Below are 222,073 nucleotides of genomic sequence, written 5' to 3'. Positions count from 1 at the left end.
TCTCTTGGCCAATCCATCATCATCGACAACAAGGGCGGCGCCGGTGGCCTGCTCGGTGCCGACGCGGTCGCCAAGGCCCCCGCCGACGGCTACACGCTGCTGTTCTCTTCGGCGGGGGCGCTGGCCATCGTGCCGCACATTGCGCCGTCGATGCCTTACAACCCCCAGAAGGACCTGGCTGCAGTGACCCAGGCGCTGAAGGTGCCGGCGGTGCTGGTGGTGGCCGCGGATTCAAGATTCAAGACCTTCGCGGACCTGAAGGCTGCGGCCACCGGCAATGCCAGCAAGGTCAACTATGCCTCCGCCGGCAGCGGCACCACGCCGCACCTTCAGGCCGAGCTGCTCAAGCGCGAGGCCAGGCTGAACATCAACCACATTCCCTACCGCGGCGCGGCACCGGCACTGACCGACCTGATGGGCGGGCAGGTGGACATGATGATGGTCGACATTCCCGTGGTGCTGCCGTTCATCCAGTCGGGCAAGGTCCGCCCCCTGGCCGTGACCAGCGCCAGGCGCATTCCTGTCCTCAGGGATGTGCCGACGGTCGGCGAGCTCGGAATGCCGAAGGTGGAGGCCTACAACTGGTATGGAATGCTGGCCCCTGCGCGAACGCCCGCCGAAATCATCGACAGGCTGTACGGTGCTGTCGGCGCCGCATTGCGCTCGCCTGAGCTGAAGCAGCAGTTCGAGCAGCAGGGCGTGGAAGTCGTCGGCAGCAGCCCTGCGGAGTTCGGCCGGTTCATTTCCACGGAGTCGGAACGCTGGGGCTCGCTGGCCAGGGCGGTGGGCGCCAAGCTGGATTGAACCGGGGCGCTGCTCCGCGCGCCGCCGGGTTCAGGCGCGCGCCGCGCTTGGGCTCAATCGATCCGGATGCCGGCGCGCTTCACGACAGCTGCCCACTTGGCGGTGTCCGAGCGGATCAACGCAGAGAATTCCTGCGCAGAACCGAGCCGCACCTCGATGCCGGCATCGGCCATCTGGCGCACCATGTCCGGGGCCGACATCACCAGGGCGATCTCGCGATTCAACCGCTGCGTGATCGTCTTGGCCGTGCCGGCCGGCGCGAGCACGCCGAGCCACAGCGACATTTCGTAGTCGCCCATGCCGGGTGTCTCGGAGATGGTCGGCACGTTCGGCATCGCCGGGGAACGCCTGCGTCCGGTCGACCCCAGCGCGCGCAGTCTTCCACTCTTCACATGCTCGACGAAGTTCGATGTCGTATCGAACATCATCGAGATGCGCCCGCCCAGGAAGTCCGCCATGGCCGGCGCGCTGCCCTTGTAGGGCACGTGCGTCAGATCGACCTTGGCCAGGCTCTTGAAAAGCTCGCCCGACAAATGGCTGGTGGTGCCGTTGCCGGACGAAGCGAACGTCAGGCTGCCGGGGCTCCTGCGGGCCAGCGCGATCAACTCGGCCACCGTGGTGGCCGGCACCGCCGGATGGACCACCAGCAGGTTCGACGTGTTGTGCGTGAGCGTGATCGGCTCGAAGCTCTTGAACGGGTCGTAGCGAAGATTCCTGTACAGGCTCGAGTTGATGGTGAGCGAGCCCATGGTTGCGAACAGCAGGGTGTAGCCGTCTGGCGCCGCGCCGGCGACGGCCTCCGCCCCGATCCCGCCGCCGGCACCCGCCCGGTTGTCGATGATCACGGGCTTGCCCAGGCTTTCACCGAGCCTCTGTCCCAGCGCGCGTGCCATCAAGTCGGTGGCGCCCCCCGCTGGAAACGGCACCACCAGGCGAATCGCCTTGTCCGGATAGTCGCCCGCCCGGACCGGCACGCCGAGAAAGGCGCCCAGTCCGATCGACGCACCGGCCAGCACCCACCTGCGCCTTGACCGGCACGCATTGCCAGGCACGCTGCCGCGTTCGCCCGGATGGCCAATGTGCATGGCTCAGCGCCCCGTGAAGACCGGCGTGCGCTTCTCGGCAAAGGCGCGCTGGGCTTCCTTTGCATCGTCGGTCTTCGCGATCTGCGCCGTCATGTCCTGCTCGTAGCGGTAGCCGTCCCGCAGGCTCATGTCCTCGATCACGTTGAGCGTGTGCTTGCCCATCCGGGTGGACACAGGGCTCTTGGAGGCGATGGCGGCAGCGATCTCGCGAGCCGCGGGCATCAGGTCCTCGGGGGCCGTGCAGGCCTCCACGATGCCGAGCCGGTACAGCTCGGGCCCCGGCACACGCAGGCCTGTGAGCATCATGCGGCGCAGGCGCGAATGGCTGAACAGGCGCATGGCATGGCGGCAGCCGCCGAGCAGGCCGACGTCGACTTCGGGCAGCCCGAGCGAGGCCTTCTCCGAGGCGATGAGGATGTCGCTCGAAGCCGCCATGGCAAGGCCGGAGCCGAGTGCGGCGCCGTTGATCGCGCAGATCACGGGCTTGGCGCATTCGCGGATCGCGTGGAAGCATTCGCGCGTGCGCCGCGAGTGGGCCATCAGATCGCCTGGTCCCTTGATCACTTCGGCCCGTCCCTTCAGGTCGGCCCCGGCGCAGAACACCTTGCCTTCGCCGGTCAGGATCACGACGCGCACGTCGTCCATCTCGGAAATCTGGTCCAGGGCGCGGGTCAGCTCGTCATTGAGCACGCGCGTCAGCGCATTGACGGGCGGTGCGTCCAACGTCAGCGTGGCCACGTGATCGGCGATGGCCACCTTGAGCTGAGAGAAGTTGTCCATGATGTCTCCTGATGCCATCCGGCCGGCATGTGGAAGACGAGTCTACGGGCCGCTCGTCGGGGCGGCGAGCGCCATTGCGGCACAACAGCTATGCCTTGGAAGACATGGCGCGCCGCACCGCGCCAACACCGAAGGCCGTTGCGGGGGTTGCCGCCGAGGCCCGCTCGGGGATGCAGGTCTGTGCGCAAGCATGCTCAAATCGCTTAAGAATGTCCAAACGAACAGTGACCCACCGAATGATCGAAGCGTTCCGGGCTGCGATGCTGCACGGGGGTATCAGCGCTGGCGCCGAGGCTCTTGGAATTCCGCAGCCGTCGATGAGCCGGATCATCGCCGACCTGCAGAAGGCAGTCGGGTTCCCGATCTTCCAGAAGAGCGGGCGGACCATCAAGCCGACGGACGAAGCGATCGTGCTGATGAGCAAGGTGCAGCAATCCTTCATCGGCCTCGAAGAGATTGCGGGGTTCTCGGAACAGTTGCGCAAGCAGCGAACCGGCAGATTCTCGATCTGCACCATCCCGTCCATCGGCCACTCCGTGATGCCCGAGATCGTCGACCATCTGCGCAGCAAGTTCCCCGATGTGATGGTCAGCCTGACCGTGGCCTCGTACCTCGAGGTCGCGCAGAAGGTGCGCAACAGGCAGGCAGATATCGGCCTGACGGCGGATGCCCTGTCCATCGGCGCACTGGAAACGGTGGCTGAATTCCCCTCCGCCTGCGTGTGCATCGGGACCAGGAAATGGTTGCCCGACGGCGCAACCCATGTCGACGTCGAGGATCTGGCCGGCAAGCCCTTCATCTCGTCCACGGGCGCATTCCAGCGCAGTCTGAATGCCCTGTTTTCCGCGCATGGCCTCGTGGTCGACACGATGGTTGAAGCCTCGCTGTTCCATACGATCAGCGAGCTTGTTCTCAGAGGCATGGGCGTGTCCGTGGTGGATCTTCTGACCGGAGCCAGCCACAAGCTCAGGGGCGGCATCGCCATTCCCCTTCGTCCTGCGCTGACGTACACCGTCTATGCAACGGCCATGAGCGATACGCGTCTGGGACAGCCGGCTCGCGAGATGCTGCGCTGCCTGGAAAGTGCGATGGATGCCGCACGAACACATGTCGCCCGTGAATAGATCCATGACCGGGCAGTGATGGCTAAGTGGGAGGGGTCTCCATACGATGGCAGGCAACACAAACCTGCGATGGAGAGCTGACAAATGATCCCCTCGATGAAAGTTCAGACAGTGGCGGCTGTGCTGCTGCTGGGCAGTCTTGCCGCGGTCCAGCCGGCGCGGGCCGAGTACCCGGAAAAACCCGTGCGGATCATCGTCAACGCCGCCCCGGGGGGCGCGGCCGATTCAACGACGCGCGTGGTCGCCACCGAGCTGACGCAGCGTCTCGGGCAACCCTTCGTCATCGAGAACAAGCCCGGCGCGGCGGGTGCCATCGGGCTCAGTGAAGTCGCGAAGGCCGCCCCCGACGGCTACGTCATCGGCCACAACAATCTGGCTACTTTCATTGTGGGTGCGCTGACTGCCAAGCACCTGCCGTACAAGATCGATCAGGACTTCACGCCGATCGCCAAGGTCTTCACCCAGCCCAACCTGGTGGGCGTGAAGCCTGGTCTGCCCGTCAAGACATTGGGTGAACTGGTTGCCTACGCGAAGGCGAATCCCGGGAAGATCTCCTATGGATCGACCGGGCAGGGAACCTCGCTTCATGTGCTGACCGAGATGCTGCGCATGAACAGCGGGATCGAGATGACCCATGTGCCCTACAAGAGCGCTCCGGCCGCCGAGTCGGATCTCGCCGCCGGCCACATCGACCTGATGATCAGCAACTTCACGTCGATGGAGCCGCAGGTCAGGGCGGGCCGGATCAGGGCGCTGGCCATCACCGGTCCCGTCCGGTCGCCATCGCTGCCGAACGTGCCGACGGTTGCGCAGGCAGGTGCACCCTACCTGGAGATGGTTACCTGGGGCGGCATCGTGGGCCCCAGGAACATGCCGCCGGCCGTCGTCAAAAAGCTGAACACCACGATCAACGAGATCCTGTCCGATCCGAAGGTCAGGAAGCAGTTCGAGACCATGGGTTCGGAAGCGACGGTCGGTTCGGCCGAAGAGTTCTCTGCCCTGATCAAGGCCGACACCGCCAAATGGGGCGAGGTGATCAGAAAAGGCAACATCACCGTCGACTGAGCGCCGGCACATCACCATGCAGCAAAGTGAAATCATCATCGTGGGAGGCGGCTTGGTCGGCGCCGCGATCGCCTATGGGGCAGCCAGCGCAGGAGCCTGCGTGACGCTGCTGGACCAAGGCGACATCGCGCACCGTGCATCGCGCGGGAACTTCGGCCTGGTCTGGGTTCAAAGCAAGGGCGATGGCTTTCCGGCCTATGCCCGCTGGAGCCGGGATGCGGTGGCCCACTGGCCAAGGCTTGCAAAGGATTTGCTCGACCTGACCGGCGTGAACGTGGCGCTCGAGAACGCTGGAGGTTTCTGGATCGGCTTCGGCGAAGCGGAGATCGAGGCCCGTGGCGCGATGCTCGCCAACATCAGCAAGGCGACCGGCGGTACGCCCTATGAGGTGCTCGACCGTCGCGAGCTCAAGGCACGGTTGCCCGCCATCGGGCCCAAGGTCGCCGGCGGCACCTTCTGCCTGCTCGATGGCCAAGTCAATCCCCTGATGACGCTGCATGCCCTGCACGCGGGCCTGAAGAAGCGCGGGGCGCGCATCGTGTCCAGCGTCGACATCGCGACCGTGTCGCGCCGCGGCGGCAACGGCGAATTCGAAGCCAGCAGCAAGGATGGCCGGACATGGCGGGCCGCGCGCATCGTGCTGGCCGCCGGACTGAGCAACCGAGAGCTTGCGCCGCAGGTCGGGCTGCATGCCCCCGTTTCTCCGAGTCGGGGCCAGGTCCTGATCACCGAGCGGCTCAAGCCCTTCCTGCCGTTTCCGACGAACAAGGCCAGGCAAACCCATGAAGGTACCGTCCAGCTGGGCTCCTCCACGGAGGACGTGGGCCTGGACGACAGCACGACGGTGTCGGCCATCGAAACGCTCGCCAGGCGGGGCATCGCGACGTTTCCCATTCTGTCCAACGCGCGCCTGGTGCGTGCCTGGGGCGCCTTGCGCGTGATGACGCCCGACGGCTCTCCCATCTATCAGGAATCGAGCTCGCACCCGGGCGCATTCGTTGCAACCAGCCACAGCGGCGTTTCCCTCGCGGCCGCCCATGCGTACGTGCTCGGCCCCTGGATGGCCGGGTTCGCCGAGGAGCCCGAGGGCTTCGCCGAGTTCGCCGGCGAGCGGTATCTCGACCCTTCCAGGAGCTTTTCCAATGCACACTGAAATCGCCCGTGCGTACCCCGCGCTGTTCACTTCCGACGAAGACCTCGGCGCCGACACCGTCCGCATCCAGTTCGAGGATCGCACGCTGTGCGTCCGCGAGGGAACGACCGTCGCGGCGGCTCTGCTGCTCCATGGCGCCGGGCCCTTCCGGACCACGCCGGTGAAATCCTCCGCGCGGGCGCCCTACTGCATGATGGGCGTGTGCTTCGAGTGCCTGGTCGAGGTCGATGGCAAGGCGAGCCGGCAGGCGTGCCTGACCATGGTGCGCGACGGCATGGTGATCAAGCGCCAGCACGGTGCCTCGGCGCTCGACCTGTCCGACGAAGGAGCGCACCATGGCTGCTGCTGAATCGGTCGACCTGGTCATCGTCGGAGCGGGGCCTGGCGGCTTGGCCGCTGCCATCGAGGCTCGCAAGTCGGGACTGAGCTGCACGCTCCTGGACGAGCAGGCGGCGCCTGGTGGACAGATCTACCGCGCGGTCGATGCGTCCACTGCCAGGATGCGCGAGGTGCTCGGCGAGGACTACGCGGCCGGCGCATTGCTGACCGAGGAGTTCAGGCGCAGTGGGGCGAATCACGTTCGCGGCGCATCGGTATGGAATGTCGGCCGCGACAGGCAGGTCAACTATCTTCATGCCGGCAGTAACAAGGTGCTCGAGGGCCGACACATCGTCTTGGCGACCGGAGCGATGGAACGGCCGTTTCCGGTGCCGGGCTGGACACTGCCTGGCGTCATGGGTGCGGGAGCGGCGCAGATCCTGTACAAGAGCGCCGGGGCCTTGCCGACAGCGCCTGTCGTGCTGGCCGGCGGCGGCCCGCTGCTCTATCTGCTGGCCAGCCAGTACCTGAATGCCGGGGTGAAATTGGCCGCAGTGGTCCACACGACCGGTGCCGGCGACTACCTGCGAGCGGCTGGGCTCCTGCCGCGGGCATTGAGGGGCTGGCGTGATCTGCGCAAGGGAATCCGGATGCTTCGCGATCTCCGGGCGCACAAGGTCCCGGTGTACGCGGGTGCCAGCGATTTCTCCATTGAAGGGACCGAGCGCGCACAGGCCGTGTGCTTCACCCGGAAAGGCCGCATCCATCGCATCGAAACGCCCCTGGTCCTGCTGCACCAGGGGGTGGTGCCGAACACGCAACTGAGCTGGTCGCTTCGGGCCGAGCATGTGTGGGACGAAGCGCAGCTGTGCTGGGTGCCTTGCACCGACGCGTACGGCCAGATCGACCATTCCGGCATCTACATCGTCGGCGACAGCCGCGGCATCGTCGGTGCGAAGGCGTCGGCCTCCCAGGGACGTCTTGCCGCGATCGAGATTGCATCGCAACAGGGCAAGCTGAGCCTCGCGCAGCGCGGTGGCCGGGAAGAGGCCGTCCGCAAGGGCCTGCGCGCGAACCTCCACGTCCGGCCCTTCCTCGACGCCCTGTACCGGCCGCTCGATGCACATCGCATCCCCGCCCAGGAATCCGTCGTGGTGTGCCGGTGCGAGGAGGTCACGGCAGGGCAGATCCGCGGTCATGTGGCCGTGGGCTGCCAGGGGCCGAACCAGACCAAGGCCTTCGGCCGTTGCGGCATGGGTCCGTGCCAGGGTCGGCTGTGCGGGCTCACGGTCACCGAACTGATCGCCGACGCGCGTGGCGTGTCCCCTGGCGAAGTCGGCTACTACCGCATCCGCCCGCCGATCAAGCCGGTGACGCTGGGCGAACTCGCAGGCGTTGCCTCCTGATCGGACGCGTCCTGCGTCGGCCGCCTCACGCCTCTTTCAACTTTTCTCATTCACCGAAGACCACTCATGACAGAAATCAACCGGATTGCCACGGACAAGCGCCGCAGCAGAGCCGTTGTCTACAACGGCATGGTGTTCGTCGGCGGGCAGACCGCCGACGACCGCAGTCAAGACATCCGCGGCCAGACCTTGCAGGCGTTGGCGAAGATCGAGAAATTCCTCGCCGATGCGAGCACCGACAAGAGCCGCCTTCTCACCGCGCAGATCTGGATCAAGGACCTCGCGAAGGATTTCGCCGGGATGAACGAGATCTGGGACGCATGGACGGCGCCCGGCGCTGCGCCGACCCGGGCGACGGCACAGTGCGAGATGGGAGCCCCCGACGTGCTGGTGGAAATCATCGTCACGGCGGCAGTCCGATAGCCTGGCAAGCATTCTTCGGCGGCGCAACCGCCGCACCCTCGATGTTGTGGCGCGCCATGGCCTCGGCTCATGCGTTGCAGGATGCGATCCCGTGAGCGGTGAAGACCTCATCAGCTGAAAGTGAAAGGCGTCGCCGGGTCCAAATAGTTACCATGCTGTTTTGCCAGCCCGGCGGTTGCCATCGGCGCCGCGTGTCGTTCTCACATGTTGAATCTCCTTCGTTCCGACTGCCAATTTGGACAACGATTGGCGTCGCAGTACGGCATCGACGCGGTGCAGTCGCTCGTGAGCAGGTCGCGCTGCGGCTGCGAACTGGGAGTCGCGCACATGCGCTATGAGCTGCCGCATCTCTTCGTGCTGGCGCCTCTTCCCCCCGAGGACGCATTTCTTCTCAGCGTGGAGATCAACTCGGGCGGCAGCCGGCGCATCGTCCGGGATGGCACATCCCGACAGCTGGGCCTGCAGCAGGAGGGCGCCTTCCACATCGCCGATCTGTCGCAGCGCGCCTCGGCGTACGTCAGCAGCCCGTTCCACTCGATGTTCTTCCACCTGCCGCGCGCCACACTCGACGCATTTACCGAAGAGATGGAAATGCCCCGCGTCGACCGATTGCGCTGTGCCGCCGACACGCTGGACCCGGTCATCGCCAATCTGGGCCGCGCCATGCTGCCCGTGCTCACGCACCCGCAGGATGCAAGCCGGCTGTTTGTGGACCACGTGGCACTGGCCCTGAAGGCGCACGTGGTTCACGTCTATGGCGGTGGGGTCGACTGCGCCCCCGTGCGGACTCGGGGCCTGGCGCCCTGGCAGGAACGCCGCGCCAAGGCGTTCATGATGCAACACCTCGCAGGCGATGTATCGCTGGCTGACGCCGCTCGCGAATGTGCGTTGTCGCGCAGTCACTTCAGCAAGGCGTTCAAGCAAACAACCGGGCAAACGCCACATGCGTGGCTTGTCACGCAGCGCGTGGAGGCGGCACGCCGCCTGCTGGAGCAGCCTCATCTTCCGATCGCCGAGATTGCTGCGAGCTGCGGTTTTTCCGATCAAAGCCATCTGACCCGGGTCTTCACCGCGCACACGGGTACGTCGCCCGCGCGCTGGCGGCGCTTGAACGCGGGCTGATCGGCGCCCTTTTCAGGGCGTCCAGGTCGACCTCGGCAACAGCGCCGGGACCAGCTGCCGGTTCAGCTGCTTCACCCACCACTGAAGCGCCTTTCCCTTCGCGCCGGTCTTCCACGCCAGCCAGAACGCCTCGGGTGTGCGCGGTTCTTCGGTCTGCAATTCGATCAGCGTGCCGCGCGCCAGCTCGCCCTCTATGCAAGCCCGTGGCAGGAAGCCGTGGCCCAGGCCCGCCGCCTGGCAGGCAATCTTCGCGGCCATGGTCGGCACGGCCACGCGATGCTGGCCCGCGAGCAGGCCCACGGTGCGGTCGGACAGCGTGCGTGCGCTGTCGCTCACCACGATGGCGTTGTGCTCGAGCAGGTCGCCGCGATGCAGCGGCCGGCCGAGCCGGGTCAGCGGATGTGTCGGCGAGACGCAGAACGCGAAGTCGAGGCTGCCCACCATCACGGCCTGGTAGCCGCCGCCGGCCGGCCCTTCGCCCGCGCCGATGACGATGTCGGCGCGGCCTTCGCGCAGCGCCTCCCAGCTGCCGGTGAGCGCCTCGCAGCCGATGCGCAGCCGCGTGCCGCAGCGCAGTGCTTCGAAGGCGCGGATGTCGTCGATCAGTGCCTGCGTGGGAATCAACGAGTCGTGCACCAGCCGCAGTTCCGATTCGAAGCCCGTGGCGATCTGCCGCATGCGCGATTCGAGATCGCTCGCGGCGCCGAGCAGCCAGCGGCCTTCCCTGAGCATTTCTTCGCCGGCCGCGGTGAGGGTCACGCGCGGCCCATTGCGCACGAACAGCAGCATGTCCAGCTGCTCCTCGAGCTTGCCCACGGCGTACGAGATGGTCGAAGGCACCTTGTTCAAGCGCGCGCCCGCGGCGGCAAAGGAGCCGTGGCGCGCGATGGCGTCCACGAGTTCGATGGCTTCGAGGCTGAGTCTGAGCATGGGCCAAGTCCTTGAAAATGAATCATCGAAAAGTTCGATGGTAGAAGGCTAAAAGTTTCGTCCATCGGCCTTGATGAAAGAAAGATGATTCAGCCATGCCTTGGAGATTCTCTCCCCGGCCATTGTGAATCACATCGAACCAATCGACCACAAAGGACGTAAATCATGTTGGATATTCGCAGCGCCAATGACCGCGGACTCGCAGACTTCGGCTGGCTCAAGTCGCGCCACACCTTCTCGTTCGGCCACTATCACGACCCGGAGCAGGAAGGTTTCTCGGACCTGCTGGTGATCAATGACGACCGCGTGCATCCCGGTCGCGGCTTCGGCACCCACCCGCACCGCGACATGGAAATCTTCTCGTACGTACTCGACGGCGCCCTCGAGCACAAGGACTCGATGGGCACGGGCTCTGTCATCCGCCCCGGCGATGTGCAGATGATGAGTGCGGGAACCGGCGTGCGCCACAGCGAGTTCAATTCGTCGGCCACCGATCCGCTGCACTTCCTGCAGATCTGGATCGTGCCGAACGCCAAGGGCGTTGCACCGCGCTATCAGCAGGTGCACTTCGCGCCCGAAGAAAAGCGCGGCCGCCTGCGGCTGATCATTTCGCCCGAGGGCACGGACGGCTCGCTCGCCGTGCACCAGGACGCCCGCGTCTACGCCGGCCTCTTCGATGGCGATGAAAGCACGTCGCTCACGCTCGGCCCCGACCGCCATGCCTATGTGCATGTGGCGCGCGGCAGCGTCGAAGTCAACGGCCAGCGGCTGGGCGAGGGCGATGGCGCGCGGGTGCGGGGCGAACAGCGCATCGACCTGGCACGCGGCGAAGGCGCCGAGGTGCTGGTGTTCGACCTGCGGCCGAACGAGTTGCCTTCCTTCTGATAACTCATGCGCGCCGTCGGCCGGCGCGGACGGCAAATGTCCAAACGGCCTCACTAATCGACAAGACATGCGTTCTCGCAGAAACGAGGATGCATGGCACGCAAAAGCCCCCCTTTTATCGTCAACCCACGGAGAGTCCCATGTCCATCAAAGCCACCCCCACCGCCGGCGCCAAGCTGCTGACCCCCACCGACCACACGCTGGTGATGATCGACTTCCAGTCGCAGATGGCCTTTGCCACACACTCGATCGATGCCGTGAACCTGCGCAACAACGCTGCCCTCGTGGCCAATGCGGCGGCCGGGTTCGGCGTGTCCACCATCCTCACGACCGTGGCCGAGAAGAGTTTTTCGGGCCCGATGTTCAGCGAGATCACCGACGCCTTCCCGGGCCAGAAGATGCTCGACCGCACCTCGATGAACACCTGGGAAGACGCAGCCGTGATCGACCGCGTGAACCAGATCGGCAAGAAGCGGATCGTGCTCGCGGGCCTGTGGACCGGCGTGTGCATCGTCGGGCCGGCGCTCTCGGCCATCGACCAGGGCTTCGAGGTGTTCGTGATCGCCGATGCCTGCGGCGATGTGTCGGCCGAGGCGCACAACCGCGCGATGGACCGCATGGTGCAGGCCGGCGCGCAGCCGATGACCTCGCTGCAATACCTTCTCGAGCTGCAGCGCGACTGGGCCCGCACCGACACCTACGAAATGACCACCGGCATTGCCAAGAAATTCGGTGGTGCTTATGGTCTGGGTGTGACTTACGCGAAAACCATGTTTGGCGCCCACGAAGGCTGAACGCCGCGGTGAACAAGATGAAGCCCTACGTCCTGTCGCTCGCGCTCGGCCTTCTGGTCGGCGTGATCTACGCACTGTTCCAGGTGCGCTCGCCGGCGCCGCCGGTCATCGCCCTGGTGGGGCTTCTCGGGATCCTGCTCGGCGAGCAGATCCCGCCGCTCATCAAGAGCGTGATCAAGCCGCAGGCCACTGCGGCGTCGTGGCTGCAGCACCAGGTCAAACCGCATGTGTTCGGCGAACTGCCGCAATGCGCCAAGGCCGAGTCGGGCGCCTCTGCGCGCAAAGACGCATGAACGATCCGCTCGACGAACAACGCCGCCGGCTGTGCCTGGGCACGCTGGGCGCCGCCGCCCTTGCCGGAGCGGCAAGCGCGCAAACCACCCGAAGGAAACTCGACATGGCTGGTACCACCACCCCCGACCTGATCCTGCACAACGGCCGCTTCACCACGCTGGACCGCGCCAATCCCATGGCGAGCGCCGTGGCCATCAAGGATGGCCGCTTCCTGCGTGTGGGCCGCAGCGAAGACGTGCTGCCGCTGGCCGGCAGCGGCACCCGCGTGCTGGACCTGCAGGGCAAGCGCGTGCTGCCGGGGCTCATCGACAACCACCTGCACATCATTCGCGGCGGGCTCAACTTCAACATGGAGCTGCGCTGGGACGGCGTGCGCAGCCTGGCCGACGCCATGGGCATGCTCAGGCGCCAGGTGGCAGTCACGCCCGCGCCGCAATGGGTGCGCGTGGTGGGCGGCTTCACCGAACACCAGTTCGCGGAAAAGCGCCTGCCGACCATCGAAGAGCTCAATGCGGTGGCACCCGACACGCCGGTGTTCCTGCTGCACCTGTATGACCGTGCGCTGCTCAACGGCGCGGCGCTGCGTGCGGTGGGCTATACCAAGGACACGCCCGCGCCGCCCGGCGGCGAGATCGTGCGCGATGCGTCCGGCAACCCCACCGGCCTGCTGCTGGCCAAGCCGAATGCGTCGATTCTCTATGCCACCCTGGCCAAGGGCCCGAAGCTGCCCTTCGACTACCAGCTCAACTCGACGCGGCACTTCATGCGCGAGCTCAACCGCCTGGGCGTGACCGGCGCCATCGACGCGGGCGGCGGCTTCCAGAATTTTCCCGAGGACTACCAGGTGATCCAGCAGCTGGCCGATGCCGGCCAGCTCACCATCCGCCTGGCCTACAACCTCTTCACGCAGAAGCCCAAGCAGGAGAAGCAGGACTTTCTCAACTGGACCGCCACGTCGAAGTACAAGCAGGGTGACGACTACTTCCGCCACAACGGCGCGGGCGAGATGCTGGTGTTCTCGGCCGCCGACTTCGAGGACTTCCGCCAGCCGCGTCCCGACATGGCGCCCGAGATGGAAGGCGAGCTCGAGGAGGTGGTGCGCGTGCTGGTGCAGAACAAATGGCCGTGGCGCCTGCACGCCACCTACGACGAAACCATCAGCCGCTCGCTCGATGTGTTCGAGAAGGTCAACCGCGACACGCCGCTCGCGGGCCTGAACTGGTTCTTCGACCATTGCGAGACCATCTCCGAGAAATCGATCGACCGCATCGCCGCACTGGGCGGAGGCATCGCGGTGCAGCACCGCATGGCCTACCAGGGTGAATATTTCGTGGAGCGCTACGGCGCCGGTGCGGCCGAGGCCACGCCGCCGGTCAAGCGCATGCTCGAGCGCGGCGTGAAGGTGTCCGCGGGCACCGACGCGACGCGCGTGGCCTCGTACAACCCGTGGGTGTCGCTGTCGTGGCTGGTCACGGGCAAGACCGTGGGCGGCATGCAGCTGTATCCGCAGCGCAACTGCCTGGACCGCGAGGCCGCGCTGCGCATGTGGACCGAGAACGTGACCTGGTTCTCCAACGAGGTCGGCAAGAAGGGCCGCATCGAAGCCGGCCAGCTCGCGGACCTGATGGTGCCCGACCGCGACTTCTTCGCCTGCCCGGAATCGGAGATTGCCGACACCACGGCGCTGCTCACCATGGTCGGCGGCAAGGTGGTGTACGCCGCGGGGCCGTTCCAGTCGCACGACGAAGGCGCGCCGCCTCCGGCGATGCCCGACTGGTCGCCGGTGCGCCGCTTCGGCGGCTATGGCGGCTGGGGCGACGCCGAGGGAGCGCCGCTGCAAAAGGCCATGCGCCAAGCGGCCATGTCCTGCGCCTGTGCCAACGACTGCAACGTGCACGGGCACCAGCATGCAACGGCCTGGAGCAGCAAGTTGCCGATCGCCGACCTCAAGAGCTTCTGGGGCGCGCTCGGCTGCGCCTGCTGGGCGGTCTGATGATGAAACGCTGGCAAATCACCCCGGCGCTGCGCTGGCTCGCCTTGCTGCTGCTTTGCGCGGCCTACCTGCAGGGCGGCTTCAACAAGGCCGTGGATTTCAGCGCCGCCATTGCCGAGATGAACCACTTCGGCCTGTCGCCTGCGGGGCCGCTGGCCGCGGCGGTGATCGTGCTGGAGCTCGGCGCCGCGGCGCTCATCCTCACGGGCTTCTACCGCTGGCTCGGCGCGCTGGCGCTGGGCGGCTTCACGCTGCTCGCGACCTTCGTCGCGCTGCGCTTCTGGGAGATGCCGCAACCGGAGCGCTTCATGGCCGCCAATTCCTTCTTCGAGCATCTGGGCCTGGTCGGCGGCTTCCTGCTGGTGGCCTGGCATGACCTGAAGGAGCGCGCGAATGGCTGATCTCGCCGGCGCCGGCAAGGCCGTGCGGCCGACCGGAAGCTTCGCACCGCTGCGCCAGCCGGTCTTTGCCGTGCTGTGGGCTGCCACCGTGCTCGGCAACATCGGCAGCTTCATGCGCGACGTGGCGAGCTCGTGGCTGGTGACCGACCTGTCGGCGAGCCCGACCGCGGTGGCGCTGATCCAGACCGCGGCCACGCTGCCGATCTTCCTGCTCGCGATTCCGGCCGGGGTGCTCTCCGACATCCTCGACCGGCGGCGCTTCCTGATCTTCGTGCAGCTGGTGCTGGCGGCCGTGAGCGGCACGCTGCTGGTGCTCTCGCACACCGGCGCGCTCACCGTCGAGTACCTGATTGCGCTGACCTTCGTCGGCGGCATTGGCGCGGCGCTGATGGGGCCGACGTGGCAGTCAATCGTGCCCGAGCTGGTGCCGCGATCCGACTTGAAGAACGCGGTGGCGCTGAACTCGCTGGGCATCAACATTGCGCGCTCCATCGGGCCGGCCGCGGGTGGACTGATTCTCGCGAGCTTCGGTGCCGCTGTGACCTACGGCGCCGACGTGCTCAGCTATGCGTTCGTCATTGCCGCGCTGCTCTGGTGGAAGCGCCCGGCCGCGGTGGACAGCGGCCTGTCCGAGAATTTTCTCGGCGCCTTCCGTGCCGGACTGCGCTACACACGTGCGAGCCGCGAGTTGCACCGCGTGCTGCTGCGCGCGGCGGTGTTCTTCCTGTTCGCGAGCGCGGTCTGGGCCCTGCTGCCGCTGGTGGCGCGCCAGATGCTCGGCGGCACGGCCGGCTTCTACGGCGTGCTGCTGGGCGCCGTGGGCGCGGGCGCCATCGCCGGTGCGCTGGTCATGCCGCGGCTGCGCGCACGCCTGGATGCCGACGGGCTGGTGCTGCTGGCCTCGGTGATCACCGCCGCGGTGATGGCCGCGCTGGTGTTCGCGCCGCCCAAGTGGCTGGCCGTGCTGCTGCTGTTGCTGCTGGGCCTGGGCTGGATCATTGCGCTCACCACGCTCAACGGGGTGGCGCAATCGATCCTGCCGAACTGGGTGCGCGGGCGCGGCCTGGCCGTGTACCTCACGGTGTTCAACGGCGCGATGGCGGCCGGCAGCCTGGGCTGGGGCCTGGTCGCGCAGGAAATCGGCGTGCCGTATACGCTGGTGGCCGGTGCCGTCGGCCTGGTGATCGTGGCCCTGTTGTTCCACCGCGCACGCCTGCCCACTGGCGAGTCGGACCTGCAGGCCTCGAACCATTGGCCCGAGCCGCTGGTCGCCGAGCCCATCGCGCACGACCGCGGCCCGGTGATGGTGCAGGTCGAGTACCGCATCCGCAAGGAAGACCGCCCGGCGTTTCTCGACGCGATGAAGCGGCTGTCCCTGGAGCGCCGCCGCGACGGCGCCTATGCCTGGGGCGTGACCGAGCACACGGGCGACCCCGAGCGGGTGATGGAGTGGTTCCTTGTCGAATCGTGGGCCGAGCATCTGCGCCAGCACCACCGCGTGTCGCATGCCGATGCCGACCTGCAGAACGAAGCCGTGCGCTTTCACATCGGGCCCGGCAGGCCCGAGGTGCATCACTTCCTTTCCATCTGACTTTCTCCAGTGCCCGCCAGCCCATCTTCAAGGAAACACATGGCCAACCCCAAGACCGCCAAAGCCGTCAAGAACACCAAGGCCCGGCGCCAAGCGCCGCTGCACACCCCGAGCGACCTCGGTGCGGACGCCACGCGCGACATCTCCGCGTCACTCAACGTGCTGCTGGCCGACGTGTTCGCGCTGTACTTCAAGACCAAGAACTTCCACTGGCACATGTCGGGCCCGTCGTTTCGCGACTACCACCTGCTGCTCGATGAACAGGCCGACCAGATCTTTGCCACGGTCGATCCCATTGCCGAACGCGTGCGCAAGGTCGGCGGTACCACGCTGCGCTCGACCGGCCATGCCGCGCGCCTGCAGCGCCTGTCGGACAACGACGCCGATTTCGTGACCCCCATCGGCATGCTGGCCGAGCTCCGGGAAGACAACCAGCGCCTGGCCGGCTTCATGCGGGCCACGCACGGGGTATGCGACGAGTACGGCGACGTGGCCACCGCCAGCTTGCTGGAGAACTGGATCGACGAGGCCGAGCAGCGCACGTGGTTCCTCTTCGAATCGGTGCGCCAGAGCTGAGAACGCCAGCCTTGCGGCACCGTTTTTTTCTTTCCCTCCACTCCACCATCCAAGAATCATGACCACACTCACATTGCGCGACGGCACCGAGCTCTACTACAAGGACTGGGGCTCGGGCCAGCCCATCCTCTTCAGCCACGGCTGGCCGCTCAGCGCCGATATGTGGGACGCCCAGATGCTGTTCTTCGCGGAGCGCGGCTACCGCACGATCGCGTTCGACCGCCGCGGCTTCGGCCGCTCGAGCCAGCCCTGGACCGGCTATGACTACGACACCTTCGCCGACGACATCGCCGAGCTGATCGAGAAGCTCGACCTGAAGGACGTGATCCTCGCGGGTTTCTCGATGGGCGGCGGCGACGTGACGCGCTACATCGCGCGCAAGGGCAGCGCGCGCGTGGCCAAGCTCGCCCTCATCAGCGCCGTGACGCCGCTGTTCATGAAGACGCCCGACCATCCCGTGGGCCCCGACGCCTCGCTGTTCGCAGGCATCCGCGCCGGGCTGGCCGCCGATCGCCCGCAGTTCCTCGACGACTTCAGCACGCTCTTCTACGGCACCAACCGCCCCGGCGCCAAGGTGTCGCAGGGCGTCTTCAAGCAGACGCTGCAGATCGCGCTGCAGGCCTCCATCAAGGCCACCATCGACTGCGTGACCGCGTTCTCCGAAACCGACTTCCGCCCCGACATGGCCAGGATCGACGTGCCCACGCTCGTGATCCACGGCGACGACGACCAGGTCGTGCCCTTCGAGGCCACGGCCAAGCTGGCGGCCGAGATGATCAAGGGCAGCCAGCTCAAGGTCTACGCCGGCGCGCCGCACGCCACCTGCACCACGCACGCCGGCCAGGTGAACGCAGACCTGCTCGCGTTCATCCAGGCCTGAGCGTTCGCCGGCAGCGGGCATGCAAGGCGCTTACGGCGACCTCCTGGGAAGGTACTTCGAGTTGCCTTCCGTGCCCGCTCTCGTCATGCTGCCGGCGCCGAAGGCACCCTTCGTTGCCACGCGCATCACCTGCCTGCCCGACCAGCTGGGCATGAAGCAGGAGATCCCGCCCGAGGATGCCTTCGTCGTGACGCTGCACCTGGTCGGTGTGGGCCACCACGAGCTCTGGGTGCGGGGCCGGCCTTCGGTGGTGCGCGGCTACGTGCCTGGAGCGATCAGCATCGTCGACTTGCGCGACGAGGTGGCGAGCTACCTGGGCAGTCCGCTGGATGCCCTTCACTTCTACATGCCGCGCGCACTGGTGGATGCCGTGACCGATGCGGCGGGCCTGGCGCGCGTGAGCGGCATTGCCTGCACCCCGGGGCTGGTCGACCCGGTCATGGGAAACCTGGGCGCGGCGGTGCTGGCCCTGCTCGATGGACCGCGACGCGCAAGCCCGGCGGTCAGCGAGCATCTGGCGATCGCGATCTGTGCCCATCTGGTCCATCGCTTCGGGAACAATGCCAAGGCCGATGCGGCCCCATCCCCCACTGTGCGGCGTCTGCGGCGCATGCACTGACGCCTTCTCTCCCCACTCGAGACCATCGTCATGGCCATCTCTCCTTCCGTTCAAGACAACCCGTCGAAGCATCGTTTCGAGTTCGCATTGCAAGGCGAGCGCGCGGTCGCGATCTACACCCTGTCGGGCGACGTCATCACTTTTGTTCACACCCTGGTGCCCGAGGCACTGCAGGGCCAGGGCGTGGCCAGGCAACTGGTGCTCGCGGGCCTGGCCTCCGCGCGCGAGCGCGGCCTGCGTGTCATTCCACGGTGCCCGGTGTTCGCGGCCTACATGCGCGCGCACCCCGAGACGCACGACCTGCTGGCCGACGAAGGCCGCGCCCTGCTCGGCCTCTGAGGCGCGGTGCGGTCTCTGCAAGTGACCGGTCCGCTCCTTCAGTGGTGGGGATTGACCGGCTCGGCGGCCTCGCCCTCGCGCGTGCTGCGTTGAAGCACCACGGCGCAGGCGGCCAGCACCGGGGGCACCACGAAGCACCAGACGTTCACCCGGTTGTAGATGAGCGCGGCGGCTGCGCAGCCCGCGGCGAACACGGCGACGCTGCTCGCCATGCGCCGCAACCGGGCGCGTGCAACGGCGGCATCTTCCGGTGACAGGCCGCGCAGCAGATCGGCGATGTCGATCATCACCTGTGTGGTCGTGCCGGTCATGAGCGTGGTGGGCGGTGCGCTGCTCAAATGAAGACGGTGCACAGCATTCTGGATTGCCATGGCCGACACCAGCGCCATGCCCGTGAGCATCGCGAGGCCGCTGTCGCTGTCGTGGAAAGGCCCGTACCCGATGGCGAAGGCAGCGCCGGCCGCCAGCAGCAGCGTCTTGAGCACCAGCATCGTGCGCAGCACCGGCAGGCCGACGGCGGGCAGGCCATGGCCGAGCCATCGCGCGAGGATCACCACGGCGCAGAACACCGGCAACGCCACCAGCTTGGTCAACGCGCCCGAGGTGCCGTGCACCAGCGCCGCGCCGATGGTCACGAAGTTGCCCGTGACATGGGCCGTGAACAGGCCCTGCAGCGCCAGGAAGCCGGCGGTGTCCACGAAACCGCCGTTGAGGCTCATGAGCAAGGGGAGGGAGGGTTTCATCGGGTGACCTTCACGCGCAGAGGAATGGAATGGGAATGCCGCGCCCATGGTGCGCCATCCCGCGCCTGCCGTCTTGTCGGCTTGGCGGCTGCTTTGCACATTCGTGCGCCTCCGGGGTTCAAGGCGGGCGACTCTTGTTCAAGACATGCGCGCGCCGGCGCGGTACATATCCCGTCGAGACATCCCGCATCAAGAATTCCATGACCCCACCCCACAGCAGGCCACCGACCTTGACCACCACGGGCGGCGCGCCGGTCGCGGACAGCCAGCACTCGATCACCGCGGGCCCGCGCGGGCCGATCCTGCGGCAGGACTACCAGATGAGCGAGAAACTGGCCTACCTGGCGCGCGAGCGCATTCCGGAGCGGGTGCTGCACGCCAAGGGCGCGGCCGCCTTCGGCACGCTGCGAATCACGGGCGACATTTCGCGCCACACGCGTGCACGGGTGCTCCAGCCGGGACAATGCACGCCGGTGCTGGTCCGGTTCTCGGTGCTGACGGGCGAGCAGGGCTGCGCCGACGCAGAGCGCGACCTGCGCGGCTTCGCCCTCAAGGCATACACCGAGGAAGGCAATTGGGACCTGGTCGGCAGCCACCTGCCGGTCGCCTGCATCCGCGATCCGCAGAAATTTCCCGACCTGGTACGGGCCCTGAAGCGGCATCCGGTCAGGCATTTGCGCTCGCCCACGGCAATCTGGGACTTCTGGTCGCTGTCGCCCGAGAGCCTGCACCAGATCGTGATGCTGTTCTCCGACCGGGGTCTGCCGGCGGGCTTTCGCCACATGCACGGCTACGGTGCGCATGCCTTCGGGCTGGTCAACGCAGCCAACGAGCGGGTGTGGGTCAAGTTCCATCTCCGGACGCTGCAGGGCATTCGCTGCCTGACAGACGCACAGGCCCGCGAGGTGATTGCCGACGACCGCGAAAGCGCGCAGCGGGATCTGTTCGATGCGATCGAGCAGGGGGAGCTCCCGCGCTGGTCGCTGCAGATCCAGGTGATGAGCGAGGCGCAGGCGGCGCAGTTGCCGTTCAACCCCTTCGACGCGACCAAGGTCTGGCCGCAGCGGGAGTTTCCGCTCGTGGAGGTCGGCGTTGTCGAACTCGATGCGAACCCCGACAACTACTTTGCACAGGTCGAGCAAGCCAGCTTCAATCCGGCCAACATCGTGCCCGGCATCTGCTTCTCGCCCGACAAGCTGCTGCAGGGGCGGCTGCTGGCCTATGCCGACGCGCAGCGCTACCGCGTGGGTACGCATCACGAGGCCCTGCCGGTCAACCGGCCGAGGTCGCCGGTGCACACCTATCACGCCGACGGCGCGATGCGCCTGGACGTTCCGGCCCGGACCGACGCCTACTATGAGCCGAACTCGTTCGGAGGGCCGCGTCCCGACCGCTCGCTCGCCGAGCCGCCGCTGCCCCTCGATGGCGACGCGATGCGCTTCGACGACCGCCAGGGGCTCGGGGACCATGCGCAGGCGGCGGTCTTGTACCGCAGCATGGACAGCGGCCACAGACAGAGGCTCCACGAGAACATCGCGAGATCGATGGCCGGGGTGCCCGAGGCCATTCAGCGGCGCCAGATCGCGCACTTCCGGCTTGTCGACAACTCGCTGGGCCAGGGCGTGGCAGACCGGCTCGGCCTCTAGCCGGGTGCGTCCGGACTAGCTTCCGACCCGCATCCTGCGCCGCCAAATGCCTGGCGGGGCGCCGGAATGCTGAGAGAAGACGCGGGTGAAGTGGCTTTGATCGGCAAAACCGCAAGCTGCAGCGACGTCCGCCAGCGACATGTCGAAGTCCGCGAGAAGTGCGCGAGCGTGCTCCAGCCGCTGCGCGATCAACCATCGATGGGGCGTGTACCCCGTGGTCTCGCGGAAGGCGTGAATGAAATAGCTGCGTGACAGGCCGCAGGCATCGGCGATCTCGGTGATCGAGATGCTGCCTTCGATCTTGCTGCGCAACATTTCCTTTGCGCGTGCCTCGTGCGAGCGCGACAGGAGCCGGTTGGTTCTGGGCGCCGCAGCCGCTGCGCCACCGTAGGTTTCGACGAGGTAGCTCGTCATGGCCACGCTCAACTGGTCGACAAACAGCATGCTCGCGCTGGCGGGGTGCTCGAGCGCGGGCGTCAGCGCACACGCGAGATTGAGAAGCACCTCGTCCCGGACACCCGCCACGTAGGCGAGGCTGCCGACGCGCTTGCCTTCCTTTTCCTCGATGGCACGCTCGAGGCTGGCCTGCGATATCTCGAGCAGCACAAAATCGAATGGCCGCCGGATGTCCGCGCGATAGCGATCCGAGAAGCTTCGAATGTAGATCGACCCCTTGTCGAAATCGTGGCACGAGGCGCGGTGCCCATCGAGAATGCGCCGGCTGTGGCCGTCGCGCAGCGAGATGCCAAGCAGCACACCGCGCGCGCTGGCCTCCGTCTCCACGTGGTGGAGTTGGTGCATGTCCATCGTCTTGCGATGAATTCCGACCCCGGTCGCGCGCAGGCCTTGATCCCGTTGAAGGTGGCTCGACATGCACCCCAGGGTGTCCTTCGGGATGGGATCGAGGCGCTGCGACGGAGGAGCTTCCTGGACCGACGGCGGCATATTCCTGCTTTGTGCGAAATTGTTGCTTTCGACCTGCATGGGCTGCAGGTCGGGGACGGGAGTTGGTGAATGCTATTTGCGTCTGTCGCAGCGATTGGCGATAGAAGGTTTGGGCGCTTTCTTGAATATTTTGCACCGGAGTTGATCGCGGCGGCAGGAGGCCTTGGCGGCCTCCTGCAATTCAACTCTCGACGTCAGCTCTTGAAGAATGCGAGCAGATCGGGATTGATGAGGTCGGCGTGGGTCGCGCACATGCCGTGCGGCAGTCCCGGGTAGACCTTCAAGGTCGCGTTCTTGATGATCTTCGCAGTCAGCTCGCTCGAGATCCCGATCGGCACGACCTGGTCGTCGTCGCCATGCATCACCAGCGTCGGCACGTCCATTTTCTTCAGGTCCTCGGTGAAGTCGGTTTCCGAAAACGCCTTGATACCGTCGTAGTGGGCCTGCACGGAGCCCATCATGCCCTGCTGCCACCAGTGCTCGCGGATGCCTTCCGAGATTTTCGCGCCGGGACGATTGAAGCCGTAGAACGGCAGCGTGAAGTCCTTGAAGAACTGCGGCCTGTTGCTGGCGACCGCCGCACGAATGCCATCCAGCACCTCGATGGGCACGCCATTGGGATTGGCCGCGGTCTTGACCATCAGCGGGGGCACCGAGCTGATGAGCACGGCCTTGGCAACCCGCTTGCTGCCGTGCCGGCTGATGTAGCGTGCGACTTCGCCGCCGCCAGTCGAGTGGCCCACGTGGATGGCCTTGTGCAGATCGAGCGCTTCCGTCAGGGCCGCAAGGTCGTCGGCATAGTGGTTCATGTCGTGGCCGGTCGAGCCCTGGCTCGAGCGCCCGTGCCCGCGACGGTCGTGCGCGATGACCCGGTATCCCTGGCGCAGGAAGAACAGCATCTGGCCGTCCCAGTCGTCCGCACTCAGCGGCCAGCCATGCGAGAAGACAACGGGTTGCCCGCTGCCCCAGTCCTTGTAGTAGATCTGCGTGCCGTCCTTGGTGGTGATGGTGCTCATGGTTTTCGTTCCTTTCTTGGGTGGTGTTGGTTGCGCCGCGCGAACGCCGCTGGGGAGTGGGTCGGCGGCGCTTGCCGCGAAGGGTATCCCGGCGGCTGCAACCATGCCAGCCCCGGTAACGAGCAGCTGCCGTCGGGAAGGAGAGGGAAGGGGAATGTCGGATGGATCTGATTCAAGTGCCATATTCAGGGGGTGATTGGAATGGTCTACGGGCCGCAGACGAGCCTACGCATCACCGGTTGGGCTGGCTTGCACGATTTAACACTCCGTTGTCTGTTTGTGCGGCCGGCCGGCCGGGCTGGCGCAGCGGCCGAAACGCCGCGCGCAGTTCCTCGCAGAACAGCTGCGGCTGCTCCCAGGCGGCAAAGTGGCCGCCCTTGCCGACTTCGTTGAAGTAGTAGAGCGTGCGATAGGCGCGCTCGGTCCAGCTTCTCGGCGCGCGGTAGATCTCACCCGGGAATACGCTCACTGCCACTGGAATCGAAATGTCCTGCGTCTTCTGAGCCGCTGCACTGAAGTTGTTGTTGTTGTTCTCCCAGTAGAACCTCGAGGAAGAAGCGGCAGTGTCGGTGAGCCAGTAGAGGGTGATGTCATCGAGCATCTCGTCCTGGGTGAGCACGCGCTCGGGTTCGCCTCCACTGTCCGTCCACTGCGCGAACTTCTCGTAGATCCACCCGGCCAGGCCCGCTGGAGAATCGGCCAGGGGATAGCCGATCGTCTGTGGGCGCGTCACCATCATGGCGCCGTAGGCAGCGCCCGTCTTGAAGAAGGCGCTGAGCGTGTTGAACGCTGCCCGCTCAGGCGCCGACAGTCCGGCCGGTGCGGGATCTCCATTGTTGATGGGTTTGACCAGTTCCGCGGGCACGGTGGCGGGCAAGTTGAGGTGGATGCCCAACAGGCCTTGCGGTGCCTGGCGTGCCATCGCGTCCGAAATGACCGAACCATGGTCTCCGCCTTGGGATACATAGTGGGTGTAGCCCAGCCGCTTCATCAGGGTGTCCCACGCGCGGCCCACACGCTCGGGGCCCCAGCCTGTTTCCTTGGGCTTGCCAGAGAACCCATGGCCGGGGATGGACGGGATCACAACGTGGAAGGCGTCGGCGGCACTTCCTGCAAAGGCAGTCGGGTCGGTCAGGGGCCCGACCGTTTTCAGGAACTCCAGCATCGAGCCGGGCCAGCCATGCGTCAGGATCAGCGGCAATGCGTTCGGATGGCGGGAACGTATGTGAATGAACTGGATCTCGACGCCGTCGATCGTGGTGATGAACTGAGGCAGGGCGTTGAGCCGGGCTTCGATCTTGCGCCAGTCATAGCTCGTTTCCCAATAGCGGGCCAGTGCCTGCAGCCTGGCCAACTGAACGCCCTGGGATGTGTCGCCGACCGTCTCCCGGTCGGGCCATCGTGTCGCCCTGAGGCGTCGACGCAGGTCGACGATCGCGTCCTCGGGAACATCGATGCGAAAGGGCCGTATCGCGTCGGCTTGCGCTAAAGAGCTCTTGCCCGCCGGTGTCGCAGCGAAAGCCGCGGTCACCGAACCTGCGAGAAGGCTCGCAGTCGCCACCAGCGCGCCGCGGCGCGTCAGGGTGGGCTGGAATGTCGTGCCGAGGGCGGCATGCCCGCGGCAGCTGGATGCGTCGGAATCTGTCATGGTCATTTGCCTTGTGCTGGTGAATGGAGATCTTTGCGACGCGACGTTTGGCCGCGTGGTGTCGGAGGACCGTGCGCGGGAGTCCCTCTATCGGCTGGCGGCTTCGACGATGAGCTTCGCGACCACGTCGGGCCTGGACGTCATCACCACGTGCGAGGCGCCCTTGACGACCACCGTCCTCACTGACTTGGCACGCTCTGCCATGAAGGACTGTGCTGCGGGCGGAATGTTCTTGTCGCCGTCGCCATACACGAACCACGAGGGCACCGTCTTCCACGCAGGTGCTCCTGCCGGTTCGCCAAGCGCCGACTCGGCGATGGGGCGCTGGGTCGCAGCCATCAGGCGCGCAGCGGCGGCTGAAACGTCGGCGGCGAATTGGTCGTGGAACCTGTTCTTCAGGATGTACAGGTCCTTGCCGCCATCGGCGAGTGCGACCGGTGGTGCCAGCGCGGGCCCGAGCGTGCTGCCGGGGAACTTGCCGGCGAGATCGGCTGCCGACTCCCCGGCTTCAGGCGCGAAGGCGGCGACGAAGACAAGCGCTTTCACGTTGCTCTTGCCGGTGGCGGCGCTGGAGATCACGGAGCCGCCATAGGAATGGCCCACCAGCACCACCGGTCCCTTGACCGCATCGACGATGCTCGCGACATAGGCCGCGTCGGACTTGACGCCGCGCAACGGGTTGGCGGCAGCGATCACCGGATAGTGCTTCGCCTCGAGCTTGCGGATGACGCCGTCCCAGCTCGACGATTCCGCGAAGGCACCGTGCACGAGAACCACAGTGGGCTTGGCTTGTTGCGCAGTGCTCGGGGTCTGCGCCGAAGCATTGAACGCGAAGGCGCCAGCCAATGCCATGAGGCCCACGGCGGCCATGGTGCGGGCGAAGCGGCGGCTGAGATTTTTCATTTCGTTTTTTCCTGCGGTTGAAGTAAAGGGCAATGAAGAGTGATCGCCTTTCGCAACCCGTGACGAGCGCGGTCGGGCAAAGCACGGCCGCGTTTATAGGGCTCGCCTCCACGTGCACTGCAGATGTCTGTATGCCACTGTGTCGGCCGGACAGGGCGACATGAAGAATTACACGAAGGCCTCGCCAATGAAACGTAGTGTTGGCGTCCGGCCATGCAGATACACAGGAATACGGAACCCCGTTTGCAAGAGGCAGGGGCGCTGAACAATCCACGCGTTCAGGCGCCGCGGGCCTTTGCGCCCGGCGGCAATTTCCAACTCACAAGGTCCGCCTCATGAATCGAAACAACACACAACAGGTGTCTGTCTCGGACGCCGCAACCCGTCATGCATGCCCGGCTTCATGCCAAGGGACACTGGCGAAGCTCACCGGTCTTGGCCTGCTTGCGCTCGCGGCGGCGGCCGGCGTCTTCGCGACGACCTCCAGCGCCGCGGAGGAGGCGAAGACTTCGGATGCCTCGCCCTTGTACGGCGTCACCCTTCCCAAGGGCTACAGGCAGTGGCAGCTGATTGCGCCGGCGATCGAGGCGGAGCCGTTGAACGAACTGCGCGTGGTGCTCGGCAATGCCAAGGCGATCCAGGCCTACGACCAGGGCACGCTGCCGTTCCCCGACGGCACCATCCTCACCAAGCTGGCATGGAAACATGTGCAGTCGCCGGAGTTCGCGCCCGCGTCGATCCCTGGCGCAGCGACCACCGTGCAGGTGATGGTGAAAGACTCCAAAAAGTACACTGCCACGGGTGGATGGGGATTCGGCCGCTTCGTCGATGGCAAGCCTGTGGACCTGGCGCAGCATCAGACCTGCTTTGCCTGCCATCAGACGCTGGTGAAGAACCACGACTACGTGTTCACGCGGCTCGCGCGTTGACGCGCGGGGTTTATTCCATCGATGAGCTGAATCGTCCCATGCCGGCATCAAGACCCAGCGCCTTCGCCACGCCCGCGCCGTAGGCCGGATCGGCCTTGGCGCAGTTGCCGATGTGCCGCCGCTTGATGAACTCCGGCGCATCGCCCATGGCGCGCGCCGTGTTGTCGAACAGCACCTGCTGTTGCTCGGGCTTCATTAGGCGGAACAGGTCGCCGGGCTGCTTGTAGTAGTCGGCATCGTCTTCGCGGAAGTTCCAGAAGTCCGCCTCGCCGCGCAGCTTGAGCGGCGGCTCGCGGTAATCGGGTTGCTCCTGCCACTGGCCGAAGCTGTTGGGCTCGTAGTGCGGCGTGCCGCCGTAGTTGCCGTCCACGCGCAGCGCGCCGTCGCGGTGGTTGCTGTGCACCGGGCAGCGCGCGGCGTTCACCGGAATCTGGTGATGGTTCACCCCCAGGCGGTAGCGCTGCGCATCCGAATACGCGAACAGCCGCGCCTGCAGCATCTTGTCGGGCGACACGCCGATGCCCGGCACCAGGTTGCTGGGTGCGAAGGCGCTCTGCTCCACGTCGGCGAAGAAGTTCTCAGGGTTGCGGTTCAGCTCCATCACGCCCACCTCGATCAGCGGGTAGTCCTTCTTGGGCCAGACCTTGGTCAGGTCGAAGGGGTGGTAGGGCACCTTCTCTGCATCGGCTTCGGCCATCACCTGCACGTACAGCGTCCACTTGGGAAAGTCGCCGCGGCCGATCGAATCGAACAGGTCGCGCTGGTGGCTCTCGCGGTCGCCGCCCACCAGGGCCGAGGCCTCGGCGTCGGTGAGGTTCCTGATGCCCTGCTGGGTCTTGAAGTGGAACTTGACCCAGAAGCGTTCGTGCTGCGCGTTGACGAAGCTGTAGGTGTGCGAGCCGAAGCCGTGCATGTGGCGGTAGCTCGCCGGAATGCCGCGATCGCTCATCACGATGGTGACCTGGTGCAGCGCTTCGGGCAGCAGCGTCCAGAAGTCCCAGTTGTTGGTGGCGCTGCGCAGGTTGGTCTTCGGGTCGCGCTTCACGGCCTTGTTGAGGTCCGGAAACTTGCGAGGATCGCGCAGGAAGAAGACGGGCGTGTTGTTGCCCACCAGATCCCAGTTGCCTTCTTCCGTGTAGAACTTGAGCGCGAAGCCGCGGATGTCGCGCTCGGCATCAGCCGCGCCGCGTTCGCCGGCCACCGTGGTGAAGCGCGCGAACATCTCGGTCTTCTTGCCCATGGCGGAAAAGAGCTTGGCGCGCGTGAACCGGGTGATGTCGTGCGTGACGGTGAAGGTGCCGAACGCGCCGGAGCCCTTGGCGTGCATGCGGCGCTCGGGAATGACCTCGCGGTTGAAGTTGGCGAGCTTCTCGAGCAGCCATACATCCTGCATGAGCAGCGGGCCGCGCGGGCCGGCCGCCAGGCTGTTCTGGTTGTTGGGCACGGGGGCGCCGAAGGCGGTGGTCAGCAGGGTGTGTTTCGAAGGTTCCGGCGGCTTGCTCATTGGGATATTCCTCTTGTCGGTATTGAAAGCATGATCACTCTACGAATCATCTGACGGCATTTCCATCAGCCGTTCGTATGGGGGCGATGCATACCAAAGAATGACGCTTGGCGCGTCGCCAAAGCTGCAAGAAAGACCGTTGTCAGTCGCGCTTGAGTGCGAGGTCTATCCAGGCCTGCAGCTCGCGAGCATCGATCGGCTTCTCGATCAGGCACAGCGCCGTGCTGGCCCGCACGCGCTCGCGCACACGAGCCGATGCGAACGCGGTGATGAACAGCGTGGGAACCTGGATGCCCTGGCCCAGGAGCCGGTCCAGCAACTCGATGCCGTCCATCGCCGGCATTTGCACGTCGCACACCAGGCAGCGCGTACGCGGCGCCATGCCGGAGGCAAGGAATGCCGGGCCCGACGCGAACTCGCGCGCTTCCCATCCGAGCGAACGCACGAGGCTGCTGGTCGCGGTGCGCACGAAAGGATCGTCGTCGACGATGGACACGAGTTCGATGCTGAGGGGTTGCAAGGGAAAATTCCGGGCTCTTTTACCTGGTAAGCGGCCGGGACTATCCCGCCGCTGCCCGGTGTCCCAGATTACCGCCGCCAGCGGGCGGCGCCATCATATGTAGGTATGGATGGGCGGCGCCCGCCTCGCTGCCGGCTGGTCAAGGAATACTTGGCACGGCAGCGATCTGCTTGTTCGTCAGACGGCCGCGTCCTTTGCCTTTCCCAGGAGCTGCTCCGCCTGTTGAAGATCCGCCGTCTCGAAGCCCTCGGTGTAGTGAGCAAGGGTGCCTTCCAGCAGGGCTCGCGCCTCGCGCTCGCGTCCAGCTGCCTGCCACATCCGCGCAAGGTCTGTCGCCGCTCGCAGCTCCCACGCGCGGGCGCCCTGATGCCTGCTGCTGGCGAGCGACTGGACGAGGCATTCCTCGGCTTGCTCCGTGCGCGAGGGCGACAGGCACGACAAGGCGCGGGACCTGACCCGAAGGAGTTCCGGAAGGTTGTACAGATCGCCTTTTGCATGCACCAGCGCCAGGGTGTCGTCCAGGAGTTTCAGCGCCTCGGCTGTCTGCCCCAGGGCGGTCAGGCCCTCGGCCAGCGTCAGGTTGAATGCCGTGGTGAGCAGTTCGTACCGGGATTCGCGAAGCTCCACCAGGCAGTCCTGGATCGCCTGGACACCGCGCGCAGCATCGCCCCGCCTGACGGCCAGTTCGCCCTTGACTCCTCGGCCCACGGCCAGGTACGGCGTGAGCGAATGAGCCTCAGCATAGGCGATGAATCGGTTGATGTCCCGTTCGGCACGCTCCAGGTCGCCGACCCACATGTACACCGACACAGCCCAGATCAGTGCGATGCACAACGTGACGGGATGGTCCAGTTGCCGCGCTTCGTCGACGGCGCGCTGCGCGAGCACGACGGCCTGCGACGGGTAGCCCTGAAGCCACAATGTCCTGGCCAGGGCGATGCAGGCGCGGTTGCGAAGATCGAATCCCGAGTAGATGCTGCTGTCCTGCAGCGAGTCGGGTGAGCCGGCGAGCGCAGCTTCGAGCAGGCGCCTGGCTTGGGGCTGATCGCCCAGCAGATGGTTGCAGAGTCCGACCAGCGAGTTGGCCGCGGCTACCGCGGTTGCGTCGCCGATGGTGCTGGCAACGCGGGCGCAGCGATGCGCATATCTCAATGATTCGACGAAGTCCCCGATGCGTTCGTGAAAAATCTGGAGCCGGCCAAGCAACTGGACCTGGCTGGCGGCATCGTCCAGGGCCTCGGCGACTTCGAGGCTGCGCTCGAGAGCCGACCGTACCTCGTCGCTGTTGCCGCGGGTGAACATCTGCGACACCCCGATGGCTGCCTGCAGGTGCATCTCGGTCGAGCTGCCGCGCATCGTGGGCGTCAGCTCCGCAAGCGCTCGTCTCGACCAGCTGTGGCACTCGGCCAGCAATGACTTCGCCAGGAACGCAGGCACCGCGGCCGATGCGAGCGAAACGCCCAGGTCCGTCGCGCGGCCCTGGCCGAAACACCACGTGAGGGCGGCCCGTATGTTGCCCAGGTCGGCCGTCTCCGATGCACCATCGGGCGCATGCCCGGTGTCGCGGGACGCCGCCATCTGTTGCAGGCGCTCCCGAAAGTAGAGCGCGTGGTGCAGCGACGCGTCGTCCACGGTCGCTTCGTCGGCCTTCGAAAGTGCATACGTGCGCGTGCTTTCAAGAAGGCGGTACCGGGTGAAGGCACCCGACTGGCGGATGGCAAGCAAGGACTTCTCCGCCAGGCTCGCGATCGCGGCGACGATCTGCCCCTTGGACAGGTCGTCCGCATCGGCCACGTGACGCGCGGCATCGAGCGAAAAGTACCCGACAAAGACGCACAGGCGGCACAGCACGAGCCGTTCGTGAACATCGAGAAGCTCGTAGCTCCAGTCCAGCGTGGCCTGCAGCGTGGCGTGCCGCGGCTGCGCACCGCGCTGGCCGAGCCATGAAAGCGCCAGCCGTTCGTCCAGGAGCGTGGCGGTCTGGTGCAGTCCATAGGTCGACACACGGCGCGCCGCGAGTTCGATCGCCAGTGCCACGCCATCGAGTTTTCTGCAGATGTTCGCGATGATCGGGGCGTCGATGCCGTTAAGGTCCAGCGTGCTTCCGCTGGCCTCGGCCCTGTCCACGAACAAGCGTGTGGCGGGATACGTGAGGATCTCGCGGGCGCCGAGGCCGGGGAGGTCCGGCGGACTGGCAAACGGATTCAGCAGGTGGACATACTCGCCCTGAACCCGCAGCGCCTCCCGGCTCGTTGCCAGGATATGGATGCTGGACGCTGCCTGAAAGATTCTCTCGGCCAGAGAAGCTGCCGCTGCGATCACGTGCTCGCAGTTGTCCAGGATCAAGAGCATTCGGCGCGCGCGCAGGTACGAGATCAGGCTGGGAACCGGATCGACGGAACGCACCGAGAGCCGCAGCATCGAGGCGATGGCGGTGGGTACCAGCGAAGGATCGGTGAGTGTCGCCAGATCCACGAAGACGACAGCGCCAGCGAAATCAGCCAACAAATCGTGTCCGGTCCGGATCGCGACCGTTGTCTTGCCAACGCCCCCGGTGCCCACCACGGTGACGAATCGTCCCTTGGCAAGCTGCGCCGCAACTGCGGCCAGATCCCCGGTACGGCCGACCAGCAAGCTCGCCGGGGCAGGCAAGCCTGGTTCGACCGGCGACTCGTCCCGGTTCGCCGGGACATCCGGTTCGACAAGGGTTCTGGAAATCTTGGCGACGAAGCAGTACCCGCGGCCGACGATGTTCGACACATACCGGGCGCCATCTCGCCCATCACCGAGCGCCTGCCGCAGCATCGTGATCTGATAGCGCAGGCTTCCGTCTGAAATGACCACGCCGGGCCAGGCCTCTGCCAGCAGTTCCTCCTTGCTGACCACGACATTTGCCTTGGCAATCAGCGCGAGGAGCACATCCATGGCGCGACCACCCAGGTCCAACGGCACACCGTTGCGCGCCAGCAGCCGCTCGTTGACGCGCAGGGTGAAAGGGCCGAATGAAACGATTTCGCCTGCGTGGGCGAGCAGTTCTTTCCTCATGGCCGGTGGCGAGCTCAATGGAATGCCGGGGGAAAATCGATTCGCGCGCGGGCGATGTGAACCCGGGGCCCGTCAAGGCGCAGCCGACGAAGGAGTCGACCGGCGATTTCAGCGCTGCATGGATAGCACGCGGTCAACTTGGGCAACGGTTCCATTCCTGAATGGTGTTGAAAGTTCTGGATGCTTCGCTCACGAATGAAAGCAGATTCGTCCGCCGCCCAGGCCGCCGGAGTTTACAGCCAGACGCTTATCGGTCCTGGCGCGAAGTCGCGATGACTTCCCTGGTATTCATCAGCGCAATGAGAGTTGCCGCAAAGACGAAAAAAACGCCGAACAGGAGAAACAAATGGCTGGGACGCCAATTTGCACTGATCAGCGCACCCGTGAGTGTGGGGGCAAGAATTGCACCGATCCGTCCGAATCCGATTGCCCAGCCAAGACCCGTGACGCGCTGGGTTGATTGGTAGAGCGACGGCGTCAATGCAAAAAGACCAGCGATACAGCCATTCGAGAAAAATCCGATCAGGAAAATGACGACGAAGGCGAGGGCCAGATGGGCGAGTAGATGGGAAAATATCGCCATCAGAGTTGCGTTGATCAGCATGCAGATCGTCAAGACCTTATCAAGCGGGAAGCGCGCCGCCAGCAGGCCCACCGATGCCGCACCCAGGATCCCGCCTACGTTCAGCAGCACTCCGCTGGCAATTGCCTGCGGGCCCGGCAGGCCTGCCGTGGCGAGCAGCCTGGGCGTCCAGCTGAAGACAAAATAAAAACCGAGAAAAGCAAGAAAAAAGGCGCCCCAGATCGACAGGGTCGCTGCCTTCATATCGTGCCCGAACAGGTCCCTCAGATAGGCTGGAGCAACCGATTCCTTCCTGCCGGAATCAGGTAATTTCTCGAGCTTCAACAGTCCCAGTTTTGGCAGAATGCGATTGATTCTGTGCAGTGAAATAGCCGATTTCCGGGAGGCCAGAAAATCGATGGATTCCGGAAGCCAGATCAGCATCACTGGCAAGGCAGCCAGAGTCATCAGGCCGCCGCACAGGAAAACCGCCCGCCAACCCGCGTCGGGAATCAATCGAACAGCGATCAATCCGCCAACGGCTGCACCCGTGGAGAATGCGGCGGACTGGAGCCCGATCGCCAAGCCTCGCCATCGCTTCGACGCAAATTCCCCGGCAATGACATAGCTGCTGGCCATGATGCCGCCAATGCCGACGCCGGTGCTGAACCGGAGCCCACCCAGTTCGATCGGCGAAGCCACGTAGGCTGATCCGGTCATTGCCGTACCCACGATGGTGAGACAGCCGATGATCAGTGGCCGGCGCCCTCGCCGGTCAGCCCACGGTGCGAGAAAAAGCGAGCCCAATGCCATGCCAATCGGAGCCGCACTGAGCAAATAGCCCAGTTCCACGCCGCTGAGCGACCAATCGTCGGTGACGGCCGATGCGGTGAAGGCCATGACAAGAACGTCGAATCCGTCGATCATGCTCACGATGAAGCAAAGCAGGACCACGGACCATTGAAATCCATTCATGGATTTCTCGTTGATTTCCTGAATTATTGATCTTTCCATTTTTATGATTGCTTGTTCTTCAATGGAAAGAACTGATTCATGGAGCGCCGGGAGCTTCCTGGCCCGCGCTCACTGCTGCAAGTTGAAGGACTCGCAATCTAACACCGCGAAACAGACCGGGCGGCGCCTTGCCCTAGCGGGGCACGCATCCGTTCCTGCGTCATGCGACCACGAGCGGCAGCGTCAACCGTGCCTCGAACCCACCGCTGCGGCGGTTCTCCAGATGGAGTTCACCCTGCATCGCCTGCACCAGGCGCCGGGAGATCGCCAGACCGAGGCCGGACCCGGGCTTGTCCTCTTGCGGCTGCAGCCCCCGCACCCAGGGGGCAAGGACTGCATCGATCTGCGCCGGCCGGATGCCCGGACCGGAGTCGACCACTGCCAACACGAGACTCGTCGTATCGACGCGGGCGCAAACACGCACGTCCGTGCCGTAGCGCAAGGCGTTGTCGATCAGGTTGGCCAGCACGCGCCGCAGCGCGAGGGGGCACGCAACCACCGGCTGGCCGATGCATCCGTCAAGCGCGATCGCACGGCCCGAGTCGCGGTAGTCGCGCACCAGTCTGCCGATCAGGCCATCGGCATCGACCCGCTGCAACGGCTCGCCCAGGCTGTGCTGCATCCGCGCGCAGGCGATGCTGCCCTCGACCAGCTCGCGCATCTCGGCGAGATCCCGCTCCATGGCCTCGCGCGCCTCGGCGTCCCCGAGCATCTCGCAGCGCAATCCTATACGGGTGAGTGGCGTGCGCAGGTCGTGTGCATAGCCGGCCTGCACGTCCAGGTGCTGGGCCTCGCGCTCGGCCTGCCGGCGGCGGACCGTGTTGATCGCGCGTGCTAGCCGGGCGATGTCGGCGGAACCGTTCTCTTCCAGCGCTGGTATGCGGGCGTCGCTTGCCAAGCGTTCCAGCGTGCCGGCGAGGCGCGCCGCACTCGCACGTCGGGCCTGGAGTTTGAATCCGAGGAACGCCGCAACCAGCGCGATGCCGGCGAGCAGCGGCATGCACAGGAGCCACAGCGCGCCGTCATTGATCGTGCAGGCCGTTGGCGCAAGCATCGAGGCATGTGTGTTCTGCCCGAGCGCGAGGATGGCGAGCGCGCGCGCCGCGGTCAGGGCTATACGGCTAGCGGTCTTCGGATGGATGGTGTCGATGGACTTCAAGGGGCTGCAGGTCATCTCGTTCTCCGTTCGGCCGGCGCAACGGCCAGCACGAGGGAGATGACATCACGGGGAGGGCGCGTGCACCATTGCACCAGCGTTCGGCCAACCCCTACGAAGGTTTGCCGTCACCATGCGTCCATGTGGACCGGTGAGGGTATGCATGCCGAGCGGCGTGCTCAGTGCGCGCCTTGCAAGAGGCCGAGCGCCTCCATCTTGCGCACCAGCTCTGCGACCGACCGCGAGTTCATCTTGCGCATCGCCTGGCCCCGATGGATCTTGGCGGTGATCTCCGCAATGCCCATGCTGGCGGCGATCTGCTTGTTCATCAGGCCTGCGGCCACATGCTGCACCACCTCGCGCTCGCGCGGCGTCAGCGAGTCCCAGCACACCCGCAAGGCATGCAGCGCGTGCCCGAGCGCCAGGCGCTTGGCGTCCTTGTCCAGCGCGGCGGTGACCGCATCGATCATGTCCTGGTCGCGAAAGGGCTTGCTCAGGAAGTCCATGGCGCCGGCCTTCATCGCCCTCACGCTCATGGCGATGTCGCCGTGGCCGGTCATGAAGATGATGGGGATCGGCGCTCGGCCGGGCTGCAGGAGGGTTTGCTGCAAGGCAAGGCCGCTCTGGCCGCGCAGGCGCACGTCCAGCACAAGGCAGGAAGGCCCCTCGGCACGCGGCGCGGCGAGGAACTCCTCGGTGGCGGCAAAGGCGCGAACCTCCAGGTCGATCGAGCGCAGCAGGCTGCCCAGCGCATTGCGCACCAGTTCGTCGTCATCGACGATATAGACGACGCGCGGATCTTGGGCTGTGCGCAAGGCGGTCGAGAGATCGGTGGCAGGATGCATGGGCGGTTGCTCGCATTCGGTTCAGATCAATTTCGCCGGATCCGGGCGCGGCAGCGTGAATACGGCACGCGTACCCACCATCTCGCGCGGCAGCAGAGCGAGCGTCCCGTCGTGCGCATCGAGGATCGACTTGCAAATCGCCAGGCCCATGCCCATGCCGTTGGCCTTGGTGCTGAAGAGGGGCTGCAGCAGCTTGTCGGAATTCTCGGCGGCGATGCCGGTGCCGACGTCGTCCACCGCGACGCGCACGCGTCCCTCCTGGTCGCTCGCGCACGCCAGCAGCAGCCGCCGCGAGCCGTGTTCGAGCTCCGCCATCGATTCGGCGCCGTTCATCAGCAGGTTCACGGCGACCTGCTGCAACTGAACGCGGTCTCCGTAGACCGGCTCCGGTGAGTCCAGGCCCTGCAGCTCCAGCACAATGCCGAGCGATTCGAGCGGACCTGCGACCAGCGTCACGGCTTCGCGCAGTGCTTCGTTGAGGTCGAACACGGCAAACTGCGGCTCGGCTTTGCGCGCCTTGGCCCGGAGGCCCTGGATGATGGTGCGGGCGCGCAGTGCGCTTTTGCCGATGTGAATGAGCATCTCGCGCGCTTCGGAAATGTCCGGCGTGCTGCGATCGAGCCAACGCAGCGCGGCACTGGCGGAGGTGTCGACGGCTGCGATCGGCTGGCCGATCTCGTGGACGATGGATGCCACCAGTTCGCCCATTGCCTTCAGGCGGCTCGCGCGCTCGAGTTCCGCGAGCGCCCCGCGCAGTTCTTCTTCGGCAAGGGTGCGCTGGTGGTTCTGTTCGAGCAGTTCTTCGTACAGGCGAGCGTTCTCCAGCGCGAAGGCCGCATGCGATGCGATCACTTCCAGCACCTCGGCCTTGGACTGCGTGAAGACGTGGGCTGCGAGGTTGTTCTCGAGGTACAGCACGCCGATGAGCGTCGCATGGCGCATCAATGGCACGCACAGTACCGAGCGCGGCCGCCGGCGGCGCACGTAGTCGTCCTGGGCAAGGGACGGCTCCTCGCGCGCATCTCCCACCACGGCGCGCTGCTGAGTGCGCGCGACGGACTGCACGATCGATACCGGGCAGGTGTCGGTGCCGAACGCGACTGGCTCCTGCGTTACCGAGATCGCTCCATCCAGCACCTGTGCCTGCGCGCGCACCTGCCAAGCGCCCTGGCGCAGCAGCGTCAGCGTGCCGTAGCCGGCTCCGGCACTCTCGAGCGCGGTGCGCAGCAGAGTTTCCACCAGGCGCGCGGGCACGATGTCGCTCGCGAGCGCTGTCGAGATGCGCAGCACGGCCTGCGCGTCGAGCGCCTGGAGGCGGCTCGTGGCGGGCGCCCATGCGTCTTGCTCGAACACCGCGGGATGGGCGGCCTGCAGCTGCCGCACCTTGGCTGCGGCGCCCCAGCGCTGCCATGCGCCGCGTGCGTAGCGCAGGTTGCCGTGTGCGGACAGTTCATCCCCGCGGCCGGCGTGGAACGCGGCGGCCAATTCGGCTGCCAGCGCCTCCACCTGGATGAAGCCGTTGCGGCGGGCCTGCGACACTGCGTGGGCGTAGGCCTCGCTGGCTTCCAGCGGCTTGCCGGCAACCCGGGCCAACTCGGCGCACACCAGCTCGAAGCGAGCCGAGAAGTTGTCGGGACAGGCAAGGGCCCAAGTGGCGAGCTGGTCCACATCGCGTTGCAGCGCCGCCTGCTGCTCGGCGTTGCGCGCGGGCAGCGCGAGCAGCGCCAGCGCGCCGTAGTACGGCAGTTCGCCGCTTTCGGCAAAGGTGCGCCCTGCCGACGCACAGGCCTCGGCGCGGCCGCGGGCCTCGAGCGCCTCCGCGAGCTCTCCGCACAGCAGCGCAGCCTCCAGCCGGTACACCCAGTATTCGAAGTCCACCAGCGTGGGCGGCGCGCCTTCCTGGGGCACATGCGGTCGCTCGCCGGGGTCGCCGCGCGTGCCGTCCTGCAGCCGTGCCAGCAGCAGCTTCTGGGCCAGCAGCGCGTCGACCACGAACTGGAAATTTGCGTCGCGCGCGATGGCGAGGCCGCGCTCGACCGTGTCGCGCACCTCGCCCAGGAATTCACCCGCGAACAACATGCCGGAGGCCTCATTGGGGGCGCAGTAGATTGCGAAGGTATGGTCCGCGGTCTCCACCAGGACCTTGTAGGCGCGGCGGATGTAGTCGCGTGCCGCGCGGGCGGGCTGCGTCCAGGGCACGATCATGGTGCCGAAGGCCATGTAGACGCGGCCGCGGTAGCGGGAGAGGCCGCGCTCGTCGACCAGGTGCAGTGCCAGCGCGCCGAACTCGCGAGCGGCGGCGTAGTTGCCGTAGCGCACGCCCAAGATCTGTGTCATGCACACGTACCCGTTCGCCGAAGCATCCGTATGCCCGTGCACGATCCCGAGGTTGGTCATGCGCAGCAGGATCAGGTCGACCAGGTTCTGGTCGGTGTACAGCGCCGGCGGAATGAGGTCGGCAAAGATGTTGGTGATGGCGCGGCGCAGCGGATTGGTCGCGACCGGCAGCTGCCGCAGCGCGTCCATGCCATGGCGGTCGAGCCACGCTTGGAGCTGCGCGTATTCGCGGTCGACGGCGGCGGCGTCGGGCTGCATCGGCACGTAGATCCCCGACTTGCGCAGAAACGCCAGCCCGACGCCCAGCGCCAGGTCGAAGCGGCCGAGCGTGGTGTAGAGCGCGGCGCGCAGGGCGCGCCAAGTCTGCGCCGAAGATGCCGTCGCCGGCCACCTGCTCCAGTGCCGCCAGGCGCGCCTCGGCGACTTCGAGCGCACCGATCATGAACTCGGCCTCGCCACACGACGCGCGGGCGGCAAGGCCATCCTCGCTGGCATCGTCTTCACCGAGGAAGTCGAGCGCGGCGCGGAAGAGGCCCAGGGCGGAATGGTGTGCCGTTGCGGCCTTGGCCTGGCGTCCGGCCTCGAGGTTGAGCTTGGCGAAGTGCCGCCGCTCATGGGGCGCGTCGATTGCCGGCCGCGCGAGATTGGCCTGCGCGGCGATCGTGAAGACCTGCTCGGACGTGGCTGGGTGCGCGAGCTGGCGGCGCGCGATCTGCAGGTGCAGCGGTGCGCGCTCCTCCAGCGGAATCGAGGCGTAGGCCGCTTCACGGAAGCGATCGTGGCAGAACACCCAGTCGTCGTCCTCGCGGCAGGCGCTGCCGGCTTGGAGCGCCGGCTCGAGCGCCGCTTCGAGGCTGCGCAGCGCATCGGTGCCAGGCACCAGGTCCGTTGCGATGGCAAGCGCTTCGCCCGAGGCACGGTGGCCGAGGCAGGAAAGCAACTGCAGCACGGACTGCGTCGGGCCCGGCAGTTGTTCGAAGCGGCGCGCCAGCAGGTCGACGACGTTGTCGATACCCGGATGGGCCGCGATTCGCTCCAGGCTCCAGCGCCAGGCCGCGGCCGGCGCGTCGTAGGCAAGCAGGCCGTCGTCGGCGAGCAGCCCGAGCAGGTGCTGGGCAAAAAACGGGTTGCGCTGGGTCTTGTGGCCGATCACCTCGGCGAGCGGACCGAGGGCATCGGCATCCTGCTGCAGCGCCAGCGCGATCAGTTCGCGCAGAGCGCCCTCGTCGAGCGGGCCGAGTTCCATGGTCACCGAATCGGGCACTTCGGCGAGCCGACCCGCGCGCAGCGGATGATGCGCGTCCACCTCCTTGGTGCGGAACGCGCCGACCAGCAGCAGCGCCTTGTCGGGATACTGGTGAAGCAGGCGTTCGAGAACCTGCAGGGTTCCCACATCCGCCCATTGCAGGTCGTCCAGCCACAGCAGCAGAGGTCGCGCGGTCGTAGCAAAGCAAGACAGCAGGCGTGCCATGCCGTGGAGCACGCGCTCCCGTTCGAGTGCGGGTGCGGTGTCTGGTGGTTCAGGTGCTTCGGCCTGCGGGCCGAGCACCACGGCCAGGGAGGGAAGGAAGCCGGCCAGGGTGCGATCGACCGCAGTGGTCGCCGCGCGGATCCGATCCTGCCAGATCGAAAATTCGTCCTCGGGGCAGCCGAGCACGAACTGCAGCAGTTGCTCGAGCGCTTGCACCAAGACCGTGTAGGGCCCGCCGAGGCTGCCTTCCTCGCTCTTGACCGCCGCCAGGAGCGGCGTGCCCGATTGCTGAATGCGCGCCACGGCCTCGCGCAACAGTATCGATTTACCGATGCCCGATGGGCCCGAGACCCAGGCCACGCGCGATCGCGCACTGACGGCGACTTCGCGATAGAGCGCGTCCAGCGTCTGGAGCTCGGCATCGCGGCCCAGTACCTGCTGTGTGCGCAGCATCCTGTGCAGCGTGGCGTGGGCGTCGAGCGCGAAAAGCGGGATGCATCCCTGCTGGCGCTGCAGCGTCTCGCAGCGGCGCAGATCCGCCAGCACGCTCGCAGCGTCGCCATAGCGGTGATGGGGCGTCTTCTCGAGGAGTTTCAGGACCAGCAGCGACAGTTGCGCTGGGACGCCCTCCTGCAGTTCGCAGGGCGGGCGGGGCTTCTGCGTCGCATGCGCGTGGACCCGTTCCGCGACGTCTTCGCCCTGGAAAGGAGGCCTGCCGACCAGCAGTTCGTAAAGGATGCAACCGAGTGAATAAAGATCGGCGCGCGCATCGATGCAAATATTCATGCGTCCGCCGAGTTCGGGCGCCATGTAGTCGAAGCTGTCTTCGTCCCAGGCCAGACTGCCGTCTGTCGGCACGTCGCTTCCCGTGTCAAGCCGCGCTGCATAGCCGAAACCCGTCAGGTACGTGCTGGCGCCGGACGTGCACAGCAGGCGATCGGGGGTCAGCGCGCAGTGCATCACGCCTGCCGCGTGCATTGCCTCCACGGCGGCGGTGAGTTGGAGCGCCCGGGCAATGAAGGCTTCTGTGTCGCGAACCGGGTAGTCGGTCCGGCGCAGCAGTTCGCCGCCGGGGTCTTTCAGAACCAGCAGTGCCCCTTCGCCGTGCGGCACCAGTGCCATCGGCACTGCCGCCCAGTTTTCGTGCAAGGCGTCGCGGAACGCATACTCGCGCTGAAGAGTGGCCAGTGTTGTCGGGGCGACCTGGCCGCGCCCTGCAACAAGCCAGGATGCCGAGCCGGGGGCGCTGGCGCGTTCCAGGCGTGGTGTGCCTGTGCCCAGATCATGAAATTCCCGTGAAAACAGGCCTGCGCTTGAGAACTTCTGTTCGATGGTCTCTTGTGCCGCAGACAAGATCTGCAGGCGGCCGTGCGCGGACTCGGTTTCCGCGCGATCGACGTAAAGGTTGCTGTCCAGGATCTCTGCCTGACGGCGCTCACTGAGTTCTTCTTGTCGCATGGGGTAGCTTCCGAAGGAGGTTCGGTTCTGGACGCGCCTCTGTGCGATCCGGACGCCCCGGTCCGCTGCTCGGCATCGTCTCGAGACGGGTCCCTTTCGCTCCGCATCTATTGGACCGCAAATGCTCGCGTGAAGGCAGTCGGGAGCGTTGGCGTGTGTTAGGCGTTGTTAGACATGGTGGCGTCCCGCAGGCCCCGATCGCTGTCGCCGACATTCAGCGGCGCTTCAGCCTTGGTCAGAGCGTGAGTCCGCCGTCGATGGTGATGCTGGAGCCTGTCACGTAGCGGGCCTCGTCGCGCGCCAGGTACGAGACGAGTCCTGCGATCTCCTCGGGCTCGGCGACGCGCTTGAGCGGGCTGCGTTCCACGAGCATGTCGATCGCGCCCGCCGTCATGTCTGTGCGGGTGGGCCCCGGCTGAATGTTTGTTGACGGTGATTCCGCGTGGGGCCAGGTCGAGCGCCACCCCTTTGACCAGCCCTGCAATGGCGGTCTTCGTGAGTTGATAGACGCTCGTGCCGGCCATGCCGGTGCGGACAGCCACGTTGCTGCCGATCGTGATGACACGAGCCCCATCTCGCAGATGGGGAGCGCGGCCTGGATCGCGAGGTAGACCCCGCGCACATTCACATCCAGCATGAGGTCGAGGTCCTCCAGGTTGACCGCGTCGATGGTGCCCATGCGCAGCAACCCGGCGTTGACCACCAGTACGTTGACGATTCCGAAGCAATCCACCGCCTGGCTCACGGCCTGGCGAATCGCGTCAGGATTTGCGCTGTCTGCCTGGATGGCAAGAGCCTTGGCGCCGGAGGCCTCGATCGACGCCACAAGCTCATTGGCCTTGCCGGCCTGAGAGACGTAGGTGAATGCGACAGCGTAACCGTCGGCGGCCAGCCGCTGAACCGCCGCTGCGCCAATGCCGCGGGAGCCGCCAAAGACGAGTGCAGTCTTGCTGGGCGGGGTCGTGCTTGCGCTGTTCATGACATTCATTTTTGACTAATCGATCAATAACAAACCAAAAAAACCGAATTCCTGCGGATCCAGGAAAACTACGCCTTCAGGCGCTCCACGGCAAACGCCGCAAGCTGCTGCATGTCTTTCACGCCGGCCCCGGCCCTTGCCGTGACTTGCAATCCCATCATGGACATCAGCACGAATGCGGCGCCTTTTTCCGCTTCGAAACCCGGGTCGATCTCGCCCAGCGCCTGGCCTTCCCGGATGCGCTCGGCAATCCTGCCACGCAGCAGCGCGCCGCCTGCTTCGCCGAGGCGCCTCAACTCCGGATCCGAGGTGCCGAACTCGCCGATCGAACTCACGCCGAAGCAACCCAGCGCCCGGATCTTGCGATCCTTGGCCGCGAGGCCGTTCAAGAGCTCGAAAATTCCCTCCAACGGCGACTCCGGTTCATTCAGCCGCTCCAAGTGGCCGCCGATCGACATTTGTTGATACGAACGCAGCACCTCCAGGTACAACTGGCGCTTGTCGCCGAAGGCGTTGTAGAGGCTCTGCCGGCCGATTCCCATCTCTTTGAGGAGGCTGTCCGTTGAAGTGGCGGCGAAGCCTTTCTCCCAGAACAGCTTCATCGCCCTGTCAAGGGCCGCATCCCGATCGAATTCGCGAGGTCTTGCCATCGGCCGGAATCTAGGTGTTTTTGACGGATTGGTCAACAACTACCGATTTCGGAACCTTCGAGGATCGGGTTCGCAATGCGCTTGGGGCGGCATGATTGCCCCAGTTCGATCGAAGCGGCCGCGGTGGTACTGTCGGGCTCTGCCACCGAACCCACATGGACAGTTTCGACCGCCAGCTTCGCTATTTCCTGAGGATCGCCGACCTCGGGTCGCTCTCCCGTGCGGCGGAAGACCTCGATCAGACGCAATCCGGCCTGAGCCGGCAGTTGGCGGCGCTCGAGGCACACCTGGGCAAGCCCCTGTTCCTGCGGACCGGACGCGGCGTCGAGTTGACGCTGGCAGGCCGCAAGCTGCGGGACCTGACGCAGGGCAGCTATCGCACCATCGACGCCGCGCTTGACCTGGTGCGAACCCGCGAGGGCATCACCCAAGGTACCGTCCGGCTCGCCACGGTGCACACGCTGAGCTACTACTTCATGGGTGACGTGGTGGCGCGCTTCGTGAGTCGCCATGAGGGTGCCAACCTTTCCCTGATGGGGCGCAGCTCTCCGGAGGTGGTCGAGTTGGTGGAGAGCGGCAAGGCGGATGCCGGCTTTGTCTACGACACCGCCGTGGCTTCGCAAGCGTTGACTTCCGCGGCGCTGTTCGACGACGACATGTGCCTGGTCGTGCAGGAAAGGGACGCCATTGGCGACACCATCGACCTGACGCGCGACCTTCCGAGGCTGGTGGGCTTCCCGGCGCATTATGTGTTGCGTCGAATGATCCACAGCAGCGGCCTCGAGCCGACCTTCGTGGCCGAAGCGGAAACGGTCGATGCGCTCCTGGAACTCGTCGCCTCGGGTGTCGGTGCCTGCATTCTCCCGTTGCGCATTCCCGACAAGCTGCTGGGCGATCATCGCCTGCGCAAGGTGACCATCTTGCACCCCGTGCTGCGCCGCAGGGTGGTGGCGATCGTGCGCTGCGACAGGCCCGTGCCACCGCTGGTCCAGGAACTGATAGCCACGGCGGTGGACATGGCTGGATAGCCACTCGCTGGCAGTGGCCGGCATGGGGCGCGCTGCGGTGCGCCCTGGCCGGTTCCAGGCCGCATAGCAGCTATGCAAGCTGCTGCATGGCTTGCAGGCAACCCCCTCTCCCATACTCGCCCGCAGCGGTCGCGACGCGTGCAAACCTGCTCCCGCCGCCGGCCGCCCGACCACGAGAGCACAGCACATGAAAGACGATCTGAGGACAAAGGAATACTTCGACGCGCGCGCCACGCGCGAGATGGCGCAACACCTGAAAGATGCGCCCCGCACTGCGAGGGAAACGCTGGCCGACGCCTGCCGCATCCTTGCCATGACCGGGCAGGAGGCCGGCCTGGCAGGCCAGATCAGCGCACGGTCGGAACGGCCCGATGCTTACTGGACGCTGCGCTTCGGGCTGGGTTTCGACGAGGCCACGCCAGACGATTTCATCGAGGTGGACCAAGACCTGAACACGCTCAGCGGCGACGGCATGGCCAACCCGGCCACACGATTTCATCTGTGGGTCTATCGCGCGCGGCAAGACGTGCACTCGATCGTGCACACCCACTCGCCGTGGGCGTCGGCGCTGGCGGCGGCGCGTCAGCCGCTGGTGATCTGTCAGATGGACATGACACCCCTGCACGACGACTGCGCGTTCCTGGGCGACTGGCCGGGCGTCCCGATCGCAGACCACGAAGGCGTGGTGATCTCCGAGGCCTTGGGCACGAAGCGGGCGATCATCCTCGCCCACCACGGCTACCTCACGGCCGGCCAGACGATCGAAGAGGCGACATACCTGTCGGTGTACCTGGAGCGCGCCGCGCGCCTGCAATTGCGCGCCCAAGCCGCATACGGCGCGCTCACGCAAGTGGACGATGCCCTGGCCCGCGAGGCGCACGACTACCTGCTGAAGCCGTCGATCGTGAATGCCACGTTCAACTACTGGTGCCGCCAGACAAAGTCGCTGCCCCAGCTGGCGCGCTGATCGATTCTTCAGCTGTTTCACCCAAGGTCAGAACGATGAACACACAGCACAAGCTCGCGGGCAGCGAGACCACCGGCGCCCGCAAGGGGCACGTGACGGCCGGCCTCGCCAGCATGATGGGTACCACCATCGAGTGGTACGACTTCTTCCTCTACGGCACTGCCGCGGCGCTGATCTTCAACAAGATCTTCTTCCCGTCGTTCGATCCGATCACCGGCACCATGGCCGCGTTCGCAACCTACTCGGTCGGGTTCTTCGCGCGGCCGCTCGGCGGCATCGTGTTCGGCCATTTCGGTGACAAGGTGGGGCGCAAGTCGATGCTGCTCATCACGCTGCTGATGATGGGCATTCCGACCATCCTGATCGGGTTGATTCCATCGTACGACCACATCGGCTACTGGGCTGCGGTGCTGCTGGTGATCATGCGGTTCTTGCAGGGCATCGCCGTTGGCGGTGAATGGGGTGGCGCGGTGTTGATGGCGGTCGAGCATGCACCGCCGGGCAAGAAAGGCTTCTTCGGTAGCCTCCCGCAGGCCGGCGTTGCCCCGGGGCTCATCCTCTCCTCGCTCGCCATGGGTGCGGTCGCCAAGCTCCCGGAAGCCGACATGCTGTCTTGGGGCTGGCGCGTTCCGTTTCTGGCCAGCGTGATCCTGCTGCTGGTGGGATGGTTCATCCGTGTGAAGGTGGCTGAGTCGCCGGATTTCGAGCGGATGGAAAACCGCGGCAGCAAAGTCGAGGTTCCCGTGGTCGAGGTACTGCGGAAGTACCCTCGAGAGACTCTGGTGGTCGTCGGCGCTCGACTGGCCGAGGTGACATGGTTCTACACCACGGTGACCTTCGCGCTCGCCTACGCCACCGGAACGCTCGGTATCCCACGGACTGTGATGCTGGACGCCACCATATGGGGCGCGGTGGCGGCACTGGTCATGATGCCCATGTGCGGCATGCTCGGCGACAGGATCGGCCACAAATGGGTTTTCATGATCGGCACCGCCGGCATCGTGGCATGCGCGCCGTTGTTCTTCGACTTCCTGCACACCCGTGAGGTCTTCTGGATCAATGCGGCGGCGGTGATTGCCATCGGCCTGGTCTACGCCTGTCTGTACGGGCCCGAGGGCAGCCTTTTTTCGAGCCAGTTCCCGCCGGAGGTGCGCTACACGGGCATTTCGCTGGCCGTGCAGGTTTCAGGTGCCATTGGCGGCGGGCTCGCGCCGATCGTGGCGACATGGTTGCTGTCCAAAGGCAACGGATCGCCGACCTACGTGACGTGGTATCTGAGTGTGCTTGGCGTGGTTGCCTGCGTCAGTGCATTCAAGATGCACGGCAGCGATCGCTTTGCTGGCTTTGCAAAGCCGCTGGTGAAGTCCACCCCGTGACGCAGAGAAGATCCGCCATGACGAAGTCCATCGATTGCTACCTCTGGATGAACTCGGACTGGGCCTACCTGGGCGCCGACCGGCTTGCTGCCCTGGCGCAGCGGCACGGCGCCACGGTCCGCTACATGCCTGTGGATCTGCCGGCGGTGTACGCCCGCACGGGCGGTGTGCTTCTTCCGTTGCGCGCGCCTGAGCGGCAGGCATACCGGGTGGCGGAACTGCGGCGCTGGTGTCGGCGTCTTGGGATTCACGTGAACCCGCAACCGAAGTTCATGTGTCCCGATGCCACTCTCGCCTCGTGCATCGTCATCGCGGCGGGCGCCGTGGGCCACGACGTCGTGCCGCTCTACAAGGCCATCCTGCATGCCCAATGGTGTGCAGATCTGGACATCTCGAGTCCGCAGACACTCTCCGATATCCTGCAAGCGTGCGGTCTCGACGCCCCGACCTTGATCAGCCAGGCACGCACCGACCAGGTGGCCCGCTCCTATGCCGCACTGACCGACCGCGCGGTTTCAGCAGGCGTGTTCGGCTCGCCGTCCTATGTCTTCCGTGATGAGCTTTTCTGGGGGCAGGACCGCTTGGACTTCCTCGAAGCAGCGGTAGCGAAGTCCGATTGAGCGCGGCCTGTCTTGTCGAGATGGCCACTACGGGCCTTGCCGGGCGCGAGGTGGCACGCACGATCGCGGCTCCCAGTCTTCGACGCTGTGCGATGCCACCGGTGATCGCCGGGCTCATTCGAGCTGGCCCAGCCACATCGTCAGCATGGCCGCGCAGGCTCGGCGCATGTCGGCTCCCTGCGCGGCGCTGCGCGCGCATCGTGGGGATGTCCATGCCTGCCTGCACCAGTTCGCAGCTGTCGCCGCAGCGTTTTCCTGGTCGGATGGCCTACTTGCCGCCGTAGTTGTCGCTGTACGAAGGCAGCTGTCCGGCCCTGTTGGCCTTCGCCACTTCGGAGCGGCTCGCCTTGCGGCCCGCCGAGCGCTCTGCACGAGACAGCTTGGCGGTGGGCGTCGGGATCGGGTCTCCCTCGCCGGGCATGAAGGTACGCGCGGCCTGGACTCCCTCTGGTCTGCGCGCCTGGCGGGCCGCCGCGCGATCGGCCTTCGATGCCCGCGCCTTGGGTTCGGGGATCGGGTCTCCTTCGCCCGGCATGAAAGTACGCGCGGCCTCCACACCCTCGGCTTTGCGCTCGGCGCGGGTCATCGTCTTGTCGAGGGGCTGCGTCTGAGCGCAGGCAGTGAAGGCCAGGATCTGTGCGCCGACGAGGGCGCAGGTGGAGAAAAGCAATTTCATTTTGAATTCCTTGATGTGAGAGAAGCGAGGCATCGGTTCGAAGCCCCTGCGGAAGGGTTGTCCTGCTTGCGCGCAAGGGCGCGCGCAAAGCAATGAAATCAAAAACATGTGGCTCTGGCTATGGAACGTTGGTTTAGGAGATACCTTCGTATGAGCCGATTCTTTCGAGTTCGGGCGTCGCGGGCCGCGCTGCCCGTGCCGCATCAATCGCGCGGCAGGCAACGCTCTTCCCGAGCCGCGTCGAGCACGGTCGGCGCGTTCAGCGCAATGGCGTCGAGCGGCGACGCGCCGGCCAACCTTGTGTTCGGCGCGACGAACCAGAGGCAGATCTCCCAATCGCTCCGAGCCGGAATCAACTCCCGGATCACCGCGGTGACGGATGACCGAGGCGTCATGGTGGACAGGTCGAACTGGAACAGCGGCAGTACCGTGCGCGATTGCCACTGGAAGCTGATCACGTCGCGGTCGACGATCCAGCGCGCCAGCTGTGAAATCGGCTGCTCCGTCTGCCTCACAAGCAGGGTGACAACCTCGTCGGAACTCATTACTCCGCCGCTTGCGCGCAGCGCATGTTCCATCTCGCGGTACTGGAAGGCTTGGACGGTTTGCAGAAGCGCGGGAGCGCTGGGCCGCGCTGGCAGGCGTTGCGTGAAGCGAGCGGGAAGATCGTTGGACGAGAGAACGGTGTGGTCGTGCATGATGGCTCCTGGGAGGTGAATGCTCGTGGGCGGAAGCTGGCGCGGACATGGCGATGCACATGTGATTCAACAGAAGTGCCGACCGAAGTTCCATTGAACGAAGGTGTAGGGTGTTGTCGCCGAGCGCGACGGGCGACCCGCAGACGGCGGCCATGGTCCTCGGATCAACAACCGCGGCAAAGCCGCAGCCTTGAAACGTAGTGTGTGCAATTCCAGGGCCGACACATAGGCATACGCAATGTGTGCCGGAAGAGGAGAGCGTCGCAAACAATTCGTTCGCTCTCTACCCAAGCTCACTTCACCACCAAGGAAATCCCCATGAAGTTCTCTCGAATTGCCAGTGCTGCCTCGTTCTCGGTCCTTGCCGCTCTGATTGGAGCGCAGGCCCATGCCGAGGAATATCAAGGCGTGTTGCAGACGCGTTCGACGCTCAGCCGCAGCGACGTCCGTGCCCAGGCTGTCGCGGCTGCGCACGCCGCAGATCCTTATGCCGATGGCGCCTCTTCGGGTGTGGTTGCGGCGCTGCCATCCCCGCTCGACCGGTCCGCAGTGCAGTCCGAAGCCCGCGCACTCGCCCACGCGCCAGCCCAGAACCTCTATGTCGAGGCCTTCGTCAACAGCCGGGTGCCTGCCCAATACGGCATCCACGGGGTGCTCCCGACGCGCCAGGCTGGCATCGCCGACGGCGTCACGTTGCGCTGAACGCTGGAGCTCACCGTGACTACGAGATCCAACGTGCTTGTCGGCGTGGCGGCTGTTGCAGCCTCGGTCGGCATACTCACTGCTGCGGCGCGGCCGTCTGAAGGCGAAATTCCATCCAGCGTCGCGCAGATTGCGCCTGAGTTCCAGAACATCGACCACTGGTTCAACTCCCAGCCCCTGAAGCTGCAAGATCTGCGCGGCAAGGTTGTGCTCGTCGACTTCTGGACCTACACCTGCATCAACTGTCTCAACCACCTGCCCTATGTCAAGGAGTGGAACGAAAAGTACAAGGACAAGGGCCTCGTCGTCGTGGGTGTGCACACGCCGGAATTCGCATACGAGAAGTCCACCAAGAACGTGCAGGACGCGATCAACCGGTTGCAGATCAAGCACGCCGTCGCGCAAGACAACCACTACGCCACCTGGAAGGCCTTCAACAACCAGTACTGGCCTGCGGTCTATCTGATCGACAAGCAGGGAAAGATCGTCTATTCGCACTTCGGCGGAGGCAGCTACGGCACCACTGAGAAGAAGATTCAGGCGCTGCTGGCCGAAAACGCGCCGTCGGCAGGAGGCTGATCGCCCTGACTCTCGGAACGCTGGCAAGCGCGCGAGCGTCGGGCACGAACGCAGGGGCCTGTCCGCGTTCAACGTGTCCTCACAGCACTGGCGGAAGGCATCGCAGGCGGGCTTCGTACGCTTCCCATGCACGGATGCGGTTCTCGAGGTCTTCATGATCGACCGATCGCGAGAGATAGCCTTCTCGCGGGTCGACTGTGGCGGTCGCGCAGCGCCGCACAAGGGCCGCAGCGGCACGCTTGAAGGCACCGTGCACGGACGGGATGGGCGCCTTCTCAACTGCGCCGGTCGACAGCGGGAGTGGGAGGATTCGGCTCGTGTTCATGGTGAACTCCTGGGGTGGGAATGTGGGGTCCCGAGCCTAGGGAGATCGCACGCTCAACGAGTCATCGGAAGCAATGACGCGTGGGCGCGCCGCAGCATCAATCCATGTTCGATCGGCCGGCTTCGGGCAGGCGCCCGAGCCAGAGGGAGGTCAGCGCCGCCCGGTTATGGACACCGAACTTGGCATAGATCGACTTCACGTGGATATGCGTCGTGTTCGGGCTTTGGCCCAGAGTGGCTGCGACCGCCTTTTCCGCCTTGCCGTCGAGCAGGCCCAGCAAGACCCTGCGTTCCATCGCGGTGAGCGGCGCGTTCGCGATGAGGAGCCCGTGGCTGAGCAACTGCTGGCGGTAGAACCAGCGCAGTCCGCGAAGCGCCAGGCCGAAAGGGTGCTTGTCCGTTGATGAGAACCGGGGAGCTTCCGTGCTGCGGAAGATGAACAGGTGCACCCGCACATCGTCGTTGATCGCACACCGCATCGACATGCTGTCCGCGTGTCCGATCGCCAGATAGTGGCGCTGGTAGTGCGGGCCGTCGAACCACTCCGCAGGCAGCGCTTCAAACAGGAGCTGGATGCGGAAAGGTTCCTCGCCGGACACGGCAAGGATCTGCGAGAGGTCGACAGACGGCGACCACAGGGTGTCGAACTGCTCCTGGACCGAAGCGGCAATCGGCGGCAAAGGCCGCAGCAGCCGGACGAACAGCGGGCGCCAGCCGTTCAGCGCGTCGCCCGACGCAGGGCTTGGCAGCCGCACGACCACCGACCAAAGTGCGTTGTGCGCGCCGAAGATCGAGCAGAGGCTGCAGAGCAGGTGCTCGAGCGCTACATCGCCATCGCCGATGGGGAAACTCGCGAGCTTGTCCCACAGCGCGTAGATCGCCTCGGTGAAATCGTTCACTGGAGGCTGGGCGGGGGGCGCAACTCCTGCATTCAATTGGTCACCTGTTTAGGTTATTACGCGACGCAGCCTACCTGCCTACGATCCCTTGATGAACCAGCCCGGCATCGTATGGCATTCGACGGACCTTTGTGCCGCCGGTTCGGGCATCGTTCCGCAACCGTGTGCGATGACGGGCCTGCAAGGGATTCCCGCCGCCGAACTGTCGGACCTGATCGGTGCGATCTACGACTGCTCCCTCGACCCGCAGCGATGGGCCGCAACATGCGCAATGATTGCGCAGCGTTGTGACAGCGTCGGAGGCGGCATCTGCGTGCACGACCTGAAGCAGATCCAGAACGACCAGCTGTACGTCTTCGGCTATGAGCCGGAGTTTCTGCAGAAACTCGGCGCGCACTACGCCGAGAGTCCGATGGCTGCGGCCGATGTCGTTTCCAACATCGGGGACGTGAGCGCGCTGTCGATGGAGCGCTTCCATCTGCATGACAGCCGCTTCTACCGCGAAGTGCTGCAGCCACATGGGGTGCTCGACATCATCTGGTTTCCGGCGCTGCGCACCGCCGGGCGCATGGCGTCCCTGCACGCGTCGCGCAGCGACAAGTCGCCGCATTACCAGCAGAGTGACCTGGGCCTGTTCGAGCTCCTTGCGCCGCACGTCTGCCGTGCCCTGGCGATTTCCGATGCGCTCGACATCCAGGTGCTGAAGTCCGAGGTGCTGGAGAGAACTCTCGATGGGCTGGCGGCCGGCGTGTTCCTGGCGGCGCGTGACGGTCGCGTCGTGTACATGAACACTGCGGCCGAGCGACAGATCAGGTCGGGCACGGCGATGCGCCTGGTCAACAACCGGTTGTCGCCTGTCTATCCGGCCGCTCGTGCGGCGTTGACGCAGGCGATCCAGGATGCAGGCCGCGATGGTGCGGACACGCGCACCAGGGACCATGCGATCGGAATCCCCGATGGAACCGGCGGGGGCTACGTTGCCACCCTGCTGCCGGTTGCCGATGGCCGGCGCGCCGGGGTCCTCGCACCGTTCGCGGCGAGTGTTGCCGTGTTCGTCCAGGATCCTGTCCAGGCGCCGCTGATGCCTGGGGAGGCATTTGGACGGCTGCATGGGCTCACCGGCGGAGAACTGCGCGTGCTGATGGCGCTGTCGCAGGGCCTCGGCGGCATCGAGGCCGCCGGCATGCTGGGCGTGGGGGAGCCGACCATTCGCACCCACCTGCAGAGGATCTACTCCAAGACCGGCACATCCAAGCAGGGGGATCTGCTGCGTCTGTTGCACCACTCGACACCTCCGACTCGGCACCAGGCGCGCCTGGCGGATCCTTGCGCGTAGGAACCCGTGTCATCGCTTCCAATGACGCCGCGGCTGCGGTGATCGCCTACGCTCGCGCACCAAGATTGACAAGAAGAAAGTTCGCCATGTTTGACCGCACCGTTCGACGCCTGTCCGCAGCACAAAGCGCATTCATGCGTCGACTCTCGAAGCGCACGCAGCTCATCGGGTCCTTCGCGACAGGGGCGGTTGTCTCCGGCGCGCTCTTGACCTTCTCGATGAGCAGTCCGGCCGTCGGTGTCGCGGCACCAGGCACTCCCGCACAAGCCGCCGCGGCAGCTCCGTTCACTGCCGCGACGCGATCCAGACTCGATCTGCTGCGCAACGAGGCGGCGAGCGGCGACGAATTTTCAAGCCGGGCACTCTCCAAAGCCCTGCTGGACGAGTTCGACTTGACTGGCGATTCAGATGATCTCTACGAGGCCATGGTTTGGGTCGACAGGCGTCGGGACCTGCACGGCAATCAAGAACTGGCTGCGCGCATCGTCGACCGCTACTGCGGGCACCGCGTGGTGCGTTGGCACTTGTTCTGTGTTCTGGGCGAATGACGGACAGGGGCCGTCGCAATCACAGGGGGCTCACGTCGTTGAGGGGCCCGTCGCTTCAACCAGGAACCTGACCAGGGCCTGCACCCGCGCGCTGCGTCCCTTGCGCGTGGGCACCAGCACCACCACCGGGGCGGCGCCAAACTCCCAGTCGGCCATCACGCGCTCGAGGCGGCCGGCGGCCAGCGCGTCGGCGGCATCCCATTGGGAGCGCAGCACGATGCCCAGGCCATCCTCGGCCCACTGGCGCGCCACGCTGCCGTCGTTGGTGACGAACGCCGGGTTGATGCGCAGTGTCTCGCCCTTGCGGGCGCCGCTGCCCGCGGGCCGCATGTGCCACAGCGTCACATCCTCGTCGTTCTCGCGGATGCAGATGCAGGCGTGGTAGGCCAGGTCCGCCGGGTTGCGGGGCGTGCCGTGCTCGCGCAGGTAGCCGGGGCTGGCGCACAGCCAGCGCTCGTTGGAGGCGAGCGTATGGGCCACCCAGGACGAGTCGCGCACCGCGCCCACGTGCACCACCGCGTCGGAATCGTGCCTGTCGGGCCACGGGGTTTCGCGCAGGTCCAATTGCAGCCGCAGGGCTGGGTGCAGGCGAGAGAAACGGGACAGCAATGGCGCGACGTGCGTGCGGCCATAGCCGAAGGACGCGGCCACCCGCAGGGTTCCGCTCAGGCGCCGGTCGTCGCGCTGCAGGGATTCGCGCAGGCCGTCGAACTTCAGCAGGAGTTCATAGGCCTCGCGCCCGAACCGTTCGCCTTCCGAGGTCAGGTGCAGCTTGCGCGACGTGCGGTTGGCCAGCACCAGGCCCAGCGAGGCCTCGAGCTTGCGCAAGCGCATCGACAGCGCGGGTGGCGTGACGCCGAGCGAGCGCGCAGCCGCGCTGAGCGAGCTCTCGCGCAGCAGCGCGGCAGCCAGGCGAAGGTCTTCGATCTGCATCATTCAGCAGAGCTTAACTATTGATGACGCAAGAGTGAAGCACCAAAGCGCCTTGGCACGCCTACAGTGAGCGCCATGCCAAACACTTCGACTCCCATCACGACGGCCGGGCACTATCCCCGGGCCGTGCTGTTCGACCTGCTCACTGCGCTGCTCGATTCGTGGACCGTCTGGAACGCGGCGGCCGGCTCCGAGCAGATGGGCCGCAGCTGGCGCGCCGAATACCTGCGGCTCACTTATGGCTGCGGCGCCTACGTGCCCTACGAAGACCTGGTGCGGCAGGCCGCCGCGACTGTCGGGTTGCCCGCCGGCGCGCCGCAGTCGCTGGACGACCATTGGGACGAGCTGCCCGCCTGGAGCGGCGCCACCGAACTGCTGCAGGCGCTCGCGCCCCACTGCAAGCTGGCCGTGGTGACCAACTGCTCGCGGCGCCTGGGCCAGCGCGCCGCCGAACGCCTGGGAATCGACTGGGACGTGGTCGTGACCTCCGAGGTGGCGGGCTTCTACAAGCCCGATCCCAGGCCCTACCGGCTGGCCCTGGAACGCCTGGACGTGCAGCCGGGCGAGGCTGCCTTCGTAGCCGGTTCGGGCTACGACATGTTCGGCACCGCCCGCGTCGGCCTGCGCACCTACTGGCACAACCGCGTCGGGCTGGCCCGGCCCGAAGGTGCGCCCCTGGCGGAGGTCGAGTCGCCCACGCTCGATGGCGCGCTGCCATGGCTGCGCGGCTTCCAACCCGCCGCTTCCTGATTCAACTCACCATCACGCCAGGACCTGCCCATGATCCGCTTCCTTCGCCCTGCGGGCGGCCTTGCCGTCCTCTGCGCCGGCTTGCTGGCCGCGCCCGGCGCCATCGCCCAGCCGTTTCCGAGCCGCCCGGTCACGCTGATCGTTCCTTTCCCGGCCGGCGGTCCCAGCGATGCGCTGGCCCGCGCCGTCGCACAGAAGATGGCTGCGCCGCTGGGCCAGCCCGTCGTCATCGAGAACCTGGGCGGCGCCAATGGCGTCATCGGCCTGACCAAGGCCGTCAAGGCCGGCGCCGACGGCTACACCATCTCGTTCGGGGGCATCGGTACGCATGTCGCCAACCTCGCCCTGTACAAGAAGCTGGCCTATGACCCCGTCGCCGATTTCGCGCCCATCGGGCCCGCGGGCGCGGCACCGATGCTGCTGCTGGCCCGCGCCGACCTGCCGGCCGGCAACCTGCGCGAGTTCGGCGCCTGGCTGTCGGCGCACAAGGACAAGGCGTCCTACGCCAGCGCGGGCGTGGGGTCGATCTCGCACTACGGCTGCGTGCTGCTGCTGTCTTCCCTCGGCCAGAATGCCACGCACGTGCCCTACAAGGGCGTGGCGCCGGCGGTCAACGACCTGATGGGCGGCCAGACCGATTTCATGTGCGACCAGACCACCACCGCACTGCCGCAGATCGCTGGTGGGCGCATCAAGGCCATTGCCGTGCTGTCGGGCGCGCGCCTTGTTCAGCTGCCTCGTGTCGGCACCGCGACGGAAGCCGGTCATCCCCTGGATGTGCGTTCCTGGAACGCCTTCTTCGCTCCGCGCGGTACGCCGCAGCCCGTGCTCGCGAAACTGACGAGCGCGCTGCAGCAGGCGGTCGCCGATCCGGCGCTGCGCAAGCAGATGGAAGGGCTGGGCGTCGATCTGCCTGCGCCCGCCGACGCAACGCCCGCGGCCGTCACCGCGCTCATCGCGCGCGGCATCCGCGACGACGTGCCGGCCCTCAAGGCCAAGGGCGAATACCTGGACTGATTCGAAATGAGCAACATGCAGAACACCCCCCAAAATCTCGCCAACATCGACACCCCCGCGGCCATCGTGTCGCTGCCGCGCATGCAACGGAACATCGCGCGCATGCAGCAGCAGGCCGACGCGCTGGGCGTGCGCTTTCGCCCGCACGTGAAGACCAGCAAATGCGCCGATGTGGTCGCGGCCCAGCTTGCCGCCGGCGCGGCCGGCATCACGGTGTCGACGCTGAAAGAGGCCGATCAGTTCTTTGGCCACGGCGTGACCGACATCCTCTATGCCGTCGGCATGGCACCGCACCGGCTCCCGCATGCGCTGGACCTGCGCCAGCGCGGCTGCGCACTCCAGATCCTGACCGACAGCGTGGAGGGCGCGCGGGCCATCGCCGACTATGGCCGCGAGCACGGCCACGCCTTCGAGGTGCTCATCGAGATCGACACCGACGGCCACCGCTCCGGCATCAAGCCGGGCGAGGACCTCCTGCTCGAAGTCGGCCGTGCGCTGCACGAGGGCGGTATGCGCCTGGCCGGCGTGCTCACGCATGCGGGCTCCAGCTACGAACTGCACACGCCCCAGGCCCTGGCCGCCCTGGCCGAGCAGGAACGCGCGGGCTGCGTGCTGGCTGCGGAACGCCTGCGCGCAGCGGGCCTGCCGTGCCCCATCGTCTCGGTAGGCTCCACGCCCACGGCGCTGGAAGCCGCGTCGCTGGAAGGCGTCACCGAACTGCGCGCCGGGGTCTATGTCTTCTTCGACCTGGTGATGCGCAACGTGGGCGTCTGCCGCACCGAGGACATCGCGCTGAGCGTGCTCACCACCGTCATCGGGCACCAGGCCGACAAGGGCTGGGCCATCGTCGATGCCGGCTGGATGGCCATGAGCCGCGACCGGGGCACGGGCAAGCAGCAGTGCGACTACGGCTATGGCCAGGTGTGCAGCATGGACGGGGTGCCGATCGAGGGCTACCTGCTGTCGGCAGCCAACCAGGAGCACGGCATCCTGTCGCGCGAGGGCACTGCGGACCCGGACATCGTGGCGCGCTTCCCGGCCGGAACCCGGTTGCGGATCCTGCCCAACCATGCCTGCGCCACCGGCGCGCAGTTTCCCGCCTACCAGGCGCTGGCCGCGGACGGCACGGTGCAAACCTGGGAGCGTTTCCATGGCTGGTGAGCAGGGCGCCGAACCCCACGACATGCCGGGTCCGGTCCATGTCGAAGTGCCCGCGCTGGCCAGGCCGGGCGGCCACTACAGCCATGCTGCCGTGGGCGGCGGCCTGGTCTTCATCTCCGGGCAACTCCCGGTCACGCCGGACGGCGAGCGCCTGGCCGATGCGTCGTTCGAAGCCCAGGTGGCGCAGACGCTGGCGAACGTGCAGGCCGCCTTGCTCGCGGCCGGCTCGGGCGTCGACAAGCTGCTGCAGGTGAGGGTGTACCTCGACGACATCGCCAACTGGCCGGCGTTCGACAGGATCTATGCGCAGTGGGCCGGACCATCGCGCCCGGCCAGGGCCGTCGTGCCGACGGGGCCGCTGCACTTTGGGTTCAAGGTCGAGGTGGAGGCGATGGCGCTTGCGTGAATGGGCGACCTGCTCTCAAGGCGCGCTACGTCGCAGGAACACATGCGTGGCGCGCTCGCCCGCCACCTGCCGTTCGCAGCGGTAGCCCAGCGCCGGCAGGTCCAGGCCTGCGAACAGCGCCTCGCCCTTGCCCAGCAGCACCGGACGCACGGCCAGGTGCAATTCGTCGATCAGCCCGGCCTTCAGGTATTCGCGCACGGTCGCCGCGCCGCCGCCCACCCGCACGTCGCGCCCGCCGGCGGCGGCCTGCGCCAGCGCAAGCGCTTCGTGGATGCCGCCGGTGACGAAGTGGAAGGTGGTGCCGCCCTGCATCGTCAGCGGCGCGCGGGCATGGTGGGTCAGCACGAAGACCGGCACGTGGTACGGGGGCTCGTCGCCCCACCAGCCTTTCCAGCTCTCGTCGGGCCATGGACCGCGCACCGGTCCGAACATGTTGCGCCCGAGGATCCAGGCACCCATCTCGGCGAAGCCCAGTTCGGCCATTTCGTTGTCGACGCCGGTCTCGCCGTTGGCCTCGCCGGTCTTTTGCATCTGCTGCCAGACCCGCGTGGGAAAGAACCAGTCCATGAGTTCGGGACCGCGAACGCCCAGCGGGTGCGCCAGGCTCTGGTCTGGTCCGGCGGCAAAGCCGTCGAGCGAAACGCCGAAGCTGCGCACGAGCAATCGGGCCATGGGGTCGTCTCCTGCAGGAAGAAGGGAGCTTCAGTTTAGCGCGCGGGGTGCCCCAGCGAACCCTCTTCGAGGCAATGGGCTCGCGCAGAATGCGCGCATGAGCATCGAATACATCAGCGTTGAAGAGGCCATTGCCGGCACCGGCCTGCGCATGGTGGTCGTAGGCCACATTCCCAGCCCCTGGTCCGAGGCGGCCAAAGGCATCCTGCATGTGAAAGGCATCCCGTGGAAGGCGGTGCGCCTGGCCTACGACAGTCCGCAGCTCAAGGCGTGGGCCGGCGAGCGCAGCGCGCCGGTGGCCATCTACAACAACGAGGCGCCGCGCTCGGCCTGGGCAGACATCCTGCTCCTGTGCGAGCGGCTCGCGCCGCAGCCCTCGCTTCTCCCGGCCGATGCGGCTGACCGGGCGCTGATGTTCGGCCTGGCCCACGAGATCTGCGGCGAGCAGGGGCTGGCCTGGTCGCGCCGCGTGCAGCTGGTGCAGGCCGGCCTGGCGGGGGAGGGCGGTTTCGCTGCGCAGGCCGCCGCATACATCGGCAAGAAGTACGGCTTCAGTCCGCAGGCGGGCGCGAGTGCACCCGCGCGCGTGGCGGCTGTGCTGAAGATGCTGGCGGCGCGCCTGAAGGCACAGCAGGCAGCTGGCAGCAATTACTACATCGGCAGAAGTCTTACCGCCGTGGACATCTACAGCGCGACCGCGCTGGCGCTGATGCGTCCGTTGCCGCAGGCGGTTTGCGAGACGGACCCCGCCACGCGACAGGCTTTCGAGTTCCGAGAGCCAGTGACCGACGCGGCGTTGGACGCAGTGCTGCTGCGGCACCGGGACATGATGTACGAGCGGCACCTGGGGCTGCCGCTGTCGCTATGACGGCTCCGCGGAGCACCGGATTCGCCGGCGAAGCCGACGTTCAATGTCGACGCATTGAATGCAATCACGGCGCTCTTGTCCGCTCGTTCAACGGCCGGCAAACCTCCAGCACCATCCCGCGCAGCCACTGATGCGCAGGATCCCGATCCAGGCGCGGATGCCACATCTGCGACACGGTGATCTGCTCCGTAGGCATCGGCAGCAGGAACGAGCGCAGCGTGCCCCGCGCTCTCAGGTGTTCGAAATAAGAGGACGGTATCAATGCAACCAGATCGGTCGCGGCCGCTATCGACAAGGCGGTGCTGAAGCTGGGCACCACGACCGCGGTATTGCGCACCAGGCCCATCGCTGCGAGTGCGTCGTCCACCGGTCCCACAGTCCGGCCGTGGCGTGAAGTGACCACGTGGTCGCAGGCGGCGTAGCGCTCGGCCGTGATCTCGGAGCCGGCGAGCAGCAGGGGATGGCCCTCGCGCACGACCGCGATGAACCGGTCGCGAAAGAGCGCCTGAACACGTACCTCCGGCCCCGACTCGCCGAGCACGCCGATATCCAGATCGAGCAGTCCCTCGCGCAGGGGCCGAACGTCCTTGTCGGGCTTGGGCGCGAAGCGCAGGCGAACGCCGGGCGCCTCGTGGGCGGCGCGGGCCACCAGCCGAGGCGCGAAGCCCTCGATGAAGCCGTCGTTGGCCCGTATCGTGAACAGGTGCCGGAGCGTGCGGGGGTCCATGCTCGCGCCGGCGGGCTGAAGCACCGCGCGCGACGCCTGCACCAGCTCCCTGACGCGATCGCGCAGTGCCAGCGCATGCGGCGTGAGCACCATGGCGCGGCCCGCGCGCACGAGGAGCTGGTCCCCGGTGGATTCCCGCAACCGCGCGAGCGCCCGGCTCATCGCCGACTCGCTCAGGCCCAGGCGCTCGGCAGCTTTCGCGACGCTGCCCTCGGAGAGAAGTGCGTTCAACGCAAACAGCAGGTTCAGGTCGGCTTCTGTCGGCATGCCCGAACCTAGCACGGCCGCGAGGATTTCGACAGGCGCCGCATGCAGGGACAAGTTGCGCGCCGCGCGCTGTGCAAGCCGTGCGCGCAGTCCTAAGCTGGACTCATGTTGACATCCACACTTCAACCCAACTCTTCTTCCACTGCTTCCCGCACCGTCGAAACCCGAGAGGTCAACGACGACGCCAACGCGGTGCCTGATGCCGATGGCCTGCCCCTGCCGCGGCGCTGCGCAGCGGTCGCCGCGATCCTGGGCGCGGGCGTGCTGGTGGTGCTCGATGGCGCCATCGCCAACATCGCGCTGCCAGGCATTGCCCAGCAACTGCAGGCGACACCCGCGGATGCCGTGTGGATCATCACCGCCTACCAATTGGCCGTGGTCATGTTCCTGTTGCCGGCTTCTGCCGTCGGGGAGAGCTTCGGGTATCGGCGGGTCTTTGCGGGCGGCGTTGCGCTGTTCACTGCGGCGTCGGTGCTGTGCGCGTTGGCACCATCGCTGCCATGGCTCGTGGCCGCGAGGTGCCTTCAGGGCCTGGGCAGTGCGGCCGTCATGCCCCTTGGGCTGGCATTGCTGCGCTTCACCTATCCACGTCGATTGTTGGCGCGCTCGATCGCGTGGAATGCGCTCGCGGTCGCGGCTGCTTCAGCGTCGGGCCCCACCCTTGGCGCCTTCATACTTTCTGCGGCAAGTTGGCCGTGGCTCTTTGCGGTGAACCTGCCGATCGGCCTCCTCGTGCTCGCCGCCTGCGCGGGCTTGCCCAGCCCGGCGCGGTCGCTGCGCCGCATCGACGCCTGGAGCATCGCGCTCAACGCGGTCATGTTCGCCTCCTTGGTGCTGGGGAGCGACCGATTGGTGGCGCAGCCGTTGCGCGGTGGCGCATTGCTCGCGTTGTCGGCCGTTTGCATGGTCCTGCTGGTGCGGCGCGAAATGCCAAAGGCGGCACCGTTGATCCCGCTCGACCTGCTGCGCGTGCATTCCTTTCGGGTCTCGATCATTGCCTCCATGTGCTGCTTCACCGGTCAGATGGCCGGCCTTGTGGCGCTGCCGTTCTACATCCAGCACGAACTCGGCCAGAGCGCGGTGACGGCCGGCCTCTTGATGACCCCTTGGCCCTTCGCGGTGATGCTGGCCGCACCGCTGTCGGCACGTCTGGCGCAGCGCGTGCCAAGCGCATGGCTGTGCGCGGCCGGAAGCGCGTGTTTCGCGAGCGGCCTGGCCCTGTGTGCCCTGTGGCCGCTGCACGGCAACCCGGCCTTGCCGATCGCTGCGTTCACGAGCCTCGCAGGCCTGGGCTTCGGCTTCTTCCAGACACCGAACAACCAGAACATGCTGCTTTCGGCGCCCAAGGAGCGCAGCGGCGCGGCCGGTGGCGCGCAAGGCACCGCCCGGCTCACGGGGTTGACGCTCGGCAGCCTGTTGATGAGCTTGATGTTCGAGCTGCTGCCGTCCCACAGCGCAGTGCACTGGGGCTTGGCGATGGCGGCTCTGGCCGCATTGGCCGGGAGCGTGGCGAGCTTGCTCAGAAGCCCGGCAAGGGCTCGCGCCGCGTGATTGGTGTCGGGAGGCGAGGGGCTTTTTCGAACTCGCATTGCTGGTGTGATATGGAAGCGATATGACTTCGCAGTCATGGACGATCTCCACGAAAAAGGCCTCATCACCAAGGCGCGCGGCAGGCAAGAATCGGTTTACCTCACGGACGAGGGAATGCGCCGTGCCAAGGAGCTTGCGGCCAAACACTTCGGAACCAACGGGGCGGCGTCGGTGCATCGATAGCTGCGGCGGAATCCGGGGCCAAGACCGGACATCCGCTATCGCGTGCCCGCGGCAGGCGCCTGGGTACGCCTGATGAAATCGAGCATCAGCGCAGCGGCTGCAGCCGCGTGGGTTTCGAGCAGCAGGTGGCCCGCGTCCAGGACATGGGCTTCCATCCTCGGCAGTGCACGCATCCAGGACAAAACCTCGGCAAGGTCGAAATAGATATCGTGCCTTCCCCACACCATGAGGGCAGGGGGCTGCCAGCGCTCGAGGTACTTGGCGATGGCGTCGAAGCGGGCGGCATAGTTTCCGTAGTCCGCGATCAGCGCCCGCTGAGTGTCCATATGGCCCGGCAGGTTCATCACCCGCCAATCCTCTTCCCAGTGTTCTGCAGGGATGCGCTCGGCCACTTCCGGCGGGACGCCGGCGATGTAAGTGTCGCGTGTGCCCGCGAGGGTCAGGTGCGCGCTGGCCGCCGCCTGGTTCTCGGCGTTGGGCTGCGACCAATAGGCCTGCGTTGCGGCCCATCCCGGTCCCCACCCCGTTCGATGCGCGTTGGCGTTCTGCACGATGAGACCCAGGACTTTCTCTGGCGCCTGCATCGCGATCTGCAGGCCCACCGGCGCTCCCCAATCATGCAGGTAGATAAAGCGCGGCCCGATCTCCTGCGAGTCCAGCAGCTCGGAGATCGCTTGGCCGATGGCGGCAAACGAAGGAGCCGGCAGCGGGTCGGACTCGCCGTGGCCGGGCAGATCCGGTGCGATCACAAAAGCGGCCTGCGAGAGCGCTGGCACGACCGCCCGGAACAGGCGGGCCGAGTTCGGCGTTCCGTGCAGCAGCAGCAGGGCGGGCTTGGAAGCCTGGCCCGCGGTGGTGAACGACAGCTCGGTCCCGCCGGAGAGGCGAAGTCGTTCCGTTTTCATGCCATCGCCCACGCTGCTCGGCAGGAGCTTTCGCTGCAGGGCGGGTGACTTCCTGGTTCCCATGCACGAATTCTGGCTTGAAGAAATCGGGACCATGTCAGCGCAGGTCGCTAGCGCGTGTCCCGGGATTGCCGAGGCGCGGATCCTCTCCTGCACCGGTTCGGGAACGGCAGGTATGCCTTGACCTTGGTGTCCACTTCGGGCACCGTTCCCGCATTCGCAGGAACGGCCAAAGCCGTGCCAGCCGATCGACGCCCTCATCGGGCAGGTCGACCCGTTCAGCCATAACCTCGATTTCCGCAGTGCCGCCCAGGCGAAGGAGTTCTTGATGAGTATGGATTTCCCTTTCGGCCGCGTGGCACTCGCCCTCTGCGCCGGCTCGCTTTTCACCGTGACTTCCGTGATCGCCGGCGAGGTCGCCAGCCAGGCGACAAATGGGAGTCTCGTCGCCGAAAAATGGGCTGCCCGCACCGGACCGGACAGCGTTGTCGTAGAGAGTGCGGGGCCCTACGGCGTCGACACGGAAAGCGTCAGGCGCCATCTCGCCAACACCTTGGCAGCGAATTCGGCGCTGACACCTCCCCCGCGCAACAACGAACGGTACAGCTTCGATGGGAAGGTTCGCGCCTACGTCGTACTGGTGCGCCCGGCCATCGACAACCCCATCAACAGCTATTCGCCGTACGACAGCAGTTCGTTCCGCCGAGATACCGTGGCCGCGGATGCTTCGAATCTCGGCTTGCTCCAGGCGGTGTTCAAGCGCCTCGCTGCGGATTGAACATCATCGTGCCTTCGTCAGAAGGCGCTCTTGACGCTGCCGTCGACGCGAAGGATTGCACCCGTGGTCGCCGACGCGAGTGGACTTGCCACGTAGGCCACGAGCGAGACCACAATCATCGGCCCAACACCGGACGTCGGATGGCTCAGATGTTCACCTCGAGGTTGAACGAATCAGCGGGGTTTCTTCGAGACACGGAGGGGAGAGTTCAGATGCTTTCCATCGTCATTTCGCTCATAGCGACGGTCGTCCTGCTCGTCTGGATGGGTTTTTTCATGATGGGCTCGCTACCACTACTGGTGCTCAAGCACGACACCCCGCTGGACTCGCGCTTTATCCGGGGCCTGTTCAATGTTTATTACGTTGCCGTGGCACTGACGGCGAGCGCTGCAGCACTCAGCTTTGCCTGGTCTGGTAGACCTGCATTCGCCTTCGGCATGGCCTTCATTGCAGCCTTGGCATTCGCGTTGCGCCGCTGGATCATCATCCCGCGCATGGACCTCCTGCGTCACACGATTCCGGCCATTGACGCTTCGATCTTCCAGTTCCGCCGGCTTCACATCGCCGGCATGATGCTCAACGTGGCGCAGTTGGGTGCTGTGGCCTGGGCCTTAACGCAGTTAGGTCTATAACTCGCACAGAAGATGGCGTTGCGCGAGGTGGGACGCACAGACCATGCTTGGTATCCGCGAGTCTGCCTTGTAGAAACCAGAAGCGCGGATCGCCGCTTCGGGCCTGTTGAACAATTCGCAAGAATGGCTACAGTCGGCCAACAGCTGACCTTGAACGTCGTCGTCAATCACAGGTGCCGTACTCGACTAGCAGGTCTCTCATGGCATCCTCGACGCCGTAGCCGATGTTCTGGCTGACTTGACACACAGAATCCAGACGCTCCATGAGGAGGGGCCGCTCCGCATCGGGCAGTCTCGCAATGGCCTGCAACGCGTGTTCGAACATTCGCACTAACGCGATGAAGAAGCCCTCATCCTGCAGGCCGACTTCGGCGCTGAACCCTGACGCGCGCTCGCAGTAAAAGACCATCAGCTCTGCCAGTCCCTCTGGGTGGCCAATGGCCTTCTTGTAGCTCGCGATGGACTTCTTGGCCTCGGCGACGGACGCGTTCTGGTTCCGGAACATGTCGGGCCAGAGCCAACGGTTGATGGTGACCTTGTACGGCGCCAGGACATCCTCGCCCAGCCCGAAACGGGCGTGAAGGAATACTTGGTTGTCCTTATTGGCCGTGTACAGGTCATGCACCAGGCCAACCAGTCCATCGCGGTCGAAGTGGGTCAGTCTGGCCTTGACGTCGCTCCAGGACGTGGTCTTCTTAGTCTTGCTTGCTTTCATCTCTGAGGCTGTCGGATTTGAAGCCTGTACGCCCTCTGCCGGGAAACCATGTTGGCTGGGCGAAGGCAAATTCCCAAAGTACCATCGTAAATTCGAACTACCGCCTTGCGGCGGCCGCAGCCAATCAAAGGCGGTGCCGTGCAAACGGGCCATTGTCGAACGTTGAGGGGCGATGCTATGAAATACGACATGGTCAAGGTCGAAGAGGCGCTTCTGGCGTTGCTCGGCGTCTTCGAGTTCGAGAACGGGCGCGTATGGAAGCGATATGACTTCGCAACCATGGACGGTCTACACGAAAAAGGGCTCATCACAGAGGCCCGTGGGAGGCAGGAGTCGGTCTACCTGACGGACGAGGGGCTGCGCCGCGCCAAGGAGCTCGCGGCCAAACACTTCGGGGCCAACGGGGCGTCGCCAGCGCGCCAATAGCTGCGGCAGAATCCAGCCAGAACCAGACGTTCGTCACGCCCCTCCAGTTTTGCCTCGGTAGTGCCTTGCATGCATGCCGGCCGTGGCTAGACTGGCGCCGATGACTGAGAGGAGCACAAGATGAAATCCCTGCTTCGGCGCCGGACGCTCTGGCTTGCTGCCAATGTGCTTGGCATGGCCGTCTATCTAAAGCTGGCGTCCGCTTTGTGGGTAGTTCCCAGCGAGGAAGGCATGCCGGGCGGACCCGGCGATGCCTTTTACTGGCTGTTCTTTCTTGTCCCGGTCCTCGCGGCTTTCACGCTTGTGAATTCCATGGCGCTCTTCATTGTCGTCAGTCGGTTCAGACGGTCTGGTGGCCGTGTAGCTCTGGTTGTCTGGCTTGCGGTCGCGGTGCTGTGGGCTGGAACGGTTGTGATTGATCATCAACGCCAAGTCAGGTACATCGACGCAGAGTTCTCCTAGCTCACAGTGGGGGAGGACGGCCTTCGGCCAGAACCAGACATTGCCGGCGGCCTCGCAGATTCCCTGCGACGATGCTATGAGCCTTCCTGAACTGCCCCAATGAGGCAGTCCGCGCACCGCAGCCACCATAGAACTTATGAAGCTATCGCAAATCTTTGAGCAAGAGCGCAACCGATATGTGCAGTTCTTGGTGGAGACGAGAACGCGACTTACCTCGGAGTCCGAGGGCACGGTCGGGGAACTGCTGCTCAGCATAAACAACGAGGCTATCCCGTATCCATACCGCTACGTCCGAGTTGACATCATGTCCAAGGGCTCCGATGGCCTGCCGAAACCAGGCGAAGTGGTGGTCGATATTGACGAGGCGTTCGAAGCGCGGGAATTCAACTTTGGAGCGTTCGCGGTTGAGGTCTACCCCTTCACTTGGGATTCGGTCCAGGTGCTGGTAAACGGCCCAATCAAAGACTCTAGGCAGTTGGAAGGGTGGATTACTCGCTGGCTGGACGTTGAGGACAAGAATCCTCCGGGCCCCTTCGGGACGAGCCAGGCGATTCACTCGTTCTCCCCAGTCGAGAGTCAGGATGGATGGTGGTACCTCACCGGTGACTTTGGCTCTGCTCCGGCCGACGCGCTATCAGAGTTCATTGAGCTTCTGGCAGGCCAGGGCATGACCCGTATCGTTATCAGGGGCGGTCGGTGAACTTCTTCCGAGGTGCTGTCTTGAGCCCAGCGTCGCGCTGCGGGTTACGACAGAATCGGGCCAGAACCCGACATTCGTTGACCAAGCCGAATTTGCCCGATAGCGACGTTCGCCACGACTGAACCACTGCACCTTAGAAGATCATGTCTCTTCGCTCCGTCTTCTCCACATTTGGCCGGAAACCGTCCTCGGAGCAGCCGAAGACGTGGTTGGTCCATACGACTTCCGAATGCAAGCTCCACAACCACCCCGAGTTTCAGCTTCGGGTCTCAAATAGCGCCATCCCAGCAGAAGACATTTCCTGGTTTCTGCGCTTCTTCGAACAACGTGTATCCAAGGGCGAGAAGTTCCGAAGCGGCGAGAGCCTGCAGGTCGGCTGGATGTTCACGATGCTTGAGGACGGGCCGGGAGGGTTCCTGCGAGTTTTGGAGCCCGACATGAAGGTCGTTCCAGTGAAATTTTTCGATTCGGTCGATGGAACGTTGATGCATTTGCGAAATCAGCGAGACGTTGTCGGAAGCCTCTTCCCGCCGGTAGAGCCAGACTTTCCGTCGCTTCGCCAAAGCGCTGTGGTGCATGTGAACTACAAGGACGCCAGCCGAGTGCTACTCACGCGAAGCGCCGCCGTCGACGGAGCAGACTCTGGTTGGTGGCTCTCGGACCTGGACGACCAGGCGGGCTCCCAAGACCCGATTCGTTTCGTTAAAACCTCCCTCTATCAGCTCGGGGTCGACCGTCCGGACTTAGTCAAGTTCTTCGCCGTGCCGGCGGAATTGCAAGTTGTCGTAGACGGCGCTCGCATCGGCGTGCTCGGGGCAGACGGCAAGCTTCAACAGATTCCAGGCTCGTACCTAAGCGAGCTGAGCAAGCTTCGGTAACAGCGTGCCTCATGAACCGTCAAGTCTTCAAGAAGCTGAAACGGGCTGCATTCGGCCAAGACCGGACATTGAAGGCGCTTTCTTGATGACGAACCTTAAGCCGCAGTCGCTTCCGCAAAATTGGGTGTTCCTCGCCGAAGACGATGCTCGCCGCATCTCTGAAGAGCTGACCCGTGAGGTCTGTAGCGCTCACCGGCTACACGGTGTTGCGGCCAGGGCCGTGGCCCGGCACGTAAGCCGCGACGACTTTTTGTTCGCCGTGGGTTTGGCGCAGCCGAAGTACGTGGTCGTTCATCTCACCTGGAACGTCGAAAGCTCCCCGGAGTGGCCTACGGCGACGGATTTTTTGAATGAGGCCGACTTTCGCCAGAATGCCGATGCTCGGCTCTATGGCTGACCAGAACTCGGCCGAACTGGCTGCAGCCGGCCAAAACCGGCCGGTCGCTGTCCCGGCAGAATCACGCCATCGACCAACTTCGATAACGCCGTATGAAGCTTGCTGTGCGTGAAAACTGGATTGAGGGTGACGGAATTCGCTTTCGAGGGGACCATGCGATTCTTGAGGCCGTCCTCATCCGAGACCGCGTGCTGGTTACCTATGACTGGATGGCGTTCGAGAACGGCACCGCCGCTCGCAACCTGTTCTGCTACGACAGGGCAGGCACGCTGCTTTGGCGAGCGGGTGACATAGGAATGAATGCCATCGATGCGTACACCGGCGTGCAACAGGAGACGCCCCTTTGGGTCGGCAACTTCGCGGGATACAGCTGTCGCATCGATGAAACGACCGGCGCGGTCGCTGAAAAGTGGTTCACCAAATGAACGCAGAGCGACCTACGGCCACAACCAGACGTTTACACACGGGACCCAGCATGACCACCGAGCCGCAGAGTTGGCCGTTCAACAGTCCACCCAATGTGGTTTGTTTCACGGTGCGGTCCATCGTTGATGGCGAAAAGCCCGTCCTTATGGCATCACGCGATGCAGACGATGGAGGATGGCAGTTCCTAACGGGGGATGCGTTCCAAATGGCAGAAGCAATGCTGGTCACTTTGGAGAGCATGGTCGCGCGGGACCAGACGCTGCTTGAGCTTGCAGCAATGCAGCCAGGCTGGATGGCTTGGCGTGAGGCGCCCGATGCTCCTTGGAGCCGCCAGGCTGAAGCCCAGCAAACAGAAGAGTAAGGCAGCGGGCACAACGCGGCCAAACCAGCCATTTAGCTGGTCACTTAAATGAACCCCGTAACCCTTGGTCGAGGGCAGGGCTTGTCAGTTTTGCGCGTTTCGCTGCCCGCCAGCCTGCTCCAAGTACTCCACAAACCCGTCGAAGGCATCCAACAAGGGCTGGAACCGCGTCGCACCGCCTTCCAGTTGGCACAAGGCGTAGCAGGTCGCCTCCAGCGTGGACAGTTGGTCGGGCCCATGGGCTTTGCGGATACGGTAATGCGAAGGCGGCAGGTTGCGCAGGACCAAGCGAGGCAACTGTTGCAGTGGCGGGCTTTGGTAGAGCATCTTTCGGCTTTTGCGCCAGGTGCCGTCCAGCACGACCAGGCGCAGGCGCGACTGGGCTTGCGGCCACTCGGGCGGTAGCGGGGGTGGGACCCGCAGGTCCGGGGCGGTATCTTGCAGACTGTCCGGGTACAGCAGCAGCGTGTGCTTGCCGTCCACCGGCCAGACTGGCACGGCAAATGCCTCACCCACCACCAAGCGGCAGTGCGCTAAGCTGAGGTGCAACAGGCGGGCACTGCCTTTGGCCTGGTGTACCTCCAGCGGGTGCTGCAGCACTAGTACCTCCACCGCGTGGGCGGTGGGCGCGACCCAGCGGCAAATGCAGGCGCTGAGCGGGCGCAGGCAAGCGGTGCACTGGGGGCGTGGGACTAAAGCGGCGGACATGGCTGGATTTTATTCAGCGTGCCTGGCTAGACAATGCGTGGAAAGGAGATGTCTCTTAGCTTTGGCGCGACGACCGGCAGCTTTGGACAATGTCTGAAGACCGCAGTGGGCCCGAAGCCGAAATTCGCTTCTGTCCAAAGCGAACGGTCAAGCCAATCCGAGCTTCGATTGCATGCCGGCCCGCTGAAGCATTGAAGCGACCTCCGTCGGGTCTGTCGATACTGTGTCAACCGCATTTCCCCAAGACACTGGACCCCGTATCGTGACCCAGTAGGGAAAGTCGGTCGCCCGTTCTTCGTCGGCATCGCATACCTCTATCGACGCATTCACTCCGAAGCCAAGGAAGTAGTGGTCATCGGGCGGATAGTTCGAACTAAACCGCTCCTCGAATCTTGCGATGCCAAGCGCGGAGAAGACGAGCATGGCTTGAGCCTTTAAGTCAACGCCTTCTGCGTGTCGAGCTACCGATAGGATGCTGTGCATGGGGTTCGATGTCCGGTCCTGGCCGAGACGTGCAGGTCGACAGTGCCTCATAGTTTGCCTTTGAGAATTCCGAACGGGGTGCTTTCGTCCGGTTTGAAGGAAACCAAGTTTCCAGCGTCATCACTCAGGAACAATCGGCAGCATTCGGTGCATTGATACATCGGACGCGTTACGCGCCGCATCTCTGCCCACACCTCACCGCCCGCTTGGATCCTCTCTGCAGCGCCCTCGTACAGCTGGTCGGAGATGAAGTGGGCCTTGTGTTCCTGGTAATCGGTGTTGTCTCGCACAACAGCTCCGCAGGGGCATACAAACTTCATAACGTTTCCCTCAACATCGGCGGCCTATCTGAACATGCGAGTTTCATCTGCCTTTCTTTCGTGTGTGGGCGATGTATCCACGGATAGCGGGCCGTCGGCACCGCTTTCGCGCGAAAACTTAAGGCCCGTAACGTACGTCTGCTCTTGGCCGACTGTAGCCGGTCGCAGCCTCGAAGCTTTGACCCCACTGCGGTCTTTCCCTTCGCTCCAAAGCGGCCGTTGGCACCGGTCGCTCAACGCCACTGCGCCGCCAGGAGATCCAGGATGAAAGTTCGTGTATTGGTCAGCGAGGTTTCGCCTTCGCCGGTTCGCGACAAGACCTCTCCTCCGGTTACAACGATCTCGTGATCGCCACGACGTGTCGCCCGATGCTTGTGAATCCAGCCCGGCGCCTCGCCCGAGACCAACAGGCGCTCGATGCGCCAATTCAGAGTATTCAGAGCGAACACCGGCGTTGTTCCGTAGCCCCGCTCGCCCCAGTAGCCTAGCGAACCGATGACGATGATGCGGTCGCCGACCAGTGTCGCCGTGTGGAAATCGGTCGGCGGAAACTCGGCCGCCGGATAGCCGAAAATTTGCAGTACACCGTCCGGGTGGTGGACGAAGACGTCGTTGTAGATGCAGAAATCAGGGTCGTAGCCGTCCTCGTGCTCGCCGGCAATCTGCACGACCCGGCCGTCGGATAGCCGCGTGAGCGACTGACCCATGCGATTCGCGCACCAGACCGGTCTCGCCTTGTCAAACGGCTCGGCGCTAAAACGATTCGCGGCCTGGTAACCGGTCAGGCCGGAGCGCACCATCGCGAGCCAGAAAGGCACGGGCATCGGCTCCGCATTGGACTGTCCGAAACGGCGCGTTCGGTAGCGCTCGAAATCCGCCAGCCCAAGCCCGTCGAACGGATCGTCCACGTCAGCGGTTGTAGCGGCCAGGAACAGCCGCTGCTGCTCGTATCGCAGCGCCGCGGGATCTGCCCCTGCGTCGAGCAGTCGGATCGCCATCGTCTGGGATTCGACGCAGCCGAGCGCCGGAAAGCCCGCTTGCTGATGGTTCGGGTCGGCTCCAACCGCAAGCAACAGGTCAACCATCGCGACATCGTTCGTCTCGACCGCGTCGACGAGCGCGGTGCTGCCGCTCTGGTCTGGCGCGTCCACCTTTGCGCCTCGGTCGAGCAACCATCGGACAACGTCCGGCCGACCGGACATCACGGCGTGAAAAATCGAGGGCCGGTGGACGTGGTCAGTCGCCTCGAAGTCGGCGCCTGCCTCGAGCAGCATTCCGGCCACATCCAGCCGGCCCAACGCGAGCGCGAGCGTGAAGGGAGTCCGCGACCAGCGATCCTTCGCCTCCAGTTCGTCTGGATGGCCCGCCAATCGCTGCTGAACGTCGCCGATGGTTCCAAGCGCTACTTGGCGGCACAACGGCGTCCATGCCAGAAGGCTCTCAGGCGCTCCGACTTCCAGCAAGGACTGAATCGCATCGAAGCGACACTGCCGCGACAACACGCTCAGTGCCGACTCGCCGTACGAGGAATGGCCATCGAGGCGAACGCCCTGTTCGGCGAGCAGACGCGTGATGGCAGCGATCTCCAGGTCGCGAGTTGCTCCGCAACCGAAGACCGCCGTCTGCATGGCGTCGTAGCCATGCTCGTCACGGAAGCCAGCGAAATCGGCGCCTCTGTCAACCAACGCTCGAATCTCGGCAAGCGAGCCGCTGCGCAGCGCGTCGCGCAAGGCAGCAATGCTTGCATCGGAAGGAGTAGCAGGGCTCGACATAGTCTCAAAATCGTCGCGCGCTACCGCAATTTCGCTGCGTCGAAGATCCGCCGCTTGGCGTTGAGGATATGGAGCCGTGTGGCCTCGGCGGCGTCGGCCGGGGATCGCTTCTCGATGGCGTCGAGGATCTGCTGGTGCTCCACCTGGACCAGCCGGGCACGCTCGACGGTCATCTTCGATCGCACGCTGCGCGCCAGTTCCATGAATTGCCTGATGGGCGCGACACTCGTTTCGACGGCGGCCACGAAGAACTGGTTGTGCGAGGCCCTCGCGATCGCCCTGTGGAAGCGGACGTCCTCTTCGATGCCCTTGTTTCCACCCTTCATGGCCTGGGTCTGCGCTTCCAGGCAGGCTCTGATCGTCGTCAGGTCGTCGGCAGTGCGGAACTCCGCAGCAGCGGCCGCCGCCCCCGATTCAACAACTGTGCGGTAGGCGTAATACCGCTCGATGTCCGAATAGTTCCTGATGGGGGGCATGCTCGATGCCGGTGTGCCGGGGGCGCGCACAACGTGGCTGCCGGAGCCGCGGCGGGACTCGATGATCCCGTCCGATCGCAGCCTCGACAGTGCCTCCCGGACGGTCGGCCGCGAGACCCCGAATCGGGAGGCCAGTTCGCTTTCCGTCGGCAGCTTTTTCGAGTCGGCGTAGTCCCCGCGCAGGATGGCTTCGACCATCCGGGCGTAGATCTGGTCGGGCAGTGTGCCGCCATTGACGTCTAGCAAGTGTTCCGCCATCGAACCGATACCCGAGAATCTTTGTCAGACAACTATAGCGGATCTTCGGAACTTGATGAGAGCGGCGAGTGGCTCTCCCGCAGTGTCCTTGTTCCTCCAGAGGAGAGCCTGTGTCCGCGGGCTCAGCGAAAACCCGGATGACAACTCGGAAGTTGTCTTACAAGATCCCGCTGCCAAGCCCATCCATCAGGAGATTCCGAATGCGCCAAGTTTCCCTCTCGCGGCATCGCCACGCCATCATTGCGGCCGTTCTCGGGGCGGCGAGCTGTGCCGGCATCGGCCTGGTCCAGGCGCAGGAACTGCCTAAGTCGCCGGTGGTGATCAACGTGATCGACGCCGCCGGCAACCTGGCGCTGACGCAAGGGGCGTTTGAGGCCTACCAGGCGCAGAACCCCAAGCTGGTCTCCAAGTTCACTTTCACCAAGGCGCCCGCGCCCGAGATCCCGGCCAAGATCAAGGCGATGCAGAACGCGGGCCGCAGTGACATCGACATGATCATTGTCGGCACCGATGCGCTCGCCGCCGGCCTCGAGATGAACCTGTGGGTCAAGTTGTTCCCCGACTACGCGGCCAAGTTCCCCAAGCTGCAGGAGAACTACCTTCCCAACGCCTACAAGATGCACGCGCTCGCGAAGGACCATGGTCTGGCCATCGTCTTCATGCCGGCCGGCCCGCTGGTCGAGTTCAACCCCGACAAGGTCAAGACGCCGCCGACGACGCCCCAGGACCTGCTGGCCTGGTGCAAAGCCAATCCCAACAAGCTGATCTATGCACGGCCCGCCAACTCCGGTCCGGGGCGCACCTTCATGATGGGGCTGCCCTATCTGCTGGGTGACAAGAATCCTGCCGATCCGATCAACGGTTGGGACAAGACCTGGGCCTACCTGAAGGAACTCGACGCCTGCATCGAGTACTACCCGACGGGAACCGCAGCGGTGATGAAGGAACTGGGCGAAGGCTCGCGCGACATGACGCTCACGGTGACGGGTTGGGACATCAACCCCAGGGCGCTGGGCATCGTGCCGAAGAACTTTCAGGTGCTGCCGTTCAAGGGCATGACGTGGGTCAACGACGCGCACTACATCGTGATTCCCAAGGGCGTCCCGCCGGAGAAGCAAGCGGTGGTTCTCGACCTGATGGCTTTCCTGCTCAAGCCGCAGCAGCAGGCGATGACCTATGACAAGGGCTATTTCTATCCGGGCCCGGCGGTCAAGGACGTGCCGCTGTCGCTGGCACCCAAGGACAGCCAGGACGTGATCAAGGAGTTCGGACGGCCTGACTACGACAAGTGGCTGGCCCAGTTCCCTCATGCCGTGCCGCTCGAGACCAAGGCCATGGTCGATGCATTTCGCCGCTGGGACCAGGACATCGGCACCCGCAAGACCAAGTGATTCGCGGCGCGCACTGCGCGCCCGGCCGATGCCGCAAGCGCCCATGCGGGCGCTTGCAGGCTGCTTCTTTTCCAGGATTGTGTCTCCATGACTTCAGACTTTTCCGAGTTGCGCCTCGATGGCGTCACGCGCCGCTTTGCCGCGGGCAAGGGCGTGCAGAGCTTCACCGCGCTCAATGCCTTGACCATGACGGTCAAGCGCGGCGAGTTCATCGCGCTGCTTGGACCCTCGGGCTGCGGCAAGTCGACGGCCCTCAATTGCCTGGCCGGGCTGCTGCCCTTGACGGATGGAAGCATCTGGCTCGACGACACGCGCATCGATGTGCTGCCGCCTGAAAAACGGGGCTTTGGCATGGTGTTCCAGAACTATGCGCTCTTTCCGCACATGAGCGTGGCGCGCAATGTCGCGTTCGGGCTGGCGATGCGCGGCGTGCCGGCCGCCGAGTCGGCGCAGCGCGTGAAGCGGGCGTTGGACCTGGTGCAGCTGAACTCGCAGGCGCACAAGCTGCCCGGCCAGTTGTCCGGCGGACAGCAGCAGCGGGTCGCCATTGCCCGGGCGATCGTCATCGAGCCGCCCCTGGTGTTGATGGACGAGCCCTTGTCGAATCTCGACGCCAAGTTGCGGCTGGAGATGCGCGCCGAGATCCGGCGCATTCACCGCGAGCTGGGACGATCGACGATCTACGTCACCCACGACCAGGATGAGGCGCTGTCGCTGGCCGATCGCGTGGTCGTCATGAAGGACGGCGTGGCACAGCAGATTGCCGAACCACAGCGCATCTACGCGGAGCCGGCCAACCTGGACGTGGCCCGCTTCATGGGCTATCGCAACCTGGTGGCGCTGGACGTGCGCTCGGAGGGCGGCGCGTCGGTGCAGCTCGCCGGCAGCGGCCTGGCGCTCACCGCGCGGGCGATGCAGCCACTCGCCGGCGGCAAGGCGATGCTCGCGATCCGGCCCGAGGAATTCGACGTCGTCTCTTCACCGGTGGACAACAGCTTCGCCGCCCGGGTGCTCAATGTCGAATACTGCGGCCACGACAACATCGTCGATGTCGAGGTGGCCGACGGGCTCAAGCTGATCGTGCGCACGACGGCGCGCCTGCGAGTCGGCGATCCGATCACGCTGGCCATTGCGCCGGACAAGGCGCTGGCCTATCCCGTCGATGCAGCCGCGGGCGTGGCGCCATGACCAGCGCCAGCCCGTCTTCGTTCGACCGGTCCCTGCTGCTGCTGGTGCCGGCGACGCTGTTCATGGTGGTGCTGTTCGTCTATCCGTTCCTCTACGGCTTGCAGCTGTCGTTCCGTCCGATGGAAGGCAACTGGCTGGCGAACTACACGCAGTTCTTCACCACTGACAACCTGCGCGACACGGTGTGGACCACGCTCAAGCTGGCCGTTCCCGCCACCGTGATCAACGTCGGCGTGGCGCTGCCGATCGCCTATCAGATGCGCCGCAGCAGCCGCTTCCAGAAATTGGTCACCACCTTGCTGGTCATTCCGTTGACGCTGGGCACCGTCCTGATCGCCGAGGGCATGCTCGGCTACTTCGGCCCCAAGGGCTGGCTGTCGCAGTCGCTTCAGTGGCTGCACATCTACGAAGGTCCGATCCGGCTGACGCACAACTATTGGGGCGTCCTGATTTCGCTCGTCATTTCGGGTTTTCCGTTCGCGTTCCTGCTCACGCTGTCGTACATCACGGGCATCGACCCCAACCTGCCACGCGCTGCCTCGACCCTGGGCGCAACGCCGTGGAACCAGTTCCGGCATATCTATCTGCCGCTGCTGGTCCCGGGACTGGCGATGGCCTTCGCGCTGTCGTTCGTGCAGGCCTTCTCGGTGTTTCCGTCGGCGGTCCTGCTCGGATCGCCGGCCGGTGCCACCCGGGTGATCTCGATCGCGGCGTATGAGGCCGCCTTCGAGCGCTACGACTATTCCATGGCTTCGGCCGTCGCGATGCTGATGGGCGTGGTGCAGCTGTTCGTCGTTGCCGCGGTCCTGGGCGCGCGCGGGATGTTCTATCGGGGCCCCGTCTCCGGCGGCAAAGGTTGACCATGGATACGCATCGCCTGCTGATGAAACTCTGGAAGTCGCTGGTTGCACTGGTGATGGGCTTCTTCATCGTCAATGTCGCACTCATGGTGGCCGCGGTCGGCACCAGCTCGGTGGCCCGCCGCTGGCTCGGCACCTGGCTGCCCGATGGCTACACGTTCAACTGGTACCAGACCGCCTGGAAGGAGTTCCAGCTCGACAGCGTGCTGTGGGTCACGATCGAGGTGGTCGCCGCCGTCGTGTTCCTGTCGATCCTGATCGGCGTGCCGGCGGCCTACGCGCTGGCGCGGCGCAACTTCCGCGGCAAGAACCTGCTGATGGGGCTGTTCCTGCTGCCGCTGATGATCCCGCCGATCACCTACGGCATTCCGCTGGCGACCGTGATGTACCAGGCGAACATCGCGGGCACCATCTTCGGCGTGATCCTGGCGAACATGATTCCGGCCGTGCCGTTCATGATCCTGGTGATGACACCGTTCATCGAGCAGATCGATGCCAACCTCGAATCCGCCGCCCGCGTGTTCGGCGCCAACACCTTCAAGCTGTTCTGGCATGTGCTGCTGCCGCTGCTGGCGCCGGGCATTCTGGCGGCCTCCCTGCTGGTGCTGGTGCGCACCATCGGCATGTTCGAGCTGACCTTCCTGACGGCCGGCCCGGATTCGCAGACGCTGGTGGTGGCCCTGTACTACGCGGTCTTCGCGGCGGGCGTTCGTGCGCCGCAGTCGGTCGATGCAATGGCGATGGTCTACATGGCGGTCACGCTGGCCTGGCTGCTGATCGCGCTGCAATTCGTCAACCCGACGCAGCTGGTCAGCCGTGTCAAGGAACATCCAAAGGCGGCCTGAGGCCGACCCCCATGAAGATCACGCAAGTCGATACGGTCCACGCGGCCGCCTATCCCAACATCCTGTGGGTGCAGATCCACACCGACACCGGCCTGGTGGGCCTGGGGGAAACCTTTCGTGGCGCCCAGGCCGTGCAGGCGCAGATCCATGAACTGGTCGCGCCCTACCTGCTGGGAAAGGATCCGCTCGCCATCGAAGCCCACAGCCAGCACCTGCTGTACGGCTATGTCGGCTTTGCCAGCAGCGGCGCCGAAACGCGCGCCGCTTCGGCGGTCGACATCGCGCTGTGGGATCTGTTCGGCCAGGTCACGCAACAGCCGCTCTACCAGTTGCTCGGCGGCGCCGTGCGCGAACGCGTCCCGGTCTACAACACCTGCGCGGGCTACACCTACAACAAGGCCCCACAGCGCCGCTCCGTGACGCAGGCCAGCGCCGACGTCGCGCCGGAAGGGCCTTACGAGGACCAGGTTGCATTCGTCAAGCGCCCCGCGGCGTTGGCCGAAAGCCTGCTGTCCGAGGGCTACAAGGCGATGAAGATCTGGCCCTTCGATCCCTTCGCCCAGGCCAGCGGCGGGCAGTCGATTTCGGCCCGCGACCTGAACACCGCGCTCGAGCCATTCCGCGAAATCCGGCGTGCTGTCGGCTACGAGATGGACATCATGGTGGAGCTCCATTCGATGTGGAACCTGCCGATGGCCGTGCGGATCGCGCAGGCGCTCGAGGAGTTCAAGCCCTACTGGGTCGAGGACCCGATCCAGATGTCCAACCTGGACACGATCGCCGAATTCCGTTCGCGCACCCGCATTCCGGTCTGCGGCAGCGAGACGCTGGCCACCGTCCAGCCATTCATCCAGCTGCTCAAGAACAATGCGGTGGACTATGTGATGCTGGACCTGGGCTGGGTCGGGGGTCTCTCCGAAGCCAGAAAGATCGCGGCCCTGGCGAAGGCCTTTCACAAACCGGTCGCGCCGCATGACTGCACCGGCCCGGTCGTGCTCGCGGCGTCGCTCCACCTGGCGATGAGCACGACCAATGTGGTGCTGCAGGAAGTGGTGCGCGCTTACCTGGGAGGCTGGTATCGCGAGCTCGTGACGCAGCTGCCCGATGTCCGCGCCGGCCATGCGACGGTTCCGCCCGGCGCGGGCCTGGGCCTGGCGCTGTCGCCGGCGCTGCTGCAGCGGCCTGACGTCACCATCCGCAGTTCGAAGTCGTGAGTGGATGGCGATGCATCTGAACGTGACGCCCGACACCACGCTGCGCAGCGCAGCGCTGACGGCGACGCTGGCGCCGGCTGCCGGCGGACGCGTCACCAGCCTCAGCTCCCGCCTAACCGCGGGCGAACGAATCGACTGGCTGGTGCCGCTCGACGACGCCGTCCGCGCCGGCGGTTTTGAATCCGCCCAGTGGCCCAAGGCCGGCTGCTATCCCCTGGTTCCGTTCTCGAACCGCATCCGCGATGGCCGCATCGCCGGCACGCAGGGCAGGGTGCAGTTGCCGCTTCATCCGGGGGAACGGCACGCGCTGCACGGCGTCAGCCAGCAGCGTCCATGGCACCTCGAGCAACACGCAGCGGACCGCGCCACCATGACCTATGTCCATGTGCCGGGGGATCACGGCTGGCCATGGGCTTTTCGGGCCGAACAGGGGGTGGAGCTCGACGCCGCAGGCATCACGCTGAGCCTGCGGGTCACCAACGACGACCGGGAGCCGATGCCAGGCGGTTGCGGCTTCCATCCCTATTTCCCGGCCCGCTTCGCGCAGAGCCTGCAGTTCGATGCGCGCACCGTCTGGCCGGCGGACGCCGAATTCCTTGCGAGCACGCCGGTGCCGACCGGTCCGGCGGACGACTACGCGTCGGCGAACGCCTTGCCCGATGTCGAATGCACCCGCTACTACGGCGGGTGGAACGGACAAGCGCGGATGGCGGCGGCCGATGGTCCCGCCATCGAACTGCTGGCCAGCTCCGCGCTGCAGCACCTGGTGCTGCATCGGCCGGGTCCGGGAGCGTACTTCTGCGTGGAACCGGTCTCGCATGTCGTGGACGCCGCCAACCTGGCTGCGGCGCGCGCCGACACTGGCTGGCGGGTGCTCGCGCCCGGCGAGGCGATGACATGCAGCCTGCGCCTGTCCGTCTCTTCCCTGTCGAGGCAGGCCAATGACAACACCCGCGCAACTCCACGAGACCGACGACATGACTGAACCGACAACTTCCCTCAGGACCGCCCTGGACGGCATCTCGGGCATCCTGGTGACGCCCTTCGACGATGCGGACCACATCGCGCCCGATCGCCTGGAGCCCATCGTCGACCGCGCCATCGAGGCCGGCGTCCATGTGCTGGTGGCCAACGGCAACACCAGCGAGTTCTTCGGCCTGACCATGGCGGAGGCTGAGCGCATGGTGCATGCCGCGGCGGAACATGTGCGTGGCCGCGTGCCCTTGCTGGGTGGCGTGGGTCGCAGCGTCCACGACGCCTGCGCCCTGGCGCGCGCCTCACGCAAGGCAGGTGCCGCTGCCCTGATGGTGCATCAGCTGACGGACCCCTTCGTCGCGCCCAGCGGTGTGGTCACGTATGTGCGCCGGATTGCCGACGCGGCGGACGGCCTGCCCGTCGTGCTCTATCTGCGTGACGACGCGATCGGCCTGCCGGCGATCGAAGCCCTGTGCCGAATTCCGCAGGTCATCGGCGTGAAATGGGCCTCGCCCACGCCCTTGCGCCTGGTGCAGGCCATGGCGCAGGTGGCCGATCGCGGCCTGGCCTGGGTGTGCGGCCTGGCCGAGCCCTGGGCCCCGCCGATGTATGCGGTGGGCGCCCGCGGCTTCACCTCGGGGCTGATCAACGTGCGGCCCGACCTGTCCGTGCGCATTCACGCCGCGCTGGCGAAGGGGGACCACCAACTGGCGATGGAATTGATCGGCGGCATCGCGGCCTTCGAGGAATTGCGCACGCATGAGCGCAACGGCTCGAACGTGAGCGTGGTGAAAGCGGCGCTGCAATACGCCCGGCGAGACTGCGGCGCGGCCCGGCCGCCCAGCACCTGGCCGCTGCCGGAAGCGGACCTGGCGCAGCTCAAGCGGCTGGTCGACGGCTGGAAATAGCATGCAACGCCGCTTCTTCGCCGCCGTCCTGTTCGGCCTCATCGCTGCTGCGGGCTGGCCTGCTGCCGCACAGACTTATCCAGCCCACCCGGTGAAGCTGGTCATCCCGGTTCCGCCCGGTGGCAGCGCGGACGTGGTCGGGCGCCTGCTTGCCAATGCGGTGTCGGCGGAGCTGGGGCAGCCCGTCATCGTCGACAACCGTGCCGGAGCCGCCGGCAGCGTGGGAACGGCGTCGGCGCTGAAGGCGCCGGCCGACGGCTACACGCTGGTCCAGTGCAGCATTGGCAGCTGCGCCATCAATCCGAGCCTGTACAAGAACGTCGGCTACGACCTGTTCAAGGACATGGCACCGGTGATCCTGCTGGGCGCATCGATCAATGTGCTCGCCGTCAACAACGATGCGGGTATCCGCAGCGTGAAGGACCTGGTAGACCAGGCCAGGCGCCAGCCCATGGCCTACGCGTCTTCGGGCGTGGGCGCCTCCAACCACCTGGCCGCCGAGTTGCTCAAGAAGATGGCGGGCATCGAGATGACACATGTGCCCTACAAGGGATCGGGGCCTGCCATCACCGACCTCATCGGCGGCCAGGTCCCGGTGTTCTTCGACAACGAGCCTTCCATCCTGCCCTTCATCAAGCAGGGCAAGGTGCGTGCGCTGGCGGTGACGGGCAAGACGCGCTCGGCCAATCTGCCGGACGTTCCCACGATGGAAGAACTGGGTTTTGCCGGCTTCGTCATCGAGCCGTGGTACGCCTTCGCGGCCCCGGCGGGCACGCCTGAGCCGGCGATCCGGCGACTCAACACCGCGTTCAATAACGCGCTGAATCAACCGGCGGTGCGCGACAGGATGGTCGCCATGGGCATCACCCCGGCGGGCGGCGCGCCCGACGTGCTCGGTCGCCTGATTCGCAGCGAATACACGCGCTGGGCGGAGTTGATCCGCGTGCAAGGCATCAAGGGAGAGTGAGGGCCGGCGGCCGCAATGCGGTGCGGCTACGGTTCTGGCCGTCAGACGTCCGGGGAGCCGCGAGATTCGCGGGATCCTCTAAGGGTTTGCGTTGACAAGATGAGGGTCAAACCCGGTTCCCGAGCACAGTAAGAACTACGTAAGATTCGCGCCCACGTCCCAACCAAGGTGCCCATGCTCGACGTCGACTTGCCAGCGCCCGCTGCGGCCGTTCGCAGCCTTCTTGCCAGCCGCGGGATTGTTCCGGCGCTGGCCTTGCTCAACGACAGGACGTCCTATCGGTTCACGGCGATCTACAAATTGAACGGCGAGCTGATGCGCGCGGCGCATGCCTTCGACCGCGACTCTGAATACCGCACCTGGCTGAAGGTGGTGCCTCTGGGCAAGAGCTTCTGCCAGTACGCGCTCGAGCACGGCGAGTTCGTGACCAGCCATGCCTCGGAGGATCAGCGCCTGACGAACCGGCCTTATGCCGGCATGGTCGAGTCGTACTACGGCCGGCTGCTGACGCGAGAATGCGGCACGCCCTATGGCACCTTCATCCATTTCGACCTGGAGTCGCGCAGCATTCCCACAGAGGAAATCCGCTTCCTGCGCGAGGTGATCCCGCAGTTCATTGACTACTTGGAATGAACAGGCGTCCACAAGGGGCTGGCGTGACAGGATTCGCCCCAAGTAGCCAGGGCCGAGCGATCAGTCGAACTTGACCAAGTCCTTGAAGATCAGTTGACCCCAGCTATTTCCGCGCGCCTGCACAAGCAGTCCACCTTCCGAAAGCCCGCCAAGTTGGATCGGCGAGAAACCGAGATCTTCCGCAAGCGCACCGATCTCCGCTGCGGCGCCGTCATCGTCGCTCGCCAGGAACACGACTCTCCTGCCACCATGAACGGCCGGGTCCTGGGCAAGGACGGCAGCGCCCAAATGGTTGAAGCCCTTGACCAGCCTTGCGCCGGTGAAGGCCTGCGCGACGGCCTTGGAAGAAGGCTGTCCTCCCAGTTCCTCAGGGGGCACGCGGGTGTTGGTCACATCGACGAGGATCTTTCCCTGCCAGGTGGGAAGCGCCTTCGCGACATCCCGGTGCGACTCGAAACGGACAGCCAAAAAGACGATGTCCGCCTTGATGGCGTCCGCCAGTTTCTTGGGGATGATCCCGGGTCCGATCGCGGCCGCATCGGACGCAAAGCTTTCCGGGTCGCGCGTGGTTGCAACGGACACTTCAATGCCGCTGCGGGCAAACGCCTTGGCAAGCGCCTGGCCGATCTTGCCGAATCCAATAATTGCGTAGCTCATGTATTTCCTTCGGTTGTCAGAGTTGCGCCAGGCCGCCGTCCACGGCGACCTCGCTGGCGGTCATGAAGCTGCTGTCCGACGATGCGAGAAAGGCAGCCGCCGCACCGATCTCAGCGGGATCGGCCATGCGCTGGAGCGGATTCATCGAGGCGAAGACCTTCAGGCCCTCCTCGCCCAGTGCTGCCTTCGCGAGTTCGGTTGCGGTCGGCCCGGGCGACAGCACGTTGACCCGGATGCCGGTGCCCTTGAGGTCCTCCGCCCAGGTCCGCGCGAGGTTGCGCACCGCCGCCTTGCTCGCGCTGTAGGCGCTGAATGCCGGGGCGCCCGTGGTGCCGGCGCTCGATCCGGTCAGGATGATCGAGCCGCCCTGGCCCATCAGCGGCAGCGCCTTCTGGACCGTGAAGATCGTGCCCTTCACATTGATGTCGAAGGTTTCGTCAATGTGCTTGGCGGTGATCTCGCCCAGCCGAAGCTGGCTTCCCACCCCGGCATTGGCAAAGACGATGTCGAGGGTTCCGCGCTCGGCCTTCACCGCCGCGTAGAGCCGGTCGAGGTCGGCCTCATCCGAGACAGAGCCACTCACCGCGCGGGCATTGGGCCCGAGGTCGGCCACGGCGGCGTCTAGCGCTTCCTGCCGGCGGCCGAAGATGAAGACGAAGGCGCCCTCCTCGATGAAGCGCTTTGCCGCGGCGCGGCCGATGCCGGTCGCGCCGCCGGTGATCACGGCGGTCTTTCCATTCAGTCTGGTCATGTCATGGGATCCATAGTTGGTGTTGCACGGAAGCAGAAAACTGCTTGAGGACAAGTATGGAGTTCTGATAACCTAAGGACAAGTATGCACTTTTAGGTAAGTATCAAAAATGACGACGCCTTCTCATCCAATCTGCGGTACCGGCGGCTTCTCCTGCGGGCTCGACGCCACGCTGCGCATCATCTCGGGCAAGTGGAAACCGCTGATCCTGTTTTTCCTGCGCGACGGCCCAAGGCGCTACGGCGAGCTCAAGCGCTTGATCGAGGGCGTCAGCGACAAGGTGCTGATCCAGCATCTGAAGGATCTGGAGGCCGACCGCGTGCTGGCGCGGACCGACTACAAGGAGGTGCCGCCGCGCGTGGACTACGCACTGACCCCGCTCGGTCGCAGCCTGGCCGACGCGATCGTCCCGCTGTGCACCTGGGGAACCGAGCACATGGCGGAAGTGGCGAGCATCTTTGCCAAGCGCGAAACTTTGCCTTAGAAGGATGTCTGCTCACCGACCATCACGGTCGATGCGCCACTCAGACCGGTGCAGCTCCGGCAGGGTGCGGAGACCGGTCGCAATACTCGATCAGGAGTTCGGTGAGGACCCGGATCTTCCGTGCGGGATGCTGACCTGGCGGTCGGACGACATATGCACCTGCCGGGGGTGGTGGATGGCGCGTCATGACCGGCACCAGCGCCCCGGAGGCCACGTGTTCATGCGTGAGCCAATCCGGCAGGTAGGCGATCCCGAGTCCTGCTGCAGCAGCGGCGACCAGCGCAGTGCCGTTGTCGGCCTTGAAGCGCCCCTGCGGACGGACCGTGATGATCTTGTCGCCATCCATGAGCTGCCAGGCCTCGGTTCCCTGCATGAGGGCCTGATGCGCGGCGAGCTCCTCCGGTGTCTCGGGCGAGCCGTGCGCCTTGACATAGTCCGGACTCGCGACGAGCTTCCCATGGACCGGGCCGATGCGTCTTGCAATCAGGTTGGAGTCCTGGAGATAGCCGACCCGGATCGCACAGTCGTAGCCCTCCGCGATGAGATCGACGAAGCGATCGCTGTAGCAGGTCTGGATGTGAAGCCGAGGGTGGCGTCGTGCCATTTCCGCAAGGATGGGAGCGAAGTGCGTCGGGCCCAAAGAAAACGGCGCAGCAACGCGCAGGCGGCCGCGAAGGTCGCCGGCGGGCAGGATCGTTTCCCTGGCCACGTCGATCTCGGCGCAGGCCCTGGCTGCGTAGTCCCGGAACGTAGCCCCGGCTTCAGTGAGAGCAGCCCCGCGGGTGGATCGCGCAAGCAGCTGGATGCCAAGTTCCGCTTCAAGCCGAGAGAGACGGCGGCTGACGATCGACTTGGACACGCCGAGCCGGAGCGCGGCGGACGAAACCCCTCCGGCATCGGCAACTTCCACAAATGTCTGCAGCTCTTCGATGTCCAACTTGGTGTTCCCCGTTGCGCGACACAGCTCGCCGCGGGATGGTACTACCGGATCAAAAGGGGGAACAACACAATCCTGCTTCGGGCAACGTCGCCCACAACGGCAACAAAGGATGCACCAATGACTTTTCGCAACGGCCTCGCTTCGCTTCTTCGTCCCGAAGATTCGGTCCTCGTCCTTATCGACCACCAGCCCTACCAGCTCGCGAACCTGAACAGCCACGATCCGCAAGCTGTGGTCAACAACACGACCGCGCTCGCGAAGCTGGCAAAAGCCTTCAATGTTCCGACCATTCTCACCAGCGTGATCGCGGCGCGCGGCGGACTTCTCTTCAGGCAGATCACCGACGTATTTCCGGACCAGGAAGTCATCGATCGCACCTGGGTGAACACCTGGCAGGACGAGAATGTGGTGAATGTCGTCAAGGCGACCGGCCGCAAGCAGCTGATCATCGCCGGCCTGTGGACCGAGGTCTGCGTCGCAATGCCTGTCATCCAGGCCGCCGGCGAGGGCTGGGACGTGACCGTGATCACCGACGCGTCGGGCGGGATTTCGAAGGAGTCCCACGAAGTTGCCATCCAGCGAATGATCGCGGCCGGCGCGAACATGATGACCGTGATGGCGCTCGCTGGCGAATGGCAGCGCGATTGGGCGCGCACCGAGCATGTCGAGGAGCTGACCGAGATTCTCATCCAGCACTTCAGCGGCAGCGGCATCGCGTACCTCTGGGAGCAGCAGCTGCTCAACACGCCCGTGCCGCGCAAGGCAGGATGATCCGGGCGGGATGAAGCGGCGCGAAGCGCGCCGGCTACGAGGCCTCAATGGTGGCCTCGTTGACAAAGTCGGCGTACTTGCGCAGAGGACGGCCGAGCATGGCCTGCAGGCGATCCGCCGCGCCGTCCGCACCGTGCATGCCGAACTCCTGGATCCCGGCCATCATCAGGCGCATGTCGTAGGCAAGCCAGGATGGCCCCGATGTGGCCATCTGTGCTTCGAAGGCCGCCACGTCGTCCCCGCCGTATGTCACTTCGCGGCCGAGCGCGGCACTCCAGGCCTTGGCCACGGACGCTCCGGTCAACAGCTCGGGCCCGACCAGCTCCAGCGTCACGCGTGGTGACGGCGCGGGTGCGCGGTCGCGGCGCAGCAGCTCGGCGACGGCGGCGTCCGCGATGTCTCGCGCATCGATCATCGCGACGCCCGCCGAGCCGATCGGCATCGGGTAGACGCCGTAGCCCTGGATCACCTGCTGGACCATGCGATCGTTCTGCATGAAGTAGGCCGGCCGAAGGATGGTCGCCGGAATGTCGAGGCTTTCGATCATCCGTTCGACCGTGTGCTTGCCGGTGAAGTGCGGCACGTTGGTGAACTTGTCCGCATGGATGACCGACAGGTAGACGATGCGCTCGATGCCGGCCTCGCGCGCCAGGTTCAGCGTGACGAGGGCTTGCGTCACTTCGTCGGGCGTGACGGCGTTCAGCAGGAACAGCGTGCGCGCCGACGAGAGCGCCGCGCGCAATGAGGGCACGTCGGTCAGGTCGCCGACGACCTCCTTGACGCCGGCCGGGAAGGGTTGCTTTCCGGGCGTGCGAACGAACGCGCTGACTTGGGCGCCGGCAGCGGCCAGGCCTTGGACAACCAGGGAACCGATGGTGCCGGTGGCACCTGTGACGAGAATGCTCATGAAAATCTCCAGGGGTTGAGGGGAAAACGGGTGAGAGGGCCAAGGGGCGATCAGCGCGAAAAATCCGCGACGACCTTGCCGATGCGAGGGTCGGTGCGATTGCGTTCGATGGCCGCGGGGATGTCGTCGAAGCCCACGACTTCGCTGAGCTTCGAGATCAGCGTGCCTTGGGCGATCTCCGCCGCCAGCCGTTCCAGCAGGGCTGCGTCCGGCTTGTTCATGAACCACAATCCGCGACGGCCGGGGGGCGTGCGCGCCAGGATGTCGGGCGAGGACGTGCCGACGATTGCGCCGTTTTTCGTCAGCACCTGCCAGGAGCGATCGAGCACTTCGCCGCCGACGTAGTCGAGCACCAGGTCGATGTCCCGCGCGATCGACTCGAAGCGTTGGGTCCGGTAGTCGATGACGTGGTCCGCGCCCAGGCTGCGCACGTATTCGACGTGCGCGGTCGACGCCGTGGCAAAGACTTCGGCGCCTGCCCGCTTGGCGTACTGCACGGCATAGCCGCCCAGCCCTCCCGCTGCGCCGTGGATCAGGATTCGCTGGCCTGCGGCGATCGGACCGGCATGGTGCAAGCTGTGCCAGGCTGCCACGGCCGCCACGGGGATGCCGGCCGCATGGACGTCGTCCAGGCCGTGCGGCGTGCACACCAGATTCGCCTCGTCGACTGCCACGAAATCGGCATAGGCGCCCAGCCCGCCAAGCGGCCCCATGACGCGATCGCCCACACGAAAGCGCGAGGCGCCGGGGCCGATCGCCTCGACCACACCCGCGAGTTCGATACCCAGCACGGCGGGCAGTTGAAGCGGGAAAGCCTCCCGGACGAAGCCTTCACGAACTTTCCAGTCGATGCCGTTCACGCCGGCGGCCCGAACGCGGACCAGAACCTGGCCCGGTCCGGCTGCGGGCTTCGCGATCTCGGCGACCTCGGCCGCGGCAGCACCGCCATAGGCCCGGATCAGGACAGCACGTTGAGTGGTGGTGGTCATTTCAATTTCCTCATGTCGAAGTTGCGATGAGGAGAAGATAGGCCGTTGCATTGATAAAACGAAGATGCGAAGATGAAGACACCTTGTCTCAAATTCGGAACACATGGACCTGAACGCATTGACCGACTTCGCGCTCGTCGCAGCGAATGGAGGCCTCGGAAAGGCAAGCCGCGCGAGCGGGAGATCGAAGGCGACCCTGTCCCGGCGCATCGCCGACCTGGAAGAGCAGCTCGGCGTGCGGCTCATCGAGCGCAGCGCCCGCGGGCTCAAGCTCACGGAAGCCGGCCAGATGCTGATGGACCGCACCGAAGGGCCCATGCACGAGGTGGCTGACGCCATGACTTCCGCGCGCGAGGGCTTGTCGGTACCGCGCGGGCGCTTGCGGGTCGCTTCGCCGGTGCTGTTCTCCCAGCTGGCGATGGGCCGCATCGGCGCCGAGTTCTGCGCGGCCTACCCCGAGGTCACGTGCGAGGTGGTGGCGGAGGATCGCCGGGTCGACCTCGTCGAGGAGCAGTTCGACGCCGCGATCCGGATCAACCCAAGCCCCGACAGCAGCCTCGTCGGCCGGTGTTTCGCGAAGGACCGGCTGGTGGTCGTGGCCGCGCCATCCGTGCCCATGCCCAAGCCAGGCAAGGGCAAGGTCAGCCCTGTTCCCGGCGTCGTTTCAACAAGCTTTGAACCCACGAATTGGACGCTCGACGATGGACGCCTTGTCCTGGAGCCGATCCCGAGGCTGAGGCTTTCCTCGTTCCTGATGATTCGCGACGCTGCGGTCGCCGGCGCCGGCGCCGCCCTGATGCCGCAGTCCATCGCGTGGAATCAGCTGACGCGCGGAGAACTGGTTCAGTGGGGCATGGTTTCGGGCGTGGAGGTCGCGCTCTGGGTCCTGCATACATCCAGGCGACTTCCCGCGCCGAAGGTTCGGGCGTTTGTCGATTTCATGTGCGAGCAATATCCGGAAGGGTCTCTCGTACTGAACGGCTAGGGTTCGCCGAACAGAAGGTCTCGGTGCAGTCATCACGGCCTTGCCCTGCCACCACGCAGGTCGCGCTCACGCACCGGAGGTCAGCAGGACGGTGCCGTGTGCGAGAACGCGGGTCCGGTCGTCCGATCCTTTCATGCATCCCTGCAGTTCGATGATGCTGCCGCCCTTCGGACGGGCCGCGATCGATGCAACGCTCCACTCGATCAGCACCGTCTCGCTCGCCAATACGGGACGCAGCAGATCGACAGAGAAGTTGATGCCCAGGACATTTCCTTTTTTTGCGAAATGCGTGGCGGTCAGTCCCATCAGCAGCGAGGTGGTATGCGTGGCGCTTGCGATCAGTCCGCCGAAGCGCGTGCTTCTTGCGAACTCCGCATCGTGGTGCAGCGGATTCTCGTCTCCCGCGGCCAAGGCAAATGCCCTGACTTGCTCTTCGTCGAAAGTGTGGGTTCGCGAGAAGCGGTAGCCGGGTTCGACCGGCGCACCGGCGGCGGGCTCGAACTCAACCATGGCTCGCGAGGCCGGCGATGGCTTCCTGGCTTCCGGCCTGCTGGCGCAGGCGGAACTTCTGGATCTTTCCCGTGGCCGTCTTCGGCAGGCTGCCGAATATCACCCGGCGTGGACACTTGAAGTGGGCCAGCCGCTCCCGGCAGAACGAAATGATCTCTTGTTCGGAGGGCGCCGGAATGCCCGTCCTGAGTTCGATGAACGCGCACGGCACCTCTCCCCATTTTCCGTCGGGCTGGGCAACCACCGCGGCATGCAAGACGGCCGGGTGCCCATGAACGACATCCTCGATCTCCACGGAAGAGATGTTCTCGCCGCCCGAAATGATCACATCCTTCGAACGATCGGTGATCTGTGCATAGCCGTTGCCATGAAGAACCGCCACGTCGCCGGTGCGGAACCAGCCGTCGGCGAGCGCCTTGCGTGTCGCCGCCTCGTTCTTGAAGTAGCCCATCATCACCGTGTTCCCGCGCAGCATGAGCTCCCCGGCGGTTTTTCCGTCGCGGGGGACCGGCTCCAGCGTGTCCGCATCGCCGACCATGAGGCCTTCGAACATGGCGGCCCGCACGCCCTGGCGCACCCGCAGCCTGCCTTGCTCGGCCGGCGCAAGATCGTCCCAGCCGTCTTGCCACGCGCAACTCACCGGCGTGCCGGAAACCTCGGTGATGCCGAACACGTGCTCCACGTCGAAGCCCATCGCCAGGACGGCGTTCAGCACGGCCAGTGGAGGCGGGGATCCCGCGGTCAGTACCCGCACCGAACGGGACAGCCTGAGGTTCCGCGCCGAATCCGAGAGCATGGCCATCACGACCGGCGCCGCGCAGAGATGGTCGATCTGGTACTTGTCGATGGCCTCCAGCACCGCTTCGGCAGAAATCCGGCGCAGGCACACGTGGGTTCCGGCCGCCGCCGTCACGGCCCAGGTGAAGCACCATCCGTTCGCATGGAACATGGGCAGTGTCCACAGGTACTTCGGCGCGCGCGGCATCGCCCAGTTCGTGATCTGCAGCAGGCTCATCAGGTAGGTGCCGCGGTGGCTGGCGACCACGCCCTTTGGGTCTCCCGTCGTACCCGAGGTGTAGTTCAGCGCGATGGGCTGCCACTCGTCGCTCGGCCAGCGGCCGGGGAAGTCCGGGTCGCCGCTGGCCAGCAGCGATTCATAGTCGGTCTCGCCGATGCGTTCGCCGGGCGGTGCGAGGTGGTCTTCGATGTCGATGACCGGGGGAGGGCTGTCGAGAAGCTTCAAGGCGGCGGCAACCGTCCCGGAGAATTCGCGGTCGACCAGCAGCAAGCTGCATTCGCCATGGCGCAGGATGAACGCAATCCCTTCAGCATCCAGCCGGTGATTGATCGCGTTGTGCACGGCACCTGCCAGCGGCACGCCGAAGTGCGACTCCAGCATCGCCGGCGTGTTGGGCGCCAGGACCGAAACGGTGTCGCCCGGCTGGATGCCTCTGGCCGCCAGCGCCGACGCCAGGCGATGGCAGCGCTCGCGCGTCTGCGCCCATGTCCGCGTCAGGTCGCCGTGCACCACGGCCACGCGGTTCGGATGGGCCAGCGCGGCGCGGTCGAGAAAGCCGAGCGGCGTCAGCGGCACATGATTGGCCTCGCAGCGATCGAGGCCCTTTGCATAGGATTGCGCGCTCATGTTCTTGTCTCCTTCGTGGTGTCGTGGAACGTCGTGAATGCGCAAACCGGCTCTCGCTCGGTGGCGAGCGAGTTTTCGATGGAGGACTCGTCGGCGTAGCCCAGGCTCATGCCGCAGACAAGCATCTGGCCCGCGGGGATTCCCAGGAACTCGGCGATCTGGCGATGAAACTTCAGGAAGGCGGCTTGAGGACAGGTGTGAAGGTTGCGGCCCCGTGCGGCGATCATCACGCTCTGCAGGAACATGCCGCAGTCCAGCAGGCTTCCTTCCTGGAGCGCGCGGTCGATCGTGAAGAACAAGCCCACAGGCGCATCGAAGAATCGGTAGTTGCGCCCATGCTGCATGTGCATGCGCTGCTTGTCGCCCTTGGCAATGCCAAGCAGCCCATAGAGATCCCAGCCCACCTTGCGGCGCCGCTCCAGGTACGGGGAGAGCCATTCGCGCGGATAGTAGTCGTAGGGCTCGAGCAGTTCCCCCGATCTTCCGGGGTCGTCGTCGAGCGCTGCGATCGCAGCGGACAGGCCGGCCTTCGCGGCCCCGGTCAGGACATGCACATGCCAGGGCTGCATGTTCATGCCGGAAGCGCTGTAGCGTGCGGTCGAGAGAATCGCTTCGATCTCTTCCTGCGGCACCGGCCTGGGCAAGTACGCCCTGATGCTGCGCCGCGTGGCAATCGCCCAGTCGACTGCGCCTTGCAGCGCCTGTGCGCCCAGCGGCGGCGCCATCCTTCGGTTCATTGCGGGTTTCCTTGTTTCTGGACTGCCCGAGCAGGTTAGTTCCGCAAGGCTCCGATGCCCATGCCCGCAGGCCTCGATCTGGCCGGGGCTTTCGGGCATGCGGATGTCTCTTCGGCGCGCGCTGGGCGCCAGCGGCCTATTCCCGCACGTGCGCAGAGGAGCGATAGCTTCCCGGGCTGACGCCTGTCCATTTCTTGAATGCGCGATGAAAGGCGCTGGTTTCCCGGAAGCCGGTGCGGGCGGCGACTTCCGCCACCGTCAACGAGGCGCTCGACAGGAGATCGATCGCGATGTCCCGCCGCAGATCGTCTTTCACCCGCTGGTAACTCAGCCCCTCCTGCTGCAATCGACGCTGGAGCGTGGTGCCGGAGATGCAGAGCGCTTGCGCGAGCTTCTCCAGTTCGGGCCACGCATCGGGCATCTGGCTGCGAAGCCGGTGCCGGACCTGTGCGCTGGTGCTCGAGTCATTGCGGTACTTGACCAGCAGATTGGCGGGCGCTGCCCGCAGGAAGTTGTCGACGGTCAGCGCAGATTCCGCGATCTTCAGGTCGAGCAGTTCGCTTGCGAACGTGATGTGCGTGGTCTCGGCATTGAACTTCACGTTCTCGCAGAACCGCGTGCGGTAGTGGCTGTCATCGGCGGGAGGCGGGCATCGAAACCGCATTTCGCGCAGCGGAATTCGCCTGTGCACGAGCCAGCATGCCAGCCCATGGACGAGGATGAACCAGGTGCCGTAGCCGAACAGCCGGCGCAGCACGCCACCGTCGTGCAGGATCACGCGCGCCTCGTCCGCCGATCGGACCAGCTCCCCGCGAAAGTCGTCCAAGGTGGCGTGAAGAAATCGGAGGATCCGGCGCAGGGCGTGCTCCAGGTTCTCCGAACTGACCGCCGCACGCGTCATGAGCGCATAGCTCCCGCGGCGCAGTCCGTGGCTGTCCAGCCCGAAGAACTCGTCATCCATCAGATCGGCCAACGCCACCCACATGCGCGAATACGCAGCGGCCGAAATGCGCGCGCGCGGCGCGTCCAGCAGATCGCGGTCCAGCCTTGCGATCTCGAGCACGCCGCTGATGTCCATGTTCCTGAGCGCGGCGGCGCGAATCGCCTCGTGCACGAGCTCAATGGAAACAGTGCCCTTCAGCCCTGCTGACTTCATGCGAACTCTCTGGGGATGGTTGATCAGGGTGCGCCCCTGGCCGTGGGGGGTGCGCGGCCTGATCTTAAGACCCGATACAGCATCAGCGCCAAGGCCACCCAGGCGGTCGGCACGATGGCCGCAAAGAGTGGGCTTCTTTCGGGTTCACTAGTGTCAAGTCCGGCCCCGCGCGACAGCAGGTACTTAACAATATCAACCTGCCCAGACGATGCCGCAAGATTCGGCGCATTGCCATCGAACGTTCCGCCGTGGGGCGTCTCGCAAGGACCGGTCGTGGCCGAGGCTGTGTGGAAACGCCCTCGTCGCGCCAGTATGCCGAACTCTGGTGCTGTCGATGCCTGGTGGGCCTCAATAGACAGCCAGTAGGCGGGCTGTCGAGAATGACTGCGTTTGAGAGGCTCACGCCCCCACCAACTGCGTCGCCTTCATCGTCTTCGCGATCCCCAGGATTCGCATCACCCGCTTGAGTTGTACGCCAGCACGTGCAGGCTCATCTCGGTGCTGACGTGCGTCAGCGTCTTCGTCAGGAAGTGGGTGGACCCCATCCAGTGCTTCAACGTGCCAAACACGTGCTAGCCTTCTGCACCGCGTAGTGCAGCACCAGGTTGCCCGGGGGGCGGCAATCGACGGTAAAGGCCGGACCGGCCAGGCGCACTGCCGGATCGATCGGCTTCATGCCGGCTGTTGCCTGGAGCAGCGCACATGCAAGACGGCGCCGCATCGCGGCCGACCGGCAGCTATGCGATCAGGTGCGCATAGCTGCGCCGGTTGGCCCGGTAACAATCGCATGCCGCGTTCTCCAGCCCTTCGCGGTCCGTGATCGTGATGACGCCCCGTCGATAGTCAATCAACCGGCGCGTGTGCAGCGCCGTTGCCGCATTGGTGATGCCGACCCGGCGCACCCCCAGCATGCGGCCCAGCACTTCATGGGTCAGCGCGAGGTGCGTCGAATGCGCGCAGTCCTGCGTGGTCAGCAGCCAGCGCGCCAGCCGCTCCTCGATCAAGTGGAAGCGGTTGCACAGGCCCGAGCGGCCGAATTCCATCAAGAGCACGCAGACGTAGCGATTGAGGATGCGCTTGAGCTTCGAGTTCTGCTCCAGCTCCTGGGCGAACGATTGCGCCGTCAGACGCCAAGCCATGCCGCCCCCCTGCACCAGCGCCCGCAGCGGCGCGCGCTGCACGTCCAGCGACAGCTCGTAGCCCAGGGCGCCCTCGTTGCCCACCATCCCCGTCTGGAGGCCATCGTGGCCGTCCGCGGTCGACACCAGCGAGACGAACGCGCTCGTGGGGAAATGGATGTGATGAATGACATCGCCCGGCTCGTAGAGGATCTGCGCCGTGGCCAGCTGCACGCTGTCGCAGCGCTCGAGCAGGTGCGCCCGGTCCGCGGGCGGCAGCGCCTCGAGCAGGCGATTGAGGATGGGGCGGGGCGGGGCTGATGTCACGGAACCGCCTGTTGGAAAGAATCAAGAATCAGCGCGGGAATGCGCAACCGAGCGCATTGTTGCCGAGGGCCCCTCTCGCGTCTGTGCGCAGGCGCACCAATGCGGCGCGATCGCCGCTGGCTCAGGTTGCGAGCTGACGGGGGAGCAGACGATCCGTTTCACGCTTCACGACCTCATAGCACTCGCACACCTGCTTCTCCAGCCCTGGGCGGTCCAGCACCGTGATGTGGCCCCGCGAGTACTTGATCAGGTTCAGGCGCTGCAGCTTGCCGGCCGCCTCCGTCACTCCTTCGCGCCGTACGCCGAGCATGTTGGCGATCAGCTCCTGGGTCATCACCAGCTCGTTGCCGGGCAGCCTGTCGAGGCTCAGCAGCAGCCATCGGCACAGCTGCTGTTCCAGTGAATGATGCCTGTTGCAGACGGCCGTCTGCGACATCTGGGTGATGAGTGACTGGGTGTAGCGCAGCAGCAGATGCAGCAGGGGCCCGCCGTTGTCGGTCAGCTGCTTGATGTGGCTGGCGCTCAAGCGGAATGCGTGGCCTGCGCTTTGCACCACGGCGCGGTTGGGCGTGCTGCCCCCGCCCATCAGCAGCGCCACGCCGACCATCCCCTCGAATCCCACGACGGCGATCTCGGCCGATTGCCCGTTTTCCAGCACGTACAGCAGCGAGACGATGCAATCGGTCGGGAAGTACACGTACTGCTGGACCACGCCCGATTCGTACAGCACTTCGCCCAGCTTGAGCGGCACCAGTTCAAGGAGTGGCATCAGGCCCGTCAGCACCTCCGGCGGCATCACCTCCAGGAGGCTGTTGCGCGCCACGGCTGCGCGCGAAGAAGACGAGGGAGAAGACGATGCCATGGCGGAAGGAGATTCCAAAGTGCCCATCATTTTGCCGCCGATACCTCGGTGTCTGTGCGCTTCCGCACACAGTCGAGGGAATGCAAGTGCCGATCGCAAATCGGCACGCCACGGTATGTGCGACACCGCACCGACAATTCTCCCCTGAGCCGCTAAAGATGTCGGTACGCCTTCCAAGTTTCTAAGTAGAAGCAGGCGACATTCATTGAATGAAGCGGGCGAAAGCCATCGAGGTCTCGGAACATGCGCAACTTTCTCACCAACAACCGGGAGGAACTGGTTTCACGGTGCAAGTCGAAGGTTGCACTGAGGCCCCGGCGGGCCGCCACGGAACATCAGCTGGCGAATGGCATCCCGTTGTTTCTCGAGCAGCTGATAAGAACCCTTGCGGCCGAAGAGGACGACAAACCCGCCGACAGCATCAGGATCTCGGGGCCATCGGGCGGGGACTCGCTGGCCTTGTCGGAAATGGGGGTGTCCGCCACAGCCCATGGCAAGGAGCTGCTGAAGCTGGGCTACACGGTTGACCAGGTCGTTCACGACTATGGCGACCTTTGCCAGGCGATCACGGACCTGGCCTTTGAACGCGATGCCCCGTTCGCTGTCGCGGAATTCCGGACCTTGAACCGGTGCCTGGACAACGCCATTGCGGACGCCGTCACCGAGTTCAGCTTCCAGCGGGATACGCAAATCGCCCGCCAGCAGAGCCTCGACGCGACAGAGCGTTACGGATTTTTGGTTCACGAGCTGCGCAATTCCCTAGGGACAGCAACCTTGGCGATTCACGCGCTTGAACTCGGCAACATGACAGTGAGAGGCGCCACCGGGGCCGTGCTGAAACGCAGCCTGTCAGCAATGGGTGCCCTGATCAGCCGGGCGCTCGCCGAGGTGCGCAGCGGCGCACCGGACCAGCGGCAGACATTTTCCGTCGCCTTGTTCATCAAGGACGCTGAAACCGCGGCCCAACTCGTCGCAAGCGCCGTGGGTTGCGTCTTCGAGGTGCCGCCTGTCGATTCCCTGCTGGCCATCCGGGGAGATCGCGAACTGCTGCTCGCCGCGCTGGCAAACCTCCTGCAAAACGCGTTCAAGTTCACGCACCCGCACACCGACGTCGCCTTGAAAGCCTATGAGCTTGGCGAGCACGTCCTGATCGAAGTCGAAGACCACTGCGGAGGGCTGCCATCGGGAATCGCCGCCAAGATGTTCGCCCCCTTCCATCAGCACAGTCATGACAGGCCGGGATTGGGTCTGGGTCTTTCCATCGCCCGCCAAAGCGTTGAAGCGGACTTCGGCACTCTGACGGTTCGGGACGTGCCGGGTGTCGGTTGCGTATTCACCATATGCCTGCCGCGTTACGCCCTCCCCTGACCGGCACTCGATCGTTCTCTCATCCGAAAGGACTCGCCATGGATACTCAATTACTGATTCGGATCGGACGCATGACGCCGCCTCGCTGGCTCACGTTATCGGCGGATGTTGCCGCGGCAAAGCGGCTGGCTGCGAGCGGCATGATCGAAGTGACTCTCGAGGTTCAAGGCAAGGCGAAAAGACTCGCCCTGGAAGTTGCGCATGTGGACGCGATCACCAGCGAGGGCGCATCGGCGATCGCGAGCGAAAAATCCTGCTCGCGGAAGAAAGCAGCGCTCCCGACGCCGTGATGGCCGTTGCTGCCCCGGAGGCAAGGAAGAACCATCTGCTGGCGTCAGGCAAGCGCATTCCGGTTTGTTCGATAGCGAACAGACTGGAGTGCGCTGCTTCGGTATCTTGATATCAAGCAAGCACCTAGGAGTGAATCATGAGCATTGGCACCATTCTTTTGATCATCCTGATCCTCGTTCTGGTCGGGGCGTTTCCGTCATGGCCGCACAGCCGTGGCTGGGGTTACGGTCCGAGCGGAATTCTCGGCATCGTCGTGCTCGTACTGATTGTCTTGTTGTTGACGGGACGCATCTAGCGCTGAGGTCTATGCGAGTTCATCAGCCGGTGATGTCAACCCGTATCGATGCGAGGATCCACGATGCCCATGCAATTGCTCGAGCGGCTCTACTCCGCAGATATGCCCATGACCATCGATGCGCATGAGGACATCGAGAAGTGTGACTTGCTGCGCGCTGCAAGGCAGATAGAGGCAGATAGAGGCAGATAGAGGCAGATAGAGGCAGATAGAGGCAGATAGAGGCAGATAGAGGCAGATAGAGGCAGATAGAGGCAGATCTTCCGCCATTCATACATTGCCAGGGGCGAACAACTTATTCCGGTCAAGCCACGGTGATGCGGGTGACGGCCAGGGGCGAAGCGGCCTTGAAGATGCGAGCCTGCTCCTTGTTGAACTCGGTGCAATGCTCTCCCTGTCCAGTGACGTCGCACGCACGGTGACGAGACGGGCCTGTGCGGTTCACGACATCAGCAGGAGGCTTCCTTAAATGACGCTTGCCGTTTTCATAGTGGAAGACGAGCCATTGATCCAGGACAGCCTCAAGGTCGTGCTCGAGGGCTACCTGCAGGCAGAGGTCGTCGGGACCGCGCTCTCTGAGGCCGAAGCTGTGGCTTGGCTCCAGGCGAACGAGGAGGCATGGCAGCTTCTCGTCGTGGATCTGTTGCTGAAGCAGGGAACAGGACTCGGCGTGTTGGCCGCCCTTTCGGTGCTCGGCAGAAAGAAGGGGATCGTGGTGGCGTTGACCAATGCGGCTTCTCCGGACAACCGCGCCGAGTGCATTCGTCTGGGCGCCGATGCGGTCTTCGACAAGGCAGCGGAAGTCAATGAGTTCCTCGCCTATTGCGCTGCCGGGCATTGACGGACGCGGGACGCCAACCAGATCTCGTGACCAGACAGTCGCCCTCAGGCGCCGAACCAGCGCCGGACGGTCCCTGAAGCATCCCGAAAGAAGGGCGCGTTGGTCAATGCGTCAGCGTGCGGCCGGAACCACGACAACGGTTCCACTGCCGGTGCCAGTGCTGCCGGTATTGCCTCTGGCGCCCGTTGCGCCGGTATTGCCCGTGTTGCCGGTATTTCCCTGATTACCGGTTTCCCCTGTGGCGCCGGTGTTGCCGGTACTACCGGTGTCGCCTGTGTTCCCTGTGTTGCCGGTATTTCCCCTCGCGCCTGTGGCGCCTGTGGCGCCTGTGTAGCCAGTGCTTCCGGTGTTGCCCGTGTTGCCTTGAGGGCCCATGGGGCCGGTGCAGGCAGATGCACCGAGCAGAGCGAGCAACAGGGCGGACGGGAGTAAATACTTCTTCATGGCAGTTCCTTGGAGTTTTGGGGGTGCAGCTCAATAGAGGCTACGCCGGCCACAATGACTGCCGGCGCGGACTGCGTCTGTTCGGCACCGCGCATAGATGCGGTCATGAACTCATGCATAACCCTCTTCGACTCTCCCCGTGAATCGCCTCGGGATTCAGATGGTTGAACCACACTCGTTCAAGCGTCGCAAGTTCCGCCGCCTTCCGGGCGCACGGCGATGGATCAAATCAGCTTGTAGCGGCCGTTGATGGTCTCGGCCAGGGCGTTGTCATAGGAGTCGCCTTTGATGCCCACTGATGGGCATCGACCCAGCCGTTGGAGAGGGAGATGCTGACGTACAACCTCAAGCGGGTGATGCGAATCCTGGGGATCGCGAAGACGATGAAGGCGATGCAGCTGGTGGGGGCGAGAGCCTATCAAATGCAGCCTTGTTGACATGCAGCGCTTCGGTGCACATCAAACGCAGTCATTCATTCTCGCCAGCCCGCCTACAGACTGTCAGCCATAGCGAACGATATTGAAGCCTTCCTCCGCCCCAGGCGGGATGCAATGGCTGGTGATTTGATCAAATTCCGCATCAGTCGTTTGGAAGGGGTGTTCGCCCGAGAGGTTGCGAACACGCAGGCGCGCCTTGCAAACTTCCTCGGGAACCTCCAGGTAGTGCAGGCGATGGGCTGCCCCAGCTTTCTCGAAAACGCCTCGGGCCCAGCTTCTTGTGGTGGTGGTGTTCGAGGAGAAGTCGAGTACGACGGACGTGCCGGCTGCGAGCAGTGCCGTAATGTGGCCGGCCATCGCTTCGCGCAACCTGCCGGCGCAGCGAACGTAATCCGCGATGGCATGAATCTCATTCGGATAAAGGCGTGCGAGCCAATCGTCCTCGCTGATGAGAACCGTCTTCGGCTCCGCCGCGAGCCGCTTTGGTGAGCGTCGACTTTCCAGACCCGATCTTTCCGCAAACCATGTGCAGGACCGCTGGCACGGACAGGGTGCTGGCAGTCTGCGCAGCTTCGATTTCAAGCATTCCAATCTCCAGTAAGGCTGAGGAGCCCCAGGAGGCAGAAAAAAAACCCGCCTCATCGGGGCGGGTTGCTTTTGGCTACTCTGGCCGCGCGCTAACCCACATGCCATTGCGTAGGGATCCATCGGGGATGGACCTGCGGCCGTGGTTCTTCACGGCACGCCATTTTCGTCGGCCGAGTGGCGACGCATCGCGCCATGCCTCGCTCGCGAGCGGCGCGTTTTCTACTTCGACATGCGGGGCTACGGGCTCTCCGACAAGCCGGACGCAGACGTCTCCCGCGGCGTGCAAAACGAGATTTTCGCGGCCCTGTATCTGCATTGGGGTCTCGGCAGCCCCGACGTGGTGGCGCACGATTTCGGCGGATCGAACGCCCTGCGCGGCCATCTGCTGGATGGCCTGGACTATCGCTCGCTCGTCCTCGTCGACCCGGTGGCAATCAGCCCGCAAGGCTCGCCGCTGGTGCAGGCAGCCAGGAAGCATGAAGAGGTCTTCGCGAGCCTCCCGGCCTACATCCATGAAGCCATGCTGCGGGCCTATATCGGAACAGCGGTCGGGAACGCGTTGCGCGAGGACGAGATGCAGCTCTACCCTTGGTGCAGGAAGATGCACCCGAGGCCATCGTGGCTGCGACCTTGCGGTTGTGGGCTGCGATCGATGGCTGAGTGCCGATCAGGTGCCAGTCTGAACCGGCACATGTCGGGTGTGACGCAAGGGTCACAGCAACCGCAATCCCCTGGGGAATCGAACGAAGGTCCGCGCGGGTCCGGTCACGCTGCCCGCCTTGGCGATCTCGGCGAAACCCTCTTCCGTGATGCGAGTCACCGTTGCCACCTGCCATACGGCTTGCCGTGCCCGCGATTTGATGGCTGCGAACTCCGCCTCGATCAAGCCAGTGGCCAGAAGCATCGAGACCTGCCGGACTTCCTCCGGATCGGTGACGCGGACAGGCAGCTGCACCCATTGCAGCCTCAACAGAAGGAAGAGTGGCATTCTGTTCTCCAGTGGCCGGCTCGAGAAGATGTCTCGAACGACCAGTCGTTTTAAATGTGAAGTTGTCACATTCAGACCGGCCGAGGAGCGTCAGAATAAGTCGATCCGCCGTGTGCGCCATCGCCGCCTCGAGCAGCGTTTCAGAAAAAAGCATTCCTGAGGGCGCGGCGACGCTCGAGCTTCCGAAACAGGCCCTACCCCGGTCGCAGGACCGAGGGGTTGAGCACCTCCCTCAAACGCCCTGCGGCAAACGCGTTGACGTGGTCGAAGGCGATGCCGAAGTAGCGCTCGTAGTTGTCGCGCTCGACATAGCCGATGTGCGGCGTGCACAGCGCGTTGGGCAGGTGCAGGAGCGGATGTTCGGCAGCGCGTACGGGCTCTTCCTCGAACACGTCCACGGCCGCGAACCCGGGCCGGCCCGCCGCCAGCGCGCGCTCCAGTGCACCGGGTGCGACCAGTTCGGCGCGGCTGGTGTTCACCAGCAGGGCGCTGGCCTTCATGCGCGCCAGGTCTTCGTCTGCGACCATGCCCAGTGTGTGCTCGCTGAGCCTCACATGCAGACTGATCACGTCGCTCTGCGCGAAAAAGGCTTCGCGCGAGGGCGCCACTTCGAAGCCGTCCGCGCGCGCCGCCGAAGTCGAGCCTTCGCGCCCCCACACCCAGACCTTCATGCCGAACGTGCGTCCATAGGCGGCCACCTGGCGGCCGATGCGTCCATAGCTCCATACACCCAGACGCTGGCCGCCGAGCTGCTGGCCCAGGTGGCCTTGCCACTGGCCCTGGCGCAGCCGCGTGGCTTCCTCGACCAGATGCCGGCGGCTTGCCAGCGTCAGTGCCCAGGTCAGTTCTGCGGTGGCCGAACCCGCGCCGCTGCCTTCGGCCACCGCCACGCCGCGCGCCGTGCAGGCTGCAAGGTCGACGTGGCCCGCCAGCTTGCCGGTCTGGCTGATGAGGCGCAAGCCGGGCAGGCGCTCGAGCAGCGCCGCATCGATGCGCGTGCGCTCGCGGGTGAGCACGATCGCCTCGGCGTCCGCGAAACGGGCGGCGAGTTCATCGGTGCTCATCACCGTGTCGTTGAAGATGCGGACCTCGTGCCCGTCGAGCTTGCCGAAGCAGTCGAGCGTGCGGACGCAGTCCTGGTAGTCGTCGGGAATGACGATGCGCATGGGGCGGCGCTCCTTCATTGCAGGGTGATGTTCAACTGCTGGACCGTGCGCTTCCACAGCGCGAGGTCATCGCGTATCAGCGCCGTGAATTCGGCCGGCGGCATGCCGCCGGGCTCGATGCCCTGGGCCTGGAAGATCTCGCGCACTTCCTGTGTATCGAGCGCGCGCTTGACCTCGCCATAGAGCCGCTGCACGACCGGCGCGGGCGTGCCGGCCTTCAGCAGCAGCCCGTACCAGCCATGCACGTCGAAGCCGGGATAGCCTTGCTCGGCGACGGTCGGCACCTCGGGCAGGCCGGCGAAGCGCGACTTGGGCGCGACTGCGAGCGCGCGCAGCTTGCCCGCCTTGATCTGCGCCAGCGCTGAACTCATGTCGAGGAACATGAACTGGATCTGGCCGCCCAGCAGGTCCTGCACCGCCGGGCCGGCGCCGCGGTAGGGCACATGGACCGCGCGCATGCCGGCGCGTTGCACGAACAATGCGGCGCCCAGGTGCGCAGAGGTGCCGTTGCCCGAGGAGCCGTAGGAGAGGCTGCCGGGGCTGGCCTTGGCCATCGCAACCAGTTCCTGCAGGTTCCTGGCCGGGAAGTCCGGCTTCACCACCACCGCGTGCGGAATGAAGCCCACCACCGTGAGCGGTGCAAAGTCGCGCAGCGTGTCGAAGGGATAGTTCGGCATCAGCGCCGGATTGGTGACCGCGAGGATCGAGGGAAAGACCATCGTGTAGCCGTCGGCCGCACCGCGCGCGATCTCGCTCATGCCGATCACGCCGCCGCCGCCGGGCTTGTTGTCGACGATCACCGGCTGGCCGAGGCTGGGCGCCATGTTCTTGGCGATGGCGCGCGCCATCAGGTCGGTCGGGCCGCCGGCTGCAAAGGGCACGACGATGCGGATCGGCTTCGATGGAAAGGCGGACTGTGCCTTCGCGAACGGGCTCAAGGCCGCGAGCGCGATGCCGGCGCCCGCAGCGGCGTTGAAGCCTCGGCGCGAAATGCGATTCGGGTTCATGGTGTCTCCTTTTTTTGTCGTTGATCGGATCAAGGGGCGAGCACGGCCACGCCATCGGCGGCGCGCACGCCTTGCCCCTCGGGCAGCACGAAGATCGGATTGATCTCCGCCTCCAGGAGGCGGTCGCCGAGCGCTGCCGCCATCTGCGAGAACGAGACGATGGCCGATACCAGCGCCTCGACATCGCACACCGGCCGGCCGCGAAAGCCGTCGAGCAGCGGCCAGGTCTTGAGTTCGCGCACCAGCGCGGCGGCCTGCGCGCGCGAAAGCCCGCCGGGCGGCAGCATCCTGAGCGTGGTGTCCTTCAGCAGCTCGGCGGTGACGCCCCCCATGCCGAGCAGCACCGCGCAACCGAGCGGATCGCGATGAAAACCGAGGATGAGTTCGACGCCACCGCTCACCATCTCCTGCACCAGGAACTGCCGCGGCCGCACGCCCGCGCGCGATTCGACCTCCGCGGCCATGCGTTCGAGCCGTGCGCCGACCTGCTCTGCACTCAGGTTCACCGCCACGCCGCCGACATCGCTCTTGTGCGTGATTTCGGAGGACAGGATCTTCAGCACCACCGTGCCGCCGAACTCGCGCGCAGCGTCCGCTGCCTCATGCCCGTTGGCGACGATGCGCTCGCGCGCGCAGGGAACGCCGAAGCGGGCGAACAATTGCTTGGCCTGCGATTCGTCGAGCGAGCCGTGGGGCAGGCCGTCGATCGGGATCGGCGCGGTGGGCGCGGCACTTGCGGCCGGCGCGTTCCACAGCGCCCGCTCGCGCATGGCCGCCAGCGCGCTGGTGCAGCTCTCCGGCGCCATGAAGGCCGGCACGCCGCGCTGGTTCAGCAGGCTCGCGATGCCGGGCGCATGCGGGCTGACGTAGGCGAGCAAGGGCTTGTCGCTGCCCGGCAGGCTGTCGTGGATGGCACTGGCCATGAGGTCCGGCATCGCCAGGCCCGACGAGCCCACGATCACCACCACCGCGTCATAGGAGGGGCTTGCCAGCAGCGCCTTGATCGCCCCGCGCAGCAGCGCGGGCTGCAGGCCTGCGAGGGTGACGTCGATCGGATTGCGGTCGAGCACCGCATGCTCGCCCGACTGCAGTGCGCGCAGCGTTGCTGCCGTTCCTGCATCGGGTGCCGGCGTTTCGAAACCTGCGGTGCCGAGGCTGTCGGCCACCAGCGTGCCGGCGCCGCCGGTCGAGGTGAGCACCGCCACGCGCTGCCCGCGCAGGACGCGCGCAGTGGCCAGTGCCGCGGGAATGTCGAGCAGGTCGGCAAAGCTCTGCGCGCGGACCACGCCAACCTCGCGGAACAGCGCGTCGTACATGCGGTCGGCGCCGGCCAGCGCGCCGGTGTGAGAGACCGCGGCGGTGGCACCGGCTTCCGAGCGGCCGACCTTGAACACCACCACCGGTTTGCCCAGGCGAGCCGCCTTCAGCGCTGCCGCACGGAACTTCGCCGGATGGCGCAGGCCTTCCATGTAGAGCGCGATCACGGAGGTGGCCTCGTCGTCGGCGAGGTGGTCGACGAAATCGGCAAGGTCGAGGTCGACCTCGTTGCTGGTCGATATCAGCTTCGACAGCCCGATGCCGCGTGCCGCCGCGCGCGAGAGCAGGGCGCCCAGGATGCCTCCGCTTTGCGAAACCACGCCGATATGCCCGGCCTGGAATCCCTCCATCTCGAGCGCGCCGCTGGCCGACAGGGTGATGTTGTCCGTGAGGTTGACCAGGCCGATGGTGTTGGGCCCGAGGATGCGCATCGGACCCGCGGCTTCCATCAACTGCTGCTGGCGCCTCGCGCCTTCCTCGCCGACCTCGGTATAGCCGCTCGCGAGCACGATGGCGGCCGAGGTGCCGCGCGCGGCAAGCGCGCGCACCGCTTCGTGCGCGCGCTCGGCACCCAGCAGCACGATGCCGACATCGGGCGCCTCGGGCAGCGACTGCACGTCGGGATAGCACTTCAGTCCGCCGATCTCCGCGGCGCGCGGATTCACCGGGTAGATCGCGCCGGTGTAGCCATGCCGGGCCAGGTAGGCGATCGGCCGGCCGGCGGTCTTGGCCGGATCGGCCGAGGCACCGATCACCGCCACGCTGCGCGGCTTGAGAAGCAGGGAGATCGCATCGCTCATGCGGATTTCTCCCGCGTGCCGCCGTTCAGGAAGGCCAGCACCGCATCGCGGTGTTCCTGCGTCGTGTAGCAGATGCCCTGCGCCTGGCTGCCCTGCGCGAAGACCTGCTCGGCCGGCAGCTCGAAGCTCTGGTCGATGATGGACTTGCCGAGCGCGAGCGCTGCCGCCGAGCCCTGCGACAGCTCGACGGCCCAGGCCCGCGCATCGTCCAGCAATGCGTGGTGCGGGCTCACGCGATCGGCGATGCCGAGCGCCAGCGCCTCGGCCGCTTCCACCTTGCGGCCGGTGAAGATCAGCTGTTTGGCGCGCGACAGCCCCACGCGCCGCGGCAGGAAGTACATGCCGCCGCCGTCGGGAATCAGCCCGCGCTTGATGTAGCTCCAGGCGAAGCTGGCTTCTTCCGAGGCGATGACGAAGTCGCAGGCCAGCGCCATGTCGGCGCCCAGGCCGTTGGCCGAACCGTTCACGGCCGCGATCACCGGCTTGGGCATCGTGTGCAGCAATGCGATCGAGTGGTGCACGCGCTGCTGCCGCGTCCAGCCGTTGAAGCCGACCGCGCCGGCCGGCGCGTCCATGCGCCGCTGCATGCCGGCCACGTCGCCGCCGGCGCAGAAGCCCTTGCCGTTGCCGGTCAGGACCAGCGCGCGGATCGTCGCGTCGCCTGCCGCTTGCTCGAGTGCCGCGATCAGCTCGCTGCGCATCGCATCGCTGATCGCGTTGCGCTTCTCGGGCCGATTCAGCGTGAGGACGGCGATGCCGGCCTCGACCTTCAGTTCGATGAGGGAGGTGGTGGTGTTCATGAGGGGGTGCTTCAATCGGCTTTGATGTTTCCGTCCTTGACGACCTTGCGCCAGCGCATTTCCTCGGCCCGCACGTAGCGGTCGAGTGCTTCCGGCGCGCCGACGTCGACGGCCAGGCCTTCCGACTGCGTCTGCTTCACGAAGGCCTCTGCCTTCACCGCGCGGCGTACCGCATCGTTCAGCCGCGCGATCACGTCCCGGGGCGTGCCGGCCACGGCATAGAGGCCGTACCAGCTCTCCGCCGCGTAGCCGGGCACGCCGGCTTCGGCGAGCGTGGGCACGGCGGCGTAGGCCGGCGACCGATGCGCGGTGGTCACGGCGAGCGCGCGCATCTTTCCTGCGCTGACGAAGGGCCGCGCGGCGGCCGCGGTGGCAAACATCATGTCGACCTGCCCGCCGAGCAGGTCGGTCATGGCCGGGCCTGCGCCGCGGTAGGGCACGTGGTTGATGTCCACCTTGGCCAGGCTCTTGAAGAGCTCGCCGGCCAGGTGCGCCGAGGTGCCGTTGCCTTGCGAAGCGAAGGTCAGCGCGCCGGGCTTGGCTCTGGCTGCGGCGATCAGCTCCGCCACCGTCTTGTACGGCCGGTCGGCGCGCACCACCAGCACGTTGGGCGAGACGCCGATCAGTGCGACCGGCGCGAAGGCCTTGTCGGTGTCGTAGGGCAGCTTCGGCTGCAGCGCGGGATTGACCGCATGCGCGAAGGTGGCCATCAGCAGCGTGTAGCCGTCGGGCGCGCTCTTGGCGACCGCGTCGGTGCCGATGATGGTGCCGGCGCCCGGCTTGTTGTCGACGATGACGGGCTGGCCGAGCGCCTCGCCAAGGCCGATGCCGAGCGAGCGCGTGATCGCGTCGGTGCCGCCGCCGGGCGCGAAGGGAACGATGATGCGCAGCGGCTTGTCGGGGAAGGCCGCGAGGGCCGCTGGCGCGGCCAGCGCCGCGAGCGCGAGCGCCGCTGCGAGGCGAAGGAATGCACGCATGGATGTCTCTCTTTCCTGCTGTTCGATGTGCCTGAAGCTTAGGACGCATACTTCGCCAGCGCACCTGCCTCTTTCCACTGCATGGAATTGGAGGCCGGCTGCAAGGAGACATCGAATGCCCAGCCCATCCAACCGCTCGCTCGAACGCGGGATCGAGATCCTGCGTGCCTTCCGGCCCGGCTCCACGCTGTTGGGCAACGGCGAGCTCGCGGAGCGCACCGGCCTGGCGCCGGCCACCGTGAGCCGCCTGACGCAGACGCTGGTCGGCACGGGCCTGCTCGAACATGACCGGCCCGCGCGCGCCTACCGGCTCGCGGCGCCGGTGCTGGGATTCGCGCACGCCATGCGCACCGGCTCCGCCGTGCTGCAGGTGGCCGCGCCGCGGATGCGTGCGCTGGCCGAGAAGCTGCGCATCAACGTCGGGCTCGCGGTCGCCGATCGCTCGGAGATGCTGTACCTCGAATCGATCCGCTACAACAAGAAGGCGTCGCTGCGCAGTGTGGTGAGCGGACAGCGCGTGCCGATCGAGCTCACCTCGCTCGGCCGCGCCTGGCTGGCGACGGCGCCGCCGGCGCGGCGCGCCGAGCTGATGAAGGAGTTCGAGGCGCGCCGCAGCGATTGGCCGCGGCTTCGCAAGGACATCGACAAGGCCATCGAGAGCGTGCACCGCCGCGGCTGGTGCGTGGCCTCGTGGCAGCCCGAGATCGTTGCGCTGGCCACGCCGCTGGCGCTTCCGAACGAGCGCGTGCACGTGCTCAATGCGAGCCTCTCCACCAGCGAGCCGGCGAACGAGGTGGCGCTCGAGATGAGCGCGCCGCTGCTGGCGCTCGGCGAGCAGATTGCCCGTGAATTCAGCGCGCGTGGCGGCGGTCTCGCGTAGGCCGTTCGTCAGACAAAAATTTTTTTATGGTCTGTCCATGCGCGCAGCGCTTCAACGCGGCGAAGGCATTGGTAACACTGGCGGCAACGAAAAAATGCGTCCGGACATCACCGGCTCGCGCCGGCGATCCGCTCGCCCTTGACCGGAGACAGACCATGCCCCACACCACTTCGCGCCGCCGCCGCTTGATCTTCAAGGCCGGTGTCTCGGTCGTCTTGTGCGCCAGCGCCGCGAGTGCGTTTGCGGCGTACCCCGACAAGCCGATCAAGCTGATCGTGCCCTACCCGCCGGGCGGCGCGACCGACGTGATCGGCCGGATCATTGCGCTCAAGCTGGGCGACCAACTGGGACAGCAGGTGATCGTCGACAACCGGGGCGGGGCCGGCGGCAACGTGGGTGCCGAAGCCGCTGCCAGGTCTGCGCCGGACGGCTACACCTTGCTGATGGGCGCGCTCACCTCTCATGCAACCATGGCCACGCTGGAGAAGGGAAAGATCCGCTACAGCATCACCAAGGACTTCGCGCCCATCATGGTGGTGGGTTCGGTGCCGCTGGTGGTGGTCGTGAACCCCAGGCTGCCGGTGAAAGACCTCAAGGAACTGGTCGCCTATGGCAAGGCCAACCCCGAAAAGCTGAACTACGCCTCATCGGGCGCGGGGGCCCCGCAACGCCTGGCCGCCGAAATCATCCGCAGCGATGCGAAGATCAACATGACGCACATCGCCTACAAGGGCAGCGGCCCTGCCATGACGGATCTTGTGGGCGGGCAGGTGAACATGATGGTCGAGACGGTGCCCGCGGCGCTGCCGTTCATCGTCTCGGGGAAGTTGCGCGCGCTGGCGGTGACGATGCCTCAGCGCATCTCGATGCTCCCGGAGGTGCCGTCCGCGGTCGAAGCCGATATGCCGGCGCTGGACATCGCATCCACTTTCGGCGTGCTCGCGCCCGCCGGCACGCCCGAGAGCATCGTTGCGAGACTGAACGAAGCGCTGGCCAGGCTGGTTGGGTCGTCCGAAGTCAAGGAGATGTTGCTGAAGCAAGGCGTCTATGCGGCGGAGCCGACGACGCCGGCGCAAACGGCAAAGCGCATCGAGCTCGAGGTTGCCCGCTGGGAGAAACTGATCACTGCGGCCAACATCAAGGCGGATGAATGACGCCCGGAGTCCTGATGCACGAAACAAGGGTAATGCGAGCATGACCGACGAGAAATCTCCTTTCGAGCCCGACCATGCCGCCGACAGCTCCGGCATGCGCAAGGGCCTCACCAGCTACGGCGACCAAGGCTTCTCGCTCTTCCTGCGCAAGGCCTTCATCAAGGGCGCGGGCTTCACCGACGCGGCGCTCGACCGTCCGGTGATCGGCATCTCGAACACGGGAAGTTCCTACAACCCGTGCCATGGCAACGCACCGCAGCTCATCGAGGCCGTCAAGCGCGGCGTGATGCTGGCCGGGGGCCTGCCGATGGACTTCCCGACGATCTCGATCCACGAGAGCTTTGCCGCGCCGACCAGCATGTACCTGCGCAATCTCATGTCCATGGACACCGAGGAGATGGTGCGCGCCCAGCCCATGGATGCCGTCGTGCTGATCGGCGGCTGCGACAAGACCGTGCCGGCCCAGCTGATGGGTGCGGCTTCGGCCGGCATTCCCTCGATCCAGCTGATCACGGGCTCGATGCTCACGGGCAGCCATCGTGGCGAACGGGTGGGCGCCTGCACCGACTGCCGGCGCTATTGGGGCAAGTACCGCGCAGGCGAGATCGATGCGGAGGAAATCGCCGACGTGAACAATCAGCTGGTTGCGAGCGTGGGCACCTGCTCGGTGATGGGAACGGCCAGCACCATGGCGTGCATTGCCGAAGCACTGGGCATGACCGTGCCGGGCGGTGCGACGCCGCCCGCCGTGACTGCGGACCGGATCCGCATTGCCGAGCAGACCGGGGCCCAGGCCGTACAGATGGCGCGCACAGGCCTGACGATCGACAAGGTCCTGACGCCCGAGGCTTTCGAGAATGCCATGCGTGTGCTGCTGGCGATCGGAGGATCGACCAACGGCATCGTGCATCTCACGGCGATCGCCGGGCGCATGGGGCTGGAGATCGATCTGGCCGCGCTCGACCGCATGGGGCGGGAAACACCGGTGCTGCTCGACCTGAAGCCCTCGGGCCAGTGGTACATGGAAGATTTTCATCATGCGGGCGGAATGGCAACCCTGCTGCGCGAACTGAAGCCGCTGCTGCGCCTCGACGCCATGACCGTCACCGGCCGCACGCTCGGCGAGGAGATGGAACGGGCGGGCCCGGGCTTCCACCAGACGGTGGTGCGATCGACCGGCAACCCGATCTATCCTCAAGGCGGCATTGCCGTGCTGCGAGGCAATCTCGCGCCAGGCGGTGCCATCATCAAGCAGTCTGCCGCGGATCCGAAGCTCATGGAGCACGAGGGGCGGGCCGTGGTCTTCGAGAACATCGAGGATCTGGTGCACCGAATCGACAGTGACGAGCTCGATGTCACGGCGCAGGACGTGCTCGTGCTCAAGAACATCGGCCCCAAGGGCGCGCCGGGCATGCCCGAGGCGGGCTACATTCCGATCCCGCGCAAGCTGGCCCGCGCTGGCGTCAAGGACATCGTGCGGATCTCCGACGGCCGCATGAGCGGTACCGCGTTCGGCACCATCGTGCTTCACGTCACTCCCGAATCTGCGGTCGGCGGCCCTCTGGCCCATGTTCGCAATGGCGACCGTATCCGGCTGAGCGTCGAGCACAGGGAGATCGCGCTGCTGGTGTCCGCGGAAGAGCTCGCCCGGCGCGCGCAGGAAGCTCCGGTCGTGGCACCGACGGCTGAGCGCGGCTACCGCAAGCTGTTCCTGCAGACAGTGACACAGGCCGACCAGGGCGTGGATTTCGATTTTCTGCGGGCAGCCCGGATGGTCGGCAAGGTGCCGCGCTAGCATGGACCGCCGGTCTGCCCAGGCGGTGAAGTGGTCTGAAGGCACAGAGCAGCCGAACACGCGCGTCCCCCTCGACGCCTGCGATTGCCATCACCACATCTACGATGCGCGCTACCCGTTCGCCGGGAAGGCGGCGCTGCGGCCCGGCGATGCATTGATTGCCGACTACAAGGCCTTGCAGAAGCGCATCGGCACCACGCGCAATGTGATCGTGCAGCCATCGAGCTACGGGACCGACAACCGCCTGCTGCTCGAGTCGATCGGCCACTTCGACGGGAAAGCGCGCGGCATCGCCGTCGTCGACACCGAAGTGACGGACGTTGGATTGCGCGAACTGCACAGCGGAGGTGTGCGCGGAATCCGGTTCAATCTCGCGCCACCGGGTACGACCACGCTGGCCATGGTCAAGCCTCTGGCAGCGCGCATTGCGACCCTGGGATGGCATGTACAGGTCAACGCGCCCGCGGCCTTTCTTCTGGAGGCGCGTGCGATCTGGGCGGACCTGCCGGTCCCCGTGGTGTTCGACCACCTGGCGCGCGTGCCGCAACCGAACGCGACGCAGCATCCGGCCTTTCTGATGGTTCGCGACCTGCTCCAGCAGCAAAAGGCCTACGTCAAGCTGTCCGGGTTCTACAACGAATCGTTGGTCGGCGCTCCCAGCTACGCAGACGCTGTCGCGGAGGCCGCCGCGTATGCGCGCGAAGCGCCGGAACGTGTGCTCTGGGGAAGCGATTGGCCGCATCCGACGGAGCAGCCCCACAAGATCCCGAACGATGCAGGCTTGCTGGATGCCTTCGCCGAAGCAGTGCCGGGCGAGGCGGTGCGTCAGCTGATCCTGGTCGACAACCCGGCCCGGCTGTATCAGTTTTCCTGACCGTACATGGCCTGCGCTTCGTTCAGCAACGCCTGCGACAAGGCCGCGCGCGGTCCGTGCGTTGCCCACACCACGCCGACGCGCCGCACGGGCGCGCGCGAGGGCAGCGGGACCGGCACGATGTCGTAGCCGGCGTGCCACATGGGCGACCAGTCCGGCAGGAGCGCCACACCCAGGCCTTGCCCGACGAGGGCGGCGATGGCCATCAGATTGTCGATCTCGAGCCGCTGCTTCACGACCAGGTGGTTGTCGCGAAGGTAGCGGTCGGCAAGCTGGCCGCCCAGCACGGAGCGGTCGTAGCGAATGAAGGGTTCGGTCTCCAGCAACTGGTGGGCAGATCGATCCGCCAGCCCTGCAGGTGCCACCACCACGAGCCCTTCCTCCAGCAGCGCTTGCCATGCGCAGCCTTTGCCCACGGCGAACTGGGGTTCGACCACGATGGCGGCATCCAGCGCACCGATGCCCACCTGGCGACACAGCTCGACGGAATTCCCGGGGGCGACGAACACGGAAAGATCCGGGTAGCGGTCGTAAAGACGCTTGAGCAAGGGCGGCAGCACGCCCGTCAGCGCCGAGCCGAACACGCCAAGCTTCAATTCGCCGAGCGCGAATCCGTCGCCGGCGGCGGCCCGCAGGTCGCGGATTTCCCTGAGCACGGTGCGCGCCCGATCGAGCATCTTCAGGCCGGCTTCGGTCGGGCGAACGGAGCGCCCCGCGCGTTGCACCAGCGCCAGCCCCATTTCTTCCTCCAGCGCCTTGACGCGCGCTGCAATGGCCGCAGGCGTCAGGTCCAGATGGCGTGCTGCTTCGGCCATCGATCCCAACTCGACAACGGCCACAAAGCTCTGGAGGTAGCGGGTATCCATGCGGACGAATGTAACTTCGCGGATGAACCGGAACAAAAAATTATTTTGCTCTGACGGTGTCGCCATCGCTTCTTCCGAAGGGGCTGTGCTTTCAAACTCTGCCCCGCACAGCAACAGGCCCGCTTCGAACCGTTGATCGGTTCCACCTTCGGAAGACACAACAGCATGACAACCAGACTGCGCGGCGTTCTCGCGCCCGTCCTGACGCCCTTCAACGACAGCCTGGCACCCGATGTCGGACGCTTCATCGCGCACTGCGAGTGGCTCGTCGACAACAACGCGGGCTTGGCCATCTTCGGCACCAATTCGGAGGCCGCTTCGATCTGCGTTGCCGAGCGGATGTCGTTGACCGAAGCACTGGTGGAAGCGGGCATTCCCGCGGCGAAGCTGATGCCGGGCACTGGTGCTTGCGCACTGCCCGATGCCGTCGAACTTTCGCGGCATGCCTCCAGGCTCGGTGCGGCCGGCCTGCTGATGCTGCCGCCGTTCTTCTTCAAGGGTGTGTCCGACGATGGCGTGTTCGCCTACTACGCTGAAATCATCGAACGGGTGGGGCCGGGCTGTGCACCGATCTACCTGTATCACATCCCTCAGTTCACCCATGTCCCGATCACCCTGGGCCTGATCGAGCGGCTTCGAAAGCGCTACCCGAGCGTCATCGCCGGCGCCAAGGACTCCTCGGGAGACTGGGCGAACACCAAGGCCATGATCGACAACTTCGCAGCCGATGGCTTCGACGTGTTTCCTGCCAGCGAGTCACTTCTCTCGATGGCGATGCCCATCGGCGGCGCGGGCTGCATCAGCGCCACGGTGAACATGAATCCCGCGGGAATCCATCGCCTCTATGCGGGATGGCGCGGTCCGGACGCCCCCGAACTTCAGGCCAGGGCCGATGCTGTCCGCCAGGTGTTCCAGGGCGGCTACATGATCCCGGCCATGAAGCATGCGGTGGCCACATACGCCAACGATGCGCCATGGCGCACGGTGCGGCCGCCGCTGGTGCCGCTGGACAAGCCGGTGCGCGAGGCCGTCGACGCACAGCTGCGGGCCATCGATTTCAGCATGCCGGGCTATCCGCGCGCCTGAATCCATTGCGGCGGCGAAGACCGCATCGATGCCTGATCCGGATTCATACAAAGGAGACACACATGACATTTTTTTCTCGTCCCGCGGCCTGGCCAGGCCTTGGCCCGGGCCGCCGAAGCGCAGCGGCGATCGCGCTGGCCGGCACCGTGCTCGCGTTGATCGGCATGCCCGCCGTTGCGCAGCAGCAGACGCTCGCGATGTGGAGCCACTGGCCCGACGAGGCCTCCAAGCGCAGCTTCATCGAAGAGCGGGTGAAGCAGTTCGAAGCGGCCACGCCGCAGTGCAAGGTCAATCTGCAGTTCGTCCAGAAGGCAGACCTCTACACCTCCGTGAAAACCTCCGTGCGCACCGGCCAGGCGCCGGACATCTTCTGGCTGGAGCCCGACGAGATCGCATTTGCCAAAAGCGGCTACCTCGAGCCGCTCGACAAATACATCGACCTGGCCAACCTCGAGGACTGGGCGAAGCGCGCGTGGACGTGGAACGGCAAGGTCTACGCCATGCCGCAGGAGGCCTACTCGGTCGAGCTCTACTACAACCGCGATCTGATGAAGAAGATCGGCGTGACGCCGCCGGCCGGCATGCAGATGACGCAGGCCCAGTTCGCCGACATGATCAAGCGCTCGGTCGCCGCCGGCATCACGCCAACAGCCACGGGCGTGGGCGACCGGCCTTACCCGGGCGCGTACTTCCTGCAGGAAATCCTGCTGCGCAAGCTGGGCACAGAAGACTACGAGAAGCTCCTGACCGGCAGGCTGCCGTTCCAGGACCCGCGCGTGATCGAGGCCATGACCTGGGTCAAGCAGCTGGTCGATGCCGGCATGTTCCCCAGGAGCATGGCCACGATGAAGCTGGGCGAGTCGCACTACTACTTCCACACCAACCCCGGCGCGCTGATGTTCCCGATCGCGAGCTGGTACACCGGGCGTGCCTTCGTGGCACCGGAGAAGGGCGGGCAGCCCAAGGACTTCGCGCTCGGCCTGATGAAGTACCCGGCGATGGATGGCAGCAAGTGTCCTGAATGCAAGACCTTGGCGGTCGGCGGCAGCTACGTGATGTATGCGCGAAGCAAGAACAAGGAATGCGCGGGCAAGATGCTCTCGTCGCTCGCCACCGTGGAGAACGGCAACAAGTGGATGGAGAGCGTGCTGCTGCAGACAGGGGTCAGGACAGATCCGTCCCGCATCACCAGCATCTATGCGCCGTACTTCAAGGAACTGCAGGAACGCGGAGCCGGCGCCAGGTACTTCATCGGGACACCGCTGCACTACATGAGCGGCAAGTGCGGTGACACCTTCGCACAGGTGCTCAACCGGGCCTTCCCCGGTGGTTTGATGAGCGTGAACGACGCAGCGGTGCAGATGGATGCGGCATGCAAGGCCTCGAGCTGATTGCGGCAGGCTCGGAGCGATCGGCATGAGTGATCCTTCTTCCGGCGCCGCGGCGGCGATGCGCCGCACGCTCGCGTCCTGGCTTTCCGCGCCGGAGGCCGACTCCCGGCGCGCTTCGCTGCCCACGGTGATGCTGTTCCTCGCGCCGGCATTGATCGTGTATGCGGCCCTGACGGCCTATCCGGTGCTGCGCACCTTCTACAACAGCTTCTTCAACGTGGCCGACCTGGCTTCGTCGGAGTTCGTCGGCTGGACTCACTATGCCGAGGTGTTCAAGGACAAGACGTTCTGGGCGGCTGTGCGCAACACCGCCATCTGGTCGGTCATCGGACCCGTCCTCGACGTGGTGGTCGGGCTGCTCCTGGCGCTGTGCCTGTACGCCGGCGTGCCGTTCTCGCGCTTCCTGCGCGTGGCGTGGTTCACGCCCGTGCTGCTGTCCTATGTGGTCGTGGGGATCATGTGGGTCTGGATCTACAACTACGACTGGGGTGTCGTGAACGGCCTCTTGCGCGCGATGGGGCTCGGGAGCTGGGCGCAGGCCTGGCTGGGCGACCCGCGTTTCGCGCTGGGCTCGCTGATCGTGACCCACGCATGGAAGTGGGCGGGCTTCAACATGGTCGTTTGCCTTGCCGCGCTGCATTCGCTGCCTTCCGAGGTGCTCGAGGCGGCCGAGCTCGACAACTGCGGCTGGTGGCACAAGCTCACCGACATCATCGTGCCCATGCTGTGGCCCACCTTGCTCAACCTCTACATCCTCGCCTTCATCGGGAAGATGAAGGTTTTCGACCTGGTCTGGATCATGACCGAGGGCGGCCCGGTGTGGTCGACCGAAACGGTGTCGACCTATGTGTACAAGCGGGCCTTCAACTGGAACACCTTCGACCTCGGCTATCCGTCGGCGATTGCGGTCGTGTGGTTCTTCGTGGTGGTCGGTTTCGTCGTCTTCTTCAACGTGCTGTTCCGTCGCCGCGAGCGCATGGAGTACTGATTTTCATGACCTCGGCCTCCACCATCCTGAAACCGCCCGTCGCGGCCGATCATCGCGATTCGCTCTCGACCACGCTCTCGCGCATGCTGCGCAACGGCGGTCTCATGGCCGCCGTGGTGCTGTACACGCTCTACTCCGCGCTGCCTTTCCTGTGGATCGGAACGATGTCGGTGCGCACGACGTCCGAGATCAGCGCCAACCACTTCGCATGGCCCGAAACCTTTCATTGGGAGAAGTTCTGCATCGCATGGGTGGACTCGAACTTTGCGCAGTACTTCTGGAACAGCACGCTCATCGTCGTTTCCGCGGTAGCCATCGTCACGCTGCTGGGCGCTGCGGCGGCGCATTGCCTGGCGCGCTACAACTTTCGCGGCAACCGGCTGGTCTACTTCATCCTGTTCAGCTCGATCGTTTTCCCGCCACAGATCATTCTGATCTCGCTGTTCCAGGTGCTGGTGGAGTACGACCTCTACAACTCCCGGCTCGGCCTGATGATCGTGTACGTGAGCCTGCAGTTGCCGCTGACGGTGTATCTGCTCGAAGGCTTCTTTGCGCGCATCCCGCAGGACCTGTTCGATGCCGCCAAGATGGACGGGTATTCCGACTTCGAGATCTTCTGGCGCATCGTGCTGCCGGTAGGCATGCCGGCGATCGCGACCACCATCATCCTGAACTTCATCCAGCTCTGGAACGAGTTCCTGTTCGCGGTGGTGCTGCTGAGCGACCAGAGCGCGCGCACGCTCCCCATCGGCATTCGTGCGTACATGGGCGACTACTTCCAGGACATCGGGATGATCGCCACCGGCATGATGATCGCGGTCATTCCGGTCGTGGTGCTGTACGCCTTCTTCTCCGAGAAGCTCATCCAGGGCATGACGGCCGGCGCCGTCAAGTGAGCGCCAGGCTCCGTCCTCCTTCCAACAACTCCAACGACCGGGGAACCACCGTGGCAGCAGTCCATCTCGAAAACATCTTCAAGCGCTACAAGGGCACGGCGCAGCCCGCCGTCGACGACGTGTCGCTGTCCGTCCAGGACGGCGAATTCATGGTCCTGCTCGGGCCCTCGGGCTGCGGGAAGTCGACCACGCTGCGCATGATCGCGGGGCTGGAGGCGATCAGCGAAGGCTCGCTGGTCATCGACGCGCGCAAGGTCAACGAGGTCCCCGCCAAGGACCGCGACATCGCCATGGTGTTCCAGTCCTACGCGCTCTATCCGCACATGAGCGTGGCCGACAATCTGTCGTTCGGTCTTCGGCGGCGCAAGGTCGACAGCCGGCAGATCTCCGCGCGCGTGAAGTCGGCCGCCGACATCCTGGGCCTGAACGAGCTGCTGGCGCGCAAGCCCGCGGCGTTGTCGGGCGGCCAGCGGCAACGCGTGGCGCTGGGCCGCGCGATCGTGCGCGAACCCAAGGTCTTCCTGTTCGACGAGCCGCTGTCGAACCTCGATGCAGCGCTGCGGGTGAACACCCGCAACGAACTGGTGCGGCTGCACCACCGGCTGGGCGCGACCATGATCTACGTCACGCACGACCAGGTCGAGGCCATGACGATGGGCCAGCGGATCTGCGTCATGAACAAGGGCAAGGTCGCCCAGGTCGGCAAGCCGCTGGACGTCTATCGTGCACCGGCCGATGCCTTCGTCGCCCGCTTTCTCGGCAACCCGCCGATGAACATCCTCAAGGCCCGCATCGCACCGGGCCAGCCCTCTCCCGTTGCGGCGTTGGGGGGAAGCGAGCTGTCGCTTGCTCGATGGGCCCGCGCCGCGCTGCCTCCGGCGGGCGAACTGCTGGTCGGCGTGCGGCCTGAAGAACTGCAATTGCACGAAGCCCGCGGGGACAGCGGCACGCTGCGAGGCGTGGTCTCGGCCATCGAGCCGCTGGGTGCGGAGACGCTCCTCATGGTCTCGCTGGAGGGCGATGCCGGCGAGGTCATGGCGCGCCTGCATCGCGACGTGAGGAGCAGCATCGGTGACCGCGTCGGCCTGAGCATTCCGAACGAAGCCCTCTATCTGTTCGATGCCCTCACGGAGAAAGCGATCCCCGCCGCCGACGTGGGCGCGCCATGACGACGCCTTTGCGCGTGGGCCTGGTGGGGGCGGGGGTGGGTCACCTCGCACCACCTTGCGGGCTGGCGAGCCCTCGAGGGGCAAGCCACGGTTGTGGCCGTCGCCGATCCGAACACCGCGAACGCCGAGGCGCGTGCGCGCGAGTTCGGCATCGCCCGGGTGTTTGCGAGTGCACAGGACATGTTCGATGCGGTGCCGCTCGATGCGGTCGACGTGGCGGCGCCGCGCGAGTTTCATGCGCCCATCGTGCGCGCAGCGGCGCAGCGCGGTCTGGCTGTGCTGTGCCAGAAACCTTTGGCTCCCACGCTCGCGGAAGCCCGTGCACTGGCCGACGAAGTGGCGCCCCGGTGCCGGCTCATGGTTCACGAGAACTGGCGCTTCCGCCCTTGCTACCGCGACCTCGCAGGATGGCTGGCCGAGGGCCGCATCGGCGACGTGGTCCAGGCGAGCATGACCCTGTTGACCTCCGGCCTGTTGCCCGACGAGGCCGGCAGGCTGCCCGCGCTCGAGCGCCAGCCCTTCATCGCCGGTCTCGAGCGCGCGCTGGTGATGGAGATACTGATTCACCACATCGACACGCTGCGTTTTCTGCTGGGCGAGCTGACGCTGGTGCATGCGCGGCTCGGGCGCGCGAGCCCGGCGATGCGCGGCGAAGACCGGGCCTTCCTGTCCTTCGAGACCGCTTCGCAGGCCCCGGTGGCGTTGCTGGCCAACCTGTCGGTGCACGGCCGCGCGCCGGCCCAGGCCGACCGGCTGACCCTGGTCGGCACCAAGGGGACCATCGAGCTCGAAAACGACACGCTGCGCTGCCTGGGCGCGCAGCCCGCCGAGCGGCGGTACGACCTGCCCGCGTGCTACCTCGCGTCCTACGCGGCGACGATCGCGCATTTTGTCGACAGCCTGCGCAACGGCCGCAGCTTCGAGACCGAGCCGGCCGACAACCTGCGCACGCTGGCGCTGGTGGAGGCGGCGTATCGGCAGGGAGGAATATGAGTATCAGCGGCTGGCTTCGCGGGGTATCGCGCAACTGGCGCGTTCCTGCTCACCGGCCGCGAGGCTGCAACCGAGAAGATTCTCGAAATCCTTGGCGCGGCTTTGCGTCAGTGCGGCAAGGCAGCTGGCAACGTTCATGGATTGAATGCTGCCGCCGGTGGTCCGCACGGTCTGCAACGCGCACTCGGCGTCGCGAAAGCCCAGCCATTTCTTCTGGGCGTCCACCAACAGCTTGACGGTGCGCTGATCGCCGCTCAAGCGCGTCTGCATTTCCCTGTAGAGCTGGTTGAGCCGGGCGTTCGCCTGCTTCAGATCGGCTGCAGCACACGCGGTCAGTTGCGCCTGGTTCTGGGCCTTGTCTTCGCACGCAGTTGCGGCTTGTGCCGACGGCAGGGCCATCGACATTGCGGTACCCAGCATCCACGAAATGCGCTGGCAGGGGATGTACATGGAAGATCCTTTGACCGTATTTGCAGATCGCATCGCAAGGAAGATACACCGCCGGCCCGCCGATCTGGCGGGCCTGGCACCCTGGCGCGCGCCTGGAATTGAAATTTATTGTTGGCGAAGCGGGCCCGGATACACAGGCATACACAAGGCCGTCGCCAGGCCGCCTCTGCCAGAACAATCGCTCCACCACTTCGGATTCCAGGAGATCTCAATGATTGTTTCCCTCCCCTTGCCCCGCCGTTCCTTCCTCGCAAAGGCGGCGCTCGGCGTCGCCGCCGCCCAGCTGACCTCGATCATGCCCGCATTTGCCCAATCCACCGGCACAGGCGGCTCGAGGCGTCTCGAACCGCTCAGGAACATCGATGCGGGCTCGCTCAACATCGGCTACCACGAAGCCGGCCCCGCTGACGGTGCCCCTGTGATCCTTCTTCACGGCTGGCCCTACGACATCCACATGTTCGTCGACGTCGCCCCGCAGCTTGCGGCCGCGGGCTTCCGCGTGATCGTGCCCTATCTGCGCGGCTACGGTTCCACCCGCTTCCTGTCGGCCGACACGCCGCGCAACGGGCAGCAGTCGGTCGTCGCCGTGGACATCATCGCGCTGATGGATGCCTTGAAGATCAAGACCGCCACGGTGGCCGGCTGCGACTGGGGTGCGCGCACGGCCTGCATCATGGCCGCGCTGTGGCCCGAGCGCGTGAAGGCGCTGGTGTCGGTCAGCGGCTACCTGATCGGCAGCCAGCAGGCCGGCAAGAACCCGCTGCCGCCCGCGGCCGAGCTGCAGTGGTGGTACCAGTACTACTTCGCGACCGAGCGCGGCCGCGCGGGCTACGAGAAGAACCGCCACGACTTCGCCAAGCTCATCTGGCAGCTCGCCTCGCCGAAGTGGAACTTCGATGCGGCCACGTTCGAGCGCAGCGCCGTGGCATTCGAGAACCCCGACCACGTGGCCATCACGGTCCACAACTACCGCTGGCGCCTCGGCCTGGCCGATGGCGAGGCGAAGTACCAGGCGCTCGAGGACCGGCTGGCCAAGGCGCCGCTGATCGGCGTGCCGACCATCACGCTCGAAGGCGACGCCAACGGCGCGCCGCATCCGGAGCCCGGCACCTACGCGAAGAAGTTCTCGGGGCGCTACGAACATCGGCTGGTCAGTGGCGGCATCGGCCACAACCTGCCGCAGGAAGCGCCCGAGGCCTTCGCGAAGGCGGTGGTCGACGTGGCGCGCGGGTGAGGCGGCGAACCCATGTGGAACATCGACAAGGCATACATTGATGGCGCCTTCGTGCCCGTGCAGGGCGGCGAGCGGCTGGAGATCTGCAACCCCGCGACCGAACGGCCCATCGGCACGGTGAAGCTGGCGAACCGCGAGGATGCGAAGCGCGCCATTGCCGCGGCGAACCGTGCCCAGCCGGCGCTCGCGCGAAGCACCAGGGCGCAGCGCATCGACATGCTCGGGCGTCTCGAGGCCGCGGTGCTGACGCGCACCGACCAGATCCGCGAGGCCACCATCGAGGAGTACGGCGGTCCGCTGGCACGCTCGCAGTGGGTCAGCAACTACGCCTCGCAATGCTTCGCCACCACGGCCCAGGCGCTGCGGGACTACGCCTTCGAACGCCGCCTGGGCGAGGCCACCGTGGTGATGGAACCGGTCGGCGTCGCCGGTCTCATTGCGCCCTGGAACGCCGCCGCCGGAAGCATCTGCAGCAAGCTGGCTTCGGCCATCGCCGCGGGCTGCGCCTCGGTCGTCAAGCCGAGCGAGCTGGGCCCGCTGCAGGCGCAGGCCGTGACCGAGGCGCTGCACGACGCGGGCCTGCCGCCCGGCGTCTTCAATGTGCTGCTCGGGCGCGGCAGCGATGTGGGCGACGAGATCGCCACCAGTGCGGGCATCGCGAAGATCTCGTTCACCGGTTCCACGCAGACCGGAAAGCTCATTGCGCGCGCGGGCGTCGAAACCATGAAGCGCGTGAGCCTCGCGCTCTCGGGCAAGTCGGCCACGCTGGTGCTGGACGACGCCGACCTGGCCGCCACGCTGCCCCTGGCACTGAATGCCGCCTTCATGAACAACGGCCAGGCCTGCGTGGCGGGCACGCGCCTGCTGATCCCGCGGGCGCACATGAAGGCTGCCGTTGAACAGGTGCGAGCGGCGGTGGCCGCACTGCGCGTGGGCGATCCGCGCGACCCTGCCACCGCGGTCGGGCCGCTCGCGAGCCAGGCGCAGTTCGATCGCGTGCAGCACTTCATCCGCCGCGGTCTGGCGCAGGGCGCAACCCTCGTGGCCGGCGGCGAGGGTCGGCCGAACGGTCTTGAAAGAGGTTGGTTCGTGCGGCCCACCGTGTTTGCAGAGGTGCGCAACGACATGGACATCGCGCGCGAGGAGATCTTCGGTCCGGTGCTCTCGATGATCGGCTATGGCGACGAGAACGAAGCCATCGACATCGCGAACGATTCGCCGTACGGCTTGCAGGCCTATGTCTTCTCGTCCGACGCGCAGCGTGCCCTGCGCGTGGCCTCGCGGCTGCGGGCCGGCACCGTGCTGGTCAATCGCATCGCGCCCGAGTTGGCCGCGCCCTTTGGTGGAGTCAAGCAGTCGGGCGTCGGCAGGGAGTTCGGCGTCTTCGGCATGGAGGCTTTCCTGGAGCCGAAGACCATCGCCCTCGCGGATGGCATTGCGTGAAAAAGGAAAAACGATGAAAGCAGTCGTGATGAACCAGACCGGCGATACCGGAGCGCTGGCTTATGTGGAGTGGCCAGACCCTGTGCCTGGCCGCGGCATGGTGCTGGTGCAGATCGCCGTCGCCGGCGTCAACTTCATGGACATCGGCGTGCGCCAGGGCATGGCGTGGAACGAGATGCCCAATCCGAAGATCCTGGGCGTGGAGGGCGCGGGCCGCGTGCTGGCCGTGGGCGAGGGCGTCGAGGGCTTCGAGATCGGCCAGCGCGTGGCCTGGGTCTACGCGCCTTGCAGCTATGCGCAGAAGATCGCCATTGCGGCCGCTTCGCTGGTGCCCATTCCCGACGGCATCGACGACAAGACCGCCGCGTCGGTGATGATGCAAGGCCTGACCGCCAGCCATTTCGCCACCGATTTCCATCCGGTCCAGCCGGGCGATATCGCCTTCGTCCACGCGGCGGCCGGCGGCCTCGGGCTGCTGCTGACGCAGATCATCAAGCTGCGCGGCGGGCGGGTGATCGGCCGCGTGTCATCGACGGGCAAGGTGGCGGTGGCCGCGGCGGCCGGCGCGGATCACGTGATCGTCGATACCGACGGCAAGTTCGTCGAGAAAGCGCGAGAGCTGTCCGGCGGCGAGGGCGTGCATGTGGTGTTCGACGGCTCGGGCCCCAGCACCTTCCAGGGATCGCTGGACGTGCTGCGCCGCTCGGGGACCTTTTGCTGGTACGGCCCGGTGCTGGGCGGGCCCGGCGCCATCGACATCATGAGCCTGCCCAGGAGCATCAAGCTGGGCTACGCGGTATTCTTCGATCACATCCATACGCCGGAGCTGCTGCGTGCGCACTCGGCGCGACTGTTCAGCTGGATTGCCGAAGGCAAGCTGAAAGTCCATGTCGGCGGCGTATATCCGCTGGCCGATGCCGCCCAGGCCCACGCCGACATGGCCAGCCGCGCGACCACCGGCAAGCTGCTGCTGGTGCCCTGACGCCAAGGTCAGGAGGCGCGCAGTGCCCGAGTTCCGACAGCCGCTCGCCGAAGCGGGCGCGGTACTGCGCCGCAAGCTCTACCACGAGCACATCTACTGGGACCAGGCCAGCGTGCTGGTGCAGGTGGGCCTGCTCGATCCGAAACTGCTGCCGGTGGCCGGCATCGAGACCGCGCGCAAGCTCCTGGACGAGACGCTGCCATCGAACAGCCTGATGCATCGGGCATGACGCAAGCCGTCATGTTCCTGCAATATCTCGAGGCGGATCTCTCCGGGGTACCCACGAAATGAGGTCATTCGGGCTTGCCTGACGTACGATAGATTTCGGCCGCGGCGACTTTGGGGAACCCTCCAGAGCGATTCGCGAAGTTTCGTGACAGCCGACGAGATGTACTGCCATCGTGACATGAGTCCGGTATTTCTATTGCTTGTTCATGCGGATCCACAGCAGGCAAAGCGCTTGTTGCGGCGGCTCGTTTCGGTCGGCCGCTGCATTGTTCATGTCGATGCCAAGGCCGATCTTTCCGCATTCCGCATCGAAGATCCTCGTGTGGCCTACGTGCAAGACCGTGTCGACGTGCGCTGGGGCGCCATCTCCCAGATCGATGCCACCCTGAGGCTCATGCGCGCCGCGCTCGCCCTGTGCGAGGCGTCGCAGGTGAGCCATTTCATGCTGCTCTCGGGCAACTGCTATCCACTGCGTTCGCTGGAGGAATTCGGCAGCTTTTCGCAATTGCATGCAGACACGAATTTCATCAAGATGATTCCGCTCGCGAGCACGCGCAAGCTGCATGAACGCGTTCGTCACTTCTGGTTCTATCAGGACCTTCCGGTGGATGGACGGAAATTCACCCTGGTGCGGCTTTCGCGCGGCCTGTTGCAATTCGTCGGCAAGCTCGGGCGCCGTTCTTTTCCACTCTTTGCGCAGTGGCACTTCGGCTCGCAGTGGTGGGCGCTGACCCCCGAAGCCGTGGGCTATCTCGTTTCATACCCTCACGAAGCGGCGGTGAAGCGCTTCCTGCGGTTTTCCAAGGCGCCCGATGAAATCTACTTTCATACCCTGCTGGCCCACTCTCCGTTGCGCCACACCGTGGAGCCCGTTGTCGGAAACGGCGTCTGGGACGCGGCGAACCTGCACCTGATCGATCCTTCGCTGTCGCGCTGGTTTCACACGTCGGACTACGAGGAGATCGTCGCGTCGGGCAAGTGGTTCGTGCGCAAGGTCGGCAGCGGCATCTCCAGCGATCTCTGCGACAGGCTGGACGGCAACGGCAACCTGGTCGCGGATACCGGCAAAGAGACCGCGTAGCGGCGGGTGCCGCGCTGGCCCGGGTGATTCTCATCGGGACCGATCTGCGGCCTGGGGATCACCTCGAGAAGTGCCGTCCATGCAAGGTGCCGTCGCCGCCACAACGCACAAGCTTCTGATTCAAGGCCGGTGACTGCCCGCATGCCCGTTCGGGCGGATGCCTGGGCAGGGCAAAAGTACCAGGCTTTCCAGGGGCGCCCCAGGGCTTATCGATAGAGAAGGAAGGACATTCCCTCCATGTGCTCGCATCGCTCGCGCGATCTAATTTGCGAACAGAAGGAATACACGGTCGAGATCGGCCTGCGTCGGCCTTCTGGCGTTCACCAAGGAAGCACATGACCACGATTACCGGCTCCAACGGCAATGATCTTCTCACCGGCACAGCCGGCAGCGACACCATCAACAGCGGCAATGGGGATGACAGCGTCAACGGCGGAGCCGGGAACGATTCATTGAACGGCGGTGCGGGAGACGACACGCTCGACGGCGGCAGCGGCAGCGATCAACTCAACGGCGGATCGGGGACCGACACCCTGATCTACAACGTGAGCGAGAACATCGCAGCGGGCACCAAGGACGTGTACACCGGCGGGGCGGGCGTCGATACGCTTCAGCTCCAGTTCACGCGGGCGCAGTGGCTGGACTCTTCCACCCAGACTCAGATCGCCGCCTATCTGGCCCATCTTGCGGCGGTGACCAATGCCAGGACCGGCGAGGTTTCCAACGGCTCGGCCAGCGATTTCGTTTTCAGCTTCGGGTCGTCCACGCTGACCGTCCAGATGACCGAAGCCCTGAGAATCCTTGTGGACGGGGTCGAGATGAATCCGGCCAACGAGGCGGTGACGGCGCTGGGCGATGCGGGCACCACGACCGAAGACGGCCCGGGGATCCAGATCCATGTGCTGCAGAACGATCTGGTTCCCGACCTGGTCAAGAGCTTGACGCTGGCCTCGGCCCCCACCCACGGGACGGCGACGCTTGTACAGCCCGCGATGGGCGATCCGTCGACCTGGTATTTCCAGTACCAGCCCCATGCAGCCGATTTCCAGCACCTGGCAGCGGGCGAGACCGCGACCGACACCTTCAGCTACGAGGTGAAGGACGCCGATGGCGGGACGGGGCTGGCCACGGTGACTGTCACCATCACCGGCACCAACGATGGTCCGGTGATCACAGCCCAGGACCTGGCGGGCGCGGTGAGCGAGCAGCTCGCACCGGCGGGCACGCTGAGCGACAGCGGCGTCATCGGCTTCAGCGACCTGGACCTGAGCGATGTGCACCTGGTGAGCGCCACGGGCACGCCGCTCGGCAGCGTGCTGGGCAGCCTGACAGCGGTCAAGAACAGCGACACCACGGGGACCGGCACGGGCGGCCAGCTCACCTGGACCTACACCGTGGACGCCACGGCCGTCGAATACCTGGCCGCGGGCCAGACCCGGGTCGAGAGCTTCACCATCACCGTGAACGACCAGCATGGCGGCATCGTCACCCGGCAGATCGACGTGACCATCACCGGCACCAACGACGTGCCGACGATCGGCGTGGCCGATGCCGCTGCGGCGGTGACCGAGGATGCGGCGGCGCCGACCCTGAGCGACAGCGGCACGATCACCTTCGACGACGCGGACCTGAGCGATGCGCACAGCGTCAGCGTGGCGGCCGGTCCAGGCAACACGCTGGGCGGGGTCCTGACGGCCGGCGTCAGCGATGCAGCCACAGGCGCGGGCGACGGCACGGTGAGCTGGAACTACAGCGTCGCCAACGCGGCCACGCAGTATCTGGCCCAGGGCCAGACGGCGACGGAAACCTTCACCGTCAGCATCGGCGATGGCCACGGCGGCATGGTCGATCAGCAGATCACCGTGACGGTGACTGGAACCAACGACGTGCCGGTGATTGGTGGGGTGGCCAGTGGCGCGGTCAGCGAGGAAGCCTCGACCCCGAACCTGAGCACCGGTGGTACGCTGACGATTGCCGATGTCGATCAGGGACAGTCGAACTTCGCGGCCCAGACCGGCACCGCCGGCAGCAACGGCTACGGCAGTTTCACGCTGGCGGCCGATGGCAACTGGACCTACACGGCCAACAATGGCCAGGGGGCGATCCAGCAGCTGGGTGCGGGTCAATCGATCAACGACAGTTTCACTGCTGTCTCGTCCGACGGGACCGCCAGCCGGTTGGTGACGGTGACCATCACTGGCACCAATGACGTGCCGGTGATCGGCGGGGCGGCCAGCGGTGCGGTGAGCGAGGATGCCTTGACCCCGAACTTGAGCACCGGCGGTGCGCTGACGATTGTCGATGTGGATGCAGGTCAGTCCAACTTCACAGTCCAGGCCGGCACTGCTGGCAGCAACGGCTACGGCAGTTTCACGCTGGCAGCCGACGGCACTTGGACTTATGCGGCCGACAACGGCCAAGCAGCGATCCAGCAGCTGGGCGCCGGCGAGTCGATCAGCGACAGCTTCACTGCAGTTTCCTTCGACGGCACGGCGAGCCAGCTGGTGACGGTGACCATCACTGGTACCAATGACGTGCCGGTGATCGGCGGCGTCGCCAGTGGCGTGCTGAGCGAGGACGCCTCGACACCAAACCTGAGCACCAGCGGTACGCTGACGATCGCTGATGTGGATGCGGGCCAGTCCAGCTTTACAGCCCAGGCTGGCACCGTCGGCAGCAACGGCTACGGCAGCTTCGCGCTGGCGGCCGACGGCAACTGGACCTACACGGCCGACAACAGCCAGGCGGCGATCCAGCAGCTGGGCGCGGGTCAATCGATCAGCGAGAGCTTCACCGCTGTGTCGTCCGATGGAACGGCTAGCCAGCTCGTGACGGTGACCATCACTGGCACCAACGACGTGCCGGTGATTGGCGGGGTGGCCAGCGGTGCGCTGAGCGAGGATGCCTCGGCGCCGAACCTGAGCACCAGCGGTGCGCTGACGATTGTGGATGTGGATGCGGGCCAGTCGAACTTCGCGCTTCAAGCGAGCACTGCCGGCAGCAACGGCTATGGCAGTTTCACGCTGGCGGCCAATGGCAACTGGACCTACACGGCCAACAACGGCCAAGCGGCGATCCAACAGCTGGGCGCAGGCCAATCGATCATCGACAGCTTTACCGCCGTGTCCTCCGACGGCACGGCCAGCCAACTCGTGACGGTGACCATCACCGGCACCAATGACGTGCCGGTGATCGGTGGCGTTGCGAGCGGCGCGCTGAGCGAGGATGCCTCGACACCGAACCTGAGCACGGGCGGTGCGCTGACGATCGCCGATGTCGACCAAGGCCAGTCGAACTTCGCGGCCCAGGCCGGCACCGCCGGCAGCAATGGCTACGGCAGCTTCGCACTGGCGGCCAACGGCACCTGGACTTATGCGGCCGACAACAGCCAAGCCGCGATCCAACAGCTGGCCGCAGGTCAATCGATCAGCGACAGCTTCACTGCAGTCTCGTCCGACGGGACAGCCAGCCGGGTGGTGACCGTGACCATTACCGGCACCAACGACGTGCCGGTGATCGGCGGGGTGGCCAGTGGCGCGCTGAGCGAGGATGCCTCGACACCGAACCTGAGCACTGGTGGTTCGCTGACGATTGCCGATGTCGACCAAGGCCAGTCGAACTTCGCGCCTCAAGCCAGCACTGCTGGCAGCAGCGGCTACGGCAGTTTCGCGCTGGCAGCCGACGGCACTTGGACTTATGCGGCCGACAACAGCCAAAGCGCGATCCAGCAGCTAGGCGCGGGTCAATCGATCAGCGATAGCTTCACTGCGGTGTCGTTCGACGGGACCGCCAGCCAAGTGGTGACCGTGACCATTACCGGCACCAACGACGTTCCGGTGATTGGCGGGGTGGCCAGCGGCGCGCTGAGCGAGGATGCCTCGACACCGAACCTGAGCACCGGTGGTGTGCTGACGATTGCCGATGTGGATGCGGGCCAGTCCAGCTTCGCGGCCCAGGCTGGCACCGTCGGCAGCGATGGCTACGGCAGCTTCAACTTGCTGGCTGATGGCAGCTGGAGCTACAGCGCCAACAACAGCCAGGCGGCGATCCAGCAGCTGGGCGCAGGCCAATCGATCAGCGATAGCTTCACTGCGGTGTCGTTCGACGGGACCGCCAGCCAAGTGGTGACCGTGACCATTGCCGGCACCAACGACGTTCCGGTGATTGGCGGGGTGGCCAGCGGCGCGCTGAGCGAGGATGCCTCGACACCGAACCTGAGCACCGGTGGTGTGCTGACGATTGCCGATGTGGATGCGGGCCAGTCCAGCTTCGCGGCCCAGGCTGGCATCGTCGGCAGCGATGGCTACGGCAGCTTCGACTTGCTGGCTGATGGCAGCTGGAGCTACAGCGCCAACAACAGCCAGGCGGCGATCCAACAGCTGGGCGCTGGACAATCAATCAGCGACAGCTTCACTGCCGTGTCCTCCGACGGCACGGCCAGCCAACTGGTGACGGTGACCATCATGGGCACCAATGACGTGCCGGTGATTGCTGGTGTGGCCAGCGGCGCAGTGCAGGAAGACGTTGCGGTTTCCGGGAGCAGCCTCGCGGCCAGCGGCGCGCTGACGATCATCGATGTGGATGCAGGCCAGTCCAACTTCGCGGCCCAGGCCGGCACTGCCGGCAGCAGTGGCTACGGCAGCTTCAACTTGCTGGCTGATGGCAGTTGGACCTACACGGCCGACAACAGTCAGACGGTGATCCAGCAGCTGGCCGCGGGTCAATCGATCAGCGAGAGCTTCACCGCAGTCTCCTTCGACGGCACGGCCAGCCAGCTGGTGACGGTGACCATCACTGGCACCAACGACGTTCCGGTGATCGGTGGGGTGGCCAGCGGTGCGGTGAACGAGGATGTCTCGACGCCGAATCTGAGCACCAGTGGCGCGCTGACGATTGCCGATGTGGATGCGGGCCAGTCCAGCTTTACAGCCCACGCCGGCGTCGCTGGCAGCAACGGCTACGGCAGTTTCACGCTGGCAGCCGACGGCAACTGGACCTACACGGCCGACAACAGCCAAGCAGCGATCCAGCAGCTTGGTGCCGGCCAATCGATCAACGACAGCTTTACTGCAATCTCGTCCGATGGGACGGCCAGCCAAGTGGTGACGGTAACGATCACTGGCACCAACGACGTGCCGGTGATTGGCGGCGTTGCGAGCGGCGCAGCGCAAGAAGACGTTGCGGTGTCCGGTGGCAGCCTCGCGACCAGCGGTGCGCTGACGATCGCCGATGTGGATGCGGGCCAGTCCAGCTTCACGCCCCAAGCAAGCACCACTGGCAGCAACGGCTACGGCAACTTCGCGCTGGCGGCCGATGGCAACTGGACCTACACCGCCGACAACAGCCAGGCGGCGATCCAGCAGTTGGGCGCGGGTCAATCGATCAGCGAGAGCTTCACCGCGGTGTCCTCCGACGGCACGGCCAGCCAACTTGTGACCGTGACCATTACCGGCACCAACGACGTTCCGGTGATCGGCGGCGTTGCGAGTGGCGCGGTCGGCGAGGATGCCTCGGCACCGAACCTGAGCACCAGCGGTGCGCTGACGATCGCCGATGTGGATGCAGGACAGTCCAGCTTCACAGCCCAGGCCGGCACTGCCGGCAGCAACGGCTACGGCAGCTTCGCGCTGGCGGCTGACGGCAACTGGACCTACACGGCCGACAACAGCCAAAACGCGATCCAGCAACTGGGCACTGGTCAATCAATCAGCGACAGCTTCACCGCTGTGTCGTCCGATGGAACGGCTAGCCAGCTCGTGACCGTGACCATCACAGGCACTAACGACGTTCCGGTGATTGGCGGCGTAGCCAGTGGTGCGGTGAGCGAAGATGCCTCGACGCCGAACCTGAGCACCGGCGGTGCGCTGACGATCGCCGATGTCGATGCAGGACAGTCCAGCTTCACAGCCCAGGCCGGCGCCGCCGGCAGCAACGGCTACGGCAGTTTCACGCTGGCAGCCGACGGCACTTGGACTTATGCGGCCGACAACAGCCAAGCAGCGATCCAGAAGCTGGGCGCCGGCGAGTCGATCAGCGACAGCTTCACTGCAGTTTCCTTCGACGGCACGGCGAGCCAGCTCGTGACGGTGACGATCACCGGCACCAACGACGTGCCGGTGATCGGCGGCGTTGCGAGCGGCGCGCTGAGCGAGGATGCCTCGACCCCGAACCTGAGCACGGGCGGTGCGCTGACGATCGCCGATGTCGATGCAGGGCAGTCCAGCTTCACAGCCCAGGCCGGCACCGCCGGCAGCAATGGCTACGGCAGCTTCGCACTGGCGACCAATGGCAACTGGACCTACACGGCCAACAATGGCCAGGCGGCTATCCAGCAGCTGGCCGCGGGCCAGTCGATCAGCGATAGCTTCAGTGCGGTGTCGTTCGACGGGACCACCAGCCAGGTGGTGACCGTGACCATTACCGGCACCAACGACGTTCCAGTGATCGGCGGCGTCGCCAGCGGTGCGGTGAGCGAAGATGCCTCGACGCCGAACCTGAGCACCGGCGGTGCGCTGACGATCGCCGACGTGGATGCGGGCCAGTCGAACTTCGCACCCCAAGAGAGCACCGCTGGCGGCAGCGGCTACGGCAGTTTCGCGCTGGCAGCCGACGGCACCTGGACCTACACGGCCGACAACAGCCAAGCAGCGATCCAGCAGCTGGGCGCCGGCGAGTCGATCAGCGACAGCTTCACTGCAGTTTCCTTCGACGGCACGGCGAGCCAGCTCGTGACGGTGACCATCACCGGCACCAACGACGTGCCGGTGATCGGCGGCGTTGCGAGCGGCGCGGTGAACGAGGACGCCTCGACACCGAACTTGAGCACCAGCGGCGCGTTGACGATTGCCGATGTCGATCAAGGACAGTCGAACTTCGCGGCCCAGACCGGCACTGCCGGCAGCAATGGCTACGGCAGCTTCGCGCTGGCGACCGATGGCAACTGGACCTACACGGCCGACAACAGCCAAAGCGCGATCCAGCAACTGGGCGCCGGCCAGTCGCTCAGTGACAGCTTCACCGCGGTGTCGTCCGACGGCACGGCCAGCCAACTTGTGACCGTAACCATTACCGGGACCAACGACGTTCCGGTGATCGGCGGCGTTGCGAGCGGCGCGGTCGGCGAGGATGCCTCGGCACCGAACTTGAGCACCAGCGGCGCGCTGACGATCGCCGATGTGGATGCAGGACAGTCGAACTTCGCGGCCCAGACCGGCACCGCCGGCAGCAACGGCTACGGCAGCTTTACATTGGCAGCCGACGGCAACTGGACCTACGCCGCCAACAACAGCCAGGCGGCGATCCAGCAACTGGGCGCGGGTCAATCGATCAGCGAGAGCTTCACCGCGGTGTCGTCCGACGGTACGGCCAGCCAGCTCGTGACCGTGACGATTACCGGGACCAACGATGTGCCGGTCATCGGCGGCGTTGCCAGCGGCGCGGCGCAAGAAGATATTGCGGTGGCGGGGGGCAGCCTCGCGACCAGCGGTGCGCTGACGATCGCTGATGTGGATGCGGGCCAGTCGAACTTCGCGCCCCAAGCGAGCACCGCTGGCGGTAACGGCTACGGCAGTTTCACGCTGGCAGCCGACGGTAACTGGACCTACACGGCCGACAACAGCCAAGCAGCAATCCAACAGCTGGCAGCAGGTCAATCGATCAGCGACAGCTTCACTGCAGTGTCGTTCGACGGGACCGCCAGCCAAGTGGTGACCGTGACCATTACCGGCACCAACGACGTGCCGGTGATCGGCGGGGTGGCCAGTGGCGCGCTGAGCGAGGATGCCTCGACACCGAACCTGAGCACCGGCGGTGCGCTGACGATTGCCGATGTCGACCAAGGCCAGTCGAACTTCGCGCCTCAAGCGAGCACTGCTGGCAGCAGCGGCTACGGCAGCTTCAACTTGCTGGCTGATGGCAGTTGGACCTACACGGCCAACAATGGTCAGGCGGCGATCCAGCAGCTGGGCGCGGGTCAATCGATCAGCGACAGCTTCACCGCGGTGTCCTCCGACGGCACGGCCAGCCAACTTGTGACCGTGACCATTACCGGGACCAACGACGTTCCGGTGATCGGCGGCGTTGCGAGCGGCGCGGTCGGCGAGGATGCCTCGGCACCGAACTTGAGCACCAGCGGCGCGCTGACGATCGCCGATGTGGATGCAGGACAGTCGAACTTCGCGGCCCAGACCGGCACCGCCGGCAGCAACGGCTACGGCAGCTTTACATTGGCAGCCGACGGCAACTGGACCTACGCCGCCAACAACAGCCAGGCGGCGATCCAGCAACTGGGCGCGGGTCAATCGATCAGCGAGAGCTTCACCGCGGTGTCGTCCGACGGCACGGCCAGCCAGCTCGTGACGGTGACCATCACTGGCACTAACGATGTTCCGGTGATCGGCGGCGTCGCGAGCGGTGGGGTGAGCGAGGATGCCTCGACACCGAACCTGAGCACTGGTGGTGCGCTCACGATTGCCGATGTCGACCAAGGCCAGTCGAACTTCGCGCCGCAGGCGAGCACCGGCGGCAGCAACGGCTACGGCAGCTTCGCGCTGGCGGCCAATGGCAACTGGACCTACACGGCCAACAATGCCCAGGCGGCGATCCAGCAGCTGGCCGCAGGCCAATCGATCAGCGACAGCTTCACTGCAGTCTCGTCCGACGGGACAGCCAGCAGGGTGGTGACCGTGACCATCGCCGGCACCAACGATGCACCGGTCCTGAGTGCTGCCGCGACACCCGCTCTGGGGTCGGTCAACGAGGATGCCGGCGGACCGATCGGGGCCGTCGGGACGCTCGTAACGAGCTTGGTGAATCTGAATCCGCCGGTCGGCGGCCTCGACAACGTGACCGACGCGGACAACGGCGCCATCACCGGCATCGCATTGACGGGCGTGAATGCCACCAACGGAAGCTGGTGGTATTCCACCAACGGCGGCGCCAACTGGGCGGCCGTGGGGCCGGTGTCGAACTCTTCGTCACTGCTGTTGGCCGCGGACGCGAACACGCGTGTCTACTTCCAGGCGAATTCGAACTTCAGCGGGACGGTCAGCGATGGCATCACCTTCCGCGCCTGGGACCAGACGAGCGGCGTGGCTGGCACCACGGTGAGCACCGTGACGAATGGAGGAAGCTCTGCGTTCTCGAGCGCCACCGACACGGCAAGCCTCACAGTCAGCGCGGTGAACGACAACCCGGTCGCCGCGGCCGACAGGATCATCGTATCGAGCAGCACGCTCGTCACGCTGTCGGTGAGTTCGCTGCTCGGCAACGACACCGACATCGACGGTCTCGCCTTGACGATCACCAGCGTCGGCAGCGCGGTCGGAATTTCCGGCCTGACCCTGAACGCCGCCAACGGGACGATCAGCTTTACCAGCGGCAACACGGCGGGCGCCACGGCCGGCAGTTTCCAGTACACCGTGTCGGACGGCGCGGGGGGCACCACCACGGCGACGGCGACGGTTGACGTCAGAGCCGTGTCCACTGGAAACGGCGCCGACACGATCGATCTCAGCGCGACCGGCACGTACCAGGCCTCCTACATCGATGGCCGCGGCGGTACCGACGAGCTGACGGGTGGTGCGGCCGGTGACATCTTCATCGGGGGGACCGGCAACAGTGCCGACACGCTGACTGGCTCCGCTGGCAACGACCTTCTGGTCGGTGGCGACGGCAACGACACGCTGTCGGGGGGCGGTGGCAACGATGTGCTGCGAGGCGGCGTCGGCAGCAACGATTCGATGGACGGCGGCGCCGGCAGCGAGGACCTGCTCGACTTCTCGGACGGGAGCGTGGCGGTCAATTTCACGCTGGTCCAGAGTGCGGTGTTGACCAGCATCGCCAACGGCACCGGCGGACTCGGCAACAACGACGAATACCAGAACATCGAAGGCGTGATCGGCACCAGCCTGGCCGACACCCTCACCGGCAGCACCTCGAACGACATCCTCCGCGGCGGCGCCGGAAACGATACGCTCGACGGTGCGGGCGGCGCAGACCTGCTCGACTTTTCGGACGGCACAGCCGGGCTCACGTTCACGTTGACGCAAAGCAGCAGCACGACAAGCTTCAATGCCAGCGCCGCCGGGCTCGGCACCGACGGCTACAAGAACTTCGAGGGCGTCATCGGCACGGCCTTCGCCGACACGATTACCGGTTCGGCGTCGGCCGACCAGTTGCGCGGCGGCGGCGGCAACGATGCGATCAGCGGCCTTGCGGGCGACGACCGCATCGTCGGCGGGACCGGCGCCGACATACTTACCGGTGGGGCGGACAACGACACCTTCGTCTTCGACTCGGCACCCAACGCAGTGGACTCGGTCACCGACTTCAATGCTTCGGGATCGGCGGCGAGCGGCGACGTGATCGAGCTGTCGCTCGGAACCTTCACGGCAATCACCACCGCAAGCGGCAGCACGCTGTCCGCATCCGAATTCGCGTCCTCGAACGGCGGTGGCGCGGGAGACACGGTGGGCGCGGGCGTGCATGTGATCTACGACAGCGCGACGGGCAACCTGTACTACGACTCCGACGGCCTGGGCGTCGCCAACCGCACACTGGTGGCGACATTGACGCTGAGCAATCCGGCCGACACCTTCGACAGCAACGACATCAAGGTCGGCCTGTGAGCTTTCGCCTGCCGCCTGTGGATGCAGGCGGCGGCACACGAGAGACATCGACATGAAGCCTCTTCTCCAGCTTCTCCGGCGACCGCTACTTTTTGTCGCAGGCTTCTCTTTCTTCGTGAACCTGCTGCTGCTCGCCCCCGCGCTCTTCATGCTGCAGGTGTTCGACCGCGTGCTGACAAGCCAAAGCCGGGAGACGCTGCTGGTGCTGCTGCTTGGCGTGGCGGTGGCGCTCGGCCTGATGCTGATGCTGGATTACCTGCGCAGCCGGCTGCAGGGTGTCGCGGGCAACCTGATCGCCGAGCAGCTGTCGCCGACGGTGGCCAAGGTCATGCTGGCCAGATCGGCGCACCGTGCCGAGCGTGTGCCGTCCGAAGGGCTGCGCGACGTCGCGGCGCTGCGCAACCTGTTCTCGGCCCAGGGGCTGCTGGCGCTGTTCGATGCACCCTGGGCCTTCGTCTACGTCGCCGTCATCTGGCTGGCCCATCCGCTGCTGGGCATGGCGGCCGCGGGTGCGTCCTTGCTGATGCTCCTCCTCGCCGTGGTGAACGACCGCGCCACGCGCCGCGGCATCGAAGCGCTGCAGAAGGAAGCCGCCAAGGCCACGCGCTACCTCGAATCCTCGATGCAGAACGCCGAGGTGGCGCAGTCGCTCGGCATGGGCGACGCGCTGGTCGGGCGCTGGCGGCATCTCAACGCCGGGGTGACCGCGCTGCAGGGTCCGACCGCACGCAAGTCGGTGGCGATCGCGGCGCTGACGCGCACCACGCGCCAGGCAGTGCAGGTCCTGCTGCAGGCGCTCGGCGCCTACCTCGTCATCACCGGCGAAGGCACGCCGGGCATCCTGGTGGCCTGCACCATCCTGCTGGGCCGGGCGCTGGCGCCGGTGGAGCAGGTGGTGGGCAGCTGGCGCGTGCTGGCCGAGGGGCGCCTCGCGTTCGCGCGCCTGTCCGAACTGCTGGGTGCCGCCGAGCGCCAGCCGCAACGCATGGCGCTGCCGGCACCGAGCGGGCGGCTGCACGCACAGGGCCTGGTTTACCGGCCGCCGCAGAGCGAACGGATGATCCTGGCCGGCATCTCGCTGAGCCTGGAACCCGGCGAATCGCTGGCCATCCTCGGCCCCAGCGGGGCCGGCAAATCGACCCTGGTGCGCCTGCTCACCGGCCTGTGGACGCCCAACGCCGGCGTCGTGCGGCTCGACCACGTCGATCTGGCGCAATGGCCGCGCGAGCAGCTCGGGCCCTGGCTCGGCTACGTGCCGCAGGACGTCGAACTGTTTGCCGGCACCGTCGCCGAGAACATTGCGCGGCTGGGAGAGGTCGACTCGGAACAGGTGGTGCGGGCGGCGCAGCGTGCCGGCGTGCATGAGCTGATCCTGGCGCTGGAGCAGGGCTACGACACCGTGATCGACGCCAGCGGCGTGATGCTCTCGCCGGGGCAGCGCCAGCGCATTGCGCTGGCACGGGCGCTGTACGGCGACCCGAAGTTGCTGGTGCTGGATGAACCCAATTCAAATCTCGATGGTGCGGGTGAACTGGCGCTCGGGGAGGCGCTCAAGGCCCTGAACGGGCAAGTCACTGTGGTGGTGGTCACGCACCGCAGCACGCTGGTGCAGCACATGGACAAGATGCTGGTGCTGGACGCCGGCCGGGTGCAGCACTACGGCACGGTGGCGGAGGTCACGCAGGCGATGAAGCGGCCGGGCCAGAACACGGGCGGCGGGCAGGTCGTGGCGATGCCGCGCACGGGTCCTCTTCCTGCGCCCGCTGCGCCGCTGGAGAAGGTCTCATGAACGGCTCGATGCACGTGCTCGCTGCCAATGATCCGCTGGCGCCCCACGTCCGCGAGGCACGCCGCCTGACCGACTGGGGCATGACCGTGATCGTCGCCGGGCTGCTGCCGCTGGCCGCCTGGATGAGCTTCGCGCCGCTGTCCTCCGCCGTGGTGGCACAAGCGTATGTGAAGGTGGACCTGAACCGGCGCCCGGTGCAGCATGCCGAAGGCGGCATCGTGCGCGAGGTGCTGGTGCGCGATGGCCAGCATGTGCGGCAGGGGGAACCCTTGCTGGTGCTGGGCGATGTCTCGGTCGATGCCGACAGGAACCGGTTGGACCACCGCGTCAAGACCGAGCGCGCCAGCCTCGCGCGGCTCGACGCGGAGCAGACCATGGCGCGCGCGATCACCTTTCCGCCCGACGTGATGGAGACCGCGGCAAGCGATCCGCGCCTGGCCGAGCAGATGGCCAAGGAACGCTCGCTGTTCGATGCGCGGCGCGATGCGCTGGTGGGACAGACCGGGTTGCTGCGCTCGCAGCGCGAAAAGGTGGCCGAGGAAATCGTCGCGCTGCGCGCGCAGATCATGCAGGCGGGCGAGTCGATGAAGTTCCAGAAGGGCGATCTGGAGACCAACCGCAAGCTGCTCAAGGACGGCTTCATCTCGTCCGCGCGCATCGCGCAACTCGAAGGCACCGTGGCCGACTACGGCGTGAAGATCGAGGAGCGGCGCGCGGAACTGGCGCGCGCCCAGCAGCGCACGGTCGATGCCGATCTGCGCATCCGCTCGCTGGAGAACGACTACCGCCAGCAGGCAAGCGACCAGCTCAAGGTCACGGCCGCGCGGCTGGCCGAGATCGAACAGGAGCGGCGCAAGTCGGCCGACGCCTCGGCGCGCCAGGTGATCGTGGCGCCGGCCAGCGGCGAGATCATCGACCTGAAGTATTCAACGCCCGGCGCGGTGATCCCGCCTCGCGAGACCATTGCCGACGTGGTGCCGGACGACACCCGCCTGGTGACCGATGCGCGCGTCCGCCCCGAGGATATCGGCCGGATTCAGCGCGGGCAGTCGGCCGAGATCCGTTTCACGGCATTCAAGTACCGCACCACGCCACTGGTGCGCGGCAAGGTGGTCTATGTGTCGGGCGACCGCCTGATCGACCGTACGACCAGCGCGCCCTACTACTCGGTGCTGGTCGAGGCCGATGCGGATTCGCTCGCGACAGCGGGAGACCTGAAGCTGCTCGCCGGCATGCCCGCCGAGATCTACCTGCTGGGGGGCGAGCGCACTGCGCTCCAGTACCTGGTAGAGCCGGTCACCCAGGTGCTGCACCGCGCTGCGCGCGAGCGTTGAGGCGCGCAATGCGGCGTCGGCGACAGGCTCGAGCTTGCCGCTGCTCGACCCCGACCACGAAGAAGCGATGCCCAGGGGCGACCCCAACCTGGCCGCGAGCTACGCCTGCGCCTGAACCGGCGCCATCCGTTTCCCCCGGGGCATTGCGGTTAGCATATTCGGCTGCTTACCGCCGGGGCGAGAATCAATGCGGATACTGCTGGTAGAGGACGACAAGGTGCTGGCCGACGCGCTCTCGCGCGCGCTGGTGCAGTCCGCCCACGCGGTGGACATGGTCTCCACCGGCGAAGAGGCCGACCATGCGCTGGCGCTCGGCATCTACGACCTCGCGATCCTGGACATCGGCCTGCCCAAGCTGAGCGGGCTGGACGTGCTGCGGCGGCTGCGCGCGCGCAGGTCCACCATGCCGGTGCTGATGCTGACCGCCTTCGACACCCTGCAGGACCGCGTGCGCGGACTCGACCTGGGCGCCGACGATTACCTGGCCAAGCCCTTCGACCTGCCGGAGCTGGAAGCGCGCGTGCGGGCGCTGCTGCGCCGCGGTACCAACTCCACGCCTTTCCTCGAACACGGCCTGCTGCGCTTCGACACGGTGGGCCGCCGCGTGTTCTACGACAAGAAACCGCTCGATCTGTCGCCGCGCGAGCTCGCCGTGCTGGAACTGCTGATGATGCGCGAGGGGCGTGTCGTGGGCAAAGAGCAGATGGTCAACCATCTCTACGGGTGGGGCGACGAGGTCGGCGAAAACGCGATCGAGGTCAACGTCTACCGGCTGCGCAAGAAGCTCGAACCGCTCGGATGCGAGATCCGCACCGTGCGCGGCATGGGCTATCTGATGGACCGCGGCGATGCGCAAACCTGAGCCCAGGCTGCAGCGCAAGCTGCTGGCCTGGCTGCTCGGTCCGCTGGCCGTGCTGCTGGTGCTGGACACGGGCGCCGCCTACTGGAATTCGCTGCGTTTCTCCAACCTCGCCTACGACCGTGCGCTGTACGAGATCGGGCGCGAGATCGTGCTGCACGTGAAGCTCGATGGCATGCAGCCGCGGCTCGACCTGTCGGAGGCCGCGGGCAACATCCTGCTGCTCGACCAGGAAGACCTGCTCTTCTACCGCGTGGCGAGCGAGGACGGCAAGGCACTGGGCGGCGATGCGGAAATGCCGCCGCCGCGCGCCGGCGACCCCGCCAGGCCGCGCTTCTACCGCGACACGGTGCGCGGCGAGCCGGTGCGGATGCTGGTCGCCTCGATGCCCATCGGCGGCAACCCCGAGGCGCCGATGGTGCTGGTGCAGGTGGCGGAAACCCTGCACAAGCGCACGCATCTGGCGTGGGAGATGGTGGCCAACGTGGTGGTGCCGCAATTGCTGCTGATCGTGATGGCCACGGCGGTGGTCTGGTTCGGCGTCTCGCGCGGGCTCGAGCCGCTGCAGCGGCTGCGGCGCGCGGTGTCGGACCGCTCGCACCTGGACCTGAGCCCGATCGACATCCACGACGTGCCGGGCGAGGTGCGGCCGCTGGTGGACGAGGTCAACGAACTCATGGCGCGGCTCGGGCGCACCTTCGATTTCCAGAACCGCTTCGTGGCCGACGCCGCGCACCAGCTGAAGACACCCGTGAGCGGCCTGAAGGCGCAGATCGAGCTGGCGCTGCGGGAGAACGACCCCGAGCGCGTGCGCCATTCGCTCGCGCAGCTGTACATCAGCGCCGACCGGCTCTCGCGGCTGGTGCGCCAGCTGCTTTCGCTCGCGCGCAACGAGCCCGGCGCGCTCGATGCCATGCAGCTGCAGCCGCTCGACCTGAATGCCTACGCGCTGGAGGTCAGCATGGACTGGGTGCCGCAGGCCCTCAAGCGCGACATCGACCTGGGCTTCGAAGGCGCCGGGCATCCGCTGGTGATCAACGCCGATCGCGACCGGCTGCGCGAGCTCATCAACAACCTGATCGACAACGCGGTGCGCTACAGCCAGGCGGGCGGCCGCGTGACCGTGCAGCTGGGCCAGAGCGACAACGACCAGTGCCGCCTGGCCATCAGCGACGACGGCCCGAGTGTGCCGGTGGAGGAGCGCGCGCGCATCTTCGAGCGCTTTCACCGCCTGCTCGGCACACAGGAGGACGGCAGCGGCCTGGGCCTGGCGATCGTCAGCGAAATCGCCACGCTGCACGGTGCGCGCATCACGCTGGAGGAAGACATTGACGGCGTGGGCAACACCTTCAGCGTCTTCTTCCCGCTGCGCGCGGCCTGAGCCTGCTGTCAGTGCTGCATCGGCCGGCTGTAAGCTGGCTGACAGCTGGCAGACAAGTTGCTGACAGCCAGCCGGCAGAAAGGTGACAGCGCAGCCCCGTAGCCTCGAACACGTCGGAACCGCAGTGGTTCCGCGTCCACTTCGAGGAGACACCATGTCGTTTTTGACCAGTCCGGATTTCTGGATTGCCCTGTCGCAGATCATCCTGATCAACATCGTCCTGAGCGGCGACAACGCCGTCGTCATCGCGATGGCCTCGCGCTCGCTGCCGCCCGCGCAGCAGAAAAAGGCGATCCTGTTCGGCAGCATGGGTGCCATCGTGCTGCGCGTGGTGCTGACCTTCTTTGCCGTCTACCTGCTGACGCTGCCGTACCTCAAGCTCGTGGGCGCCGCGCTGCTGTTCTGGATCGGTATCGGCCTGCTCAAGGGCGATGACGGCGAGGAGAACATGGAAGGCCACTCGAGCCTGGCCGCGGCCATCAAGACCATTGTGGTCGCCGACCTGGTCATGAGCCTGGACAACGTCGTCGGGGTCGCAGCCGCGGCCAAGGGCAACGTGCCGCTGCTGGTGTTCGGCCTCGTGATCAGCATTCCGCTGATCATCTTCGGCAGCACCCTGATCCTGAAGCTGATGGACCGCTTCCCGATCATCATCACCCTCGGGGCCGCCCTGCTGGGCTGGGTGGCCGGCGAAATGGCGATGTCGGATCCGTCCATCGCAGGTTGGGCCGCCAGCCAGCATGCGCTGCACACGATCGTGCCGGCGATCGGCGCCGTCTCCGTCGTGGTGATCGGCAAGTGGCTGACCAGCCGGCAACAGCAGCCGGAACCCGCCAACCAGTCGGCCTGAAGCAGGTGTCGGCGTGAGACGGCGCATTCTGGTCCCCATCGACCCGACCGAGCCGGCCCGCACGCGCTCGGCCATCGAGCAAGTCGTGCGCATCTGCCGGCAGGAGCCGGCGGCCGTGCGGCTCTTGCGGGTGCAACCCGCGGTTTCCGGCCACGTCGCGATGTTCTTCGACCCGCAGGAGCTGCGCGAGCTGCAGCAAAGCGCGGGCGCCGAGGAACTGCAGTTCGCGCAGAACCTGCTCGCGATGTCGGGCGTGTCCTGCAGCAGCACCGTGGCGATCGGCCGCAGCGCGGAGACCATCGTTGCGGCGGCGCGCGACTTCGGCTGCGACCGCATCGTCTTCGGCCGCGACGAGCCCAGCCTGGCGGGGCGGATCTTCGGCTCGCTCGCGCAGCAGGTGCGCCAGCTGCTCGGCGCGAGCGGCGACCTGCAAGTCATCGGCTCCTGACGCGGGGCCTGCCTCGGCGGCCTCGGCGCCGCCGCCGGCACGCTCAACGCACCGCCCGATTCGGGGCGATCACGACGCGCCTTCCTTGGCCAGCTTGGTCCAGCGCGAATCGGTGTGCCTGCCGGCATATTCCCGGTCGATCTCGTCGATCAGGACATCGGCGTTCTTCGGGTCCACCGCCGCCAGGATCGCGTCGATCTTGGCCTCCATGCGGTCGTCGCCCTCCTTGGACTGCGGCGAGCCGACATAGAGCAGGAAGGCCAGCCCGCCGATCTGCCAGAGCAGCTGCAGGAACTCCGACTGCCAGTTCTCCAGCGTGTCCCTCGACATCTGGATCAGATAGCCCGACATCTCCGGCGGCACGCCGAAATTCTTCTGCTCGTCCACATAGGCGAACCAGCCAAAGACCCAGTGGCCCACCAGCGACACAAGGAAGAAGCCGAGCGTGACCCAGCCATAGCCATACAGTTTCCAGATGGAATTTTTCATGCTTTGCTTTCTGTTGGAGTAGCTTCTTGTGGTGCGCCCTTGTGGCCGCGCCGCGCGCGCTCGTTGCGCGTGCGATCGAGCGCGGCATGGCTCTGCTTGGCCGCCGCCTCGCACTTCTCGTGCAGCTCGGCCAGTTCCTTGTCCGTGAGCTTCTCGATGCCCATGAACTCGTCGCCGGCGTTCGATGATCGGATCAGTTCGTCGAGCTTGGTCTGAAGCGCTGCGCCATCGCGGTTCTGCGTGTTCTGGATCAGGAACACCATCAGGAACGTGACGATGGTGGTGCCGGTGTTGATGGTCAGCTGCCAGTTCTCCGAAAAATGGAAGAAGGGGCCCGACACCGCCCAGGCAATCACCAGCGCGACGCACAGCAGAAAGGCGAGTGGACTTCCGGCTGCGCGCGCCGTGGCGTTGGCGAAGGATGCGAAGAACTTGTCCATGTCGCGCAGCGTGATGCGTTGCCAACTGCAGAGCGTCATCCAGCGCCGATAGAAGGGGTTTGAATTTTTCCCTTGCGCTTGTGAGACGGCAGCCGGCGGGTAGGAAAGTACCGACCCGCACTGGCGGCGGCGGCTTGCGCGGGCGCGGCGGCCATTGCCGCTCAGATGAAGGCTCAGGCAATGGAGGTGATCCCATGCATGCAAGAGTTCGTTTCCTCGGCCACTCGGTGCACCAGATGCTCGTGGTGTTTCCGCTCGGGCTGCTCGCCACAGCAGTGGTGTTCGACATCATTTACCTGGCGGGGCACAGCCAGGTCATGGCCGCCGTTTCGTACTGGCTGATCGCGGCCGGCCTGGTGGGCGGTGTGCTCGCCGCGCCTTTCGGAACCATCGACTGGCTCGGCATTCCGGCGGGCACCCGGGCCAAGCGCATCGGTGCCATGCACGGCGGTGGCAACGTGCTCGTCCTGCTCCTGTTCGTTGCGAGCTTTCTGCTGCGCGACCGCGACTATGCGCCGCAGCTGAGCCAGATGATGTGGTCCTTCGCAGGCGCGGCCCTCGCGATGGTCACGGCCTGGCTCGGCGGAGAGCTGGTGGACCGGTTGGGCATCGGTGTCGACGAAGACGCCGGCATGAACGCTTCGAGTTCGCTGCACAAGCGGCACGTGGCCGCGGGCAAGTAGGGTTTGCTGCTGCGCGACTGACTCAGGCGCGGCCAAGCGCGGGCGCCGGGCGCACGAACTCGGGCCGGAAGCAGCGCTGGCTGCCGTCGGGGAATTCGATCGTGACGGAGACCGCATCCGCACCCCTGACGCACCCGACGCCATAGCGCGGCACGCGCACGGACGCTCCGCGCGCAAAGGCGGCGGCGCGCTGCGGTGGGCCCACCTCTGCTTCTTCCGGCGCTGCCGAGGCTTGCGCTGCCGCGCGGCGCTCGCGCTCGTGGCGCGCCAGCCGCACGCAGTTGTCGCAGGCACCGCAGCGCTGCGCGAGTTTGTCGCTTCCAAGGCCCGACAAAAGCACCTGCCAGCGGCACAGGCCGGTCGTCGCGTAGAAGGTCATGCGTTCCAGCGCCTCGCGGTCCTGCTCGCGCTTCTCGCGGTGCTCGTTCAGAAGCGCATCGAGTTCGGCGTCTTCGAGCGGCGGCTTCCCGCCCCAGCGCAGCCGTCCCTCGCTGTCGCGCTCCACCAGGTCTTCCTGCCGCAGCAGGCTCAGCAGCACGCGAAGCTTGCCGCGCGGCAGGCGCGCGCGCTGCTGGAGCTGCGCCTCGCTCCAGCCCGGTGCCGCAGCCGCGGGCGCGTTCGACAGCAACAGCAGCTGCTGCTGCAGCGCACGCAGATCGGCCAGGTCGGGCAGCCAGCCGGCCAGGAAGAACTGCTGCACGGCGCGGTCGCGCCGCAGGTACAGAAGAATGCAGTCGGCGCGTTCGCCGTCGCGGCCGGCTCGGCCCGATTCCTGGTAGTAGGCATCCAGGCTCGAGGGCATCTGGTAGTGCAGCACGAAGCGGATGTCCGGCTTGTCGACCCCCATGCCGAAGGCATTGGTGGCCACCATCACGCGCAGCTCTCCGGCCATGAACGCGTCCTGCGCGGCGCGCCGTTCGCCGGCACGCCGCCGGCCGTGGTACAGGCCCGCAGACTCGCCGGCGGCCGCGAGTTCGGCGAAGAACGCCTCGGCCGCCTTCACCGTGGCGGTGTAGACGATGCCGCTGCCCTGCAGGCCTGCGACCAGCGCGAGCGCGCGCCGCAGCTTGTCTTCCTCGCGCGTCGCCGGCTCGACCGCATAGCGCAGGTTGGGCCGGTACGCGCCGGTGTCGACGAGGCCGGCGCGCGGAATGCCGAGCTTGGCCATGATCTCCTCGGCCACTTCACCGTTCGCCGTGGCCGTGAGCGCCAGCACCACCGGATGGTTCAGCGCGCGCACCGCCGCGCCCAGCTCCAGGTAGGCGGGCCGGAAGTCGTGCCCCCACTGCGAGATGCAATGCGCCTCGTCGACCACGAGCAGGGAGGTCGGCCGCCGCTGGAGCAGCGCCAGGAAACCGGCGTCGGCCAGGCGCTCCGGCGTGCTGAAGATCACGCGCGCCGAGCCGTCGGCAATGGCCGCTTGCGCGGCGTCGAGCTCCTCCGCGGTGCACTGGCTGTTCAGCTGCACGGCGCTCACGCCCGTCGCGTTCAGCTTTTCGCACTGGTCCTTCATGAGTGCGATCAGGGGCGAGACCACCACCGTCTGCCCCGGCGCGAGCACCGCGGGCACCTGGTAGCACAGCGATTTTCCCGCGCCCGTGGGCATGACGGCGAGCGTCGACTCACCGCCGACCACGCGATCGATCACGCGGCGCTGCCCGGGCCGCAGCCGGCGGTGGCCGAACACCTCGTGGAGCACCCGGTCGACGGGTGCTTCAGAGGCGTTGCGGCTGCCTTCCTTGCGCGCGGCGGCCCGCGTCGTCTTCGCTTTCTTCGTCGGCGGGTTCGGGTGGTCCTCTGGCATGCGTGACCGCCAATCTGCCCGCCGTGCGAACGCCGCCCTGTGGGCGCATGTCCACGCGCCGCGTCGGCCGGGTCTTAGAAGTCGATGCTGGCCGAAAGGCTCAGCGTGCGCGGCGAGCCGACGAACAGGTAGCCGGCCGTCGACGTGCCCCAGTAGTTCTTGTCGAACAGGTTTTCCACGTTCATAAGTCAAGATGCTTCCTGGAGGGACCTGGCGATCGAGGGAGAAGGGCGGCGGACGCCTGCAGCTAGGATATGCAGTGCACAACACCAAGCCATGAGCAAAGCCAATCCTCCGTCGGGCAAGGCAAGGCCCGCCGCCCCCTTCGGCGGCTACGCGGGTTTCCGGGGCGGCATCGTCGAATTGCTCGATGCCGCGCGGCGAGCCGCCGCGCGCAGCGTCAATTCATGGATGACCGCGAGCTACTGGGAAATCGGCCGCCGGATCGTCGAGGCCGAGCAGAAGGGCCGGCGGCGCGCGGGCTACGGCGAACAGCTGATCGAGCGCCTTTCGCTCGACCTGACGAGCCAGTTCGGCCGGGGGTTCAGCCGCCAGAACCTGCAGCAGATGCGCTCGTTCTTCCTGACCTGGCCGATTCGCCAGACAGTGTCTGGCGAATCTCCTGCATTGCCGTCGCCCGGACATGCGGCGCAGGCATCCGATGGGCACTTGCTCGACGGCGCCGATTTTGCCGGCGCTCCCGGATCATGGCCATTGGAGGACCTGGCGCGGATGTTCGTGCTGCCCTGGTCCGCCTACGTTCGGCTGCTGTCGGTGAAGGACGGCAACGCACGCCGGTTCTATGAAGCCGAGGCGCTGCGCGGCGGATGGAGCGTGCGCCAGCTCGATCGCCAGATCGGCAGCCAGTTCTACGAGCGCACCGCGCTTTCGAGGAACAAGGCCGCGATGCTGGTGAAGGGCGCCGTCCCGAAGCCGGAAGATGCGGTGACGCCCGATGATGCGATCAAGGACCCTTACGTGCTGGAGTTCCTCGATCTCAGGGACGAGTACTCCGAGTCCGACCTGGAAGCGGCCCTGATCCATCGGCTCGAAGACTTCCTGCTCGAACTCGGCGGCGACTTCAGCTTCGTCGGGCGGCAGCGAAGGCTGCGCATCGACCAGACCTGGTACCGGGTGGACCTGCTGTTCTTTCACCGGCGCCTGCGCTGCCTCGTCATCATCGACCTGAAGCTTGGCGGGCTGACGCATGCGGACGTGGGGCAGATGCACATGTACTGCAACTACGCCAGGGAGCACTGGACCCTGCCCGATGAGAACCCGCCGGTCGGCTTGATCCTTTGCGCCGACAAGGGCCAGGCGCTGGCCCGCTATGCGCTCGAGGGACTGCCCAGCAAGATCATGGCCGCGAACTACCGCACCGTGCTGCCGGATGCCGAACTGCTGCAGAGCGAACTCGAGAAGACGCGGCGCATGCTGGAGACGCGCGGCGCCTTCCGCGGCAAGGATCCGGCGGGTGGCACGATCGGGCCATAGTCCTGCGGTCTTCGCGGCCTGCGAATTTCTTTTCTGCGCCGAATCCTTTGGGCCCTGAAGCGGCCTCTATGCAGAGGTCAACATTCATCGGAGTCCGCAACATGTTTCATCTCAAACGCAATGTCCCGTCCTGGGAGCGCGCAGTTCGGCTGTGCCTGGGCGTCTTCGCCGCCGTCGGTGCCTTCTACTTCTTGCCGGCCGGGACGTTTCGGGTACTGGGGTTCGCCATGGCGGCAATGCTCGCGGCCACGGCCATCGTCGGGTTCTGTCCCGCCTGCGCGATGCTCGGGCGGAAGACCACGGGCCCGAGCCGATGATCAGCGCATCCGCCGCGCTGATCGAAGCCGCTTGTTCCGGGGACGAGCGGGCGCTGTCGCAATTGCTCTGCGCCTGCCAGCCCGACCTCAGGCGATTCGCGCGCCGTACCTGTTCGAACAGCGAAGACGCCGAGGATGCGGTGCAGGCGGCGCTGTGGCAGCTGCACCGCAAGATCGGCACGCTAGGCACCGTGGCGGCCTTTGCCACCTGGCTGTTCCGGATCGTCGAGCGCGAGTGCTACCGGATCTTCAAGCGCAGTGGCGCCAAGGCGTCTCTTTCGGTGCCATTGGCCGAGGAACCGGCCGCGCCGCAGATCCCCACGGACCTGCGCCTCGACCTTGCGAAGGCCATTGCCGCGCTGCCGGAGGCCTATCGCGTCGCGCTGATCCTGCGCGACGTCGAGGAGCTGACCGCCCCCGTGGTCGCGGCGAGCCTCGGCGTGAGTGTGGAGGCCGTGAAGAGCCGGCTGCACCGTGCCCGCGCCACGGTGCGCTGAGGCCGGTCGCGCTGCGAGCGCTTCTTCGGCACCGGCTTTGTCTTCAGTCGTCCGGGGCAGCGTCCTTGCGCGTGAGCGCCAACAGGCTGCGCACCGAGGACTCGAGTTCGCGCAACCGGGACGCAATGTCGTGCAACTGCTCGGCGACGGTGACGAACCCGTCGTGATCCGACGTTTTCGAGGCGGCCAGGCGCGCCAGTCGGTGCGAAGCGTCCGGATTCACCATGTGCATCAATGCGGCGACGCTGGTCGCGGTGGCGCCGGCTGCGCGGCGAAGCGTGGTGACGGCTTCGTCGACCTGCACATCCCGCCTTGCCATGGCATCCGCCACGGTGCCGGGCCAGTTTCCCGTGGCGCCCGGCTCTTTTCCGAACAGGTTGTCGATCTCCTTCATGCCCCCGATTTTGTCGGAGAACCGCGCTCACATCACCCAGGGCTGCCGATCTCTTTCTCGAATCCACGGTTGGCTTACGATGCACCGATGCCTGCTTCGCAACTCCCGGCAGATCGCCCCGAAGGGCTCCCTTCTTCATGAGGCCCGCTGGCCCTGTCGCGAGATTCCTCTGGCGCGCACTGGCCCTGGTATTCGTCGCCCTCGGCCTGCTCGGCGCCTTTCTTCCTGTGCTGCCGACGGTGCCGTTCCTGCTCGCGGCCGCCTGGGCCGCCGGACACGGCTGGCCGGCGCTCGAGCATTGGCTTCTCGAACACCCTCGCTATGGCGAGTACATCCGCCGGTGGCGCCAGAGTGGAGCGGTGCCCCGCCGCGCGAAGTGGGCCGCGACGGCGATGATGGCGTTGAGTGCGGCCGTGCTGCTGGCCACCGCCGCACCGGCCGCCGTGAAGATCGGCGCGCCGCTCCTCATGGCGGCTGTCGCGATCTGGCTGTGGAGCCGGCCCGAAAACTGATCTTCAGACAACCTCGGCCGGACCGGTGAGCACGCGCTGGTACTTGCCCATCGCCTCGGGCTCCACGCCGAGCCAGCGCGCCACCTGATCGAGCTTGGCGCCCCTGCGCAACTGGCGCAGCGCGAACGTGTGGCGCAGCAGGAAGGAGCCGCCGCCGGCGGCCTCGATGCCCGCATCTTCGAGCACCTGCTTGGCGGCAACGTACTGCGCCTCCTTGCTCCAGGGTTTGCCGGTGCGCGTGGCCGGGAACAGGAACTCGCCCGCGATCAGCGCCTCGGCGCGTGTTTTCAGCCAGTGCTGCAGCAGCTCGCCGGCCCAGGGAGCGACCGGCGCCTCGCGCGCCGGCGAATTGCCGTTGCCCGGCACCGCGACTTTCCAGGGCCGCTCACGCCGGCCTGCCATTTGCGATGTCGGCGCATCGAGCCGCAATACGCGGACGTCGCCCGGGGTGAGCCCTGCGCCCAGCTGCAGCGCGACGGCCGTGCGGTTGCGCAGCGCCTGCCAACCGAGCGCCGCCTGGGCGTGCCGGTCGCCCGCCGCGCCGGGCCGTGGCCGGGCACTCGAGAGAAAGGCAATGAGGTGCCTGGCCTCGGAGACCGAGAGAAATTCCGGCAGCGGATCGGCCCGCGCCGAATCCGCGTACCGAACGTCCGGCTGGGTCGCGATCCATTCCAGTGCGGCGGTGTTGACGGGGATGTCGTGCGTCTCTGCATGGTGGCGCAGCACCCGGTCGATCAGCCGGAGCAGGCGCAGCGCATAACGCGGCGACAGCGAGAGGTCGTCGTTTTTCATGCCGAAGCGCGCCTGCTGGAACGCCGACAGGTCGCCCTTGTTCAGCGACGCCAGCGTCACCGCGGGCGACTGGCCGAGACACCAGGCCGTGAAACTGCCCCACATGTCCCGGTAGACGGCGATGGAAGAGGGCTGCCGCAAGCCCCCGTTTTCCTGCTGCGCGGCCAGCCAGCTGGCAAAGGCCGCCTGATGCGATTCGCCGGAGGGTTCAGGGAAAAGGGGAAGGGACGGCATAGAAAATACGCTAACGGCGAGGCTTTAGTTTGATGAGCAAGGCGAGCGGTTGAGGCTGGGGGTCACAATTGGATTGCCGTTAGTGTATTTGCTTGTCAGTTTCCGCAGCCTTGTCCCTCCGGCGGAGCAGATACCAGGCAGCAGGGACGACCAGCATGCTCAAGAGCGGCGCGGTGACCATGCCGCCCACCATGGGCGCGGCAATGCGCGTCATCACCTCCGAGCCGGTGCCGCTGCCAAGGAGGATGGGCAGCAGGCCGGCCATCACGACGGCGACCGTCATGGCCTTGGGCCGCACGCGCTGCACGGCGCCCTCGCGGATCGCGTCGCGCAGGGTCTGGTCGTTCATCGGCTCGCCGGCCTCGAGGCGCCGCGCCAGCGCGTTCTTCAGGTAGACCAGCATCACCACGCCAAACTCCGCGGCCACGCCGGCCAGCGCGATGAAACCCACCGCCGTGGCGACCGAGATCGCATGGCCCATGGCCCAGACGAGCCAGAAGCCACCGACCAGAGAGAACGGCACGGCCGCCATCACCAGCGCCGCGTCGCCGAACGACCTGAACAGCAGGTAGAGCAGCACGAAGATGACCGCCAGCGTCGCCGGGACGACCAGCTTCAGCCGCTCGGTCGCACGCTCCAGGTATTCGAACTGGCCGGACCATGACACCGCGTAGCCAGCGGGCATCTTCACGGCGCGGCCGACGGCCGCCTGCATGTCGGTGACCGCCGAGCGCAGGTCGCGGCCGCGCACGTCCAAGTACACCCAGCCCGACAGCCGCGCGTTCTCGCTGCGCAGCATCGGCGGACCGTCTTCGATGTGGATCCTTGCAACGTCGCCCAGCAGCAGCTGCGCGCCCTTGGCCGTGACGAAAGGCAGCTGCCGCAGGCGCTCGAGCGAGTCGCGGATCTCGCGCGGATAGCGCACGTTGATCGGATAGCGCTCGCGCCCCTGAATGACTTCGCCCACGTTGTCGCCACCGATGGCTGTGGACACCACGGCCTGTACGTCCGCCACCGAAAGCCCATGACGGGCGGCCGCGAGCCGGTCGACATCGACATCGATGTAGCGCCCGCCGGTGAGCCGCTCGGCCAGCGCCGACGACACGCCGGGTACGTTCTTCACGGCCGTCTCGATCTGCGTGGCCAGCGCATCGATGGTGGCCAGGTCCGTGCCCGCCACCTTGATGCCGACGGGACTCTTGATGCCCGTGGCCAGCATGTCGATGCGGTTGCGGATCGGCGGCACCCAGACGTTGGTGAGGCCCGGCACCTTGATGGCCCGGTCCAGCTCCTCGACCAGCTTGTCCGGCGTCATGCCCGCGCGCCACTGCGCCCTGGGCTTGAACTGGATGGTGGTCTCGAACATCTCGAGCGGCGCCGGATCGGTGGCCGTGTCCGCACGGCCTGCCTTGCCGAACACGCGCTCGACCTCGGGCACGGTCTTGATCAGCCGGTCGGTCTGCTGCAGCAGCTGGGACGCCTTCGACGCCGAAAGCCCGGGCAGCGCGGACGGCATGTAGAGCAGGTCGCCCTCGTCCAGCGGCGGCATGAACTCGCCGCCGAGCCGCATCATCGGCACCGCGGTGAGGGCCAGCAGCACGGCGGCCAGGGCCAGCGTTCCCCTGGGGTAGCGCAGCACCAGCTCCAGCGCGGGCCGGTAAGCCGCCATCAGGAAACGGTTCACCGGGTTGGAGGCCTCGTGCGGAATACGCCCGCGGATCAGGTAGCCCATGAGCACCGGGATCAGTGTCACCGACAGGCCCGCCGCGGCCGCCATGGCATAGGTCTTGGTGAAGGCCAGCGGCGAGAACAGCCGCCCCTCCTGCGCCTCGAGCGAGAACACCGGCACGAAGGACAGCGTGATCACCAGCAGCGAGAAGAACAGCGCCGGCCCCACCTCCACGGACGCATCGGCGACGAGTTGCCATCGCTCCGCCACGGTGGGCTGACGGCCCTGCATCATCTCGAAGGACTCGATGTGCTTGTGCACGTTCTCAACCATCACGATCGCGCCATCCACCATGGCACCGATGGCAATCGCGATGCCGCCCAGCGACATGATGTTGGCGTTGACGCCTTGCCAGTGCATGACGATGAAGGCGGCCAGCACGCCGACTGGCAAGGCGACGACCGCCACCAGCGCCGAGCGCAGGTGGAACAGGAAGACCGCGCAGACCAGCGCCACCACGATGAACTCCTCGATGAGCTTGGAGCGAAGGTTCTCCACCGCGCGCTCGATCAGCAGCGACCGGTCGTAGGTGGGCACGATCTCCACGCCCGGCGGCAGACCCGGCTTGAGCGCTTCGAGCTTCGCCTTGACGGCCTCGATGGTCGAGCGGGCGTTCTTGCCCGAGCGCATGACGATGACGCCGCCGGCCACTTCGCCTTCGCCATCGAGTTCGGCGATGCCGCGGCGCATCTCGGGGCCGATCTGCACGGTCGCCACGTCGCGCAGCAGCACCGGCGTTGCGCCCGTCGCCGACAGCGGGATGGTCCGGAAATCGTCCAGCGAGCGCAGGTAGCCGCGCGAGCGCACCATGTACTCCGCCTCGGCGAATTCCACCACCGAGCCGCCGGAGGCCTGGTTGGCCTTCTGCAGGGCCTCCACCACCACCGACTGCGTGATGCCGAGTGCGCGCATGCGATCGGGGTCCAGCACCACCTGGTACTGCCGCACCATGCCGCCGATGCTGGCCACCTCGGCCACGTCGGGCACGGTCTTGAGCTCGAACTTGAGGAACCAGTCGTTGAGCGCGCGCAGCTGCCCGATGTCGCGTGTGCCCGTGCGGTCGACCAGCGCGTACTCGTAGACCCAGCCCACGCCCGTCGCGTCGGGGCCGAGCGAAGCACTCGCGCCCGCGGGAAGCCTGGCCTGCACCTGGTTGAGATACTCCACGACGCGCGAGCGCGCCCAGTACGGATCGGTCTTGTCGTCGAACAGCACGTAGACGAACGAGTCGCCGAAGAAGGAGTAGCCGCGCACGGTCTTGGCGCCGGGCACGCTGAGCATGGTGGTGGTCAGCGGGTAGGTGACCAGGTCCTCGACCACCTGGGGCGCCTTGCCGGGGTAGGGCGTGCGGATGATGACCTGCGTGTCCGAGAGATCGGGCAGGGCATCGAGCGGCGTGCGCGCCACCGACCACCAGCCCGCAGCCATCAGGAACAGGGTCGCGATCAGCACCAGGAAGCGGTTGCCGATCGACCATCGGATCAGGGCGGCGATCATTTGCTGGCACCCGATGGCAGCCGTTGGATGGAGACCAGCTCGTAACCCATGGGGCCACCTTCCTTGAACTCGAAGCGCACCGGGTCGCCCGGTTTGATGTCCGGGAACGCGCCCGGCGCGGCCTTGGCAAAGCCCATCGTCATGGCGGGCCACTGGAGCGTCGCGACCGGCCCGTGCGAAATGGTGATGCCATCGGGCGCCACGCTTTCGACCTTGCCTTCGGCCTTGTGCAGCACCGCGGCCGGTGCCGATGCCGGCGCCGAAGCACCCGCGCCAGGTGCGGCCACGGGCGCCGCCATGTTGCCGAGCACGGAGCGCAGCCGGGCTTCCGAGTCGATCAGGAACTGGCCACTGGCCACCACCTGCTCGCCCTCGGCCAGGCCCGAGACGACTTCGGTGTCGTCGCCGATGTCCGTGCCCGTCAATACGTCGCGCGGCTCGAAGGCGCCGTCGGCCTTGCGCACGATGACGACGGCGCGCCGGCCGGTGCGGATCACGGCTTCCGAAGGCACGACCAGCCGGCTGCTCGCGGGCCCCGCCACCTGCAGGCGCAGCAGCATGCCGGGCGTGAGCTTTCCGCTCCTGTTGTCGACCTCGAAGCGGGCCTTCAAGGTGCGGGTGGCGGTGTTGATCTCGGGCAGGATTTCGTCGAGCGCACCGTCGAACGACTGCGATGCGTCGGCCTGCAGAACGGCCTTGGCCTTCTGCCCGCGCGCGAGGCGAACCGCCTGCGCCTCCGGAATCTCGGCCACCGCCCAGACCTTCTGCAGGCCGGCGATGCGGAACAGCGTCGTGCCGGGCGTGACCGCAACGCCTTCGCGCACACCCAGTTCAGCCACCACGCCATCGATCGGCGCGGTGAGCACGTAGCGCGCCTGCGCCGTGCCGATTTCTTCGCTGCGCCGGATGAGTTCGGGCGGGATGGACATGGCCCGCATGCGCTCGCGCGCCGCCGCGGCGAGATCGGCAGAAACGCCGGATCGCTTGAGCGCGAGCCACTCGTTCTGCGGCCCGAGCCAGTCGGGCGCGAAGAGGGTGGCCAAGGGCTGGCCCTTGCGCACGCGCTCCATCGGCGCGCGGACCGACAGGTGTTCGACATAGCCGGCGACACGCGTCTGCACGGTGACGTTGAGCCGTTCGTCGAACTGCACCGAACCAATGGCTTCGAACGAGGAAGATGCTTCGGTGCGACGCACGCTCGCATACCGGATGCCGAGGTTCTGCTGCACGGCGGGGCTGATCTTCACGCCCGCATCGCTGGCGGTGCCGGTGGCGCTGTCGGCATACACGGGCACCAGTTGCATGTCCATGAACGGCGACTTGCCGGGCTTGTCGAAGCGCGGGCCCGGCACCATCGGGTCATGCCAGTAGAGGACCTTGCGGCCGTCGGGAGTGGCGGCCGCGGCTATCGATGCATCCGCGGCCTGGCCCGTCTTGCGGCCCAGGTGGAAGGCGCCGGCAGCCAGCAGCAGGGCGGCCAGCAGCGATACGCCCGTGGTGAGTTTTCGGTTCATTGCGCCACCTCGGCAGCGAGCGGCCGGAAGGCCAGTTGGATTCGGGTCCGCGCGAGATCGCGCTGCAGTGCCAGCAGCTTGCGCTGCGCCTGGACTTCGGCGTGCCGCGCTTCGAACAGCGCGGCGAGGCTCGCCTGGTTGGAGCGGTAGGCCGCCGTCGTCGCGGCTGTCCTCTGGCCGGCAGGAACGACGACACCGGCGCCATAGCGCTCGATGCGCTGTTGCAGGCGCTCGGCATCGCTGGCGAGCACACGGTATTCGGCGCCGGCGGCGCGGATGGCCTCGGCCAGATCGGCTTCGGCTTTTTCGACCAGCGCCAGCTTGGCGGCAGTGTCGCGGTCCTGCCGTTCGCCAGGCGCCACGGGCAGCGGAATGCTCACACCCATCGACACCATATCGGAATGGCCGGTGCGCTGGCCGTAGGCAAGCTCCCAGGTCCAGTTGGGTTTGCGGTTGGACGCGGTGAGCGCTGCCGCCTGCCTGGCCACGTCCACATCGCGCTGCAGCGCGGCCACCGTGGCGTGCCCGGCCACATAGGCTTCTTCAGCGGGCACGGGAAGCTCGCCGACGGGCATCAGCTCGTCGTCGTGCTGCAGGCCCACCCAGCGCTCCAGCGCGACACGCGCGGCGTTCTGCTGCTGCCGGATTTCCGCCGCGTCGTCCTCCGAGACGCCTCTTGCGCTCGCCATCGCCAGCACCTCCTGGCTGCTGCCGGCGGCTGACGACAGGCGCGCACGCGAGGCCTCCAGTTCTTCATGGGCGTGGTGTTCCGTGAGCGCGGCGAGCTTCAGGGTTTCGCCGGCGTAGAAGGCGTCCAGGTACGCGAGCGCGGTCTGCAGACGGGTCTCGGCCGCGGCGACCTGCGCCTGCACCCTTTCGCGTCCGACCGATGCATCGGCGGCCGCCTGGCGCGCCGCGCGCTTGTCGGCGGACAGCCATTCCTGGCTGATGCCGATGCGCTTCATGGTCATCGATTCGCGCGCGGTGTGGAAGCGGTCCGGCCCCGTCGCGGGCAGGTTGTCGATACCGACGCGCAGCACGGGATCGGGAAGCTGGGCCGCAGCCTGCGCCGCTTGTGTGGCGCTCAGCACGCCTGCGCGGGCGGCGCGCGCGGTTTCGGAGCGCCGGGCGGCCAGCTGGAGCGCGGCTTCGAGGGACAGGGGGGCGGCCGTCGCAAGACACGGCAGCAGCACAACGGCCAAAGCGGTTGCGCGGGAAAAGGAAATGAGCATGGCAACTCCGCGGACGAACGAGGCAATCGCTGGCGAGCGGACGCGCCGCACCAGCACCGGTCAGTCGACGGAGATGTCAGACGCGAAGTCTGAGGGTCGCGAGAAAAACAGGATCGGGCGGCGGATGCTGCCGCTCGGGCCTGGCCTGCGGCGGAAGCGCATGGCCTTGCGCAACCAGGACCAGCGGCACGAGCAGAACCTGCACGATGGCAGGCAGCGACGGCGTCGCGAGCTTCACGGGTTCGAACGACAGCGACATGTCGGCGGCATGCTGGTGGCACAGCACCGGCTGGGCGGTGTCCATGCCCTCGCAGGGCTCGCCCGGCGCCATCGCCATTCCGGCCGTCGACCCCGCGTCCGCCGCCCCGGGGCAGACGTAGCTTGCCAGCGCCAGCTGCGAGAACAGCAGCGACAGGACCACGAAAAACGCAGTGGTGCAACGTCGGGGGAAGCGATAGCCGCTCATAGGCCATCAGTGTATCGCCAGCAACAGAATGTTCCGAGGCCGTCGAGAGCAGGGTAATAGAAAGGATGGATTGTCGGGGCTGCCCGCTCGCCGATAAGATTTTCGAACGGCAACGTCGCCGCGGCCCTACGGCATCCACCGACATGAACACAGCGCCCACAGCCATCCGTCGTTCAAGGCCTGCGGCGCTGTCCTGGCGACGACATGGCGCTGGCGCCGCGCTTCTCGCGACGATCTGGTTCTGGCATTTCGGTGCTTCGGCCATGCCCGCGGACTCCGCGCCGGATGCGCCGCAGGCGAGCACCTTCGCCGACGGGCTGGAGTCGCCCTGGGGCATGGAGTTCATGCCCGACGGCAGCCTGCTGGTGACCGAGCGCCGGGGGAGGCTGCGCATGATCAGCGCCGATGGCCGCGGCATCTCGTCCATCCAGGGAATTCCGCGCGTGGACCACCGCGATCACGGGGGGCTGCTGGATGTCGCCATCGATCCGGCGTTCGCCTCGAACCGCCTCGTGTATCTCAGCTACACGAAGGCCGGCCGCGGACTGCACCTCGACCGCAACAGCTTGACGGTTGCACGCGCTCGCCTGAGCGACGACGGATCGCGCATCGATGAATTCAAGGTGCTGTTTCGCCAGACACCGGGCGCGGTGAGCGGCCAGAACCTCGGCGGGCGGCTGGCGGTTACCGCCGATGGCTACCTGTTCATCACGATCGGCGACCGCCACGCGCCGCAGGACCGCATGCGCGCCCAGGCGCTTGCTTATTACCAGGGCAAGACCGTGCGCATCCGCACCGACGGCACCGTGCCTGACGACAACCCCTTCGCCGCACGCCACGGCGCGCGGCCCGAGATCTGGAGTCTCGGACATCGCAATCCCCAGGGTGCATTCGTTCACCCGCGGACGGGGCAGCTCTGGGTTGCCGAGCACGGGCCGCAGGGCGGCGACGAAATCAACATCGTGCGCAGGGGCCTGAACTACGGATGGCCGGTGGTGACCTTCGGTTGCGAGTACGACACCTGCGCCAGGATTGGCGAGGGAACATCGAAGCGGGGAATGGAAGCGCCGCTGGCCTTCTGGAACACGCCGAAGATCGCGCCAAGCAATCTCATCCTCTACACCGGCGACCAGTTTCCCGCGTGGAAGGGAAACGTCTTCGTTGGAACCTTGGCCGGCAAGGCCGTGTGGCGGCTCGAACTCGCAGGCGACGACAACGCACCGCGCGTGGTTCGGCGCGAAGCCCTGTTCACCGAACTGGGAGAGCGCATCCGCGACCTCAGGCAAGGGCCCGATGGCGGCCTCTATCTGCTCACGGACGGTGCCAAGGCGCGCATCGTGCGCGTGGCGCGAGCGGATTCGATGCTGTAGTTGCAGTTGATGGTGTTCTCCATCCTCGTGCGGCTCGGCAAAAAATTCCGCCGATCGCGCCGGGCCCTGTAACCCCGGTGGCGCAACCCGCGAACTAGCAAGTGACTGCGCACTGGGGGCGCGGTTGCAACCCTCAATCACTTTTTGGAGTTCATCCATGATCAACCGTTCTTTCGCGATCACCGCTCTTGCACTGGGTGCCCTTGCCGCCGGCTCCGCCATGGCGCAAGACAAACCGATGGCCGACAAGATGGGCGCCATGGAAAAGTGCTACGGCGTCTCGATGGCCGGCAAGAACGACTGCGCCGCCGGCCCCGGCACCACCTGCGCGGGCACCTCCAAGGTCGACTACCAGGGCAGCGCATGGAAGAACGTTCCGGCCGGCACCTGCACGACCATCAAGACGCCCAAGGGCATGGGTTCGCTGGCGCCGATCAAGTCCTGATCGCGGCACTGCGCACGCCATGTCCGACATCCTCGCGGCCGGCCTCGGCCTCAAGCCGGAGCACTACGAGGCCGCGCTCGGTGCGCGTGCCGAGGGCCTCTGGTTCGAGGTGCACCCCGAGAACTACATGGTGGCGGGCGGCCCGCGCCTCGGATGGCTCGATGCGATCCGCGCGCGCCATCCGGTGTCGCTGCATGGCGTCTCGCTCTCGCTCGCAGGCGACGCTGAACCCGATGCGGCGCATCTTCAGCGGCTGGCGGCGCTTGCCCGGCGCATCCAGCCCGCGCTGATCTCGGAGCACCTGGCGTGGTCCGCATGGAACGGCCAGTACTTTCCGGACCTGCTGCCTTTCCCGCGCAGCACCGCCGCGCTGCACCGCATCGCCGCCAACATCGCGCGCACGCAGGACGCGCTGGGCACGGTGATCGCCATCGAGAACCCGTCCCACTACCTGCGCATCGACGGGCATGAATGGGACGAGATCGATTTTCTTGCCGAGCTGTCGCGGCGCACTGGCTGCAGGCTGCTGCTCGACATCAACAACGTGTACGTGTCCGCACGCAACCTGGGTTTCTCGGCCGCGGAATGGATCGACCGGTTTCCGCAGGCGCTGGTCGGCGAGATCCATCTCGCGGGCCACAGCGCCGACCCCACGCTTGGCGATGCCCTGCTGATCGATTCGCACGATGCGCCCATCGCACCGGAGGTCTGGCAGCTGTATCGGCGCTTCGTCGATCGCGCCGGCGCCCGGCCCACGCTGATCGAGCGCGACGGCATCGTGCCGGCCTTCGAGGAACTCATGGCCGAGCAGGAACAGGCCGCAGCCGAATTGCAGCGCGCGGCGCAGGAGGCCATGGCATGAACGCGCCGCTCGATCAGTTTCGGCAAGCCTTTGCGCAGGCTCTGTTCGCTGCGCCGGAAGCCGCGCACCCGATGGTGCGGGCGCTCGCCGTGCAGCCCGCATTCGCCGTGTACCGCAACACCGTGATGAAGGCCTGCATCGATGCGCTGCAGGCCAACTTCCCGACCGTTGCGCAACTGGTGGGCGAGGAATGGTTTCGCGCCGCCGCCGCACTCTACGTGGCGTCCGATCCGCCGGGCGACGGGCGCCTGCTGCACTACGGCGGCGGCTTCCCCGGTTTCCTGCGCGGCTTCGAGCCGGCCGCGGAGCTCGTCTACCTGCCCGGCGTGGCGCAACTCGACACGCTCTGGCGCGAAGCCCATGCCGCACCCGACGCACCGGCCGCCGACGCGGCATGGATCGCCCGCCGCACGCCGCAACAGATGGCGGCCCTGGCCCTCGCACCGCATCCGGCGGCCCGCTGGGCCTGGTTCGACCAGCAACCGGTCTACAGCATCTGGGAGCGCCATCGCCGGCAGGGCGCCGCTGGCGACGATCTGCCCTGGCAAGGCGAAGGCGCATTGCTGACGCGGCCCGGCGACACGGTGAGCTGGCACGAGATCACCCGCGCCGGCTGCGCCTTTCTCGATGCCTGCGCCAGCGGAGCGATGCTTGCCGAGGCGGCAGAGCGCGCGCTGGCTGCCGACCCGGCGGCGGACATCTCGGCCATGTTCGCGGCCCTGCTGCGCGCCGGCGCATTCGCCGGCACTTCCGCATCGCCTGCATCCGACGAACGAGCACCATGAGCACCGCCCCTCAGGCTTCCGCATCGATCGAAGGCAGCAGCCATCGCGGTCTTCGCGCACACTGGAACGCGGTGGCCGAACGGCTCACGCGCCTCGTGGCCCACGACGCGCTGGCACTGGCCACGCGCGTGGCCGTGGCGGCCGTCTTCTTCTATTCGGGCCGCACCAAGGTCGAAGGCTTTCTCACCCTGACCGACAGCGCCTACGAGCTGTTCCGCACCGAATACAAATTGCCGTTCGTGCCGCCCGAGATCGCCGCGCACCTGGCGGCCTACTCGGAGCATCTGTTCCCGTTGCTGCTGGTGCTGGGCCTGTTCACGCGCCTGTCGGCGCTGGCCTTGCTGGGCATGACGCTGGTGATCCAGGTCTTCGTCTACCCGGACGCATGGCCGACGCACCTTTCGTGGGCGGCGCTGCTGCTGTACCTGGCAGGCCGCGGCGCCGGGCGCCTGTCGCTCGATCACGCGCTGGGCATTCGCTGACCCTGACTCCCGGCCCCGCGGGCTTCCGCCCTGTTGAATCGGGCGCGGCGCAGTAGCCGCCCCCGCAGCGGCATCGAAGTGCGCCGTGCCCGCCGTGCGGCCTGACGCAGGTCTGGCTCCTTTGCGAAGTCTTGAACGTCCTGGTTGGACCTCGGCGCGGAAAAGCGCCCTCCGAAGAGACGAATTCCCTTATAGTCAACCAATCAGTTCACTATTTTCGACCTTCCACTGGAACAAGACAATGAACATCCCTGCCTCCGCGCGTCCGGCCGACGCGCTCGATTCGAACTGGCCCCTCGTGGCCGCCGGCGCGCTGATGACCTGCGTGGCCATCGGCGTGCTGTTTTCGCTGGCCGTGTTCCTGGAGCCCATGAGCGCGGCCACCGGCTGGTCGCGCGCGGGCATTTCCAGCGCCATGACGCTGGCCTTCCTGAGCATGGGCGTGGCCGGCTTCGGCTGGGGCGCCCTGAGCGACCGCTACGGCCCGCGCATGGTGGTGCTGGCGGGTACGGTGCTGCTCGGACTCTCGACGGTGCTGGCCAGCCGCGCGTCGACCTTGCTCGAGTTCCAGCTCTTCTACGGCGTGATGATGGGCATTGCCGCCGGCAGCTTCTTCGCGCCGGTGATCGCCACCGCCGCGTCGTGGTTCGACAGGCACCGCAGCCTGGCCGTCTCATTGGTGTCGGCGGGCATGGGCGTGGCGCCCATGACCATCTCGCCGCTGGCCGCATGGCTGGTCACGCACCACGACTGGCGCACCGCCCAGTTGATCATCGGCATCGGCGCGTGGATCGTGCTGCTGCCCGCGGTCTGGCTCATTCGCGCGGCGCCGCGCGCAGCCCATACAGGCGCTGCGGGAGGTGCAGTCCCGGCACCGGAGATGAAGGTCGGGCAGGCGCTGCGCTCGCGTGCCTTCCTGGTGCTCGGCATCACGTTCTTTGCCTGTTGCGCGGCCCACTCGGGGCCTATCTTCCACACGGTGAGCTATGCCATCGGCTGCGGCCTGCCGACCTTCGCGGCCGTCACCATCTACAGCATGGAAGGCGCCGCCGGGCTGGGCGGGCGCCTGCTCTTCGGCGTGCTGGCGGACCGGCTGGGCGCCAAGCGGGTGCTCGTCGCGGGCCTGCTGATCCAGGCCTTTGCCGCCGCGAGCTACCTGCTGGTGAACCGGCTCGGCGGCTTCTATGCCGTGGCGATCGTGTTCGGCCTCGCCTATGGCGGCGTGATGCCGCTCTATGCGGTGCTGGCCCGGGACTATTTCGGCCCCCGCATCCTCGGCACGGTGCTGGGCGCGGCGTCGATGCTGTCCAGCCTGGGCATGGCGCTCGGCCCGGTGCTCGGCGGCTGGTTGTTCGACCGCTACGGCAGCTACGCCTGGATGTACATCGGCTCGATGGCCGTGGGGCTCGGCGCCGTGGCCGTCGCGCTCACGTTCCCGCGGACCGCTACCGCCGGCAGGGAGTCGCGGCTGCAGCCGGTGGGCTGACTCCTTTTGCAGGCCTGGATCGTCCTGGTTCCATCCACACCACATCACGGAGCCAGATCATGAGCATCAAGGACAAGAACATCGTCGTCACCGGCGGAAGCCGCGGCCTGGGCCTGGGGCTGGTCGAGGCCTTGGTCGCGCAGGGCGCCAGGGTGACGGTGGTCGCCCGCGACGCCGGCGCGCTCGAGGCCGTGCGCGCCCGGCTGGGCGTGGCCACCGTCTCCGCCGACGTGACGGACGAGGCCGCGGCCCACCGCATCCTGGCCGAGGTCCGCCCCGACATCGTGGCGCTGAACGCGGGCACGCCGCCGCGCATGGGCCGGCTGGACCAGCTGAGCTGGGCCGACTTCAGCGCGCCCTGGGAGACCGACGTCAAGGCCGGGCTCTACTGGCTGCAGGCAGCGCTCAAGCTGCCGCTCGCGCCCGGTAGCCGCGTGCTGGTGGGGGCCAGCGGCGCGGCGCGCAACGGCTCGCCGCTCTCGGGCAGCTATGCCGGCGCCAAGCGCATGCTCTGGTTCATGGCCAGGTACGCCAACGGCATTTCGGAACAGCAGAAGCTCGGCATCCGCTTCCAGGCGATCGTGCCGATGCAGATGATCGGCGGCACCGGCGTGGGCGACGCGGGGGCTGCCGCCTATGCTCACGCCATGGGCGTTGCGCCCGGCGAGTTCCTCGCGCGCTTCGGCACGCCGATGCCGCCGCGCGCCTTCGGCGACAAGGTGGTTTCGATGCTGGACGACCCCTCCTACGCCAAGGGCTTCGCCTTCGGCTTTGGCGGCGACTCGGGCATCACGGTGCTCGAGGAGGCGGCCGCGTGAGCGCGGAGGCGCCGTGGCCGAACCAAAGCGGCTACCAGGCGCAGCTGGCGGCGCTCGCCGAGACGCTGCGGCCCGAGCTGCACCGCTATTGCGCGCGCCTCATGGGCTCGGTCATCGAGGGCGAGGACGTGGTGCAGGACACCTTCGAGCGCGCCTTCGCGGCCGTGCATGGCATGGACGAGGCGACGCCGCTTCGGCCCTGGCTGTTCCGCATCGCCCACAACCGCGCGCTCGACCTGCTGCGCGGCCGGACGATCCGCATGGCCGAGCCGATAGCCGCCGCCAACGACCTGGCCGACACGGCCAACCCCGACCCGATGGAGATGCTGATGCGCCAGGAAGCTGTCAAGACCGCGGTGTCGCGCTTCGCGGAACTCCCGATCCACCAGCGCAGTGTGGTGATCCTGAAGGACGTGCTCGGCGAATCGCTGGCGGAGATTGCCGCGGTCCTCGACCTCACGGTCGACGCCGTGAAGGGCCACCTCGCGCGCGGGCGTGCGCGCCTGCGGGAGATCAACGCACAGCAGCCCGGCCCGCCCGCACCCCCGCCGCCGCCATCCGCCGCGCTCGCAAGCTATGTCGCGCTCTTCAACCAGCGCGACTGGGAAGGCCTGCGCGCATTGCTGGCCGACGACGTGAGGCTGGTCCAGTCGGCACATCCGGTGCGCGCCGGCCGCGCCGACGTCGGCATGTTCTTCACGCTCTACGCAAAGATCGATGGCGTGTGGCTTGCGCCCGCATGGCTCGAGGGCCGCGAGGTGATCGCGGTGTTCGAACGGCGCGGCGATCCGGACCCCGGCTACTTCATGTGGCTCGAGTGGCGCGAAGGCCGCATCAGCCTGATCCGCGATTACCGCCACATCCGCTACGTCACGGCCGATGCGCGGCTGCAGCTGATGGCTTGCGCCTGAGTCTTCGAAGCCAGCGGCCGCCGGCATCGAAGCCGCGGCAGGCCGCCACCGCGATCGCACCGGTGACCGCGAGCATGGCCGCGGTATGAATGCCGACCGCCGCGAGCGCCAGCAGCAGCGAGTCCGACGCGCTGAACGCCGGCGCCGCCCCATCGCCCATGCACAGCGGGATCAGCGCCGGCACCAGCATCAGGCCAGCACCGTGCGCGGTGGACACCATGAAGGACCAGAGCGCCATCCCCGCATGTCCGGCCGGTGCACGTGCTGCGCCGGGCGTGCGGCCCCACAGGTGAAGCCCCGCGAAGACGAGCACCAGCACGCCCGCCAGCACCTGCAGCACGGTGCGGTCCAGCGACAGGCCGAAGGCCACCGCGCCGGCCACCAGCGCCACCGAGGCGGCATGCCCGAGCGCGATCGGTACCAGGGCCCGCAAGGCCTGCATCCGGTCGCGCGAACGCACGCCCCAGGCGGCAGCCCACATCCAGCCGCTGGCGGGGTTCAGCCCGTGCAGGGCGCCGACTCCTGCGACCGCGAGCCACGGCCAGAGGCTTGCCATGATGTTTCTGCCGATTCAGCGCGCCGGCCGTTCAGTCGGACGCATGGCAGCACGAACCCGCCTCGGCCGCCGGCTTCGCGGCCGGTGCCGGTTCGTAGCGGTCGTGGTGGCGCACCCAGTCCATCGCGTAGACCGGGTTCGGCTCGTCGCGGCCCTTGGGCGTGAGGTCGAGCAGGCTGTAGGTGCCCATCATCGCTTCCACGCCGCGCTCGTAGGTCGAGTAGGTGTGGAACACCTCGCCCGCGTCGTCCTTGTAGAACACGCTGATGCCGGGGGCCTCCTGCGCCGGGAAGGGCCGCGCGCTGTAGTTGTAGTAGACCTCGCCCTGGCCCTCGGCCCACTGCTGCGGCGTGAAGCTCACGTTGAAGTCGTAGTTGAAGTCGTTGCCGTGCGCGGACACCCACCTGAACTGCCAGCCCATGCGCCGGCGGAAGCGCTCGATCTGGTCCAGCGGCGCGCGCGAGACGACCAGCAGCGTGACGTCGCGGTTCTCCAGGTGCACCTTCATTCCGCCGAGATGGTCGGACATGTACGAGCAGCTCGGGCAGCCCTGCTCCCAATCGGGGCCGAGCATGAAGTGCTGCACCAGCAGCTGGCGGCGGCCTTCGAACAGGTCGGCCAGCGCGCGCGGGCCCTCGGGCGTGTCGAAGACGTAGCTCTTCTTGACGCGGGTCCATGGCAGTGCGCGGCGCTCGCGGGCGATCTGGTCGCGCAGGTGCGTCAATTCCTTTTCGCGTGCCAGCAGCGCCTTGCGGCGGGCCAGCCATTGGTCCTTCGACACGACGGGGTGGTTCGTCACAGTGCTCTTTTCGGCGATGGCGGTGTTCATGCGTTTCTCCTTGGGCTCGGTGAGCCGATGTGGGTTTCTTCCATGCGCGGCTCCACCCGCCCGGTGGCCGGCGCGCTCGTCTTCGGCAGCAAAGCCGAAAAGGGGGTTGTCGCGGTGGGCGCTCAGGCCCGTGCGGCTCGCGGGCGCCGCACGGCGCGGACCTTGCCGCTGCCGCCGCCACCGCAATAGAAGAGGTCGGCGCCGTCGGACTCGAGCCCGCTCACGTTGGCGCCGCGCGGCATTTCCAGCCGCTCGAGCACGGCGCCGCTGTCGGGATCGACGCGGCGCAGCTCGCTTTCATCGTTTTCCCAGGTGGCGTGCCACAGCTCGCCGTCGACCCAGGTCACGCCGGTGACGAAGCGGTTGGACTCGATGGTGCGCAACACCGCGCCGCTCACCGGATCGATCTGGAGGATCTTGCGATCGCGGTGTTGGCCGACCCACAGGCTGCCTTCGGCCCAGGTCAGCCCCGAGTCGCGGCCATGGCCGGGCGCAGGGATCGACGACATCACCTTGCCGCTGGCCGGATCGATCTTGTCGATGCGCGCCTCGGCAATTTGATAGAGGTAGGTGCCGTCGAAGGCGGTGCCGGCGTCGCAGGTGCAGTCGAGGGTGCGTGTGGTCTCGCCGCTCGCCGGATCGAAGGCGACCAGTTGCGCCCCCGTGGCCGCCCAGACGCGCTGGCCGTCGTGGGTCACGCCGGCCACGCTGGTCGCGCCGGCGAAGGGGCCGTACTCGCGCACGATCTCGGCCGTGCGCGGCGCGGTCTCAGGCTTGTCTTGCTTGCTGGCTGCAGTGGTGCTGTTCATCGCTGGCTCCTGGTGTGGCGGGCTCCGGGATCGGCGCCTTGGAGACAACTCTATTCAATCGGCAGCGCGCCGGGGAGTAACAAGATCGTCGTGAATCCCGCAAGCGGCGGCGCGAGCCAGCGCTGCGCCCGCGCCCGGCCGATGGCGCGCACCCGCCCCTCGGCCTCGAGCTCGGCCAGCGCGCGCTGCACCGTGCGCTGGCTCGCGTCCAGCGCCAAGGCCAGCGCCGAGGTCGACCACGCCGCCCCGTCGGACAGCAGCGCCACCAGCGAGGCCTGCTCGCCGTCGATGGGCGGCGCGAGCAAGACCACCTCGCGTGCATCGCGCGGCCTGAGCGCAAAGCCGCGCGCCGTGGCCTCGATGCCGGCCTGCATCGCGACCAGCGCGCGCAGGCGGCCGATCTCGACCCGCAGGCGCGCACGCAGCGTCTCGTCGGGATGGCGGGTGTTGAACGCGTAGGCGATCAGCGCCTCGCGGTCGACGTCGCCGGGCCAGGCCTCGGCAAGCGCGCGAGCGAGCGCGAACAGCACCGGCCGGCGCGCCAGCGGCCGCCATGCGTCGCCGGCGCCCACGCCGCGGCGGCAGGCGTCGACCACCAGCGCATTCGAGGCCCGCAGCGCCGCGACTTCGTCGAGCCGCAGCGCCTGTTCGCCGCCCGCAAAGAGCCGCCGTGCCGCGGGACGATCGAGCGCGGCCCGCGCGTCAGCCACTTCGGCCGAGAGCGCCGGCACGCGCGCGCGGTCGGCCGCCTCCTGCGCGCGGGCCAGCGCTGCGCGCGCCGGGCCGATGTGCAGCGAGCGCAGCGCCAGCTCCATGGCGCTCAGTTCGGCCACCGCCGCCAGCGCCGGCGGCAGGTCGTGCACGTCGAGCGGCGCCAGCGCGGCGCGGGCGGCCTCGAGCCGGCCGAGCAGCAGGAGCTGGCGCGCCGCGATGAGCCGCGCCTGCAGCGCATTGGCACGGTCGGCGTGCGCATCGAGCGTGGCCGCCGCCGCCGCCAGCGCGCGCGGCGAGCCGCCGAGATCGCGCATGGCCATGGCCACCTCGGCTTCGGCCACCACACAGCGCGCGCGCGCCAGTTCCTCGTGAGCCCCGAAGCCGCGCGCGGCCCGCCGCAGCAATTCGCGGGCGCGCGGATGCTCGCCGAGCTGGGCCATCGCGATGCCGCGCAGGGCCAGCGCCGGCGGATCTTCGCGCAGCGCGACCCGCTTGAGCGCGCCGAGCGCATCACCGGCGGCCAGGGCGCGAGCGGAGGCTGCAATCAGGGAATCCATGGCGCGAGGCTACACCGGCGCATGGCGGCGTCCGTCCGGTGAGCCAGCTTTATGAAGCCTGGCTTCACAGGGCATGCAATATTCGCCACTGTTTCTTTTTGAAGCTTGTTCCTACAGTCGCCTCCAGCGCCATCCGGCGCCACCCACCCCACGAAGAAGAACGGACCCCACCATGAGCGCGCTCAACGTCAACGGCCGCGACCACACGGTCGACGCCGACCCCGGCACCCCCATCCTCTGGGCCCTGCGCGATACGCTGGGCATGACCGGCACCAAGTTCGGCTGCGGCGCCGCGCTGTGCGGCGCCTGCACGGTGCATCTGGACGGCCAGGCCATCCGCTCGTGCATCACGCCCATCTCCGCCGCCGAGGGCAAGAAGATCGTCACCATCGAAGCCGCCACCGACGGCAGCGACCCCGTGGGTGCCGCCGTGCACGCGGCATGGGTCCGGCACGACGTGGCGCAGTGCGGCTACTGCCAGAGCGGCCAGATCATGAGCGCCACGGCGTTCCTCAAATCGCAGCCCCAGGGCAAGCAGCCCACGGCGGCCGAGATCGATGCCGCCATGGCCGGCAACATCTGCCGCTGCGGCACCTATGCCCGCATCCGCGCCGCGGTGGCCGATGCCGCCAAAACCCTGGCTTGAAGGAGCGTCCGCCATGCTGCCCACCCATATCGATCCCAGCGAACTGCCGCGCGCCCTGCAACGCCTGATGGCCGCCAGCCAGCAGCAACCCGAAGACACCGCCGCGCTGCCGCGCCGCAGCTTCCTGAAGCTGGCCGGCGCCGGCGGCCTTGCGCTCGGCGCCTTTCCCCACATGGCCATGGCGCAGGCCACCGGCAAGGGAGCGGCGGCCGGCGCCCTCAAGCCGACGCAGCAGCCCTCGGCCTTCGTGCAGATCGCCCCCAACGGCGAAGTCACCGTGACGCAGAACCGGCTGGAATTCGGCCAGGGCGTGCAGACGGGCCTGCCGATGATCCTGGCCGAGGAGCTCGATGCCGACTGGAGCATGGTGCGCAGCAAGAGCGGCACCAACGACCCCGCCTACCACGACCCCGTCTTCGGCATGCACCTCACGGGCGGCTCCAACTCGATCAAGAACAGCTTCACGCAGTACCGCGAACTGGGCGCGCGCGCCCGCGCCATGCTGCTGTCGGCGGCCGCGGCGCGCTGGAACGTCGACGTGGCCACGCTGCGCACGCAGGCTGGCACCGTGCTGGGCCCGAACGGCCGCAAGCTGGGTTATGGCGAACTGGCCGAAGCCGCCATGGCCCTGCCGGTGCCCGAGAAGGTCACGCTGAAGGACCCGAAGGACTTCAGGATCATCGGCCGCCCGACCACGCGGCTGGACGCGCGCGCCAAAAGCAGCGGCCGGCAGGACTTCGGCATCGACGTCAAGCATGCCGGCCAGCTCACGGCGGTGGTGGCGCATCCGCCGGTGTTCGGCGCGCGGCTCGCCTCGGTGGACGACAGTGCCGCGCGCGCCGTCAAGGGCGTGAAGGCCGTGCTGCGCGTGCCGCTGGACCGCGGCGCCGAGGGCGTGGCCGTGGTGGCCGACGGCTACTGGCCCGCCAAGCTGGGCCGCGATGCGCTCAAGCTGCAGTGGGACACGGGCGCCGTCGAGAAGGTCGACAGCGACAAGCAATTGGTGCAGTACCGTGAACTGGCCGCCAAGCCAGGTCCGCGCAAGTTCGACGCCGACATGGCGCCGCTCGCCAAGGCGCCCAGGCACCTCGAAGCCGAGTTCGTGTTCCCCTATCTTGCCCACGCGCCCATGGAGCCGCTGAACTGCACCGTCAAGCTGTCGGCCGACAGCGCCGAGCTGTGGGTCGGCACGCAGAGCGCCGGGCTCGACGGCGCCGCGGCGGCGCGCGTGCTCGGCCTCAAGCCCGAGCAGGTCACGGTCAATGTGCAGATGGCGGGCGGCGGTTTCGGCCGGCGCTTCGTCGGTTCGAGCGACGTGGTGGTCGAGGCCTGCGAGATCGCCAAGGCCGCGCGCGCCGCCGGCCTGAATGCGCCGGTGCGCCTGCTGTGGAGCCGCGAGGACGACGTCAAGGGTGGCTACTACCGTCCCATGCACCTGCACCGCGCGCGCATCGGCTTCGACGAGCGCGGCAAGGTGCTGGCCTGGGACCACGTCATCGTGGGCCAGTCGATCACCACCGGCACGGTGTTCGGCGACTCGATGGTGAAGAACGGCATCGACGCCACGGCCGTCGAGGGCATGCGCGATCCCTATCCGCTGCCGATGCGCCTGACCGTGCACCACCCCAAGCTCAACGTGCCGGTGCTGTGGTGGCGCAGCGTGGGTTCCACCCACACCGCCTTCGTGATGGAGACCCTGCTCGACGAGGTCGCGCGCAGCACGAAGCAGGACCCGGTGGCCTACCGCATGCAGCTCTTCGGCGACAAGCACCCGCGCCACCGCGCCGCGCTGCAGCTCGCCGTCGACCAGAGCGGCTACGGCAAGAAGAAACTCCCCACCGGCCGTGCCTGGGGCGTGGCCGTGCACGAATCCTTCGAGTCCGTGGTGGCCTACGTGGTGGAGGCTTCGGTGAAGGATGGCCAGCCGGTGCTGCACCGCGCCACCGCCGGGGTGCACTGCAACCTGGCCGTCAATCCGCGCAGCGTGGAAGCCCAGGTGCAGGGCGCCGCGGTCATGGGCCTGTCGATGTGCCTGCCGGGTGCGGCCATCACGTTGAAGAACGGTGAAGTGCAGCAGAGCAACTTCGGCGACTTCACCGTGGCGCGCATCACCGACATGCCCGAGTTCGCCGTGCACATCGTGCCGAGCGCGGAGCCGCCCAAGGGCATCGGCGAGCCGGGCCTGCCGCCGCTGGCGCCGGCCTTCGCGAACGCCATCGCGCAGCTGACCGGCAAGCCGTTGCGCCAGCTGCCTTTCAACCTGGCATGAGCGAAGGAAGGCACACGATGATTGACCTGCGCAAGCAGCACGCCGCGGCCTCTGTCGCCCTGGTCCTCGGGCTCTGCGCGAGCGCAGTGTGGCCGGATCACGCGGCAGCCAGCCAGGCACTGGCGCAGAAGTACGCCTGCGTCGCGTGCCACCAGCCCGCAGCCAAGGTGGTGGGTCCGTCGTGGAAGGACATCGGCGCACGGTATGGCGACGGAAAGACCAGCGCGGCGCAGCTGGCCGCGAGCATCAAGGCCGGCAGTTCGGGAAAGTGGGGCGCCATGCCCATGCCGCCGCAAGGCCGGGTGCCCGACGCCGACCTGCAGTCGCTCGCGCAATGGCTGCTCGACGGCGCTCCGTGATCGGCATCCGGTGAGCCGCCGCCGCCCGCAAAGCGGCGCAAGACCGGTCCCTAGAATGCCGCGTGCGCTGCAACGCCGGCGCGCGGCCTGTCCGCAGCTCGAGGGGCAATATCGAAATGGTGCGCTGGCTGATGGGGCACGGCGTGCCGTCGCCCATGAACGACACTCCGCCGCTCTCCGCCAAGGATGTCAAAGGGTATCTTCTCGTGCAAACCGAAGACGTTCAGCGCCGGGAAGAACAACTTAAATCGCTTCGTGGCAATGATTTCGAAAATCAGAAATCGTTGACTAGCGCGATCAATGAAGCCAAGAGAAAAGCCGAAGGCTACAGGCAGCTTATCGAGTTATTGAATACAAGCAGGTAGCGATCGGCGGTCTTAGGGAGGTTGATTGAAGAAGCTTCAACTTCCTCGATGCGCAGGGCCGTATGCGGTATTCAGATTCGCCTCCTGAGGCCGCCGATGCGTCGCTTCCTGGGCCAGGCGCGTGGCAATCGCTTGTTCAACGGCTTTCCGGGAAGCGAGTTGCAACCGGCCGCATTGGGCGCAGCGGTACAGCCGTCGCGAAGGAAACAGACGCATCCACAGGTGCCGCTGGAGGCGCTTCAGGTGGCCGAAGCCGCACGGGCAACTTGAAAACAGGTTTTCCAAGACAAGCTCCAAATGGGTTCGCAGTACCGAGCTTGTCTCTTGCTGGAACTTCTCGGCTTCCGGCAGCTTCGTTGCGTCAAGTAATTATTTGTCGAAATTTCGTCTGATTGTGTGGAGATTGGTAACGGTTAACACTCCCACAAAATGGGGAGCGGCGATCGGCCGTTCAGGGCGCACTGTCCGGGCGCGGCACGCCGAGCTTACGCAGCGTCCGGTGGAAGTTGCTGCGGTCGATGCCGGCCTCGCGCGCGGCATTGGCCACGTGCCCGCGATGCCGCGCCAGGGCATCGGCGAGCCAGGCCCGCTGGAACGCCTCGGTGGCTTCGCGCAGCGTGCCGCCGCCGGTGGCAGCAAGACTCGCATGGCTGCCCGCTGGCGCCGGTGCAGACGGCGCCGATGGCGGCACCACGGGGCTGCCCGAAGCCTCCAGCGCGAGGTGATGCGGCTCGATCGCCGTCCAGCGCGCGCCGCGGCGCTGCTCCTTGAAGGCGCGCAGCGATGCGCGGCTGATCACGTGCTCGAGCTCGCGCACGTTGCCCGGCCAGCTGTGCGCGAGGAGGGCGGCCTTGGCGGCCGGCGAAAGCCGCAGGTTGCGCGCGCCCAGGCGATGCTGGTTCTCTTCGAGAAAGCCGCCCGCGAGCGCCACCACGTCGCGCCCGCGCTCGCGCAGCGGCGGCACGACCAGCGGATAGACCGACAGCCGGTGGTAGAGGTCGGCACGGAAGCGGCCCTGCGCGATCGCGGCGGGCAGATCGCGGTTGGTGGCCGCGATCACGCGCACGTCGACCTTCAAGGTGCGATCGCTGCCGGGCCGCTGCACCTCGCCGCTCTGCAGCACGCGCAAGAGCTTGGCCTGCACCGTCAGCGGCAGTTCGCCGACCTCGTCGAGAAAGAGCGTGCCGCCGTCGGCGATCTCGAACTTGCCGCTGCGGTCCTGCACCGCGCCGGTGAAGGCGCCGCGCTTGTGGCCGAAGAGCTCGCTGTCGGCCAGGGTCTCGGGCAGCGCTGCGCAGTTCACCTGCACCAGCGGCTGGTCGGAGCGGCGCGAGCGCGCATGCAGGCGCTGCGCCACCAGGTCCTTGCCCACGCCGGTCTCGCCGAGCAGCAGCACCGTGAGGTCGGACACCGCGACGGTGTCGATCTCGCTGCACAGCTGCTTCATCGCGGAGCTGCTTCCGAGCAGTTCGCGCGTGGCGCCGCGCCCCGAGCGCAGGGCCTGCGCGACGGCCTGCTCGCGCATGGCGCGCGCTTCCATTTCCTGGATCGTGTGGGCGGCCTCGATGCCGGTTTCGACCAGCGCCACCAGCGCGTCGAGCTGCGCCGGACCCACGGCCTCGAAGGTGCCGGCCTCGAGCGCGTCCAGCGTCAGCAGGCCCCAGACGGCGCCGCGCAGCCGCAGCGGCGCGCCCATGCAGTCGTGCACGGGCAGGATGCCCGGCTGGCCCGCGACGAGGCCGTCGTACGGGTCGGGCAGGCCGCAGTCGTGCGCGAAGCGCAGGCCGCGTCCGCTCTCGAGCAGGCGGGCGAAGCGCGGATGCGAGGCCACCGGGAACTGCCGCCCCAGCGTTTCGTCGCTCAGGCCGTCCACGGCCAGCGGCCGCAGGACATCGCCGTCGAGCCGCAGCAGCGCGGCCGCATCGCATCGCACAAGGCCGCGCGCCGCGGCAAGGAGCGACCGGTAGCGCGGGCCCTCGGTGGCCGCATTCGCTTCGACGGCGGTCAAATTGACACTTGATGTGGTCATAAATACAACGTGAATCTTGTTGCGAATTTGACCACGCATCGAAAACCCCAGTGCTGGCAGGCACTTGCGCGCGGCCGCCGACTGGCACGGATCGTGAGAGGAGAAGGACATCTCAACTGCCGACCCCGAAAGCCACAGATGACCCCGCAAACCATCGCCATCGTCAAAGCCACCGTTCCCGCGCTCCAGGCGCACGGGGAGGCCATCACCAGCCACTTCTACCGGATCATGTTCGAGACCCATCCGGAGGTGAAGGCCTTCTTCAACGAGGCGCACCAGGCCGCGGGCAGCCAGGCACGTGCACTGGCGGGCGCGGTGCTGGCCTATGCCACGCACATCGACCGGCTGGACGAGATTGCCGGCGCGCTGCCGCGCATCATCCAGAAGCACGCCGCGCTGGGCGTGCTGCCCGAGCACTACCCGGTGGTCGGCGGCTGCCTGCTGCAGGCCATCAAGGATGTGCTCGGCGATGCGGCGACCGACGAGATCATCGCGGCCTGGGGCGAAGCCTATCAATCGCTCGCGGCGCTGCTCATCGCCGCCGAGGAAGAGGTCTACCGCGCCAACGCCGCGCAGACCGGCGGCTGGCGCGGCGAGCGCGAGTTCCGCGTGGCGCGGCGCGAGGCCGAGAGCGAAGTCATCACCTCCTTCTACCTGGAGCCCACCGACGGCGGCCCGCTGCTCGCGTTCTCGCCGGGCCAGTACCTCACGCTGGTGCTGGACATCGATGGCGAGCCACTGCGGCGCAACTACTCGCTGTCCGACGCGCCCGGCAAGCCCTGGTACCGCATCAGCGTCAAGCAGGAGGAGGGGGGCCGGGCCTCGAACTGGCTGCACGAAGCGGCGACGGTGGGCACCGTCCTGCGTGTGCAGGCGCCTTGCGGCGACTTCGTGCTGCAGCCCGCGGGCGAGCATGTGCGCCCGCTGGTGCTGGTGACGGGCGGCGTGGGCATCACGCCGGCCATGAGCATGCTCGAGTCGGTGGCGCACACCGGCCGGCCGGTGCACTTCATTCATGCCGCGCGGCATGGCGGCGCCCACGCGTTCCGTTCGCGCGTCGATGCGTTGGCGGCGCAGCATGCCAACGTGAAGCCGCTCTATGTCTACGATGCGCCACGCGAATCCGACCAGCCGCATGCGACCGGCTTCGTCACGCGCGAGCTGCTCGCGCAGCAGCTGCCGGCCGACCGCGACGTCGACCTCTACTTTCTCGGGCCGAAGCCTTTCATGAAGGCGGTGTATGCGAGCGGCCTTGCGCTCGGCGTGCCCAAGCAGCAGTTGCGCTATGAGTTCTTCGGGCCGCTGGAGGCGCTCGGGGTATAGGGCGGCCTACCCATTTGTCGACGCTTCGGCGGCGCCGGTATACGATGAAAGCGTACTCGTACTCGCAAGGAGATCGGTATGCCCAACGCTAAAGCGCCTGAGAGTAGCAGCAGCCGTGCCGTCGAACGCGCTCTGGACGAAAGCAAGCAGGTAAAGAAAACGGTGGAGGAAGCCGCGGACGAACTCGCTCTCGTTCACGTGGTTCTGGACAAGGGCGTTGCCCGGGACGTGCGCAGCGACGACCTCGACCGTGCGATCGAACAGACCGATGAGATCGAGAAGAAGCTCTCGAAGTCTGTCGATCTGCTGGAGAAGGTCGCCGAAGCGTTGGAATCCGAAAGCAACAAGAAGGCGCCATAAGGCTCATCGGCGGCGCGCTTCCTGAGCACCGCCCCCAAGTCGAGAAGCCTGCCTACAAGGACAGGGAAACCCAGGCCGTAAAAAGAACCGATTGGTGGTTGCGTTCCGTTGTCCAAGGGCCTCCAGACGCCGAAAGCGTATGCATGCCACTCACTACGATCCTTGTCGAGGACAGCCGGACGATCCGGGACAATCTGATTCCTGCGCTGGAAGAACTGGCCGGCGTCCACGTCGTGGCGAGCGCCGAGACGGCTGAAGGGGCCATCGACGCCCTCGCGCTGCATGGCTCCTGGCAACTGGTCATCGTCGACCTCTTCCTCAGAGAGGGCTCGGGTCTGACGGTCATCCGCGCCTGCCAGGGCCGCTCCAAAGACAAGCATCTGATCGTTCTGACGAACTACCCGAGCGCCGAAATGCGCCGCCGCTGCCTGGCGCTTGGCGCCGATGCGGTCTTCGACAAGTCCACCGAGCTCGATGCTTTTTTCGAGCACTGCCTGGGCTACCAGGCCCGGTGAGGTCCAGTTGCGCACGGGCCCCGCTCGCTCCAGACGAACTGCCCGGCCCTGGCCATGAAGAACACATCCGCAAGAGGCCTTGCCCGATCTCGCTGGGTTCCAGGCAACCGGGTCTCCCTCCTGGAGAATGGGGAGGAGTTCTTTCCGCGCGTGTTCGAGGCCGTGCGGCGCGCGCAGCGCGAGGTGATCATCGAGACCTTCATCCTGTACGAAGACAAGGTCGGCACGGAACTGCATGCGTGCCTGTGCTCGGCCGCCAGGCGCGGCGTCCGGGTCGACGTGCTGATCGACGGCTTCGGCTCACCCAATTTGTCCGAGGCGTTCATCGACGGGATGGCTTCGGCCGGCGTCAGGCTCAGGGTGTTCGATCCGGGCCACAGCATCCTGGGGCAGCGGCTGAACCTGCTTCGCCGGATGCATCGCAAGATCGTGGTTGTCGATGATGCGTGTGCATTCGTCGGCGGCATCAACTTTTCCGCCGATCAGCTGCTCGATTTCGGAGACACGGCCAAGCAGGACTACGCGGTGGAACTGAATGGGCCGATCGTGCAGGTGATCCGCCGTTTCGCCGCGCACGCGATTGCTGCCGACAAGAAGGCGCAAAGCGTGCGCAGCCTTCGCCCCGGGCCGTCGGAGCCCCAGCCGGAAAGCGCCGGCCGCGCCGGCGGCCATGCACGTGCCGGCGAAGCCGAAGTGTGTCTCGTCACACGCGACAACTGGCGCCACACGAACAACATCGAGCGCCACTACCGCGTGGCCATCCGCAGCGCGAGGCATCGCGTCGTCATCGCCAATGCCTATTTCTTTCCCGGCTACCGCCTCATCCAGGACATGCGCAACGCTTCGCGGCGAGGCGTCGACGTGCGCCTGATCCTTCAGGGCGAGCCCGACATACCGATCGTCAGGGTCGCGGCCCGCATGCTGTACCACCACCTCCTGCTTGCCGGCGTGAGCATCTTCGAATATTGCGAGCGGCCGATGCATGCAAAGGTGGCGCTCACGGACGACTGCTGGAGCACCGTGGGCTCGAGCAACCTGGATCCGCTGAGCTTGGCGCTCAATCTCGAGGCCAACGTGGTGGTGCATGACCAGGCATTCAACCGTGCCTTGTCCGAGCGGCTCGAGCGCATGAGCAGCCATTGCAAGCGGATCGAGGCCGCGGACCTGGGCAAATGGAGCAGCTGGCGGCTGGTGCGCAGCCTTGTCGTCTTTCACCTGCTGCGGTGGTATCCCTCATGGATTGCATGGCTGCCGCACCACGCGCCCCGCGTGACTCCGCTCGGCCATTGACCTCGGCCAATCGGCCTTCCTGTCGAATGCAAGCTGCCCGCCGTCACTTGCCGGCCTGGTGCGCGGCGCGCGTCCGTGCAGCCTTGCGGGCGGCATGCGAGCGTTCGGCGGGGCTCCTGGTCTGCGCCGCCTTGCGCGCCGCTGCCGAGCGCTCTGCCGCAGTGCGCTCCTTGGATGGGGCCCTGGCGTGCCGGGCCAGCGCGGGCGCGGACGCCGTGAGCAACCGGATCCGTCAGCGAGGCCGATCACGTGCGTGGAAGGCCAAGTCCTACAGAAGAAAATCGGCAAGCGTTCGCATAGTCCCTCATGGGCCAAACCTCAAGGAGACTTCCATGCACACGATCAAGGATGTGATGAGCCGGGACGTGCAAGTCATCAGTCCCGATGCGACGATTGCCGAGGCCGCGCGGCAGATGCGCGACGGCGACTTCGGCATGATGCCGGTCGGCGAGAACGACCGGATGATCGGGTCCATCTCGGACCGCGACATTGCCGTGCGCGCGGTGGCCGAAGGCCGCGGCGGCGACACCAAGGTGCGCGACGTGATGTCCGACCGCATCCGGTGGGCCTACGAAGACGAGCCGGTCGAACGCGTGGTCGCGATCATGGGCGAGTACCAGATCCGGCGGCTGCCGATCGTCAGCCGCGACAAGCGCCTGGTGGGCATCGTGGCGCTGGGCGACATTGCGGTCAGGGAAGCCGAACCGGCTCCCGCGGCCGAAGCGCTGTGCGAGATTTCGGAGCCCGCCTGAGCGCCGCCGTCGGCGCAATTCCTACAGCGCTTTCGCATCCCGCTGACAGAAGGCGGCCATGCGGCGGCGCAGTCTGGTATCGGATGTGGTGCGCTCCTCTGGACCCCGACGGTGCTCTTGCGGAATCGAGCGAGCACGACAGGCATGGGATCGGACAGGCCGGCGCACAGCCAATGAGCGAAGCCCGTGGGCAAGGCGCATGGCATGAAAAGCGCACCACATCCCCCCAATGAACAGCAACGACCGGCCGCTGCCTTCTTTCGAAAACACGGCCGAAAGGATTCCACATGAGCAAAACCCTACTCGATGGCGCCAAGGTCGCCATTCTCGTGGCCGACGGCTTCGAGCAAGCCGAGATGACGGAACCCCGCAAGGCGCTCGATGCGGCGGGCGCCGCCACCAAAATCGTCTCGCCGAAGGACAGCACCGTGCGCGGCTGGAAGCACCACAAGCCGGCCGACGAGTTCAATGTCGACATACCGCTGCCGCAGGCGGCCGCGCACGAGTTCGATGCGCTCGTGCTGCCCGGCGGCGTCGTGAACCCCGATGCCTTGCGCATCAACGAGGAGGCCGTCGCCTTCGTCCGGGATTTCATCAAGGCCGGCAAGCCGGTGGCCGCGATCTGCCACGGACCGTGGACGCTGATCGAGGCCGATGCGGTGCGAGGCCGCACGATGACCTCGTGGCCTTCGCTGCGCACCGACCTGACGAATGCCGGCGCCAAGTGGGTGGACCGCGAGGTGGTGGTCGACGGCAACCTGATCACGAGCCGCAAGCCCCAGGATCTGCCGGTCTTCGACCGCGAGATGGTCAGGCTGTTTGCGGACGCCCGGGCGCATGCCTAACATGACCATTCAATGGGACGAACTCCGGGTCGCGTACGACGCGTGGCGTTCGGAGCGCGACAAGTTCGACCGCTGGATGACGGCCATTGCCGCCGGCGAGCCGTACGACAAGGCCGAGCTGCAAAGAGACATCGAAGAGCTCGACGCGAGGCACAAGGTCTTTCTGGAGAAGGCCGGGCCCTTCGTCCAGCCGGCGGTCTAGGCGCACTGGCCGTCAGTCGTCCTTCTTGCCGCAGGCCAGCGAAAAGGCAATGGCCAGCGCCAACCCGATGCCGATTCCCATCGTGACGTTGTCGATCAGCACGCCGATGCCGCCGAGAAACACCATGGCATGCCCGTGCGTTTTCGCGGCAGTCTTTGCGTCCTGCCGTGTTCGTCGCGCTCTGCCTGGTCAGCGCGTCAGCGTTGTGCTGGCGGCGGGCCTGATCTGATCGACGTCAGCGGCCATCGGCGCGAACCGCTTCGACAACGGACAGCACCGCATCGACCACCACCTGCGGCCGGTCGAGCTGGATGTCGTGCCCGGCATCTGCCACGAGCAGATGCCTGCCGCGCGAGGACCAGGCCGCGATCTCCTCGTGCATGTGTTTCCAGAGCGCCTGGACCTGCAGCCCCTGCTCGGGCGTGATCTTCATTCCGCGCAGTTCCGCGGCGGTGTACGGCGCCATCGCGGTCAGCACCACCAGCGGACGTTCGCCCAGGTCGCGGAAACCCTTGGCCTCGGCGAGCGAGGCGTCGGTCGCATCGCTTTCCGCGAGCTGCGTGCGCAGCGACTTGGGCGCAAAGGCGCGGATCGCCTGCATCTCGCGCGCGCTTCGATGCGGCGCCTGCGGCAGCAGCACCGGGGCCGCCGCGCGCAGCACGCCAAACGGCGCAAGCGCCACGCCGATGCGGGAGCGCATCGATCGCGATTCGGTCATGAAGCTCGCGACACGCTTGACCTGCTCCGGATGCGACGGATCGACCAGCACCAGCCCCGCCACCTCGGCGCCGAAGTCCCGGATGAAGCCCAGGCTGTAGAGCCCGCCGAGCGATTGCCCGACCAGCACGAAGGGGCCGCGTTCGCCCGCGTTGGCCAATGCGGTGCGCAAGTCGCGCGCCGCCTGCGCTGCGCCGGGAGGAGCGTTCGAAGGATCGCTCCACATCACCCCCGCGCGGCTGTAGGCGCATGCGCGCGTGTGCGCGGCGATCTTCGGCTGCACGGCCGTCCAGCTCAACGAGCCATCGACGCTCAGGCCCGCTTCGAACACGACGGTGGGTGAGCCGGCGCCCCGGCAGTCCAGCTGGATCCTTCGCCCGCCGATGTCGACCATCTTTCCGGGCGCTGGGAAGTCCCGCGCCGCGCGGTAACGGCCGATCTGCTCGTAGGCAATACCGCTCAAAACAGCCAGGGCGGCGAACGCCGCAGCCGCGGCAAGGCCGGCGCGCAGGGATCGGTGTCTTGAAGTTCTCACTGTGCGGCTTTATGGCACGAAGGCACCGTCGGGGGAACTGCAACGTGACAAAAAAGGATTCGAGATTTCGACAATCAGCTCTGTTGCACGCAATACTTCCACATGGACATCCGGCAGCTGCGCTATTTCGTCAAGGTCGTCGAGCTCAAGAACATCACGACCGCGGCGGAGGCGCTTTTCATCGCCCAGCCCTCCTTGAGCCAGCACATGGCCAATCTGGAGTCGGAGCTCGGCGTGAGCTTGCTGGAGCGCAGCGTCCACGGCACGCGGGCCACGGCCACCGGCGAACTGCTCTATCGCCACGCCAAGACCATCCTGCGGCAGTTCGAAGACACCCGCTCGGCCATCCGGCAGGAGAGCGAGTCGCCATCCGGCCGGGTGGCCATCGGCTTCCCGACCAGCACCTCGCGCATCCTGGCCGCGCCGCTGCTGGAGCGGCTGCAGCAGCGCTATCCACTGATCGAACTGGAACTGGTGGAGGCCTCCAGCGGAGACTTGACCGGGCAGGTGGCGGCCGACCGGCTGGCGCTGGCGATCACGATGGATGCGCGTGCCGATTCGCGCCTGCGCATCGAGCCGATCCTGGAGGAAGAGTTGTTCGTGGTGGTGGCTTCATCGCAGACGGCACCGCGCGCCTTCGGCATCGAGGCCTTCGCCAAGCTGCCGCTGCTGCTGCCCACGCACCCGAACTCCGTGCGCGTGGCCACCGAGCGGCTCCTGCGCGATCGCCAGCTGAAGTTCCGCCTGGTGGCCGAAACCAGCGCGGTGGAAATCCTGATCCTTGCCGTCGAGCGCGGGCTGGGCGCCACGGTGCTGCCGACCGCGGCGTTTGCGCTGGCGCAGCAGCACGGCCGCGTGCGCGGCGTGCCCATCAAGGGGCGGCCGCTGCTGCGCGAGCTGTCGCTGAGCCTGTCGGTTTCGGCGGCGCGCAGCCCCGCCGTGCAATGCGTGCGCGAACTGCTGCTGCGGGTGATCGAGGAGGAGATCGCAAGCAAGCGCTGGAAGGGCGTGCGGCTGTTCAGCGATGCAGAAGCGTCGCCAGGAAAGCCGGCGCCGACAGCTGCGCCCAGGCGGCAATCCGCGGCAGGTCGGCCTCGGCGTAGCGGCCCCGCGCGTGCAGCAGATTGACGGTGCCCAGCACCTGCGCGCCCCAGCGCACCGGCATGTTGACGATGCTCTCGCAGCCCATCGCCAGCAGCGTGGCGTGGTCGGCGTAGTTGTCGACGATGTCCTGGCGGCTGCGGCCGATGAATGGCTCGCCAGAGGCCAGCACATGGCGCATGCGCGGCGCCTGGCCCAGGGTCTTGCGGCCGCCGATGGGGTATTCCAAGGGCCGGCTGCTGTAGGCACGCTGCGATTCGCCGAGTTCGCGGTGGTAGACGAGCACCGTCAGCAACAGGTGGCCCGGTGCGCGCGCCAGGCCGGCATCCAGCGCCTGGAACAGCGCCAGCGCCGGATCGTCCGCGCGCTGCGCCGCCAGCACAGCGGGCAGCGCCACCAAGCCCAGTTCGCGTTCGGCGCGCTCGGCAGCCTGCATGAGGGGATCAAGCATGGATGCAGTCAATCGGGCTTGGCGCCGGATTGCTCGACCACCTTCTTCCACCGCGCAATCTCGGTGCGGATCAGCGCGCCGAATTCGGCCGGCGTGCTTGCAATGGCCGATCCACCCTGCGACTCCAGCGTCGCGCGCATCCTGTCGCTGCGCAGCACGGCAGTGAAATCCCGGCCCAGCCGTTCGAGCACGGCCGGCGGCGTGCCGGCCGGCGCGAACAGGCCATACCAGCCCAGCACCTCGAAGCCGGGGTAGCCTTGCTCCGCGACGGTCGGCACGTCGGGCAGCAGCGGCGAGCGCCGCAGGCTCGTGATGCCCAGCGCCCTGAGGCGGCCCGCCTTGATGTGAGGCAGCGAGGTCAGCACCACATCGAGCATCAGGTCCACGTGGCCGGCGCTGACGTCGGTGAGCGCAGGGCCCGAGCCTTTGTAGGGGATGTGGTTCAGCGCAATGCCCGCGGCCGACTTGAACGACTCGGTCGCCAGGTGATTGGAACTGCCCGAGCCGCTCGACGCGTAGGTCAGTGCGGGCGCCTTCTTTGCCGCCGCAACCAGGTCCGCGAGCGAGCGCACGTTGGCCAGCCGGGGGTTCTGCGGACTGGTGACGATCACGTTCGGGATGGCGGTGATCTCGGTGATGGGCGCGAAGTCCTTCAGCGGGTCGTACGGCAGCTTCGGATACAGGCCCACCGCCGTCGCATGCGAGCTGATCGTGCCCAGCAGCAGCGTGTAGCCGTCCGCCGGCGCCTTGGCGACGAAGTCGGCGCCGATGGTGCTGCCCGCGCCGGGCTTGTTGTCGACCACGAAGGGCTGTCCGGTCCGCACGGTCATCTCCTGTGCGAGCTGGCGCGCCACCAGGTCGGTGGAACCGCCCGCGGAGAAGGGCACGATCAGCTTGACCGGGCGATGGGGATAGGTGTCCTGTGCGTTGGCCGCGGTGCCCCAGCAGCCCAGCAAAGCAACGGTGCAGAGGAGGGCGCTTCGTCTGTCCACAAGCTTCTCCTACTCGACGCGGATGTTGTTCTTGGTGATGAAGGCGCCCCAGAAAGCCTGGTCGTCGATGGCGCGGCGGCGGATCTCCGCTTCGCCGCCGCTCATGGCCGGCAGCGAGAGTTCGGCCAACCGGGCCTTGACGGCGGGGTCCGCCATCACCTTCTGCAGCGCGGCGTTGAAGGTGGCAACGATCTTCGGGTCCAGGCGCGCCGGGCCGGCAATGGCGTACCAGCCGGGCATCGGCGGCACGTTCAGCCCCGCTTCCTTCACCGTCGGCACCTGGGGCCACTGCGGCACGCGGCTGGCGCCGAGCACCGCCACCGCCTGCACCTTGCCCGACTGCACCTGCGGCAGGGCCGCTCCGACCACGCTCACCATGGCGTCGACCTCGCCCGCCAGCACGGCCGTGAGCGCCGCGGCCGATCCCTTGTAGGGCACGTGCATCAGCTTGACCCCTGCGGTGGCCGCGATCAGCTCCATCGCGATGTGCGTGGAGTTGCCGATGCCGGCGCTGCCGAAGGTCAGTTCGCCGTTCTTCGCTTTCGCCTGTTCGAGGAACTGCGCGAAGGTCTTGATGCCGCTCCTGTTGCTCGTCACCAGCACGAAGGGGGTGTCGGCAACCGGCGCAAGAAAAGTGAAGTCCTTCAGCGGGTCGTAGGGCAGGCTCTTGTACAGGGCCGGGTTGAAGGCGATCTGCGACACGCCCGCAAGCACCAGCGTGTAGCCGTCGGCGGGCGCCTTGGCCACGGCGCCCAGGGCCACCAGGCCGTTGGCCGCCGGATTGTTCTCCACCACCACGGCCTGGCCCAACTGCTGGGCGAGCCGGTCGCTGAGCAGGCGCGCGATCACGTCCGAGCCCGATCCCGCCCCCTGCGGCACCACGAGCTTGACCGGCCGCGCGGGCCAGGGCGATTGGGCCAGGGCTGCGACGGGCACGGACAGGAGCGCCGTGCCGGCCAGTGCCAGCATGGGAACGAACGAGCGGCGGGTGATGTCGTGGGCCATGGCGTGCCTCTCTCTTGGTATGTCGAAGAAAAGGGAAGAACAGTGCTACTTCAGCGCGCTGCGCAGCGGAAGATCGAACCAGCTGGCGTCGGCGCCGCGAAGAATCTCCAGCCGCGGCGGCCGCCCGTGCGGCACCTGCGGGCCGTGGCCTTCGTCGCTGCCGCCGATGGACAGCCGGATGCGGCTGCCCGCGGCAAAGGTCCAGGACACCGGCAGCAGCGCGAAGTTCAGGCGCGCGGGCTCGTGGGGCACGAGCAGGCGGGCCGAGGCACGGTCACAGGTGTTCACGGGCCAGCTCGCCACGTAGTCCGGCGATTGCGACAAGCCCTCGCGGTGCAGCGCCCGCAGCAGGCCTTCGGTGACGTAGCGGCAGCTGCCGTCGGCCAGCACCTCGCTCAGATAGACGTAGACGGCCGCGTCGGTCTCCGACGATGCGAGCAGCAGGCTCGCGCTCACGTGGCCGGTCAGTTCGGCGGGCGCGGCCAGCGGTGCGCTGGTGTAGTGCAGGTACTGCGCCTGGCGCTCGGTCCAGTCGGGGTAGTAGTGCTCGATGCCGACGGCGCCCAGCCGTTCCAAACGCGTCTGGCGGCCGGTCGATACGGAGAAGTCGACCTGGTAGGTATCGCGGCCCGGGGTGGCCGGGGCGTGCAGCGCCAGGACGCCATCCGCATCGGGATGGACGCGGCGGGTTCCCGCGACTGGCGGCCATGCATCGGCGGCCTGCCACTTCTCGTCGTGAATGGTGAAGTAGTGCACCGGCTGCTCCTTGTCCAGGCCGGTGTCGATGCCGCGCAGGTGGTGATCGAAGAAGCGCAGCACTTCGGCCAGCAGCGGAAAGTCCGAGCCGGTTTGCTCGCGCCAGGGTGAGACGTTGCTGCGGGCGCCGTGGTCCCAGGGGCCGAGCAGCAGGCGGTGCTGGTGCCTGGGCAGTGTCAGGAAGCGCGTGATCGCCGAGTTGCTGTAGCCGGCACCGTCGTACCAACCCGAGATGGAGTAGATCGCCACGTCCTCGGGGATCTGCCGTGCATAGTGGCCGGGGCTGCAAACGTCGAGCGTCAATGCGGGGTCATGCAGCGTTCCATCGTGCTGGAACGGGAGCTCGCGGGCCATGTCGTTCAGCCGGCAGTTGCTGCGGTGCTGGTGCAGGGCCTGGGCCAGCAGGTGGCCATCGGCATCGGCGTCCACCGGCTGCGGCCCCGCGAACAGCGGATTGCCGTAGTACGCGAACTTGGCAAGAGCGGGGCGGTCGTCCTGGTCGAGCGCGACCATGAGTTCGTCGTAGCGACCGGTCCAGATGGTGGAGAGCACGCCGCCCACGTAGAGCTGGTCGGTGTAGATGTCGGTGACGGCGAACAGCGGTGCGATGGCCTTGACCGCGGGGTGCCGCGTGCTGGCGAGGAACACCGCCGCCGCGCCCAGGTACGAAATGCCGGTCGAGCCAATGCGCCCGTCGCTCCACGGTTGCTGCACGATCCACTCGGCGATCTCGCCGTAGTCATCGCGCTCCTTCGGCGAGCGCAATGCGTCGCGCGTGCCAAAGCTCGCGCCGGTGCCCCGCACGTCCACCACCACCACGGCGTAGCCATGCGGCACGAAGAAATCGCGGTAGCGGCCGCAGTTGGGGCTGGCCTCCACCGTGGGGTCGATGGTCACGAAGCGCCGGTAGTAAGGCGTGAAGATGACGATGGTGGGCAGGCGGGCGGGCGGCTGCGCGCCATCGCGGGCCTGGGGCAGGTAGTAGTCGAGCGCGATGCGGCAGCCGTCGCGCATCGTGACGTAGAGCGACGCCGGCCGCCCGGGCAGGCCGAAGGCGGCCTTGCGGCCGGCGAGGTAGGCGCTGGGCGTCAGGTGCCAGGCGCCTGGCGTGCTATCGCGGTCCGACATGAGGCGAGGTACTTTCCTGAAGACATATGGAGAGAGACGGCGTTGTCACCGTCCTGTCATTCTGGGAATGCGCGCTCGCGTTGAAAAATGCGAAATCCCGATCGATCCATAGGTTGAACCTATGGAAGGAAGCGATGCTTCGCCGCCCCCGCCGAACAACCTACCGAAACATCAGAACCATCTGGCGGCACGCGTGATTCAGTTGGCGCAGCGCGCCTCGAGCACGTCGATGAAGGCGCGGTCCCAGCGGCCTTCCTTCATGGCGCGGATGGTCTCTGCTTCCGTCGCCAGGTGCGCGCGCGCCTTCTCGATCAGCAGCTCGGCCTCGTCCGGCGCAAACGCCATCAGCCCGTCCTGGTCGCCGACCACGATGTCGCCGGGATTGACGACCATCCCGCCGACGGACACCGGCACGTTGATCTCGCCAGGGCCGTCCTTGTAGGGACCGCGGTGGGTGACGCCGCGCGCGTAGACCGGGAACTCGCGTGCCCGGATCTCGGCCACGTCGCGGATCGCGCCGTCGATCACCACGCCCACGGTTCCGATATGCGCGGCGTAGAACGAGAGGATGCCGCCCACCACCGCGTTGTTGAGGTCGCCGCCGGCATCGATCACCAGCACGTCGCCGGGCCGGCAGAACTCCAGGGCGCGCAGATACGTGAGGTTGTCGCCTCCGCGCGAGCGTGCCGTGACGGCCGTGCCCGCCATGGTCCGGGTGGCTGGGCGGTGGTAGGGATGCAGGCCGGTGCTGCCGATGTTGCGGTGCATGTTGTCGCTCAGCGCCGCAACAGGAATCTCCCGCAGCGCGGCGAGGATCTTGGGGGCGACCGGTGCGGCCGAAGGATTCTTGCGGATGGCTTTGTAGGGCATGGTTTCCTCGATGAGTCGGAAGCGCGTCAGCGCAGGGCGGCCACGGCCCGCGCGATGCGCATGCAGCCTTCTTCCAGCGTCTTGATGGCGGTGGCGATGGAGAGACGAAAGTACGGCGACAGCCCGTAGGCGGTGCCCGCGACCACGGCCACGCCTTCGCTTTCGAGCAGGTACATCACCACGTCGCCGTCTTCGTCCAGCCGCTTGCCCTCTGGCGTGGTCTTGCCGATCAGGCCGCCGCAGTGGATGTAGAGGTAGAAGGCGCCGGGCGGCGGAGTGCACCTCAGGCCGGAGATGTCGTTGACGAGCGCCAGGGTGCGGTCGCGGCGCTGCTTGTAGACGGCCACGCTCTCGGCCACGAAGCTCTGGTCGCCGTTCATCGCCGCCGCAGCGGCCGCCTGGCTCACCGAGCAGCAGTTGCCGGCGGACTGCGACAGCAGCGTGTCCATCGCCTGGACCAGGTCGGCCGGACCGGCTGCATAGCCGATGCGCCAACCCGTCATCGCATAGGTCTTGGAGACGCCGTTGACCACCAGCGTGCGCTCGCGCAGCGCGGGCGCCACCGCGAGCAGGTGCGGCGTCGGCTGGCCGTCGAAGCGGATGTGCTCGTAGATGTCGTCGGTCATCACCATCACCTGCGGATGGCGCTGCAGCACCTCGGCCAGCGCGCGGTATTCGTCGGCGGTGTAGCTCGCGCCGGTCGGGTTGCTCGGCGAGTTGATCAGCAGCCAGCGCGTGCGCGGCGTGATCGCGGCCTCCAGCTGCGCGGGCGTCAGCTTGAAGCCGTCGCTCTCGGGGCAGGCCACGGTGACCGGCGTGCCTTCGCAGGCCAGCACCATGTCGGGGTACGACACCCAGTAGGGTGCGGGAACGATGACTTCGTCGCCCGGCTCCAGCGTGACGGCGAAGGCGTTGTAGATCGCGCTCTTGGCGCCGCTGGTGGCGATGATCTCGTTCATCGCGTAGTGCAGGCCGTTCTCGCGCTCGAGCTTGGCGGCGATGGCCTGGCGCAGCTCCACCGTGCCGGCCATCAGGGTGTAGCGCGTCGCGCCTTTCTCGATGGCGGCGGCGGCAGCTTGCCGGATGTGGGCCGGCGTGTCGAAGTCGGGCTCGCCCACCACCAGGTTCACGATCGACTTGCCCTGGCGGCGCAGCTCGTTGGCGCGGTCGGCGGCCGAGGTGCTGGGCGAGGGCTTGATGCGCCGCACGCGGGCGGCAATGCGGGAGGGCGTCACTTGTCTTCCTGGGTTGGGGATGGCATGGACCGAACGGTACGCACATCGATCCCGCGAGGCCAAGACGAGATTGCACTGGTTGTATAGGCGCAGCTTATGGTGAGCCCCGATGGCCGCTGCGCGGGGGCGGTGCTAGGCTCGGCTTTTGCTTGGGGACAAGGCGTGAACCTGCGACGCCTCAAATATTTCGTGAAGATCGTGGACATCGGCAGCCTGACGCAGGCGGCCGAGGTTCTTTTCATCGCCCAGCCTGCGCTGAGCCAGCAACTGGCCACGCTGGAGGGCGAGGTGCGCCAGCAGCTGCTCGTGCGCACCAAGCGCGGCGTCACGCCCACCGAGGCCGGCAAGGTGCTGTACCGGCATGCGCAGATCATCCTGCGCCAGTGCGAGCAGGCGCGCGTGGACATGGAAGCGGCCGGCGAAGGGCTCTCGGGCCAGGTGTCGGTGGGGCTTGCGCCCGGCACGGCCGCATCCGCGCTCTCGCTGCCGCTGCTGCGCACCGTGCGCGCGCGCCACCCCGGCATCCTGCTCTACCTGAACGAGAACTACGGCACCACGCTGAGCGAGCTCATCATGAACGGCCGCATGGACCTGGCCGTGCTCTACGGCGACAAGGCGATCCATGGCCTGAGCTTCCTGCCGCTGCTGAAAGAGCCGCTGTTCCTGGTCGGGCCGCGTGCCATGCCGGCGCCCGCGCAGCCGGTGAAGCTGGCCGACCTGCGCGACATCGAGCTCTTCCTGCCGCGCCCCTACAACGTGGTGCGCAAGCTGGTCGACGCGGCCTTCGTGCGCGCGGGCATGGTGCCGCGCGTGGTGGCCGAGATCGAGTCGGCCTTCACGCTCACGGCAGCCATTGCCGACGGGCTGGGCGCCACCATCCTGCCGGCGTCGATGGCGCGCGAAGTGGTGGCGGCCTGCGGGGCCTGGCAGTTCCAGATCGTCGACCCGGTCATCGAGGCGCCGCTGGCGCTGTGCCAGTCCGACCACCTGCCGCTCTCGGAACCGGCGCAGGCGGTGAAGAGCATCCTGCTCGAACTCGTGGTCGACCTCGCCGGCACCTTCGCGGCCACGCCCGAACCCGAGCTGGCCGCGCTGTCGTAGCGCGCGGTCATAAGCCGGCCTTATCCCGGCACAGTCATTCCGTCTTGGGCTTTGTGCCCGCGGACCGTTACCTTTCAAGCCTGCCGTCACGCGTTCGCGGAATGCGTCGGCCACCAAGGATGTTCTGTCGCCACAGGCAGGCCCGGCATGAAGCAGGAACAGATCAAGACGCTCATCGACGCACTCGCGGCCTCGGACCTCGCGGAGCTGGAGTACAGCGAAGACGGCAGCACGTTGCGGCTGGTGAAGCAATCGGCGCTGGCGGCCGCGCCCGCCGCGCGGCGACCGACTGCCGCGCGCAAGGCGCCCGCGGCGTTGTCCGCGGAACCGGGGCCACCGGCGGCTGTCGCGGCCGAATGCCTCGCACCGCTCTACGGCGTGGTGCACCTGCAGCCCGCCCCGGGCGAGCCGCCCTTCGTGCAGCCGGGGCAGGCCGTCGAGGTCGGCCAGATGCTCTGCGTGATCGAGGCCATGAAGATGTTCAACGAAGTCCGCGCCGATGCCGCCGCCACCGTGCAGACCGTGCTGGTGCATTCGGGCCAGGAAGTGGACGCAGGGCAGCCCCTGTTCCGCTTCGGTTGAGGAAAGCCGCGCCATGTTCGATACCGTCCTCATTGCCAACCGCGGCGAGATCGCCCTGCGCATCCTGCGCGCCTGCCGCGGCCTGGGCCTCCGGACCGTGGTCGCGCATTCCGAGGCCGACAGCGAAGCCAGCTACGTTGCACAGGCCGACCAGGCGCTGTGCATCGGACCGTCCGCGCCGGGGCAGAGCTACCTGAACCAGTCCGCCCTCCTGTTCGCTGCCGAAGTCAGCGGCGCGCAGGCCATCCATCCGGGCTACGGCTTCCTGTCGGAGAACGCGGGCTTTGCCGCGCGCGTCGAGCAGGCCGGCCTGGTCTTCATCGGCCCCAGTGCCGCCTGCATCCGCAACATGGGCGACAAGGTCTCGGCCAAGCGCGCGATGCGCAAGGCCGGCGTGCCCTGCGTGCCGGGTCACGACGAGGCGCTGCCGCAAGACCCGGCCGCCGTGCAGGCCATCGCGCGCGAGATCGGCTACCCGGTGATCGTCAAGGCCGCGGGCGGCGGCGGCGGGCGCGGCATGCGCGTGGTGCAGGGCGAAGCGGCGCTGCTGGATGCGATGGCGCTGACGCGCGAGGAAGCGCGCCAGGCCTTCGGCAACCCCGAGGTCTACATCGAGAAGTTCCTGCTGCATCCGCGCCATGTCGAGATCCAGGTGCTGGCCGACAGCCACGGCAACGCCGTGTGGCTGGGCAGCCGCGACTGCTCGCTGCAGCGCCGCCACCAGAAGGTGATCGAGGAGGCGCCCGCGCCCGGCATCGACGACGCGCTGATGGCCGAGGTGGGCGAGCGCTGCGCGGCCGCCTGCCGGCAGATCGGCTACTGCGGCGTCGGCACCTTCGAGTTCCTCTACGAGAAGGGGGCCTTCTATTTCATCGAGATGAACACCCGCCTGCAGGTCGAGCACCCGGTGACCGAGATGACCGCGGGCATCGACATCGTGCAGCAGCAGTTGCGCATGGCGCGCGGCGAGCGCCTTGCGCTGGTGCAGCACGAGCTGCGCTGCCAGGGCCACGCGATCGAGTGCCGCATCAACGCCGAGAACCCCGAGACCTTCGCGCCTTCGCCCGGCCGCATCACCGGCTGGCAGGTGCCGGGCGGCTTCGGCGTGCGGGTCGATTCGCATGCCAACGCCGGCTACCGCGTGCCGCCTTACTACGACTCGATGATCGCCAAGCTGATCGTGCACGGCAGCACGCGCGCCGATGCGCTGGACCGCATGCGCCTCGCGCTCGCCGAGATGCGCATCGACGGCATCGCGACCAACGTGCCCCTGCACCGCGAACTGCTGCGCGACGAGGGCTTTGCGGCCGGCGGCGTGGACATCCACCACCTCGAGCGATGGCTGCAGCAAAGGAGCGCAGCGTGATCGCGCAGCAGCCATCGGTCAGCCTGCTGGGCACGACCGCGCTGATCTTCGAAGCGCCGGGCGAGATGAACCTCAGCTCGCAGCAGCGCATCTGGGCGCTGGCGCACCAGACCCAGGCCTGGCCGGAAATCCGCGAAGCCGTGCCAGGCATGAACAACCTGATGCTGACCTTCCTGCACCCGCCGCGCGGCCCCGGTGCGCTCGCAGCCCTGGAGGCGCGCCTGCGCGATGCGTGGGACGCGGCCGTCGCGCTGCCGCGGGAAGGCCGCGTGGTCGAGCTGCCCGTGGTCTACGGCGGCGCGGGCGGCCCGCACATGGCCGACGTGGTGGCGCACACGGGCCTGAGCGTCGAGCAGATCGTCGAGCTGCACAGCGCGCCGCTCTACCCGGTGTACGCGCTCGGCAGCCATCCGGGCTACTGCTACCTGGGCGGCATGGACGCGCGCATTGCCACGCCGCGCCGCAAGGTGCCGGTGCTCAGCATTCCGGGCGGCGCGGTGTCGATTGGCGGCGCGCAGACCGGCGTGTCGGCCTCGGCCGGGCCCAGCGGCTGGAACACCATCGGCAGCACCTCGATGTCCTTCTTCGATCCGGCGCAGGACCCGCCCGCGGCGCTGCAGCCGGGCGACATGATTCGTTTCCGCGTGGAGGGCATCGTCCGATGATCGAAGTGCTTTCCTCGGCCGCGCTCGCCACCGTGCAGGACCTGGGGCGCACCGGCAGCCTGCGCTGGGGCGTCGGCACCTCGGGTGCCATGGACAACCTGGCGCTCGCGGCCGGCAACCTGCTGCTGGGCAATGCGCTCGATGCGGCCGCCATCGAAGTGCCCGTGTTTCCCTTCAAGGTGCGCTTCGGCGAGGACTGTGCCTTCGCGCTGACCGGCGCCGATTGCGCGGCCCGGCTGGACGACCAGCCGCTGCTGCCCTGGTGGGTGCACCAGGCGCGGGCCGGGCAGGTGCTGACGCTGGGCCTGCCGCAAGGCGGCGCGCAGCAGCGCGGCAGCCGCGCCATGCTGTGCCTGGCCGGCGGGGTCGACGTGCCCGAAGTGCTGGGCTCGCGCAGCACGCAGCTGCGCGGCGCGTTCGGTGGCCACGAAGGGCGTGCGCTGCGCCGGGGCGATGTGCTGCGCGCGGCCGGTGCGGGTGCTGCGTGCAAGACCGGCTTCGGCCTCGTGCCGCCCGCGCTCGCATTGCCGCTGCAGTGCGACGGCGTCGCGGCCGTGCGCGTCTTGCCCGCAGCCGAGTACATGGCCTTCGAACCGGCATCGCGCGCCGCCTTCTGGGCCGGCGAATGGAAGATCACCTCCCAGAGCGACCGCTACGGCTACCGCCTGGAGGGCGAGGCGCTGCGCCCCATCGCACCCATGGAGTTGCGCTCGCACGGCATCGTGCCCGGCGTGATCCAGGTGCCGCACAGCGGACAGCCGATCATCCAGATGCGCGACGCCCAGCCCTCGGGGGGGTACCCCAAGTTCGGCACGGTGATCGAGGCCGACATGTGGCGCCTCGGCCAGGCGCCGATCGGCAGCCGCGTGCGTTTCATCGAAACCACCTGGGACGAAGCGCTGGCCGCGCTCGACGAAGTGTGCGCCTGGCTCGACAAGGTGGCGCGCATGGTGGAACTGCACCGCGGTGCGCCTGTGGCTGCAGCGAGGCAACCGGGATGACGCCTTGCCTTTTGATTCGTCGCGTTGTGTTTGGGCGCTGTTGTTCAGGGCGCGCTCCCGCCGACGGGGTACCTTGCTCCGCGAATGTCCCCCGGCCTGCGGCCTCCTCCTTTATTTCGCTGCGCAAGGCACCCCATCAGCGGGAGCGTTGGACAGAGCGGTCGTTGATCAGCTGTGCACACAGAGCGTGCCCAGGTGCACAGGGCACCGGGTGCTCCCCGCAGCGAAATCAAGGAGGAGGCGAAGCCGGGGGACATTCGCGGAGGGGAGTACCCGGTGTCCTGTGCACGCGCCCCGAACACGAGCAACCGGGAACACAACAACGCAAGGTGAAAAGCTGACATGCAGGACACCGCACTGCGTACTCCGCAGCTGGCTGCCTGGCTGGCCGGCACCGACATCGGCCTGCTCGAACTGCGCACGCCGCAGGGCACCCTGCGCCTCGGCCGGCAGGGCGATGAAATCATCGAACTGCCGGATGAAGAAACCGGGCCCGAACTCCTGGTCATCCACGCCCCCTCGGTCGGCCTGTTCCTGCACAGCCATCCGCTGGCCGCCGCGCCGCTCGCGCGCATCGGCGAACGCGTGGACGCCGGCCAGGCCGTTGGCCTGCTGAAGATCGGCCCGCTGCTGCTGCCCGTGAATGCGCCGCAGGCCGGCATCGTCGACGGTATCCGCGCAGCCGACGGCCTTGCGGTCGGCTACGGCGCGCCGCTGGTCGACCTGCACCCCCTCTGACGAACGAGCAAGGAAGAATCCCCATGGACATCGACCTGAATGCAGACCTCGGCGAAGGCTTCGGCCCCTGGCGCATGGGCGAGGACGAAGCGCTGCTCGACATCGTTTCTTCCGCCAACGTGGCCTGCGGCTTCCATGCGGGCGACCCGGTCATCATGGACCGCACCGTGCGCATGGCGCGCGCGCGGGGCGTCGACGTGGGCGCGCACGTGGGCTTTCCCGACCTGCTCGGGTTCGGCCGCCGGCCGATGCAGATCGAGCCGAAGGAACTCGTCGCCTACGTTCTCTATCAGCTGAGCGCGCTGGACGGCATGGCGCGCACCGCGGGCCATCGCATGACGCACATGAGCTTTCACGGCGCGCTCGGCAACATGGCAGCGGCCGACGCCGCGCTCGCCGAGCCGCTGGTGCGCGCCGTGGCCGACTTCGATCCCTCGCTCACCATCAGTTCTTCCGCCAGCCGTGCCATCGAGGATGCGGCCGCGCGCTGCGGCCTGCGCGTGCGCACCACCTTCCTGGCCGACCGCGCCTGCGACGACGACGGCCTGCTGGTGCCGCGCAAGCTGCCCGATTCGGTGATTCACGACCAGGGCGCGGTGCTGGCGCGCGTGCGCCAGCTGCTGGAGGAGGGCACGGTCACCAGCTACAGCGGCAAGAAGATCCCGATGCGCGCACATTCGATCCTGCTGCATGGCGACACGCCCGGCGCGGTGGAGCTGGCCCGCGCCGTGCGCGGCGTGGTCGAGCAGGCGGGGCGCGTGGTGCCCATTTCGAAGCAGCCGGACTAGCCCGGACTTGGTGCTTACCCTAGGCCGCGCGCACGAACACGGGGCAACATAAGGGCGGCTTATCGCTCCACAGCCAATCCGTCTTGGCGCCGCGAAGAAGCGCTCGATACAGTGAATTCGAAGCAGTGATCTCCAGTTCCACGAAAGAAACAAAGATGCCGTTCTCTGACTACAAGACCGCGCTGGTAACGGGTGCCTCCTCGGGCATCGGCGCCGCCGTCGTCGAGCGCCTCTGCAAGGAAGGCCTCACGGTCCACGCGCTGGCGCGCAGCGCCAACAAGCTGGCCGAGCTGGCCGCGCGCACCGGCTGCATCCCGCACGCCATCGACGTGAGCGACCTCGCCGGCATCACCCGCCTCACGCAGGAGGTGGCGTTCGACGTGCTGGTCAACAACGCCGGCGTGGACCGCCCCGGCTCCATCCTCAAGGCGGACGCCGAGGGCATCGACCTGCTGGTCGACGTGAACCTGCGCGCCGTGCTGCATCTGTGCCGGCTCGTGGTGCCCGGCATGGCCGCGCGCGACCGCGGCCACGTGGTCAACATCAGCTCCATTGCGGCGGCCTACAACTTCGGCGGCAACAGCACCTACCACGCGACCAAGGCGGCCGTGAGCATGCTGTCGCGCCAGCTGCGCATCGACGTCTTCGGCAAGCGCGTGCGGGTGACCGAGATCTGCCCGGGCCGCGTGGCCACCGACATCTTCGCGCACGTGCACGGCGACTCCGAAGAGACCCGCAAGCGCTTCGTCGAAGGCTACGAACTGCCGCAGGCCGAAGACATCGCCAACGCCATCGCCTTCGCGATTGCGGCGCCCATCGCGGTCAACGTGGGCCATATGGAAATCACGCCCACGCTGCAGGTGCCCGGCGGGCTCTCGACCGCGCGGCCGGACGCGCCGCAAGCCTGAGCGCCTCTCACGCCACCTCAAGGAACAGCGCATGAAGGACTTCGACCTGCTGGCGATCTTGCTGAAGCCGGAGTTCGGCGCGATGCTCTGGCACGGCCTGCAGGAGACGCTGAAGATCGCGGCCGGTTCCTGGCTGCTGGCGATGGCGATGGCGGTCGTGCTGCTGGTCGTGCGACTCACCCCGAGCCGGCTGGCCGAACGCGTGGTGGCCGGATATGTCTCCTACCACCGCAACGTGCCCACGCTGGTGCAGCTCATGCTCTGGTACTTCGGCATCTTCAGCCTGCTGCCCGATGCGCTGCAGGGCTGGCTGTCGGTGCACAACGCCGAGACGATTCTCTCGATCGTCGCGCTCGGGCTCTGCCAGGCGGCCTACTTCAGCGAGGACATGCGCTCGGGCCTGCGCTCGATCCCGGCCGGGCAGGCCGAGGCCGCGCGCGCGCTCGGCCATGGCTACATCGGTTCGATGCGCCACGTGATGCTGCCGCAGGCCATCCGCAACGCGGTGCCGGCACTGGTGAACCACAGCGTATCGCTGTTCAAGAACAGCAGCCTGGCGATGGCCATCGGCGTGGCCGAGCTGACCCATGCGGTGAAGGAAATCGAGAGCCAGAGCTTTCGCACCTTCGAGGCCTACAGCATGGCGACGGTGCTGTACCTCGTGTGCTCGCTGCTCATCATGGCGGTGGGCGGCTGGCTGTCGCGGCGCTACCGCATCGTCGGAGCGAGGTAAGAGGAAGCCATGTTCAGCGTCTTTGAAATCCTCCGCGACAACTGGCTGCTGCTGCTCGTCGGCCAGTACCCCAGCGGGCCGCTCGGCGGCATCGTCGCCACGCTGATCCTGTCGGTGCTGGGCATCGTGCTGGCGTTTCCGCTGTCGGTGCTGCTGGCGCTCGCGCGGCTGTCGCCCTGGCGCCTGCTGCGCTGGCCGGCCACGGTGCTGGTCTACGTGGTGCGCGGCGTGCCGCTCCTGATGGTGATCCTGTGGGTCTACTTCCTGGTGCCGATCCTGATCGGGCGGGACGTGTCGGGCTTCACCACCATGCTGTGCACGCTGGTGATCTACGAGGGTGCCTACCTGTCGGAGGTGGTGCGCGCCGGCATCCAGGCCCTGCCCAAGGGCCAGACCGAGGCGGCGCGCGCGCTCGGCCACAGCCACCTCGGCACGATGTGGTTCGTGATCCTGCCGCAGGCGCTCTACAACATGCTGCCGAGCATGCTGAGCCAGTTCATCTCCACCATCAAGGAAACGACGCTGGGCTACGTCATCAACGTGCAGGAGCTGACCTTCGCGGCCAACCAGATCAACAACCAGCTGCTGACCAAGCCGTTCCAGGTGTTCTTCATCCTGGCGATGACGTACTACGTCGTCTGCTTCAGCCTGACGCAGCTCGCGCAGTGGCTGGAGCGGCGCATCGCCCACAAGCGGCTCGGCGCCGCCGCCGAGAAGGCTCCCGAAGACGGCGCTTCGCTGCCGCCGCCGGTGGTGGTGAATCCGTGAGGCCGCGCACGACGGCCATCGACCACAAGACCAGGAGACAGCGCCATGAACCCCGTTCCACACCCCGCAGGGGATGACACCATGATCCTGTTCTCCAACATCAACAAGTGGTATGGCGACTACCAGGCGCTCGCCGACGTCAACGCCGAAGTGAAGAAGGGCGAGGTCGTGGTGGTCTGCGGGCCTTCAGGTTCCGGCAAGTCCACGCTGATCCGCACCGTCAACCGGCTGGAGGAAGTGAAGTCGGGGCAACTGCTGTTCGACGGCCACGACATCCATGCGCCCATGAGCAGCATGGCGCTCAACAAGCTGCGCAGCCGCATCGGCTTCGTGTTCCAGAGCTTCAACCTGTTTCCGCATCTCTCGGTGCTGGAGAACATCATGCTGTCGCCCATGCGCGTGCTGGGCGTGAGGCGCTCCGAGGCGAAGGCGAGGGCGGCGCAGCTGCTCGAGCGCGTGGGCCTGTCGAACAAGGCCGGTGCGTATCCGGCGCAGCTCTCGGGCGGGCAGCAGCAGCGCGTGGCCATTGCCCGTGCGCTCGCCATGGAGCCGCCCGCGATGCTGTTCGACGAGCCCACCAGCGCGCTCGACCCCGAGATGGTGGGCGAGGTGCTGTCGGTGATGCGCAGCCTGGCCAACGACGGCATGACCATGATGTGCGTCACGCACGAGATGAATTTCGCCCGCGAGGTGGCCGACCGCGTCTGGTTCATGGACGCGGGCCGCATCCTCGAGAAGGCCGGCCCCGAAACTTTCTTCAAGAGTCCGCAGCATCCGCGCGCGCAGCGTTTCCTGTCGGATCTGCGCGCGCATTGAGCCGTCGTTTTTTTCTCAGCATCCTTCAGGAGCTCACCATGTCGAACAGAACCGCTTTTCGTTTCACCGCCCTCGGCGCCTGTCTTTGCGCTGCGTCCTTGCTGGCCCACGCCGACCAGTGGAGCGACATCAGCGCACGCAAGGAACTGCGCTGCGGCACCTTTGCCGACGTGCCGCCGTTCGCGGCACCCGATCCGAAGACGCGCGAGATGGTGGGCCACGACGTCGACCTGTGCCAGGCGCTGGCCAAGGAACTGGGCTTGATGGCCAAGGTCACGCCGCTGTCGGTGGAGGCGCGCGTGCCCGAGGTCAAGCTCGGCCGGGTCGACGTGACCATTGCCAACCTGGCCTACACCAAAAGCCGCGGCGAGCAGATCCAGTTCAGCGATCCGTACTACGTGGCCAAGGAAATGCTCGCGGTGAAGGCGTCCGACCCGGGCACGAGCAAGGCCGACTTCAAGGGCAAGCGCCTGAGCTCGACCAAGGGCTCGACCTCCGAGCTGTCGATCAAGATGAACGGCTCGGAGCCGGTCACCTTCCAGGACACAGGTTCGGCCTTCATGGCGGTGCAGCAGAACAAGTCGGTCGGCATGGTCGCGAACACGATGACCATCACCAAGCTGGTCAACCAGTCCAAGGCCGAGGGCGTGGCGCTGAAGATGATCAAGGAGCCGATGGTGCTGCAGCCCATCGGCGTCGGCATGAAGAAGGACGAGCCCGTGCTGCTGGCCAAGGTGAACGGCGCGCTCTATGCGCTGGAGAAGTCGGGCGAGCTCGACAAGCTCTGGGCCAAGTGGCTCGGCCCGAACACCGAATACAAGATGGTGCGCGAAGAAAAGGTCACGCCGCTGGCCGACCTCAAGTTCGAGCTCCTGCCCTGAGCGTGTCCGCTTCGCCCGCCAGTGGACGCGACTGGCTATAAGAACTAATTATTAAAACGAAACTGCGTATTGTTTTTGCGTGTTCTACGACCGCAGGGTCGAGGAACTGCTTCTCCACCCCGCTTCCGGGCGTGCACGGGCTATGCCGTGTGGCCAGATGCGGGAAAGGGTACTTAAGGCTACATTCTCCAGACCAAGAAAAGCCGGCATCTTTGGGTCGAACAAGCGCCGGCGATCGGAGGATCGAATGCCGCTCTTGTTTTTGCTGAGGCTGCAGCACACGCTGCTGCCCGTCCGAGTCGCCCTTCCGGAGGAAGTGCGGATCGTCTCCGTGCTCGTGGCCACGGGTTTGATCGAGGCCGAGTTCGCACCCGTGAGGCCTACCGGCCGGGACGCTGCATCGCGTTTTGCGACGGTCAAGCGCATCACCGAGGAAGGCCTCGCAGAGATCGCCAAGGTGAGCGACGCGCCCAAGTTCGTGAAGACCTCGATGCAGTTCGCGCGCGGATTGCGCTTGATGTAGGGCCTGCGGCTCAGGCCTGCCACGGCAGCCCGCGCATCCGCTCGCGCTTTTCTTCCTCGTCGAAGTGCGCGAGCGAGGGCTTGATCAGGTCGCTGCGCGCCACGATGCCCACCAGAACGAGCGACTGCGCGTCCTTCACCACGGGCAGCCGTTCGAGCCGGTGGCGCGCAAGCCGCGTGGCCACCGCCCGGCAGTTCTCGCCCGGCAGCGCAAAGAACAGCGGCACGTCGGCGCACGCATCACCCACGGTGGCAATGGGATCGCGCGTGCCGCACGCGGCCAGCATCGCGCGGTCCGCCACGCCGATCACCGCGCCGTTGCTCACCACCGGAAACGCGCGGTGGGCCTGGCCATCGCCGAAATGCTCGAACAGCGCCCGCGCCACGGGCAGGGCCGCATCGATGCTGCGCACCTCGCGCGTCATGACTTCTTCCACCGCGTGCCGCTCGAGCGGATCGACGCCGTATTCACGGTAGATGTGATAGCCCCGGCGCGCGATCTTCTCGGTGAGGATGGAGCGGCGCATGGTCAGCACCGTGAAGCCGTAGGCCACGGCGGACGTGGTCAGCAGCGGCAGCAGCGCATTGCTGTCGTGCGTGAGCCCGAAGGCGAAGATGGTGGCGGTGAGCGGCGCGCGCATCACGCCGCCCAGCGTGGCGGCCATGCAGACCAGCGGCCACAGCATCGGGTCGTTGCCGGGCAGCACGTGCGAGAGCACCACGCCGAGGCCGGCGCCCATCATCAGGAGCGGCGCAAGCACGCCGCCCGAGGTGCCCGACCCGAGCGAGATGACCCAGATCACCGCCTTCACCGCCAGCAGCGCGGCCACCACGCCGAGCGCCAGGTGGTTGTGCAGCAGGTCGCCGATCACGTCATAGCCCACCCCCAGCGCGCGCGGCTCGAAGTAGCCGCCAATGCCGACGGCGAGGCCACCGATCGCCGGCCACCACATCCAGTGGATCGGCAGCTTGCCGAACAGGTCTTCGACCTTGTAGAGCGAGATCGAGAGCGAAGCCGACAACGCGCCACACAAGAGCCCCGCGACCACGCATGAAAGCATCGCGAGCGGCCCTGGCACGGCAGTCTGCAACGGGAACAGCGGGCCGGGGTCCATCAGCAGCGGGCGCGTGAACCCCGCCACCGCACAGGCCACGGCCACCGGCAGCAGGCTGCGCGGCCTCAGTTCGAACAGCAGCAGTTCAACGGCCAGCAGCACAGCGGCCACGGGGGTGCCGAACACGGCCGTCATGCCCGCGGTGGCGCCCGCCACCAGCAGCGCCTTGCGCTCGGCGGCCGTGAGATGGAAATGCTGCGCGATCAGCGAGCCGATGGCGCCGCCGGTCATGATGATCGGGCCTTCGGCGCCGAACGGCCCGCCGCTGCCGATCACGATGCCCGAGGACAGCGGCTTGAGCAGCGCGACCTTCGGCGACATCTTGCTCTTGCCGAACAGGATCGCCTCGATGGCCTCGGGGATGCCGTGGCCGCGGATCTTGTCGGAGCCGTAGCGCGCGATCAGGCCCACCATCAGCCCGCCGATCACCGGCACCGCGATGACCCAGGCGCCCAGCGTGTGCCCGGCCGGCGAACGATCGGCCAGCGAGAAGGTCTGGAAGAAGAACAGGTTGGTGAAGAAGCGGATCAGGTCGAGCAGCACGCGCGCGGCCCCGGTGCTGACGGCCCCGATGACCATCGCCATGACGGTGATCCGCAACAGGCGCGAGTTGAGGGCAAAGTCGCCGCGGAGCGGGTGGGGGGCAGGGATCATGGCTGTTCGGGAAGGTCGATCTGCCTCATCCGAGGCCAGCCCTCGAATATATCATTTTATGACATATTCAGCCTTGCCCTCCCTCGTGGCCGGCGCCGGGTGGGGGCCGCCGGCTATGCGCCGCGCTTGCTGGCGAGCGCCACCACTTCGGCCAGCTCGGCCACCTGGTCCGCGTGCAGGACCGCGAGCCTTTCCAGCTTCCTGCGCCCCGCGGCCAGCAGATGGACCTCGACCTGCCGCCGATCCGTATGGCTCGGCTTGCGCTTGACCAAGCCGGCTTCTTCGCAGCGCGACACCAGGGCGACCACGCCATGGTGCTGGGCCTGCAGGCGCTCGGCAATCTCGCTGATCGTGGCCCACTCGCGGCCGGGGAACCCCTGGGTGTGAAGCATCAGCTGGTATTGAAGAACGGTAATGCCTTCCTCCCGCGCGGCGTCTTCGCTGAAGCGCAGGAAGCTGCGGAGCCTGAATCTGAAGTCGGACAGTGCCTCGAAGTGCTGTTTCTCGATGGATCCCCGTTGGCTGGCCATGAACGTTCCAAGAATGATTGTGCGAACTGAACGCAATGTAGCAGCCGGCACCGACCCGAAACAGGGGTAATTACTCACAGTGTGATGCAATAAATCTCATAGCATGATGCATCTGACTGAGACCTGACTTGTGCGATGCCGTCTGCCTTCTCGGCATGCCGCGCGCATTTCCCCGCCGTCCGTTGCCGATGTCGTGCATCAGCGCGTTCGGCCGTATCCATTCCATTCGAGAGAGAAAGATTGCGTATGCAGATCAAGAGCCAGAAGACCTTCTTCTCGGGCATCATGTTCACCTGCGTCGGGGCGGCGTTTGCGCTGGGCGCCGCCAACTACAACGTCGGGAGCGCAGCCCGCATGGGACCGGGCTACTTTCCACTGATCGTCGGCGTGCTGCTGACTCTGCTGGGCCTGGTGGTGATCGCCACTTCGCTCACAGGCCACGCCGCCGACGGCGACCCCGTTGGAAAGATCGCGTGGAAGCCGCTTGGCTTCATCATCGGCGCCAACCTGCTGTTCGGCATCCTGCTTGCCGGCCTGCGCAGCATCGGCTTGCCGGCGATGGGCCTGATCCTCGCCATCTATGCACTCGTGATCGTGGCCTGCATGGCCGGAACGAACTTCTCAATGAAGATGTCGCTGATCCTTGCAACCGTACTGGCCATCGGCAGCTACCTGACCTTCATCGTGGGGCTCAATCTGCAGTTCCAGGTATGGCCCACCTTCATCACCGGCTGAGCGCGAGGCAATACCCATGATGGAACTGATCAACCACCTTTCGCTCGGCTTCTCCACCGCAGTGACGCTGCAGAACCTGGTCTATGCCTTCATCGGCTGCCTGCTGGGCACCCTGATCGGTGTGCTGCCGGGCATCGGCCCGACGGCCACCATTGCGATGCTGCTGCCGGCCACCTATGCGCTGCCGCCCGTGGCCGCACTGATCATGCTCGCCGGCATCTACTACGGCTCGCAATACGGCGGCTCGACAACCGCCATCCTGGTCAACCTGCCGGGTGAGTCTTCGTCCGTGGTCACCGTGATCGATGGGCACCAGATGGCCAAGCGGGGACGCGGAGGGCCGGCGCTCGCCGCCGCGGGCCTGGGCTCGTTCTTCGCGGGTTGCGTGGGCACCCTGATCCTCGCCGCGTTCGCGCCGCCGCTGACCGAGATCGCCTTCAAGTTCGGCCCGGCGGAATATTTCTCGCTGATGGTTCTGGGCCTGATCGGCGCGGTGGTGATGGCCTCGGGCTCGCTGCTCAAGGCCATCTGCATGATCATGGTGGGCCTGCTGCTGGGCCTGGTCGGCACCGACGTGAACTCCGGCGTGGCACGCTACAGCTTCGACATTCCGGAGCTCACCGATGGCCTTGGATTCATCGCGATCGCGATGGGCGTGTTCGGCTACGGCGAGATCATTGCCAACCTGGGCAGGCCCGAGGACGAGCGCGAGGTGTTCACGGCCACCGTCACGGGCCTGATGCCCACCAAGGAAGACTTCAAGCGCATGTTCCCCGCCGTGCTGCGCGGCACCGCGCTGGGCTCGTCGCTCGGCATCCTGCCCGGCGGCGGCGCCACGCTGTCTGCCTTTGCGGCCTACACGCTGGAAAAGAAGATCAAGCTCAAGCCGGGCGAGGTGCCCTTCGGCCAGGGCAACATCCGCGGCGTGGCTGGCCCGGAAGCCGCGAACAACGCGGGGGCACAGACCTCCTTCATCCCGATGCTGACGCTGGGCATTCCGCCCAACCCTGTCATGGCCCTCATGGTCGGCGCCATGACGATCCACAACATCCAGCCGGGTCCGCAGGTGATGACGAGCAACCCAGAACTGTTCTGGGGCCTGATCGCCTCGATGTGGATCGGCAACCTGATGCTCGTGATCCTGAACCTGCCGCTCATCGGTCTCTGGATCAAGCTGCTGACCATTCCCTACAGGTGGCTGTTCCCTGCGATCGTGCTCTTCTGCGCCATCGGCGTGTATTCGACCAACAACAATGTGTTCGACATCTGGCTGGTGGCGATCTTCGGTGTCGTGGGCTATTCCTTCATCAAGCTCGGATGCGAACCGGCGCCGCTGCTTCTCGGCCTCATCCTGGGGCCGATGATGGAAGAGAACCTGCGCCGGGCACTGCTGCTCTCGCGGGGCGACTGGAGCGTGTTCGTCTCTCGGCCGATTTCCGCGGGACTGCTGGCGGGCGCGGTCGCGCTGCTGCTGATCGTGCTCCTGCCCTCGATCCGGTCCAAGCGCGAGGAGGCGTTTGTCGAGGAAGCGGGCTAGCCGCCGGTGGGCAATCGATGGCCCGGTTGCACCATCGAAAAGATAACTGAAACGCGGTGCGGGGCTGCCCCATCTAATGGGAAAGAGAAGCACACATGCCCCACGCCGCCCCCTCCACAGTTGCCGTACCGGCGAGCCCGGAACAAACGTCCGACCGCGAGCTCGTGAAACGCGCCGCGCAAGGCGATGCGCCAGCCTTCGAGTGCATCATGCGGCGCCACAACCAGCTGCTGTTCCGCACGGCCCGCAGCATCCTCAAGAGCGACGAAGAAACCGAGGACGCGCTGCAGGAGAGCTACCTGCGCGCCTGGCGCGCCATCGGCAGCTTCCGCGACGATGCGCAGCTCTCGACCTGGCTGGTGCGCATCGTAATCAACGAAGCCCTGGGGCGCCTGCGGCGCCGGGGTGCACAGGTGATCCCGCTCGACGGCACCGCCGCGCCCGGTTCCAACGACGAATCCGAATCGACAGCGGCCGACGATCCCGACAGACAACCGGAACGCCTCGCCATGCGGGAAGAACTTCGCGGGCTCATGGAGCGTCGCATCGATCGTTTGCCGGATGCCTACCGCACCGTCTTCGTGCTGCGGGCGGTCGAGGAACTGAGCGTCGCGGAAACGGCGGTGGCGCTGGCATTGCCCGAAGCCACCGTGCGCACCCGTTTCTTTCGCGCGCGCAGCCTGCTGCGCGAAGGCCTGTCCCACGACATCGACGTGGCCGTGGGCGACGCATTCTCATTCGACGGCGCGCGCTGCGATCGCATCGTGGCGCGTGTGCTGGCGAATCTGGTCGACGAGCGGGAATCACCCCGCCCATGACATTCACCCACGAGGAAAAATAGCCATGTCTTTCTTTCAGATGACTTCTCCCGTCGCCGCGCGGCGCCTGTTCCTCGGCCAGTCGGGGCTGGTCCTGTCCGGTGCCGCTGTCGCACTGCTGGCCGGCCGCGATGCCCTGGCTGCCAAGGCCGGCGGGTCGACCGGCAACGACGTGCAGATCCTCAACACCGCGCTTGCCGCGGAACTCGAGGCCATCGCCGCCTACCAGGCCGGGGCCGAGAGCAAGCTGCTCGAGAAGCCTGTGCTCGATCTGGCCCTGAGCTTTCAGGGCCACCACAAGGAACATGCAGATCTGCTGGCCAAGACCATCGCCAGGCTCGGCGGCAAGGCGGTCGCGGCGAAGGCCAGCTACGGCTTTCCCTTGGAGCAGCTGAAGTCGCAGACAGACGTTCTGCGCTTCGCGGCCAAGCTGGAGCAGGGCGCCGTGAGCGCCTACCTGGGAGCCGTGCCCCTGTTCGGCAACCGCGACCTGTCGAAGGCGGCGGCGAGCATTCTTGGCGACGAGGCCATGCACTGGGCGGTGCTGCGCCAGGCACTCGGCGAAGCGCCCGTGCCGTCGGCCTTCATGTCATGAGCCTGGGCCGGTGGGTTCCTCGCGGCTGCCGCACTGGCCGCAAACGCACAAGCGTGGTCCTTGCCCGATGCCGTGCGCGGCGAGCAGGTCTATGCGCGCTGCCTGGCCTGCCACGCGCTCGCGGTCGATCGCGTCGGGCCCAGGCATTGCGGGCTGTTCGGCCGGCGGGCCGGCAGCGTGCCCGGCTTCGCCTATTCGGAGGCCATGAAGAAATCGAAGATCGTCTGGAACGACAAGACGCTCGACCGCTTCCTGGCCAACCCCCTGGCCATGGTGCCCGGCACCGCCATGACCTATGACGGTGTGCCCGACCCCGCGGATCGCGCGAACTTGATCGCCTATCTGAAGCGTGCCGATGAAGCGTTCCCGTGCGCCGTGCGCGCGCGCGAATGAGCGCCAGGGCCATCAACCCACGCCGGCCGCATCGCGCTTGGGCTTCTTGATCGTCCACAGCGCAAGGGCCATCACGGCAACGCCCGCAACCTGGACGGCATTCAAGGTCCGGCCATACACGCACCAGTCCACCAGCACCGCGGTCAGCGGGTACACGAATTGCAGAACGGCGATCTTCCCGAGGGGAAGCCGGGCCATGCCCGCGAAGAGAATGGCATAGGCCAGGCCGGTGTGCAGCGCGCCCAGCCCCGCGAGCCAAGCCCATGCCGACGCCTGGTCCGGCCAGCCGAACACAAAAGGCACCCATGCCAGAACGGCGACGCCGGTCGCGCACTGCCACCAGGCCAGGGCATAGGACGTGATGATTTTTTCCGTATTGGCCAGGATCGCCACGGCGGCATAGCACAGCGAGCCGCCCAGGCACATGAGCAGGCCCAGCGCGTAGTCGCTCCCCCATGAGACCCCCGATGCGGCGCCACCCACCAGGCCGGTCGTCAACGCCAGCCCGCACAGCGCGGCCAGGGTGGCCGCCCATTGGCGTGGAGACACCGCTTCACGCAGCACCAGTGCGCCGAAGAGAATGATCCACACCGGCTGGATGTGGAAAACAATGGTGGCCACCGCAATCGATATGCGCGGGATGGCCGCAAAGAACAGCGCCCAGTTCACGACCATCAGGCATCCCGTCGCGCAAGCGATCCACCGGCTGTTGCCCCGCAGCCGCAACTCGTGCATTCGCCCGGTTGCCACACCCCATGCGAGCAAGGCCAGTGCACCGAAGGCACAGCGAAAGAGGACGGTGACCAGCGGATGCTGATTCGCTTCTTCCACGAAGACACCGAGGGTGCCGAGCAGCATGCCGCCGGCAATCAGCAGCCATTGCCCCGTGCTTTCCCGATCTGATTGCCGCGCCACCCGGAACGCGGGGGGCACCTGAGCCTTCTTTTGCATGAAGGCGATCGTCTGCCGGACCGACAGCGGCGTAAAGCGCATAGTTCGAACGCTTATCATTCGAATATCGAATTGGAGAGACGATGAAGCATCCCGATTTCCAGATCGACTGGCTGCGCGCCCTGGTCGCTGTCGTGGATGCCGGTTCGCTGTCTGCCGCTGCGCCCATGGTTCACCGCTCCCAATCCGCAGTGAGCATGCAGATCAAGAAGCTGGAGAACGCGCTCGGGCGGGCCGTTCTGCTGCGCGGCCCGCGGCACATGGAAGTGACGCCGGCGGGCGCGGAACTGCTGGCCTATGCGCGCCGCATGCTCGAATTGCAGTCGGAAATCCAGAACGCCATGTTCGGGCCGGAACTCGCCGGCCGCGTGCGGCTGGGCGTGCCGGACGACTACGCATCCACCTACCTGACGCCTGTGCTGCGCAGTTTTGCCGGCCGCTACAAGGGGGTGGAGATCGAGCTCACCTGCGAGCAGTCGACCTCCCTCATACCCAAGATCGCGCGGGGCGAGCTGGACCTGGCCCTGGTCTCCCGGGACAAGCCGCAGCGCGGACAGCTCCTGTTCCAGGAACCCCTGGTGTGGGTCGGCACAGCGCAGCATGAAGCCTGGCGCCGGGATCCGCTGCCGATTGCCGTCTACGAGGCGGGGAGCATGGCCCGCATCGCGGTCCTTTCCAGCCTGGCTGCCAAGCGGCGCTCCTATCGCATCGTCTACCACAGCTCCAGCCTTGCCGGCCAATTGGCGGCGGTGGAGAGCGGTCTGGCCGTGGCCGTGTTCACGCGCTGCAGCGTTCCGGCCCATCTGCAGATATTGCAAAACCTGCCCGCCGGGTTCGAGCTGCCGAAACTGAAATCGATGGATGTGGCGGCGCTGCGCAGCAAGGTGTCGCTGCGCTCGCCCGCGGTCGATGCCATGTACGAGCAGATGGTAAGGACGTTGTGGCCGGCATAGGTTGGTTGCTTGCAACCGAGGGCGCTGCACCACTGACCTCGACCCCGGCTCCCCGTAAACTCGGCCGATGAACGTGCGTTTTCTCGAAGCTTTCGTCTGGGTCGCCAAGCTGGGCAGCTTCAAGGCGGCCGCCGAGAAGATGCACACCACGCAGGCCGGCATTTCCAGCCGCATCGCCACGCTCGAAGAGCAGTTCGGCGTGCGCCTGTTCGACCGCGAGCACCGCGGCGTGATGCTCACCTACCAGGGCACCGAGCTCATGCCGCATGCAGAACGCATGATCGAGATGCAGGCGCGCATGGTCGCGGCCATGGGCCAGACCGATGCCTTCTCGGGCATGCTGCGCATCGGTGTGATCGAGACGGTGGCGCACACCTGGCTGCCCGACCTGTTCTCGCGCTTCGCCGAGAAATACCCCAACGCCACGCTGGAGCTGATCTCCGACATCACGCCCAGGCTGCGCGACGATCTGCTGCGCGGCACGCTCGACTGCGCCATCCTGTCGGAAGAGATCACCCCGGGCTTCATCGACAACCGGCGCATCGCCAACCTGGCGATGCGATGGGTCACGAGCCCGTTGCTGGCGCTCAAGTTCCCGTCGCGCAAGCTGCTGTCCTTTGCCGACATCGCCACGCAGCCCATCATCTCGTTCAACCGCGAATCGAGCGTCTACCGCAACATCGCCCAGAACGCGAGCGGCTGCACCAACCTGCGCGTGAGCTACTTCTCGTCGCTGGGCGCGATGATCGACCTGGCGCGCACGGGCTTCGGCACGGCGCTGCTGCCACTGGCCGTGATCCAGCAGGACCTGCTGCACGGCAAGCTGGTGGTGCTGGACGTCGACCCGGTGCCTATTGCGCTGCCGCTGGTCGCCAGCATGCGGCTGGAGCCGGCGTCGCCCCTGGCCGAGGCGCTGGTCGGCATGGCGCAAATATCGTGCGAGCAGTTCATCGCCACCTGCCGCGACGACGTGCTCGCGCCCTGATCCGGCCCATGCCGCGCCCGGGGCTGGGGCGCCTCGATGCGCCAGGGCTGTGCATCACGAAATCCTATCGCCCGCCCAAAGAATTTCCCGTTTGACCCTGCAGGGGCGCGCGACAACACTGCGCGCCATGCACAAGCTCATGACCGAGAAAACGCATCGCGAGTTCTTCGCGATCCGCCCCGATGCGGAGTCGACCGAATGGTTGCCGGTGCCTTGCGCCGCGGGGCGCATCGAGGAACTGCTGCTGGCCGACAACCTCGACACCGCCGCGCGCACCGGCTCGCGCACCCGACTGGCCCGCTGGTCGGCCGGCGCGCTGATCGACCGGCCCGTGGTGCACGACTTCCACGAAGAGGTCTTCATCGTCGAAGGCGAGCTGGTGGTCGGCTGCGACGCGGAAGGCGAGGGCGGAGAACCCTTCGGCCCCTACACCTTCGCCTGCCGCCCGCCGGGGGCGGTGCACGGCCCCTTCGCGTCGCGCACCGGCTGCGTGCTGTTCGAGATCCAGTACTACGAATGAGCGCTTCGTCGCATAGCCGTTTTCCAGCCCTTTCTTTTTTTCCCCAGGAGTTCCCGATGAAGCGTTCGCTGTCTTCCCTCGCATCCGTCGCCGTGGCCGCCGCGCTGCTGGCCGGTGCCGCTGCCGCCCAGGTGCCGGCCGGCCCGAAGCTCGCCGTGCAGGCCATCACGCAGGTGGCGCCCAACCTGCCGCAGTACACCAAGGTCGACCAGCCGCTGCTGCGCGACGGCATCGCCAAGGCGACCGGCGGCCGCGTGGAGCTCACGCTCTCGTCCTGGCCCGAGCGCAACGTGAACGGCCCCGAAGTCCTTCGCCTGGTGCGCTCGGGCCAGGTCGACATCGCCGCCGCACCGCTCACCACCGTGTCGGGCGACGTGCCGATGCTCGACGGCGTCGACCTCGCGGGCATGAACGCCGACATCGCCCAGGCCCGCAAGGTGGCCGACGCGATGGTGCCGGTCGCCAACAAGGAACTGGAGCGCCTGGGCATCAAGCTGGTCGCGACCTATCCGTTCTCGGGCCAGATGCTGTTCTGCCGCAAGCCCGTGGCAAGCCTGGCCGACCTCAAGGGCCTGAAGGTGCGCACCAACGGCCCGTCGGCCTCGGACCTGATCAAGTCGCTCGGCGGCCAGCCGGTGTCGCTGGCTTTCGGCGAGGTCTACACCGCGCTGGAACGCGGCACGGTCGACTGCGGCATCACCGGCGCCGGTTCGGGCAATGGCGTGAAGTGGCCCGAGGTCACGACGCACCTCTACACGCTGCCGCTCTCGTGGTCGACCTCGGGCTACTTCGTCAACCTGGCATGGTGGAACAAGCTCGACCCGGCAATCCGCACACAGTTCGAGAAGACGATGAGCGAGGTGCAGGAAGCGCAGTGGAAGCTGGGCGTGGAAGCCACCAATGACGGCATCGCCTGCAACGTCGGCCGCGCCGCAGACTGCAAGCTGCACACGCTGATGAAGAAGCCCATGGTCGAAGCCAGGCCCGAGGCCGGCATCGGCGCGTCGCTGCAGAAGCACCTGGCCGATGACGTGCTGCCCGGCTGGATCAAGCGCTGCGGCGAGCGCTGCGCGGCGGTCTACGCCGACGTGATCGCCCCAATCACCGGCATCAAGTACGCCGCGAAATAAGGCTAACCCCCAGTCTTCGCGCACTTCGTGTCGCTACGCCAACCCCCTTGCAGGGGGCAACACCAGCGGCCCGGCAAAGCCGGTTCCGCGGTGTTCCTGGCAATGCGATGCAAGCGCTCATGAGGCTGGAGGCGTGTGTCCACTGGAGAAATTCGTATGTTCAAGATGCTTGAATGGGTGAGCGCCAAGGCGATGACCATCGCCGGCTGGTGCTACCTCGTGATCACCCTGCTGATCTGCTTCGACATCGCGGCCCGGCGCCTGCTGGGCTTCTCGACCGAGGCGACGACCGAAGTCACCGGCTACCTCATGGCCATCGGCATGAGCTGGGGCCTGGCGGGCACGCTGTTCGAGCGCGGCCATGTGCGCATCGACGTGCTGGTGCAGAAGATGCCGCTGAAGCTGCGCGTCTGGCTGCACCTGGCGTCGCTCATCGCGCTCATGGCCGCTTCGGGCTTCTTCGCCTGGGGCGCCTTCTCGCTCGCCAAGGACTCGTGGGACTTCAGCGCCACCGACCTGTCGGCGCTGCACACGCCGCTGGCCCTGCCGCAGGGCCTGTGGGCCGCCGGCCTGGGCCTGCTGCTGCTGGCCGTGGTCGCGCTGGCCGCGCGCGCGGTGCGCCAGCTCGCCACCAATGACGCCGACGGCATGGACCGCATGCTGATGTCGCGCACCTACGTCGACGAAGCCGCCGAGACGCTGGAGGCCGTGGCCGAAGCGCAGCAAGGCATGCAGCAACCCGCCGTGCCCGCGGCGGCAGCAGGAGTCTCCCGATGATCGCCATCGTCTTCATCGTCGCCATCGGCATCCTGATTGCCGGTGCATCGCTCTTCGGCGTGCAGGGGCATGCGGCCGCGGCCGCCGCTTCAGCCAGCGTGCCCTGGTGGGCGCTGGCCGCGGTGCTGGTCGCCTTCGTCGGCTTCTTTGCCGGCGGCATCTATGTGGGCGCGGCACTGGCCGTGCTCTCGCTGCTGGCGGGTTTCGGCCTGTCGGACCGGCCGTTCTGGAACTTCATCGGCGAGATGATCTGGAGCCCCTCGACCAACTTCGTGCTGGTGTCGGTGCCGCTCTTCCTGCTGATGGGGGAGGTGATGCTGCGCGCCGGCCTTTCGGAGCGGCTGTACCGCGCGCTCAACATCTGGATGGGCCGGCTGCCCGGCGGTCTGCTGCACACCAACATCATCTCGTGCGGCGTGTTTTCGGCCGTGGCCGGCTCCAGCGTGGCCACCGCCGCAACCATGGGCTCGGTGGCGCTGCCGTACTTTGAGAAGAGCCATTACCCGCCGAAGCTGGTGCTCGGCTCGCTGGCCGCGGGCGGTGCGCTGGGCAACCTGATCCCGCCGGGCATTACCTTCATCATCTACGGGCTGATCACCGAGACCTCGGTGGGCGCGCTGTACCTGGCGGCGGTGGGGCCGAGCATCCTGGTGGTGCTGCTGTTCACCGCGGTGATCCTGTACTACAGCTACAGGCTGAAGCTGCACGGCGACGAGGCCTCGAAAGCCATCGGCTGGAAGCACCGCATCGCGAGCCTGTCGGACCTGGTGCCCACGGCGCTGCTCATCGCGCTGGTGCTGGGCACCATCTACGCCGGCTGGGCCACGCCCACCGAGTCGGCCGCGCTGGGCGTGGCAGGCAGCCTGGTGCTGGCGCTGGCGGACCGCAAGCTCAAGTGGAAGATGCTGGCCGAGTCGATGCGCGCCACCGCGCGCACCACCTCGATGATCGCGCTGATCCTGTTCGGCGCGTACTTCCTGAACTACATCCTGTCGTCGCTGGGCATTCCGCAGATGCTCGCGAAGTTCCTGACCGGGCTGCCGTTCCCGGGCTGGGTGATCATGCTGGTGATCATCGGCTTCTACCTGGCGCTGGGCACCTTCATGGAAGGCATGTCGATGGTGATCACCACCATTCCGCTGCTGTTCCCGGTGGTCACGGCGCTCGGCTACGACCCGATCTGGTTCGGCGTGGTGATCACCATGCTGGTCGAGATCGCCATGATCAGCCCGCCCGACGGCACCGTGCTCTATGTGCTGCAGGGCATGCGGCGGCAGCCCGGCCCCATCACCGACGTCTTTGCCGGCGTGCTGCCCTTCATGTTCGTCTACATGCTCGCGATCATCGTGCTGATGGTGTTCCCCGCCATCGCGCTGTGGCTGCCGGCCTATCTCATGTGACCCCCACCAGTTCGCGGAGCCTTTCCATGTCATTGACCCTTTCCTTCGCCTGCGAAAGCGTGGCGGCCGACGGCACGCGCTCGGTCCAACTGCTTTCGGTGCCGCCGCGCCAGCTCGTGATTGCCGGCTGGACCGGCCGCGACGCCGCTGCCATTGCCCACCACATCGAGGAGCTCGAGGCCATCGGCGTGCCGCGGCCGTCGAGCGTGCCGCTGTACTACCGCGTGAGCGCCGGGCTGCTCACGCAATCGGCCGCCATCGAGGCGCTCGGCGCGCAGAGCTCGGGCGAAGCCGAGCCGATGCTCTTTTGCGCCGCCGGCGAGTGGTGGCTCACCGTGGCCTCCGACCACACCGACCGCCGCGTCGAAACCTATTCGGTCGCCGTGTCCAAGCAGATGTGCGCCAAGCCGGTCGCCACCACCGCCTGGCGCTGGCGCGACGTGGCGCCCTACCAGGATGAACTGCAGCTGCGCTCGCGCATCCTGGAGGAGGGCCGGTGGATCGACTACCAGCAGGGCACCTTCGCCTCGATCCGCCCGCTGGCGGCGCTGCGCGATGGCATCTACCAGGCCGAGGGCGGCGACGAAGGCCGCTTCATGACCTGCGGCACGCTCGGCGCCATTCCCAACGGCAAGGGCGAGGGCATCCGCCCGGCCACCGAGATGGAGCTCGAGATCCACGACCCGCGCCTGAAGCGCAGCATCGTGCACCGCTACGCCGTGCAGGCGCTCGAGGTGGTCGCGTGACGGCCGCCACCAGCATGGACATCGCCACGCTGCGCGGGCGCATCGCGCGCGGCGAAGCGTCGCACGAGGCCGTCGTGGCACGCGCGCTCGAAGACTCCGAAACACCGGCCGCACGGCACGTGTTCACGAAGCGCTACGCGCAAGCGGCGCTGGCCGCGGCGCGCCATGCCGATGCGGCGCAGCGCGCCGGCGTCGCACTGCCCGCGCTGGCCGGACTCCCCGTCACGGTGAAAGACCTCTACGACGTGGCCGGCGAAACCACCATGGCCGGCTCGATCGTGTGCGAGGGCGAGCCCGCGGCCTTGGCCGATGCCGTTGCCGTGGCCCGCCTGCGCAGCACCGGCGCGGCGATCATCGGCAAGACCAACATGACCGAGTTCGCCTTTTCCGGTGTCGGCATCAACCCGCACCACGGCACGCCGCGCAATCCCGCGGATGCCGCCGTGGCGCGCATCCCCGGCGGTTCGTCGTCGGGTGCCGCGGTGTCGGTCGCACTGGGCCTTGCCGTGGCGGCCCTGGGCTCCGACACCGGCGGCTCCATCCGCATCCCTGCGGCACTGTGCGGCCTCGTCGGCTTCAAGAGCACCCAGGCTCGGGTGCCGCGCACCGGCGCCTTCGAACTGGCGCGTTCGCTCGATACCGTCTGCGCCATGACGCGCAGCGTGGCCGATTGCCTTGTCGTCGATGCCGCCATTGCCGGCACGCCGCTCGCGGTGCGCCGGCGTACGCTGCAGGGCCTGCGGCTGGCCGTGCCGCGCACGCTGATGTTCGACGGCATCGAGCCGGCCGTGGCGCAGGCCTTCGATCGTGCGGTGAGTGCGCTGTCGGCGGCGGGCGCCATCGTGGTCGACGTCACGCTCAGCGAACTGGCCGAGATCGCCGGGATCAACGCGCCGGGCGGCTTCTCGCCCGTCGAGGCATCGGCCGTGCATCGCGCGCGCATCGGTGCGCAGCGCGAGCGCTTCGATCCGCGGGTTGCGGCCCGTGTGGACCTTGGCATGTCGGTCGGCGCCGCCGACTACCTCCTGATGCAGGACCGCCGCCGCGAGTGGATCGGCCGCGTCGAAGCAGCGCTCGAAGGCTTCGACGCCTTGCTCTGCCCCACCGTGCCGATCGTCGCGCCGGCCATCGACGCGCTCGCGGCCGACGCCGAATTCTTCAAGGCCAACGGCCTGCTGCTGCGCAATACCTTCGCCATCAACTTCCTCGACGGCTGCGCCTTCAGCCTGCCGTGCCATCGCGAAGGTGAACTGCCGGTGGGGCTGATGCTTTCTTCTGTGCGCGGGGACGATGCGCGGCTGGCGGCGGTTGCGCTGGCGGTGGAGGAGGCGTGGGGCGACTGCTGATGTCCTGAGCTCAGGTACCGGGCCTGGATCTCATCGCCCCCCGCAGGCACAGGCAAAGGCAAAGGCGAAGGCGAAGGCGCGGCCGAATTCCGTGTCGTGTTACGTGGTACGTGATCCCCCACGTAACGTAGCAACAGCCAAAAAGCTTGGGTGCCTGTGACGAACGGCGCTGGTTCCTCCGCACGCATGAATTGCTAAAAAGCCTTTCGAATCAATGGCTTGCGATCAATCGCGAGAAGCTTCTCCGGAGTGGAAGGGCAGTGGCATGCATGTTGCCACTTGTGACCATCCAATCAACGAGGAGGCCTCTCACATGACCGCGTCGCAGACATCGATTCCATCCACTTCCGGAGCCGTCAACAACGACGTGATGCCGGTGGTCATCGCCCAAGCCACGGTGACTCCCATCGCTCCGATGGGATCAGCAGCAGTGCCGCCGGTCGCCTCCTCCGGGCCCTCCAGCATCGGATCGCTTTCCAATGCCACTCCGGGCACCGCGCTGATTCGCGACGGCGTCCGGATTCCCGTGGACGGCAGCCACGCCCTTCTCACCGGCGACCGCGTACTGGTACCCGAAGGTGGCCAGGCCGAGGTGCTGTTTCCTGGTTCGCCTTCCAACAAGGCGCCGTTGGCCGGCGTCTTTACCGGCGGCACAGACGCAACGCTCGGATCGACCAAGCTGCCGGGCGGCCTCGAGCAGGTGAACGTCGACGTTGCCTCGGGCGACCTCAAGATCACGCCGCCCGACAACGATGCCGACGCGGCAGCTGTTGCCGTCACGAAGGCGCACACCGGTGCAGCCGGTATCGGCCTGGGTGAATTCGCCCTCGGCGCACTCGGCGCAGTCGCGCTCGGCGCGGCATTGGGCGGTGGCGGCGGCAGCGACGGAGGAACGGTTCCGTTCTTCCTTGGCAGCGGCGCCGGTACGGGGGGCGGTCTTGACGACGGTGATAGCGATAGCGACAGTGATGCGGACGCTGATGCTGATGCTGATGCTGATGCTGATGCCGATGCCGATGCCGATGCCGATGCTGATGCTGATGCTGATGCTGATGCTGACGCGGATGCTGACGCAGATGCCGATGCCGATGCCGATGCCGATGCCGATGCCGATGCCGATGCAGACGCGGATGCCGACGCTGACGCTGACGCCGACGCTGACGCTGACGCTGACGCTGACGCTGATGCCGATGCCGATGCCGATGCCGATGCAGACGCGGATGCTGACGCTGACGCTGACGCTGACGCCGACGCCGACGCTGATGCTGATGCTGATGCTGATGCTGATGCTGATGCTGATGCTGATGCCGATGCCGATGCCGATGCCGATGCCGATGCCGATGCAGACGCGGATGCCGACGCTGACGCTGACGCTGACGCTGACGCTGACGCTGATGCTGATGCTGACGCTGACGCTGACGCTGACGCTGATGCTGATGCTGATGCTGATGCTGATGCTGATGCTGATGCTGATGCTGATGCTGACGCCGACGCCGACGCCGACGCCGATGCGGACGCTGACGCCGACGCCGACGCCGATGCCGATGCCGATGCCGATGCCGATGCCGACGCAGACGCAGACGGCGATCACCTGCTCGATCCGGGCGATGACCTCACCGGTGGCTTGATCGGCTCGACCGACGACAACCTGGGCCTGGGTGGTTCACTCACGCCGGTGCCGGGCGTCATCGACGGCGCGACCGACCTGGTCGATGACATCGTGTCCCCGATCCTGGGCGAAGAGTTCACACGGGACGATCCGAATCAGTTCGATCCGGTGGACAACTTCACTGAAACCGTGGTCGACAGCGTGGACGGCGTGGCAGGTCCCATCGTCGACGCCCTGCTGGGCGAAGGCGCCACCGATGCACTGGTCGGCCAGGTCGACCACGTCACCGATGCACTTCAGAATGGCCTGGACAACCTGGTCGGCGAGAACGGCATCCTGAGCGGTGCGACCACGGCGCTCGGCCTCGATGGCGTCATTGATGATCTCGTGGGCGACGGCGGTGTGGTCGGCGACCTCGTCGAAGGCGTGCTTGGCCAGGACAGCCTACTCAGCGGCCTGATGGACGATGGCGGGCTGGTGGGCGAGCTCCTCGCCGAAGACGGCCTGGTCGGCAACCTCCTGGGTGAAGACAGCGCCGTCGGCGGGCTGCTCGGCAACGCGCTGAGCGACGAAGGCATCGTTGGCGGACTCCTGGGCGACGACGGCGTGCTGGGCGGACTGCTTGGCGGCCCGCTGGGCGAAGAGGGCCTGCTCGGTGGATTGCTCGGCGGCGACGGTGCGCTCGGTGGCCTCCTTGGCGACGGCTTGGTCGGTGGCATGCTGGGCGGAGAGGGCACGCTGGCCGGCCTGCTGGGCAGCGAAGGCCTGACGGGCGGACTGCTGGGCCAGGACGGCGTGGTGGACAACCTGCTCGGCGCGGACGGCGTCGTGGGCGGCCTGATTGAAGGCAGCCCGCTCGGTGGCCTGTTGGGCGGCGAAGACGGCCTGCTCGGTGGCCTGACCGACGGCGTGCTGGGTGACGGCGGCCTGCTGGGCAATGTGCTTGGCGACGATGGCGTGCTTGGCGGTCTGTTGAGCGAAGACGGGCTCTTGGGCAACCTGCTCGGCGGTGATCTCCTGGGCGGCGACTTGCTCGGCGGCGATCTGCTCGATGGCGTGCTCGGCGAGGACGGCCTTGTCGGCAACCTGCTCGGTGGCGATCTCCTGGGCGGCGACTTGCTCGGCGGCGATCTGCTCGACGGCGTGCTCGGCGAGGACGGCCTTGTCGGCAACCTGCTCGGTGGCGATCTCCTGGGCGGCGACTTGCTCGGCGGCGATCTGCTCGATGGCGTGCTGGGCGAAGACGGCCTTGTCGGTAACCTGCTTGGTGGCGATCTGCTGGGCGGTGACCTGCTCGGCGGTGATCTGCTCGACGGCGTGCTGGGCGAGGACGGCCTTGTCGGCAACTTGCTCGGCGGTGACCTCTTGGGTGGCGATCTGCTCGACGGCGTGCTGGGTGAAGACGGCCTGATCGGCAACCTGCTCGGCGGCGATCTCCTGGGCGGTGATCTGCTCGGCGGTGATCTGCTCGACGGCGTGCTCGGCGAGGACGGCCTTGTCGGCAACCTGCTCGGCGGTGACCTCTTGGGTGGCGATCTGCTCGGCGGTGATCTGCTCGACGGCGTGCTGGGTGAAGACGGCCTCGTCGGCAACCTGCTTGGCGGTGACCTCTTGGGCGGTGACCTCCTCGGCGGCGATCTGCTCGATGGCGTGCTGGGCGAAGACGGCCTCGTCGACAACCTGCTCGGTGGCGATCTCCTGGGTGGTGACCTGCTCGGCGGTGACCTGCTGGGTGGCGTGCTGGGCGAGGACGGCCTGGTCGACAACCTGCTCGGTGGCGACCTCCTTGGCGGGGATCTGCTCGGCGGTGACCTGCTGGGTGGCGTGCTGGGCGAGGACGGCCTGGTCGGCAACCTGCTCGGCGGCGACCTCCTGGGAGGGACCATCGCTCCGATCACCAGTCAGGTCGATCAAGGGCTTGGCGGCAGCGGAACGCCGGTTGCCAGCATCCTGGACAGCCTGCTGGGTTGATCCGGTCAGCGTCCTCCCTCGCGAGGACGGTGAATGCCGAAAAGGGACAGGCCTTCGTGGCCTGTCCCGAACACGTCGGTATGGGTTTGACGCAGGGCCCATGCCAGGACCTTCCTGGTCCAGGGCCCCTCAGACCCCTTCGATGATCCGCAGATCCCTCTCGGCCCCGTCGCCCAACGCGGCAAGCGCGGCTTGGTAGTCGGGGCTGTCATGCACGGCTCTGGCCTGCTCGACGCTGTCGAACTCGATCAACACGGTGCGTTCGGGCAAACCGTACTCGTAGACCTTGGCCGGCAGGCCGCGCGCGAGAAAGCGCCCGCCGCCGGCAGTGATTGCCGGGCCGGCCAGTTTCGCGTAGGCCGCGAGCTTGTCGGCGTCGTTGACGGCACGGTACGCGCTGACCCAATAGGCTTTTGCCATGGTGATTTCTTCTTTCTGTTGCTGAGCGAACAATATAGCCGGCGTTTGCCCGCGCTCGCCCAGCCTTGGCGTTCGGCCCGAACCCTCAGGCCTGCTTGCGCATCGCGAAGCAAGCTCCTGCAACCAGTATGAAGGCCCCGATGATGACCTTCTGCCAGGTGCTCGGTACACCCGCCAGAATCAGCACGTTGTTGATCAGCGTGACCAGCACCACGCCGAGCAGCGTGCCGCCCACGGTGCCGCTGCCGCCCGTGATGCGCGCGCCGCCGAGGATCACGGCGGCGATCACGTCCAGTTCGTTGCCCACCAGGTCGAAAGGGTTGGCCAGCCGTGTGCTCGACACGTGCACCATGCCCGCGAGGCCCGACAGGAATCCTGCATAGGCGAACACGAAGACGTGCACCGTGCGCAGGTTGTAGCCCAGCCGCTCCGCGATCGCCAGGCTGCCGCCGATGGCATACACGGCGCGGCCGATCAGCGTGCGGTTCAGCAGCCACCAGGTCAGCACCGCCGCGCCGGCCAGCACCAGCACGGTCGCCGGCAGCACCGCGTGCAGGCCCTGCGGCGTGTCGAAGCGCCAGAGCGCGAGCTTGCCGAAGGTGTCCATCGGCAGCGGCACGTTCATGAAGAACACGGTGCCGACAAAAGTCAGCAGGATGCCGCGGTACAGGTACTGCGTGCCGATGGTCACGATCAGCGAGGGCGCCTTGAGCCAATGCACCAGCAGGCCGTTGAGCACACCCAGCAATGCGCCGCTTGCCGCGCCCGCCACCAGAAGCAGCGCGATCGGCGCTTCCGGAAAGTAGTTCAGCACGAGCTTGGTGATGCTGTACATCGTGAGCGCGGCAATCGCCGCAAACGACACGTCGATGCCGCCCGCGGCCAGCACGATCAGCACGCCGAGCGCAAACAGGCCCAGCACCGTGCAGGCGCGCACGATGTCGAACAGCACCGGCAACTGGAAGAAGCTGGGGTTGATCGCGCCCACCACCAGGCTCACCAGAACGATCAACGCCAGCGTGAAGACCGAGGGGCGCTGCGCGAGCCAGTGGCGCCAGGACGTGTGCGTGCGGGGCGTGGGGGCCGTGGGCACAGCGGTGGTGTGCGCTTGCATGGTGGAAGCCATCATGAGAATGCGGGAGAGGGTGTGTCGGAAACCAGCGCGCGGTACAGCGCGCTTTCGGCCAGCCCCTGCGCGTCGAAGTCGTGGGCAATGCGGCCCTTGCGCATCAGCAGGATGCGGTCGCAGTTCTGCAGCAGCTCCTGCAGGTCGTCGCTGACCAGGATGACGCCCAGTCCCTGCTCGGCCAGCCGTTGCACGATGCGGTAGATGGTGTCCTTCGAGCCGACGTCCACGCCCACTGTGGGGCCGTGCAGGATCAGCACCCGCGGGCCGATGGCGAGCCAGCGCCCGATCAGCACGCGCTGCTGGTTGCCGCCCGAGAGAGACTGCACCGGCCGGTCCACGTCGGGCGTGGCGATCTGCAGCTGCGACACGGTGCGTTCGGCCAGCGCCTGGCACTGCCGCGCATCGAGCGCGCCGAAGCGGCCGCGCAGGCGGCTGAGCACGGCCGTGACGATGTTGTCGCGGATCGGCTTGTCCAGAAAAAGGCCTTCGCTGAGCCGGTCTTCGGGCACATAGCCGATGCCGTGGCGGATGCCGTCGGCCGGCGTCTTCAGCGTGACTTCCTTTGCTGCGAGCAAGATGCGGCCGCGGTCTGCGCCCTGCACGCCCGCGAGCGCCATGGCCAGCTCATTGCGCCCTGAATCGAGCAGCCCGGTGATCCCCAGGATCTCGCCCTTGTGCAGCGTGAAGCCCACGTCGCTGAACTGCGTGCCGCGGCCCAGCGCCTCGACCTGCAGCAGCGTGTCGCCGTCGTGCGAGCGGTGGCGGTAGCGTGCGCCGTCGAGCTGCTTGCCGGTCATCCAGTGCGAGAGCTCGGCCTTGGTGAAGCCCTTGATCGGACCCTGTGCGACCTTGGTGCCGTCGCGGAACACGATGGCCTGGCCGCCCATGGCCATGCACTCGTCGAGCTTGTGGCTCACGAACAGCACCGCCACGCCCTGCGCGCGCAAGCCCTCGACCACGTGCACGAGGTTGTCCACCTCCTTCTGCGTGAGCGAGGTGGTGGGTTCGTCCATGATGACCATGCGCGCGCGCGTGGCCACGGCGCGCGCAATGGCCACCAGCTGGCGCGTGGCAATCGGCAGTTCGTCGACGCGGCGCGCCAGGAAGGCGGCATCGGTCGGCAGCTTCACCGTTTCCAGCGCGCGCACGGCCGTGGCCGCCACCGCCTTGCGGTCGAAACGGCGCGCCAGCTTGCCGCCGGTGTTCACCAGCTGTTCGCTGAGCGCGACGTTCTCCGCCACGCTCATGTTCGGCAACAGGGACAGGTCCTGGTAGACCGTCTCGATGCCGAGCGTGAGCGCCTCCAACGGCGACAGCGCATCGTGCGGCCTGCCGTCGACCACGATGCGGCCCTGGCTCGGCGGCTGCGCGCCGGAGATGATCTTGATCAGCGTGCTCTTGCCGCAACCGTTCTCGCCGAGCAGGTGGTAGATCTCGCCGGCCTCGATCGTCAGGTCGATGCCGCGCAGCGCGTGCACGCCCGCGAAGCGCTTGTGCACGTCCTGCACTTCGAGGAAGACGCGGCGTCCCGCCGGCGCGGCCGGGAAATGCGGGGCGGGCGTGGAGAGCGCTGCAAGGGTCATGGTTCGCAGGCTCAGAAGGCGTACTTCTTGTAGTTCTGCTTGTCGACCTCGACCCAGGCCTGGCCCGTGACGACGATGCCCACGCCCGGTCCCTTCTTGACCGAGACCTTGTTGTAGCCCGGCACGCCCATGTCGGCGCCGTCGGTGATGGTCTTGCCGTCGATCAGCATCTTGGCCGCCTTGTTCATGACAAGGCCGGCGTCCTTCGGATCCCAGAAGGCGATGCCGCCGACCGCGCCCGACTCGAGGAACTTGGCTGCCTCGCTCGGCAGGCCCGTGCCGAACACACAGACCTTGCCCTGCAGGCCGGCTTCTTCCACGGCGCGGCCGATGCCCAGCACGTCGAGCGACGACGAGCCCTGGAAGCCCTTCAGGTCGGGGTGCTTGCGCAGCATTTCCTTGGCCTTGCCGTAGGCCTTCTCGGCGTCGTTGAGCGATTCGTTCTTGGCATCGACCAGCGTCATCTTGGGGTACTTCTTCGCGTTCGAGGCGCCGCCGTCGGCCCACTGCACCTGCGACTGGCTGCCCAGGGAGCCGACCAGCGAGGTCCACTTGCCCTGCTGGCCCATGCAGGCCGCGAGGCGCTCGTTGATGCGCGCGCCGTAGGCCGTGTTGTCGAAGGCCTCGATGTCCACCATCGTGTTCTTCTGGTTGTCGGCTTCGTGCGTCACCACCTTGATGCCGCGCTCCATCGCACGCTTGAGCACCGGCTCCAGCGTGGGCGGGTCCATCGAAACCACGGCGATCGCGTCGACCTTCCTGGCCACCAGGTCTTCCACCAGGCGCTGCTGCTGCGCGGCGTCCGACTGGGCCGGGCCGATCTGGCGCGTGGCCACGCCGGGCGTGCTCGCGCCGAATTCCTTCACGCCCACTTCCATGCGGTTGAACCAGCTGATGCCGGTGATCTTGACCACGGTGACGATGTCTTGCGGCTTGCCTTGCGCATGCAGCGCCGAGGCGAAAGCCACGGCGGTGAGTGCGAGCACGGTGCAGGCGATCTTGGTTTTCTTCAGCATTGTGTTGTCTCCTAGCCCTCGGGATTTCTTTGCGTCACGCCAGGAGGGAGCTGGTGCGGCGGTGCGCTGGAGCGCGTGGTGGAAAGAAAGACGCGCAGGTCCTGCAGGCCGAAGCGCCCGTACGCCAGGAAGAACAGCAGCAGCAGGCCCCAGGCGCAGTCGCGGAAGAAGTTGGAAATGCCCAGCAGGTTGAAGGTGCTCGACAGCAGTTGCAGCGCCACCGCCGAGAAGAACAGGCACACCATGCGTCCATAGCCGCCCTGCGGCCGCACGCCTGCCATCACCGTGATGAGGATGGCGATCAGCAGGTAGGAGTTGCCGTAGTCCGACTTCACGCTCGCGGTGCGCGCGGCGATGATCACGCCGGCCACGGCCGCGAGAAACCCGCACAGCGCATAGGTCGCGATCAGCATGCGGGCCTGCGAGATGCCCGCGTAGCGCGCCGCCTTGGCGTTGGTGCCGAGCAGGAACAGGCGGATGCCGAACGGGCTCTGCCGCAGCAGCCAGCCGACGGCCAGCAGCATCACGAGGAAGATCAGGAACGGAATCGGCACGCCCAGCACCATCTCGTTGCCGATGGCGGAGAGCGCCTCGGCATCGCCCACGCGCAGGCTGGAGCCACCCGTCAGCACCACGGCCAGGCCGGTGTAGAGCAGCTGCGTGCCCAGCGTGCAGAGGATCGGCGTGAGTCCTGCCTTCGCGATGAGCACGCCGTTGAGCAGCCCGCCGGCCAGGCCCACCGCCAGCGCGATGGCGGCGAACCAGCCGGTGTAGAGCCAGGGCGATGCATCGGGCGCGGCCAGTTGCGGTGCGAGCGTGGCGGCCACCACGCCGGCCAGGTTGGCCAGCGCCACGCCCGACAGGTCGATGCCGCCGTTGCCCGAGATCATCGACAGCGCCACGCCCACGGCCAGCAGGCCCAGTTCGGGCAACTGGCCGCCCATGGACTGGAAGTTGTAGACGTCGAGAAAGTCGCCCCTGGAGAGCACCGTCGCCACCACGAGGATGAGGACGTTGATGCCGACCAGGAAGTTGAGTTCGCGGTCCGAGAACTTGAGCTTCATGAGAGAGAGTCCTGTCAGGCGGCGCGGGCCAGCAGCGCATCGACCTCGGCGCGCGTGGGCATCGAGGGCGCCGTGCCGGCACGCGTCACCGAGATGGCCGCGACCGCCGCGCCGAAACGCGCCGCCTCGCGAGCGGTGGCACCTTCGGCCAGCGCGGCCGCAAAGCCGCCGTTGAAGGCGTCGCCCGCGCCGGCGGTTTCCTTCACCGCACCGGCGTGGAATACCGGAATGTGCTCGGAGCCGCCGGCGCTGTGCAGCAGGGCGCCCTTGTCGCCGAGCGTGATGAGCGCGCAGCCCACGCCCTTGGCCAGGAAGAAGTCGCCCACACGGCGCGCGTCCTCGATGTTTTCGACGGGCATGCCGCTCAGGGCCGCGGCCTCGTGCTCGTTGGGCGTGATGTAGTCGCACAGCGCATAGAGCGCGTCGTCGAAGGGCAGGGCGGGCGCGGGGTTGAACACCGTGACCGTTCCGGCTTCGCGCGCAATCTCCAGCCCGCGCCGCGCGGCGGCGGCCGGCTGCTCGAGCTGGGTGACGAACACACGCGCGCCGCGGATCGCATCGGCTGCCGCATCCACGTCGGCCGCATCGATCAGCGTGGCCGCGCCCGGAACCACGATGATCGCGTTGTCGCCGGTGACTTCATGCACGTAGATGAACGCCGCGCCGGTCGGCTGTGCCGTCACCTGCGGCGCGCGCGGCGTGATGCCTTCGCGCGACCACAGGGCGAGCGCGTCGTTGCCGAAGGCGTCCTGCCCCAGCTTGGAGATGAACGTCACGCCGGCACCCGCACGCGCGGCCGCCACGGCCTGGTTCGACCCCTTGCCGCCCGGGCCCATCGCGAAGCCCGAGCCGGCGATGGTCTGGCCCACGCCCGGAAGGCGGGATGCGCGAAACGCAAGGTCGGCGACGAAGATGCCGAGCACGGCCACACCGTGCTGCCTGGAAGTGACGACGCTCATGGGGTCAGTCCTGCGGCGCGAGCACGCCCTTTTTGAAGATGAAGCAGCCGTAGAAGCGGCGCTCGCCGGTGGCGATCACGCAGTAGGCGCGGCGCGCGGCTTCGTAGAAGGCGAAGCGTTCGATCGAGCCCAGCGGGCGCACGCGGCCCTCGGCGGTGTCGATCTCGCGTTGCATCTCCTGCTGCACCGGCGGGATCTCGTGCGGCTGGCCCATGACTTCCATCCGGCGCGCCGGATGGTCCACGGCGTTGTCGAGCGGCAGCACCGAAAGAATGGCGCGCGCCGCCTCGGTGGTGCCCACGCCATCGATGCGCAGCAGCCGTCCCAGCGTGGTCTGGCGCGCGACCGAATCGGCCGGAAAGTTGGCGTCGCACAGCACCAATTCGTCGCCGTGGCCCATGGCGCGCAAGGCGTACAGCACGTCGGCATTGAGCAGCGGATGGATGGACTTCAGCATGCGTACTCCTGGGATGGGAACAGTTCGGTTGGCCGCGATCTTAGGGAAAGAAAACGTTTGCGCAAACGTTTGCTATTCGGGGATTTCCCTTGGTTTCCAAAGTTCTGCCGGGATGGCCCATGTTCATTCGCCATAGGGAATCCAGATGTTTTTGACCTGCGTGGCATGCCGCAGGAACAGCGGGCCTTCGGCCGCCGCGCCGTCGTGCCAGTCGGTGGCCAGGCCGTGATCGGCCAGCGTGCGCTTGAGGTTGCCGGCCGACAGCCGCTCGGCAAGGCGCGAAAGATCCTTCGCGCCGAAAGCCCACAGCGCATCGACGTCGTCGTGCTCGGCCAGCGTCTGCGCGAGGCCGGCGGCGGGGCCGGTCACGAGGTTGACCACGCCGGCGGGCAGGTCGGAGGTTTCGAGCACCTGATAGAAATCGGTGGCGATCAGCGGATGCTTCTCGCTCGGCACGATCACCGTGCGGTTGCCCATGGCGAGCAGCGGCGCGAGCAGGCTCACGAAGGACAGCAGCGGCGCCTCGTCGGGACACACCACGCCGACCACGCCAATGGCCTCGACGGTAGCGAGCGCCACGCCGCGCAGCGGCGGCACATGCACCCGTGCCCTCGTATTTGTCGGCCCACGCACCGTAGGCAAAGAGGCGGCTCACGGCGGCGTCGACTTCGGCCTGCGCGGCGCGCGCGGCCACGCCCGTCAGACTCGTGAGACGCGCGGCGAATTCGCCGGCGCGCGCCGAGAGGTTTTCGGCCAGGTAGTAGAGCGCCTGGGCGCGGCGGTGCGGCGTGGCGCTCGACCAGCCCGCGGCGGCGCGTGCGGCGGCCACGGCGTTGCGGATGTCCTTGCGGTTGCCGGTGCCCACCTCGCCGAGCCGTTGGCCGGCGGCGGAGAACACCGGCTGCGACTGCTCGCCATCGGGGCGCACCTGCTTGCCGCCGATGAACAGCTTGGCCGTGCGGTCGATGGTCGGAAGCGCGCCAGTGGCCGGTGCCTTATCGGCTTCGTCTGCCGCTGGGGCAGGCGCTGCTGCCGAACGCGGCTTGCGCCCGGCCCATGCGCGCGGCTTCAGGTATTCGTAGCAGCCTTCGCGGCCGCCTTCGCGGCCGTAGCCCGATTCGCGGTAGCCGCCGAAGCCCACGCCCGCATCGAACAGGTTGGTTGCATTGACCCACACCACGCCGGCCTGCAACTGCGGCGCGATGCCCAGCGCAAGGCCGATGGTCTCGCTCCACACGCTGGCCGCGAGCCCGTAGCGCGTGTTGTTGGCCAGCGCCACGGCCTCGTCGGGCGTGCGGAAGGTCATGGCCACCAGCACCGGCCCGAAGATCTCTTCGGTCGCAACGGTGGACGCCGGATGCACGCCCGTCAGCAGCGTGGGTGGAAAGAAGCTGCCGCCCGCCGGCAGCGCGCCCGGCGGCTGGTAGCAGGCCGCGCCTTCGCGCACGCCCGTGGCCACCAGCGAACGCACGCGCTCGAGCTGCGAGGGGTCGATCAGGCTGCCGATGTCGATCGCCTTGTCAAGCGGCAGGCCCACGCGCAGGCTCTGCATGCGGCGCTTGAGGCGTTCGATGAAGTCGGCCGCAATGCCTTCCTGCAGCAGCAGCCGCGAGCCGGCGCAGCACACCTGGCCCTGGTTGAACCAGATGGCGTCGACCACGCCTTCCACGGCGGCATCGATGTCGGCGTCGTCGAACACGATGAAGGGCGACTTGCCGCCCAGCTCCAGCGTGAGCGACTTGCCCGAGCCCGCGGTGGCCTCGCGGATCAGGCGACCCACGTCGGTCGAGCCGGTGAAGGCGATCTTGTCGACGCCTTCGTGCGCCACCAGCGCCGCACCCGTGGCGCCGTCGCCGGTCACCACGTTCAGCACGCCCGCGGGCAGGCCGGCCTCTGCGGCGAGCTCGGCGAACAGCAGCGCGCTGAGCGGCGTGAACTCCGCAGGCTTGAGCACCACCGTGTTGCCCAGCGCGAGCGCGGGTGCGATCTTCCAGGCCAGCATCAGCAGCGGGAAGTTCCAGGGAATGATCTGGCCGATCACGCCCAGCGGCACCTGGTCGGCGAACTCGCGCTCCTGCAGCTGGGCCCAGCCTGCATGGTGATAGAAGTGGCGCACCACCAGCGGCACGTCGAGATCGCGCGTCTCGCGGATCGGCTTGCCGTTGTCCAGCGCCTCGACCACCGCGAGCAGCCGCGCATGGCGCTGCACCATGCGCGCCAGGGCGTACAGGTGCCGTGCCCGGCCATGGCCGCCGAGCGCCAGCCAGCCCGGCTGCGCGGCGCGCGCCGCGGCAACGGCGGCGTCCACGTCCTGCGCCGATCCTTGTGCGATGCGGGCGAGCCGCCGGCCGGTGGCCGGCTCGGCGGTATCGAAATGCGCGCTGGCCGAAGCGGCGGTGAAGCGCCCGCCGATGAAGTGGCCGAAGCCCTCCG

The 222,073-nt window shown here is 66.7% G+C and carries 215 protein-coding genes and 9 pseudogenes (2 of these 224 only partly in view); 137 read left to right on the top strand and 87 right to left on the bottom strand.

Features of this window, described 5'->3' with window-relative positions; genetic code table 11:
• Positions 1-804, top strand: the 3' portion of a protein-coding gene (locus QFZ47_RS01355; protein ID WP_307653905.1) for a Bug family tripartite tricarboxylate transporter substrate binding protein. Its footprint begins 165 nt before the window's first position; the window shows 804 of its 969 coding nt (coding positions 166-969); the start codon falls outside the window, past its left edge; its stop codon occupies positions 802-804.
• Positions 805-857: 53 nt separating this feature from the next.
• On the opposite strand, the gene QFZ47_RS01350 is transcribed toward QFZ47_RS01355, so the two are convergent.
• Both QFZ47_RS01350 and QFZ47_RS01345 read right to left on the bottom strand, forming a co-directional pair.
• Entirely contained in the window at positions 858-1,889 is a 1,032-nt protein-coding gene (locus QFZ47_RS01350) for a Bug family tripartite tricarboxylate transporter substrate binding protein (RefSeq protein ID WP_307653904.1), read from the bottom strand.
• A gap of 3 nt (positions 1,890-1,892) precedes the next feature.
• On the bottom strand, positions 1,893-2,669 hold the full coding sequence (locus tag QFZ47_RS01345) for an enoyl-CoA hydratase/isomerase family protein (RefSeq protein ID WP_307653903.1): 777 nt from the start codon (positions 2,667-2,669) through the stop codon (positions 1,893-1,895).
• Between the two features lie 236 nt (positions 2,670-2,905).
• Here QFZ47_RS01345 and QFZ47_RS01340 point away from each other — a divergent pair, with 236 nt between their 5' ends.
• The 7 genes from QFZ47_RS01340 to QFZ47_RS01310 all read left to right on the top strand — a co-directional run bounded on the left by QFZ47_RS01340 (position 2,906) and on the right by QFZ47_RS01310 (position 9,280).
• Complete coding sequence (locus tag QFZ47_RS01340; protein ID WP_307653902.1) at positions 2,906-3,793, top strand: LysR family transcriptional regulator; 888 nt, start codon at positions 2,906-2,908, stop codon at positions 3,791-3,793.
• Positions 3,794-3,877: 84 nt separating this feature from the next.
• Positions 3,878-4,858, top strand: a complete 981-nt coding sequence (locus tag QFZ47_RS01335) for a Bug family tripartite tricarboxylate transporter substrate binding protein (RefSeq protein WP_307653901.1) — start codon at positions 3,878-3,880, stop codon at positions 4,856-4,858.
• A 16-nt stretch (positions 4,859-4,874) separates the two neighbouring features.
• Positions 4,875-6,011, top strand: coding sequence for an NAD(P)/FAD-dependent oxidoreductase (locus tag QFZ47_RS01330; RefSeq protein WP_307653900.1), 1,137 nt, complete (start codon positions 4,875-4,877; stop codon positions 6,009-6,011).
• Positions 6,001-6,360 carry a (2Fe-2S)-binding protein gene (locus QFZ47_RS01325; protein WP_307653899.1) on the top strand — a complete coding sequence of 120 codons (360 nt, stop codon included), beginning with the start codon at positions 6,001-6,003 and terminating at the stop codon, positions 6,358-6,360. Before QFZ47_RS01330 ends, QFZ47_RS01325 begins: the two co-directional genes overlap by 11 nt.
• The gene (locus tag QFZ47_RS01320) at positions 6,347-7,735 is read left to right on the top strand and encodes an FAD/NAD(P)-dependent oxidoreductase (RefSeq protein WP_307653898.1); all 1,389 of its coding nucleotides are present in this window, start codon (positions 6,347-6,349) and stop codon (positions 7,733-7,735) included. The genes QFZ47_RS01325 and QFZ47_RS01320 overlap by 14 nt, the downstream gene beginning before the upstream one ends.
• Positions 7,736-7,801: 66 nt before the next feature.
• A complete protein-coding gene (locus tag QFZ47_RS01315; protein ID WP_307653897.1) occupies positions 7,802-8,158 on the top strand; it encodes a RidA family protein in 357 nt (118 codons plus the stop codon).
• Positions 8,159-8,362: 204 nt separating this feature from the next.
• Positions 8,363-9,280: an AraC family transcriptional regulator gene (locus tag QFZ47_RS01310; protein ID WP_307653896.1), complete on the top strand. Its 918-nt coding sequence runs from the start codon at positions 8,363-8,365 to the stop codon at positions 9,278-9,280.
• A gap of 12 nt (positions 9,281-9,292) precedes the next feature.
• On the opposite strand, the gene QFZ47_RS01305 is transcribed toward QFZ47_RS01310, so the two are convergent.
• Positions 9,293-10,210 (bottom strand): LysR family transcriptional regulator, encoded by a 918-nt coding sequence (locus QFZ47_RS01305; RefSeq protein WP_307653895.1) that lies wholly within the window; start codon positions 10,208-10,210, stop codon positions 9,293-9,295.
• Positions 10,211-10,375: 165 nt separating this feature from the next.
• Between QFZ47_RS01305 and QFZ47_RS01300 the strand changes: the two genes are divergently transcribed.
• The 10 genes from QFZ47_RS01300 to QFZ47_RS01255 all read left to right on the top strand — a co-directional run bounded on the left by QFZ47_RS01300 (position 10,376) and on the right by QFZ47_RS01255 (position 18,582).
• Positions 10,376-11,095, top strand: a complete 720-nt coding sequence (locus QFZ47_RS01300; protein WP_307653894.1) for a pirin family protein — start codon at positions 10,376-10,378, stop codon at positions 11,093-11,095.
• Positions 11,096-11,235: 140 nt separating this feature from the next.
• Positions 11,236-11,889: a hydrolase gene (locus tag QFZ47_RS01295; RefSeq protein WP_307653893.1), complete on the top strand. Its 654-nt coding sequence runs from the start codon at positions 11,236-11,238 to the stop codon at positions 11,887-11,889.
• Positions 11,890-11,906: 17 nt separating this feature from the next.
• The gene (locus tag QFZ47_RS01290; protein ID WP_307653892.1) at positions 11,907-12,182 is read left to right on the top strand and encodes a DUF1427 family protein; all 276 of its coding nucleotides are present in this window, start codon (positions 11,907-11,909) and stop codon (positions 12,180-12,182) included.
• A gap of 104 nt (positions 12,183-12,286) precedes the next feature.
• Positions 12,287-14,176: an amidohydrolase gene (locus tag QFZ47_RS01285; protein ID WP_307654355.1), complete on the top strand. Its 1,890-nt coding sequence runs from the start codon at positions 12,287-12,289 to the stop codon at positions 14,174-14,176.
• Positions 14,177-14,178: 2 nt separating this feature from the next.
• Complete coding sequence (locus QFZ47_RS01280) at positions 14,179-14,577, top strand: DoxX family protein (protein WP_370880551.1); 399 nt, start codon at positions 14,179-14,181, stop codon at positions 14,575-14,577.
• Positions 14,570-16,168 carry an MFS transporter gene (locus tag QFZ47_RS01275; protein ID WP_307653890.1) on the top strand — a complete coding sequence of 533 codons (1,599 nt, stop codon included), beginning with the start codon at positions 14,570-14,572 and terminating at the stop codon, positions 16,166-16,168. Before QFZ47_RS01280 ends, QFZ47_RS01275 begins: the two co-directional genes overlap by 8 nt.
• 39 nt (positions 16,169-16,207) lie before the next feature.
• Positions 16,208-16,744, top strand: a complete 537-nt coding sequence (locus QFZ47_RS01270) for a Dps family protein (protein WP_307653889.1) — start codon at positions 16,208-16,210, stop codon at positions 16,742-16,744.
• Positions 16,745-16,802: 58 nt separating this feature from the next.
• Positions 16,803-17,624, top strand: a complete 822-nt coding sequence (locus QFZ47_RS01265) for an alpha/beta fold hydrolase (protein WP_307653888.1) — start codon at positions 16,803-16,805, stop codon at positions 17,622-17,624.
• Positions 17,625-17,694: 70 nt separating this feature from the next.
• On the top strand, positions 17,695-18,243 hold the full coding sequence (locus tag QFZ47_RS01260) for an AraC family transcriptional regulator (RefSeq protein ID WP_307653887.1): 549 nt from the start codon (positions 17,695-17,697) through the stop codon (positions 18,241-18,243).
• 30 nt (positions 18,244-18,273) lie between these two features.
• Positions 18,274-18,582, top strand: a complete 309-nt coding sequence (locus QFZ47_RS01255) for a GNAT family N-acetyltransferase (RefSeq protein WP_307653886.1) — start codon at positions 18,274-18,276, stop codon at positions 18,580-18,582.
• 38 nt (positions 18,583-18,620) lie between these two features.
• Here QFZ47_RS01255 and QFZ47_RS01250 read toward each other — a convergent pair whose 3' ends face one another.
• On the bottom strand, positions 18,621-19,325 hold the full coding sequence (locus tag QFZ47_RS01250; protein WP_307653885.1) for a YoaK family protein: 705 nt from the start codon (positions 19,323-19,325) through the stop codon (positions 18,621-18,623).
• A 200-nt stretch (positions 19,326-19,525) separates the two neighbouring features.
• On the opposite strand from QFZ47_RS01250, the gene QFZ47_RS01245 reads away from it, so the two are divergent.
• Positions 19,526-20,971, top strand: coding sequence for a catalase (locus QFZ47_RS01245; protein WP_307653884.1), 1,446 nt, complete (start codon positions 19,526-19,528; stop codon positions 20,969-20,971).
• 15 nt (positions 20,972-20,986) lie between these two features.
• Here the strand turns inward: QFZ47_RS01245 and QFZ47_RS01240 are convergent, their stop codons facing one another.
• The 4 genes from QFZ47_RS01240 to QFZ47_RS01225 form a co-directional block, all read right to left on the bottom strand.
• A complete protein-coding gene (locus QFZ47_RS01240) occupies positions 20,987-21,955 on the bottom strand; it encodes a helix-turn-helix transcriptional regulator (RefSeq protein WP_307653883.1) in 969 nt (322 codons plus the stop codon).
• A gap of 155 nt (positions 21,956-22,110) precedes the next feature.
• Positions 22,111-23,115 carry an alpha/beta fold hydrolase gene (locus QFZ47_RS01235; protein ID WP_307653882.1) on the bottom strand — a complete coding sequence of 335 codons (1,005 nt, stop codon included), beginning with the start codon at positions 23,113-23,115 and terminating at the stop codon, positions 22,111-22,113.
• 49 nt (positions 23,116-23,164) lie between these two features.
• Positions 23,165-24,580 (bottom strand): epoxide hydrolase family protein, encoded by a 1,416-nt coding sequence (locus QFZ47_RS01230; RefSeq protein ID WP_307653881.1) that lies wholly within the window; start codon positions 24,578-24,580, stop codon positions 23,165-23,167.
• A gap of 87 nt (positions 24,581-24,667) precedes the next feature.
• Complete coding sequence (locus QFZ47_RS01225; RefSeq protein WP_307653880.1) at positions 24,668-25,483, bottom strand: alpha/beta fold hydrolase; 816 nt, start codon at positions 25,481-25,483, stop codon at positions 24,668-24,670.
• Between the two features lie 335 nt (positions 25,484-25,818).
• On the opposite strand from QFZ47_RS01225, the gene QFZ47_RS01220 reads away from it, so the two are divergent.
• Entirely contained in the window at positions 25,819-26,412 is a 594-nt protein-coding gene (locus QFZ47_RS01220; RefSeq protein ID WP_307653879.1) for a cytochrome P460 family protein, read from the top strand.
• Between the two features lie 10 nt (positions 26,413-26,422).
• Here QFZ47_RS01220 and QFZ47_RS01215 read toward each other — a convergent pair whose 3' ends face one another.
• The 10 genes and pseudogenes from QFZ47_RS01215 to QFZ47_RS01170 form a co-directional block, all read right to left on the bottom strand.
• Positions 26,423-27,916, bottom strand: coding sequence for a catalase (locus QFZ47_RS01215; protein WP_307653878.1), 1,494 nt, complete (start codon positions 27,914-27,916; stop codon positions 26,423-26,425).
• 142 nt (positions 27,917-28,058) lie between these two features.
• A complete protein-coding gene (locus QFZ47_RS01210; RefSeq protein ID WP_307653877.1) occupies positions 28,059-28,436 on the bottom strand; it encodes a response regulator transcription factor in 378 nt (125 codons plus the stop codon).
• A gap of 177 nt (positions 28,437-28,613) precedes the next feature.
• Positions 28,614-31,481: an ATP-binding protein gene (locus tag QFZ47_RS01205; RefSeq protein ID WP_307653876.1), complete on the bottom strand. Its 2,868-nt coding sequence runs from the start codon at positions 31,479-31,481 to the stop codon at positions 28,614-28,616.
• Between the two features lie 247 nt (positions 31,482-31,728).
• Positions 31,729-33,057 (bottom strand): MFS transporter, encoded by a 1,329-nt coding sequence (locus QFZ47_RS01200; RefSeq protein ID WP_307653875.1) that lies wholly within the window; start codon positions 33,055-33,057, stop codon positions 31,729-31,731.
• Between the two features lie 160 nt (positions 33,058-33,217).
• Positions 33,218-34,216, bottom strand: coding sequence for an ATP-binding protein (locus tag QFZ47_RS01195; protein WP_307653874.1), 999 nt, complete (start codon positions 34,214-34,216; stop codon positions 33,218-33,220).
• Between the two features lie 176 nt (positions 34,217-34,392).
• The gene (locus QFZ47_RS01190) at positions 34,393-35,058 is read right to left on the bottom strand and encodes a response regulator transcription factor (RefSeq protein ID WP_307653873.1); all 666 of its coding nucleotides are present in this window, start codon (positions 35,056-35,058) and stop codon (positions 34,393-34,395) included.
• Positions 35,059-35,079: 21 nt separating this feature from the next.
• Positions 35,080-40,324 (bottom strand): annotated as a pseudogene (locus tag QFZ47_RS01185) (trifunctional serine/threonine-protein kinase/ATP-binding protein/sensor histidine kinase).
• Positions 40,325-40,482: 158 nt separating this feature from the next.
• Positions 40,483-40,866 (bottom strand): hypothetical protein, encoded by a 384-nt coding sequence (locus tag QFZ47_RS01180; RefSeq protein ID WP_307654354.1) that lies wholly within the window; start codon positions 40,864-40,866, stop codon positions 40,483-40,485.
• A 50-nt stretch (positions 40,867-40,916) separates the two neighbouring features.
• Positions 40,917-41,303: pseudogene (locus tag QFZ47_RS01175) on the bottom strand (SDR family NAD(P)-dependent oxidoreductase); the annotation flags it as partial.
• Between the two features lie 68 nt (positions 41,304-41,371).
• On the bottom strand, positions 41,372-41,953 hold the full coding sequence (locus QFZ47_RS01170) for a TetR/AcrR family transcriptional regulator (RefSeq protein ID WP_307653872.1): 582 nt from the start codon (positions 41,951-41,953) through the stop codon (positions 41,372-41,374).
• Between the two features lie 155 nt (positions 41,954-42,108).
• Between QFZ47_RS01170 and QFZ47_RS01165 the strand changes: the two genes are divergently transcribed.
• From QFZ47_RS01165 to QFZ47_RS01150, 4 genes are all read left to right on the top strand, one after another.
• Complete coding sequence (locus QFZ47_RS01165; protein WP_307653871.1) at positions 42,109-42,981, top strand: LysR family transcriptional regulator; 873 nt, start codon at positions 42,109-42,111, stop codon at positions 42,979-42,981.
• Between the two features lie 187 nt (positions 42,982-43,168).
• Entirely contained in the window at positions 43,169-43,948 is a 780-nt protein-coding gene (locus QFZ47_RS01160) for an aldolase (RefSeq protein ID WP_307653870.1), read from the top strand.
• Positions 43,949-43,983: 35 nt separating this feature from the next.
• Positions 43,984-45,324: an MFS transporter gene (locus QFZ47_RS01155; protein ID WP_307653869.1), complete on the top strand. Its 1,341-nt coding sequence runs from the start codon at positions 43,984-43,986 to the stop codon at positions 45,322-45,324.
• A 17-nt stretch (positions 45,325-45,341) separates the two neighbouring features.
• Complete coding sequence (locus QFZ47_RS01150; RefSeq protein ID WP_307653868.1) at positions 45,342-45,944, top strand: 2-hydroxychromene-2-carboxylate isomerase; 603 nt, start codon at positions 45,342-45,344, stop codon at positions 45,942-45,944.
• A gap of 268 nt (positions 45,945-46,212) precedes the next feature.
• Here QFZ47_RS01150 and QFZ47_RS01145 read toward each other — a convergent pair whose 3' ends face one another.
• Positions 46,213-46,620, bottom strand: a complete 408-nt coding sequence (locus tag QFZ47_RS01145) for a hypothetical protein (RefSeq protein WP_307653867.1) — start codon at positions 46,618-46,620, stop codon at positions 46,213-46,215.
• A 203-nt stretch (positions 46,621-46,823) separates the two neighbouring features.
• A complete protein-coding gene (locus QFZ47_RS01140) occupies positions 46,824-47,318 on the bottom strand; it encodes a hypothetical protein (RefSeq protein WP_307653866.1) in 495 nt (164 codons plus the stop codon).
• Between the two features lie 318 nt (positions 47,319-47,636).
• On the opposite strand from QFZ47_RS01140, the gene QFZ47_RS01135 reads away from it, so the two are divergent.
• Together QFZ47_RS01135 and QFZ47_RS01130 are read left to right on the top strand one after the other, a co-directional pair.
• Entirely contained in the window at positions 47,637-48,020 is a 384-nt protein-coding gene (locus QFZ47_RS01135) for a hypothetical protein (protein WP_307653865.1), read from the top strand.
• Positions 48,021-48,035: 15 nt separating this feature from the next.
• Positions 48,036-48,599: a thioredoxin family protein gene (locus QFZ47_RS01130; protein WP_307653864.1), complete on the top strand. Its 564-nt coding sequence runs from the start codon at positions 48,036-48,038 to the stop codon at positions 48,597-48,599.
• 79 nt (positions 48,600-48,678) lie between these two features.
• Here the strand turns inward: QFZ47_RS01130 and QFZ47_RS01125 are convergent, their stop codons facing one another.
• Together QFZ47_RS01125 and QFZ47_RS01120 are read right to left on the bottom strand one after the other, a co-directional pair.
• Positions 48,679-48,924, bottom strand: coding sequence for a hypothetical protein (locus QFZ47_RS01125; RefSeq protein WP_307653863.1), 246 nt, complete (start codon positions 48,922-48,924; stop codon positions 48,679-48,681).
• 97 nt (positions 48,925-49,021) lie between these two features.
• Positions 49,022-49,822 (bottom strand): helix-turn-helix transcriptional regulator, encoded by an 801-nt coding sequence (locus tag QFZ47_RS01120; protein WP_307653862.1) that lies wholly within the window; start codon positions 49,820-49,822, stop codon positions 49,022-49,024.
• 91 nt (positions 49,823-49,913) lie between these two features.
• Here QFZ47_RS01120 and QFZ47_RS01115 point away from each other — a divergent pair, with 91 nt between their 5' ends.
• Both QFZ47_RS01115 and QFZ47_RS01110 read left to right on the top strand, forming a co-directional pair.
• A complete protein-coding gene (locus tag QFZ47_RS01115) occupies positions 49,914-51,158 on the top strand; it encodes a helix-turn-helix transcriptional regulator (protein WP_307653861.1) in 1,245 nt (414 codons plus the stop codon).
• Between the two features lie 86 nt (positions 51,159-51,244).
• Positions 51,245-51,706 carry a hypothetical protein gene (locus QFZ47_RS01110; RefSeq protein WP_307653860.1) on the top strand — a complete coding sequence of 154 codons (462 nt, stop codon included), beginning with the start codon at positions 51,245-51,247 and terminating at the stop codon, positions 51,704-51,706.
• Positions 51,707-51,736: 30 nt separating this feature from the next.
• Here the strand turns inward: QFZ47_RS01110 and QFZ47_RS01105 are convergent, their stop codons facing one another.
• Positions 51,737-52,642 carry a LysR family transcriptional regulator gene (locus QFZ47_RS01105; protein ID WP_307653859.1) on the bottom strand — a complete coding sequence of 302 codons (906 nt, stop codon included), beginning with the start codon at positions 52,640-52,642 and terminating at the stop codon, positions 51,737-51,739.
• A gap of 72 nt (positions 52,643-52,714) precedes the next feature.
• Here QFZ47_RS01105 and QFZ47_RS01100 point away from each other — a divergent pair, with 72 nt between their 5' ends.
• Genes QFZ47_RS01100 through QFZ47_RS01085 form a run of 4 tightly spaced genes read left to right on the top strand, consistent with a single transcriptional unit; the run spans position 52,715 to position 55,973 of the window.
• Positions 52,715-53,389 (top strand): HAD family hydrolase, encoded by a 675-nt coding sequence (locus QFZ47_RS01100; protein ID WP_307653858.1) that lies wholly within the window; start codon positions 52,715-52,717, stop codon positions 53,387-53,389.
• Between the two features lie 30 nt (positions 53,390-53,419).
• The gene (locus QFZ47_RS01095) at positions 53,420-54,406 is read left to right on the top strand and encodes a tripartite tricarboxylate transporter substrate-binding protein (RefSeq protein WP_307653857.1); all 987 of its coding nucleotides are present in this window, start codon (positions 53,420-53,422) and stop codon (positions 54,404-54,406) included.
• 6 nt (positions 54,407-54,412) lie between these two features.
• On the top strand, positions 54,413-55,567 hold the full coding sequence (locus QFZ47_RS01090; protein WP_370880550.1) for a DSD1 family PLP-dependent enzyme: 1,155 nt from the start codon (positions 54,413-54,415) through the stop codon (positions 55,565-55,567).
• A gap of 22 nt (positions 55,568-55,589) precedes the next feature.
• Positions 55,590-55,973 carry a RidA family protein gene (locus tag QFZ47_RS01085; protein WP_307654353.1) on the top strand — a complete coding sequence of 128 codons (384 nt, stop codon included), beginning with the start codon at positions 55,590-55,592 and terminating at the stop codon, positions 55,971-55,973.
• A gap of 15 nt (positions 55,974-55,988) precedes the next feature.
• On the opposite strand, the gene QFZ47_RS01080 is transcribed toward QFZ47_RS01085, so the two are convergent.
• Positions 55,989-56,645: a dihydrofolate reductase family protein gene (locus QFZ47_RS01080; RefSeq protein WP_307653855.1), complete on the bottom strand. Its 657-nt coding sequence runs from the start codon at positions 56,643-56,645 to the stop codon at positions 55,989-55,991.
• A gap of 97 nt (positions 56,646-56,742) precedes the next feature.
• Between QFZ47_RS01080 and QFZ47_RS01075 the strand changes: the two genes are divergently transcribed.
• Positions 56,743-57,513: a glutathione S-transferase family protein gene (locus QFZ47_RS01075; RefSeq protein ID WP_307653854.1), complete on the top strand. Its 771-nt coding sequence runs from the start codon at positions 56,743-56,745 to the stop codon at positions 57,511-57,513.
• Positions 57,514-57,577: 64 nt separating this feature from the next.
• Here QFZ47_RS01075 and QFZ47_RS01070 read toward each other — a convergent pair whose 3' ends face one another.
• Entirely contained in the window at positions 57,578-58,507 is a 930-nt protein-coding gene (locus QFZ47_RS01070) for a LysR family transcriptional regulator (RefSeq protein WP_307653853.1), read from the bottom strand.
• A gap of 261 nt (positions 58,508-58,768) precedes the next feature.
• On the opposite strand from QFZ47_RS01070, the gene QFZ47_RS01065 reads away from it, so the two are divergent.
• Both QFZ47_RS01065 and QFZ47_RS01060 read left to right on the top strand, forming a co-directional pair.
• On the top strand, positions 58,769-60,058 hold the full coding sequence (locus QFZ47_RS01065) for an MFS transporter (RefSeq protein WP_307653852.1): 1,290 nt from the start codon (positions 58,769-58,771) through the stop codon (positions 60,056-60,058).
• Positions 60,059-60,061: 3 nt separating this feature from the next.
• On the top strand, positions 60,062-60,280 hold the full coding sequence (locus QFZ47_RS01060) for a DUF6429 family protein (RefSeq protein WP_307654352.1): 219 nt from the start codon (positions 60,062-60,064) through the stop codon (positions 60,278-60,280).
• Between the two features lie 35 nt (positions 60,281-60,315).
• On the opposite strand, the gene QFZ47_RS01055 is transcribed toward QFZ47_RS01060, so the two are convergent.
• Complete coding sequence (locus QFZ47_RS01055) at positions 60,316-61,248, bottom strand: alpha/beta fold hydrolase (RefSeq protein ID WP_307653851.1); 933 nt, start codon at positions 61,246-61,248, stop codon at positions 60,316-60,318.
• A gap of 265 nt (positions 61,249-61,513) precedes the next feature.
• On the opposite strand from QFZ47_RS01055, the gene QFZ47_RS01050 reads away from it, so the two are divergent.
• Positions 61,514-61,963 carry a hypothetical protein gene (locus tag QFZ47_RS01050; RefSeq protein ID WP_307653850.1) on the top strand — a complete coding sequence of 150 codons (450 nt, stop codon included), beginning with the start codon at positions 61,514-61,516 and terminating at the stop codon, positions 61,961-61,963.
• A gap of 17 nt (positions 61,964-61,980) precedes the next feature.
• Here QFZ47_RS01050 and QFZ47_RS01045 read toward each other — a convergent pair.
• Positions 61,981-62,085, bottom strand: a pseudogene (locus QFZ47_RS01045) (oxidoreductase); the annotation flags it as partial.
• A gap of 90 nt (positions 62,086-62,175) precedes the next feature.
• Here QFZ47_RS01045 and QFZ47_RS01040 point away from each other — a divergent pair.
• Positions 62,176-62,595 (top strand): hypothetical protein, encoded by a 420-nt coding sequence (locus QFZ47_RS01040; RefSeq protein ID WP_307653849.1) that lies wholly within the window; start codon positions 62,176-62,178, stop codon positions 62,593-62,595.
• A gap of 163 nt (positions 62,596-62,758) precedes the next feature.
• Here QFZ47_RS01040 and QFZ47_RS01035 read toward each other — a convergent pair whose 3' ends face one another.
• Complete coding sequence (locus QFZ47_RS01035; RefSeq protein WP_307653848.1) at positions 62,759-63,310, bottom strand: hypothetical protein; 552 nt, start codon at positions 63,308-63,310, stop codon at positions 62,759-62,761.
• A 177-nt stretch (positions 63,311-63,487) separates the two neighbouring features.
• Between QFZ47_RS01035 and QFZ47_RS01030 the strand changes: the two genes are divergently transcribed.
• From QFZ47_RS01030 to QFZ47_RS01000, 7 genes are all read left to right on the top strand, one after another.
• Positions 63,488-63,736, top strand: coding sequence for a DUF6429 family protein (locus QFZ47_RS01030; protein ID WP_307653847.1), 249 nt, complete (start codon positions 63,488-63,490; stop codon positions 63,734-63,736).
• A 120-nt stretch (positions 63,737-63,856) separates the two neighbouring features.
• Positions 63,857-64,198, top strand: coding sequence for a hypothetical protein (locus QFZ47_RS01025; RefSeq protein WP_307653846.1), 342 nt, complete (start codon positions 63,857-63,859; stop codon positions 64,196-64,198).
• 304 nt (positions 64,199-64,502) lie between these two features.
• On the top strand, positions 64,503-64,898 hold the full coding sequence (locus QFZ47_RS01020; protein ID WP_307653845.1) for a hypothetical protein: 396 nt from the start codon (positions 64,503-64,505) through the stop codon (positions 64,896-64,898).
• 143 nt (positions 64,899-65,041) lie between these two features.
• Entirely contained in the window at positions 65,042-65,776 is a 735-nt protein-coding gene (locus tag QFZ47_RS01015; RefSeq protein WP_307653844.1) for an immunity protein Imm33 domain-containing protein, read from the top strand.
• Positions 65,777-65,861: 85 nt separating this feature from the next.
• The gene (locus QFZ47_RS01010; RefSeq protein WP_307653843.1) at positions 65,862-66,173 is read left to right on the top strand and encodes a hypothetical protein; all 312 of its coding nucleotides are present in this window, start codon (positions 65,862-65,864) and stop codon (positions 66,171-66,173) included.
• A gap of 92 nt (positions 66,174-66,265) precedes the next feature.
• Positions 66,266-66,598, top strand: a complete 333-nt coding sequence (locus QFZ47_RS01005) for a DUF7957 family protein (protein WP_307653842.1) — start codon at positions 66,266-66,268, stop codon at positions 66,596-66,598.
• 50 nt (positions 66,599-66,648) lie between these two features.
• The gene (locus QFZ47_RS01000) at positions 66,649-66,960 is read left to right on the top strand and encodes a hypothetical protein (protein WP_307653841.1); all 312 of its coding nucleotides are present in this window, start codon (positions 66,649-66,651) and stop codon (positions 66,958-66,960) included.
• An 84-nt stretch (positions 66,961-67,044) separates the two neighbouring features.
• Here the strand turns inward: QFZ47_RS01000 and QFZ47_RS00995 are convergent, their stop codons facing one another.
• The 5 genes from QFZ47_RS00995 to QFZ47_RS00980 form a co-directional block, all read right to left on the bottom strand.
• On the bottom strand, positions 67,045-67,668 hold the full coding sequence (locus QFZ47_RS00995; RefSeq protein ID WP_307653840.1) for a tRNA-uridine aminocarboxypropyltransferase: 624 nt from the start codon (positions 67,666-67,668) through the stop codon (positions 67,045-67,047).
• A gap of 147 nt (positions 67,669-67,815) precedes the next feature.
• Positions 67,816-68,091: a hypothetical protein gene (locus QFZ47_RS00990; RefSeq protein ID WP_307653839.1), complete on the bottom strand. Its 276-nt coding sequence runs from the start codon at positions 68,089-68,091 to the stop codon at positions 67,816-67,818.
• Positions 68,092-68,198: 107 nt separating this feature from the next.
• Positions 68,199-68,471 carry a DUF8617 domain-containing protein gene (locus QFZ47_RS28945; protein ID WP_503169952.1) on the bottom strand — a complete coding sequence of 91 codons (273 nt, stop codon included), beginning with the start codon at positions 68,469-68,471 and terminating at the stop codon, positions 68,199-68,201.
• Positions 68,472-68,704: 233 nt separating this feature from the next.
• The gene (locus QFZ47_RS00985) at positions 68,705-70,201 is read right to left on the bottom strand and encodes an ankyrin repeat domain-containing protein (protein ID WP_307653838.1); all 1,497 of its coding nucleotides are present in this window, start codon (positions 70,199-70,201) and stop codon (positions 68,705-68,707) included.
• A gap of 62 nt (positions 70,202-70,263) precedes the next feature.
• A complete protein-coding gene (locus QFZ47_RS00980) occupies positions 70,264-70,965 on the bottom strand; it encodes a FadR/GntR family transcriptional regulator (protein WP_307653837.1) in 702 nt (233 codons plus the stop codon).
• Positions 70,966-71,177: 212 nt separating this feature from the next.
• Between QFZ47_RS00980 and QFZ47_RS00975 the strand changes: the two genes are divergently transcribed.
• The 9 genes from QFZ47_RS00975 to QFZ47_RS00935 all read left to right on the top strand — a co-directional run bounded on the left by QFZ47_RS00975 (position 71,178) and on the right by QFZ47_RS00935 (position 79,958).
• Positions 71,178-72,368: an extracellular solute-binding protein gene (locus tag QFZ47_RS00975; RefSeq protein ID WP_307653836.1), complete on the top strand. Its 1,191-nt coding sequence runs from the start codon at positions 71,178-71,180 to the stop codon at positions 72,366-72,368.
• Between the two features lie 87 nt (positions 72,369-72,455).
• The gene (locus tag QFZ47_RS00970) at positions 72,456-73,556 is read left to right on the top strand and encodes an ABC transporter ATP-binding protein (RefSeq protein WP_307653835.1); all 1,101 of its coding nucleotides are present in this window, start codon (positions 72,456-72,458) and stop codon (positions 73,554-73,556) included.
• Positions 73,553-74,416: an ABC transporter permease gene (locus QFZ47_RS00965; protein WP_307653834.1), complete on the top strand. Its 864-nt coding sequence runs from the start codon at positions 73,553-73,555 to the stop codon at positions 74,414-74,416. Before QFZ47_RS00970 ends, QFZ47_RS00965 begins: the two co-directional genes overlap by 4 nt.
• A gap of 2 nt (positions 74,417-74,418) precedes the next feature.
• Positions 74,419-75,261, top strand: a complete 843-nt coding sequence (locus tag QFZ47_RS00960; protein WP_307653833.1) for an ABC transporter permease — start codon at positions 74,419-74,421, stop codon at positions 75,259-75,261.
• Positions 75,262-75,272: 11 nt separating this feature from the next.
• Positions 75,273-76,475 (top strand): mandelate racemase/muconate lactonizing enzyme family protein, encoded by a 1,203-nt coding sequence (locus tag QFZ47_RS00955; protein WP_307653832.1) that lies wholly within the window; start codon positions 75,273-75,275, stop codon positions 76,473-76,475.
• Between the two features lie 4 nt (positions 76,476-76,479).
• Positions 76,480-77,460, top strand: a complete 981-nt coding sequence (locus QFZ47_RS00950) for an aldose 1-epimerase (RefSeq protein WP_307653831.1) — start codon at positions 76,480-76,482, stop codon at positions 77,458-77,460.
• Positions 77,453-78,358, top strand: coding sequence for a dihydrodipicolinate synthase family protein (locus QFZ47_RS00945; RefSeq protein WP_307653830.1), 906 nt, complete (start codon positions 77,453-77,455; stop codon positions 78,356-78,358). The genes QFZ47_RS00950 and QFZ47_RS00945 overlap by 8 nt, the downstream gene beginning before the upstream one ends.
• A gap of 1 nt (position 78,359) precedes the next feature.
• Positions 78,360-79,325 carry a Bug family tripartite tricarboxylate transporter substrate binding protein gene (locus QFZ47_RS00940; protein ID WP_307653829.1) on the top strand — a complete coding sequence of 322 codons (966 nt, stop codon included), beginning with the start codon at positions 78,360-78,362 and terminating at the stop codon, positions 79,323-79,325.
• A gap of 174 nt (positions 79,326-79,499) precedes the next feature.
• A complete protein-coding gene (locus tag QFZ47_RS00935; RefSeq protein WP_307653828.1) occupies positions 79,500-79,958 on the top strand; it encodes a hypothetical protein in 459 nt (152 codons plus the stop codon).
• Between the two features lie 60 nt (positions 79,959-80,018).
• Here QFZ47_RS00935 and QFZ47_RS00930 read toward each other — a convergent pair whose 3' ends face one another.
• Positions 80,019-80,615 carry an NADPH-dependent F420 reductase gene (locus tag QFZ47_RS00930; RefSeq protein WP_307653827.1) on the bottom strand — a complete coding sequence of 199 codons (597 nt, stop codon included), beginning with the start codon at positions 80,613-80,615 and terminating at the stop codon, positions 80,019-80,021.
• Positions 80,616-80,631: 16 nt separating this feature from the next.
• On the bottom strand, positions 80,632-81,366 hold the full coding sequence (locus tag QFZ47_RS00925) for an SDR family NAD(P)-dependent oxidoreductase (protein ID WP_307653826.1): 735 nt from the start codon (positions 81,364-81,366) through the stop codon (positions 80,632-80,634).
• A gap of 109 nt (positions 81,367-81,475) precedes the next feature.
• Between QFZ47_RS00925 and QFZ47_RS00920 the strand changes: the two genes are divergently transcribed.
• On the top strand, positions 81,476-81,850 hold the full coding sequence (locus tag QFZ47_RS00920) for a winged helix-turn-helix transcriptional regulator (protein WP_307653825.1): 375 nt from the start codon (positions 81,476-81,478) through the stop codon (positions 81,848-81,850).
• 40 nt (positions 81,851-81,890) lie between these two features.
• On the opposite strand, the gene QFZ47_RS00915 is transcribed toward QFZ47_RS00920, so the two are convergent.
• The gene (locus QFZ47_RS00915; RefSeq protein WP_307653824.1) at positions 81,891-82,787 is read right to left on the bottom strand and encodes a LysR family transcriptional regulator; all 897 of its coding nucleotides are present in this window, start codon (positions 82,785-82,787) and stop codon (positions 81,891-81,893) included.
• 120 nt (positions 82,788-82,907) lie between these two features.
• Between QFZ47_RS00915 and QFZ47_RS00910 the strand changes: the two genes are divergently transcribed.
• Positions 82,908-83,561, top strand: coding sequence for a hydrolase (locus QFZ47_RS00910; protein WP_307653823.1), 654 nt, complete (start codon positions 82,908-82,910; stop codon positions 83,559-83,561).
• 34 nt (positions 83,562-83,595) lie between these two features.
• Here QFZ47_RS00910 and QFZ47_RS00905 read toward each other — a convergent pair whose 3' ends face one another.
• Entirely contained in the window at positions 83,596-84,468 is an 873-nt protein-coding gene (locus QFZ47_RS00905) for an NmrA/HSCARG family protein (protein ID WP_307653822.1), read from the bottom strand.
• A 50-nt stretch (positions 84,469-84,518) separates the two neighbouring features.
• Positions 84,519-85,457, bottom strand: a complete 939-nt coding sequence (locus QFZ47_RS00900; protein ID WP_307653821.1) for an NADP-dependent oxidoreductase — start codon at positions 85,455-85,457, stop codon at positions 84,519-84,521.
• 103 nt (positions 85,458-85,560) lie between these two features.
• Here QFZ47_RS00900 and QFZ47_RS00895 point away from each other — a divergent pair, with 103 nt between their 5' ends.
• A complete protein-coding gene (locus QFZ47_RS00895; protein ID WP_307653820.1) occupies positions 85,561-86,442 on the top strand; it encodes a LysR family transcriptional regulator in 882 nt (293 codons plus the stop codon).
• A gap of 66 nt (positions 86,443-86,508) precedes the next feature.
• Here the strand turns inward: QFZ47_RS00895 and QFZ47_RS00890 are convergent, their stop codons facing one another.
• The 7 genes and pseudogenes from QFZ47_RS00890 to QFZ47_RS00855 all read right to left on the bottom strand — a co-directional run bounded on the left by QFZ47_RS00890 (position 86,509) and on the right by QFZ47_RS00855 (position 92,797).
• Positions 86,509-86,952 carry a MaoC family dehydratase gene (locus tag QFZ47_RS00890; protein ID WP_307653819.1) on the bottom strand — a complete coding sequence of 148 codons (444 nt, stop codon included), beginning with the start codon at positions 86,950-86,952 and terminating at the stop codon, positions 86,509-86,511.
• Positions 86,945-88,597 (bottom strand): AMP-binding protein, encoded by a 1,653-nt coding sequence (locus tag QFZ47_RS00885; protein WP_307653818.1) that lies wholly within the window; start codon positions 88,595-88,597, stop codon positions 86,945-86,947. Before QFZ47_RS00885 ends, QFZ47_RS00890 begins: the two co-directional genes overlap by 8 nt.
• The gene (locus tag QFZ47_RS00880) at positions 88,594-89,334 is read right to left on the bottom strand and encodes a nitroreductase (RefSeq protein ID WP_307653817.1); all 741 of its coding nucleotides are present in this window, start codon (positions 89,332-89,334) and stop codon (positions 88,594-88,596) included. Before QFZ47_RS00880 ends, QFZ47_RS00885 begins: the two co-directional genes overlap by 4 nt.
• Before the next feature lie 136 nt (positions 89,335-89,470).
• Positions 89,471-90,490 carry an AraC family transcriptional regulator gene (locus tag QFZ47_RS00875; RefSeq protein WP_307653816.1) on the bottom strand — a complete coding sequence of 340 codons (1,020 nt, stop codon included), beginning with the start codon at positions 90,488-90,490 and terminating at the stop codon, positions 89,471-89,473.
• A 399-nt stretch (positions 90,491-90,889) separates the two neighbouring features.
• Positions 90,890-91,062, bottom strand: a pseudogene (locus QFZ47_RS00870) (IS5/IS1182 family transposase); the annotation flags it as partial.
• Between the two features lie 165 nt (positions 91,063-91,227).
• A complete protein-coding gene (locus QFZ47_RS00860; RefSeq protein ID WP_307653815.1) occupies positions 91,228-91,935 on the bottom strand; it encodes a Crp/Fnr family transcriptional regulator in 708 nt (235 codons plus the stop codon).
• A gap of 121 nt (positions 91,936-92,056) precedes the next feature.
• Positions 92,057-92,797 (bottom strand): Crp/Fnr family transcriptional regulator, encoded by a 741-nt coding sequence (locus QFZ47_RS00855; RefSeq protein ID WP_370880549.1) that lies wholly within the window; start codon positions 92,795-92,797, stop codon positions 92,057-92,059.
• Between the two features lie 243 nt (positions 92,798-93,040).
• On the opposite strand from QFZ47_RS00855, the gene QFZ47_RS00850 reads away from it, so the two are divergent.
• The 4 genes from QFZ47_RS00850 to QFZ47_RS00835 all read left to right on the top strand — a co-directional run bounded on the left by QFZ47_RS00850 (position 93,041) and on the right by QFZ47_RS00835 (position 95,592).
• The gene (locus QFZ47_RS00850) at positions 93,041-94,165 is read left to right on the top strand and encodes a sensor histidine kinase (RefSeq protein ID WP_307653814.1); all 1,125 of its coding nucleotides are present in this window, start codon (positions 93,041-93,043) and stop codon (positions 94,163-94,165) included.
• 38 nt (positions 94,166-94,203) lie between these two features.
• The gene (locus QFZ47_RS00845; RefSeq protein WP_307653813.1) at positions 94,204-94,455 is read left to right on the top strand and encodes a hypothetical protein; all 252 of its coding nucleotides are present in this window, start codon (positions 94,204-94,206) and stop codon (positions 94,453-94,455) included.
• Positions 94,456-94,592: 137 nt separating this feature from the next.
• Positions 94,593-94,751 carry a DUF3309 family protein gene (locus QFZ47_RS00840; RefSeq protein ID WP_015866021.1) on the top strand — a complete coding sequence of 53 codons (159 nt, stop codon included), beginning with the start codon at positions 94,593-94,595 and terminating at the stop codon, positions 94,749-94,751.
• 469 nt (positions 94,752-95,220) lie between these two features.
• Positions 95,221-95,592: a response regulator gene (locus QFZ47_RS00835; RefSeq protein WP_307653812.1), complete on the top strand. Its 372-nt coding sequence runs from the start codon at positions 95,221-95,223 to the stop codon at positions 95,590-95,592.
• 111 nt (positions 95,593-95,703) lie between these two features.
• Here the strand turns inward: QFZ47_RS00835 and QFZ47_RS00830 are convergent, their stop codons facing one another.
• From QFZ47_RS00830 to QFZ47_RS00820, 3 genes and pseudogenes are all read right to left on the bottom strand, one after another.
• Complete coding sequence (locus QFZ47_RS00830; RefSeq protein ID WP_307653811.1) at positions 95,704-96,036, bottom strand: collagen-like protein; 333 nt, start codon at positions 96,034-96,036, stop codon at positions 95,704-95,706.
• A gap of 160 nt (positions 96,037-96,196) precedes the next feature.
• Positions 96,197-96,347 (bottom strand): annotated as a pseudogene (locus tag QFZ47_RS00825) (IS3 family transposase); the annotation flags it as partial.
• Positions 96,348-96,536: 189 nt separating this feature from the next.
• A pseudogene (locus QFZ47_RS00820) lies at positions 96,537-97,059 on the bottom strand (P-loop nucleotide/nucleoside kinase family protein).
• 141 nt (positions 97,060-97,200) lie between these two features.
• On the opposite strand from QFZ47_RS00820, the gene QFZ47_RS00815 reads away from it, so the two are divergent.
• A complete protein-coding gene (locus QFZ47_RS00815; RefSeq protein ID WP_307653810.1) occupies positions 97,201-98,103 on the top strand; it encodes an alpha/beta fold hydrolase in 903 nt (300 codons plus the stop codon).
• A gap of 140 nt (positions 98,104-98,243) precedes the next feature.
• Here QFZ47_RS00815 and QFZ47_RS00810 read toward each other — a convergent pair whose 3' ends face one another.
• Genes QFZ47_RS00810 through QFZ47_RS00790 form a run of 5 tightly spaced genes read right to left on the bottom strand, consistent with a single transcriptional unit; the run spans position 98,244 to position 104,116 of the window.
• A complete protein-coding gene (locus QFZ47_RS00810; protein ID WP_307653809.1) occupies positions 98,244-99,215 on the bottom strand; it encodes a D-2-hydroxyacid dehydrogenase family protein in 972 nt (323 codons plus the stop codon).
• 14 nt (positions 99,216-99,229) lie between these two features.
• A complete protein-coding gene (locus tag QFZ47_RS00805; protein ID WP_307653808.1) occupies positions 99,230-100,222 on the bottom strand; it encodes a Bug family tripartite tricarboxylate transporter substrate binding protein in 993 nt (330 codons plus the stop codon).
• Between the two features lie 29 nt (positions 100,223-100,251).
• Positions 100,252-102,339 carry an acetate--CoA ligase family protein gene (locus QFZ47_RS00800; protein WP_307653807.1) on the bottom strand — a complete coding sequence of 696 codons (2,088 nt, stop codon included), beginning with the start codon at positions 102,337-102,339 and terminating at the stop codon, positions 100,252-100,254.
• Positions 102,336-103,139, bottom strand: coding sequence for an enoyl-CoA hydratase/isomerase family protein (locus tag QFZ47_RS00795; protein WP_307653806.1), 804 nt, complete (start codon positions 103,137-103,139; stop codon positions 102,336-102,338). Before QFZ47_RS00795 ends, QFZ47_RS00800 begins: the two co-directional genes overlap by 4 nt.
• An 11-nt stretch (positions 103,140-103,150) precedes the next feature.
• Positions 103,151-104,116, bottom strand: a complete 966-nt coding sequence (locus tag QFZ47_RS00790; protein WP_307653805.1) for a tripartite tricarboxylate transporter substrate binding protein — start codon at positions 104,114-104,116, stop codon at positions 103,151-103,153.
• 115 nt (positions 104,117-104,231) lie between these two features.
• On the opposite strand from QFZ47_RS00790, the gene QFZ47_RS00785 reads away from it, so the two are divergent.
• The 4 genes from QFZ47_RS00785 to QFZ47_RS00770 all read left to right on the top strand — a co-directional run bounded on the left by QFZ47_RS00785 (position 104,232) and on the right by QFZ47_RS00770 (position 108,819).
• A complete protein-coding gene (locus QFZ47_RS00785; RefSeq protein WP_307653804.1) occupies positions 104,232-104,996 on the top strand; it encodes an IclR family transcriptional regulator in 765 nt (254 codons plus the stop codon).
• Between the two features lie 155 nt (positions 104,997-105,151).
• Positions 105,152-106,150 carry a Bug family tripartite tricarboxylate transporter substrate binding protein gene (locus QFZ47_RS00780; RefSeq protein WP_307653803.1) on the top strand — a complete coding sequence of 333 codons (999 nt, stop codon included), beginning with the start codon at positions 105,152-105,154 and terminating at the stop codon, positions 106,148-106,150.
• A 40-nt stretch (positions 106,151-106,190) separates the two neighbouring features.
• The gene (locus QFZ47_RS00775) at positions 106,191-107,945 is read left to right on the top strand and encodes an IlvD/Edd family dehydratase (RefSeq protein WP_307653802.1); all 1,755 of its coding nucleotides are present in this window, start codon (positions 106,191-106,193) and stop codon (positions 107,943-107,945) included.
• Position 107,946: 1 nt separating this feature from the next.
• Complete coding sequence (locus QFZ47_RS00770; protein ID WP_307653801.1) at positions 107,947-108,819, top strand: amidohydrolase family protein; 873 nt, start codon at positions 107,947-107,949, stop codon at positions 108,817-108,819.
• Here the strand turns inward: QFZ47_RS00770 and QFZ47_RS00765 are convergent.
• Positions 108,807-109,685, bottom strand: coding sequence for a LysR family transcriptional regulator (locus QFZ47_RS00765; RefSeq protein ID WP_307653800.1), 879 nt, complete (start codon positions 109,683-109,685; stop codon positions 108,807-108,809). The genes QFZ47_RS00770 and QFZ47_RS00765 overlap by 13 nt on opposite strands.
• Positions 109,686-109,850: 165 nt before the next feature.
• Between QFZ47_RS00765 and QFZ47_RS00760 the strand changes: the two genes are divergently transcribed.
• From QFZ47_RS00760 to QFZ47_RS00730, 7 genes and pseudogenes are all read left to right on the top strand, one after another.
• Positions 109,851-110,771 (top strand): dihydrodipicolinate synthase family protein, encoded by a 921-nt coding sequence (locus QFZ47_RS00760; RefSeq protein WP_307653799.1) that lies wholly within the window; start codon positions 109,851-109,853, stop codon positions 110,769-110,771.
• A 62-nt stretch (positions 110,772-110,833) separates the two neighbouring features.
• Positions 110,834-112,162 carry an ABC transporter substrate-binding protein gene (locus tag QFZ47_RS00755; RefSeq protein ID WP_307653798.1) on the top strand — a complete coding sequence of 443 codons (1,329 nt, stop codon included), beginning with the start codon at positions 110,834-110,836 and terminating at the stop codon, positions 112,160-112,162.
• A 25-nt stretch (positions 112,163-112,187) separates the two neighbouring features.
• On the top strand, positions 112,188-113,150 hold the full coding sequence (locus QFZ47_RS00750) for a carbohydrate ABC transporter permease (RefSeq protein WP_307653797.1): 963 nt from the start codon (positions 112,188-112,190) through the stop codon (positions 113,148-113,150).
• A 5-nt stretch (positions 113,151-113,155) separates the two neighbouring features.
• Positions 113,156-114,046, top strand: coding sequence for a carbohydrate ABC transporter permease (locus QFZ47_RS00745; RefSeq protein WP_307653796.1), 891 nt, complete (start codon positions 113,156-113,158; stop codon positions 114,044-114,046).
• A 50-nt stretch (positions 114,047-114,096) separates the two neighbouring features.
• On the top strand, positions 114,097-115,215 hold the full coding sequence (locus QFZ47_RS00740) for an ABC transporter ATP-binding protein (protein WP_307653795.1): 1,119 nt from the start codon (positions 114,097-114,099) through the stop codon (positions 115,213-115,215).
• Positions 115,216-115,302: 87 nt separating this feature from the next.
• Positions 115,303-115,497 (top strand): annotated as a pseudogene (locus QFZ47_RS00735) (Gfo/Idh/MocA family oxidoreductase); the annotation flags it as partial.
• A gap of 75 nt (positions 115,498-115,572) precedes the next feature.
• On the top strand, positions 115,573-116,208 hold the full coding sequence (locus QFZ47_RS00730; protein WP_307654350.1) for a Gfo/Idh/MocA family protein: 636 nt from the start codon (positions 115,573-115,575) through the stop codon (positions 116,206-116,208).
• A gap of 3 nt (positions 116,209-116,211) precedes the next feature.
• Here QFZ47_RS00730 and QFZ47_RS00725 read toward each other — a convergent pair whose 3' ends face one another.
• Positions 116,212-116,658: a lysozyme inhibitor LprI family protein gene (locus QFZ47_RS00725; protein ID WP_307653794.1), complete on the bottom strand. Its 447-nt coding sequence runs from the start codon at positions 116,656-116,658 to the stop codon at positions 116,212-116,214.
• 211 nt (positions 116,659-116,869) lie between these two features.
• On the opposite strand from QFZ47_RS00725, the gene QFZ47_RS00720 reads away from it, so the two are divergent.
• The 12 genes and pseudogenes from QFZ47_RS00720 (at position 116,870) to QFZ47_RS00665 (ending at position 138,915) form a co-directional block, all read left to right on the top strand.
• Positions 116,870-117,892, top strand: coding sequence for an alpha/beta fold hydrolase (locus tag QFZ47_RS00720; RefSeq protein WP_307653793.1), 1,023 nt, complete (start codon positions 116,870-116,872; stop codon positions 117,890-117,892).
• Positions 117,893-117,904: 12 nt separating this feature from the next.
• Entirely contained in the window at positions 117,905-119,335 is a 1,431-nt protein-coding gene (locus tag QFZ47_RS00715) for an aldehyde dehydrogenase family protein (protein ID WP_307653792.1), read from the top strand.
• 13 nt (positions 119,336-119,348) lie between these two features.
• Complete coding sequence (locus QFZ47_RS00710; protein WP_307653791.1) at positions 119,349-120,317, top strand: quinone oxidoreductase family protein; 969 nt, start codon at positions 119,349-119,351, stop codon at positions 120,315-120,317.
• A gap of 73 nt (positions 120,318-120,390) precedes the next feature.
• Positions 120,391-120,546, top strand: a pseudogene (locus QFZ47_RS00705) (dienelactone hydrolase family protein); the annotation flags it as partial.
• Between the two features lie 144 nt (positions 120,547-120,690).
• Complete coding sequence (locus QFZ47_RS00700; RefSeq protein ID WP_307653790.1) at positions 120,691-121,626, top strand: beta-1,6-N-acetylglucosaminyltransferase; 936 nt, start codon at positions 120,691-120,693, stop codon at positions 121,624-121,626.
• Between the two features lie 335 nt (positions 121,627-121,961).
• Positions 121,962-132,254 carry a VCBS domain-containing protein gene (locus QFZ47_RS00695; protein ID WP_307653789.1) on the top strand — a complete coding sequence of 3,431 codons (10,293 nt, stop codon included), beginning with the start codon at positions 121,962-121,964 and terminating at the stop codon, positions 132,252-132,254.
• 52 nt (positions 132,255-132,306) lie between these two features.
• On the top strand, positions 132,307-134,043 hold the full coding sequence (locus QFZ47_RS00690; protein WP_307653788.1) for a type I secretion system permease/ATPase: 1,737 nt from the start codon (positions 132,307-132,309) through the stop codon (positions 134,041-134,043).
• Positions 134,040-135,377, top strand: a complete 1,338-nt coding sequence (locus QFZ47_RS00685; RefSeq protein ID WP_307653787.1) for an HlyD family type I secretion periplasmic adaptor subunit — start codon at positions 134,040-134,042, stop codon at positions 135,375-135,377. Before QFZ47_RS00690 ends, QFZ47_RS00685 begins: the two co-directional genes overlap by 4 nt.
• Before the next feature lie 187 nt (positions 135,378-135,564).
• Entirely contained in the window at positions 135,565-136,239 is a 675-nt protein-coding gene (locus tag QFZ47_RS00680; RefSeq protein WP_307653786.1) for a response regulator, read from the top strand.
• Positions 136,226-137,617 (top strand): sensor histidine kinase, encoded by a 1,392-nt coding sequence (locus QFZ47_RS00675; RefSeq protein ID WP_307653785.1) that lies wholly within the window; start codon positions 136,226-136,228, stop codon positions 137,615-137,617. The genes QFZ47_RS00680 and QFZ47_RS00675 overlap by 14 nt, the downstream gene beginning before the upstream one ends.
• Before the next feature lie 154 nt (positions 137,618-137,771).
• Positions 137,772-138,467 carry a TerC family protein gene (locus QFZ47_RS00670; RefSeq protein ID WP_307653784.1) on the top strand — a complete coding sequence of 232 codons (696 nt, stop codon included), beginning with the start codon at positions 137,772-137,774 and terminating at the stop codon, positions 138,465-138,467.
• A 13-nt stretch (positions 138,468-138,480) separates the two neighbouring features.
• A complete protein-coding gene (locus QFZ47_RS00665; RefSeq protein ID WP_307653783.1) occupies positions 138,481-138,915 on the top strand; it encodes a universal stress protein in 435 nt (144 codons plus the stop codon).
• Positions 138,916-138,984: 69 nt separating this feature from the next.
• On the opposite strand, the gene QFZ47_RS00660 is transcribed toward QFZ47_RS00665, so the two are convergent.
• Both QFZ47_RS00660 and QFZ47_RS00655 read right to left on the bottom strand, forming a co-directional pair.
• A complete protein-coding gene (locus QFZ47_RS00660; RefSeq protein WP_307653782.1) occupies positions 138,985-139,404 on the bottom strand; it encodes a DUF6766 family protein in 420 nt (139 codons plus the stop codon).
• On the bottom strand, positions 139,401-139,844 hold the full coding sequence (locus QFZ47_RS00655) for a low affinity iron permease family protein (RefSeq protein WP_307654349.1): 444 nt from the start codon (positions 139,842-139,844) through the stop codon (positions 139,401-139,403). Before QFZ47_RS00655 ends, QFZ47_RS00660 begins: the two co-directional genes overlap by 4 nt.
• 194 nt (positions 139,845-140,038) lie before the next feature.
• Here QFZ47_RS00655 and QFZ47_RS00650 point away from each other — a divergent pair, with 194 nt between their 5' ends.
• Positions 140,039-140,527 carry a DUF2231 domain-containing protein gene (locus QFZ47_RS00650; protein ID WP_307653781.1) on the top strand — a complete coding sequence of 163 codons (489 nt, stop codon included), beginning with the start codon at positions 140,039-140,041 and terminating at the stop codon, positions 140,525-140,527.
• 22 nt (positions 140,528-140,549) lie between these two features.
• Here the strand turns inward: QFZ47_RS00650 and QFZ47_RS00645 are convergent, their stop codons facing one another.
• On the bottom strand, positions 140,550-142,331 hold the full coding sequence (locus QFZ47_RS00645; RefSeq protein WP_307653780.1) for a RecQ family ATP-dependent DNA helicase: 1,782 nt from the start codon (positions 142,329-142,331) through the stop codon (positions 140,550-140,552).
• A 276-nt stretch (positions 142,332-142,607) separates the two neighbouring features.
• Between QFZ47_RS00645 and QFZ47_RS00640 the strand changes: the two genes are divergently transcribed.
• From QFZ47_RS00640 to QFZ47_RS00630, 3 genes are all read left to right on the top strand, one after another.
• Positions 142,608-143,825, top strand: coding sequence for a PDDEXK nuclease domain-containing protein (locus QFZ47_RS00640; RefSeq protein ID WP_307653779.1), 1,218 nt, complete (start codon positions 142,608-142,610; stop codon positions 143,823-143,825).
• A gap of 101 nt (positions 143,826-143,926) precedes the next feature.
• Positions 143,927-144,142, top strand: coding sequence for a YgaP family membrane protein (locus tag QFZ47_RS00635; RefSeq protein WP_307653778.1), 216 nt, complete (start codon positions 143,927-143,929; stop codon positions 144,140-144,142).
• Positions 144,139-144,639: an RNA polymerase sigma factor gene (locus QFZ47_RS00630; protein WP_307653777.1), complete on the top strand. Its 501-nt coding sequence runs from the start codon at positions 144,139-144,141 to the stop codon at positions 144,637-144,639. The genes QFZ47_RS00635 and QFZ47_RS00630 overlap by 4 nt, the downstream gene beginning before the upstream one ends.
• Before the next feature lie 43 nt (positions 144,640-144,682).
• Here the strand turns inward: QFZ47_RS00630 and QFZ47_RS00625 are convergent, their stop codons facing one another.
• The gene (locus QFZ47_RS00625; RefSeq protein WP_307653776.1) at positions 144,683-145,033 is read right to left on the bottom strand and encodes a hypothetical protein; all 351 of its coding nucleotides are present in this window, start codon (positions 145,031-145,033) and stop codon (positions 144,683-144,685) included.
• Between the two features lie 137 nt (positions 145,034-145,170).
• Here QFZ47_RS00625 and QFZ47_RS00620 point away from each other — a divergent pair, with 137 nt between their 5' ends.
• The gene (locus tag QFZ47_RS00620; RefSeq protein WP_307653775.1) at positions 145,171-145,545 is read left to right on the top strand and encodes a YbaN family protein; all 375 of its coding nucleotides are present in this window, start codon (positions 145,171-145,173) and stop codon (positions 145,543-145,545) included.
• A 3-nt stretch (positions 145,546-145,548) separates the two neighbouring features.
• Here the strand turns inward: QFZ47_RS00620 and QFZ47_RS00615 are convergent, their stop codons facing one another.
• The 5 genes from QFZ47_RS00615 to QFZ47_RS00595 form a co-directional block, all read right to left on the bottom strand.
• Complete coding sequence (locus tag QFZ47_RS00615) at positions 145,549-146,571, bottom strand: tyrosine-type recombinase/integrase (protein WP_307653774.1); 1,023 nt, start codon at positions 146,569-146,571, stop codon at positions 145,549-145,551.
• Between the two features lie 79 nt (positions 146,572-146,650).
• Entirely contained in the window at positions 146,651-149,797 is a 3,147-nt protein-coding gene (locus QFZ47_RS00610; protein WP_307653773.1) for an efflux RND transporter permease subunit, read from the bottom strand.
• Positions 149,794-151,311, bottom strand: coding sequence for an efflux RND transporter periplasmic adaptor subunit (locus tag QFZ47_RS00605; RefSeq protein ID WP_307653772.1), 1,518 nt, complete (start codon positions 151,309-151,311; stop codon positions 149,794-149,796). The genes QFZ47_RS00610 and QFZ47_RS00605 overlap by 4 nt, the downstream gene beginning before the upstream one ends.
• Positions 151,308-152,543: a TolC family protein gene (locus QFZ47_RS00600; RefSeq protein WP_307653771.1), complete on the bottom strand. Its 1,236-nt coding sequence runs from the start codon at positions 152,541-152,543 to the stop codon at positions 151,308-151,310. The genes QFZ47_RS00605 and QFZ47_RS00600 overlap by 4 nt, the downstream gene beginning before the upstream one ends.
• A 76-nt stretch (positions 152,544-152,619) precedes the next feature.
• Positions 152,620-153,009: a hypothetical protein gene (locus tag QFZ47_RS00595; RefSeq protein ID WP_307653770.1), complete on the bottom strand. Its 390-nt coding sequence runs from the start codon at positions 153,007-153,009 to the stop codon at positions 152,620-152,622.
• Positions 153,010-153,272: 263 nt separating this feature from the next.
• Between QFZ47_RS00595 and QFZ47_RS00590 the strand changes: the two genes are divergently transcribed.
• From QFZ47_RS00590 to QFZ47_RS00555, 8 genes are all read left to right on the top strand, one after another.
• Positions 153,273-154,379, top strand: a complete 1,107-nt coding sequence (locus QFZ47_RS00590) for a PQQ-dependent sugar dehydrogenase (RefSeq protein ID WP_307653769.1) — start codon at positions 153,273-153,275, stop codon at positions 154,377-154,379.
• Between the two features lie 157 nt (positions 154,380-154,536).
• Entirely contained in the window at positions 154,537-154,824 is a 288-nt protein-coding gene (locus tag QFZ47_RS00585) for a BufA1 family periplasmic bufferin-type metallophore (RefSeq protein WP_307653768.1), read from the top strand.
• A 19-nt stretch (positions 154,825-154,843) separates the two neighbouring features.
• On the top strand, positions 154,844-155,686 hold the full coding sequence (gene bufB, locus QFZ47_RS00580) for an MNIO family bufferin maturase (protein WP_307653767.1): 843 nt from the start codon (positions 154,844-154,846) through the stop codon (positions 155,684-155,686).
• Complete coding sequence (locus QFZ47_RS00575) at positions 155,683-156,471, top strand: HvfC/BufC N-terminal domain-containing protein (protein ID WP_307653766.1); 789 nt, start codon at positions 155,683-155,685, stop codon at positions 156,469-156,471. Before bufB ends, QFZ47_RS00575 begins: the two co-directional genes overlap by 4 nt.
• Positions 156,468-156,953, top strand: coding sequence for a DoxX family protein (locus QFZ47_RS00570; protein ID WP_307653765.1), 486 nt, complete (start codon positions 156,468-156,470; stop codon positions 156,951-156,953). Before QFZ47_RS00575 ends, QFZ47_RS00570 begins: the two co-directional genes overlap by 4 nt.
• A gap of 241 nt (positions 156,954-157,194) precedes the next feature.
• Positions 157,195-158,439 (top strand): MFS transporter, encoded by a 1,245-nt coding sequence (locus QFZ47_RS00565; protein WP_307653764.1) that lies wholly within the window; start codon positions 157,195-157,197, stop codon positions 158,437-158,439.
• 59 nt (positions 158,440-158,498) lie between these two features.
• Positions 158,499-159,257 (top strand): SDR family NAD(P)-dependent oxidoreductase, encoded by a 759-nt coding sequence (locus QFZ47_RS00560; protein WP_307653763.1) that lies wholly within the window; start codon positions 158,499-158,501, stop codon positions 159,255-159,257.
• Complete coding sequence (locus QFZ47_RS00555; RefSeq protein WP_307653762.1) at positions 159,254-160,168, top strand: sigma-70 family RNA polymerase sigma factor; 915 nt, start codon at positions 159,254-159,256, stop codon at positions 160,166-160,168. The genes QFZ47_RS00560 and QFZ47_RS00555 overlap by 4 nt, the downstream gene beginning before the upstream one ends.
• On the opposite strand, the gene QFZ47_RS00550 is transcribed toward QFZ47_RS00555, so the two are convergent.
• From QFZ47_RS00550 to QFZ47_RS00535, 4 genes are all read right to left on the bottom strand, one after another.
• A complete protein-coding gene (locus QFZ47_RS00550) occupies positions 160,128-160,724 on the bottom strand; it encodes a hypothetical protein (RefSeq protein ID WP_307653761.1) in 597 nt (198 codons plus the stop codon). The genes QFZ47_RS00555 and QFZ47_RS00550 overlap by 41 nt on opposite strands.
• Before the next feature lie 31 nt (positions 160,725-160,755).
• Positions 160,756-161,553: a DUF899 domain-containing protein gene (locus QFZ47_RS00545; protein ID WP_307653760.1), complete on the bottom strand. Its 798-nt coding sequence runs from the start codon at positions 161,551-161,553 to the stop codon at positions 160,756-160,758.
• Between the two features lie 122 nt (positions 161,554-161,675).
• Complete coding sequence (locus tag QFZ47_RS00540) at positions 161,676-162,362, bottom strand: Vgb family protein (protein WP_307653759.1); 687 nt, start codon at positions 162,360-162,362, stop codon at positions 161,676-161,678.
• A gap of 50 nt (positions 162,363-162,412) precedes the next feature.
• Positions 162,413-163,633 (bottom strand): helix-turn-helix domain-containing protein, encoded by a 1,221-nt coding sequence (locus QFZ47_RS00535; RefSeq protein WP_307653758.1) that lies wholly within the window; start codon positions 163,631-163,633, stop codon positions 162,413-162,415.
• A 172-nt stretch (positions 163,634-163,805) separates the two neighbouring features.
• On the opposite strand from QFZ47_RS00535, the gene QFZ47_RS00530 reads away from it, so the two are divergent.
• From QFZ47_RS00530 to QFZ47_RS00510, 5 genes are all read left to right on the top strand, one after another.
• Positions 163,806-164,279, top strand: coding sequence for a (2Fe-2S)-binding protein (locus QFZ47_RS00530; RefSeq protein ID WP_307653757.1), 474 nt, complete (start codon positions 163,806-163,808; stop codon positions 164,277-164,279).
• A 13-nt stretch (positions 164,280-164,292) separates the two neighbouring features.
• A complete protein-coding gene (locus tag QFZ47_RS00525; protein WP_307653756.1) occupies positions 164,293-166,548 on the top strand; it encodes a xanthine dehydrogenase family protein molybdopterin-binding subunit in 2,256 nt (751 codons plus the stop codon).
• Positions 166,549-166,565: 17 nt separating this feature from the next.
• Entirely contained in the window at positions 166,566-166,907 is a 342-nt protein-coding gene (locus QFZ47_RS00520) for a c-type cytochrome (protein ID WP_307653755.1), read from the top strand.
• A gap of 116 nt (positions 166,908-167,023) precedes the next feature.
• The gene (locus QFZ47_RS00515; protein WP_307653754.1) at positions 167,024-167,272 is read left to right on the top strand and encodes a hypothetical protein; all 249 of its coding nucleotides are present in this window, start codon (positions 167,024-167,026) and stop codon (positions 167,270-167,272) included.
• A gap of 96 nt (positions 167,273-167,368) precedes the next feature.
• Positions 167,369-167,542: a hypothetical protein gene (locus QFZ47_RS00510; protein WP_307653753.1), complete on the top strand. Its 174-nt coding sequence runs from the start codon at positions 167,369-167,371 to the stop codon at positions 167,540-167,542.
• A 181-nt stretch (positions 167,543-167,723) separates the two neighbouring features.
• Here QFZ47_RS00510 and norR read toward each other — a convergent pair whose 3' ends face one another.
• Positions 167,724-169,301 carry a nitric oxide reductase transcriptional regulator NorR gene (norR, locus tag QFZ47_RS00505; protein WP_370880547.1) on the bottom strand — a complete coding sequence of 526 codons (1,578 nt, stop codon included), beginning with the start codon at positions 169,299-169,301 and terminating at the stop codon, positions 167,724-167,726.
• A gap of 138 nt (positions 169,302-169,439) precedes the next feature.
• On the opposite strand from norR, the gene hmpA reads away from it, so the two are divergent.
• From hmpA to QFZ47_RS00470, 7 genes are all read left to right on the top strand, one after another.
• On the top strand, positions 169,440-170,624 hold the full coding sequence (gene hmpA, locus QFZ47_RS00500; RefSeq protein WP_307653751.1) for an NO-inducible flavohemoprotein: 1,185 nt from the start codon (positions 169,440-169,442) through the stop codon (positions 170,622-170,624).
• A 78-nt stretch (positions 170,625-170,702) separates the two neighbouring features.
• The gene (locus QFZ47_RS00495) at positions 170,703-170,984 is read left to right on the top strand and encodes a hypothetical protein (protein ID WP_307653750.1); all 282 of its coding nucleotides are present in this window, start codon (positions 170,703-170,705) and stop codon (positions 170,982-170,984) included.
• 143 nt (positions 170,985-171,127) lie between these two features.
• Positions 171,128-171,499: a response regulator transcription factor gene (locus tag QFZ47_RS00490; RefSeq protein WP_307653749.1), complete on the top strand. Its 372-nt coding sequence runs from the start codon at positions 171,128-171,130 to the stop codon at positions 171,497-171,499.
• Positions 171,500-171,553: 54 nt separating this feature from the next.
• Positions 171,554-172,789 (top strand): cardiolipin synthase ClsB, encoded by a 1,236-nt coding sequence (gene clsB, locus QFZ47_RS00485; RefSeq protein ID WP_307653748.1) that lies wholly within the window; start codon positions 171,554-171,556, stop codon positions 172,787-172,789.
• A 332-nt stretch (positions 172,790-173,121) separates the two neighbouring features.
• Entirely contained in the window at positions 173,122-173,541 is a 420-nt protein-coding gene (locus QFZ47_RS00480) for a CBS domain-containing protein (RefSeq protein ID WP_307653747.1), read from the top strand.
• A 287-nt stretch (positions 173,542-173,828) separates the two neighbouring features.
• Positions 173,829-174,386 (top strand): type 1 glutamine amidotransferase domain-containing protein, encoded by a 558-nt coding sequence (locus QFZ47_RS00475; RefSeq protein WP_307653746.1) that lies wholly within the window; start codon positions 173,829-173,831, stop codon positions 174,384-174,386.
• A 1-nt stretch (position 174,387) separates the two neighbouring features.
• A complete protein-coding gene (locus tag QFZ47_RS00470; protein ID WP_307653745.1) occupies positions 174,388-174,588 on the top strand; it encodes a hypothetical protein in 201 nt (66 codons plus the stop codon).
• A gap of 235 nt (positions 174,589-174,823) precedes the next feature.
• Here QFZ47_RS00470 and QFZ47_RS00465 read toward each other — a convergent pair whose 3' ends face one another.
• Entirely contained in the window at positions 174,824-175,840 is a 1,017-nt protein-coding gene (locus tag QFZ47_RS00465; protein ID WP_307653744.1) for an alpha/beta fold hydrolase, read from the bottom strand.
• Positions 175,841-175,942: 102 nt separating this feature from the next.
• Here QFZ47_RS00465 and QFZ47_RS00460 point away from each other — a divergent pair, with 102 nt between their 5' ends.
• A complete protein-coding gene (locus QFZ47_RS00460; RefSeq protein ID WP_307653743.1) occupies positions 175,943-176,968 on the top strand; it encodes a LysR family transcriptional regulator in 1,026 nt (341 codons plus the stop codon).
• On the opposite strand, the gene QFZ47_RS00455 is transcribed toward QFZ47_RS00460, so the two are convergent.
• The 6 genes from QFZ47_RS00455 to QFZ47_RS00430 all read right to left on the bottom strand — a co-directional run bounded on the left by QFZ47_RS00455 (position 176,859) and on the right by QFZ47_RS00430 (position 183,378).
• Positions 176,859-177,392 (bottom strand): GAF domain-containing protein, encoded by a 534-nt coding sequence (locus QFZ47_RS00455; RefSeq protein ID WP_307653742.1) that lies wholly within the window; start codon positions 177,390-177,392, stop codon positions 176,859-176,861. The genes QFZ47_RS00460 and QFZ47_RS00455 overlap by 110 nt on opposite strands.
• Before the next feature lie 8 nt (positions 177,393-177,400).
• Positions 177,401-178,384: a Bug family tripartite tricarboxylate transporter substrate binding protein gene (locus tag QFZ47_RS00450; RefSeq protein ID WP_307653741.1), complete on the bottom strand. Its 984-nt coding sequence runs from the start codon at positions 178,382-178,384 to the stop codon at positions 177,401-177,403.
• Positions 178,385-178,393: 9 nt separating this feature from the next.
• Positions 178,394-179,389 (bottom strand): Bug family tripartite tricarboxylate transporter substrate binding protein, encoded by a 996-nt coding sequence (locus QFZ47_RS00445; protein ID WP_307653740.1) that lies wholly within the window; start codon positions 179,387-179,389, stop codon positions 178,394-178,396.
• 45 nt (positions 179,390-179,434) lie between these two features.
• Positions 179,435-181,273, bottom strand: coding sequence for a CocE/NonD family hydrolase (locus QFZ47_RS00440; RefSeq protein WP_307653739.1), 1,839 nt, complete (start codon positions 181,271-181,273; stop codon positions 179,435-179,437).
• Positions 181,274-181,471: 198 nt separating this feature from the next.
• Complete coding sequence (locus QFZ47_RS00435; protein WP_307653738.1) at positions 181,472-182,143, bottom strand: RraA family protein; 672 nt, start codon at positions 182,141-182,143, stop codon at positions 181,472-181,474.
• 26 nt (positions 182,144-182,169) lie between these two features.
• Positions 182,170-183,378: an aspartate transaminase gene (locus tag QFZ47_RS00430; protein WP_307653737.1), complete on the bottom strand. Its 1,209-nt coding sequence runs from the start codon at positions 183,376-183,378 to the stop codon at positions 182,170-182,172.
• A gap of 162 nt (positions 183,379-183,540) precedes the next feature.
• On the opposite strand from QFZ47_RS00430, the gene nac reads away from it, so the two are divergent.
• The 13 genes from nac to QFZ47_RS00365 all read left to right on the top strand — a co-directional run bounded on the left by nac (position 183,541) and on the right by QFZ47_RS00365 (position 194,248).
• Entirely contained in the window at positions 183,541-184,479 is a 939-nt protein-coding gene (gene nac, locus QFZ47_RS00425) for a nitrogen assimilation transcriptional regulator NAC (protein ID WP_047786006.1), read from the top strand.
• Between the two features lie 147 nt (positions 184,480-184,626).
• Positions 184,627-185,061 (top strand): acetyl-CoA carboxylase biotin carboxyl carrier protein, encoded by a 435-nt coding sequence (locus QFZ47_RS00420; protein WP_307653736.1) that lies wholly within the window; start codon positions 184,627-184,629, stop codon positions 185,059-185,061.
• 13 nt (positions 185,062-185,074) lie between these two features.
• On the top strand, positions 185,075-186,427 hold the full coding sequence (gene accC / locus QFZ47_RS00415) for an acetyl-CoA carboxylase biotin carboxylase subunit (RefSeq protein WP_307653735.1): 1,353 nt from the start codon (positions 185,075-185,077) through the stop codon (positions 186,425-186,427).
• Positions 186,400-187,092, top strand: coding sequence for a 5-oxoprolinase subunit PxpB (gene pxpB / locus QFZ47_RS00410; protein ID WP_307653734.1), 693 nt, complete (start codon positions 186,400-186,402; stop codon positions 187,090-187,092). The genes accC and pxpB overlap by 28 nt, the downstream gene beginning before the upstream one ends.
• On the top strand, positions 187,089-188,093 hold the full coding sequence (locus QFZ47_RS00405) for a 5-oxoprolinase subunit C family protein (protein ID WP_307653733.1): 1,005 nt from the start codon (positions 187,089-187,091) through the stop codon (positions 188,091-188,093). The genes pxpB and QFZ47_RS00405 overlap by 4 nt, the downstream gene beginning before the upstream one ends.
• Positions 188,094-188,435: 342 nt before the next feature.
• Positions 188,436-188,831, top strand: coding sequence for an acetyl-CoA carboxylase biotin carboxyl carrier protein (locus QFZ47_RS00400; protein ID WP_307653732.1), 396 nt, complete (start codon positions 188,436-188,438; stop codon positions 188,829-188,831).
• A gap of 23 nt (positions 188,832-188,854) precedes the next feature.
• Positions 188,855-189,619 (top strand): LamB/YcsF family protein, encoded by a 765-nt coding sequence (locus QFZ47_RS00395; protein ID WP_307653731.1) that lies wholly within the window; start codon positions 188,855-188,857, stop codon positions 189,617-189,619.
• 155 nt (positions 189,620-189,774) lie between these two features.
• A complete protein-coding gene (locus QFZ47_RS00390) occupies positions 189,775-190,527 on the top strand; it encodes an SDR family oxidoreductase (RefSeq protein ID WP_307653730.1) in 753 nt (250 codons plus the stop codon).
• 31 nt (positions 190,528-190,558) lie between these two features.
• Positions 190,559-191,260, top strand: coding sequence for an amino acid ABC transporter permease (locus tag QFZ47_RS00385; protein WP_307653729.1), 702 nt, complete (start codon positions 190,559-190,561; stop codon positions 191,258-191,260).
• 9 nt (positions 191,261-191,269) lie between these two features.
• A complete protein-coding gene (locus tag QFZ47_RS00380; RefSeq protein ID WP_307653728.1) occupies positions 191,270-192,028 on the top strand; it encodes an amino acid ABC transporter permease in 759 nt (252 codons plus the stop codon).
• 81 nt (positions 192,029-192,109) lie between these two features.
• Complete coding sequence (locus tag QFZ47_RS00375; RefSeq protein ID WP_307654348.1) at positions 192,110-192,844, top strand: amino acid ABC transporter ATP-binding protein; 735 nt, start codon at positions 192,110-192,112, stop codon at positions 192,842-192,844.
• Between the two features lie 38 nt (positions 192,845-192,882).
• Positions 192,883-193,725: an ABC transporter substrate-binding protein gene (locus QFZ47_RS00370; RefSeq protein ID WP_307653727.1), complete on the top strand. Its 843-nt coding sequence runs from the start codon at positions 192,883-192,885 to the stop codon at positions 193,723-193,725.
• 247 nt (positions 193,726-193,972) lie between these two features.
• Positions 193,973-194,248: a hypothetical protein gene (locus tag QFZ47_RS00365; RefSeq protein WP_307653726.1), complete on the top strand. Its 276-nt coding sequence runs from the start codon at positions 193,973-193,975 to the stop codon at positions 194,246-194,248.
• A 10-nt stretch (positions 194,249-194,258) separates the two neighbouring features.
• Here QFZ47_RS00365 and QFZ47_RS00360 read toward each other — a convergent pair whose 3' ends face one another.
• Positions 194,259-196,016 (bottom strand): chloride channel protein, encoded by a 1,758-nt coding sequence (locus tag QFZ47_RS00360; protein WP_307653725.1) that lies wholly within the window; start codon positions 196,014-196,016, stop codon positions 194,259-194,261.
• Between the two features lie 113 nt (positions 196,017-196,129).
• Entirely contained in the window at positions 196,130-196,546 is a 417-nt protein-coding gene (locus tag QFZ47_RS00355) for a MarR family winged helix-turn-helix transcriptional regulator (RefSeq protein WP_307653724.1), read from the bottom strand.
• 246 nt (positions 196,547-196,792) lie between these two features.
• Here QFZ47_RS00355 and QFZ47_RS00350 point away from each other — a divergent pair, with 246 nt between their 5' ends.
• The 5 genes from QFZ47_RS00350 (at position 196,793) to QFZ47_RS00330 (ending at position 200,624) form a co-directional block, all read left to right on the top strand.
• On the top strand, positions 196,793-197,281 hold the full coding sequence (locus QFZ47_RS00350; protein ID WP_307653723.1) for a tripartite tricarboxylate transporter TctB family protein: 489 nt from the start codon (positions 196,793-196,795) through the stop codon (positions 197,279-197,281).
• Positions 197,282-197,300: 19 nt separating this feature from the next.
• Positions 197,301-198,818 (top strand): tripartite tricarboxylate transporter permease, encoded by a 1,518-nt coding sequence (locus tag QFZ47_RS00345; protein ID WP_307654347.1) that lies wholly within the window; start codon positions 197,301-197,303, stop codon positions 198,816-198,818.
• A gap of 95 nt (positions 198,819-198,913) precedes the next feature.
• Positions 198,914-199,636 carry an RNA polymerase sigma factor gene (locus QFZ47_RS00340; protein WP_307653722.1) on the top strand — a complete coding sequence of 241 codons (723 nt, stop codon included), beginning with the start codon at positions 198,914-198,916 and terminating at the stop codon, positions 199,634-199,636.
• Positions 199,637-199,661: 25 nt separating this feature from the next.
• Positions 199,662-200,231, top strand: coding sequence for a ferritin-like domain-containing protein (locus QFZ47_RS00335; RefSeq protein WP_307653721.1), 570 nt, complete (start codon positions 199,662-199,664; stop codon positions 200,229-200,231).
• Positions 200,232-200,264: 33 nt separating this feature from the next.
• Positions 200,265-200,624: a c-type cytochrome gene (locus QFZ47_RS00330; RefSeq protein ID WP_370880561.1), complete on the top strand. Its 360-nt coding sequence runs from the start codon at positions 200,265-200,267 to the stop codon at positions 200,622-200,624.
• A gap of 12 nt (positions 200,625-200,636) precedes the next feature.
• Here the strand turns inward: QFZ47_RS00330 and QFZ47_RS00325 are convergent, their stop codons facing one another.
• Complete coding sequence (locus QFZ47_RS00325; protein WP_307654346.1) at positions 200,637-201,575, bottom strand: DMT family transporter; 939 nt, start codon at positions 201,573-201,575, stop codon at positions 200,637-200,639.
• Positions 201,576-201,658: 83 nt separating this feature from the next.
• Here QFZ47_RS00325 and QFZ47_RS00320 point away from each other — a divergent pair, with 83 nt between their 5' ends.
• The 9 genes from QFZ47_RS00320 to QFZ47_RS00280 all read left to right on the top strand — a co-directional run bounded on the left by QFZ47_RS00320 (position 201,659) and on the right by QFZ47_RS00280 (position 213,012).
• The gene (locus QFZ47_RS00320; protein WP_307653719.1) at positions 201,659-202,528 is read left to right on the top strand and encodes a LysR family transcriptional regulator; all 870 of its coding nucleotides are present in this window, start codon (positions 201,659-201,661) and stop codon (positions 202,526-202,528) included.
• Between the two features lie 67 nt (positions 202,529-202,595).
• The gene (locus QFZ47_RS00315) at positions 202,596-203,513 is read left to right on the top strand and encodes a LysR family transcriptional regulator (RefSeq protein WP_307653718.1); all 918 of its coding nucleotides are present in this window, start codon (positions 202,596-202,598) and stop codon (positions 203,511-203,513) included.
• A gap of 127 nt (positions 203,514-203,640) precedes the next feature.
• Complete coding sequence (locus tag QFZ47_RS00310) at positions 203,641-204,033, top strand: cupin domain-containing protein (RefSeq protein ID WP_307653717.1); 393 nt, start codon at positions 203,641-203,643, stop codon at positions 204,031-204,033.
• A 56-nt stretch (positions 204,034-204,089) separates the two neighbouring features.
• Positions 204,090-205,163 carry a TRAP transporter substrate-binding protein gene (locus QFZ47_RS00305; RefSeq protein WP_307653716.1) on the top strand — a complete coding sequence of 358 codons (1,074 nt, stop codon included), beginning with the start codon at positions 204,090-204,092 and terminating at the stop codon, positions 205,161-205,163.
• A 156-nt stretch (positions 205,164-205,319) separates the two neighbouring features.
• Complete coding sequence (locus tag QFZ47_RS00300) at positions 205,320-205,940, top strand: TRAP transporter small permease subunit (protein ID WP_307653715.1); 621 nt, start codon at positions 205,320-205,322, stop codon at positions 205,938-205,940.
• Positions 205,937-207,340 carry a TRAP transporter large permease gene (locus QFZ47_RS00295; RefSeq protein WP_307653714.1) on the top strand — a complete coding sequence of 468 codons (1,404 nt, stop codon included), beginning with the start codon at positions 205,937-205,939 and terminating at the stop codon, positions 207,338-207,340. The genes QFZ47_RS00300 and QFZ47_RS00295 overlap by 4 nt, the downstream gene beginning before the upstream one ends.
• A 26-nt stretch (positions 207,341-207,366) precedes the next feature.
• The gene (locus QFZ47_RS00290) at positions 207,367-208,086 is read left to right on the top strand and encodes a DUF2848 domain-containing protein (RefSeq protein ID WP_307653713.1); all 720 of its coding nucleotides are present in this window, start codon (positions 207,367-207,369) and stop codon (positions 208,084-208,086) included.
• A gap of 14 nt (positions 208,087-208,100) precedes the next feature.
• Positions 208,101-209,432 (top strand): amidase, encoded by a 1,332-nt coding sequence (locus QFZ47_RS00285; protein WP_307654345.1) that lies wholly within the window; start codon positions 208,101-208,103, stop codon positions 209,430-209,432.
• Between the two features lie 313 nt (positions 209,433-209,745).
• Positions 209,746-213,012: a hypothetical protein gene (locus tag QFZ47_RS00280; protein ID WP_307653712.1), complete on the top strand. Its 3,267-nt coding sequence runs from the start codon at positions 209,746-209,748 to the stop codon at positions 213,010-213,012.
• A 129-nt stretch (positions 213,013-213,141) separates the two neighbouring features.
• Here the strand turns inward: QFZ47_RS00280 and QFZ47_RS00275 are convergent, their stop codons facing one another.
• From QFZ47_RS00275 to QFZ47_RS00240, 8 genes and pseudogenes are all read right to left on the bottom strand, one after another.
• Entirely contained in the window at positions 213,142-213,432 is a 291-nt protein-coding gene (locus QFZ47_RS00275) for a DUF1330 domain-containing protein (RefSeq protein ID WP_307653711.1), read from the bottom strand.
• A gap of 85 nt (positions 213,433-213,517) precedes the next feature.
• Positions 213,518-214,561 carry an ABC transporter permease gene (locus QFZ47_RS00270; protein WP_307653710.1) on the bottom strand — a complete coding sequence of 348 codons (1,044 nt, stop codon included), beginning with the start codon at positions 214,559-214,561 and terminating at the stop codon, positions 213,518-213,520.
• Positions 214,558-216,144, bottom strand: a complete 1,587-nt coding sequence (locus QFZ47_RS00265) for a sugar ABC transporter ATP-binding protein (RefSeq protein WP_307653709.1) — start codon at positions 216,142-216,144, stop codon at positions 214,558-214,560. Before QFZ47_RS00265 ends, QFZ47_RS00270 begins: the two co-directional genes overlap by 4 nt.
• 11 nt (positions 216,145-216,155) lie before the next feature.
• Positions 216,156-217,160, bottom strand: coding sequence for a substrate-binding domain-containing protein (locus QFZ47_RS00260; protein WP_307653708.1), 1,005 nt, complete (start codon positions 217,158-217,160; stop codon positions 216,156-216,158).
• Between the two features lie 11 nt (positions 217,161-217,171).
• Positions 217,172-218,224, bottom strand: a complete 1,053-nt coding sequence (locus QFZ47_RS00255; RefSeq protein ID WP_307653707.1) for an ABC transporter permease — start codon at positions 218,222-218,224, stop codon at positions 217,172-217,174.
• 14 nt (positions 218,225-218,238) lie between these two features.
• A complete protein-coding gene (locus QFZ47_RS00250) occupies positions 218,239-219,183 on the bottom strand; it encodes a ribokinase (protein ID WP_307653706.1) in 945 nt (314 codons plus the stop codon).
• A gap of 4 nt (positions 219,184-219,187) precedes the next feature.
• The gene (locus QFZ47_RS00245) at positions 219,188-219,640 is read right to left on the bottom strand and encodes an RbsD/FucU family protein (RefSeq protein ID WP_307653705.1); all 453 of its coding nucleotides are present in this window, start codon (positions 219,638-219,640) and stop codon (positions 219,188-219,190) included.
• 123 nt (positions 219,641-219,763) lie between these two features.
• Positions 219,764-222,073: pseudogene (locus QFZ47_RS00240) on the bottom strand (aldehyde dehydrogenase family protein); it runs 100 nt beyond the window's last position.

It is taken from the genome of Variovorax paradoxus, assembly GCF_030815975.1.
Lineage (GTDB): Bacteria > Pseudomonadota > Gammaproteobacteria > Burkholderiales > Burkholderiaceae_C > Variovorax > Variovorax paradoxus_N.
The sequence above is the reverse complement of the archived record's forward strand: the minus strand, read 5'-3'. Positions and strand labels throughout refer to the sequence as shown.

Excerpts from the sequence above, each read along its gene's own strand:
- QFZ47_RS00380 (WP_307653728.1), top strand. The coding sequence starts at position 191,270 with ATGTTCAGCGTCTTTGAAATCCTCCGCGACAACTGGCTGCTGCTGCTC.
- QFZ47_RS01300 (WP_307653894.1), top strand. The coding sequence starts at position 10,376 with ATGTTGGATATTCGCAGCGCCAATGACCGCGGACTCGCAGACTTCGGC.
- QFZ47_RS01125 (WP_307653863.1), bottom strand. The coding sequence starts at position 48,924 with ATGAACACGAGCCGAATCCTCCCACTCCCGCTGTCGACCGGCGCAGTT.
- QFZ47_RS01165 (WP_307653871.1), top strand. The coding sequence starts at position 42,109 with ATGGACAGTTTCGACCGCCAGCTTCGCTATTTCCTGAGGATCGCCGAC.
- QFZ47_RS01055 (WP_307653851.1), bottom strand. The coding sequence starts at position 61,248 with ATGGGAACCAGGAAGTCACCCGCCCTGCAGCGAAAGCTCCTGCCGAGC.
- QFZ47_RS01240 (WP_307653883.1), bottom strand. The coding sequence starts at position 21,955 with ATGCAGGTCGAAAGCAACAATTTCGCACAAAGCAGGAATATGCCGCCG.
- QFZ47_RS00370 (WP_307653727.1), top strand. The coding sequence starts at position 192,883 with ATGTCGAACAGAACCGCTTTTCGTTTCACCGCCCTCGGCGCCTGTCTT.
- QFZ47_RS00610 (WP_307653773.1), bottom strand. The coding sequence starts at position 149,797 with ATGATCGCCGCCCTGATCCGATGGTCGATCGGCAACCGCTTCCTGGTG.
- QFZ47_RS00375 (WP_307654348.1), top strand. The coding sequence starts at position 192,110 with ATGATCCTGTTCTCCAACATCAACAAGTGGTATGGCGACTACCAGGCG.
- hmpA (WP_307653751.1), top strand. The coding sequence starts at position 169,440 with ATGACCCCGCAAACCATCGCCATCGTCAAAGCCACCGTTCCCGCGCTC.
- QFZ47_RS00990 (WP_307653839.1), bottom strand. The coding sequence starts at position 68,091 with ATGCTCGTCTTCTCCGCGCTTGGCATCGCAAGATTCGAGGAGCGGTTT.
- QFZ47_RS00885 (WP_307653818.1), bottom strand. The coding sequence starts at position 88,597 with ATGAGCGCGCAATCCTATGCAAAGGGCCTCGATCGCTGCGAGGCCAAT.
- QFZ47_RS00595 (WP_307653770.1), bottom strand. The coding sequence starts at position 153,009 with ATGAGCGGCTATCGCTTCCCCCGACGTTGCACCACTGCGTTTTTCGTG.
- QFZ47_RS00515 (WP_307653754.1), top strand. The coding sequence starts at position 167,024 with ATGGTGCGCTGGCTGATGGGGCACGGCGTGCCGTCGCCCATGAACGAC.
- QFZ47_RS00475 (WP_307653746.1), top strand. The coding sequence starts at position 173,829 with ATGAGCAAAACCCTACTCGATGGCGCCAAGGTCGCCATTCTCGTGGCC.
- QFZ47_RS01265 (WP_307653888.1), top strand. The coding sequence starts at position 16,803 with ATGACCACACTCACATTGCGCGACGGCACCGAGCTCTACTACAAGGAC.
- QFZ47_RS00565 (WP_307653764.1), top strand. The coding sequence starts at position 157,195 with ATGAACATCCCTGCCTCCGCGCGTCCGGCCGACGCGCTCGATTCGAAC.
- QFZ47_RS00365 (WP_307653726.1), top strand. The coding sequence starts at position 193,973 with ATGCCGCTCTTGTTTTTGCTGAGGCTGCAGCACACGCTGCTGCCCGTC.
- QFZ47_RS00455 (WP_307653742.1), bottom strand. The coding sequence starts at position 177,392 with ATGCTTGATCCCCTCATGCAGGCTGCCGAGCGCGCCGAACGCGAACTG.
- QFZ47_RS00625 (WP_307653776.1), bottom strand. The coding sequence starts at position 145,033 with ATGAAGGAGATCGACAACCTGTTCGGAAAAGAGCCGGGCGCCACGGGA.
- QFZ47_RS01100 (WP_307653858.1), top strand. The coding sequence starts at position 52,715 with ATGCCAAACACTTCGACTCCCATCACGACGGCCGGGCACTATCCCCGG.
- QFZ47_RS00550 (WP_307653761.1), bottom strand. The coding sequence starts at position 160,724 with ATGGCAAGCCTCTGGCCGTGGCTCGCGGTCGCAGGAGTCGGCGCCCTG.
- QFZ47_RS00360 (WP_307653725.1), bottom strand. The coding sequence starts at position 196,016 with ATGATCCCTGCCCCCCACCCGCTCCGCGGCGACTTTGCCCTCAACTCG.
- QFZ47_RS00440 (WP_307653739.1), bottom strand. The coding sequence starts at position 181,273 with ATGTCGGACCGCGATAGCACGCCAGGCGCCTGGCACCTGACGCCCAGC.
- QFZ47_RS01005 (WP_307653842.1), top strand. The coding sequence starts at position 66,266 with ATGAAGCTTGCTGTGCGTGAAAACTGGATTGAGGGTGACGGAATTCGC.
- QFZ47_RS00320 (WP_307653719.1), top strand. The coding sequence starts at position 201,659 with ATGAAGCATCCCGATTTCCAGATCGACTGGCTGCGCGCCCTGGTCGCT.
- QFZ47_RS00650 (WP_307653781.1), top strand. The coding sequence starts at position 140,039 with ATGCATGCAAGAGTTCGTTTCCTCGGCCACTCGGTGCACCAGATGCTC.
- QFZ47_RS01335 (WP_307653901.1), top strand. The coding sequence starts at position 3,878 with ATGATCCCCTCGATGAAAGTTCAGACAGTGGCGGCTGTGCTGCTGCTG.
- QFZ47_RS00955 (WP_307653832.1), top strand. The coding sequence starts at position 75,273 with ATGAAGATCACGCAAGTCGATACGGTCCACGCGGCCGCCTATCCCAAC.
- QFZ47_RS00310 (WP_307653717.1), top strand. The coding sequence starts at position 203,641 with ATGCACAAGCTCATGACCGAGAAAACGCATCGCGAGTTCTTCGCGATC.
- QFZ47_RS00355 (WP_307653724.1), bottom strand. The coding sequence starts at position 196,546 with ATGGCCAGCCAACGGGGATCCATCGAGAAACAGCACTTCGAGGCACTG.
- QFZ47_RS00760 (WP_307653799.1), top strand. The coding sequence starts at position 109,851 with ATGACAACCAGACTGCGCGGCGTTCTCGCGCCCGTCCTGACGCCCTTC.
- QFZ47_RS00810 (WP_307653809.1), bottom strand. The coding sequence starts at position 99,215 with ATGCGCATCGTCATTCCCGACGACTACCAGGACTGCGTCCGCACGCTC.
- QFZ47_RS01350 (WP_307653904.1), bottom strand. The coding sequence starts at position 1,889 with ATGCACATTGGCCATCCGGGCGAACGCGGCAGCGTGCCTGGCAATGCG.
- QFZ47_RS00490 (WP_307653749.1), top strand. The coding sequence starts at position 171,128 with ATGCCACTCACTACGATCCTTGTCGAGGACAGCCGGACGATCCGGGAC.
- QFZ47_RS00845 (WP_307653813.1), top strand. The coding sequence starts at position 94,204 with ATGGATACTCAATTACTGATTCGGATCGGACGCATGACGCCGCCTCGC.
- QFZ47_RS00400 (WP_307653732.1), top strand. The coding sequence starts at position 188,436 with ATGCAGGACACCGCACTGCGTACTCCGCAGCTGGCTGCCTGGCTGGCC.
- QFZ47_RS01250 (WP_307653885.1), bottom strand. The coding sequence starts at position 19,325 with ATGAAACCCTCCCTCCCCTTGCTCATGAGCCTCAACGGCGGTTTCGTG.
- QFZ47_RS01010 (WP_307653843.1), top strand. The coding sequence starts at position 65,862 with ATGACGAACCTTAAGCCGCAGTCGCTTCCGCAAAATTGGGTGTTCCTC.
- QFZ47_RS00960 (WP_307653833.1), top strand. The coding sequence starts at position 74,419 with ATGGATACGCATCGCCTGCTGATGAAACTCTGGAAGTCGCTGGTTGCA.
- QFZ47_RS00900 (WP_307653821.1), bottom strand. The coding sequence starts at position 85,457 with ATGACCACCACCACTCAACGTGCTGTCCTGATCCGGGCCTATGGCGGT.
- norR (WP_370880547.1), bottom strand. The coding sequence starts at position 169,301 with ATGACCACATCAAGTGTCAATTTGACCGCCGTCGAAGCGAATGCGGCC.
- QFZ47_RS01285 (WP_307654355.1), top strand. The coding sequence starts at position 12,287 with ATGGCTGGTACCACCACCCCCGACCTGATCCTGCACAACGGCCGCTTC.
- QFZ47_RS00590 (WP_307653769.1), top strand. The coding sequence starts at position 153,273 with ATGCCCGCGGACTCCGCGCCGGATGCGCCGCAGGCGAGCACCTTCGCC.
- QFZ47_RS00495 (WP_307653750.1), top strand. The coding sequence starts at position 170,703 with ATGCCCAACGCTAAAGCGCCTGAGAGTAGCAGCAGCCGTGCCGTCGAA.
- QFZ47_RS00920 (WP_307653825.1), top strand. The coding sequence starts at position 81,476 with ATGACGACGCCTTCTCATCCAATCTGCGGTACCGGCGGCTTCTCCTGC.
- QFZ47_RS00560 (WP_307653763.1), top strand. The coding sequence starts at position 158,499 with ATGAGCATCAAGGACAAGAACATCGTCGTCACCGGCGGAAGCCGCGGC.
- QFZ47_RS00640 (WP_307653779.1), top strand. The coding sequence starts at position 142,608 with ATGAGCAAAGCCAATCCTCCGTCGGGCAAGGCAAGGCCCGCCGCCCCC.
- QFZ47_RS00620 (WP_307653775.1), top strand. The coding sequence starts at position 145,171 with ATGAGGCCCGCTGGCCCTGTCGCGAGATTCCTCTGGCGCGCACTGGCC.
- QFZ47_RS01170 (WP_307653872.1), bottom strand. The coding sequence starts at position 41,953 with ATGGCAAGACCTCGCGAATTCGATCGGGATGCGGCCCTTGACAGGGCG.
- QFZ47_RS00830 (WP_307653811.1), bottom strand. The coding sequence starts at position 96,036 with ATGAAGAAGTATTTACTCCCGTCCGCCCTGTTGCTCGCTCTGCTCGGT.
- QFZ47_RS00775 (WP_307653802.1), top strand. The coding sequence starts at position 106,191 with ATGACCGACGAGAAATCTCCTTTCGAGCCCGACCATGCCGCCGACAGC.
- QFZ47_RS00245 (WP_307653705.1), bottom strand. The coding sequence starts at position 219,640 with ATGCTGAAGTCCATCCATCCGCTGCTCAATGCCGACGTGCTGTACGCC.
- QFZ47_RS00905 (WP_307653822.1), bottom strand. The coding sequence starts at position 84,468 with ATGAGCATTCTCGTCACAGGTGCCACCGGCACCATCGGTTCCCTGGTT.
- QFZ47_RS01030 (WP_307653847.1), top strand. The coding sequence starts at position 63,488 with ATGAAATACGACATGGTCAAGGTCGAAGAGGCGCTTCTGGCGTTGCTC.
- QFZ47_RS00530 (WP_307653757.1), top strand. The coding sequence starts at position 163,806 with ATGAGCGCGCTCAACGTCAACGGCCGCGACCACACGGTCGACGCCGAC.
- QFZ47_RS00755 (WP_307653798.1), top strand. The coding sequence starts at position 110,834 with ATGACATTTTTTTCTCGTCCCGCGGCCTGGCCAGGCCTTGGCCCGGGC.
- QFZ47_RS00660 (WP_307653782.1), bottom strand. The coding sequence starts at position 139,404 with ATGAAAAATTCCATCTGGAAACTGTATGGCTATGGCTGGGTCACGCTC.
- QFZ47_RS01310 (WP_307653896.1), top strand. The coding sequence starts at position 8,363 with ATGTTGAATCTCCTTCGTTCCGACTGCCAATTTGGACAACGATTGGCG.
- QFZ47_RS01205 (WP_307653876.1), bottom strand. The coding sequence starts at position 31,481 with ATGAGGAAAGAACTGCTCGCCCACGCAGGCGAAATCGTTTCATTCGGC.
- QFZ47_RS00575 (WP_307653766.1), top strand. The coding sequence starts at position 155,683 with ATGAACGCGCCGCTCGATCAGTTTCGGCAAGCCTTTGCGCAGGCTCTG.
- QFZ47_RS00520 (WP_307653755.1), top strand. The coding sequence starts at position 166,566 with ATGATTGACCTGCGCAAGCAGCACGCCGCGGCCTCTGTCGCCCTGGTC.
- QFZ47_RS01340 (WP_307653902.1), top strand. The coding sequence starts at position 2,906 with ATGATCGAAGCGTTCCGGGCTGCGATGCTGCACGGGGGTATCAGCGCT.
- QFZ47_RS00680 (WP_307653786.1), top strand. The coding sequence starts at position 135,565 with ATGCGGATACTGCTGGTAGAGGACGACAAGGTGCTGGCCGACGCGCTC.
- QFZ47_RS01225 (WP_307653880.1), bottom strand. The coding sequence starts at position 25,483 with ATGAAAAATCTCAGCCGCCGCTTCGCCCGCACCATGGCCGCCGTGGGC.
- QFZ47_RS00770 (WP_307653801.1), top strand. The coding sequence starts at position 107,947 with ATGGACCGCCGGTCTGCCCAGGCGGTGAAGTGGTCTGAAGGCACAGAG.
- QFZ47_RS00645 (WP_307653780.1), bottom strand. The coding sequence starts at position 142,331 with ATGCCAGAGGACCACCCGAACCCGCCGACGAAGAAAGCGAAGACGACG.
- QFZ47_RS00685 (WP_307653787.1), top strand. The coding sequence starts at position 134,040 with ATGAACGGCTCGATGCACGTGCTCGCTGCCAATGATCCGCTGGCGCCC.
- QFZ47_RS00570 (WP_307653765.1), top strand. The coding sequence starts at position 156,468 with ATGAGCACCGCCCCTCAGGCTTCCGCATCGATCGAAGGCAGCAGCCAT.
- QFZ47_RS01135 (WP_307653865.1), top strand. The coding sequence starts at position 47,637 with ATGAAGTTCTCTCGAATTGCCAGTGCTGCCTCGTTCTCGGTCCTTGCC.
- QFZ47_RS00950 (WP_307653831.1), top strand. The coding sequence starts at position 76,480 with ATGGCGATGCATCTGAACGTGACGCCCGACACCACGCTGCGCAGCGCA.
- QFZ47_RS00325 (WP_307654346.1), bottom strand. The coding sequence starts at position 201,575 with ATGCAAAAGAAGGCTCAGGTGCCCCCCGCGTTCCGGGTGGCGCGGCAA.
- QFZ47_RS01150 (WP_307653868.1), top strand. The coding sequence starts at position 45,342 with ATGACGAAGTCCATCGATTGCTACCTCTGGATGAACTCGGACTGGGCC.
- QFZ47_RS00925 (WP_307653826.1), bottom strand. The coding sequence starts at position 81,366 with ATGACCAGACTGAATGGAAAGACCGCCGTGATCACCGGCGGCGCGACC.
- QFZ47_RS00350 (WP_307653723.1), top strand. The coding sequence starts at position 196,793 with ATGCAGATCAAGAGCCAGAAGACCTTCTTCTCGGGCATCATGTTCACC.
- QFZ47_RS00940 (WP_307653829.1), top strand. The coding sequence starts at position 78,360 with ATGCAACGCCGCTTCTTCGCCGCCGTCCTGTTCGGCCTCATCGCTGCT.
- QFZ47_RS00745 (WP_307653796.1), top strand. The coding sequence starts at position 113,156 with ATGACCTCGGCCTCCACCATCCTGAAACCGCCCGTCGCGGCCGATCAT.
- QFZ47_RS00445 (WP_307653740.1), bottom strand. The coding sequence starts at position 179,389 with ATGGCCCACGACATCACCCGCCGCTCGTTCGTTCCCATGCTGGCACTG.
- QFZ47_RS00730 (WP_307654350.1), top strand. The coding sequence starts at position 115,573 with ATGGTTCACGAGAACTGGCGCTTCCGCCCTTGCTACCGCGACCTCGCA.
- QFZ47_RS00670 (WP_307653784.1), top strand. The coding sequence starts at position 137,772 with ATGTCGTTTTTGACCAGTCCGGATTTCTGGATTGCCCTGTCGCAGATC.
- QFZ47_RS01315 (WP_307653897.1), top strand. The coding sequence starts at position 7,802 with ATGACAGAAATCAACCGGATTGCCACGGACAAGCGCCGCAGCAGAGCC.
- QFZ47_RS00855 (WP_370880549.1), bottom strand. The coding sequence starts at position 92,797 with ATGGCATCGTCTTCTCCCTCGTCTTCTTCGCGCGCAGCCGTGGCGCGC.
- QFZ47_RS00880 (WP_307653817.1), bottom strand. The coding sequence starts at position 89,334 with ATGAACCGAAGGATGGCGCCGCCGCTGGGCGCACAGGCGCTGCAAGGC.
- QFZ47_RS00405 (WP_307653733.1), top strand. The coding sequence starts at position 187,089 with ATGATCGAAGTGCTTTCCTCGGCCGCGCTCGCCACCGTGCAGGACCTG.
- QFZ47_RS00285 (WP_307654345.1), top strand. The coding sequence starts at position 208,101 with ATGGACATCGCCACGCTGCGCGGGCGCATCGCGCGCGGCGAAGCGTCG.
- QFZ47_RS00965 (WP_307653834.1), top strand. The coding sequence starts at position 73,553 with ATGACCAGCGCCAGCCCGTCTTCGTTCGACCGGTCCCTGCTGCTGCTG.
- QFZ47_RS01105 (WP_307653859.1), bottom strand. The coding sequence starts at position 52,642 with ATGATGCAGATCGAAGACCTTCGCCTGGCTGCCGCGCTGCTGCGCGAG.
- accC (WP_307653735.1), top strand. The coding sequence starts at position 185,075 with ATGTTCGATACCGTCCTCATTGCCAACCGCGGCGAGATCGCCCTGCGC.
- QFZ47_RS00540 (WP_307653759.1), bottom strand. The coding sequence starts at position 162,362 with ATGAACAGCACCACTGCAGCCAGCAAGCAAGACAAGCCTGAGACCGCG.
- QFZ47_RS01110 (WP_307653860.1), top strand. The coding sequence starts at position 51,245 with ATGTTTGACCGCACCGTTCGACGCCTGTCCGCAGCACAAAGCGCATTC.
- QFZ47_RS01050 (WP_307653850.1), top strand. The coding sequence starts at position 61,514 with ATGAGTATGGATTTCCCTTTCGGCCGCGTGGCACTCGCCCTCTGCGCC.
- QFZ47_RS00895 (WP_307653820.1), top strand. The coding sequence starts at position 85,561 with ATGGACCTGAACGCATTGACCGACTTCGCGCTCGTCGCAGCGAATGGA.
- QFZ47_RS00395 (WP_307653731.1), top strand. The coding sequence starts at position 188,855 with ATGGACATCGACCTGAATGCAGACCTCGGCGAAGGCTTCGGCCCCTGG.
- QFZ47_RS00720 (WP_307653793.1), top strand. The coding sequence starts at position 116,870 with ATGATTGTTTCCCTCCCCTTGCCCCGCCGTTCCTTCCTCGCAAAGGCG.
- QFZ47_RS01080 (WP_307653855.1), bottom strand. The coding sequence starts at position 56,645 with ATGGCCCGATTGCTCGTGCGCAGCTTCGGCGTTTCGCTCGACGGCTTT.
- QFZ47_RS00270 (WP_307653710.1), bottom strand. The coding sequence starts at position 214,561 with ATGATGGCTTCCACCATGCAAGCGCACACCACCGCTGTGCCCACGGCC.
- QFZ47_RS00615 (WP_307653774.1), bottom strand. The coding sequence starts at position 146,571 with ATGCCGTCCCTTCCCCTTTTCCCTGAACCCTCCGGCGAATCGCATCAG.
- QFZ47_RS00715 (WP_307653792.1), top strand. The coding sequence starts at position 117,905 with ATGTGGAACATCGACAAGGCATACATTGATGGCGCCTTCGTGCCCGTG.
- QFZ47_RS00655 (WP_307654349.1), bottom strand. The coding sequence starts at position 139,844 with ATGGACAAGTTCTTCGCATCCTTCGCCAACGCCACGGCGCGCGCAGCC.
- QFZ47_RS00260 (WP_307653708.1), bottom strand. The coding sequence starts at position 217,160 with ATGCTGAAGAAAACCAAGATCGCCTGCACCGTGCTCGCACTCACCGCC.
- QFZ47_RS01255 (WP_307653886.1), top strand. The coding sequence starts at position 18,274 with ATGGCCATCTCTCCTTCCGTTCAAGACAACCCGTCGAAGCATCGTTTC.
- QFZ47_RS00585 (WP_307653768.1), top strand. The coding sequence starts at position 154,537 with ATGATCAACCGTTCTTTCGCGATCACCGCTCTTGCACTGGGTGCCCTT.
- QFZ47_RS01015 (WP_307653844.1), top strand. The coding sequence starts at position 65,042 with ATGTCTCTTCGCTCCGTCTTCTCCACATTTGGCCGGAAACCGTCCTCG.
- QFZ47_RS00675 (WP_307653785.1), top strand. The coding sequence starts at position 136,226 with ATGCGCAAACCTGAGCCCAGGCTGCAGCGCAAGCTGCTGGCCTGGCTG.
- QFZ47_RS28945 (WP_503169952.1), bottom strand. The coding sequence starts at position 68,471 with ATGAAGTTTGTATGCCCCTGCGGAGCTGTTGTGCGAGACAACACCGAT.
- QFZ47_RS00345 (WP_307654347.1), top strand. The coding sequence starts at position 197,301 with ATGGAACTGATCAACCACCTTTCGCTCGGCTTCTCCACCGCAGTGACG.
- QFZ47_RS00605 (WP_307653772.1), bottom strand. The coding sequence starts at position 151,311 with ATGAACCGAAAACTCACCACGGGCGTATCGCTGCTGGCCGCCCTGCTG.
- QFZ47_RS00910 (WP_307653823.1), top strand. The coding sequence starts at position 82,908 with ATGACTTTTCGCAACGGCCTCGCTTCGCTTCTTCGTCCCGAAGATTCG.
- QFZ47_RS01145 (WP_307653867.1), bottom strand. The coding sequence starts at position 46,620 with ATGAAATTGCTTTTCTCCACCTGCGCCCTCGTCGGCGCACAGATCCTG.
- QFZ47_RS01330 (WP_307653900.1), top strand. The coding sequence starts at position 4,875 with ATGCAGCAAAGTGAAATCATCATCGTGGGAGGCGGCTTGGTCGGCGCC.
- QFZ47_RS00265 (WP_307653709.1), bottom strand. The coding sequence starts at position 216,144 with ATGACCCTTGCAGCGCTCTCCACGCCCGCCCCGCATTTCCCGGCCGCG.
- QFZ47_RS00840 (WP_015866021.1), top strand. The coding sequence starts at position 94,593 with ATGAGCATTGGCACCATTCTTTTGATCATCCTGATCCTCGTTCTGGTC.
- QFZ47_RS00695 (WP_307653789.1), top strand. The coding sequence starts at position 121,962 with ATGACCACGATTACCGGCTCCAACGGCAATGATCTTCTCACCGGCACA.
- QFZ47_RS01220 (WP_307653879.1), top strand. The coding sequence starts at position 25,819 with ATGAATCGAAACAACACACAACAGGTGTCTGTCTCGGACGCCGCAACC.
- QFZ47_RS00690 (WP_307653788.1), top strand. The coding sequence starts at position 132,307 with ATGAAGCCTCTTCTCCAGCTTCTCCGGCGACCGCTACTTTTTGTCGCA.
- QFZ47_RS00275 (WP_307653711.1), bottom strand. The coding sequence starts at position 213,432 with ATGGCAAAAGCCTATTGGGTCAGCGCGTACCGTGCCGTCAACGACGCC.
- QFZ47_RS01115 (WP_307653861.1), top strand. The coding sequence starts at position 49,914 with ATGAACCAGCCCGGCATCGTATGGCATTCGACGGACCTTTGTGCCGCC.
- QFZ47_RS00725 (WP_307653794.1), bottom strand. The coding sequence starts at position 116,658 with ATGTACATCCCCTGCCAGCGCATTTCGTGGATGCTGGGTACCGCAATG.
- QFZ47_RS01215 (WP_307653878.1), bottom strand. The coding sequence starts at position 27,916 with ATGAGCAAGCCGCCGGAACCTTCGAAACACACCCTGCTGACCACCGCC.
- QFZ47_RS00750 (WP_307653797.1), top strand. The coding sequence starts at position 112,188 with ATGAGTGATCCTTCTTCCGGCGCCGCGGCGGCGATGCGCCGCACGCTC.
- QFZ47_RS01305 (WP_307653895.1), bottom strand. The coding sequence starts at position 10,210 with ATGCTCAGACTCAGCCTCGAAGCCATCGAACTCGTGGACGCCATCGCG.
- QFZ47_RS00250 (WP_307653706.1), bottom strand. The coding sequence starts at position 219,183 with ATGAGCGTCGTCACTTCCAGGCAGCACGGTGTGGCCGTGCTCGGCATC.
- QFZ47_RS00995 (WP_307653840.1), bottom strand. The coding sequence starts at position 67,668 with ATGTCCGCCGCTTTAGTCCCACGCCCCCAGTGCACCGCTTGCCTGCGC.
- QFZ47_RS00630 (WP_307653777.1), top strand. The coding sequence starts at position 144,139 with ATGATCAGCGCATCCGCCGCGCTGATCGAAGCCGCTTGTTCCGGGGAC.
- QFZ47_RS00635 (WP_307653778.1), top strand. The coding sequence starts at position 143,927 with ATGTTTCATCTCAAACGCAATGTCCCGTCCTGGGAGCGCGCAGTTCGG.
- QFZ47_RS00460 (WP_307653743.1), top strand. The coding sequence starts at position 175,943 with ATGGACATCCGGCAGCTGCGCTATTTCGTCAAGGTCGTCGAGCTCAAG.
- QFZ47_RS00525 (WP_307653756.1), top strand. The coding sequence starts at position 164,293 with ATGCTGCCCACCCATATCGATCCCAGCGAACTGCCGCGCGCCCTGCAA.
- QFZ47_RS01040 (WP_307653849.1), top strand. The coding sequence starts at position 62,176 with ATGCTTTCCATCGTCATTTCGCTCATAGCGACGGTCGTCCTGCTCGTC.
- QFZ47_RS01160 (WP_307653870.1), top strand. The coding sequence starts at position 43,169 with ATGAAAGACGATCTGAGGACAAAGGAATACTTCGACGCGCGCGCCACG.
- QFZ47_RS00780 (WP_307653803.1), top strand. The coding sequence starts at position 105,152 with ATGCCCCACACCACTTCGCGCCGCCGCCGCTTGATCTTCAAGGCCGGT.
- QFZ47_RS00975 (WP_307653836.1), top strand. The coding sequence starts at position 71,178 with ATGCGCCAAGTTTCCCTCTCGCGGCATCGCCACGCCATCATTGCGGCC.
- QFZ47_RS00890 (WP_307653819.1), bottom strand. The coding sequence starts at position 86,952 with ATGGTTGAGTTCGAGCCCGCCGCCGGTGCGCCGGTCGAACCCGGCTAC.
- QFZ47_RS00790 (WP_307653805.1), bottom strand. The coding sequence starts at position 104,116 with ATGCGTGCATTCCTTCGCCTCGCAGCGGCGCTCGCGCTCGCGGCGCTG.
- QFZ47_RS00875 (WP_307653816.1), bottom strand. The coding sequence starts at position 90,490 with ATGAAGTCAGCAGGGCTGAAGGGCACTGTTTCCATTGAGCTCGTGCAC.
- QFZ47_RS00795 (WP_307653806.1), bottom strand. The coding sequence starts at position 103,139 with ATGAACACCACCACCTCCCTCATCGAACTGAAGGTCGAGGCCGGCATC.
- bufB (WP_307653767.1), top strand. The coding sequence starts at position 154,844 with ATGTCCGACATCCTCGCGGCCGGCCTCGGCCTCAAGCCGGAGCACTAC.
- QFZ47_RS00435 (WP_307653738.1), bottom strand. The coding sequence starts at position 182,143 with ATGCCCTACAAAGCCATCCGCAAGAATCCTTCGGCCGCACCGGTCGCC.
- pxpB (WP_307653734.1), top strand. The coding sequence starts at position 186,400 with ATGGCTGCAGCAAAGGAGCGCAGCGTGATCGCGCAGCAGCCATCGGTC.
- QFZ47_RS01230 (WP_307653881.1), bottom strand. The coding sequence starts at position 24,580 with ATGACAGATTCCGACGCATCCAGCTGCCGCGGGCATGCCGCCCTCGGC.
- QFZ47_RS00335 (WP_307653721.1), top strand. The coding sequence starts at position 199,662 with ATGTCTTTCTTTCAGATGACTTCTCCCGTCGCCGCGCGGCGCCTGTTC.
- QFZ47_RS01325 (WP_307653899.1), top strand. The coding sequence starts at position 6,001 with ATGCACACTGAAATCGCCCGTGCGTACCCCGCGCTGTTCACTTCCGAC.
- QFZ47_RS01200 (WP_307653875.1), bottom strand. The coding sequence starts at position 33,057 with ATGGAAAGATCAATAATTCAGGAAATCAACGAGAAATCCATGAATGGA.
- QFZ47_RS00945 (WP_307653830.1), top strand. The coding sequence starts at position 77,453 with ATGACTGAACCGACAACTTCCCTCAGGACCGCCCTGGACGGCATCTCG.
- QFZ47_RS01190 (WP_307653873.1), bottom strand. The coding sequence starts at position 35,058 with ATGCATCCTGCCACCGATCTCTCGACCGCCTTGCGCACAGCCCAAGAT.
- QFZ47_RS00710 (WP_307653791.1), top strand. The coding sequence starts at position 119,349 with ATGAAAGCAGTCGTGATGAACCAGACCGGCGATACCGGAGCGCTGGCT.
- QFZ47_RS00305 (WP_307653716.1), top strand. The coding sequence starts at position 204,090 with ATGAAGCGTTCGCTGTCTTCCCTCGCATCCGTCGCCGTGGCCGCCGCG.
- QFZ47_RS00765 (WP_307653800.1), bottom strand. The coding sequence starts at position 109,685 with ATGGATACCCGCTACCTCCAGAGCTTTGTGGCCGTTGTCGAGTTGGGA.
- QFZ47_RS01075 (WP_307653854.1), top strand. The coding sequence starts at position 56,743 with ATGAGCATCGAATACATCAGCGTTGAAGAGGCCATTGCCGGCACCGGC.
- QFZ47_RS01035 (WP_307653848.1), bottom strand. The coding sequence starts at position 63,310 with ATGAAAGCAAGCAAGACTAAGAAGACCACGTCCTGGAGCGACGTCAAG.
- QFZ47_RS00805 (WP_307653808.1), bottom strand. The coding sequence starts at position 100,222 with ATGAACCCGAATCGCATTTCGCGCCGAGGCTTCAACGCCGCTGCGGGC.
- QFZ47_RS01275 (WP_307653890.1), top strand. The coding sequence starts at position 14,570 with ATGGCTGATCTCGCCGGCGCCGGCAAGGCCGTGCGGCCGACCGGAAGC.
- QFZ47_RS01095 (WP_307653857.1), top strand. The coding sequence starts at position 53,420 with ATGATCCGCTTCCTTCGCCCTGCGGGCGGCCTTGCCGTCCTCTGCGCC.
- QFZ47_RS00545 (WP_307653760.1), bottom strand. The coding sequence starts at position 161,553 with ATGAACACCGCCATCGCCGAAAAGAGCACTGTGACGAACCACCCCGTC.
- QFZ47_RS00850 (WP_307653814.1), top strand. The coding sequence starts at position 93,041 with ATGCGCAACTTTCTCACCAACAACCGGGAGGAACTGGTTTCACGGTGC.
- QFZ47_RS00420 (WP_307653736.1), top strand. The coding sequence starts at position 184,627 with ATGAAGCAGGAACAGATCAAGACGCTCATCGACGCACTCGCGGCCTCG.
- QFZ47_RS00600 (WP_307653771.1), bottom strand. The coding sequence starts at position 152,543 with ATGCTCATTTCCTTTTCCCGCGCAACCGCTTTGGCCGTTGTGCTGCTG.
- QFZ47_RS01090 (WP_370880550.1), top strand. The coding sequence starts at position 54,413 with ATGAGCAACATGCAGAACACCCCCCAAAATCTCGCCAACATCGACACC.
- QFZ47_RS00280 (WP_307653712.1), top strand. The coding sequence starts at position 209,746 with ATGACCGCGTCGCAGACATCGATTCCATCCACTTCCGGAGCCGTCAAC.
- clsB (WP_307653748.1), top strand. The coding sequence starts at position 171,554 with ATGAAGAACACATCCGCAAGAGGCCTTGCCCGATCTCGCTGGGTTCCA.
- QFZ47_RS00510 (WP_307653753.1), top strand. The coding sequence starts at position 167,369 with ATGCGTCGCTTCCTGGGCCAGGCGCGTGGCAATCGCTTGTTCAACGGC.
- QFZ47_RS01320 (WP_307653898.1), top strand. The coding sequence starts at position 6,347 with ATGGCTGCTGCTGAATCGGTCGACCTGGTCATCGTCGGAGCGGGGCCT.
- QFZ47_RS00315 (WP_307653718.1), top strand. The coding sequence starts at position 202,596 with ATGAACGTGCGTTTTCTCGAAGCTTTCGTCTGGGTCGCCAAGCTGGGC.
- QFZ47_RS01140 (WP_307653866.1), bottom strand. The coding sequence starts at position 47,318 with ATGCACGACCACACCGTTCTCTCGTCCAACGATCTTCCCGCTCGCTTC.
- QFZ47_RS00935 (WP_307653828.1), top strand. The coding sequence starts at position 79,500 with ATGCTCGACGTCGACTTGCCAGCGCCCGCTGCGGCCGTTCGCAGCCTT.
- QFZ47_RS01025 (WP_307653846.1), top strand. The coding sequence starts at position 63,857 with ATGAAATCCCTGCTTCGGCGCCGGACGCTCTGGCTTGCTGCCAATGTG.
- QFZ47_RS00295 (WP_307653714.1), top strand. The coding sequence starts at position 205,937 with ATGATCGCCATCGTCTTCATCGTCGCCATCGGCATCCTGATTGCCGGT.
- QFZ47_RS00480 (WP_307653747.1), top strand. The coding sequence starts at position 173,122 with ATGCACACGATCAAGGATGTGATGAGCCGGGACGTGCAAGTCATCAGT.
- QFZ47_RS00930 (WP_307653827.1), bottom strand. The coding sequence starts at position 80,615 with ATGAGCTACGCAATTATTGGATTCGGCAAGATCGGCCAGGCGCTTGCC.
- QFZ47_RS00340 (WP_307653722.1), top strand. The coding sequence starts at position 198,914 with ATGCCCCACGCCGCCCCCTCCACAGTTGCCGTACCGGCGAGCCCGGAA.
- QFZ47_RS01020 (WP_307653845.1), top strand. The coding sequence starts at position 64,503 with ATGTCCAAGGGCTCCGATGGCCTGCCGAAACCAGGCGAAGTGGTGGTC.
- QFZ47_RS01245 (WP_307653884.1), top strand. The coding sequence starts at position 19,526 with ATGACCCCACCCCACAGCAGGCCACCGACCTTGACCACCACGGGCGGC.
- QFZ47_RS01290 (WP_307653892.1), top strand. The coding sequence starts at position 11,907 with ATGAAGCCCTACGTCCTGTCGCTCGCGCTCGGCCTTCTGGTCGGCGTG.
- QFZ47_RS01070 (WP_307653853.1), bottom strand. The coding sequence starts at position 58,507 with ATGCCGACAGAAGCCGACCTGAACCTGCTGTTTGCGTTGAACGCACTT.
- QFZ47_RS00470 (WP_307653745.1), top strand. The coding sequence starts at position 174,388 with ATGACCATTCAATGGGACGAACTCCGGGTCGCGTACGACGCGTGGCGT.
- QFZ47_RS01345 (WP_307653903.1), bottom strand. The coding sequence starts at position 2,669 with ATGGACAACTTCTCTCAGCTCAAGGTGGCCATCGCCGATCACGTGGCC.
- QFZ47_RS01270 (WP_307653889.1), top strand. The coding sequence starts at position 16,208 with ATGGCCAACCCCAAGACCGCCAAAGCCGTCAAGAACACCAAGGCCCGG.
- QFZ47_RS00290 (WP_307653713.1), top strand. The coding sequence starts at position 207,367 with ATGTCATTGACCCTTTCCTTCGCCTGCGAAAGCGTGGCGGCCGACGGC.
- QFZ47_RS01235 (WP_307653882.1), bottom strand. The coding sequence starts at position 23,115 with ATGGCACTTGAATCAGATCCATCCGACATTCCCCTTCCCTCTCCTTCC.
- QFZ47_RS01280 (WP_370880551.1), top strand. The coding sequence starts at position 14,179 with ATGAAACGCTGGCAAATCACCCCGGCGCTGCGCTGGCTCGCCTTGCTG.
- QFZ47_RS00970 (WP_307653835.1), top strand. The coding sequence starts at position 72,456 with ATGACTTCAGACTTTTCCGAGTTGCGCCTCGATGGCGTCACGCGCCGC.
- QFZ47_RS00800 (WP_307653807.1), bottom strand. The coding sequence starts at position 102,339 with ATGAGCGATGCGATCTCCCTGCTTCTCAAGCCGCGCAGCGTGGCGGTG.
- QFZ47_RS00835 (WP_307653812.1), top strand. The coding sequence starts at position 95,221 with ATGACGCTTGCCGTTTTCATAGTGGAAGACGAGCCATTGATCCAGGAC.
- QFZ47_RS00255 (WP_307653707.1), bottom strand. The coding sequence starts at position 218,224 with ATGAAGCTCAAGTTCTCGGACCGCGAACTCAACTTCCTGGTCGGCATC.
- QFZ47_RS00785 (WP_307653804.1), top strand. The coding sequence starts at position 104,232 with ATGCCCAGCCCATCCAACCGCTCGCTCGAACGCGGGATCGAGATCCTG.
- QFZ47_RS00300 (WP_307653715.1), top strand. The coding sequence starts at position 205,320 with ATGTTCAAGATGCTTGAATGGGTGAGCGCCAAGGCGATGACCATCGCC.
- QFZ47_RS00535 (WP_307653758.1), bottom strand. The coding sequence starts at position 163,633 with ATGGATTCCCTGATTGCAGCCTCCGCTCGCGCCCTGGCCGCCGGTGAT.
- QFZ47_RS00385 (WP_307653729.1), top strand. The coding sequence starts at position 190,559 with ATGAAGGACTTCGACCTGCTGGCGATCTTGCTGAAGCCGGAGTTCGGC.
- QFZ47_RS01000 (WP_307653841.1), top strand. The coding sequence starts at position 66,649 with ATGACCACCGAGCCGCAGAGTTGGCCGTTCAACAGTCCACCCAATGTG.
- QFZ47_RS01295 (WP_307653893.1), top strand. The coding sequence starts at position 11,236 with ATGTCCATCAAAGCCACCCCCACCGCCGGCGCCAAGCTGCTGACCCCC.
- QFZ47_RS01085 (WP_307654353.1), top strand. The coding sequence starts at position 55,590 with ATGCCGGGTCCGGTCCATGTCGAAGTGCCCGCGCTGGCCAGGCCGGGC.
- QFZ47_RS01155 (WP_307653869.1), top strand. The coding sequence starts at position 43,984 with ATGAACACACAGCACAAGCTCGCGGGCAGCGAGACCACCGGCGCCCGC.
- QFZ47_RS00390 (WP_307653730.1), top strand. The coding sequence starts at position 189,775 with ATGCCGTTCTCTGACTACAAGACCGCGCTGGTAACGGGTGCCTCCTCG.